General features: G+C 52.2%; 223 protein-coding genes (2 of these 223 cut by a window edge). 147 read left to right on the forward strand and 76 right to left on the reverse strand.

Annotated elements, in window-relative coordinates; all coding sequences use genetic code 11:
- The 12 genes from dctP to LMED105_RS01105 form a co-directional block, all read left to right on the forward strand.
- Positions 1-608, forward strand: partial view of a TRAP transporter substrate-binding protein DctP gene (gene dctP / locus LMED105_RS01045; RefSeq protein WP_008247320.1) — the 3' portion only. Its footprint begins 409 nt before the window's first position; only the last 608 of its 1,017 coding nucleotides appear in the window; its start codon lies beyond the left edge, outside the window; it ends in the stop codon at positions 606-608.
- Positions 609-686: 78 nt separating this feature from the next.
- Positions 687-1,217 (forward strand): TRAP transporter small permease subunit, encoded by a 531-nt coding sequence (locus tag LMED105_RS01050; protein WP_008247322.1) that lies wholly within the window; start codon positions 687-689, stop codon positions 1,215-1,217.
- Positions 1,218-1,219: 2 nt separating this feature from the next.
- Positions 1,220-2,563 carry a TRAP transporter large permease gene (locus tag LMED105_RS01055; protein ID WP_040512029.1) on the forward strand — a complete coding sequence of 448 codons (1,344 nt, stop codon included), beginning with the start codon at positions 1,220-1,222 and terminating at the stop codon, positions 2,561-2,563.
- A 15-nt stretch (positions 2,564-2,578) separates the two neighbouring features.
- Positions 2,579-4,243 carry a malonate decarboxylase subunit alpha gene (mdcA, locus tag LMED105_RS01060; RefSeq protein ID WP_008247327.1) on the forward strand — a complete coding sequence of 555 codons (1,665 nt, stop codon included), beginning with the start codon at positions 2,579-2,581 and terminating at the stop codon, positions 4,241-4,243.
- A gap of 12 nt (positions 4,244-4,255) precedes the next feature.
- Positions 4,256-4,579, forward strand: coding sequence for a malonate decarboxylase acyl carrier protein (gene mdcC / locus LMED105_RS01065; protein ID WP_008247329.1), 324 nt, complete (start codon positions 4,256-4,258; stop codon positions 4,577-4,579).
- Positions 4,569-5,468 carry a biotin-independent malonate decarboxylase subunit beta gene (locus LMED105_RS01070; RefSeq protein ID WP_008247331.1) on the forward strand — a complete coding sequence of 300 codons (900 nt, stop codon included), beginning with the start codon at positions 4,569-4,571 and terminating at the stop codon, positions 5,466-5,468. The genes mdcC and LMED105_RS01070 overlap by 11 nt, the downstream gene beginning before the upstream one ends.
- Positions 5,465-6,187, forward strand: a complete 723-nt coding sequence (gene mdcE, locus LMED105_RS01075; protein WP_008247334.1) for a biotin-independent malonate decarboxylase subunit gamma — start codon at positions 5,465-5,467, stop codon at positions 6,185-6,187. The genes LMED105_RS01070 and mdcE overlap by 4 nt, the downstream gene beginning before the upstream one ends.
- Before the next feature lie 21 nt (positions 6,188-6,208).
- Positions 6,209-6,907 carry a malonate decarboxylase holo-[acyl-carrier-protein] synthase gene (gene mdcG, locus LMED105_RS15970; protein ID WP_008247337.1) on the forward strand — a complete coding sequence of 233 codons (699 nt, stop codon included), beginning with the start codon at positions 6,209-6,211 and terminating at the stop codon, positions 6,905-6,907.
- Positions 6,904-7,779 carry a triphosphoribosyl-dephospho-CoA synthase gene (locus LMED105_RS01090; RefSeq protein ID WP_008247344.1) on the forward strand — a complete coding sequence of 292 codons (876 nt, stop codon included), beginning with the start codon at positions 6,904-6,906 and terminating at the stop codon, positions 7,777-7,779. The genes mdcG and LMED105_RS01090 overlap by 4 nt, the downstream gene beginning before the upstream one ends.
- Positions 7,779-8,684 (forward strand): acyltransferase domain-containing protein, encoded by a 906-nt coding sequence (locus LMED105_RS01095; protein ID WP_008247345.1) that lies wholly within the window; start codon positions 7,779-7,781, stop codon positions 8,682-8,684. The genes LMED105_RS01090 and LMED105_RS01095 overlap by 1 nt, the downstream gene beginning before the upstream one ends.
- Positions 8,672-9,508, forward strand: coding sequence for a sulfite exporter TauE/SafE family protein (locus tag LMED105_RS01100; RefSeq protein WP_008247346.1), 837 nt, complete (start codon positions 8,672-8,674; stop codon positions 9,506-9,508). Before LMED105_RS01095 ends, LMED105_RS01100 begins: the two co-directional genes overlap by 13 nt.
- 75 nt (positions 9,509-9,583) lie before the next feature.
- A complete protein-coding gene (locus LMED105_RS01105; protein ID WP_008247347.1) occupies positions 9,584-10,123 on the forward strand; it encodes a DUF3455 domain-containing protein in 540 nt (179 codons plus the stop codon).
- 71 nt (positions 10,124-10,194) lie between these two features.
- Here the strand turns inward: LMED105_RS01105 and LMED105_RS01110 are convergent, their stop codons facing one another.
- Positions 10,195-11,361: a mandelate racemase/muconate lactonizing enzyme family protein gene (locus LMED105_RS01110; RefSeq protein ID WP_008247348.1), complete on the reverse strand. Its 1,167-nt coding sequence runs from the start codon at positions 11,359-11,361 to the stop codon at positions 10,195-10,197.
- Positions 11,362-11,470: 109 nt separating this feature from the next.
- Here LMED105_RS01110 and LMED105_RS01115 point away from each other — a divergent pair, with 109 nt between their 5' ends.
- Positions 11,471-12,367 carry a LysR family transcriptional regulator gene (locus LMED105_RS01115; protein ID WP_008247349.1) on the forward strand — a complete coding sequence of 299 codons (897 nt, stop codon included), beginning with the start codon at positions 11,471-11,473 and terminating at the stop codon, positions 12,365-12,367.
- A gap of 19 nt (positions 12,368-12,386) precedes the next feature.
- Here LMED105_RS01115 and LMED105_RS01120 read toward each other — a convergent pair whose 3' ends face one another.
- Positions 12,387-13,265, reverse strand: a complete 879-nt coding sequence (locus tag LMED105_RS01120; protein ID WP_008247350.1) for a LysR substrate-binding domain-containing protein — start codon at positions 13,263-13,265, stop codon at positions 12,387-12,389.
- A 94-nt stretch (positions 13,266-13,359) separates the two neighbouring features.
- Here LMED105_RS01120 and LMED105_RS01125 point away from each other — a divergent pair, with 94 nt between their 5' ends.
- The 11 genes from LMED105_RS01125 to LMED105_RS01175 all read left to right on the forward strand — a co-directional run bounded on the left by LMED105_RS01125 (position 13,360) and on the right by LMED105_RS01175 (position 23,079).
- Entirely contained in the window at positions 13,360-14,397 is a 1,038-nt protein-coding gene (locus tag LMED105_RS01125) for a YeiH family protein (protein WP_008247351.1), read from the forward strand.
- A gap of 148 nt (positions 14,398-14,545) precedes the next feature.
- On the forward strand, positions 14,546-15,313 hold the full coding sequence (locus LMED105_RS01130) for a GntR family transcriptional regulator (RefSeq protein WP_050771114.1): 768 nt from the start codon (positions 14,546-14,548) through the stop codon (positions 15,311-15,313).
- Positions 15,314-15,324: 11 nt separating this feature from the next.
- On the forward strand, positions 15,325-17,049 hold the full coding sequence (locus LMED105_RS01135) for a fumarate reductase/succinate dehydrogenase flavoprotein subunit (RefSeq protein WP_008247353.1): 1,725 nt from the start codon (positions 15,325-15,327) through the stop codon (positions 17,047-17,049).
- Between the two features lie 34 nt (positions 17,050-17,083).
- Positions 17,084-17,317 carry a ferredoxin family protein gene (locus LMED105_RS01140; RefSeq protein WP_008247354.1) on the forward strand — a complete coding sequence of 78 codons (234 nt, stop codon included), beginning with the start codon at positions 17,084-17,086 and terminating at the stop codon, positions 17,315-17,317.
- Between the two features lie 13 nt (positions 17,318-17,330).
- Entirely contained in the window at positions 17,331-18,278 is a 948-nt protein-coding gene (locus LMED105_RS01145; RefSeq protein WP_008247355.1) for a HEAT repeat domain-containing protein, read from the forward strand.
- Between the two features lie 11 nt (positions 18,279-18,289).
- Positions 18,290-18,631: a ferredoxin FdxA gene (fdxA, locus tag LMED105_RS01150; RefSeq protein ID WP_040512032.1), complete on the forward strand. Its 342-nt coding sequence runs from the start codon at positions 18,290-18,292 to the stop codon at positions 18,629-18,631.
- 62 nt (positions 18,632-18,693) lie between these two features.
- Positions 18,694-20,157: an ABC transporter substrate-binding protein gene (locus LMED105_RS01155; protein WP_008247357.1), complete on the forward strand. Its 1,464-nt coding sequence runs from the start codon at positions 18,694-18,696 to the stop codon at positions 20,155-20,157.
- A 3-nt stretch (positions 20,158-20,160) separates the two neighbouring features.
- Positions 20,161-21,150, forward strand: coding sequence for an ABC transporter permease (locus LMED105_RS01160; protein WP_008247358.1), 990 nt, complete (start codon positions 20,161-20,163; stop codon positions 21,148-21,150).
- Entirely contained in the window at positions 21,147-22,013 is an 867-nt protein-coding gene (locus tag LMED105_RS01165; protein WP_008247361.1) for an ABC transporter ATP-binding protein, read from the forward strand. Before LMED105_RS01160 ends, LMED105_RS01165 begins: the two co-directional genes overlap by 4 nt.
- The gene (locus LMED105_RS01170; protein ID WP_008247363.1) at positions 22,010-22,303 is read left to right on the forward strand and encodes a gamma-butyrobetaine hydroxylase-like domain-containing protein; all 294 of its coding nucleotides are present in this window, start codon (positions 22,010-22,012) and stop codon (positions 22,301-22,303) included. The genes LMED105_RS01165 and LMED105_RS01170 overlap by 4 nt, the downstream gene beginning before the upstream one ends.
- Positions 22,303-23,079, forward strand: a complete 777-nt coding sequence (locus LMED105_RS01175; RefSeq protein WP_040512162.1) for a ferredoxin--NADP reductase — start codon at positions 22,303-22,305, stop codon at positions 23,077-23,079. Before LMED105_RS01170 ends, LMED105_RS01175 begins: the two co-directional genes overlap by 1 nt.
- 40 nt (positions 23,080-23,119) lie before the next feature.
- Here the strand turns inward: LMED105_RS01175 and LMED105_RS01180 are convergent, their stop codons facing one another.
- The 3 genes from LMED105_RS01180 to LMED105_RS15975 all read right to left on the reverse strand — a co-directional run bounded on the left by LMED105_RS01180 (position 23,120) and on the right by LMED105_RS15975 (position 25,546).
- A complete protein-coding gene (locus tag LMED105_RS01180) occupies positions 23,120-23,734 on the reverse strand; it encodes a DsbA family protein (protein ID WP_040512033.1) in 615 nt (204 codons plus the stop codon).
- Between the two features lie 111 nt (positions 23,735-23,845).
- The gene (locus LMED105_RS01185; RefSeq protein WP_008247374.1) at positions 23,846-24,901 is read right to left on the reverse strand and encodes a hypothetical protein; all 1,056 of its coding nucleotides are present in this window, start codon (positions 24,899-24,901) and stop codon (positions 23,846-23,848) included.
- A 99-nt stretch (positions 24,902-25,000) separates the two neighbouring features.
- On the reverse strand, positions 25,001-25,546 hold the full coding sequence (locus LMED105_RS15975) for a mannitol operon repressor (protein ID WP_008247376.1): 546 nt from the start codon (positions 25,544-25,546) through the stop codon (positions 25,001-25,003).
- A 662-nt stretch (positions 25,547-26,208) separates the two neighbouring features.
- Here LMED105_RS15975 and LMED105_RS01195 point away from each other — a divergent pair.
- The 4 genes from LMED105_RS01195 to LMED105_RS01210 all read left to right on the forward strand — a co-directional run bounded on the left by LMED105_RS01195 (position 26,209) and on the right by LMED105_RS01210 (position 28,594).
- Positions 26,209-26,643, forward strand: a complete 435-nt coding sequence (locus LMED105_RS01195; protein ID WP_156799467.1) for a DUF6795 domain-containing protein — start codon at positions 26,209-26,211, stop codon at positions 26,641-26,643.
- Positions 26,636-27,865, forward strand: a complete 1,230-nt coding sequence (locus LMED105_RS15985; protein WP_156799468.1) for a lipase family protein — start codon at positions 26,636-26,638, stop codon at positions 27,863-27,865. The genes LMED105_RS01195 and LMED105_RS15985 overlap by 8 nt, the downstream gene beginning before the upstream one ends.
- Positions 27,866-27,944: 79 nt before the next feature.
- Positions 27,945-28,232 carry a DUF6516 family protein gene (locus LMED105_RS16970; RefSeq protein ID WP_008247384.1) on the forward strand — a complete coding sequence of 96 codons (288 nt, stop codon included), beginning with the start codon at positions 27,945-27,947 and terminating at the stop codon, positions 28,230-28,232.
- On the forward strand, positions 28,229-28,594 hold the full coding sequence (locus LMED105_RS01210; RefSeq protein ID WP_008247386.1) for a MarR family transcriptional regulator: 366 nt from the start codon (positions 28,229-28,231) through the stop codon (positions 28,592-28,594). Before LMED105_RS16970 ends, LMED105_RS01210 begins: the two co-directional genes overlap by 4 nt.
- Before the next feature lie 24 nt (positions 28,595-28,618).
- Here the strand turns inward: LMED105_RS01210 and LMED105_RS01215 are convergent, their stop codons facing one another.
- Entirely contained in the window at positions 28,619-29,638 is a 1,020-nt protein-coding gene (locus tag LMED105_RS01215) for an acyltransferase (protein ID WP_008247387.1), read from the reverse strand.
- A gap of 112 nt (positions 29,639-29,750) precedes the next feature.
- Between LMED105_RS01215 and LMED105_RS01220 the strand changes: the two genes are divergently transcribed.
- Positions 29,751-30,770 (forward strand): HPP family protein, encoded by a 1,020-nt coding sequence (locus tag LMED105_RS01220; protein ID WP_008247388.1) that lies wholly within the window; start codon positions 29,751-29,753, stop codon positions 30,768-30,770.
- An 8-nt stretch (positions 30,771-30,778) separates the two neighbouring features.
- Here LMED105_RS01220 and LMED105_RS01225 read toward each other — a convergent pair whose 3' ends face one another.
- Positions 30,779-32,710 (reverse strand): triacylglycerol lipase, encoded by a 1,932-nt coding sequence (locus LMED105_RS01225; protein ID WP_008247389.1) that lies wholly within the window; start codon positions 32,708-32,710, stop codon positions 30,779-30,781.
- Positions 32,711-32,854: 144 nt separating this feature from the next.
- Here LMED105_RS01225 and LMED105_RS01230 point away from each other — a divergent pair, with 144 nt between their 5' ends.
- Positions 32,855-34,324 carry a hypothetical protein gene (locus LMED105_RS01230; protein ID WP_156799469.1) on the forward strand — a complete coding sequence of 490 codons (1,470 nt, stop codon included), beginning with the start codon at positions 32,855-32,857 and terminating at the stop codon, positions 34,322-34,324.
- A gap of 71 nt (positions 34,325-34,395) precedes the next feature.
- On the opposite strand, the gene LMED105_RS01235 is transcribed toward LMED105_RS01230, so the two are convergent.
- Positions 34,396-36,456 carry a TonB-dependent receptor gene (locus LMED105_RS01235; protein WP_008247391.1) on the reverse strand — a complete coding sequence of 687 codons (2,061 nt, stop codon included), beginning with the start codon at positions 36,454-36,456 and terminating at the stop codon, positions 34,396-34,398.
- Positions 36,457-36,594: 138 nt separating this feature from the next.
- On the opposite strand from LMED105_RS01235, the gene LMED105_RS01240 reads away from it, so the two are divergent.
- Both LMED105_RS01240 and LMED105_RS01245 read left to right on the forward strand, forming a co-directional pair.
- On the forward strand, positions 36,595-37,914 hold the full coding sequence (locus LMED105_RS01240; protein WP_008247392.1) for an ATP-binding protein: 1,320 nt from the start codon (positions 36,595-36,597) through the stop codon (positions 37,912-37,914).
- Entirely contained in the window at positions 37,911-38,453 is a 543-nt protein-coding gene (locus tag LMED105_RS01245) for a response regulator transcription factor (RefSeq protein WP_008247393.1), read from the forward strand. The genes LMED105_RS01240 and LMED105_RS01245 overlap by 4 nt, the downstream gene beginning before the upstream one ends.
- 58 nt (positions 38,454-38,511) lie before the next feature.
- Here LMED105_RS01245 and LMED105_RS01250 read toward each other — a convergent pair whose 3' ends face one another.
- Positions 38,512-40,692 carry a TonB-dependent receptor domain-containing protein gene (locus tag LMED105_RS01250; protein WP_008247394.1) on the reverse strand — a complete coding sequence of 727 codons (2,181 nt, stop codon included), beginning with the start codon at positions 40,690-40,692 and terminating at the stop codon, positions 38,512-38,514.
- 168 nt (positions 40,693-40,860) lie between these two features.
- Between LMED105_RS01250 and LMED105_RS01255 the strand changes: the two genes are divergently transcribed.
- Positions 40,861-42,135, forward strand: coding sequence for a putative Na+/H+ antiporter (locus LMED105_RS01255; RefSeq protein WP_008247395.1), 1,275 nt, complete (start codon positions 40,861-40,863; stop codon positions 42,133-42,135).
- 69 nt (positions 42,136-42,204) lie between these two features.
- On the opposite strand, the gene LMED105_RS01260 is transcribed toward LMED105_RS01255, so the two are convergent.
- The 4 genes from LMED105_RS01260 to LMED105_RS01275 all read right to left on the reverse strand — a co-directional run bounded on the left by LMED105_RS01260 (position 42,205) and on the right by LMED105_RS01275 (position 45,174).
- Positions 42,205-42,792: an NnrU family protein gene (locus tag LMED105_RS01260; RefSeq protein ID WP_008247396.1), complete on the reverse strand. Its 588-nt coding sequence runs from the start codon at positions 42,790-42,792 to the stop codon at positions 42,205-42,207.
- Between the two features lie 40 nt (positions 42,793-42,832).
- Positions 42,833-43,414, reverse strand: a complete 582-nt coding sequence (locus LMED105_RS01265) for a hypothetical protein (RefSeq protein ID WP_008247397.1) — start codon at positions 43,412-43,414, stop codon at positions 42,833-42,835.
- A 24-nt stretch (positions 43,415-43,438) separates the two neighbouring features.
- A complete protein-coding gene (locus LMED105_RS01270; protein ID WP_008247398.1) occupies positions 43,439-44,146 on the reverse strand; it encodes a FadR/GntR family transcriptional regulator in 708 nt (235 codons plus the stop codon).
- A gap of 92 nt (positions 44,147-44,238) precedes the next feature.
- Complete coding sequence (locus LMED105_RS01275; protein ID WP_040512034.1) at positions 44,239-45,174, reverse strand: hydrogen peroxide-inducible genes activator; 936 nt, start codon at positions 45,172-45,174, stop codon at positions 44,239-44,241.
- Between the two features lie 83 nt (positions 45,175-45,257).
- Here LMED105_RS01275 and senA point away from each other — a divergent pair, with 83 nt between their 5' ends.
- The 3 genes from senA to LMED105_RS01290 all read left to right on the forward strand — a co-directional run bounded on the left by senA (position 45,258) and on the right by LMED105_RS01290 (position 48,130).
- Positions 45,258-46,448 carry a selenoneine synthase SenA gene (gene senA, locus LMED105_RS01280; protein ID WP_008247400.1) on the forward strand — a complete coding sequence of 397 codons (1,191 nt, stop codon included), beginning with the start codon at positions 45,258-45,260 and terminating at the stop codon, positions 46,446-46,448.
- Positions 46,449-46,544: 96 nt separating this feature from the next.
- A complete protein-coding gene (locus LMED105_RS15990) occupies positions 46,545-47,477 on the forward strand; it encodes a ZIP family metal transporter (RefSeq protein WP_008247401.1) in 933 nt (310 codons plus the stop codon).
- Positions 47,478-47,539: 62 nt separating this feature from the next.
- A complete protein-coding gene (locus LMED105_RS01290) occupies positions 47,540-48,130 on the forward strand; it encodes an NUDIX domain-containing protein (RefSeq protein ID WP_008247404.1) in 591 nt (196 codons plus the stop codon).
- 13 nt (positions 48,131-48,143) lie between these two features.
- Here LMED105_RS01290 and LMED105_RS01295 read toward each other — a convergent pair whose 3' ends face one another.
- Complete coding sequence (locus tag LMED105_RS01295; protein WP_008247406.1) at positions 48,144-48,959, reverse strand: class III extradiol ring-cleavage dioxygenase; 816 nt, start codon at positions 48,957-48,959, stop codon at positions 48,144-48,146.
- A 157-nt stretch (positions 48,960-49,116) separates the two neighbouring features.
- Here LMED105_RS01295 and LMED105_RS01300 point away from each other — a divergent pair, with 157 nt between their 5' ends.
- The 13 genes from LMED105_RS01300 (at position 49,117) to LMED105_RS01360 (ending at position 65,407) form a co-directional block, all read left to right on the forward strand.
- On the forward strand, positions 49,117-51,264 hold the full coding sequence (locus LMED105_RS01300; RefSeq protein ID WP_008247409.1) for an FAD-dependent oxidoreductase: 2,148 nt from the start codon (positions 49,117-49,119) through the stop codon (positions 51,262-51,264).
- A gap of 376 nt (positions 51,265-51,640) precedes the next feature.
- Positions 51,641-53,002: a glutathione-disulfide reductase gene (gene gorA, locus LMED105_RS01305; RefSeq protein ID WP_008247411.1), complete on the forward strand. Its 1,362-nt coding sequence runs from the start codon at positions 51,641-51,643 to the stop codon at positions 53,000-53,002.
- Positions 53,003-53,113: 111 nt separating this feature from the next.
- Entirely contained in the window at positions 53,114-54,175 is a 1,062-nt protein-coding gene (locus LMED105_RS01310) for an ImpA family type VI secretion system protein (RefSeq protein ID WP_008247412.1), read from the forward strand.
- A 45-nt stretch (positions 54,176-54,220) separates the two neighbouring features.
- Positions 54,221-54,733, forward strand: coding sequence for a type VI secretion system contractile sheath small subunit (tssB, locus tag LMED105_RS01315; protein WP_008247414.1), 513 nt, complete (start codon positions 54,221-54,223; stop codon positions 54,731-54,733).
- Positions 54,734-54,735: 2 nt separating this feature from the next.
- Positions 54,736-56,226: a type VI secretion system contractile sheath large subunit gene (gene tssC / locus LMED105_RS01320; RefSeq protein ID WP_008247416.1), complete on the forward strand. Its 1,491-nt coding sequence runs from the start codon at positions 54,736-54,738 to the stop codon at positions 56,224-56,226.
- A 39-nt stretch (positions 56,227-56,265) separates the two neighbouring features.
- On the forward strand, positions 56,266-56,748 hold the full coding sequence (locus LMED105_RS01325) for a type VI secretion system tube protein Hcp (protein ID WP_040512037.1): 483 nt from the start codon (positions 56,266-56,268) through the stop codon (positions 56,746-56,748).
- 20 nt (positions 56,749-56,768) lie between these two features.
- Positions 56,769-57,251 carry a type VI secretion system tube protein Hcp gene (locus LMED105_RS01330; protein WP_008247419.1) on the forward strand — a complete coding sequence of 161 codons (483 nt, stop codon included), beginning with the start codon at positions 56,769-56,771 and terminating at the stop codon, positions 57,249-57,251.
- A complete protein-coding gene (tssE, locus tag LMED105_RS01335; RefSeq protein WP_008247422.1) occupies positions 57,244-57,747 on the forward strand; it encodes a type VI secretion system baseplate subunit TssE in 504 nt (167 codons plus the stop codon). The genes LMED105_RS01330 and tssE overlap by 8 nt, the downstream gene beginning before the upstream one ends.
- A 20-nt stretch (positions 57,748-57,767) precedes the next feature.
- A complete protein-coding gene (gene tssF, locus LMED105_RS01340) occupies positions 57,768-59,624 on the forward strand; it encodes a type VI secretion system baseplate subunit TssF (protein WP_008247424.1) in 1,857 nt (618 codons plus the stop codon).
- A gap of 14 nt (positions 59,625-59,638) precedes the next feature.
- Positions 59,639-60,655 carry a type VI secretion system baseplate subunit TssG gene (gene tssG, locus LMED105_RS01345; RefSeq protein ID WP_008247426.1) on the forward strand — a complete coding sequence of 339 codons (1,017 nt, stop codon included), beginning with the start codon at positions 59,639-59,641 and terminating at the stop codon, positions 60,653-60,655.
- Positions 60,652-63,294: a type VI secretion system ATPase TssH gene (gene tssH / locus LMED105_RS01350; RefSeq protein WP_008247427.1), complete on the forward strand. Its 2,643-nt coding sequence runs from the start codon at positions 60,652-60,654 to the stop codon at positions 63,292-63,294. The genes tssG and tssH overlap by 4 nt, the downstream gene beginning before the upstream one ends.
- Positions 63,295-63,325: 31 nt before the next feature.
- Positions 63,326-64,681: a caspase family protein gene (locus LMED105_RS01355; RefSeq protein ID WP_198006768.1), complete on the forward strand. Its 1,356-nt coding sequence runs from the start codon at positions 63,326-63,328 to the stop codon at positions 64,679-64,681.
- Positions 64,682-64,762: 81 nt separating this feature from the next.
- Positions 64,763-65,407 carry a hypothetical protein gene (locus LMED105_RS01360; protein ID WP_008247431.1) on the forward strand — a complete coding sequence of 215 codons (645 nt, stop codon included), beginning with the start codon at positions 64,763-64,765 and terminating at the stop codon, positions 65,405-65,407.
- A 17-nt stretch (positions 65,408-65,424) separates the two neighbouring features.
- On the opposite strand, the gene LMED105_RS01365 is transcribed toward LMED105_RS01360, so the two are convergent.
- Entirely contained in the window at positions 65,425-66,558 is a 1,134-nt protein-coding gene (locus LMED105_RS01365) for a tartrate dehydrogenase (protein ID WP_008247433.1), read from the reverse strand.
- A gap of 66 nt (positions 66,559-66,624) precedes the next feature.
- Between LMED105_RS01365 and LMED105_RS01370 the strand changes: the two genes are divergently transcribed.
- Positions 66,625-67,080: an RNA-binding S4 domain-containing protein gene (locus LMED105_RS01370; RefSeq protein ID WP_008247435.1), complete on the forward strand. Its 456-nt coding sequence runs from the start codon at positions 66,625-66,627 to the stop codon at positions 67,078-67,080.
- A 21-nt stretch (positions 67,081-67,101) separates the two neighbouring features.
- On the opposite strand, the gene LMED105_RS01375 is transcribed toward LMED105_RS01370, so the two are convergent.
- The 4 genes from LMED105_RS01375 to LMED105_RS01390 all read right to left on the reverse strand — a co-directional run bounded on the left by LMED105_RS01375 (position 67,102) and on the right by LMED105_RS01390 (position 69,478).
- Positions 67,102-67,593, reverse strand: a complete 492-nt coding sequence (locus LMED105_RS01375) for a peroxiredoxin (protein WP_008247437.1) — start codon at positions 67,591-67,593, stop codon at positions 67,102-67,104.
- Between the two features lie 24 nt (positions 67,594-67,617).
- Positions 67,618-68,292 (reverse strand): BON domain-containing protein, encoded by a 675-nt coding sequence (locus tag LMED105_RS01380; RefSeq protein ID WP_008247439.1) that lies wholly within the window; start codon positions 68,290-68,292, stop codon positions 67,618-67,620.
- On the reverse strand, positions 68,282-68,884 hold the full coding sequence (locus LMED105_RS01385) for a phosphoheptose isomerase (protein ID WP_008247441.1): 603 nt from the start codon (positions 68,882-68,884) through the stop codon (positions 68,282-68,284). The genes LMED105_RS01380 and LMED105_RS01385 overlap by 11 nt, the downstream gene beginning before the upstream one ends.
- Positions 68,885-68,974: 90 nt before the next feature.
- Positions 68,975-69,478 (reverse strand): YraN family protein, encoded by a 504-nt coding sequence (locus LMED105_RS01390; protein WP_008247444.1) that lies wholly within the window; start codon positions 69,476-69,478, stop codon positions 68,975-68,977.
- 25 nt (positions 69,479-69,503) lie between these two features.
- Between LMED105_RS01390 and rsmI the strand changes: the two genes are divergently transcribed.
- Positions 69,504-70,403: a 16S rRNA (cytidine(1402)-2'-O)-methyltransferase gene (gene rsmI / locus LMED105_RS01395; protein ID WP_232222690.1), complete on the forward strand. Its 900-nt coding sequence runs from the start codon at positions 69,504-69,506 to the stop codon at positions 70,401-70,403.
- Positions 70,404-70,476: 73 nt separating this feature from the next.
- Here rsmI and LMED105_RS15995 read toward each other — a convergent pair whose 3' ends face one another.
- The 4 genes from LMED105_RS15995 to LMED105_RS01415 all read right to left on the reverse strand — a co-directional run bounded on the left by LMED105_RS15995 (position 70,477) and on the right by LMED105_RS01415 (position 74,818).
- Entirely contained in the window at positions 70,477-71,283 is an 807-nt protein-coding gene (locus LMED105_RS15995; protein ID WP_008247449.1) for a hypothetical protein, read from the reverse strand.
- Positions 71,284-72,270: 987 nt separating this feature from the next.
- The gene (dksA, locus tag LMED105_RS01405) at positions 72,271-72,696 is read right to left on the reverse strand and encodes an RNA polymerase-binding protein DksA (protein ID WP_008247451.1); all 426 of its coding nucleotides are present in this window, start codon (positions 72,694-72,696) and stop codon (positions 72,271-72,273) included.
- Between the two features lie 52 nt (positions 72,697-72,748).
- A complete protein-coding gene (locus LMED105_RS01410) occupies positions 72,749-73,717 on the reverse strand; it encodes a GTP-binding protein (RefSeq protein ID WP_008247453.1) in 969 nt (322 codons plus the stop codon).
- A gap of 78 nt (positions 73,718-73,795) precedes the next feature.
- The gene (locus LMED105_RS01415; RefSeq protein ID WP_008247456.1) at positions 73,796-74,818 is read right to left on the reverse strand and encodes an MBL fold metallo-hydrolase; all 1,023 of its coding nucleotides are present in this window, start codon (positions 74,816-74,818) and stop codon (positions 73,796-73,798) included.
- A gap of 95 nt (positions 74,819-74,913) precedes the next feature.
- On the opposite strand from LMED105_RS01415, the gene LMED105_RS01420 reads away from it, so the two are divergent.
- Positions 74,914-76,095, forward strand: a complete 1,182-nt coding sequence (locus tag LMED105_RS01420; protein ID WP_008247457.1) for an isovaleryl-CoA dehydrogenase — start codon at positions 74,914-74,916, stop codon at positions 76,093-76,095.
- A gap of 4 nt (positions 76,096-76,099) precedes the next feature.
- On the opposite strand, the gene LMED105_RS01425 is transcribed toward LMED105_RS01420, so the two are convergent.
- Positions 76,100-77,317: a S9 family peptidase gene (locus tag LMED105_RS01425; protein WP_198006769.1), complete on the reverse strand. Its 1,218-nt coding sequence runs from the start codon at positions 77,315-77,317 to the stop codon at positions 76,100-76,102.
- Between the two features lie 121 nt (positions 77,318-77,438).
- On the opposite strand from LMED105_RS01425, the gene aceK reads away from it, so the two are divergent.
- Positions 77,439-79,268, forward strand: coding sequence for a bifunctional isocitrate dehydrogenase kinase/phosphatase (gene aceK, locus LMED105_RS01430; RefSeq protein WP_008247459.1), 1,830 nt, complete (start codon positions 77,439-77,441; stop codon positions 79,266-79,268).
- A gap of 649 nt (positions 79,269-79,917) precedes the next feature.
- Here aceK and LMED105_RS01435 read toward each other — a convergent pair.
- Positions 79,918-80,643, reverse strand: a complete 726-nt coding sequence (locus LMED105_RS01435) for a nitroreductase (RefSeq protein WP_008247460.1) — start codon at positions 80,641-80,643, stop codon at positions 79,918-79,920.
- A 132-nt stretch (positions 80,644-80,775) separates the two neighbouring features.
- Here LMED105_RS01435 and LMED105_RS01440 point away from each other — a divergent pair, with 132 nt between their 5' ends.
- The gene (locus LMED105_RS01440) at positions 80,776-82,299 is read left to right on the forward strand and encodes an NAD(P)/FAD-dependent oxidoreductase (protein ID WP_008247461.1); all 1,524 of its coding nucleotides are present in this window, start codon (positions 80,776-80,778) and stop codon (positions 82,297-82,299) included.
- Positions 82,300-82,358: 59 nt separating this feature from the next.
- Here the strand turns inward: LMED105_RS01440 and LMED105_RS01445 are convergent, their stop codons facing one another.
- Entirely contained in the window at positions 82,359-82,649 is a 291-nt protein-coding gene (locus LMED105_RS01445) for a hypothetical protein (protein WP_008247462.1), read from the reverse strand.
- A 154-nt stretch (positions 82,650-82,803) separates the two neighbouring features.
- On the opposite strand from LMED105_RS01445, the gene LMED105_RS01450 reads away from it, so the two are divergent.
- The 6 genes from LMED105_RS01450 to LMED105_RS01475 all read left to right on the forward strand — a co-directional run bounded on the left by LMED105_RS01450 (position 82,804) and on the right by LMED105_RS01475 (position 89,623).
- Positions 82,804-83,472 (forward strand): exopolysaccharide biosynthesis protein, encoded by a 669-nt coding sequence (locus tag LMED105_RS01450; protein WP_198006770.1) that lies wholly within the window; start codon positions 82,804-82,806, stop codon positions 83,470-83,472.
- Positions 83,473-83,555: 83 nt separating this feature from the next.
- The gene (locus LMED105_RS01455; RefSeq protein ID WP_008247466.1) at positions 83,556-84,164 is read left to right on the forward strand and encodes a 2-hydroxychromene-2-carboxylate isomerase; all 609 of its coding nucleotides are present in this window, start codon (positions 83,556-83,558) and stop codon (positions 84,162-84,164) included.
- Positions 84,165-84,166: 2 nt separating this feature from the next.
- Positions 84,167-85,777, forward strand: a complete 1,611-nt coding sequence (locus LMED105_RS01460; RefSeq protein ID WP_008247468.1) for a carboxyl transferase domain-containing protein — start codon at positions 84,167-84,169, stop codon at positions 85,775-85,777.
- 31 nt (positions 85,778-85,808) lie between these two features.
- Positions 85,809-86,618, forward strand: a complete 810-nt coding sequence (locus LMED105_RS01465; RefSeq protein ID WP_008247470.1) for an enoyl-CoA hydratase-related protein — start codon at positions 85,809-85,811, stop codon at positions 86,616-86,618.
- 15 nt (positions 86,619-86,633) lie between these two features.
- A complete protein-coding gene (locus tag LMED105_RS01470) occupies positions 86,634-88,685 on the forward strand; it encodes a biotin carboxylase N-terminal domain-containing protein (protein WP_008247471.1) in 2,052 nt (683 codons plus the stop codon).
- A gap of 5 nt (positions 88,686-88,690) precedes the next feature.
- Complete coding sequence (locus LMED105_RS01475; protein ID WP_040512185.1) at positions 88,691-89,623, forward strand: hydroxymethylglutaryl-CoA lyase; 933 nt, start codon at positions 88,691-88,693, stop codon at positions 89,621-89,623.
- A 27-nt stretch (positions 89,624-89,650) separates the two neighbouring features.
- Here LMED105_RS01475 and LMED105_RS01480 read toward each other — a convergent pair whose 3' ends face one another.
- The 15 genes from LMED105_RS01480 to gspG are packed head-to-tail and all read right to left on the reverse strand — an operon-like array spanning position 89,651 to position 105,461.
- The gene (locus LMED105_RS01480) at positions 89,651-91,558 is read right to left on the reverse strand and encodes a sensor histidine kinase (RefSeq protein ID WP_008247473.1); all 1,908 of its coding nucleotides are present in this window, start codon (positions 91,556-91,558) and stop codon (positions 89,651-89,653) included.
- On the reverse strand, positions 91,555-92,268 hold the full coding sequence (locus tag LMED105_RS01485; protein ID WP_008247474.1) for a response regulator transcription factor: 714 nt from the start codon (positions 92,266-92,268) through the stop codon (positions 91,555-91,557). Before LMED105_RS01485 ends, LMED105_RS01480 begins: the two co-directional genes overlap by 4 nt.
- 11 nt (positions 92,269-92,279) lie before the next feature.
- Positions 92,280-94,163 (reverse strand): sensor histidine kinase, encoded by a 1,884-nt coding sequence (locus LMED105_RS01490; protein WP_198006771.1) that lies wholly within the window; start codon positions 94,161-94,163, stop codon positions 92,280-92,282.
- A gap of 19 nt (positions 94,164-94,182) precedes the next feature.
- The gene (locus LMED105_RS01495; protein WP_008247476.1) at positions 94,183-94,896 is read right to left on the reverse strand and encodes a response regulator transcription factor; all 714 of its coding nucleotides are present in this window, start codon (positions 94,894-94,896) and stop codon (positions 94,183-94,185) included.
- On the reverse strand, positions 94,893-96,107 hold the full coding sequence (gene gspF / locus LMED105_RS01500; RefSeq protein ID WP_008247478.1) for a type II secretion system inner membrane protein GspF: 1,215 nt from the start codon (positions 96,105-96,107) through the stop codon (positions 94,893-94,895). Before gspF ends, LMED105_RS01495 begins: the two co-directional genes overlap by 4 nt.
- An 18-nt stretch (positions 96,108-96,125) precedes the next feature.
- Positions 96,126-97,589 carry a type II secretion system ATPase GspE gene (gene gspE / locus LMED105_RS01505; RefSeq protein WP_008247479.1) on the reverse strand — a complete coding sequence of 488 codons (1,464 nt, stop codon included), beginning with the start codon at positions 97,587-97,589 and terminating at the stop codon, positions 96,126-96,128.
- The gene (gspD, locus tag LMED105_RS01510; protein WP_008247481.1) at positions 97,586-100,009 is read right to left on the reverse strand and encodes a type II secretion system secretin GspD; all 2,424 of its coding nucleotides are present in this window, start codon (positions 100,007-100,009) and stop codon (positions 97,586-97,588) included. The genes gspE and gspD overlap by 4 nt, the downstream gene beginning before the upstream one ends.
- Positions 100,009-100,740, reverse strand: coding sequence for a type II secretion system protein N (gene gspN / locus LMED105_RS01515; protein ID WP_008247484.1), 732 nt, complete (start codon positions 100,738-100,740; stop codon positions 100,009-100,011). Before gspN ends, gspD begins: the two co-directional genes overlap by 1 nt.
- Positions 100,737-101,264, reverse strand: a complete 528-nt coding sequence (gspM, locus tag LMED105_RS01520) for a type II secretion system protein GspM (RefSeq protein WP_008247485.1) — start codon at positions 101,262-101,264, stop codon at positions 100,737-100,739. The genes gspN and gspM overlap by 4 nt, the downstream gene beginning before the upstream one ends.
- The gene (gene gspL / locus LMED105_RS01525; protein WP_008247487.1) at positions 101,261-102,514 is read right to left on the reverse strand and encodes a type II secretion system protein GspL; all 1,254 of its coding nucleotides are present in this window, start codon (positions 102,512-102,514) and stop codon (positions 101,261-101,263) included. The genes gspM and gspL overlap by 4 nt, the downstream gene beginning before the upstream one ends.
- Positions 102,515-103,465 (reverse strand): type II secretion system minor pseudopilin GspK, encoded by a 951-nt coding sequence (gene gspK, locus LMED105_RS01530; RefSeq protein WP_008247488.1) that lies wholly within the window; start codon positions 103,463-103,465, stop codon positions 102,515-102,517.
- Positions 103,465-104,163: a type II secretion system protein J gene (locus LMED105_RS16000; protein ID WP_008247490.1), complete on the reverse strand. Its 699-nt coding sequence runs from the start codon at positions 104,161-104,163 to the stop codon at positions 103,465-103,467. Before LMED105_RS16000 ends, gspK begins: the two co-directional genes overlap by 1 nt.
- Entirely contained in the window at positions 104,160-104,534 is a 375-nt protein-coding gene (gene gspI, locus LMED105_RS01540; protein ID WP_008247492.1) for a type II secretion system minor pseudopilin GspI, read from the reverse strand. Before gspI ends, LMED105_RS16000 begins: the two co-directional genes overlap by 4 nt.
- The gene (locus LMED105_RS01545; RefSeq protein WP_008247496.1) at positions 104,531-105,040 is read right to left on the reverse strand and encodes a prepilin-type N-terminal cleavage/methylation domain-containing protein; all 510 of its coding nucleotides are present in this window, start codon (positions 105,038-105,040) and stop codon (positions 104,531-104,533) included. Before LMED105_RS01545 ends, gspI begins: the two co-directional genes overlap by 4 nt.
- Positions 105,012-105,461 carry a type II secretion system major pseudopilin GspG gene (gene gspG / locus LMED105_RS01550; protein ID WP_008247498.1) on the reverse strand — a complete coding sequence of 150 codons (450 nt, stop codon included), beginning with the start codon at positions 105,459-105,461 and terminating at the stop codon, positions 105,012-105,014. Before gspG ends, LMED105_RS01545 begins: the two co-directional genes overlap by 29 nt.
- A gap of 330 nt (positions 105,462-105,791) precedes the next feature.
- Here gspG and LMED105_RS16005 point away from each other — a divergent pair, with 330 nt between their 5' ends.
- Positions 105,792-106,277: a type II secretion system protein N gene (locus tag LMED105_RS16005; RefSeq protein WP_008247501.1), complete on the forward strand. Its 486-nt coding sequence runs from the start codon at positions 105,792-105,794 to the stop codon at positions 106,275-106,277.
- Here LMED105_RS16005 and LMED105_RS01560 read toward each other — a convergent pair.
- Positions 106,274-107,047, reverse strand: a complete 774-nt coding sequence (locus tag LMED105_RS01560) for a DUF3108 domain-containing protein (protein WP_008247503.1) — start codon at positions 107,045-107,047, stop codon at positions 106,274-106,276. The two genes, LMED105_RS16005 and LMED105_RS01560, sit on opposite strands and share 4 nt — an antisense overlap.
- Complete coding sequence (locus tag LMED105_RS01565) at positions 107,044-107,514, reverse strand: D-Ala-D-Ala carboxypeptidase family metallohydrolase (RefSeq protein WP_008247505.1); 471 nt, start codon at positions 107,512-107,514, stop codon at positions 107,044-107,046. The genes LMED105_RS01560 and LMED105_RS01565 overlap by 4 nt, the downstream gene beginning before the upstream one ends.
- Positions 107,515-107,519: 5 nt before the next feature.
- Here LMED105_RS01565 and LMED105_RS01570 point away from each other — a divergent pair, with 5 nt between their 5' ends.
- Positions 107,520-108,212: an HAD family hydrolase gene (locus LMED105_RS01570; protein ID WP_050771120.1), complete on the forward strand. Its 693-nt coding sequence runs from the start codon at positions 107,520-107,522 to the stop codon at positions 108,210-108,212.
- On the opposite strand, the gene LMED105_RS01575 is transcribed toward LMED105_RS01570, so the two are convergent.
- From LMED105_RS01575 to gpmA, 4 genes are read right to left on the reverse strand one after another with little or no spacing between them, the layout of a single operon-like run.
- Positions 108,209-108,955 (reverse strand): molybdopterin-synthase adenylyltransferase MoeB, encoded by a 747-nt coding sequence (locus tag LMED105_RS01575; RefSeq protein WP_008247508.1) that lies wholly within the window; start codon positions 108,953-108,955, stop codon positions 108,209-108,211. The genes LMED105_RS01570 and LMED105_RS01575 overlap by 4 nt on opposite strands.
- Positions 108,956-108,993: 38 nt before the next feature.
- Positions 108,994-110,382 carry a S41 family peptidase gene (locus LMED105_RS01580; protein ID WP_369745751.1) on the reverse strand — a complete coding sequence of 463 codons (1,389 nt, stop codon included), beginning with the start codon at positions 110,380-110,382 and terminating at the stop codon, positions 108,994-108,996.
- Between the two features lie 2 nt (positions 110,383-110,384).
- Entirely contained in the window at positions 110,385-111,686 is a 1,302-nt protein-coding gene (locus LMED105_RS01585) for a murein hydrolase activator EnvC (protein ID WP_008247512.1), read from the reverse strand.
- A gap of 6 nt (positions 111,687-111,692) precedes the next feature.
- Entirely contained in the window at positions 111,693-112,439 is a 747-nt protein-coding gene (gpmA, locus tag LMED105_RS01590) for a 2,3-diphosphoglycerate-dependent phosphoglycerate mutase (protein ID WP_008247514.1), read from the reverse strand.
- A 105-nt stretch (positions 112,440-112,544) separates the two neighbouring features.
- Between gpmA and LMED105_RS01595 the strand changes: the two genes are divergently transcribed.
- Genes LMED105_RS01595 through LMED105_RS01610 form a run of 4 tightly spaced genes read left to right on the forward strand, consistent with a single transcriptional unit; the run spans position 112,545 to position 114,894 of the window.
- Positions 112,545-113,027 carry a rhodanese-like domain-containing protein gene (locus tag LMED105_RS01595; RefSeq protein ID WP_008247516.1) on the forward strand — a complete coding sequence of 161 codons (483 nt, stop codon included), beginning with the start codon at positions 112,545-112,547 and terminating at the stop codon, positions 113,025-113,027.
- Between the two features lie 44 nt (positions 113,028-113,071).
- Positions 113,072-113,347 (forward strand): glutaredoxin 3, encoded by a 276-nt coding sequence (gene grxC / locus LMED105_RS01600; RefSeq protein WP_008247523.1) that lies wholly within the window; start codon positions 113,072-113,074, stop codon positions 113,345-113,347.
- 41 nt (positions 113,348-113,388) lie between these two features.
- Entirely contained in the window at positions 113,389-113,868 is a 480-nt protein-coding gene (secB, locus tag LMED105_RS01605; RefSeq protein WP_008247524.1) for a protein-export chaperone SecB, read from the forward strand.
- A 12-nt stretch (positions 113,869-113,880) separates the two neighbouring features.
- Positions 113,881-114,894, forward strand: a complete 1,014-nt coding sequence (locus LMED105_RS01610; RefSeq protein ID WP_040512193.1) for an NAD(P)H-dependent glycerol-3-phosphate dehydrogenase — start codon at positions 113,881-113,883, stop codon at positions 114,892-114,894.
- Positions 114,895-115,247: 353 nt separating this feature from the next.
- Here LMED105_RS01610 and trmL read toward each other — a convergent pair whose 3' ends face one another.
- Entirely contained in the window at positions 115,248-115,718 is a 471-nt protein-coding gene (gene trmL / locus LMED105_RS01615; RefSeq protein WP_008247526.1) for a tRNA (uridine(34)/cytosine(34)/5-carboxymethylaminomethyluridine(34)-2'-O)-methyltransferase TrmL, read from the reverse strand.
- Entirely contained in the window at positions 115,715-116,338 is a 624-nt protein-coding gene (locus LMED105_RS16010) for a ComF family protein (RefSeq protein WP_156799472.1), read from the reverse strand. The genes trmL and LMED105_RS16010 overlap by 4 nt, the downstream gene beginning before the upstream one ends.
- Before the next feature lie 160 nt (positions 116,339-116,498).
- Between LMED105_RS16010 and LMED105_RS16015 the strand changes: the two genes are divergently transcribed.
- The 8 genes from LMED105_RS16015 (at position 116,499) to LMED105_RS01660 (ending at position 123,014) form a co-directional block, all read left to right on the forward strand.
- Positions 116,499-117,425 (forward strand): methyltransferase domain-containing protein, encoded by a 927-nt coding sequence (locus LMED105_RS16015; RefSeq protein WP_083797060.1) that lies wholly within the window; start codon positions 116,499-116,501, stop codon positions 117,423-117,425.
- Positions 117,426-117,604: 179 nt separating this feature from the next.
- The gene (locus tag LMED105_RS01630) at positions 117,605-118,153 is read left to right on the forward strand and encodes a DUF2244 domain-containing protein (protein ID WP_008247538.1); all 549 of its coding nucleotides are present in this window, start codon (positions 117,605-117,607) and stop codon (positions 118,151-118,153) included.
- Between the two features lie 106 nt (positions 118,154-118,259).
- A complete protein-coding gene (coxB, locus tag LMED105_RS01635) occupies positions 118,260-119,378 on the forward strand; it encodes a cytochrome c oxidase subunit II (RefSeq protein WP_050771127.1) in 1,119 nt (372 codons plus the stop codon).
- Between the two features lie 19 nt (positions 119,379-119,397).
- Entirely contained in the window at positions 119,398-121,002 is a 1,605-nt protein-coding gene (gene ctaD, locus LMED105_RS01640; RefSeq protein ID WP_008247542.1) for a cytochrome c oxidase subunit I, read from the forward strand.
- A 126-nt stretch (positions 121,003-121,128) separates the two neighbouring features.
- Positions 121,129-121,266 carry a cytochrome oxidase small assembly protein gene (locus LMED105_RS16870; RefSeq protein ID WP_008247543.1) on the forward strand — a complete coding sequence of 46 codons (138 nt, stop codon included), beginning with the start codon at positions 121,129-121,131 and terminating at the stop codon, positions 121,264-121,266.
- Between the two features lie 33 nt (positions 121,267-121,299).
- The gene (locus LMED105_RS01650; RefSeq protein WP_008247546.1) at positions 121,300-121,866 is read left to right on the forward strand and encodes a cytochrome c oxidase assembly protein; all 567 of its coding nucleotides are present in this window, start codon (positions 121,300-121,302) and stop codon (positions 121,864-121,866) included.
- Entirely contained in the window at positions 121,866-122,096 is a 231-nt protein-coding gene (locus LMED105_RS01655) for a DUF2970 domain-containing protein (RefSeq protein WP_008247548.1), read from the forward strand. The genes LMED105_RS01650 and LMED105_RS01655 overlap by 1 nt, the downstream gene beginning before the upstream one ends.
- A gap of 63 nt (positions 122,097-122,159) precedes the next feature.
- Positions 122,160-123,014 carry a cytochrome c oxidase subunit 3 gene (locus LMED105_RS01660; protein WP_008247550.1) on the forward strand — a complete coding sequence of 285 codons (855 nt, stop codon included), beginning with the start codon at positions 122,160-122,162 and terminating at the stop codon, positions 123,012-123,014.
- Positions 123,015-123,109: 95 nt separating this feature from the next.
- Here LMED105_RS01660 and LMED105_RS01665 read toward each other — a convergent pair whose 3' ends face one another.
- Positions 123,110-123,310: a twin transmembrane helix small protein gene (locus tag LMED105_RS01665; protein ID WP_008247552.1), complete on the reverse strand. Its 201-nt coding sequence runs from the start codon at positions 123,308-123,310 to the stop codon at positions 123,110-123,112.
- 53 nt (positions 123,311-123,363) lie between these two features.
- On the opposite strand from LMED105_RS01665, the gene LMED105_RS01670 reads away from it, so the two are divergent.
- Genes LMED105_RS01670 through LMED105_RS01690 form a run of 5 tightly spaced genes read left to right on the forward strand, consistent with a single transcriptional unit; the run spans position 123,364 to position 127,383 of the window.
- Positions 123,364-124,194, forward strand: coding sequence for an SURF1 family protein (locus LMED105_RS01670; protein WP_008247555.1), 831 nt, complete (start codon positions 123,364-123,366; stop codon positions 124,192-124,194).
- The gene (locus LMED105_RS01675) at positions 124,191-124,823 is read left to right on the forward strand and encodes a hypothetical protein (RefSeq protein WP_008247556.1); all 633 of its coding nucleotides are present in this window, start codon (positions 124,191-124,193) and stop codon (positions 124,821-124,823) included. Before LMED105_RS01670 ends, LMED105_RS01675 begins: the two co-directional genes overlap by 4 nt.
- 12 nt (positions 124,824-124,835) lie before the next feature.
- On the forward strand, positions 124,836-125,843 hold the full coding sequence (locus LMED105_RS01680; protein ID WP_040512050.1) for a heme A synthase: 1,008 nt from the start codon (positions 124,836-124,838) through the stop codon (positions 125,841-125,843).
- An 8-nt stretch (positions 125,844-125,851) separates the two neighbouring features.
- Complete coding sequence (cyoE, locus tag LMED105_RS01685) at positions 125,852-126,754, forward strand: heme o synthase (protein ID WP_008247561.1); 903 nt, start codon at positions 125,852-125,854, stop codon at positions 126,752-126,754.
- 5 nt (positions 126,755-126,759) lie between these two features.
- A complete protein-coding gene (locus LMED105_RS01690) occupies positions 126,760-127,383 on the forward strand; it encodes an SCO family protein (RefSeq protein ID WP_008247564.1) in 624 nt (207 codons plus the stop codon).
- Here LMED105_RS01690 and LMED105_RS01695 read toward each other — a convergent pair whose 3' ends face one another.
- From LMED105_RS01695 to LMED105_RS01715, 5 genes are all read right to left on the reverse strand, one after another.
- Positions 127,384-128,019, reverse strand: a complete 636-nt coding sequence (locus LMED105_RS01695) for a hypothetical protein (protein ID WP_156799473.1) — start codon at positions 128,017-128,019, stop codon at positions 127,384-127,386. It abuts the gene before it with no gap.
- Positions 128,020-128,145: 126 nt separating this feature from the next.
- Positions 128,146-128,865: a hypothetical protein gene (locus tag LMED105_RS01700; RefSeq protein WP_008247568.1), complete on the reverse strand. Its 720-nt coding sequence runs from the start codon at positions 128,863-128,865 to the stop codon at positions 128,146-128,148.
- A 15-nt stretch (positions 128,866-128,880) separates the two neighbouring features.
- A complete protein-coding gene (locus LMED105_RS01705; protein ID WP_040512199.1) occupies positions 128,881-129,558 on the reverse strand; it encodes a glutathione S-transferase in 678 nt (225 codons plus the stop codon).
- A 73-nt stretch (positions 129,559-129,631) separates the two neighbouring features.
- Positions 129,632-130,558: an RNA polymerase sigma factor RpoH gene (gene rpoH, locus LMED105_RS01710; RefSeq protein ID WP_008247579.1), complete on the reverse strand. Its 927-nt coding sequence runs from the start codon at positions 130,556-130,558 to the stop codon at positions 129,632-129,634.
- Between the two features lie 92 nt (positions 130,559-130,650).
- Positions 130,651-131,658 (reverse strand): AraC family transcriptional regulator, encoded by a 1,008-nt coding sequence (locus LMED105_RS01715; RefSeq protein ID WP_156799474.1) that lies wholly within the window; start codon positions 131,656-131,658, stop codon positions 130,651-130,653.
- 118 nt (positions 131,659-131,776) lie between these two features.
- On the opposite strand from LMED105_RS01715, the gene LMED105_RS01720 reads away from it, so the two are divergent.
- The 6 genes from LMED105_RS01720 (at position 131,777) to pqqA (ending at position 138,230) form a co-directional block, all read left to right on the forward strand.
- On the forward strand, positions 131,777-132,661 hold the full coding sequence (locus tag LMED105_RS01720) for a fatty acid desaturase (protein ID WP_008247582.1): 885 nt from the start codon (positions 131,777-131,779) through the stop codon (positions 132,659-132,661).
- Positions 132,662-132,818: 157 nt separating this feature from the next.
- Positions 132,819-135,176, forward strand: a complete 2,358-nt coding sequence (locus tag LMED105_RS01725; protein ID WP_008247583.1) for a hypothetical protein — start codon at positions 132,819-132,821, stop codon at positions 135,174-135,176.
- A gap of 210 nt (positions 135,177-135,386) precedes the next feature.
- Positions 135,387-136,061 (forward strand): LuxR C-terminal-related transcriptional regulator, encoded by a 675-nt coding sequence (locus LMED105_RS01730; protein WP_156799475.1) that lies wholly within the window; start codon positions 135,387-135,389, stop codon positions 136,059-136,061.
- 9 nt (positions 136,062-136,070) lie between these two features.
- Entirely contained in the window at positions 136,071-137,414 is a 1,344-nt protein-coding gene (locus tag LMED105_RS01735; protein ID WP_008247586.1) for a sensor histidine kinase, read from the forward strand.
- Positions 137,411-138,067 (forward strand): response regulator transcription factor, encoded by a 657-nt coding sequence (locus LMED105_RS01740; protein ID WP_008247587.1) that lies wholly within the window; start codon positions 137,411-137,413, stop codon positions 138,065-138,067. Before LMED105_RS01735 ends, LMED105_RS01740 begins: the two co-directional genes overlap by 4 nt.
- An 88-nt stretch (positions 138,068-138,155) precedes the next feature.
- Entirely contained in the window at positions 138,156-138,230 is a 75-nt protein-coding gene (gene pqqA, locus LMED105_RS01745; protein WP_008247588.1) for a pyrroloquinoline quinone precursor peptide PqqA, read from the forward strand.
- Positions 138,231-138,290: 60 nt separating this feature from the next.
- On the opposite strand, the gene LMED105_RS16020 is transcribed toward pqqA, so the two are convergent.
- Positions 138,291-138,770: a hypothetical protein gene (locus LMED105_RS16020; RefSeq protein ID WP_008247589.1), complete on the reverse strand. Its 480-nt coding sequence runs from the start codon at positions 138,768-138,770 to the stop codon at positions 138,291-138,293.
- A gap of 121 nt (positions 138,771-138,891) precedes the next feature.
- The gene (locus LMED105_RS01755; RefSeq protein WP_008247590.1) at positions 138,892-140,001 is read right to left on the reverse strand and encodes a cytochrome D1 domain-containing protein; all 1,110 of its coding nucleotides are present in this window, start codon (positions 139,999-140,001) and stop codon (positions 138,892-138,894) included.
- A gap of 226 nt (positions 140,002-140,227) precedes the next feature.
- Here LMED105_RS01755 and LMED105_RS01765 point away from each other — a divergent pair, with 226 nt between their 5' ends.
- Entirely contained in the window at positions 140,228-141,082 is an 855-nt protein-coding gene (locus LMED105_RS01765; protein ID WP_008247592.1) for an alpha/beta hydrolase, read from the forward strand.
- Here LMED105_RS01765 and LMED105_RS01770 read toward each other — a convergent pair.
- From LMED105_RS01770 to LMED105_RS17130, 3 genes are read right to left on the reverse strand one after another with little or no spacing between them, the layout of a single operon-like run.
- Positions 141,064-142,128 carry an AraC family transcriptional regulator gene (locus tag LMED105_RS01770; protein ID WP_008247593.1) on the reverse strand — a complete coding sequence of 355 codons (1,065 nt, stop codon included), beginning with the start codon at positions 142,126-142,128 and terminating at the stop codon, positions 141,064-141,066. The genes LMED105_RS01765 and LMED105_RS01770 overlap by 19 nt on opposite strands.
- Positions 142,119-142,547 carry a DUF4149 domain-containing protein gene (locus LMED105_RS01775; RefSeq protein ID WP_008247595.1) on the reverse strand — a complete coding sequence of 143 codons (429 nt, stop codon included), beginning with the start codon at positions 142,545-142,547 and terminating at the stop codon, positions 142,119-142,121. The genes LMED105_RS01770 and LMED105_RS01775 overlap by 10 nt, the downstream gene beginning before the upstream one ends.
- Positions 142,548-142,580: 33 nt before the next feature.
- A complete protein-coding gene (locus LMED105_RS17130; protein WP_008247596.1) occupies positions 142,581-143,192 on the reverse strand; it encodes an addiction module antidote protein in 612 nt (203 codons plus the stop codon).
- Between the two features lie 196 nt (positions 143,193-143,388).
- On the opposite strand from LMED105_RS17130, the gene LMED105_RS01785 reads away from it, so the two are divergent.
- From LMED105_RS01785 to LMED105_RS01820, 7 genes are all read left to right on the forward strand, one after another.
- On the forward strand, positions 143,389-144,942 hold the full coding sequence (locus tag LMED105_RS01785; RefSeq protein ID WP_008247598.1) for an NAD(P)/FAD-dependent oxidoreductase: 1,554 nt from the start codon (positions 143,389-143,391) through the stop codon (positions 144,940-144,942).
- A gap of 98 nt (positions 144,943-145,040) precedes the next feature.
- Entirely contained in the window at positions 145,041-146,696 is a 1,656-nt protein-coding gene (locus LMED105_RS01790; protein ID WP_008247599.1) for an acetolactate synthase large subunit, read from the forward strand.
- Positions 146,693-148,093: an aldehyde dehydrogenase family protein gene (locus tag LMED105_RS01795; protein ID WP_008247600.1), complete on the forward strand. Its 1,401-nt coding sequence runs from the start codon at positions 146,693-146,695 to the stop codon at positions 148,091-148,093. Before LMED105_RS01790 ends, LMED105_RS01795 begins: the two co-directional genes overlap by 4 nt.
- Positions 148,094-148,116: 23 nt before the next feature.
- On the forward strand, positions 148,117-148,398 hold the full coding sequence (locus tag LMED105_RS01800; RefSeq protein ID WP_008247601.1) for a helix-turn-helix domain-containing protein: 282 nt from the start codon (positions 148,117-148,119) through the stop codon (positions 148,396-148,398).
- A gap of 123 nt (positions 148,399-148,521) precedes the next feature.
- On the forward strand, positions 148,522-153,318 hold the full coding sequence (locus LMED105_RS01805) for an RHS repeat-associated core domain-containing protein (RefSeq protein ID WP_008247616.1): 4,797 nt from the start codon (positions 148,522-148,524) through the stop codon (positions 153,316-153,318).
- An 11-nt stretch (positions 153,319-153,329) separates the two neighbouring features.
- Positions 153,330-153,605, forward strand: a complete 276-nt coding sequence (locus LMED105_RS01810; RefSeq protein WP_008247622.1) for a hypothetical protein — start codon at positions 153,330-153,332, stop codon at positions 153,603-153,605.
- Between the two features lie 527 nt (positions 153,606-154,132).
- Positions 154,133-154,426, forward strand: coding sequence for a hypothetical protein (locus tag LMED105_RS01820; protein WP_008247631.1), 294 nt, complete (start codon positions 154,133-154,135; stop codon positions 154,424-154,426).
- On the opposite strand, the gene LMED105_RS01825 is transcribed toward LMED105_RS01820, so the two are convergent.
- From LMED105_RS01825 to LMED105_RS01840, 4 genes are read right to left on the reverse strand one after another with little or no spacing between them, the layout of a single operon-like run.
- A complete protein-coding gene (locus LMED105_RS01825) occupies positions 154,413-154,784 on the reverse strand; it encodes a hypothetical protein (protein WP_008247633.1) in 372 nt (123 codons plus the stop codon). The genes LMED105_RS01820 and LMED105_RS01825 overlap by 14 nt on opposite strands.
- Positions 154,785-155,255, reverse strand: a complete 471-nt coding sequence (locus LMED105_RS01830) for a helix-turn-helix transcriptional regulator (RefSeq protein WP_008247635.1) — start codon at positions 155,253-155,255, stop codon at positions 154,785-154,787. It lies immediately after the preceding gene.
- A gap of 59 nt (positions 155,256-155,314) precedes the next feature.
- Complete coding sequence (locus tag LMED105_RS01835) at positions 155,315-155,671, reverse strand: iron-sulfur cluster assembly accessory protein (RefSeq protein ID WP_008247649.1); 357 nt, start codon at positions 155,669-155,671, stop codon at positions 155,315-155,317.
- A 1-nt stretch (position 155,672) separates the two neighbouring features.
- Positions 155,673-156,173: a DUF4864 domain-containing protein gene (locus tag LMED105_RS01840; protein ID WP_008247652.1), complete on the reverse strand. Its 501-nt coding sequence runs from the start codon at positions 156,171-156,173 to the stop codon at positions 155,673-155,675.
- Positions 156,174-156,381: 208 nt separating this feature from the next.
- On the opposite strand from LMED105_RS01840, the gene LMED105_RS01845 reads away from it, so the two are divergent.
- The 17 genes from LMED105_RS01845 to LMED105_RS01925 all read left to right on the forward strand — a co-directional run bounded on the left by LMED105_RS01845 (position 156,382) and on the right by LMED105_RS01925 (position 175,690).
- Positions 156,382-158,625, forward strand: coding sequence for a PhoX family phosphatase (locus tag LMED105_RS01845; RefSeq protein WP_008247654.1), 2,244 nt, complete (start codon positions 156,382-156,384; stop codon positions 158,623-158,625).
- Positions 158,626-158,764: 139 nt separating this feature from the next.
- Positions 158,765-160,780: a S8 family peptidase gene (locus LMED105_RS16025; protein WP_156799476.1), complete on the forward strand. Its 2,016-nt coding sequence runs from the start codon at positions 158,765-158,767 to the stop codon at positions 160,778-160,780.
- A 65-nt stretch (positions 160,781-160,845) separates the two neighbouring features.
- On the forward strand, positions 160,846-161,928 hold the full coding sequence (locus LMED105_RS01855) for an AI-2E family transporter (protein ID WP_008247656.1): 1,083 nt from the start codon (positions 160,846-160,848) through the stop codon (positions 161,926-161,928).
- Positions 161,925-163,142, forward strand: a complete 1,218-nt coding sequence (locus LMED105_RS01860; protein ID WP_156799477.1) for an O-antigen ligase — start codon at positions 161,925-161,927, stop codon at positions 163,140-163,142. Before LMED105_RS01855 ends, LMED105_RS01860 begins: the two co-directional genes overlap by 4 nt.
- The gene (locus LMED105_RS01865; RefSeq protein WP_008247659.1) at positions 163,143-164,021 is read left to right on the forward strand and encodes a glycosyltransferase family 2 protein; all 879 of its coding nucleotides are present in this window, start codon (positions 163,143-163,145) and stop codon (positions 164,019-164,021) included.
- On the forward strand, positions 164,011-165,144 hold the full coding sequence (locus tag LMED105_RS01870; RefSeq protein ID WP_008247661.1) for a glycosyltransferase: 1,134 nt from the start codon (positions 164,011-164,013) through the stop codon (positions 165,142-165,144). The genes LMED105_RS01865 and LMED105_RS01870 overlap by 11 nt, the downstream gene beginning before the upstream one ends.
- Complete coding sequence (locus LMED105_RS01875) at positions 165,141-165,737, forward strand: sugar transferase (protein WP_008247663.1); 597 nt, start codon at positions 165,141-165,143, stop codon at positions 165,735-165,737. The genes LMED105_RS01870 and LMED105_RS01875 overlap by 4 nt, the downstream gene beginning before the upstream one ends.
- A gap of 1 nt (position 165,738) precedes the next feature.
- A complete protein-coding gene (locus LMED105_RS01880; protein WP_040512055.1) occupies positions 165,739-166,377 on the forward strand; it encodes a NeuD/PglB/VioB family sugar acetyltransferase in 639 nt (212 codons plus the stop codon).
- A gap of 2 nt (positions 166,378-166,379) precedes the next feature.
- Positions 166,380-167,558 (forward strand): DegT/DnrJ/EryC1/StrS aminotransferase family protein, encoded by a 1,179-nt coding sequence (locus LMED105_RS01885; RefSeq protein WP_008247667.1) that lies wholly within the window; start codon positions 166,380-166,382, stop codon positions 167,556-167,558.
- Positions 167,555-169,477: a nucleoside-diphosphate sugar epimerase/dehydratase gene (locus LMED105_RS01890; protein ID WP_008247668.1), complete on the forward strand. Its 1,923-nt coding sequence runs from the start codon at positions 167,555-167,557 to the stop codon at positions 169,475-169,477. Before LMED105_RS01885 ends, LMED105_RS01890 begins: the two co-directional genes overlap by 4 nt.
- Positions 169,464-169,871, forward strand: coding sequence for an FdtA/QdtA family cupin domain-containing protein (locus LMED105_RS01895; RefSeq protein WP_008247669.1), 408 nt, complete (start codon positions 169,464-169,466; stop codon positions 169,869-169,871). Before LMED105_RS01890 ends, LMED105_RS01895 begins: the two co-directional genes overlap by 14 nt.
- The gene (locus LMED105_RS01900) at positions 169,868-170,968 is read left to right on the forward strand and encodes a DegT/DnrJ/EryC1/StrS aminotransferase family protein (RefSeq protein ID WP_008247670.1); all 1,101 of its coding nucleotides are present in this window, start codon (positions 169,868-169,870) and stop codon (positions 170,966-170,968) included. Before LMED105_RS01895 ends, LMED105_RS01900 begins: the two co-directional genes overlap by 4 nt.
- A 14-nt stretch (positions 170,969-170,982) precedes the next feature.
- Positions 170,983-172,242, forward strand: coding sequence for an O-antigen translocase (locus tag LMED105_RS01905; protein WP_008247671.1), 1,260 nt, complete (start codon positions 170,983-170,985; stop codon positions 172,240-172,242).
- Between the two features lie 39 nt (positions 172,243-172,281).
- Positions 172,282-173,148, forward strand: a complete 867-nt coding sequence (locus tag LMED105_RS01910) for a glycosyltransferase family A protein (protein WP_232222692.1) — start codon at positions 172,282-172,284, stop codon at positions 173,146-173,148.
- Between the two features lie 3 nt (positions 173,149-173,151).
- Entirely contained in the window at positions 173,152-173,835 is a 684-nt protein-coding gene (locus LMED105_RS01915) for an acetyltransferase (RefSeq protein WP_008247674.1), read from the forward strand.
- Positions 173,832-174,749 carry a hypothetical protein gene (locus tag LMED105_RS01920; RefSeq protein ID WP_008247683.1) on the forward strand — a complete coding sequence of 306 codons (918 nt, stop codon included), beginning with the start codon at positions 173,832-173,834 and terminating at the stop codon, positions 174,747-174,749. The genes LMED105_RS01915 and LMED105_RS01920 overlap by 4 nt, the downstream gene beginning before the upstream one ends.
- Positions 174,749-175,690 (forward strand): GNAT family N-acetyltransferase, encoded by a 942-nt coding sequence (locus LMED105_RS01925; RefSeq protein WP_008247684.1) that lies wholly within the window; start codon positions 174,749-174,751, stop codon positions 175,688-175,690. Before LMED105_RS01920 ends, LMED105_RS01925 begins: the two co-directional genes overlap by 1 nt.
- Here LMED105_RS01925 and rfbA (LMED105_RS01930) read toward each other — a convergent pair.
- The gene (gene rfbA, locus LMED105_RS01930) at positions 175,676-176,551 is read right to left on the reverse strand and encodes a glucose-1-phosphate thymidylyltransferase RfbA (protein WP_008247685.1); all 876 of its coding nucleotides are present in this window, start codon (positions 176,549-176,551) and stop codon (positions 175,676-175,678) included. The genes LMED105_RS01925 and rfbA (LMED105_RS01930) overlap by 15 nt on opposite strands.
- On the reverse strand, positions 176,548-177,480 hold the full coding sequence (locus LMED105_RS01935; protein WP_040512058.1) for an NAD-dependent epimerase/dehydratase family protein: 933 nt from the start codon (positions 177,478-177,480) through the stop codon (positions 176,548-176,550). The genes rfbA (LMED105_RS01930) and LMED105_RS01935 overlap by 4 nt, the downstream gene beginning before the upstream one ends.
- 249 nt (positions 177,481-177,729) lie before the next feature.
- On the opposite strand from LMED105_RS01935, the gene LMED105_RS01940 reads away from it, so the two are divergent.
- The 5 genes from LMED105_RS01940 to LMED105_RS01960 all read left to right on the forward strand — a co-directional run bounded on the left by LMED105_RS01940 (position 177,730) and on the right by LMED105_RS01960 (position 182,420).
- The gene (locus LMED105_RS01940; RefSeq protein ID WP_156799478.1) at positions 177,730-178,209 is read left to right on the forward strand and encodes a DUF6795 domain-containing protein; all 480 of its coding nucleotides are present in this window, start codon (positions 177,730-177,732) and stop codon (positions 178,207-178,209) included.
- A 182-nt stretch (positions 178,210-178,391) separates the two neighbouring features.
- Positions 178,392-179,390, forward strand: coding sequence for a lipase (locus LMED105_RS01945; RefSeq protein ID WP_198006772.1), 999 nt, complete (start codon positions 178,392-178,394; stop codon positions 179,388-179,390).
- Between the two features lie 262 nt (positions 179,391-179,652).
- Positions 179,653-180,765, forward strand: a complete 1,113-nt coding sequence (locus tag LMED105_RS01950) for a glycosyltransferase (protein ID WP_008247692.1) — start codon at positions 179,653-179,655, stop codon at positions 180,763-180,765.
- A gap of 76 nt (positions 180,766-180,841) precedes the next feature.
- The gene (locus LMED105_RS01955) at positions 180,842-181,135 is read left to right on the forward strand and encodes a transcriptional regulator (RefSeq protein WP_008247694.1); all 294 of its coding nucleotides are present in this window, start codon (positions 180,842-180,844) and stop codon (positions 181,133-181,135) included.
- Entirely contained in the window at positions 181,125-182,420 is a 1,296-nt protein-coding gene (locus LMED105_RS01960; RefSeq protein ID WP_008247696.1) for a type II toxin-antitoxin system HipA family toxin, read from the forward strand. Before LMED105_RS01955 ends, LMED105_RS01960 begins: the two co-directional genes overlap by 11 nt.
- Here the strand turns inward: LMED105_RS01960 and LMED105_RS01965 are convergent.
- The gene (locus LMED105_RS01965) at positions 182,417-183,157 is read right to left on the reverse strand and encodes a glycosyltransferase family 2 protein (RefSeq protein ID WP_040512211.1); all 741 of its coding nucleotides are present in this window, start codon (positions 183,155-183,157) and stop codon (positions 182,417-182,419) included. The two genes, LMED105_RS01960 and LMED105_RS01965, sit on opposite strands and share 4 nt — an antisense overlap.
- A gap of 306 nt (positions 183,158-183,463) precedes the next feature.
- Between LMED105_RS01965 and LMED105_RS01970 the strand changes: the two genes are divergently transcribed.
- Genes LMED105_RS01970 through LMED105_RS01980 form a run of 3 tightly spaced genes read left to right on the forward strand, consistent with a single transcriptional unit; the run spans position 183,464 to position 186,133 of the window.
- Complete coding sequence (locus LMED105_RS01970; RefSeq protein WP_008247700.1) at positions 183,464-183,805, forward strand: MarR family EPS-associated transcriptional regulator; 342 nt, start codon at positions 183,464-183,466, stop codon at positions 183,803-183,805.
- Complete coding sequence (locus LMED105_RS01975) at positions 183,802-184,968, forward strand: nucleotide sugar dehydrogenase (RefSeq protein WP_008247702.1); 1,167 nt, start codon at positions 183,802-183,804, stop codon at positions 184,966-184,968. Before LMED105_RS01970 ends, LMED105_RS01975 begins: the two co-directional genes overlap by 4 nt.
- Positions 184,969-185,026: 58 nt before the next feature.
- Entirely contained in the window at positions 185,027-186,133 is a 1,107-nt protein-coding gene (locus LMED105_RS01980) for an acyltransferase (RefSeq protein WP_008247703.1), read from the forward strand.
- A 336-nt stretch (positions 186,134-186,469) separates the two neighbouring features.
- Here LMED105_RS01980 and cysQ read toward each other — a convergent pair whose 3' ends face one another.
- Genes cysQ through cysC form a run of 3 tightly spaced genes read right to left on the reverse strand, consistent with a single transcriptional unit; the run spans position 186,470 to position 189,906 of the window.
- On the reverse strand, positions 186,470-187,234 hold the full coding sequence (cysQ, locus tag LMED105_RS01985) for a 3'(2'),5'-bisphosphate nucleotidase CysQ (RefSeq protein WP_008247704.1): 765 nt from the start codon (positions 187,232-187,234) through the stop codon (positions 186,470-186,472).
- Positions 187,235-187,255: 21 nt separating this feature from the next.
- A complete protein-coding gene (locus LMED105_RS01990) occupies positions 187,256-189,001 on the reverse strand; it encodes an SLC13 family permease (RefSeq protein ID WP_008247705.1) in 1,746 nt (581 codons plus the stop codon).
- Entirely contained in the window at positions 188,998-189,906 is a 909-nt protein-coding gene (cysC, locus tag LMED105_RS01995) for an adenylyl-sulfate kinase (RefSeq protein WP_008247706.1), read from the reverse strand. The genes LMED105_RS01990 and cysC overlap by 4 nt, the downstream gene beginning before the upstream one ends.
- 569 nt (positions 189,907-190,475) lie before the next feature.
- Here cysC and cysD point away from each other — a divergent pair.
- The 21 genes from cysD (at position 190,476) to LMED105_RS02095 (ending at position 216,471) form a co-directional block, all read left to right on the forward strand.
- Positions 190,476-191,504: a sulfate adenylyltransferase subunit CysD gene (cysD, locus tag LMED105_RS02000; protein WP_255348725.1), complete on the forward strand. Its 1,029-nt coding sequence runs from the start codon at positions 190,476-190,478 to the stop codon at positions 191,502-191,504.
- A gap of 1 nt (position 191,505) precedes the next feature.
- A complete protein-coding gene (gene cysN, locus LMED105_RS02005; RefSeq protein WP_008247708.1) occupies positions 191,506-193,233 on the forward strand; it encodes a sulfate adenylyltransferase subunit CysN in 1,728 nt (575 codons plus the stop codon).
- Positions 193,234-193,771: 538 nt separating this feature from the next.
- Positions 193,772-195,226, forward strand: a complete 1,455-nt coding sequence (locus tag LMED105_RS02010) for an oligosaccharide flippase family protein (protein ID WP_008247710.1) — start codon at positions 193,772-193,774, stop codon at positions 195,224-195,226.
- Complete coding sequence (locus LMED105_RS16030; protein ID WP_008247712.1) at positions 195,196-196,230, forward strand: nitroreductase family protein; 1,035 nt, start codon at positions 195,196-195,198, stop codon at positions 196,228-196,230. Before LMED105_RS02010 ends, LMED105_RS16030 begins: the two co-directional genes overlap by 31 nt.
- An 8-nt stretch (positions 196,231-196,238) precedes the next feature.
- Positions 196,239-197,501, forward strand: a complete 1,263-nt coding sequence (locus tag LMED105_RS16035) for a polysaccharide pyruvyl transferase family protein (protein WP_008247713.1) — start codon at positions 196,239-196,241, stop codon at positions 197,499-197,501.
- 84 nt (positions 197,502-197,585) lie between these two features.
- Positions 197,586-198,515 (forward strand): hypothetical protein, encoded by a 930-nt coding sequence (locus tag LMED105_RS16745; RefSeq protein WP_156799479.1) that lies wholly within the window; start codon positions 197,586-197,588, stop codon positions 198,513-198,515.
- Positions 198,509-199,417, forward strand: coding sequence for a sulfotransferase (locus tag LMED105_RS02025; RefSeq protein ID WP_008247716.1), 909 nt, complete (start codon positions 198,509-198,511; stop codon positions 199,415-199,417). The genes LMED105_RS16745 and LMED105_RS02025 overlap by 7 nt, the downstream gene beginning before the upstream one ends.
- Before the next feature lie 142 nt (positions 199,418-199,559).
- Positions 199,560-200,678: a hypothetical protein gene (locus LMED105_RS02030; RefSeq protein ID WP_156799480.1), complete on the forward strand. Its 1,119-nt coding sequence runs from the start codon at positions 199,560-199,562 to the stop codon at positions 200,676-200,678.
- Complete coding sequence (locus tag LMED105_RS02035) at positions 200,675-201,793, forward strand: glycosyltransferase (protein WP_040512062.1); 1,119 nt, start codon at positions 200,675-200,677, stop codon at positions 201,791-201,793. The genes LMED105_RS02030 and LMED105_RS02035 overlap by 4 nt, the downstream gene beginning before the upstream one ends.
- Positions 201,790-202,911: a glycosyltransferase gene (locus LMED105_RS02040; RefSeq protein ID WP_040512063.1), complete on the forward strand. Its 1,122-nt coding sequence runs from the start codon at positions 201,790-201,792 to the stop codon at positions 202,909-202,911. Before LMED105_RS02035 ends, LMED105_RS02040 begins: the two co-directional genes overlap by 4 nt.
- On the forward strand, positions 202,908-204,056 hold the full coding sequence (locus LMED105_RS02045; RefSeq protein ID WP_008247731.1) for a polysaccharide pyruvyl transferase family protein: 1,149 nt from the start codon (positions 202,908-202,910) through the stop codon (positions 204,054-204,056). Before LMED105_RS02040 ends, LMED105_RS02045 begins: the two co-directional genes overlap by 4 nt.
- Before the next feature lie 212 nt (positions 204,057-204,268).
- Entirely contained in the window at positions 204,269-204,631 is a 363-nt protein-coding gene (locus LMED105_RS16750; RefSeq protein WP_008247733.1) for an acetyltransferase, CysE/LacA/LpxA/NodL family protein, read from the forward strand.
- Positions 204,632-204,633: 2 nt separating this feature from the next.
- On the forward strand, positions 204,634-205,602 hold the full coding sequence (locus tag LMED105_RS16040; protein WP_008247735.1) for a nitroreductase family protein: 969 nt from the start codon (positions 204,634-204,636) through the stop codon (positions 205,600-205,602).
- A complete protein-coding gene (locus LMED105_RS02060; protein ID WP_008247737.1) occupies positions 205,603-206,496 on the forward strand; it encodes a glycosyltransferase family 2 protein in 894 nt (297 codons plus the stop codon).
- Between the two features lie 257 nt (positions 206,497-206,753).
- Positions 206,754-207,896 carry a polysaccharide biosynthesis/export family protein gene (locus LMED105_RS02065; protein WP_008247738.1) on the forward strand — a complete coding sequence of 381 codons (1,143 nt, stop codon included), beginning with the start codon at positions 206,754-206,756 and terminating at the stop codon, positions 207,894-207,896.
- A 76-nt stretch (positions 207,897-207,972) separates the two neighbouring features.
- On the forward strand, positions 207,973-210,225 hold the full coding sequence (locus LMED105_RS02070; protein ID WP_040512218.1) for a polysaccharide biosynthesis tyrosine autokinase: 2,253 nt from the start codon (positions 207,973-207,975) through the stop codon (positions 210,223-210,225).
- Between the two features lie 14 nt (positions 210,226-210,239).
- On the forward strand, positions 210,240-210,698 hold the full coding sequence (locus LMED105_RS02075; RefSeq protein ID WP_083797062.1) for a hypothetical protein: 459 nt from the start codon (positions 210,240-210,242) through the stop codon (positions 210,696-210,698).
- Positions 210,699-210,822: 124 nt separating this feature from the next.
- Positions 210,823-211,128, forward strand: a complete 306-nt coding sequence (locus LMED105_RS16755; protein ID WP_008247742.1) for a hypothetical protein — start codon at positions 210,823-210,825, stop codon at positions 211,126-211,128.
- A gap of 118 nt (positions 211,129-211,246) precedes the next feature.
- On the forward strand, positions 211,247-211,930 hold the full coding sequence (locus LMED105_RS02085) for a lipoprotein (protein WP_008247743.1): 684 nt from the start codon (positions 211,247-211,249) through the stop codon (positions 211,928-211,930).
- A complete protein-coding gene (locus tag LMED105_RS02090; protein WP_008247744.1) occupies positions 211,927-214,839 on the forward strand; it encodes a YjbH domain-containing protein in 2,913 nt (970 codons plus the stop codon). Before LMED105_RS02085 ends, LMED105_RS02090 begins: the two co-directional genes overlap by 4 nt.
- A 384-nt stretch (positions 214,840-215,223) precedes the next feature.
- Complete coding sequence (locus LMED105_RS02095) at positions 215,224-216,471, forward strand: glycosyltransferase (protein WP_008247746.1); 1,248 nt, start codon at positions 215,224-215,226, stop codon at positions 216,469-216,471.
- 176 nt (positions 216,472-216,647) lie between these two features.
- On the opposite strand, the gene LMED105_RS02100 is transcribed toward LMED105_RS02095, so the two are convergent.
- From LMED105_RS02100 to LMED105_RS02115, 4 genes are all read right to left on the reverse strand, one after another.
- Positions 216,648-217,070 (reverse strand): hypothetical protein, encoded by a 423-nt coding sequence (locus LMED105_RS02100; RefSeq protein WP_008247747.1) that lies wholly within the window; start codon positions 217,068-217,070, stop codon positions 216,648-216,650.
- Between the two features lie 234 nt (positions 217,071-217,304).
- Entirely contained in the window at positions 217,305-219,893 is a 2,589-nt protein-coding gene (locus LMED105_RS02105) for a choice-of-anchor U domain-containing protein (protein WP_008247748.1), read from the reverse strand.
- 155 nt (positions 219,894-220,048) lie between these two features.
- Entirely contained in the window at positions 220,049-220,921 is an 873-nt protein-coding gene (locus LMED105_RS02110) for a hypothetical protein (protein ID WP_156799482.1), read from the reverse strand.
- The gene (locus tag LMED105_RS02115) at positions 220,876-221,172 is read right to left on the reverse strand and encodes a helix-turn-helix domain-containing protein (protein ID WP_008247751.1); all 297 of its coding nucleotides are present in this window, start codon (positions 221,170-221,172) and stop codon (positions 220,876-220,878) included. Before LMED105_RS02115 ends, LMED105_RS02110 begins: the two co-directional genes overlap by 46 nt.
- 126 nt (positions 221,173-221,298) lie before the next feature.
- On the opposite strand from LMED105_RS02115, the gene gmd reads away from it, so the two are divergent.
- Genes gmd through LMED105_RS02135 form a run of 4 tightly spaced genes read left to right on the forward strand, consistent with a single transcriptional unit; the run spans position 221,299 to position 225,378 of the window.
- The gene (gene gmd, locus LMED105_RS02120; RefSeq protein WP_008247753.1) at positions 221,299-222,417 is read left to right on the forward strand and encodes a GDP-mannose 4,6-dehydratase; all 1,119 of its coding nucleotides are present in this window, start codon (positions 221,299-221,301) and stop codon (positions 222,415-222,417) included.
- Between the two features lie 12 nt (positions 222,418-222,429).
- Positions 222,430-223,404 (forward strand): GDP-L-fucose synthase, encoded by a 975-nt coding sequence (locus LMED105_RS02125; RefSeq protein ID WP_008247754.1) that lies wholly within the window; start codon positions 222,430-222,432, stop codon positions 223,402-223,404.
- Positions 223,405-223,406: 2 nt separating this feature from the next.
- The gene (locus LMED105_RS02130) at positions 223,407-223,883 is read left to right on the forward strand and encodes a GDP-mannose mannosyl hydrolase (RefSeq protein ID WP_008247756.1); all 477 of its coding nucleotides are present in this window, start codon (positions 223,407-223,409) and stop codon (positions 223,881-223,883) included.
- A 7-nt stretch (positions 223,884-223,890) separates the two neighbouring features.
- Positions 223,891-225,378 carry a mannose-1-phosphate guanylyltransferase/mannose-6-phosphate isomerase gene (locus LMED105_RS02135; protein WP_008247758.1) on the forward strand — a complete coding sequence of 496 codons (1,488 nt, stop codon included), beginning with the start codon at positions 223,891-223,893 and terminating at the stop codon, positions 225,376-225,378.
- Positions 225,379-225,391: 13 nt separating this feature from the next.
- Here LMED105_RS02135 and LMED105_RS02140 read toward each other — a convergent pair whose 3' ends face one another.
- Complete coding sequence (locus LMED105_RS02140; RefSeq protein WP_008247760.1) at positions 225,392-227,137, reverse strand: hybrid sensor histidine kinase/response regulator; 1,746 nt, start codon at positions 227,135-227,137, stop codon at positions 225,392-225,394.
- Between the two features lie 167 nt (positions 227,138-227,304).
- Here LMED105_RS02140 and LMED105_RS02145 point away from each other — a divergent pair, with 167 nt between their 5' ends.
- From LMED105_RS02145 to rfbC, 4 genes are read left to right on the forward strand one after another with little or no spacing between them, the layout of a single operon-like run.
- Complete coding sequence (locus LMED105_RS02145; protein ID WP_008247762.1) at positions 227,305-228,165, forward strand: hypothetical protein; 861 nt, start codon at positions 227,305-227,307, stop codon at positions 228,163-228,165.
- On the forward strand, positions 228,137-228,484 hold the full coding sequence (locus tag LMED105_RS02150) for a hypothetical protein (RefSeq protein ID WP_156799483.1): 348 nt from the start codon (positions 228,137-228,139) through the stop codon (positions 228,482-228,484). Before LMED105_RS02145 ends, LMED105_RS02150 begins: the two co-directional genes overlap by 29 nt.
- Before the next feature lie 33 nt (positions 228,485-228,517).
- On the forward strand, positions 228,518-229,396 hold the full coding sequence (rfbA, locus tag LMED105_RS02155; protein ID WP_008247766.1) for a glucose-1-phosphate thymidylyltransferase RfbA: 879 nt from the start codon (positions 228,518-228,520) through the stop codon (positions 229,394-229,396).
- A 2-nt stretch (positions 229,397-229,398) separates the two neighbouring features.
- Positions 229,399-229,950 (forward strand): dTDP-4-dehydrorhamnose 3,5-epimerase, encoded by a 552-nt coding sequence (gene rfbC, locus LMED105_RS02160; RefSeq protein WP_040512067.1) that lies wholly within the window; start codon positions 229,399-229,401, stop codon positions 229,948-229,950.
- Here the strand turns inward: rfbC and LMED105_RS02165 are convergent, their stop codons facing one another.
- Positions 229,951-229,965, reverse strand: partial view of a TonB-dependent siderophore receptor gene (locus LMED105_RS02165; RefSeq protein WP_008247770.1) — the 3' portion only. It continues 2,097 nt past the right edge of the window; only the last 15 of its 2,112 coding nucleotides appear in the window; its start codon lies off the right edge, out of view; its stop codon occupies positions 229,951-229,953.

The following is a 229,965-nucleotide window of genomic DNA, read 5'->3' on the forward strand; positions in this document are numbered from 1 at the left end:
AGAAGAAGCTCGAAGACAACGGTGTGAAGATCATTTCCTGGGTCTGGCAAGCAGGCGGTATCGCGGCCAAGTCCAAGATTGTTGAACCCAACGATGTGAAAGGTGTAAAAATTCGCGGCGCGGGCAAGAACATGGATTTGATGTTGAAGGCCGCGGGTGGATCAATCACCAACATTCCGTCGAACGAGGTGTACAACGCGATGCAAACCGGCGTTCTGGATGCAGGTGTTACCTCGAGTACATCCATCATTTCTTTCCGTTTGGAAGAAGTGGGCGATCACCTGACATCTGCCCGCAAAAATACTTTCTGGTTCATGTTCGAACCTTTGTTGATGGCGAAATCAACGTTTGATCGTTTGACACCAGCGCAACAAAAAATCGTGATGGATGTAGGCGCAAGCCTGGAGCAGTTCGGTATTGATGAGTCCAAGAAGGATGACTTCAAAGCCGCTGAAATCTGGGAAAAAGCAGGCAAAAAAGTGTACGACATGGACGACGCGGCCTTCGCCAAGTTCCGTACCGTGGCCAAAGACTCTGCATGGGCCCAGTTCGCCAAGGACGTGGACGATGGCCAGAAGTGGATCGACATGGCCGTGGATGTGAAGTAATTCCACACTCAGCCTTTTGTCTTCGGGCGGGTTTGCGAATTGTCGTGAACCCGCTCGGGTCAAACCCGGAGAATAATTATGATTTCAGGTGCTTGGCAAGGTTTCTGCCGCGCAGTCAAGGCATTCAACAAACTGATGGCCTACCTCTCGGCGGTGCTCATTGTGGTGTGCGCCTTGGTGCTGATGTACGAGGTGATCACCCGTTACGTCATTTCAGTGTCCAATGACTGGGTCATTGAGTTGTGTATTTTCATGTTGATTGCCGCCACATTCATGTCGGCCGCACACACCCAGCGCGAGCGCGCGCATGTGGGTATCGAAATTCTGGATGAAGTCATGTCCGCAAAATGGACGCGCGTGCGTATGTTGTTGGGTGATTTGCTGTCGCTCGGGTTTTGCACAATTGTGGCTTTTCTATCGTGGGAATTTTTTCACGAGGCCTGGGAGGGCGGTTGGGACAGCGGTTCCACCTGGGGGCCGAAGTTGTGGATTCCTTATTTGTTCATGGCCTTGGGCATGAGCCTGTTGTCGCTTCAATTTGTGATTCAAATCATTGAAGGATTTACAGGTAAACCCATTGAAAAAACCGCTCACGGCGCAGGAGAATAAACATGGGGACGATGGAAATCGGGCTGCTGTATACAGCCCTTACCCTGGTGTTGCTGTTTTCGGGTATGCCAATCGCGTTCGCGTTGGGTTCGTCAGCAGTGATTACGATGTATTTTTTTATGCCACCCGCCAACATTGATTTCATTGCTGAAACAATTTTCGGCGAGCTGGACAATTTCACTTTGCTCACCATCCCCTTGTTTATCTTAATGGGGGCCGCGATTGGTAAAACAAGGGCTGCGGTCGATTTGTACGAGGCCTCCTACCGCTGGCTTTATAAAATGCCAGGCAGCTTGGGTGTAGCCAACGTGGTGGGTTGCACCATTTTCTCGGCACTCTGTGGCTCAAGCCCTGCAACCTGTGCGGCCATTGGCGGCATGGGCATTCCTGAAATGCGCAAACGTGGTTACACCGGTGCCTTGGCTTCCGGGCTGATTGCTGCAGGCGGCACATTGGGCATTTTGATTCCACCCAGCATTACCTTGATTATTTACGGTGTGATTGCTGAGCAATCCATTGGTGAGTTGTTCATTGCAGGTATTATCCCGGGCCTTTTGCTGGCAACGTTGTTTGCGGTATATGTGGTGTTTCAGTATGTGCGTGATCGTCACAAATGGATGCAGACTGCATCGCCAGAAGAAATTGAGGCGGTGTCCAGAAAAGAAACATTCACATTCCGTGAAAAGATGGAAGCCTTGCCCCGCTTGGTGCCGTTCCTGCTGCTGATCACCGTAATCATGGTGGCCATGTATGGTGGATTCGGCACACCTTCCGAGGTGGCTGGTGTGGGTGCATTTGGTGCGATGGTGTTGGTCGCTGCTTTGTATGGCTGCTACAAGTGGGAAGACATCAAATACATTCTGTCGGGCGCCGCACGTGAAAGCTGCATGATCATGATGATCATCGCCATGGCCTTTTTGTTCACCTATGTAATGAGCTATTTGCGTATTAGCCAGAGCATGGCGGAATGGCTGGTGGCACTGGAAATGTCAAAGTGGGCCCTGCTGTTTTGGGTGAATATTTTGTTGTTGGTGCTGGGTTTCTTCCTGCCGCCTGTGGCCATTATTCTCATGATCACGCCAGTAATTTTGCCCCCCATGATGGCCGCAGGTTTTGATCCAATCTGGTTCGGCATCGTCTTGACCATCAATATGGAACTGGGCTTGATTACACCGCCCGTGGGCCTGAACCTGTTTGTAATTAATGGCATTGCGCCTGATATCAAGTTCGGTGAAATTTTGCGGGGCATTCTGCCATTCATCGCAATCATGGTGTTGTACATCGTGTTGCTGGCAGTGTTTCCAGAGATCGTTCTTTGGTTGCCCGACATGTTCTATGGCGATTAATCACAGGAACTGACAATGAATTTATCAGAAAAAAACTGGCGCCAAGGGCAACAATCCAAGGCGGCCCGGTTGGGCCGCGCTTCCCACCTTGCCGGGGGCAATTCTGGCAAGGTGGTCAAGGCGGACCAGACCGTGGCTTTGCTTGAAAGTGTGATTGAGCCGGGCGACCGGGTTTGCCTGGAAGGCAATAACCAAAAGCAGGCGGATTTTCTGGCGCAGTGTTTGGCCAAAGTGAACCCGCAACAGGTGCATGATTTGCACTTGTTGCAGTCGGTGGTGGCTTTGCCTGAACACACAGCCTTGTTTGACAAAGGCATTGCCAAAGAAATCGACTTTTCGTTTTCGGGTCCACAAGGTGCGCGCCTGGCCAACCTGGTGGCAGCCGGAAAAATCAAGATCAATGCGATTCACACTTACCTGGAATTGTTTGGCCGTTACTTCGTCGACTTAACGCCCAACGTGGCCTTGATTGCTGCAGAAGCCGCCGATGCACAGGGCAATTTGTACACCGGCCCGAATACCGAAGACACGCCTGCGATTGTAGAAGCCGCTGCATTTAAAAACGGCATTGTGATTGTGCAGGTCAATGAAATACGCGACACCTTGCCGCGTGTGGATGTGCCTGCGGATTGGGTGGATTTTGTAATACAGGCACCGCGCCCCAATTACATTGAACCGCTGTTCACGCGCGACCCTGCGCAAATTTCAGAAATTCAGGTGTTGATGGCGATGATGGTGATCAAGGGCATTTACGCCGAGTACGGTGTGAAGCGTTTGAACCACGGCATTGGATTCGACACTGCAGCCATCGAACTGCTGCTGCCCACCTATGGCGAGCAATTGGGTTTGAAAGGAAAAGTTTGTACCAACTGGGCGCTGAACCCGCACCCTGCGTTAATACCTGCGATTGAAGCCGGTTTTGTACAAAGCGTGCACAGCTTCGGTAGCGAACTGGGCATGGAAAAATACATTGCCGCAAGGCCCGATGTGTTCTTCACCGGGGGCGATGGCAGCATGCGCAGCAACCGCGCTTTTTGTCAGGCAGCAGGACACTACGCCTGCGACCTGTTCATTGGCTCAACCTTGCAAATTGACACCTATGGCAACAGCAGTACGGCCACCAAGGGTCGAATTGCCGGTTTCGGTGGCGCACCCAATATGGGCGCAGATGCACGTGGCCGCAGACATGAAAGCGAAGCCTGGGTGAAAGCAGGCCGTGAAGCGCAAGCCAACCCAGAACACATGCCGCGTGGCCGCAAGCTGGTGGTGCAAATGGTTGAAACATTCCGCGAGCACATGGCGCCCGCATTTGTTGAACGCCTGGACGCTTGGGATTTGGCCGACAGCATGGGTTTGAACAACCCGCCCGTGATGATTTTTGGTGACGACGTAACCCACATTGTGACCGAAGAAGGCATTGCGAATTTGCTGTTGTGTCGTGGCGAGGAAGAACGCGAGCAAGCCATTCGTGGCGTGGCGGGCTACACCGAAGTGGGCATGGCCCGCGACAAAAAGAAGGTGGAAGAACTGCGTGCGCGTGGCGTGATCAAACGCGCCGAAGACCTGGGCATTGCCCGGCGCGATGCCACGCGCGATCTGTTGGCCGCGAAAACCGTGAAAGACTTGGTGCGTGCTTCGGGCGGTTTGTACAACCCGCCTAGCCGCTTCCGCAATTGGTAAGGGGCTTTCATCATGAGTATGGAACAACTGAAATACAACTTACCCAGCAAGGCGCAGCCCACAAATCGCGATGCCGTGCTGGTGGGCGTCACTGCCAGCGGCAACTGCGAAGTGTTGCTGGAGAAAGGCGAGGATACCGCGCAGTGTTCAGTGGACATTCAAACCTCCGCACGCGGTTTCGGGCAAATTTGGCAAGCCGTACTGGCTGATTTCGCAGAGCGAAAAAATGCAGGCGGTTTGAAAATTGAAATTCACGATGTGGGCGCAACACCGGCTGTGGTCAGCCTGCGCCTGGACCAAGCCATTGAGGCATGGGAGAACCAGCATGGCCAATAGTTTTCTGGAAGCCAGTGCACGCGAGCGTGTGCAGGCCGTGTGCGACGCAGGCAGTTTTCAGGAAATCCTGAAGCCCTCCGATCGCATCAGCAGCCCGCACATGGCGCTGCTTGAGCAACCGGTTGCATTTGATGATGGTGTGGTCATTGGGCGAGCCACTTTGGGTGGTGCACCTGTGCTGGTGGCCGCCCAGGAAGGTGAGTTTCTGGGCGGTGCCATTGGCGAAGTGCATGGTGCAAAAATAACCGCACTCATTGCCAAAGCCGTAAAAGAAAAACCCCGTGCAGTGCTGTTGATATTTGAAAGCGGAGGCGTGCGTCTGCATGAGGCCAATGCCGGATTAATCGCAGTGTCTGAAATCATGCGTGCCGTGTGTGCAGCCCGTGCACAAGGCATTCAATTCATTGGTTTGATCGGTGGCGCAGCGGGTTGCTTCGGCGGTACTGGCCTGATTGCCCGTTGCTGCGATGTACTGATCATGTCCGAAGAAGGGCGCCTGGCCATGTCGGGCCCGGAGGTGATCGAAACCGTGTATGGCGTGGAAGAATTTGATTCACGTGACCGTGCACTGGTGTGGCGTGTGAGTGGGGGCAAGCATCGTTATGTGATGGGAGATATTCAAGCCTTGGTGGCCGATGAAGTGGATGCATTTCGAAACGCTGCTTTGGCTGCACTCGATTCCGGCAAGGTGAGTTTTGACCTGGAGAATCTGGAAGCCGAGCATGCCATGTTGACGCAACGGCTTGAGCAGTTTGGTGACTGCCGCGATGCCAAGGAAATTTGGCAACGCTTGGGGCTGCCTAGTGCCGAAGAGCTGGCATTGATGCCCGCTGATGAATTTGTGCGCGCAACAAGCGTTGCACGCGATGTGGCAAGGGGTGCGCAATGAACCGGGATCAAGTGTTAAACGCATTGTTCGCCAGCGGCTGGAAAGCAGAGTATCTGGAGGCAGATCATTTCTATGGCCGAGCAACTGTCGGCAATCAGCAGGTGACCGTAATTGGCACTGCTGAAAAAGCCGAGGTGGGTGCCGACATGGCCCTGACCATGGCGCGCGTGGTGATTGAAACCATCAAGCAGCGCCCGGGCGAGCCCATTGTGTTTTTGCTGGACACGCAGGGGCAACGCCTTCGCCGCCGCGATGAACTGATGGGTTTGAATGGCTACATGGCACACTTGGCGAAGGCGGTTGAACTGGCACGCCAGCGTGGCCATGTGATCGTGAGTGTGGTGTACGGCGAAGCAGTCAGTGGCGGGTACATCAGCACCGGCATGATGGCCGATGCCTGCTATGCCTTGTCTGATGCAGAAATCAAAGTCATGAATTTGCCGGCGATGTCGCGCATCACAAAAATTCCTTTGGACCATTTGCAAGAACTGGCCAAACAGTCGCCCGTGTTTTCGCCCGGCGTGGAAAATTATTTGCGCATGGGCCATCTTGACGCAGTGTGGCAAGGCGACTATGCCGCGCAACTGGCCGCAGCAATTGCTGGTTTGCAAGCCAAATCGCGTGAAGACATTGGCAAAGACCTCCGCATTGCGCGGGGCGTTGAACGCGGTGGCAGAAAGGCTGCAGGCGTAGTGATTGAGCGTGTTCTGGCCAATTGACGACAAGCCCATAAGCACCACATGATCACTTTCAATCGCCATGATCTGGTTTGGCTACACATTGATTCGGTCAAGCATGCCGAGTATGCCGGCCCGCTGCCCATGGAACCCATCAGCGCTTTGTCGCTGTTGCACCGCTGGGTACTTGGCCGCTACCCGCTAATTGTGGCGCGTCAGGATGAGGTGTTACCCAATTGCCTGCGGGTGGGTTTGGCTGAGCCCGCGGCTTGGGGAAAGCGGCGATTGTCGTTCGTTGTCAATGTTCAAGGCATTCAAAAGCATCAGCAAGGGCCTGGCTTTGGTGCCGTGCTGCCTCAATTGCCGCAGCATTGGCAAGCCGGCGCTGGTGCCTTGCAGCGGTTTCTGGATCAGCAGCACATTGCTGCGCATGTCTATGGTTCAAGCGCTGTGCAGGTGTTAACCGGTTTGCCGTGCCTCACTGAAAACTCCGATCTTGATGTGCTGTTCAAACCAGTGAGTTGGTTTGAAGCCGAGACACTGTGCATTTTTCTGAATGCCCTTCAAACCGAATATCCCGAGTTCAAAGTCGATGGCGAGGTGCTGAACCCGAGTGGCCAGGCTGTGCAGTGGCGAGAACTCTTTCAAGGGCTTCGAAATGTAGATTCGCAGTTGCTTTGTAAAAGCAATCACGCTGTGAAACTAGTTACATTGGCGACGTATCAGCAGGGCTTTCAATGCCCGATCGGGAGTGCTGCATGAAGGAACTGGTCGCGCGAATCGATGCAGCGGCGTGTGACGCCCTTCGGCAGGAAGTGGACCTGGAGTACAAGCCAGGCTTGGTGTGCCCTGGCAACAATGGCAGCCATGCCGACATGAACTGCGCCACTTTCCACCGCAGTATTGATGCTTTGCGGGGGTATTTCGGATCCTGTTTTGCAGCGGGCATTGAGGGTGCAGAATTCAGAACATTGCAGGCGCATGGTTTGGCTGCCGAGAAAGCCATGTTCAAGGCCACAGGGGGCGTAAACACCCACAAAGGCGCCATTTTCCTGATGGGTTTGCTGGCGGGTGCAGCGGGTGCCCAGTTTCGCGAACACGGTTGTTTCGAGCCGATCAGCCTGGGCCGGTTGGTGGCTGCCAAATGGGGCGTGAATATTTTGTTGGCAGGTGTGCAAGACCAGGTTCAACACCTGGATGCGCCCACACATGGGCGGTTGGTAAAAGACGCCTTTGGCTTGCCAGGTGCCCGCGAGCAAGCCGCCGAGGGTTTTCCGGTGCTGTTTTGGACCACGGTGCCCCAGCTGTGTTGGGCCTTGTCCGAGGGTATTTCACCCGAACAGGCGCAGTTGCATGCCCTGGTGTGCACCATTGGCAAACTGCCCGACACCAACCTTGCACATCGTGGTGGCTTGAAAGGTTTGCAGTGGGCCCAAAGCCGGGTTGATCAATTTCTGGCAGAGGGTGGTGTATTTGCGCCGGGCTGGCGAAGCAGGGCACAGCACCTGTGTGCGCAGTTTGAATCGCAATGGTTAAGCCCGGGCGGCAGCGCCGATTTATTGTCTGCCGCGCTGTTTGTGCAAGCGCTGGTGCAAGTCAATTCAGAGCTGCCCAACTTCATGGTGGCCCGCTGATGACCTTGTGTATTTTGTGCCCGGGGCAGGGTAGCCAAACTGTTGAAGTGTTGCCGCGTTTGTTGGCCGAGCCCTTGATTGCGCCGCACCTTGAACCTTTGTTGGCAGCCATGCCTTTTGATGCCATGGCGGTGTCGCAGAATTCCGAACTGTGCTTTATGAATGCGCATGCCCAGCCCCTGATTGTTGCTGCAGGCGCAGCTGTGGCGAATGCACTGAAAGCACAAGGCAAACATGCGAATTTAAGCGCTGGTTACAGCATTGGTGAACTGACCGCCCACGTGGTGGCAGGCAGTGTGCAGGCTCTGGATGGCATTGATTTGGCTGTGAGGCGCGCACAGTGCATGGACCGCGCTGCACCGGCTGCTTACGGCATGATGGCCGTGAAGGGTGTTCGCATTGACAAACTCAATGCGCTGGCACAAGAACATGGCTTGGCTGTGGCGATTGTGAATGATGAACAACACGCAGTGTTGGCCGGCCCCAAGGCTGTGATGAAGTCCATTTGCAAAGGTATGGAGCGCGAGCTGGGTGCGCATGTGGTGCATCTGAATGTGCAAGTGCCCTCGCACACACCGTGGTTGAAGGATGCCAGTGCCGAATTTAAAAGTGCGCTGGAAGCAGCCGGTTGGCACGGATTCAATTGTCCGGTACTCAGTGCGCTGGACGGCAGTCCTGTAGAGAGTCGTGATGGCGCAATTGATTGCCTTGCACGTCAAATTTCAGAGCCCCTGCAGTGGGCACGCACACTGGACTTGGCCGCCGAGATGGGTGCCACGGTTTACTTCGAAGTGGGGCCTGGCAATACGCTGACCCGCATGGTGCGTGAACGGTTTCCGAATGTGCAGGCACGTTCTTTGTCCGAGTTTCAAACCTTTGAAGGCGCATTGAATTGGTTGACCTGAACGCAGCGCTGTTCGCTGAAATTTTTACAGTGCAGGCTGTTGCTGCGTACATTGCCATTGGTGTGGTTGCCGGTTTTCTGGCGGGCCTATTGGGTGTGGGCGGCGGCAGTGTGTTGGTGCCCGCGCTGGTGTGGGCCTTCAAACTGGCCGCCTTGCCGGGGCAGTGGCATTTCCGTTTGGCGCTCGGCACTTCCATGGCCACCATTCTGTTCACCTCGGTGTCCAGTGTGCGCTCGCACCACTTGCATGGCGCTGTGCGTTGGGATGTCGTGAAAAATTTCATCCCCGGTATTCTGCTGGGCACCTTGTTTGGTACTTTCCTGGCACGGCATGTTTCTACCACTTTCCTGATTGTGTTCTTTGCCCTGTTCATGGGGCTGGCCTCGTTTCAAATGTTCTTTGAATACAAGCCCAAACCGGGCCGTGTATTGCCGGGGCGCAACGGGCAAATGGGCGTAGCCACCTTCATTGGTACGGCGTCCTCACTGGTTGCAGTGGGCGGTGGCGCGCTTACCGTACCGTTTTTGGTGTGGTGCAATGTGTCGATTAAAAATGCAATTGGCACGGCCTCGGCCATGGGTTTTCCAATTGCCCTGGGCGGAACCATTGGTTTCATTTTCAATGGCTGGACAGCACCGGGCCTGCCCACAGGCAGCCTGGGTTTTGTATACACACCCGCCTTGCTGTTCACGGTGGTGGCCAGCGTGTTGCTTGCCCCGTGGGGTGCGCAGGCGGCTCACATTTTGCCGGCACCTTTGCTTCGAAAAGTGTTTGCAGTGGTGGTGTTTGGCATTGCTGTGAATATGATGTGGGGTGTGTTTTAGGCGGTGTTGTAAACGCATCAGGTTTTGCCCACGTTAGCCTTACTTGATGAAACAAAGCAGCACGAGGCAATACACATGAAAAAAACCAGTTTGTTGATGTTGGGTTTGACCACGCTTTGCGCGCAACCTTTGGCTTTTGCACAAACTGATTCTGCACAGAAAGGTTTGCCAGCGCTGATCCAGGTGGCAACAGCCAATACTTTGGTGCTTGAAACCAAAGCCAGCGGAACCATTGAATACCAGTGCAGCAAAGAAAAAGACCCGCTGACCACTTACAAGTGGAGCATGGTTGGCCCGAAAGCCGAACTGAGCGATGAGGGCGGTGAGAAAGTGGGCGATTACTCTGGCCCGCCCGCACGTTGGAGCCACAAAGACGGCTCGTTTGTCACCGGCTCGCAAGTGGCTGTGTCGCCCAATGGCAGCAAAAACATTCCCCTTCAACTGGTGAAAGCCGACGTTTCTGGCGGTCTTGGTGCCTTGACTGCGATCAGTTATATACAGCGCGTGAAAACACAGGGTGGTGTTGCACCTGCCAAAAAGTGCTCAGCTGACAATGAAGGAGAAAAAGCCGAGGTGGACTACAAGGCGCAGTACCGGTTTTGGAAGGCGAATTGAATGGCAGAGGTCGCCGCACAGTGATCCGGTTTCTACGCAGATTGACTGTGCGAGCGAATGGTCTGAGTACTTTACTCGGCCAGTTTACGCATTTCACTAATCAAATCGGCTTTGTATTCAAAGCCGATGCCTGCCAGTTCGGGCAAGGTCACGTAGCCGTTTTCAACTTTTACTCCGTCGGGAAATCCGCCATAGGGTTGAAACAGATCTGGATACGATTCATTGCCCCCTAAACCCAGGCCCGCCGCAATGTTCAATGACATCTGGTGCCCGCCATGGGGAATGCAGCGGCTCGCAGACCAGCCATGTTCTTTAAGCATGTTCAGTGTGCGCAAGTATTCAACCAAGCCATAGCTGAGCGCGCAGTCAAATTGCAACCAGTCGCGATCAGGGCGCATTCCGCCGTGGCGAATCAGGTTACGTGCGTCTTGCATGGAGAAAAGGTTCTCGCCGGTGGCCATTGGGTTCTTGTAGTAATTGCGCAGTGTGGCCTGCAATTCGAAATCCAGCGGATCGCCCGCTTCTTCATACCAAAACAGGTCGTATTGCGACAGTGCCTTCGCATATTTAATGGCAGTATCCAGATCAAAGCGGCCATTGGCATCCACAGCCAGTTTCTGGCCATCTTGAAGAACGCTCAGGATTGAGTCGATTCGGCGCAAGTCTTCATCCAGCGAAGCACCGCCAATTTTCTTCTTCACAACCGTGTACCCACGGTCGATGTAACTGCGCATTTCATCTTTCAGTTTCTCGTGGTCTTGGCCTGGGTAGTAATATCCGCCAGCGGCATACACGAAAATTTTGCGATTCGCTTCGCCATTCCCGTAGCGATCTGCAAGCAGCTGAAACAAAGGTTTGTCGGCAATCTTTGCCACGGCGTCCCACACAGCCATGTCGATGGTACCAATGGCCACAGAACGCTCGCCGTGCCCACCTGGCTTCTCGTTGGTGAACATGCAATTCCAGATTTTGTGTGGATCCAGGTTACTTCCGGTGTCATCAAGCAGCGTTGCGGGATCTGCTTCCATGATTCGCGGAATGAATCGTTCGCGCATCAACTTGCCCTGGCCATAACGGCCGTTTGAATTGAAGCCATAACCAATCACGGGTTTTCCGTTGCGAATTACATCGGTCACCACTGCAACCAGACTCAGCGTCATTTTGCTGAAGTCGATGTACGCATTTCGAATTGGCGAGCTGATCGGTATGGTCTTCTCGCGGATTTCAACTATTCTCATTTTGCATCTCCCTTGTTGTGCGAAGGCCAGAAATTCGGCTTCAGTGGTACAAGAATAGTTTTAAGTTTATGCTGTGTGTTTAACCCATTATTTAAATCATTATTAAGCTTTGCTTAAAACTGCGACTTTTTCCGAACTGGAGTTTTTCGTGCTTCTCAACAGGTTGGGAAGCTTGTCGGCTGCTGCCCGGGCCATGAACATCACGCCCCCAGCGGCAACAATGCGGCTTGCGTCGATGGAGAAGCGGCTTGGCGCGCGATTGTTAAATCGGAGCACTCGAAAAATCAGCCTGACCCCGGAAGGAGAAATCTATCTTCAGCATGCAATTCGCCTGGTTGCGGAACTGCAGGAGCTGGATGAGTTAATTCTGGACAGTCGGCGAGCGCCGCGCGGTATTCTGCGCGTGAATGCGCCGCTGGGTTTTGGTCGCACCATCATTGCGCCCTTGGTGTCGGAATTCACTTCAGAATACCCAGAGGTCGAAATTCAACTTGAGGTAACAGATCGCCCGATTGATCTGATTGAAACCGGTTTTGATTTGGCCATTCGTTTTGGGGAGTTGCCGGACAATCGCATTAATGCCCGCCGAATCATGTCAAACCGTCGGTTCATGTGTGCGGCGCCTGCTTATCTGGAAAAGCATGGTGTGCCCAAAACACTGGCGGATTTGACCAAACATCGCTGCATCGTGCATCGGCAAAATGATGATGCCTATGGCGTGTGGCGTTTTCTGGTGAATGGACAAACCGAGTTCGTGAAAGTACACAGTGCACTGTCAAGCAATGATGGCGACATTGTTCAAGGATGGGCTCTTGATGGGCAAGGTATTGTGATTCGTTCGGAATGGGATGTGACCAAGTACCTTGAAAGTGGCCGATTGCGCCGGGTTTTGCCGGCGTTTAAGTTGCCCAGTGCCGACTTGTATGCCTACTACCCCAGCAAACAAAACCAGGCTGCTCGGGTGCGGGTTTTTATCGATTTTCTGGTTAAGAAGCTTGCAGCGTAATGGCTAGAAAATCGGCCCCTCAGCTTGCTTGTTTAACGTTCGCTCCCAACAAAGCCTCAAATGCCAATGCGGCATTGCTCAACGGCCTGTGTGGCAAGCGCAGCCTGAACAAGGGGCGTTCCATTTTTCCTGAACCCAATGCAAAGCGTTTTACCCGCCGCAAGGCAAGCTGATCACGTGCGGTAATTTTCGGCACAATGCCCACGCCGCAGCCCGCTGCCACCGCTTGAATAATGGCCTCGTTGCTGTTCATTTCCAATGTGCGCTGGGCTTGTATTCCCATGTTCAGCAGCAGTTGCTCCGCCACATTGCGGCTGCCTGAACCCTGTTCGCGCAGTATCCACACCTGCTGCTCCAGTTCGCGCTTGCGTATGCTGCTCTCGAAGCTGGGCGCAATGGCCACCATTTCCTCGGTGCGCCACAAACGCGTTTCGATTCGTTCGTCGTTCACTTCGCCTTCCACCAGGGCCACATCCACTTTGCAGTCCAACAACAGTTGGGCAACGCTTTCAGTGTTGGCGCCCACCACTTGTATGTCCACACCTGGGTGCTTGTCGGAGAACTTTTTCAAATAAGGTGCAAGCCAGTAGCTGGCCACCGTGGTGCTGGCACCCACAATCAGCCGCCCGCGTTCCAGGTTCTTGAAAGCACGCAGCACTTCGCTGGCCTCGCGCTCCATGGCGAACAAGCTTTTGCCGTAGTCGTACAACACCTGCCCAGCCTCGTTGGGTTTGAAGTACTTGCCTTGGCGCTCAAGCAGCAGGGTGTCCAGTTGCGATTCAAGTTCTCGCACAGCTTTTGAAACAGCAGGCTGGCTAATGCCCAGTTGGTCTGCCGCCTTGGTGAAACTGTTTTCCTCAACAGCACAGACAAATATTCGAAGCAAGTGCAGATTCATACATAACTCTAAGTTATGAATACAGGAATTTCATTGTCTATGGATATGAGAAAAAAAGCATCACCATAAGGTGTCTTTTTTGAATTCATGATTCATGCGCGTTCTTCAAGCCCCCAACACTGCTTTGCCTGTCGGCCTGCTTCTAAGCATGGTATTGGCGGCTTTTGCCTGGCTTGGAGCAGTGCAGGGTGGTTTGGCAGCATGGGGTTTGGGCCTGTTGCCACTGGCCATGTTTTTAGGCATGGCCTTGGGCAATGCTGCACCCGCATTGGCGCAGCACGGGCACGCCGGGTTTGGCTTTGCACGCCGCCATGTGATGCGCACCGGCATTGCCCTGTTTGGTTTCCAGTTGGGGTTTGCTGATTTGCTGGCAGTGGGTTGGGCAGGTGTATTGGCGGCGGTGTTTGTGGTGGTCAGCACTTTGGGCCTGGCAGCCTGGTTGGGCAAGCGCATGGGCCTGCAGGCCAGCAGCTTTTTGTTGATTGGCGCAGGCAGTGCAATTTGCGGTGGTGCCGCCATTGCTGCAGCGGATTCAGTGTTGCGTGCGCCGCCTGCAGCCACATCCGCTGCCTTGGGCACGGCGGTTGTGTTTGGCACACTCAGCATGTTTGCCATTCCGGGTTTTCAGTGGCTGTTCAGTTTGCAGGCCGATTTCACGGGCCTTTGGCTGGGCTTAAGTGTTCATGAGTTGGGGCATGTCGTGGCTGGTGCCGCCTTGGTGGGTGGTGAAGCACCCACATTCGCCTTGATCGAGAAAATGTTGCGCGTGGCTTTGTTGGCCCCGGCCATGGTGTGGCTGGCCTGGAGCATGGTGCGTGAACAGCGCAAGCAGGCGGGAGCTCCCTTAAGCAATGTCTCCATGCAGCCTCCTGTGTTTTTGTGGGGATTTCTATTGGCTGTGGTTTTGAAATCCACAGGTGTGCTGAATATTCAACTGGAAATCGCTTTGGTTGATTTGTCCCAGCTGCTAATGGCCACAGGCCTGGCGGCCTTGGGTGTGGGTACGCGCTGGGTTGATTTGCGGGCCGCAGGTTTGAAGGTGTGGGCCTTGGGCAGTGTGCTGTGCATTCACCTGTGGGCATCAGGTTTTGTATTGGTGCATGTGATTCAAAGCGGTGCTGCAACGCATTAATTTGGGTTGTGCAAAAAATTCAACCCTGTGCAAGTACACGTAATAAATAGGTAAAACGGTTAAAACGGCACTGCTACGGTGCAACAAAAGCTGGCACGGTCTATGCATATCATGACCTGTCATAACAAGTGTGATTCAGGCAGCAAACATGAGCGAGAAATCAGCGATCAAAGCAGTAGAAGAGCAGGCTTTCGATACGAATGTATCGGCATTGCCTTTGTATACCCAGGTGCGTGAAAAGTTGCGCAAATGCATTCTCGATGGCACGTATGCACCCCACACACAAATGCCTTCTGAAAGCCAGATGATCCGCATGTTTGGCGTAAGCCGAATCACGATTCGCCAGGCACTTGGCGACCTTCAAAAAGAAGGGCTGATATTCAAGGTGATGGGCAAGGGCAGTTTTGTGTCCAAGCCTAAAGCATTTCAAAGCCTGTCGCGCTTGCAGGGTTTTGGCGAGGCCATGTCGTCCTCGGGTTACGAAACATATTCGAACGTGCTCAGTGCCAAGTCTGTTGAAGCCACCGCGCAGGTGGCCAATCGCCTGCATGTCAAACCTGGTCAGCCTGTATTTGAAATTCAACGCCTGCGCTTTTTGAATCGCGAACCTATTTCAGTGGATGTCAGTTATTTCCCGATCGAGATTGGTGAAAAGCTGCTGCAGGAAGACCTGGCGGTTCGAGATATTTTCGCGATTCTTGAAAACGATCACGGCTACAACCTGACCCACGCCGATCTGCAAATTGAGGCGATTTCTGCGGATGAATCGCTGGCCCACCAACTGCGTGTGGACGAGGGCTGCCCCTTGCTGCGCATGGAACGAATGACTTACGCGGGCGACACGCCTATTGACTTTGAATACCTGTATTACCGGGGCGATGCATTCCAGTATCGCTTGCGCATCAACCGAACTTGAGGAGTGTGAACATGAAACGCATCGACTTGGAATACGACCTGGTAGTGATTGGTGGCGGCACAGGCGGCCCCATGGCTGCCGTGAAAGCGAAAGAACAAAACCCGAAGCTGCGCGTGCTGTTGGTGGACAAAGCCAACGTGAAACGCAGCGGCGCAATTTCCATGGGCATGGACGGGCTGAACAACGCGGTAATTCCAGGCCACGCCACAGCTGAACAGTATGTGAAGGAAATCACGATTGCCAACGACGGCATTGTGGACCAGGAAGGTGTGATGGCCTATGCCGCCAATAGCTTCGACATGATTCAAGAGCTCGACAAATGGGGCGTGAAATTCGAGAAAGATGAAACTGGCGACTATTCAGTGCGCAAGGTTCACCACTTGGGCAGTTATGTGTTGCCCATGCCTGAAGGCCACAACATGAAGCGCGTGTTGTACCGTCAGCTCAAGCGTACAAGGGTTGAAGTGACCAACCGCGTGGTGTGTACGCGCCTGTTGACCGGTGCGAATGGCGAGATCACAGGTGTGATGGGATTCGATTGCCGCACCGCAGATTTTTATGTCATTCGCTGCAAGGCCGCCATTATTGCAACCGGTGCCGCAGGCCGAATGGGCTTGCCTTCTTCCGGCTACTTGATGGGCACCTACGAGAACCCAACCAACTGCGGCGATGGCCACGCCATGGCCTACCATGCAGGCGCTGCACTGGCCAACCTGGAGTGCTACCAGATCAACCCGCTGATCAAAGACTACAACGGCCCGGCCTGCGCCTATGTAACCGGCCCGTTTGGTGGCTACACAGCCAACGCAGCCGGTGAGCGCTTCATTGAATGCGATTACTGGAGTGGCCAAATGATGATGGAGTTTTACCGCGAACTGCAAAGCGGCAACGGCCCTGTGTTCCTGAAGCTGGACCACCTGGCCGAAGAAACCATCAGCGAAATTGAAGTAATTCTGCACACCAACGAGCGCCCAAGCCGCGGCCGTTTCCACGAACAACGTGGCAACAACTACCGCAAGGAAATGATCGAAATGCATATATCCGAAATCGGATTCTGCAGCGGTCACAGTGCTTCAGGCATCTGGATTAATGCGCAAGGTGAAACATCCGTGCCCGGCTTGTACTCTGCCGGAGACTGCGCCAGCGTACCTCACAACTACATGCTGGGTGCATTCGTGTACGGAAAGATTTGCGGTGTAAATGCCGCTGCTTACTGCGCCGACAACACCTTGAATGAACTGGACGAAGCCCAGGTACAAGCCGAGCACGACCGCATTGAAGCGCCTCTGTTGCGCACCGATGGCCCCACACCCTTCCAGGTGGAATACAAAACACGTCGTTTGGTAAACGACTACTTACAGCCACCCAAAGTAACGCGCAAATACCAGATCGGTTTGCGCCGCATGGATGAAGTGCGCGCCGATGCTGCACAAATGGTGGCCACCAACCCGCATGAGCTGATGCGGGCCATGGAAACCCATTCGATTATCGACTGCGCAGAAATGGCGGCACGCGCCAGCCTGTTCCGCACGGAAAGTCGCTGGGGTCTGTACCACTTCAATGTGGATTACCCCGAGCGCGACGACAAAAACTGGTTCTGTCACACCCTGTTGTACAAGAACGAACAAGGCCAAATGGCCATGAAGAAAAAGGAAATCGAGCCTTACATTGTGCCCATCGATGAAAAGGAAATGGATGCTTACCAGCGCTTGCGCGTGGTCGGTGAAGCCGCTTGATTTGCCCCAACACTCAACACGAGAGGTACTGAACATGACCATGGCCGCAACAATTACCCAAGTCCCCGTCAAGGTGGATTCCGAGAAATGCATTGCTGAAAAAGGTTGCACGGTGTGTGTGGATGTATGCCCGCTAGACGTACTGGCCATTGACCACGTCACCGGCAAAGCCTTCATGAAGTTCGATGAATGCTGGTACTGCCTGCCCTGTGAAAAAGATTGCCCCACAGGCGCGGTGCACGTGGACATTCCATTCTTGCTGCGCTGAAAAGGAGCACACCATGAGCATTGCAATTCCTACCCTGCAAGAACGGCTAAACAGCCCCGATGCCGAAGTGCGCCGACTGGCTGTGATCGACTTGCCTTACAGCGATGAAGATGACATTGAGTTGTTGCTGCTGCCTTGCCTGCAAGATGCCGACGCCAATGTACGCCTGGAAGCTGTGCGTGCACTGGAAGGTTTTGAGGACCAAACCACGGTCACGGCTTTGGCACAAATGCTGCTAGATACATCAGCAGTGGTTCAAGAAGCGGCCGGTTTGGTGCTTGCTGAATTGAAAGAATCGGAATCAGCCCCGCCCTTGATCCCTTTGCTAACCCATGCCGATGCCACAGTGCGTTCGCTGGCCCTGAAAGCAGTGCGTGCATTGCGGGTGCCCGAAGCTTACGAGCCCGCCTTGACCCAGTTGAAAGACCCAAGCCCGGCAGTGCGACGTGAAGCAGTGGGCGTGCTGGGTTACTTGAAGCGTGCCGAGGCAGTGGGTGAGTTGGCTGAAGTGGCAGCACACGACCCTGATGGTGAAGTGCGCCGTATTGCTGTGGGTGCATTGGGTTACACCAATGAGGTCAGTGTATTGCCGTCACTGATGCGGGCTTTGAATGACAGCGTGTGGATGGTGCGTGAAGAAGCCGCAGCCACCATTGGCAAGCTGGGCATGGCACAGGCCACCGATGAATTGGTGAAAGCCATGCAAGACGATTACTGGCAAGTGCGCGTGAAAGCTGCGCGTGCCTTGGGTGTGATGAAGGCCTTGCCTGCGTTGCCTGCCTTGGTGGAAGCCATGAATGACACAGTGAGTAATTTGAGAAAAGAGGCAGCCATTGCCTTGGGTGAAATTGGTGACAAACGGGCAATCCCAGCGCTTGAGAAAGCGCTGGAAGACAACGACCCCGATGTACGCAAACTGGCCCGACTGGCACTGACCAACATCACGCTGAAACACAGCTAAGGGGAACAGCCATGACATTCGTGGTGACGCAAGCCTGTATCAAATGCAAATACACCGACTGCGTGTCGGTGTGCCCGGTGGATTGTTTTCATGAGGGGCCGAACTTCCTCGTGATTAATCCGGAAGGCTGTATCGATTGTGGTGTGTGCATTCCCGAATGCCCCGCCAGCGCAATTTTCGAAGAAGACAATGTGCCCGCAGACCAGCAGGAATTCATTGAAATCAATGCACGGTTGGCCCAGCAGTGGCCGGTGATTGACAGCGCCAAAGAGCCGCTTGCCGACGCCGACGCCTGGGTTGATGTAACGAACAAAAAGCAGTACCTGGAAGAAGCCTGCACAGACAAGGCCTGAACCCGAAGAGATGTCCACCTGATACCTATTTTGAAACGAGTCTATTGAAAAGGATTGTTGACATGAACACGGGAATCTTCAAAGGAATCGCAGCACAGGGCAAGGTAGCAAGCAGGTCCATCGGTATTCGCGCAGCCAGCGCGCTGGTGGCCTGCACACTTTCATTTCCAGCACTGGCCGAAGTGGTCACAGTAGGAATTGGTACACAAAACACCACCACCAACACGGTGACTGGCGGCGTGGTGTTGAAAGAACTCGGTTTGATCGAAAAGCACCTGGCCAAAGTGCCACGTTTCAAAGACATTCAATTCAAACTGGAATGGCAAAACTTCACTTCTGGCCCACCCGTGACCAACGGCATGGTGGCCAACACCTTGCAAATCGGCATGATGGGCGACTACCCGCTGCTGGTGAACGGTGCCACGTTTCAAAACGGCAATGAAACCAAAAGCCGCCTGATTGCATTGATTGCCTACAACGCGGAAGGCGCAGGCAACGGTGTGGTGGTGCACAAAGACTCCCCTTACTATGAGCTGGCTGACCTGAAAGGCAAAAAACTCTCCGTGCCTTTTGGGTCGGCAGCACATGGTATGTTGCTCAAAGCGCTCGAAGACCGAGGCTGGACGGCGGAAGACTTCGAACTTTCAAGCCAAAGCCCGGAAGTGGGTACTTCCAGCCTGCAAGAAAAACGCATTGACGGCCACGCCGACTTTGTGCCGTTTGCCGAGCTTCTTCCTTACCGTGGTTTTGCCCGCAAAATTTTCGATGGTGCTGAAACCAAAGTGCCCACGTTTCACGGCGTGGTGGTGCGCGAAGACTTCGCCAAAAAGTACCCCGAGTTTGTGGTGGCCTACATCAAAGCATTGATGGAAGCCAATGACTGGGTGCGCAAAAACCCGGTGCAGGCTGCCGCAAAAATTGAAGAATGGACCCGCATTGAGAAAGAAGTGGCTTACATGTTTTTAGGCCCAGGCGGTGTGCACACTTTGGACCCCACCATCAAGCCCAAGTGGGTTGAAACCGTGAAATACGACCACGGTGTGCTGAAACGCATGGGCCGAGTGAAAGACTTCGACGCAGATGCATGGGTTGATGAAACCTATGTGAAGCAAGCGTTTAAAGAACTGGGCCTGGACTACGCCAAGCAAAAAGCCAGCACCACCAACTATGAAATTAGCGGCACCGACCCGCTGTGCGGCGGCAAGATTACCGAGTCACGCCAAGCTGGTGAAGTATGGATTGAAGGCGGCGCAATTACTGCCTACAAGTCGGCCAACTGCACACTGGCTGCCATTAAGAAAGCCCAAGGTGAGGGCAAAAAAATTGGCGTGGCCTATGTGTACGACCAAAGCATGAAGATCAAGGTATTTGCCGACAAAGCATTTTATTCCCTGAAAGCCGGTGCTAAAACTCCCGAGATTGTGCCCTTTCTGTTGAAGAAAGACGCAGAGGCTTTTGCTGCGAAGAACGGCGGCAAAGTGGGCCTCTATGACGATGCACTTGCACTTGCAGTAGTGGGGAAATAAACCATGTCCCGACCTCTTGAAATTCAAATGCCCGCGGCTGCGAAGCCTTACGCCCCGGTGGTGAAAGCCAGTACCCTCGCCCCCGGGGCGAAAGAACCTGCCTTGCAAGCGGTGGACGCACCCGGCAGTGCGCCACGCGTTGCAGCGCGTGCCAAAGCCGAAGTGGCTGAAAAACTGCCTGCACGTGAACTGTTTTTGATCAGTGCAAAAAAGCACAGCCTGGCTGCGTTGATGACGTTTTTGTCGATCGGCGCATTGGTGGCCTTCTGGTATGTGGCCACTTTGTACAGGCTCGACTTTTATGTGCGCTTCAACAATATTCCCACGCCGGGTGAAGTGTTCACCAACATGGTCGAGTTGATGCAAAACCAGCGCTTCCAAACCAACATCTGGAAAAGTGTGGTGCGCATTATGCAGGGCTTTGCCATGGCCACAGCCCTGGGTGTCACCTTGGGCCTGCTGTGCGGCCGCTTTGCGGTGGTGCGGGGCCTCATGTTTCCAGCGCTTGAAGTGTTGCGCCCAATTCCTGCGATTGCCTGGGTGCCCATTTCAATCATGCTGTGGCCCACCACAGAAAGCAGCATTATTTTCATCACCTTCATTGGCGCCTTCTTTCCAATCCTGATCAACACCATGGCGGGTGTGAAGGGCGTTGACCCTGTGCTGCTGCGCGCGGCAAAAAGTTTGGGTGCAAATGAGTTCACCATGCTGACCAAAGTGATACTGCCCGCAGCCCTACCCAATGTATTCACCGGTTTGGCAGTGGGCATGGGCGTGGCTTGGGTGTCGCTGATTGCAGCGGAAATGATTTCAGGCCAGTTCGGTGTGGGTTATTTCACTTGGGAAGCGTACTCGCTGATTGAGTACCCCAACATTGTGCTGGGCATGATTGTAATTGGCGTGTTGGGTCTGTTGTGCAGTGGCGGTATTTTGCTGCTGGCCCGTTTGCTCATGCCTTGGCAACACATTGCCGGGCCCGGAGGTGGAAAATGAACAGCACTGTGAAAAAGCCCGAGGGCTGTATTGAACTGAGCAATGTGCAGGTGAACTTCATTCAAAACGGTGCGCGTTTTGCTGCTGTTCAGGATGTTTCCCTGAATGTGCAGCCCGGTGAGTTTGTGTCGGTGGTTGGCCCATCAGGTTGCGGCAAAAGTACGCTGTTGAACATTGTGGCCGGGTTTCTGAAGCCCAGCGATGGTGTGGTCACCATGGATGGTCAGGCCATTCATGGCCCCAGTGCCGAACGTGGTGTGGTGTTTCAACAGTACTCCCTGTTTCCTTGGCTGAAGGTGCGCGAGAACGTGGAGTTCGGTTTGAAGCTGCAAGGCATGGCCCGTCATGAACGCGAAGGCAAGGCGCGAACCTTGTTGGGTTTGGCTGGTTTGCTGCCTTTTGAAAATCATTACCCCGATCAGCTTTCCGGTGGCATGAAACAACGCGTGGGCATTGTGCGCGCACTGGCCACCGGCCCGCGCGTGTTGCTGATGGACGAACCCTTCGGCGCGCTCGACTCCCAAACTCGCGTGGTGATGCAGGAAATTCTGACCCACATGTGGCAGCAGTGGAAAATCTCGGTGCTGTTTATTACACACGACATTGAAGAAGCCATTTTTTTGTCCGACCGTGTGTATGTGATGACAGCACGCCCCGGAAAAATAAAGGCTGAAATTCCAATTGACTTGCCACGGCCACGTTCATCGGCGATGACTGCTTCGCCGGTATTCACAGCCTTGCACCGGCAATTGAAAAGTCTTATTCGTGAAGAAAGCCTGGCCGCCATGGGTGGCGAAATTGACCCAGCCACCATGGGCCAAAGCTGGCACTTGGGCGAAGAAGGCATGGAGACGTTGCGATGAACAGCGCATCAATCCAACCCGTTGCGGTTACAGACCAACGCGCCTCGCAATTGTTACGCATTGAATGGGCTGATGGGGTGATCAGTGAATTGCCACACAGCTTGCTGCGTACACATTGCAAGTGCGCAGAATGCGTGGCTGCGCAGCGCGCAGGGCAAGCCGTGGTGCAGGGCAGCGCAATTACTGGCATTGAAATGGTGGGCGAACACGCCCTGAACTTTAAATTTGCAGACGGCCACGAACGAGGAATTTTTCCCTGGGCCTACCTGCGAGAACTTGGAGTTGCATGATGAGCAATTTGGCATTTGAAACCGTGCTGGAAGTACACCACTGGAATGAATCACTGTTCAGTTTCAAAACCACTCGCAGCCCCAGCTTGCGTTTTCACAACGGCCACTTCGTGATGATCGGTTTACAGGCCGAAGGCAAACCACTGCTGCGTGCTTACAGTATTGCCAGCGCCAACTACGAAGAACATCTTGAATTTTTGAGCATCAAAGTGCCCGATGGCCCGCTGACTTCTCGCCTGCAACATTTAAAGCCCGGCGACCAATTGATTGTGGGCCAAAAGCCTGTGGGCACCTTGGTGATCGACGACCTGAATGATGGCCGCAACCTGTACCTGCTGGCCACCGGCACCGGCCTTGCGCCCTTCATGAGCATTATTCGCGACCCCGACACTTACGAGCGATTCGACAAAGTGGTGCTGGTACACGGCGTGCGCACCGTGAGCGAACTGGCCTATTCCGATTACATTCGCGAAGAACTGCCCAAGCAGGAATACATTGGCGAACTGGTGCAGGGCCGCTTGCTGTACTACCCCACCGTAACCCGCGAACCCTACCGCAACCGTGGCCGCTTAACCGACCTGATGCAGAGCGGAAAATTGTTCGATGACTTGGGCTTGCCTGCGCTGGACGCTGCACACGACCGCGCCATGATTTGCGGCAGCCCCAGCATGCTGGAAGACACCTGCAAACTGCTGGATGCCAAGGGCTTAAAGATTAGCCCCCGGCAAGGTGAGCGCGGCGATTATGTGATTGAGCGGGCGTTTGTGGAGAAGTGATCGTGCATGTGTTGCTTGCTAAGCGCGCTTGGTTATGTGCTTACTCTTCCAGGATTGGACTGAAACGTTCAAAAAGCGCTTCAGCTTTGCAAAAACCGTGAGTTAGTGGGTAAGCCTGATTCTCTTTGTTAATGTAAAAGAGGGCGGGAAACCCACTAACGTGAAGTTGACGTGTAATTGCCAAATGTTTTTGAAACTCAAGTGCAGTTTCTTTGGCGTGAAGGACAGCTAAAAACTGCTCCTCGCACAACCCTATTGTGCCAGCGCAATCAATCAGCGTTTCATCTAAAGACGGGTTCCTGGCCTCACGGTAATAAGCAGATTGAATCGCTTTTGCCATATTTGGTGAGATTCTGGCAGCTAACTTCTCAGCTGCTATCACTGCTCTACAAGCTTGGTATGTTGAACGATAGGGTGTGTTTCGTTCCCAATAACTGTGATTAAACGTTACTTGAGAAACCTTTTCTATTTGATGCCAATAGGAAGAAATAGCTTCCTTCAGGTTTTCGCTCATGGGTTCTTTGGTATCAGGCGCTAACCCTCCCATTATCCAGTCCACCTCCGCTGAAGGATATTGTTCTAGAAACCGATCCAACTCCGGTTGAAACCCATAACACCAGGCACACATAGGATCCATGACGTATAAAAATCGCATACTCACTCCGTTTACTGCGCAGAACCGCTTACTGTTGCATAACGCCAGTCGTAACCGGCGAATTTGTAGTGAGCGTTGCGATCGAAAAATGCGTTCGCGTTCACGGCATTGTTATGTGTTTTTCGCACTACGCGCTCTTATTTTTTCTAAAGTGTCAACTAAATAAGGTGGATAACCGCCGGAAAAATACTCATGAATCAAAGGATTGCTGGCAAAGAAGTGAGAGGACAACTCTGTCCAAGTTTCGACTGATACACTGCCATTTAACTTAAATGATTTGAGTGATTTTGGCTTTATCTTTATTTTTTCTTTAACATTGTGTCTAAAGTTTGAATCCCGTCTGACAAGGTACTCCTCGGGGGTATGGTACTGCGTTGCGCCATCAAAATGCCTGAATTCAGATTTTATTAAATCGTACTCGGCGTGAACGTATCGAACTGGATGAAACGTTCCGCCGTTCATCTGAATGATGTTCTTTGGGCCTTTAAATTCGAGAGCTTGGAATGACTTAATGTCCCCTTTTGTGCTCCAACAGATATCCAATGCATAAGCGTCATTGAAAAAGAAATCTAAGTGGTGAGCATCTAAATCAGAAGGTGGGCGTAGGTGGCTTACACCATCTGCAATTTCTGAAATATCCTCGTTAAAAGGTGAGCCAAACCAAGTATCTTCCTCCCTGTAGCATGAATTATCCACATTAATCCGAACTCGGTTTTGATCAAGACTTAAATAAGCATCTATACCTTCCATATCTAGACTCCAAAATTTCTCGACAAATCTTGGAGCCCAGTTATTCACGCTATGCATACCCCTGCGAAATACAGGGCTTGCCATTGCCATAAAACTCTGAGAGTAAAAATAGCCAGAATTGAACTTGTTGATCCTGAATTTTGTAGATAGTTCGCTCCAAGAGTAAAGCCCCTCTTTATCTTTTTGTAAAGACGGCATCAAGTCAGAGAGGATATTGGGGTGTTCGCAAACGACGCCTATTGTTGGTGTGAAGGAGATGGATTCGGTATCAATAAAGACATCAATGGATTGACAGTACTGCACAAACTCTTCAATGATTGTTTCGTACTTAGACAGCATCATTTGATTTTCGCGCTCGAGTTCCTGCCTGTAATTCTCAAGGTACTCTTCCTCTTCGCTTTTTCTCATTTCGGCCATTGTTGCTTGCTCATTCCTTTTACACATAACGTTGGAGGTAAGAGGCGCTCCGCCAGCTTGCCGGCGGAGCGTCCCACTTGACCGATAGGTTAGGTCTTGTCATTTCGTCTTTGACTCCTCCATGACCTGCTTCTCCAACCGCATGTACATTGCAGCACAACACCGACCACATGAGAGTAAATACGCGTATCGATATTGCTTTGTAATATCACCGGCAGCTGCTTCTTCAGCCGTTTTGAAGTCAGACAATTTGATGGACAGCTTTGAGACTTCTTGTATCCCGAATGTCGTATCTAATGGGTGATGTGCAAAGTGATTTCTGATCTTCCGAATCAGCGTTAGATCTTCATAGTCTTGCTTCGATATGAAGCCAAATGCCCGAGCGAGCGTAATTCGTTGGCTAAAGCTTGAAAGCGGCCCCATGGATTGAAATAGTTCTTCGGCAACCTTCGAGTCAACGGCAAGAGAGCGCAGGTAAAGACCGAGATAGTTATCGACGAACCCGGCAGCAATTACTGCGGCCCCTCGGTCGGTTTCGCCGTGGAACGACTGGACCACGTTGTTCCACTCGAAGAAATGCAAATCATGCGGCTTGGCCATCGCGAGATCTAACTTGATTTGTCGAACAATAACGGCGATATCCATTTATCCGCATATCGCAACAGATTTCTTTAACTTTACTATTTCAGATACTTACAAAGCATCGCATGAACAGGATGAAAAATAAACCTTGGTTATTCGCCACTAGATAGTCAGCCTGAAACTTAGTTCCGAAGGTCAACGCCATCATCTACTACCACCGAAGTTTCGAAGTCTGCTTTCGCCAATAACTCAGACATGTCGGCTAACAGTCCTGATGTACGCGCCGGCCTATAAGCAGCCTTACCAGCGGGGCGACAGGTCACAATAATTCATTTGAATACGACTGAATCCGGGTCTCAGAAGCCCAACCGGCGCGGCAAAAACCCTGCTCAAAGTTGCGGTCACTTATCCAGAAGCGCTGCGAGAAATCGGCACCCGATTGACTCTGCTCATGTTAAAGAAAACGCTTTTTTTTAACATGACAGGAATCTCATGTTAACAAAGTTGATTTATTTCAATCTGAACAATAGTTTTTTGTCGGCTCGGCCAATCCAGCAACCCTTTCGGGTGACCCGAAACGGCGGTGTTTTTGAAGCCATAAATTACCCTGCTACTGTGTTGCCTTTCCCCTTGAAGGCAACTCACTCATGCGCTTTCGTAACCTCGCGCTTCTAGCTCTTGCCTGTACCCCCTTCTTATTTTTGATTCCCCAAGGAGCCCACGCTGTGCGGCAAGACAACCTCATTCTGTCCTCCGCAGTTGAGGGGCAAATACTCGACCACGGCAAACCCGTTGCTGGGCTGAAAGTGCAGCGAATTATTAACTGGAATATGGAGGCGGAACCACGTACTGAAATTACGTCGACAGACAAGGAAGGCCAGTTTCAATTCCCGGAAGTACGCGGTGCTGCTGAGTTCGGATTCCTCGCCAAGTTGTTTCATGTGCCCACAATCCTGCTTGACGTGAATCTCGTTGAGGGGGCGCTTTCAACTTCGCTGTTCTCTGTGGTGAGAAGCTCCTATGGGCCCGCTGTTGAAACTGGTTATGAGGTGATTCAACTTACCTGCGATACAAAGGACAAGCAGATGTTTCGGGGGCGAGTGCCAATTATTGATTGCAAAGTCAAATTAACGCCTGAGTTGGAGAAGGGTTTTGAGTAATCTTTTGATGGAACCAAAGCATGTTCATTTTCTGTCCGATGTTGCATATGCCACTGACGTAGCATTTAGAGGCCATAAGACAGCAAATCCAAAACAGTCTGTTGCAGAGGTAGCAGTTGCGGCGGCAGACGATATCGCTAAAAGATTACGACTCCGAAAAGGTAGTGCCGACACTTCAACTGTTACCCTATTTCATGCCAAGTCCGGCCTCTTCAACATCGACCTGCTCAGTGGTTTCGGCTTCGTCGCACACGGCACCGGCAGCCGTGCCAACGAGCTGGTTCTTGTCACGCGCGGTACCAACTTTCAGTACAACAAATTTGATCTCGCAACCAATGCAAACATAGGCTATGGCATAGGCCCGCGCGGCAATATGTTTCACCGTGGGTTTCTGAAAACCTTTAAAAGTTATCAAAGCCAGTTGGTGAATTTTGTATCGCAAAGTGGTGCAAAGCGGCCAAGTACTATTCACTGCATGGGCCACAGCTTGGGCGGGGCATTGGCTAATTTGAATGCGTGCATGCTGCGTGACGCTGGTTTCAATGTATGCCTTTACACCATTGGCGCACCGCGTGTGGGTATTGTTAGTTATGCGCAAGACATGACCAAGCAACTCGCTCCCAGCCAAATTCGGCGCATCGCAAACCCCTGCGACCCCGTGCCCATGGTGCCTTTGTTTCCTTACATGCACGCCTCGCGCGGGTCTTCTGAATTATTACTACGGCATGGCGAGAAGGTGGGTATTGATGCGCATCTGCTGCACAGTGGTTATTCCAAAATGGCCTATAGCAGCAGTTGGGGCGATTTTTCGCCCATGCCGCATGGCTTGTCGCAGTACGCCGACTTGTCGCGGGAGTTTGCAAAACTGGGTGGCGGTGGCATGTTCAATGCCAAGCTGCTCGATCTGGTGGGCAAGCTGACAGAGCAGGTGTTGCGCTCCATGGGATATGCCTACCTGGTCACAGTGCAGGGTGGATTAAGCCTTGCCGTTACAGCGGCTGATCTGCTTTCAGAAGTGCTGGTGAAAGCTGCAAACGCCAGCAAGCTACTGGCCGACGATGTGTTCACCATTGTGAATTCCATGCTTGATTTTCTGGGGCGTGCACCGATCAGCGGCACAGCGCTCACCATTCAAACCCTGCACTGGATTCTTGACCAGTTCAGCACGGAAATGGCTGGGCGGGCCCAACAGGCCATGTTGAAAGTGCAGAGGCCCAGTTGAGGTTAATTGGACCAATGATTGAGAACATTCACCCGATATTTATATTGCAATCGTGCAATATATTGCTAAAATACAATATATGAAGGCCATTCAGGTAATTAAGGCCAAAGAAATACGTGAAGACAACACAATTGTTGAGGTGGTTGTCTGGAGATTACCGGCGAGTCTTGAACCGTGCACTCACAAGTACAAATACCGGTTGTTTTATGGCCTACCGGGTGCGTGTCGCGTTAGGTACGATAATGAATTGGGCAAAGGCGACCATCGTCACATCAATGACGAAGAGTGGCCCTATGTCTTCAGTAATTTGGAAACCCTGATGCAAGATTTTCAGCGTGATGTCGAGTTTTGGAGGCCGATCAGATGAGAGCAATTATTGAAGTAGCGGCGAAGGGAGAAATCTTCAATAATTTATTGAAAGCCGCTCGCAAGGTGGATGCTGGGCAAACCAGATCGTCTGACTATTTTCTTACTTTTGAATCATCAAAACTTCTTTTATCTGAATTAACAGCCTCCAGGATCGGCCTTCTAGAAGAGCTTCGAGCCTCTGGGCCCATGTCGATTTACGGTTTGGCAAAGCGTGTTGGACGCAATTATTCGAATGTCCACAGTGATATTACAAGACTGATTGAGCATGGTTTGGTTGAAAAGTTTGCAGAAACCAAGAAAGTCCATGTGCCTTTCGACTCGGTGGAAATTCGGTTCACTTTAAACGCAGCTAATCACTGAGATGACATTTGTTTTCTGATTCAATCACCCTCTCTCAACCCCCCAATACAACACCCACCCGGCAGCAACACTGACCACCCAAGTCAGCAAAAACGCTAGCAGCATCGCGCCAAAAGTCTCCAGTCCCAACGCAATCACCACTGAACTTGCAAACATGGCAATGCCGTAGTGGATCAGAAAAACCGAATACGAAATGTCGCCCAGCCAGCGAATGGGGCCTTGAGTAATCACACTGACCAAGCTTTCAATACGTGCACTGTTCATCAACAACAGGGCTGTTACGCCTGTTAGCAGCAAACGTTCGCGCCATTCAATCCACAGTGCAATGCCCAGCAAGCCCACAATCAGAAAGCTGACCCAAACCACTTTGCCTTCACGCTGTGCCCAATGGGCCGCAACACCCAAGCCGTAGGCGCCAAAAAAGTACCAGGCCCATTCGTCGTGCTCTGCATTTCTGTTCCACACCAGCAGTGACGCAACACTCATGGCAACTGCCAGCAGCAACAATCCCTGCTGGGGTTCAAGCAATTTCAAGCCACCCGTTCTCTGACTGGTCCACGCCATCAACACCAACACCGCATACAGTTGAAGGTCAATCGCCACATACCAAACCCCAGCCGACAAAGCCTCTACTTCAACAATGTCGTGCAGCAAAAACACATGGGCCAGCAGTTGGGTAAAACCGGGTAAATCGGACACCTCGCTGTGCATGGCAATTTTGCCGCCCAACCAGCCCAACATCACGGCCACGGCAATGGCCACCCAAAATGGTTTGGCCAAGCGTAAAAAGCGTTTTTTGAACAGCGCCCAAACCGCTACTTCGCGTGCCTTGTCCAACAAACCTAACAGCGATTGCGCTGCCAAAAACCCAGCAATGACCAGAAAAATTTGCACCACGTAGCGGCCTTCATCGGCGATAAAACCCAGCAAGCCGGGCCACTTGGCTTGTAAGGCTGGCGACATGGGCGTGTACAACAGCAAGTGGTGGACCACAATAATTTGTGATGCCAAGGCTTTCAGCAGATCAATGGTGGAGTTGCGCACAGGCTAAGCGGCAAAGATGAGGAAGTGCGAAGTATATCGGCTGCGGACTAAAAAAGGATCATCCGGAATTGCACCAACTTGGTGCCACCTCAGGGCTTACAGGCGTATCATCATGGGCTTGTTTCACACAAAGCCATTGATTCCAGACATGAAACTCTCCATCCGGGCCCTGCGTGCCCTGTCGGTGTCGAGGTCTATTCTTGGCTTCGAGTCCAATTCCACCAGCCCCCGCGAGAAAGCAATTTCGGGCCTGGGTGCTTTCTTGGGCATTTTGATGGTGTGTTGGGTTTCCAGTTTTGTGGTGCAGGGCACCGACACAATTTTGGTGGTGGCGTCCATGGGTGCTACTGCGGTGTTGCTGTTCGCCGTGCCGCACGGCACCTTGTCACAGCCTTGGGCATTGATGGGCGGGCATTTTGTATCGGCACTCATCGGCGTGACGTGTGCGCGTTACATTCCGCACACCTATCTGGCTGCGGGTTTGGCGGTGGGTTTGGCGGTCGGCGTGATGTACTGGGCCAATTGCATTCATCCGCCGGGCGGTGCCACCGCGCTTACGGCAGTGCTGGGTGGTGAATCAATATCCAACCTGGGTTACTGGTACATGATCAACCCGGTGTTGCTGAACACATTGGCGATTTTGTTGGTGGCTGTCAGTTTCAATGCGCTGTTTTCCTGGCGGCGTTACCCCAATCATTTTGCGCGCAAGCAGAAAAAACCGGTCGAGTCTTTGTCCGAAACAGGGGCCAGCCTCACCCACGAGGATTTTGCAGCCGCCATTGCCCGCATGGATTCGTACGTGGATGTGAGTGCAGACGTGCTGGCGGAACTATTCGAGTACGCCACCAAGCATGCCGATGAACAAAGCACGCATCCCCAAACCCTGACTGTGGGTGCGTTTTACAGCAACGGGCAAGTGGGGTACCGCTGGTGCGTACGCGAGTTGCTGGACATGTCATTGACTACCCCTTACAAAGGCGAGGCCGGGCAGCAAGTGATTTTCAAGAATGTGGCTGGTGCTGATTTGTATGAAACAGGCTTAAGCAACGTGGAGGCCTTTAAGCGGTGGGCCCGTTATGAGGTGGTGCTGCAAGATGGTCGCTGGTTGCCGGTGAAAGCGGCAACGCATTGAAGTAAGGCTTACTGCTGCGAACCTTGCTGTAGCGAGTTCAGGTGCTCATGCAAAATACGGCGAATTTCTACAATGGCCTCGGGTTTTTCCTGCACGCTGTGCCACGAGTTAACCACGAGTTCGGAGGCCGCACCCTCCAGTTTTGCGCTGGCATAGGGCACCACGCCATCGCTGCTGGCTTCCAGTATCACGCCCGGTGTGTCGTTGCCCATAATCGAGTGGTAGCTTACCTTGTCTGAAATTGGCAGCTTTGATGATTCCCGAACAAAGGGGTCTTGATCGCTGAGGTTTTTAATGCTGTTGATCGATCCAACCAAAGGCTCGTCAGACGCCTCATCCGGGTTCACCAACAGCTGACCAATTTCAGTGACTCGGCTTAGTACGGTGGCAGGCAAGCGAATAAGCCCTGATACAAAGCGTGCAAAACGATTTTCTGCGTAAGGTGTTCCGCGATGGGGTGCTGCAATGAATATGGCGCGTGTGGGTTGCGGCATTGCCTTGAAAATCACGTAAGGCTCAATTTTCTGGCGCAGCTTTTTTTCGCGTTGCGCTGAAATGTTGTAGCGGTCCAGCACAGATTCCCACAACTGATCACCCGAGTTCGACACCATCAGCCGCGCCAACACGCCACCCATGCTGTGACCAATCAGGACCATGTCTTTAGAGGCCCTGCGGTTACCCTGAGGGTCAAAGTTTCTCAGTGTTGCATTCACTGCTTCGCGAATTTCGCGGTTGTTGAAAGGTAGTGGCAAATTGGTGGGGTAATACACTTGCCAAATTTGATAATTCTGGCGAAGTTGCTCATCACCCAATACTTCGTTGGCCACATTCACCCAAGCTTCCGGGCTGCTGGCCAGGCCGTGCAGCATCAGAATCACGCGCCGATTTGGGTCGAAAGGCTGCATCAAGTAAATGCGGGGTTTGTCCAGCGTTTCGCTGCGGCCAATCAATGACAACAAACTTTCTTGCGCAAAACCCGAGCGTGCAAGCCACAGCCCGTAGCCAGACGTGAAATTTGCAGCCAAGGGCACGCGTATGCCGCGAACATCCACACTTGAATTCCGGTGAGGGTCAAAGCCTTGCAGCTCCACGCGCCGACCTTCCAAAACCGACTCAATGCTGTTGCCGGGAAAGCGCAGCATCACGGTAATGGATGGGAACGGTGTTTCGCTCCAGGGTTTGTTTTCATCTTCCTGCTTTACCACGCTGTCGGCAAACACGGCCACCAGCTCTGCGCCCAAACCATCACGGCGATACTGGTTACGCAAACCCTTGAAGGTGAGCGATGATGCAGCAACCAGCTCATTGGGCAATTGGCCTTTGTGGCTCAGGCTGATGCCAGCTGTGCTGCCACTGACCTGCCATGGGTCGAACTGAAGCAGATAGGTTTTATCTTCTGAAACTGATTTTTCAAGTTGGTCGCGGTAGCGATTGAACAAACCCACCACGGCCTGTTGAGTTGAAAAATTGTAGTAGTCACGAACCTGTGCTTGCCGGTCTTCCAATGCACGCAGATCAGGGGTGCGGCTGGTGAAAAACAAATAGGCATAAGCATGCTTGGCGCTTTCAAGGTAAGCCGACAGCGTGGCGGCTTTCAGTGCGTCGTTGGCGGGCTCCAGTTTCTGGGCTTCTTCATTTTGCAGGGCCTCCTGCAGCCAGAGTTCGGAAATGGTGGACAGGCGTTGTTCATCGCTTAAGCCAATGGAGGCAATCAGCACTTTTCTGCATTCGGAAATATTGGTGTTGCAGCGCGCCTCATCGGTACCCACCACTTGCAAGGCAGTTCGCGCCGATGCGCTGAGCTTGCCGGTAGTGAGTACATCGCCCCTGCGGGCTGACAGATAATCTTCCGAGCTGACCGAGCCCACGCTGACCATGGCGCAGCCCGACACCGACAGTGCGAGCAGAGTGGCAATGGCCAGGCGAGGGAAGTTGAACATGTGCTGCAATGGGTTTGGTTGAAGACCTTGATTCTACGCGTGGTTTGGTAAAGTTTGGTCGCGCCCCTGCGACGATATGTCGCAGCCTGTTTGGCCAGCGCTGCCGGATAATTCGTGCTTGTTTGGGCCAGCGTGAATTCCACCATGAAAATCAGCGTATTGAAACTGCACCGCGCCTTGGCTTTGTTCGGCTTTGCTGCCATGTTGCTTTGGGGTGCGTCGGGTTTGTTGCACCCATGGCTGACAACCTTTGGCGTGCAACAGGCTGTATTTGCACCACCCCAGCGTGCATTGAATTTAAACCAGGCATTGCCGTTTCAGCAGCTATTAAAGCAGACCGGGATTGAGCAGGCACAGTCGGTGCGATTGGCGGTGGGGGAGTCGGCCAACCTGTTGCAGGTGACTGAGTCGCAATTTGCGCCAAGACGCTATTTCGATTTGAACACCGGCCTGGAATTGCCCGATCACGATCCGGTTTATGCAGCTTTTTTGGCTCGACATTATTTGAATGCACCTTACGCTGAAATTGCCAAGGTGGAGCGCATTGACACTTTCTCAAATGACTATCCGTCGGTGAATCGGTTGTTGCCTGTGTACCGGGTGCAATTTGATCGCCCCGATGGGCTGAATGCCTATGTGTACACAGAAACTGCTTCTTTGGCAGCGGTGTCGGACAACACAAAACACCGTGTTCAAACTGCATTTCAATGGCTTCATACCTGGAGCTGGATGCCCAAAGCAGCTGAAACTCCGCGCGTGTTGTTGATCGCGATGCTGGTGGGTGTGCTGTTCACGATGGCCTGTAGTGGTTTGGCCATGTTGGTGCTGATCCGCCGAAAGGTACGTACAGCGGGGGCGAAAGGTTGGCACCGCATAGCGGGTTATGCGCTGGTGGTACCCGTGTTGATGTTTTCTTTCAGCGGTGTGTACCACGTGGTGCAGCATGGTTGGCCTGAGGAGCAATCGAAGCTGGCCATGCGCCCGGCCATTCAACTGCAAAATCTGGACTTTGCGATTCATTCCAGTTGGGCCGAAATTACTCGTGATCTACAGGTGACAGGTTTGTCGCTTGTTGCAAACCAGAATGGCGAGTTGTTGTATCGCCTTGCTTTGCCAAATCCAAAAAACGGTTTGCCCGACAATGCACAGGCCATTCGCACCGCGCGCTTTGACGGTGTTCAGCCAACAGGGCCCGCTGTTTATCTGAATGCAAAAACAGGAATATTGTGGCAGGACGGTGACCGTGAAATGGCCCATCAACTTGCACAGCTACACACAGGCCTTCCACGCGAGGCTGTTCAGCAGGTCAGCTTGGTGACTCGCTTTGGCGGCGATTACGACTTTCGCAACAAGCGCTTGCCTGTGTGGAAATTTGAGTATGGCGCACCGCTGAATGCCAGTGTGTTTGTGGATACGGCCACTGGCGTGCTGGCCGACATCACTTTGAATTCAGCAAAACCCGAGATATGGAGTTTCAGCATGCTTCACAAATGGAGCTTCTTGGGTGGGTTGGGGCGCAACGTTCAAAACATTGTGATGTGCGTGGTGGTTGTGCTGGCCATGGTGATGATGGCCGGGTTTGGACTGCGGAGTCGGCGTAGTGTGGCTCGTTGACCTGCGGAGCCTCCCGGCGGATTCACTTACTCAGGCGCATACCCTCTATCTTACGCCGCCGCATCCAATCCTTACCACTTCACCTCAACACCCGCATACACGCTTCTGCCTTCACCCGGCGCAAATTGTGCTGAATCCGCACCATTCGCATTCACAATCACACCCGTGGTGGCGGCATACACCTTGTCGGTCAAATTGCGGGCATCCACAAACACGCGCAGTGTGTCGCTGAATTTGTACGATGCATTCAAACCAAGCAACAGGTAAGGATCGGTCGACAAGGTGTTGGCCAAATCCACAAAGTAGCCTTGCGGCACGTATTCAATGTTGGGTGACAGGGTCCAGCCCAAAGTGTTGGCGTAGTCCAGTTTGGCCCGCACATAATGTTCCGGGATGCCGGGAATCGCGGCGTTGCCGTATACGCGGTCATTGTCAAAACGGAAGCGGCCAAAGGTGTAAGCCAGTTGCCAGTTCAAGGTATCGCCAGTTTGTATCCAGTCGCGTGCAAAAGGCCCGGCGAGACCAATTTCTACCCCTTGGTGCACTGTATCGTCTGCATTCAGAATGGCACTCAAGCCCGGCACAAGTGGGTTGAGTTGGTAGCTCACAAACTCATTGCTCAACTGGCTGTAGTAAGCGCTGATGTCCCAGCGAACTTCACGGGCAACACCGCGAGTTCCCACTTCAAAAGTGCTTGATTCCTGCGCCTCAAGCGCGCGCGTTGGGCTGGTTTCAGAAAACGTGGGTGGCTCGAATGTATGGCTGAAATTGCCGTATACCTGCACTGTATCTGTGGCTTGCCACAGCAGGCCGGTTTTTGGGCTGAACTGTGCATAGCGGCGTTGGTAACTGCCGTCGCCATCGCTTAAAAACTGATCGTCTGCCGTGCGTTTGGCGTGGGTCCATTGCAGGCCATTGATCCATTGCAAAGTATCAGTCAGGTGCAATCGGCTTTCGCCGTACAGTTCCATGTTGTGGGCTTTCTGGTCCTCGTAGCTTCGAAGGCTGATTCGATCGCCGCGCACATGGTTGAATATTCGTGCCTCGGTAACGCCGTGCACCAAGTTGTAACCCAAGGTGGTGTCGTGTCGCAAACCCCACAATTCGCCTTGCGCAATCCGGTTGCCAAACGTACCCACATCTCGGGTTTGCTGGTCAATCAAACCAAAACTCAGTGGGTGGTACAGGTTTTTGTCCACCGCATACACGCCGGCGTTGTACTCCACACCTGCCGGCGAAATCCAGGTGGTTTTGTTGGCAATCCGGGTAATTAAAAAGTCGCGTTGTGAATTCGTGTTGGCCGAGGCAGCATTGGCCTGTGTGGGGTCGGTTTGTAACTGCGCTTTGCTCAGGTTACCCGGTAACTCCTGGTTCATGTCGCCGTGAATCACATAGAAACGGGTTTCCAGTTGGGGTGAAATTTTCAAGCCTGCATTGGCATTCAATCGCGTGTTTTTTTGCCCGCTGAATTGCCGAAATCCGTCAGACCTCAATTGCGAAAGCGACGCAAAATAATCCCAATCGCCCAGCACATCGCCAGTTTTGAATTGCGCGCGCGCAAATTCATGGCTGCCGGTATCCAGGCGCAACTGGCTGTTGGGTGTGGTGTAGCCTGTGGGCGTTACAAAATTGATTGCTCCGCCCAAACTGGCTGCACCGTACTGCAAGGCGTTCGCTCCTTTGTACACCTCAACGTGTTGCAGGGCCAGTGGGTCAATGTCCTGAAAATCAGAGCCACCATCGGCGAGGTTGATCGGTATGCCATCTTGAAGCAGGCGAATGCCGCGCATGTGAAAGGTGCGCGACAAGCCCGAGCCCCGAATGCTGAGCCGTGCTTCTTCATTCACTCGGCTTTGGGCAAACACGCCGGGCGTAAAGTCCAGCATGTCTTTGATGGTCACAGCCTTGCCTGCTTCAAAGTTTTCAGCCTCGACCACGGCGGTGCCGCCAGCGGTCTGGTTCAGTTTTTCTTTGGCCACTTGTACGCTGGCTGCACTCAGTGCCTCGCGTTGGGCCTGAACTTCCACGCCATTCAGCGTGGGGTTTGCAAAAACCGGTTGTGCCAGTGGTGCAAAAGCCAACAGCAGGCACGTTGACAGGGTGGTCAGTTTGAAAGAAGCATGAGCGCGCATCGCATAGTCCGGGCAAGATCAACCAGCACGCTTTATACGCCACCGCCCGCACTGCGAGAATGCGGCATATTGTCGCAGCCGGGCTGCAAGCTCAACAATTTCGAGGCAATGAAGCAAGAAGCCACTTAGAATGTGAGCATGAAAACAAGCCCGTTTCCCGACCACCGTCCCTTCATGCACCTTTGGACTGAAGGCTTGATGGACCAAAGCGATATGTCCGTTCGCCGCCAGCAAATGGTGACAGTGATGTGGATGCGTGCGCTTGCACTGGCCGCCCAGTTTTTGTTGTTGGCAGTGGTCGGCCTGCTGCTGAAGGTCAGCCTGCCCTGGCCAGTGTTGACTGTCATTCTGGGTGCCTTGGTTTTACTCAATGGCATTACTTTCATTCGCCTGCGGCAGGGGCATTCGGTGGGCAGCTTTGAAGTGGCGGCCCAATTGTTCGCCGATCTGGCAGCCTTCAGTTTCGTGCTTTATTTCACGGGGGGCGTGACCAATCCGTTTGTGTCGCTTTACTTGCCACTGCTGGGCTTGGCTGCGGCCTTGCTGCCCTGGGCGCAAGTGGCCGTTCTTGCCTTGTTCAGTGTAGTGGCCTACACGGTGTTGATGGGGAATTACATTCCTTTGGTGCTGGCCAATCCCGACGATGGCGTGCACTTTCACCTGGTGGGCATGTGGCTGAATTTCCTGGTCAGTGTGTTGATTCTGGTGGGTTTTGTGGCGCGGTTGAGTTCATCGATTCGCAATCGCGATCAAGCCCTGGGGCGCGCGCAGCAAAGGCTGGCCAGTGAGTCCCGTTTGGCGGCGCTGGGCAATCAGGCTGCTTCCATTGCACACCAGTTGGGTACGCCAGTGTCTACAATTGCCACCATTGTTTCAGACTGGAAGAACGACCCTGCCATGCATGCGCAGGCGCGGGAAATGAACATTCTCAGTGCACAGGTTCAATCCATCACCGACACCCTGGGGCAACTTCGGGATCAAATTGAAGTCAACCCGCGTCACAATGCTGATGCGCAAATGATCAAGCCAAGCGAATGGCTTCAGGCCACCTTGGGCATTTGGCGAACACGCAACCCGCAACATGAAGTGCGATTAATGCCCAGCATTGCCTCCATTGCAGGCGAGTTTAAAGTGCGCAAGGAGTTGCTGGAATTGGGCTTGATTACCTTGCTCGACAACGCGGCACAAAGCCAGCAACGCGCATCGGTCAGTGAGCCGCTTCAGGTGGGCATGCAATGCGATGAAGTCAGTATGACTTTGTTTGTGAACGACGCGGGACAGGGTATTGATACGGATTTATTGCCCAAGATAGGACAGCAATTGTTTCAGGCCAACGGTCAGGGCATGGGTCTGTTTCTTCTGGCCAATTTGTTGGAGCGCGAGGGCGGCAAGCTGGGGCTGCGGAATTTGAACCCTGGTGTTTGCGCCAGCTTAAGCTTGCCAGTGTTGCAGCAATGACGCGTTCAATTCTGATTGTGGACGACGATGAAGCGTTTGCCAGCACCTTGGCCTTGTCGTTTGAGCGCAAGGGATTCAAGGCCAGTGTGGCGCTGAACAAAGAGCAGGCCATGCTGGCAGCAGGGCAACAGCAATTCACAGACATGACGCTTGATTTGAATTTGGGCGAACAATCGGGCTTGCAGCTGATCACACAGCTTCGCGGTTTGCAGCCGAATGCGAATATTTTGATATTGACTGGCTATGCCAGCATTGCAACGACTGTTCAGGCAATCAAGCTAGGGGCGGACAATTACCTGGCCAAGCCCGCAGACAGTGCTGCCGTGTTGCGTGCTTTGGACGACGATGCAGGCGCTGACATTTCCCGAGATGATGACCCATCCGACTTTCAACCGATGTCGGTTTCTCGTTTGGAATGGGAGCACATTCAGCGGGTGCTCAATGAACACGATGGCAATGTGTCGGCCACGGCGCGTGCGCTGAACATGCACCGGCGAACTTTGCAGCGCAAGCTGGCGAAGCGGCCTGTGGGGCGCTAGATTACCTGTCGCAAGGGGGTATGCACCTGAGTGTGTCAAGCGAAATGGTGATGACGACTTAAAACCTCACATTAATCCCCGCCACCACCTGCCGCTGCCTGCCCGGTTGAATGCCGTTGGTACGCGCTGCAATGTATTGCTTGTCGGTCAAGTTCTCTGCATTCAGAAAATAGCTGACATTGCTTCCTGCTGGCTTAAAGCTCACAGAGGCATTCAGCAAAGTGACCGCTTCAATTTCTCCGAACAGGCCGCAGAACAGGTCATTGGCCGGGTCTTCCCCGTTGGGGCAAAAGCCCAGCGGCTCGGTTCCGCCAAAGTTTTCGGTGTTGGCAAACTGCTTGCTGACATGCGTTGCACCAACCCGGGCATTCCATTGTTCAGTCTCATACGACAAATTCAAAGCCAAGGTGTGCTTCGGCGCGTAGGGCAAGCGGTTGCCTGCCTGATATGTACCGTATCCATCCTCGCCTTCACCGCCCACCACGCCCGAGTTCTTGAACTCCGCTGTGAACAGATTGGTGTAGGCCATACCGACAAAAAATGGATTGGCTTTCGCGTTGAACAATTCGCCCAGGTTCAAGCGCCCGGCCAACTCGAATCCGGTGTGTTGCGCTTTGCCTTCGTTTCGGAAGAAGCCGCCTGAATTGACAACAATGTCTTCAATGTCCAGATTGAAGAATGTTGCTTCATAAGATCCGGCACGTACATTGCCTCGAATACCCAGTTCAGCCACCGTGGCCAGTTCGGGGGTTACGCGCTGAAGCATGTCGTTCTCAATGTCGCGGTCTGGGCGTGGCGGTGAAAAACCGCGATGTACGCCACCAAATACGGTGGAATTGTTCAGCCCGTTCCAGGTGAAACCAATGCCTGGCAAGGTTTCGGTTTCCTTGGTGTTCAGCATGTCCACTTGTTGAAAGTTGGCTGTGCCAGCCACACCAGAAAACAACACTTTGGTTTGATCAATCTGCTCTACACGCACGCCAGGTGTGAGTGTCCAGTTGCCCATCAGGAATGTGTTTTGTGCAAAAAATGCAGTGGCCTCAACATCGGCCAGCAGGCGCTCATCCGCCTCGGGTGTGGTGTCGGCAAAGTTGTCGAATTCAAATTTTTTCCGGTCAATGTCTTCGGTGTGGTAACGCATCCCGATGATGGTTTCACTGGGTACACCAAAAGCAGAATGGGTGAATTCAAGCTTCGGCTCAATCCCGAACACATCGTATTGGCGGGGTCGTGTTGCAAATTCGGTTTCCAGTTCACCCAGGCCAATCGTGGCTGGGTTCATCGGGTCAAAAGCCGATTCGAATTCTCGCGAGCGCAAAGAAGTTCTGTCCGTTTTGGTGTGGTAGACCTGCGTGGTCAGGCGCGCACGTTCGTCCAACTGCCAGCCATGAATCAATTGAATGGTATCGCGGTCCATGACATAGCGCTCACCTTCGGTACCGGGCACTGAGTAGGGGTCGCGCAAATACTCTTGCGCAGTAAGCCCGGTTTCGCTGAACAGCGAATCCTCTTCAAACCGGGTGTACTTCGCCGTCAGGGTGTGCGCACTGTTGATATTCAACTGGCCTTTAATGGTCACATCTTGTACATCAAACTCATGTTGTGCGCGAATGCCATCACCTTGGCGCTTGAGCAAATCAATCATGATGCCGCCGCGTTCTGAACCCGTGCCCAGGTTCAAATGTGTACCGCGATAGCCCTCGTTGCCCAGTGACAATTTCGCTGAGCCTTCAAAGCCCTCTCTCGGCACGGGTTTCGTCACGAAGTTGATCATGCCGCCCAGCGTTTGCGGACCATACAGAATTTGCCCCGATCCTTTCAGCACTTCCACGCGCTCCAGTCGTTCCAGCGGTGTGGAGTAATGCGCCGAGGGGTCGCCATAGGGCGCAAAAAATACAGTGGGCGCACCGTCTTCCAGCAGCAGTGTTCGGGAACTGCGTCGTGGGTTCAGCCCGCGCAACCCAATATTCAAGTGAGTGCCCGCAGCGTCTTCTGACACCACATGTAAACCAGGTACCTCGCGCACCAGTTCTAGAATGGAAAAGGGCTCGCGCTTGTCCAGGTCTTCCCTTGTCAGCACATTTGACGAACCGGGCAAGTTCTCAATGTTGGAAGGCAAAATGCTGTTGCCCGACACCTCGACTCCTGGCAATGCGTTGCTTTGCGCCAAGGCAAAACCGCCATGTCCCATCATGATCAGCACAGCACTGGTGATGGTTGTTCTTTTGAATCTGTTCATGTCCTTCCTCTCAGAATTTTTTTATGTTCTAAGGTCAGTGTAGAAATCGGGCGCAGACTTCTCTAGGGAACTTTTCCCGAAAATATGCGTAATACGGGGAACTTTAACGGCGTGATAGGCTCCTTCTATGGGACCGCTCGATTAACCTTTACAACAATAGACACCGACATGACAGCAACCACCATCCAATGGATTGCCGCCTTTCTCTTTGCCGGCGCGCTTATTCACACTTTTTCTGCCAGCTACTTTGAACGCCTGGCCCATCACAGCAAGCACCACAGCGGGCTATTTCACCTGCTGGGTGAAGTAGAGGCCGTGTTTGGTATTTGGGCCCTGTTTTTGGTCATTGCCATGGCTTTCTCAGTCAACCTCGACTCCGCAGTGGAGTATGTCGATACCCGCCACTACACCGAGCCTTTGTTTGTGTTTGTGATCATGGTGGTGGCGGCCAGCCGCCCTGTACTGGATGCCTCCCGTTTGTTGGTAGAGGGGTTGGCCCGATTGATGCCCGTGAACAAGGGCGTGGCATTCACATGGCTTGGTCTCTTCATGGTGCCTATCTTAGGCAGTTTCATCACTGAGCCCGCCGCCATGACTTTGGCTGCATTGCTGCTGCGTGACGTACTCTTTTCAAAAGCTGTCCCCAACTTCATCCGCTACTGGGGCTTGGGCGTACTGTTCGTCAATATCTCCATTGGTGGTGTGCTCACCTCGTTTGCGGCACCGCCCGTGTTGATGGTCGCTGGCACCTGGGGTTGGGACACGCCCTTCATGATGGCCACGTTTGGCTGGAAAGCGATCATTGGCGTGTTCATCAATGCCACCGTGTTCATCTTCTTTGCTGCCAAGCATCTGGGTGCAGAAGTCAAAACACCGGAAGCCTTGGGTGAAGATGGTCAACCTTTGGCGCCCGTGCCCTGGTGGGCCATGGTGATCCACCTCGCGTTTCTGGGTGCGGTCGTGTATTTCGCACACCACCCCGCCGTATTCATGGGTGTTTTCCTGTTCTTCCTGGGTTTCACTGCGGCTTACAACACCTTCCAGTCGCGCCTGCTGTTGAAAGAAGGTTTGCTGGTCGCATTCTTCCTGGCCGGTTTGGTGGTGTTGGGTGGTATGCAACAGTGGTGGCTGCAGCCCGCGGTCAGCGACCTGGACGACGGTGTGCTGTTCATGGCCGCTATGGCACTTACGGCGATTACCGACAATGCGGCTTTGACGTACCTTGGTTCTCTGATTGAAGGCACCTCCGAGAGTTTCCGCTATGCCTTGGTGGCTGGTGCGGTGGCGGGCGGTGGCCTTACCGTGATTGCCAACGCGCCCAATCCAGCGGGTTTGTCATTGCTCAAGCGCCAGTTCCCCGATGAAGCCGTATCGGCCGGTGGTTTGCTTGCCGGGGCCTTGGGCCCCACAGCGGTAGCAGCACTTTGCTTCTGGTATTTGTAGATCATTCAAGGTCCAATAAAAAAAGCCCCTGTGCGCAATACACAGGGGCTTTTTTATTGCGCTAATTGCTTATCGACTGAACGGGCTGATGCCGATCAAGTGAACATGCAGCCAGGCCGCAAAAACCAGCCAGGCCAGTACACCCACCACCACGGTCATCAAGGTGCCCACCATGGTGGGGCCGTCACCTGCAAAACCCATGGGAATGGCGCGCCGGCGTGCCGTTTTGAACAGCAACACGGCCCAAACCAAAAATGATCCAAACAAAATAATATCGGCCAGGGTGCCATTAGCGATCAAATGCGCCAGTGCCCACACCTTCACTGACAAGGTCATGGGGTGCTGTAACTTCGCCTTGATGTGATTGGTGGGCACATAACAGGCCGCCAGCATAATGAAAGAAACCAGCATGAGCAGTGCCGCGATGTGGCGCATTGCCGCTGGCGGGTTCCAAACAAAAACAGGGTCAAGCCTGGCCTGGCCGTAGCCGTATACAATCAGCACCAAGCCTATGATTGATACTGCTGTGTAAATGCCCCGGTACTTGCCTTTACCGAGTCTCGCAATCATGCCCGACCGGCGTTGGTCGTCTGGAATTCGAGTCGCATGCATGCCTAAAAAAAGCGCCAACCCGGCGACCAAGATCAACAAGCCCATTCAGTTCTCCTTTTTGTAGTGAACCGATTATGTCACAGGCTTACGCTGCGCGCCGTACTGCCGGTTTGGGTGCGAAGGTACCCAGCGATTCGGGCTTGGGCAACAGACGTTCAAGCCACTTTGGTATTTGTTTCAAACCCAATACATTGTCCTCACGCACCCCGCCCTCGGTAAACACGCGGGTGCCCATGAGGTAATCAAACCACGGCCGCGTGACGCACCAATTCGCACCAGGGTTGTTGCCCATGTGGTGGTCGAAGTGCCAAGGCACGCGTTGTTCGCCCCAGGCGGGGTTCATGTGACTTTTCTTGTGAACCCGGTAGTAATTCAGACTGCTGTACCAAAGTGTGCCGACAAAAAATGGCGCTACCGGAAACAAAGGGGCTACAGCCACCGCACTGGCAATCAAGGCCCAAGCCTCTTTGCCCTGCGCGTGCATCCCCAAGGGAAAGCGCTCGTAGTTCGGGTCGTAGTAGCCATGCTCACGCACCTCCTTGTGGTGCTCATGAAAATGAAAAGCCCAAAATGTACCGCGCTTCTTGCCCATGCCGTGCAGCACATACTTGTGTATGCCCCATTCCACAGCATTGGCGGTTAACAGCCCCAAAGGAATTCCCAACATGTGCGTCTCCGTTTTATTGTGCAATCAGGCGTGGCCAAGAGCGGCGTTTAATGCACGGCTGCCAAGTTCCACGTGTTGTCTCGCCAGTACTTCGCAGCGCCGCTGTTCCCCGGCCTCAATGGCCTGTGCAAGCTGAGCCAGCGTGTTTACATCGCGAAATTCGTCTTGCATCACCAGGGTCAGAGTGTGCCAGGCGGCCAGGTAGGTTTGATTCATGGAATTGAAAGCCAGCTTGAATACCACATTGCCGCTGCCTTGCACCACCAAAGCCCAAAAATCAAAGGCCAGTTGCTGCAGCCTTGGCAGTTCGCTGGTGGTTTGCATTTCGGCAATCACGGGTTTCAGTGTGTCGGCCAGTGTTTTGCCGCCGTGCTGCGCAGCTTGCCCGGCCACCACAGGCGCCAAAGCCTTGCGCAGGGCCACAATGCCACGGGCCACTTCCAGGTTGATCTGGCCTTGGGTATTTACCATCAGGCCGGGCAGCAGTTCCAGGCCACCCTCGGCTTCAAAGTTCTCAACCTGGGTGGCACCACCATGGCGTACCCGAACCAGTCGGGCCTGTTGCAAACGCTTGATTGCCTCGCGAACGGCACCCCTGTTCACCCCCAGGGTTTCAGAGAGCTCGCGCTCCGAGGGCAATTCGGCCCCAACTGGTAATACCTTTTTAAGAATCCGATCACGAAGTTGGGTGTAAACCTGCTCAGAGATCGAAATTTTTTGAATATTTTCCATGGTTTGCAGAACTGGAGGGCAAGGATTGTTTAACTGGTAAACTGATCATACCAGTTAAGAATTGCCAAAAGCAATTCAAACTACCCAACTGTTCAAGCGGGTTGGCAAGCCATCAGCAAAGGGCAAAGTGTCGTTTCAATAAAGTGCAGTTTTGGGTGACTGTTGCGGGTAATCAATGCGATTTGTCGGCTTGGTGCCGGGGCGGCCAGTGCAATCTGTTTGACTTCCGTGTTGTTCAGCAAACCCGCTTGTATGGCCATGTCGGGTAACAAGGCACAGCCCAGCCCCGAATTAACCAGTTGAACCATGGTGCTCAAACTGCTGGCCTCAATGAGGTTGTCGTCGTGGCTGCTCCCATCCCGCTGTTTGGCGCTGCATGCCGATACAGTGTGGTCGCGCAGGCAATGTCCTTTTTCAAGCAGCAGCAATCGGCGCGTGTCCACGTCGCGCAGGCGTACACCGGCGGTTTTGCAAAGGGGGTCGTTTCGGTGGGCCACCAGGCGCAAGGGTTCTTCAAATAGCGGAAAAGCTTTCAGTTTGCCCAAGTCGATCGGCAGGGCAATCAGCGCGGCATCCAGGTCGCCCTGTTCCAGTTCCTGCAACAGGGCTGCGGTTTGGCTTTCGCGCACGCGAAGCGCCAACTGTGGCAAGTCAGCGTTGGTTTTGCGTAAAATTGAACCGAGTAAAAAGGGCGCAATCGTGGGTATCACCCCCAGGCGAAATTCTCCACTGGCTGAGTCTGCGGCCATTTGAGCCCGTACCATCAGGTCACGGCTGGCCGACAAAATACTTTGTGCACGCTGCGCCACCTCAATACCGACTGGTGTTAACGCTACGCGCTGGCGGTCTCGCTCCACCAGTTGCACGCCAAGTGTGCGTTCCAGTTCTGCAATGCCACCTGACAACGTCGACTGCGTAACAAAGCACAACTCGGCCGCTCGGGTAAAGTTCAGTGTTTCAGCCACAGCCAGCAAATAGCTGAGCTGCTTCAATGACAGGGCGCTGGCTTGTGTATTCAGTGTACTCATTCCTTGGTTATCGACATTTCCGCTTGCTTTCATTGTAGCCATTTGTCGTACACTTAACCCATCCAAATCACCGCAGTGCTTTTGTGAACAGCCGCATCAATCCAGCCCAGTTGGCCCGAACAGCGAACGCCACGTTTCTTCGTGAGGCCTTGTCGCGCACGCGCGAACGCACCTTGGGTTTGCTTGAGGATTATGTAGCCGCCCTTGGTTCAGACTGCAAGGTGCCACGACGCCCTGAATTGAACCCGCCGCTTTGGGAGTTGTGCCATGTGGCCTGGTTTCAAGACTGGTGGCTGGCCCGAAATCCCGACTGGGCCTTGGGTGTGAAATGCAATCCCGATGCCCCAAAGCTGGAGTCCCGCTTGTTCAATGCCGATGCGCGCCTGAATTCAAGCACCATTGCGCACGACACCCGCTGGGAAATTGGTTTGCCTGACTTGCAAGGCACCCGCAATTATCTGGCTGCCTCGCTTTGCGACACCTTGAAGTTGCTGGAGCAGGCCGACGCCCTGTGCGCTGCCGACCCAGGTAAAGCAGACCAGTACCTGTATTTTTTCCGCCTGTGTGTGTTGCATGAACAAATGCACAACGAAGCCGCGGTTTTCATGGCCAAGTTACTGAACATCCCATTGCGCCCCCACAATGCGTGCCGACCTGGCGTGCAGGAATGTGGCGAATCAGTTCAGCTTCGCCTGCCGGCTACACAGTGGACCCTGGGTTGGCAGGGCGAGGGTTTTGCATTCGACAATGAGGTACCCGCCTGTGTGGTTCAGTTGCAGGCATTCGCCATCGATTCCCGCCCAGTCAGCTGGGCGCAATATCTTGAATTTGTTCAGGCCAGCAATCACCCCATACCTGCCTTCGTTGCATTTGAAAACGGTGGCTGGATTAATCTGGGCTATGGTCAGCAAACGCCGCTTAATCTGAATGCGCCGGCCGAGAATATCAGTTGGCTCGATGCCCAGGCTTACTGCCAGTGGGCGGGTCGCCGTTTGCCCACCGAGGCTGAATGGGAGTACGCCGCACACACACAACCCGCAATGCAGTGGGGTCAGGTGTGGGAATGGACTGCCAATACTTTTCTGCCCTTCGACGGGTTCAAAATGCACCCTTACGTCGATTACTCCAAACCCTGGTTTCATGACCGAAAGGTACTGAAGGGCGCCAGTTGGGCCACTTCGGCTGAAATGGTCCATCCCAAATACCGAAACTACTTTCAACCGGACCGGCAAGACGTGTTGTCCGGATTCAGGACCTGCGCTGTTAATCGGTAAAACCGATTAACATCAAAGAAATTATCCATTAGACGAATAATTGAATCTTGGGCAAACTCAAGGTGTATTCAAGCCTTTGAAACACAGGAGCCCGCCATGAGTTTTCATCAAATGACCAAAATTGTGGGTCTGAACATTGCTGACCGGCAGGAGTTAAACGCCATTCGTGCCTTTCGCGCGGTACGTGGCGTGGTGGGCATTCTGATTGCAGCCTTGGGCATGTACCTCATCATCACGCAAGGCGCGCCTGCTGTTTGGGCCGCAGTTCAGTACATTGTGGCCAGCCCTACAAAGTTGCAGGCAGTTGAATTCTCCGCCATTGCGGGTGCGGCCACTGGCCTGGGTGGCATGGCGTTGCTGGTCATGAAGAAAATTGATGACAAAGGCCTGGGTTTGTTTATTGCGATCGCTGGCGGCATGATGGCGGCCGCTGCCGTCATGTCCCTGTTCATTCCCGCCATTCAAACCGAAGGTGCCTTCATGGTAGTGCTGGTGGCTACCGCAGCGGGCTACGGTGTGATGACGGTGCTTGATCAAACCCTGCCGCATGAACACCCCGTGGCGGGTTCAGAAATGGCGGGCTCACAACGATTGCGCATGGCTTTGCTGATGACCATTGCTATTGCCTTGCACAACGTGCCGGAGGGATTTGCAGTGGGTGCCAGTGCTGGCAACTTGAATGGCGCATCGGGCACGGCATTCTCAATTGGTTTGCAAAACATTCCTGAAGGTTTGATTGTGGCCACTGCCTTGTGGAGTATTGGCGTGCACAAGGCACTTGCCGCCCTGGCCGCTTTGGCCACTGGTTTGGTCGAGCCTGTAGGGGCTGGTTTGGGCGTGATCACTGCCGACTCCTGGGCCATGGGTACACCCGCATCCATGGCGTTCGCCGCCGGTGCAATGGCCTTTGTGGTGTGCAATGAAATGATTCCGGAGAGCATCAAAATGACTGGAAAACTGAAAACAATCTACACGGCCGGTGTATCCACCGTGCTTACAGCCATTGCTTTGGGCTGGATGGGAGCGTAAACCCGCAAGATGTCATGTAAGCAGGTAATAATGGGCGTTCCTTGCTCAGGATTGCTTTCACCATGCGTGTGCTTTTTGTCGTGTCACTTTTTTCCATCCTTGCGGCATGCTCATCCAGCAGCCTGCCGCCCGCCGGGCTGATTGCCTACAGCTGCGTGGCTGGTGAGGCACTGCACTTAATGGCTTTTGATCCGCACCCCACGCGCCGCGCTTGGGCGACCCTGGGTGGCAGTGGCCAAAAGGGCGAGACGCCGGCACAAACTGCCATTCGCGAATTCACTGAAGAATCCAATTGTGCATACCGCAGTGCTGAGCTGGATGTCAGCCAAATGAAAGGCCCTTCGATTTCACCCGGCGTGCCGTTTCACCTGTATACCGCACAGATTCCTTTCAAGTCAGTCGATGAGATCGCCCAAACACGCCAGTGCGTAGACATCGAACGCAGTCAGTGGGTTTGGGTGCGGCATCTTGATTTGGTGCGTGCCATTAATCAGCACACTGAAGCCGCGCAAGATCCACTCACGGTGCCCACCATTCAAGGTCAGCCTGCACAAGTGCCCTTGTGGAGCCGGGGCGTTGAGTCGCTGAAAAAAGCCTTGCAAGACGGCGTGTTGCCCGAGACCATCAACTGCAGCGCCACGCAGCTTTCTTGAAATAAACGACGCCTTATTCGGCAAAGGCAAAGCTTTGCATCGACAAGGCTTTGTAGCGAACATCCTCGGGTAGCACATGCACTTTGAAGTGCTTGGTTGCTGCACCCATTGCGAAGGGCAGGGGCAGGTAATGGTCATCGTCCGGATGGGCCCGTGCAAAGTGCGGTGCTTCGAACACCGCGCGCGCAATCGCCTTGCTGTCTCCTGCCTGCAAACGTTCCTGAATCCAGGCATTGAACTCGCGTACGTAAGGCAGGTTTTCCGCCAGCGAAGTATCGCCTGTTTTGGCAGCACGCATGTCCATGTCATCGAAGTTGTGTGTCAGGCTGCCACTGCCCATCACCACAGCGTTGTTTTTGCGGGCAAATTCACCGACCAATGCACCAACTGTCAATGCAGTATCTCCAGTCCAGTCCACAGGCATGCTGAGTTGCAGCATGGGTGGGCCATCATTTGGAAACAGGTGAATGTAAGGCACCCAGGCCCCGTGATCAAAACCTTGCTGCGGGCGCAGTGCTGTTGCAAAGCGCTGTTCGCCCAAGTGCGCAGCCAACTGCGAAGCCAGTTCAGGTGCCCCGCAAATTTCCGGCTTCAGCGCGTACAGCTGCTTGGGAAAACCATAAAAATCGTGAACAATCACAGGGGCTTCGTGGCTGGTCACCGCCAGTTGAGCGCTGCGCCAATGCGGACTCAGCACAATCAGTGCGCGCGTACCTTGGGCAATCAGGCGTTGCCCCAGGGTTTCCAGGGCCTGACCGGGCAAGCCGGGCTCCAGTGCAAAGGTGGGCGCGCCGTGGCTGACAAAAATTGAATGAATGGTTTGGCTCATGGTCGAAAGGCGTTTGTCATCGTGTTGACCTAGATTAACGCGACTATCTTTCCAGATCGAGGTAACTTTTTTGTACGACTCGCCGAAACTAACTGTACAAGTTGCCCAGACCATGCATTATTGGCAACACACTGCGTAGAAAAACCAAGGAATTGAAATGAAAAAAATTGTTCTGCTGCTCATCGTTGCAGCTGTTGTGGCGGTGTTTGCCTTCGATCTTCACAGTTTGCTCACACTCGACAGCCTGAAAAGCCGTCTGGAGCAGTTTCGTGAATTCCAGACCGAATCGCCTTGGCTGGTTGCTGGTGTGTTCTTTGCAGCCTATGTCGTCGTTACCGCCTTTTCAATTCCAGGTGCTGCAGTAATGACCTTGGCCGCTGGCGCCTTGTTTGGCTTGCTGCAAGGTTTGATTTTGGTGTCGTTTGCCTCCACCATTGGTGCCACGCTCGCCTTCATTGGTGCGCGTTACCTGCTGCGCGATTCTGTGCAAGCCAAATTCGGCAACCGTTTAAAGGCGATCAATGAAGGCGTCGAAAAAGAGGGCGCTTTTTACCTGTTCACACTGCGCCTGGTGCCAGTGTTTCCGTTTTTTCTGATCAACTTGCTCATGGGTTTGACCAGCATGAAGGCCTTCACCTTCTTCTGGGTCAGCCAGCTTGGCATGTTTGCAGGCACCGTGGTGTACGTGAACGCGGGCACCGAACTTGCAAAAATTGACAGCCTGGCCGGCATACTTTCGCCAGGTCTCATTCTTTCATTCGTGTTATTGGGAATTTTCCCGCTGATCGCGAAAAAGGTGACCGACAAAATCAAGGCCCGCAAGGTGTACGCCCAATGGACCAAGCCAGTCAAGTTTGATCGCAATATGGTGGTCATTGGTGCTGGTGCTGCCGGCTTGGTGAGTTCCTACATTGCAGCCGCTGTGAAGGCCAAAGTGACGCTGGTAGAGGCGCACAAAATGGGTGGCGATTGCCTGAACTTTGGTTGTGTGCCTTCCAAGGCCATTATCAAAAGTGCAAAGCTGGCCCACCAAATGCGCCATGCCGACAAGTATGGTTTGCATGCAGCCACACCCAGCTTCAGCTTCAAGGCGGTGATGGCCCGAGTGCATGACATCATCAAAGCCATTGAGCCGCACGACAGTGTAGAACGCTATACCGGCCTGGGTGTAGATGTCATTCAGGGCTATGCAACCATTGTTGATCCCTGGACTGTTGAAATCAAACACAACAGCGGCGAAACCAGCCGCCTGACCACACGCAGCATTGTGATTGCCGCTGGCGCGCAGCCCGTGGTGCCGCCTTTGCCCGGTATTGAAACCAGTGGTTACCTGACCAGCGACACTTTGTGGGACGAATTCGCCAAACGCGATGACTTGCCCAAACGTTTGGTGGTGTTGGGCGGTGGCCCCATTGGCAGCGAATTGGCGCAGGCCTTCGCACGTTTGGGCTCGCAAGTGACCCAGGTTGAACTGGGCGATCGAATCATGGTGCGCGAAGATCCGGAAATATCTGCCATGGCCATGAACAGCATGCGTGCCGATGGGGTGAATATTTTGACCCAGCACAAAGCAGTTCGATTCGAGCGCAGAGGCGAGCAAAAAGTATTGGTCACCGAGCACCAAGGCAACACGGTTGAAATTGAGTTTGATGATGTGATTTGTGCCGTGGGCCGCAAAGCACGCCTGACCGGCTATGGCCTTGAAAAACTGGGCATTGAAACCAATCGAACGGTGGTCACCAACGAATACCTTGAAACCCTGTACCCGAATATTTTTGCAGCAGGCGATGTGGCGGGCCCCTATCAATTTACGCACGTGGCCGCGCACCAAGCCTGGTACGCCTCTGTGAACGCCTTGTTTGGTCATCTTAAAAAATTCAAAGCCGATTATTCGGTCATTCCATGGACCACTTTCACCGATCCTGAAGTGGCCCGTGTGGGTTTGAATGAACAGGATGCGAAAGAACAAGGCATTGCCTACGAAGTAACCCGTTACGGCATCGACGACCTCGACCGTGCAATCGCCGACAGCGAAGCCCATGGTGTGGTGAAGGTGTTGACTGTGCCTGGCAAAGACAAAATTCTGGGTGTGACCATCGCCGGTGTGCACGCAGGCGATTTGCTGGCCGAGTTTGTTTTGGCCATGAAACACGGTTTGGGTTTGAACAAAATTCTGGGCACCATTCACACTTATCCCACATTGGCCGAGGCCAACAAGTACGCTGCGGGCGAGTGGAAACGGGCGCATGCACCTGAGAAGGTGCTGCTGTGGTTGGGCAAGTACCATGCGTGGCGGTTGGGCTGAGCAGCTGGTTTATTTAGCCGACTCGGCGGTTTTAAGCCAACTCGGCAGTGGGATTGCTTGGGGCGCACTTCAAGAAAACCGCCCCGTTTGAGTTGATTCGCAGCGATCGGCTTCATGCCGACACCGAGACTCGGCCCGCACTTTTGCCGAGCTCGGTGAGCAAGAATCCATTCAAAAAGGGATCACGCGGTTTTCTGTGCGGAACAAGTAACCCGTGCCGAGTTGGCCAGAAACCGCAACGGTGACCCTTCAAGTTCAGTTCCCAATAAACCAGTTCAGTGCGACACAAGTAACCCGCGCAAAGGTCACTCGCGAAGATCGCCCCAAGCTCCTCGCGGTACAATAAACCTCCAATGCAGCACCCAAGGAGAATTCAATGAGCACACCCAACGCACCTTATGATCTCGTCGTCATCGGCGGTGGTTCAGGCGGAGTCGCCAGCGCCCGCCGCGCGGCCAGCTATGGCGCTAAAGTCGCACTCATCGAATCCAGTCGCCTCGGTGGCACCTGTGTTATTCGCGGTTGTGTGCCCAAAAAACTCATGATGTATGCCGCACAGTTTGGTCAAACCCTGCGTGAAGGTTTGCAGCCTGGCTGGCAGGTCACGCAAGCCGAGTTTTCAATGGCGCAATGGCAAGCGGCCAAAGGCAAGGAAATCGACCGGCTTGAAGGCATTTACGCCCGCATGCTGGAAAACAGTGGGGTTGAAACCATTCGTGGCCATGGCGTCATCAAGTCCACCACAGAAGTTCACGTGGGTGAGCGGGTATTGAACACCCAGCGAATTTTGATTGCCAGTGGCGCAGCGCCCAATCGCAGCGCATTTCCCGGGCTCGAACTTGCTGCCACTTCCAATGAACTGCTCGATCTTTCTACGCTGCCAAAACGAGTCGGCGTGATCGGCGCAGGTTACATCGCACTCGAGTTTGCCTGTATTTTGCGTGGTCTCGGTTCTGAGGTGTCGGTGTTTTATCGCGGCGATTTGCCCTTGCGCGGGTTTGATGAAGGCATTCGAAATCGCTTGGTCACGGCCATGCAACTGCAAGGCATTCAATTGTTTCCCGACACAGATTTCAAATCGCTCAGCCAGCAAGGCGCCACGTTTGATTTGCAAACCGCAGCCGCAAATCATGCATTTGACTTTGTATTGAATGCCACTGGTCGCAGTCCCAACACGCAAGGTTTGGGACTTGAAAACATTGGCCTTCGAACAGGTCCTGCGGGTGAAATTGAAGTGAACAAGTACAGCCACACAGGAATCAAAGGCGTGTATGCGGTGGGCGATGTCACCAACCGCGTAAACCTCACACCCGTGGCCATTGCTGAAGGACGTGCCCTCGCGGAAAACGAATTCAATGGAAAAGACCTCACTGTTGACCACACCAGCGTCCCCACAGCCACCTTTACTTCGCCACCCATCGGAAGTGTTGGACTGACCGAGGAACAGGCGGCCAAGCGTGCGCCCACCCGTGTCTATGAAACCGAATTCACACCCATGAAAACCAAGTTCTCGGGCGGTGAGCAGAAAACCTACATGAAGCTGCTGGTGGACGACGCGAGCGACCGTGTGGTTGGCATTCACATGCTGGGCGAAGACTCGCCCGAGATGATTCAACTGCTGGGTGTGTTGTACACCATGGGCGCAAGCAAAGCCGATTTCGATCGCACCATTGCCGTTCACCCCAGTTCGGCCGAGGAGTGGGTGTTGTTGCGTGAATTGAGTCGCAAAGTCGGATAGACATCACTCGCTCACTACATGTGGTGATGGTGCTCAGGTTAGACCCATCGCCAACTTTAAATTCCGTTGCTAGAGTCCCGCATGGTTTTACCATTAGGGCCTCTGAGCAACGTGTCAGCTTCTCAATTTTTATCACTTCCAACAGCCTTCGCTGAAACAGAAGCACTGCTCGCACCTTTGTGGGCGGTTCCTTTTGTGCAGGGTGATTGCGGCCCCAATCTTGAATACGACAATGCGTTTCTTGAATTGCAACAAGCAGCCTGCGGCAAACCGGAAAGTCAATTTGAAGCTGCAACACCGCCCGACTGGGGCGCTGTAGAAACAGGCGCACTGCAATTGCTGGCCCGTAGTCGGGACTTGCGCCTGGTGGTGTTGTGGGCCGAAGCCCGCTTGAACCTGGGAGGACTGCAAACCTTGCCAGAAAGTTTGGGTGCACTGGCCAGCCTGCTCGAGACAGCATGGGTTGTCGTTAATCCTCCTCTCGATGATGGCGATCCCTATGCCCGCATCAATGTCATCGAAGGGCTGGGCTTTGGCGGTACTTTCTTTCAGTCCCTGCGAAACTGCGTGGTGGTCGAAAATCCTCGAATCGGGGTCATCCGGCTGAAAGACTTCGAAGCACTGGCAGGCCATTTGCCAGGTACTGAATTATCCGTGTCACGCGAGCAAATCGAGTTGTTCTTTCGTTCGCCAGAAAGCAAGGCAGACGCCTTGCGTGCATGGGTGCTTCGCGGTCAGTTCAGCTTGAAAAAAATTCTCGCCACGCTGGCCTTGCATGTTGAAGCAGATCGACTGCCGCAACTTTCTGAATTCAGTGTGTTGCTGGGCCACGTGTTGTCCTGTCTGCCCGCACATCAAATGGAACAAATTCCCACGCCAGAACCACACAGTGCTTTGTGCGATTCAATCCACGATTCAAGCAAGCTGGGGCATTCAATTGCGCAGTTGCGCATTCATTCCCGTGCGCAGGCTTTGGCTGCCATTGATCAGGTGTGCTCCTACCTCGAGCAGGCTGAGCCCACCAACCCGGCGCAGCTTCTCCTGAAAAGGGCGCGCCGCCTGATCGACAAAAACTTCATGCAGTTGATGAAAGACCTTGCACCGGAGGCCTTGGCCGAGGTGGCAAAAATCATGGGAGTCAATCCCGATTCTCTCGAGCAGGAAGATGCTTAAAGTCGCCCTGCATTTACCCATTCTTCTTACTTGCGAGATTGATCAATGAGCGGACAAAAATTTGTAGGGCGCAATCGCGCACCCCGCGTACAAATTGAATATGACGTTGAAGTGTACGGTTCACAGAAAAAAGTGCAGTTGCCCTTTGTCATGGGGGTTATGTCTGACCTGTCCGGCAAATCAGAAGTGCCTCTGGCACCGGTGGCCGAGCGTGACTTTCTGGAAGTTGATGTCGACAACTTCGATGCACGCATGAAAAGCATCAAGCCCCGAGTGGCTTTTCACGCCGCCAACCACCTCACAGGTGAAGGCAATGTCGCAGTCGACATCACGTTTGAATCCATGGACGACTTCAGCCCGGCTGCCATCGCGCGAAAAGTAGAGCCACTGCGCAAGTTGCTGGAAGCGCGCCAGCAACTGTCCAACCTTCTCACGTACATGGATGGCAAAAATGGCGCCGAGGAACTGCTGGCAAAACTGCTGGCCGACCCAGCCTTGCTTAAAAGCCTCTCCACCAGCGTCAAGCCTGCTGAATCAACCTCTCCTGAAGGTGAGTAATCATGTCTGAACAAATGCAAAACCGCGCGCTCGATGTGATCGAGCTTGAGGGCAATGAACTCTCTTTTCTTTTGCAAAAAGAGTTCAAGCCAAAAACCGATGAAGCCAGGTCTGAAGTGGAGTCGGCAGTACTCACCTTGGCTCGTCAGGCACTGGAAGGCGTGGAGTTGGTGGGCGACGATGTGGTTGACTCCATCGAGCGAATGATCGCCTCCATTGATCAAAAACTTTCTCTTCAAATCAATGAAATTATTCACCATACCGATTTCCAGCAAATGGAAAGTGCCTGGCGTGGCCTGAATTACTTGGTGAACAACACGGAAACAGACGAGTTTTTGAAAATTCGTTTCATGAATGTATCCAAAACCGAGTTGGCCAAAACCTTGAAACGCTACAAGGGTGTGGCCTGGGATCAAAGCCCGGTATTCAAGAAAATTTATGAGCATGAATACGGCCAGTTTGGCGGTGAGCCTTATGGCTGCCTGATCGGCGATTATTATTTTGACCACTCTCCGCCCGATGTGGAAATGTTGGGTGAGCTGTCGAAAATCAGTGCGTCGGCACATGCGCCTTTTTTGTCGGCCGTGTCCCCCGCCACATTGCAAATGGATTCCTGGCAAGAACTTGCCAACCCGCGCGACCTCACCAAGATTTTTTCTACACCTGACTATGCAGCGTGGCGCAGCTTGCGCGAAGCAGAAGACTCCAAATACCTGGGCCTGACCATGCCACGGTTTCTGGCTCGCCAACCCTACGGCGCAAAAACCAACCCGGTTGAAGAATTCGCTTTTGAAGAAGACACCGGCCTGGCCGACCACAGCCGCTACACCTGGGCCAACTCGGCCTATGCCATGGCTGTGAATATCAACCGTTCATTCAAGGAATATGGCTGGTGCTCGCGCATTCGCGGCATTGAATCGGGCGGTGCCGTACCCAACCTGCCCACCCACACATTTCCCACTGATGACGGTGGTGTGGACATGAAGTGCCCCACTGAAATTGCCATTTCCGATCGCCGTGAAGCCGAGCTCAGCAAGAGTGGGTTTCTGCCTCTCATTCACAAAAAAAACAGCGATCTGGCTGCTTTCATTGGCGCACAGTCCGTGCACAAACCGGCTGAGTACGAGGATCCCGACGCAACAGCCAATGCCAAACTGGCTGCTCGCCTTCCTTACCTGTTTGCCACTTGCCGCTTTGCGCATTACCTGAAATGCATCGTTCGCGACAAGGTGGGCTCTTTCAAAGAGCGCGCCGACATGCAGCGCTGGTTGCAAGACTGGATCATGCAATACGTGGATGGTGACCCCGCAAACTCTTCCGAGGCGGTCAAAGCCTCACGCCCGCTGGCTGCCGCTGAAGTGGTTGTTGAAGAAATAGAGGGCAACCCAGGCATGTATGCGTCCCGATTCTATTTGCGCCCGCACTACCAGCTAGAGGGCCTCACCGTGTCTTTGCGTTTGGTCAGCAAGTTGCCATCCGCCAAAGCGTCTTAAAACTTGAATTATTAATCAACCAATTACAGAGGGAATCAAATGTCAGTAGACATGTTTTTGAAAATCAAGGGTGTGGATGGCGAATCCGTAGACAGCGTACATGCCAAGGAAATCGACATTGCCGCCTGGAGCTGGGGCATGTCCCAGTCTGGCACCACCCATGTGGGTCGTGGTGGTGGCGCAGGCAAGGTCAGTGTGCAAGACATCAGCTTTACCAAGTACATCGACAAGGCCACACCAAACCTGATTAAGGCATGTTGCAACGGCAAGCATTTTGATGAGGCCGTGCTGACTGTTCGCAAAGCAGGTGAAAAACCGCTGGAGTATGTTGTCTTGACCATGAAAGACGTCATTATCTCCAACGTCAGCCAGGGCGGTTCGGGCGGTGAAGACCGGTTAACAGAAACCGTGACCTTGAACTTTGCCGAGTTCAGCTATGTGTACGTGCCCCAAAAGAAAGACGGTGGCCCTGAGGGCAAGGTTGAGGCGACATTCAACATTGCAACCAACTCCGAGAAGTAATCGGAAAGCCGGGAAACACAATGTCGAAAGTTGATATGTTCCTGGCCCTGGATGGTTCCCGTCAGGGGGCCATTCAAGGGGAAAGCCAGGTCAGTGGTCATGTCGGTGAAATTGAAATCGCCGGTTGGTCGTGGGGCATGTCCCAGCAAGTTCATTCATCGTCGCAACTGGCGTCCAAAGCGTCGGTGCGCACATTGAGTGTACAAAAGTCGATCGACAGCTCGAGTACCGCCATCATGAGTGCCTTGAAGTCTGCTGAACTGCTGAGCAAAGTGGTGCTGACTTGTCGCGATCCCGGCGGCCTTGCCACCATTGATTACTTGCGCATTGTTTTGCGAAAGGCACGAATTTGTGATTATGAAATTACTGGTGGCGCAAACGATGGCCGGCAGGTGGGGGAGTCATTCTCGATTGCATTCAAAGAAATCGAGGTGCTGTATACCCCCAAGTCGGCAGCCAATTTAAAGGCGGGTGCCTGTACTTACATTGATGTGTATGAGTAAGTCTCGGGACGCCTTGCAACCTGCTTTGCTGGATCGACTTCAGGATGACGAGCCCTCAATTCAGACCGAATCTGCCCACAGTCGCTTCATCACCAAAGAAGCCCTGCGACATTTGGTGTTGCGCGATCTCGAACAACTGCTGAACGCAACCCGCGTTCTTGACAGCGAATCTCTTGAGGGCCAGGCGCACTTGAATGAGTCAGTACTGGCGTATGGCATGCCCCCGGTGGCTGGAAAAATTGCATCCATGATCGATGTGAAAGATTTTGAACACACCGTGGCCAATTTGATTCGCTGTTTCGAACCACGCATCGACGGCCATTCACTCAAAGTAACGGCACAAACCCAGCAGGGCTTGATGCATTTGCACAATGTAATTGGTCTGCGTATTTCCGGTTTGTTGTGGGCGCAGCCTTATCCAATCGAGTTGATGCTGCGCACCGAGGTTGACCTTGAAACCGGCAAGGTGGTGTTGTTGCCGCTTTCCGGTTTCTGAGCAGCAGGCGTCGAGTCAATATGGATCCGCGTTTACTCCAGTTTTATATCCAGGAACTTGCCCATGTGCGCGACAGCGGTGCCGAGTTCGCAGCGCGCTTTCCGAAAATCGCTTCGCGTCTTGCAATGGACGCCACTGAGGTTCAAGATCCCTACGTCGAAAGGTTGCTTGAGGGTTTTGCGTTTCTCACGGCCCGTGTGCAGCTGCGGTTGAACGAGGAGTTTCCGCGTTTTACCGAGCAACTGCTAAACCGAATCAGTCCCAATTTTCTGGCCCCAGTGCCTGCCATGGGTGTGGTGCAACTCAACCTCAATCTCAACGATGTTGCCTTGAAGAAAGGTATTTCGCTTGCGGCTGGCACTGTGTTGCAAAGCCAGGTGGCCAAAGGCATCACCACCCCGTGCAAGTTCAAGGTAGGGCATGGTTTAACATTGTGGCCCTTGGCCATACGGGCCATTCAACATGGACCTTTCAAGGCCACGGCAAGGCGAATGCAAGGCGGCAAGCAGCCACGGTCCGCTTTGTTGGTCACGCTCGAGAATTCCACACAATCTGCGGTGTCACAACTGCCGGTGAATGAACTGGATTTTCATGTTAGTTGTGGTGATGAATACGCCTACACACTTTTTGAAAGGTTGTGTTATCAAACAGTCTCAGTCGGAATACGTTGCCCCGAGCAGACCGATTGGCAATGGTTGCCGCCAGCTTGTGTCGCGGCCTTGGGGTTCAATGATTCTCAGGCACTGCTTCCAGTCCATTCAAACCAGTTCAGTGGCATGCGTTTGCTGCAAGAGTTTTTCGCTTTGCCAGCCCGATTTCTTTTTTTTCGTGTTCAAGGCTTACAGCGCTTTCTGGCTGATTTCAAGCATTCCAGTTTTGAACTGGCGTTTTGTTTCGCTGAGCCCAATAGCGAGCTTGATCGAGTGGTTGCCGTGGACTCATTGGCCTTGAATTGCACGCCCGTGGTCAATTTGTTTGAACACAGTTGCGATCGCATCATGCTGGATGATCGTCTGCATGAGGTCTTGGTGCAGCCCAACCGCAGCAAGCCGCAAGACTTTGAAGTGCACTCAGTGCTGAGCGTGCAGGGGTATGGGCAAAACAAGGCGCAGGAACTGCCGGCCTTGTATGCCAATTGCACCAATACCGCTGAAAGTATTGATCACGAAGGGCCTCAATTCGTACATCGCCGCGTCCCCACGTTGATGTCAGAAAAGCAGCTGCGGGAGGGCGCACGTTCGTCGTATTCAGGCAGTGATGTTTATCTCGGCTTGACCTTGCCCACTGGCGAGCTGATTCAAACACACGGGCTTGCGCAGCTTGCCGTGCAAGCTCTGTGTACCAATCGGGATTTGCCCCTGCTAATACCCGTGGGGCAAGGGCCCACTGACCTGGCCTGGCCGGGTAATTTGCCGGTTCAGTCTATTCGTTTTCTGCGTGGCCCCAGTCGTCCGAAGGCAGCCAGATATGGTGGGCAAAGCTGTTGGCAATTGATCGAGCATTTGTCCTTGAACTATCTTGGCCTGATCGATCAGGATGCGCTCGCCTTGGGGCAGCTTTTGGCCTTGCATGCCGATCCAGCGCAACAAGCGCATCAACACATGGCCAGGGCTATTGTGGCGGTTGAGACACAAACAAGGGTGTCGCGTGTGGTCCGACAGGGAAGGCCAGCTGTGGTGCGCGGCTTGCTGGTCACGCTCACTCTGGATGAACTGGCTTTGCAGGGCACGGGCGCCCTGGTGTTGGGCAGCATTTTGGCCTTCTATCTTGCAAACCATGTGTCGGTGAATTCATTTGTACAAACCCGGGTGCGTCTGCACAGCACCGGTGCGGAGTTTGATTTTCCTGCCAGGTCGGGTAACCGACCCTTGCTGTAGCCGGGCTTGTGCAAATGAGTATGCCAACACCGCCAGTTTCCAATTTCTTCGCTCTGTTGCGGAAAATTGAACAGTCGCATTCTGACAAACCGTTGCTCGGTACATCATTGCGTCTGCGAGATGACCCTGTCCGTTTGGGTCAGCGACCCTACCTTGACTTCGCCACGCAAGATTTCAAATGCGAAGGCACTATTCAGACTACCGGTTTGGGTACGATTCCGAAGCTGTTTATTCAGAACTTTGGTTTGTTGGGTCCCAATGGCGCCTTGCCACTGCATTACACAGAACATGCCTACACGCGGATTCATCAGTGGAATGACCCCACCTTCGCCGAGTTTCTGGATATCTTTCACCATCGGGCTTATTTGTTGTTTTACAGGGCATGGGCCGAGTCACAACCTCACATTGCCTATCACCGCAAAACGTTCAATCCGTTTGCGCAACACTTGAACAGTTTGGTGGGGCATGGTGCATTATCCAGCTGGGGGCGCGAGGCCTTGCCCACCCATTTTCGTGCGGGTTTGGCTGCGCATTTTACCCGGCGAAGCAAAACACAAGCGGGCTTGGCTACAAGCCTGTCAGCCTTAACCAGCCTGCCCGTGGAAGTTTTACCGTTTCAAGCGCAGTGGCTACAGCTGCACGCGCAGAGCAGTGATCAGTCGACAGGGCGGGCGCTTGGGCATGGCGCCATGCTTGGCAGCAGGGTGTGGTGCGCGCAAAGCAAAATAAAAATTGATATTGGCCCCATGGCCTACAGCGCTTACCAACAGTTACTGCCTGGCACACCAGGACGAACGCGCCTTGTGCAGGCCACCCATGCCTACCTGGGGCTTGAATTTGATTGTGAATTCGCACTTCAAATCAGCCCTGACAAGATTCCGCAAGCTTGCCTCAACGGCACAGCCCAGTTGGGGCGCAAGGCATGGCTGGGTGAACTACAGCTGCACAAACGCACCCAGCGGCCAGCAACCGTTCGCATGAAATGCCTTGCGGTTCCCACTCATTCTTCATTGTCCCGGAGTTCCGCATGAGCAATATCAGCCGTGTTTCGCTGTTTGCCAAATTAAATCCTGTTGCATTCAAATCGGTTGAAGGCGCCACTGTGCTGTGCAAACTGCGAGGCAATCCCTATGTGCAATTGGTGCACTGGGTTGCGCAAATTCTTCAACAAGATGACAGTGACTGGCACCATGTTCTTCGGCATTTTGAACTGGATGCGAATGCTGTACTTGCTGATGTGCAGCGCGCTCTTGAGCGTCAGCCTGGTGGAGCGCAGGGTATTTCTGATTTGTCAGAGTCCATCACCAATGCCGTGGAAAGGGCCTGGGTGTATGCCTCACTGATGTTTGGTGCACAGAATGTGCGCACTGGGCATGTGCTGGTGGCTTTGTTGAAAACTGATTTCCTGTCGCAGGAATTGCTGAAAATATCACCCCGCTTCAAACAGATTCCAGAAGCTGCGCTCAGTGAAAATTTTGCACAGCTGGTAGAACACTCGGCCGAGCAGTCTTTGTTGAGCACCGATGTGCCGCTCGGGGCCTTGCCAGGCCAAGCCAGTGGAGCCATGCCAGCAGCGCAGCTGGGCGGCGAGGCGGCTTTGATGCGCTACACCGTGGACCTGACACAAAAAGCGCGCCAAGGCGAAATCGACCCTGTGCGCGGGCGCGAACTGGAGGTGCGGCAAATCATTGACATTTTGCTTCGTCGTCGTCAAAACAACCCCTTGATTACCGGGGAAGCGGGCGTGGGTAAAACAGCGGTTGTTGAAGGATTTGCTTTGCAAGTGGTGGCTGGTCAAGTACCGCCTGCCTTGCAAGGGGTTCGAATTTTGAACCTCGATCTGGGTTTGTTGCAGGCCGGGGCATCGATGAAAGGAGAATTTGAGCAGCGGCTGCGCCAGGTGATTGATGAAATCCAGGCCAGCGAGCAAGGCACCATTTTGTTCATTGATGAAGTGCACACCTTGGTGGGGGCGGGCGGCAATCAGGGAACCGGTGATGCAGCCAATTTGCTCAAACCCGCTTTGGCGCGCGGCACGCTTCGAACCATTGGTGCCACCACCTGGGCCGAGTATAAAAAATACATTGAGAAAGACCCAGCACTCACGCGGCGTTTTCAGGTGGTGCAAGTGGAAGAGCCCTCCGAGGTCAAGGGTATCGACATGCTGCGCGGTTTGACTGCTGCCATGCAGGCACACCACCGGGTCTTTTTACTCGATGAAGCAGTGCAAGCTGCGGTGCGGCTATCGCATCGCTACATTCCGGCACGGCAATTGCCCGACAAGGCAATCAGCCTGCTCGACACCGCTTGCGCACGCGTTGCAGTTTCCCAGCACGCGATGCCTGCACCGATCGAGTTGATTCAAAACAAGCTACAAGCCTTGAGTACCGAACACGCCGCCTTACTCAAGGAATCCACTTTTGGGCGTGAGCATGCTGCACGGCTGGCTGAAATTGAGCTGACGTCAAGCCAATTGAATTCGGATCTGGACCAGTTGCAATCGCAATGGCAACAGGAAAAGCGGATTCTGGATTCCATGCTCACCCTGCGCAATCAAATTGACCAGGCCAATACCGAATCCAATCTTGCACACCTTCAGTTGCTGGAGTGCGAGATCAAAGCGCTACAGGGCGAAACACCCATGATTCACCCCCAGGTGGACGCCCAATGCGTGGCTGCAGTGGTGGCAGACTGGACGGGTATCCCCGTGGGGCGCATGGTGCGCAATGAAATTGAAAATGTACTGAACCTGAGCAACTCCTTGGGCGCGCGTATTGTGGGTCAACGCCATGCACTGGAAACCATTGCACGTCGAATACAAACTTCGCGGGCGGGTTTGGATGACCCGAACAAACCGGTGGGCGTGTTCATGCTGGCGGGTACCTCGGGCGTTGGTAAAACTGAAACCGCTTTGGCACTGGCTGAAAACTTGTACGGCGGTGAGCACAATGTGATCACCATTAACATGAGTGAATACCAAGAGGCACACACTGTGTCTTCGCTGAAAGGCGCGCCACCCGGTTATGTGGGGTACGGGGAGGGCGGTGTGTTGACCGAGGCTGTGCGCCGCAAACCCCACAGCGTGGTGCTGCTTGATGAGGTCGAGAAAGCCCACCCCGATGTGCATGAACTGTTTTTTCAGGTGTTTGACAAAGGCTGGATGGAAGACGGTGAGGGGCGTCGAATCGATTTTCGGAACACCCTGATTTTGTTGACCACGAATGTGGGCACGACCGAATTGATGGCACATTGCAAAACAGGGCTGCGCACTGGCGACATGCCCCACCCCGAGGAACTTGTCCGTGTTTTGCGTGCGCCCATGTTGCGGGTGTTTCCACCGGCCTTGCTGGGGCGGCTGGAGGTGGTGCCGTATTACCCGCTTTCCAGCGACATGCTGGCCAATATTGTTCGCTTGCAGCTCAGCCGGATTCAGCAACGCATTGCCAGCACTCACCAAATTGCTGTTCACATTGATCCTTCTGTCATTGATCGTATTGTGGCCCGTTGCAATGAGGCTGACTCGGGCGGGCGGATGGTGGGCACAATTCTTGGCAATACCTTGCTGCCCACAGTCAGTCGTCAATTGTTGCAGGCCACCCTGTTGGGCCAACCAGTCACTACATTGAGTATCGGCACCGATGGTCAGGAATTCACGTATCACTACGACTAAGTTGCCGAAATCATTGGGCCGGCGAAGTGCATTGCAAATCTTGTTGCGCGGAGTGGGTCTATTGCCAATTGCGCCACTTTTTTTTCGACCACAAGCTGCGCAGGCTGCGCCCTACACTCACCGGCTGGCTTTGCTGATCGGCAATGGCGATTACCCTGTGCCGCACGATCTGCCGCCCATTCACAAAAACGTGATGGATCTTGGTGAGGCTTTGGCCTTTCGTGGTTTCGATGTAACCCAGGCCATGAACCTCGATGAAAACAGTCTGCAAAGCACAGTGGAGGGATTTGTAAAAAGGGTGGCGCAAGCACCCCCCAATGCGGTCACTTTGTTTTATTACGCTGGCCATGGTTTGCAGGTGGAATCCAACAATTTGCTTTTGGGGTCGGGGGCCAACCCCACGGCACCTCGCCGTGATCTGTTGGCAAGTTCCCTGGTGCTTCAGCAAAAGTTGCTGGCCGCCTTGCCGGCCAGGCCTCAGGCCTTGAACATCACCGTGATTGATGCATGCAGAACCGATTTGCGCAATTCCTTGGGCGATGGTGAGGGCTTGAATCAGGTGGAAGCGCCCTTGGGCAGCCTGGTGTGTTTTTCAACTGGTGCGGGCAAGCCAGCGGTGTCTCCAGACGGTGCGGATCAAAACACTTTTTACACCGGTGCCTTGGTGAAACTGCTTCTGGAGTCGGCCAGCCATATTACTTTCAACGACCTGTTTCGCATGGTGAAGGCAGAAGTAGAAAGCACCATGCTGAATCACCCGCTTGCAGCAATTCGACGTTTGGCTCAAATCCCTTTCATTGCAGACAACACCCGAGTGCAGGTTCCGCTGGTGGTGCCTGTGCCTGCGCTGGCAGGTGCATCTGCGCCTCAGTCCATGTCACCCCAAGAGGAGGTTGACTGGCTGGCCATTCAATTCGCGCAGTGGCCCCTTGATCTGATTCGCTTGTGCCAGTCTTTCTTGAAGTTGTATCCAGACAGCATTCAGGCGCGATCAGTGATGGTTTATCTAACCGGAGCCCAGCAGGCCTTGAGCGTGCTGCGCCACAAAGAAGTCAAGTTGTTCAAAACCAGTTTTATACTGCCCCAGCCTTTGCCACCTCAGCAGCACGAGCACGGAAACACTGATCTGGTTCGCGCTGCGCGTGGCGACAAAGACGCAGCCGCCCGCATTGCACGTTTGCATCGGGAGTTGGGTACCCAGCAAAGCCAGCTACGCTATGTGGGTTGGTTGCAGTATGCAGGTGGGTTGGGCAATGGCATTGCGTGCTACGAGCTTGCACTGTATTACCGAGAGGTGGCGCAGCCTTTGTTGGCCGCTCAAGCCGAGGCGCAGGCCCGGCAGTTGGGTTATTCGCCGCCCCGTGCTTTGGGGCATGCACGCAAATAGGCGGGCCTTTCCGGCTTATTTTGAGGTTTTAATTGCCTTACAAAGATTCACAATGTTTGTAAGTGAAAAAGGAACCTGAAAATGATCCGCCCCGTTTTTAACTGGATTGCCCTGGCCTTGTCTGCAGGTTTGCTCATGGCCTGCAACCCCCGCACACATTTAACCGAAGACAACTTGCTTAAAGGCGCAAGGGCCGAAACCTTTATTTTGAGCCATGGTGCCCTGTGTGCGCGTTTGCCCAGCCCGGAAGCGATTGAGCAGTATGCCCGCGACCAGGTGCCAGCCAACAGCGCGGTGGCTCGTGAGGTCAAGGCTTGGGACTTGTCGGGCTTGCTGGATATTTTTCAAACCCGCGATGGTCGCTGGGTGATCATGCCCTCCAGCGGTTTGAAGAAACTGGAAGGTGTGCATTTCAGACAAGGTCCGCAGGGTGACAACGAGGCCTTGTGTTTTGGTCGCTTGTGGGTCGAGAAGACAGTCGACTACATTCAGAACAAGCCTTTTGGTCAGGAAGACGCCGTGTCTGCCCGTTTTGAGGCCAGCTTGAAAGACGCACACATGTTGAATCACTTCAAGAACCTGAAGGTGGAGTCGTTCGATCCTTCGGTGTTTACCTTGAGTACCGGCACTGCGGTGGCCGGTACATTGCAACCCAGTTTTGTCATCGAAATGGCACTTCGCCCCACTCACACAGGTTGGTACCTGGCCAAGAACGGGGCGAACTAGGCGAGCAAAACCGGGTGTTAGCCCAGCGCTTTGACAATGGCATCACCCAGGGTTTTGGTGGTGCCTTTGCCTTTCAGGTCACCGGTCAATACCGTGGGGTCGCCGCTTTCCAGTACCTTCTCAATAGCAGCCAGAATGCTGTCGTGTGCCTGTTGGTAGGCGTTCTGTCGGCCTGCCGCAACTACCGCAGGGCTGTTGCCCAAAAACTGAATCATCAGGGCAGCAGACCAAATCATGGCGATTGGGTTGGCAATGCCTTTGCCGGCAATGTCGGGTGCCGAGCCATGCACGGGTTCAAACAGCGACGGAAATGTGCGGTCTGGGTTCAGGTTGGCCGAGGGAGCCAGGCCAATGGTGCCGGTGCAGGCTGGCCCCAAGTCGCTGAGAATGTCGCCGAACAAGTTGCTGGCCACCACCACATCAAAGCGCTCAGGTTGCATCACGAACCGGGCGGCCAGAATGTCCACGTGTTGTTTGTCGTAGGTCACTTCAGGATAGCCTTGAGCCATGTTGTCCACGCGCTCGTCCCAGTAGGGCATGCTGATGGCAATACCGTTGCTCTTGGTGGCAGCGGTCAGCTTTTTGCGAGGCCGGTTTTGGGCCATTTCGAATGCAAACTTCAACACCCGGTCTACACCGTGGCGGGTGAATACACTTTCCTGAAGCACAATTTCACGGTCAGTGCCCTCAAACATGCGGCCGCCCACGGCCGAATATTCGCCTTCGGTATTTTCACGCACCACCACAAAGTCGATATCACCCGGCTTTTTGTTGGCCAAGGGGCAGGGTGCGCCTGGCAGCAGTTTAACGGGGCGCAGGTTCACGTACTGGTCGAATTCACGGCGGTAGCGCAGCAGCGAGCCCCACAGGGAAATGTGGTCGGGTACCAGGTGGGGCATGCCCACTGCGCCAAACAAAATGGCCTCGCAGGCTTCCAGCTGGGGCTTCCAGTCCTCGGGCATCATGGTGCCGTGTTCGAGGTAGTAATTGCAGTGCGCCCAGTCTTTGTGGTGTAACTCCAGCGTGATGCCATGGGTTTTTTCAGCCCAAGCCAGCACCTTCAGCGCTTCTGGCATAATTTCCTGACCGATACCGTCGCCGGGAATAATTGCGATGGAGTGTTTCACAGCGGTGTCCTTGTTTGAATTCACGGAAGCCCCAAAGGCTACCTGAAGGACAATTGGGCAACCAGTGTGGGAATCCCCGATGGAGTCAGATTGAGCCGCAGTAAAAACAAAAACCCCGCACCTGCCAAAACACCGAATGGCAAAACCGATTTTTCAGCACCAGGTGCCAAGGTACGCATTGACAAATGGTTGTGGGCTGCCCGTTTTTTCAAAACCCGTTCGCTGGCCACCGAGGTGGTGGAAGGCGGCAAGGTGAAGTGCAACGATGAACGTGTGAAGCCCGCTTACGGGGTGCAGGTGGGCGATGTGCTCACAGTGCCTGTGGGGTGGGACGACATGGTGCTGGTGGTGAAAGGTTTGGGCGACAAGCGCGGCAGCGCCACCATTGCGCAAGGCCTTTATGAAGAAACCATGGAAAGTGCGAAAAAGCGTGCTGAACGCGCGGCAAACCGCAAGTTGATGAAAGACCCCGCCCTGGAGATCAAGGCGCGGCCAACCAAGCGAGACCGCCGTGTGATGGACGACTTCAAGTGGGGCGATGAATAAGCCCGGCGAATGCTGCCGCCCTTAAACTTTCTCAGCCAGCGATTTTTCAATCAGTTGGTGCAAGGCCGCGAAATCGGGTTCGCCCACATAGGTTTTGATGATCTCGCCTTTGCGATTGATCACATAGGTGGTCGGCGTAATTTTTACATCATCAAATGCTTTGGCAATATTGCCGTTCACATCCAGCGCCACGTCGAAGGGCAGCTTGCGGGTTTCTGCAAAATTCACCACGTAATCGGGGCGGTCGTAGCTCATGGCCACGGCAATGGTTCGAAAGCCCTGGTCTTTGAACTTGTTGTGGGTGTCGACAATGTCTGGCATTTCTTTCACGCAAGTGGTGCAACTGGTCGCCCAAAAATTCACCAGCATGACCTGGCCCTGGTAATCGGCAGGTGTAATGGTTTGGCCTTGGATAGTGACGTAATCCACTTGCGGTGCTTTGTCGCCCCCGCAGGCGGCCAGCATGCTGACCACTGCAAGGGTTGAAAACAGGGTGAGAAATTTTTTGATCATTGCCGGTTTTTTCTGTGTAACTGATTAACGCGGACCGTTTTCCACGGGCGCACTTCCATTGTTTGGAGTGGCCGACAGGCGGGAAAGTTCAGCCTCGGAAATCAATTCAAGCACCTTGACCACCTTCACCACGCCAGGTACGCCCGCCGCTATGGAGGCTGCACGGTTGGCTTCACGCTCGGTGACCAGACCCATCAAATACACCACACCAGCCTCGGTGGTGACTTTGAATGAGTTGGCGAAAATGTCTTGCGCATCCAGCAGGGAGGCTTTCACTTTGCCGGTGATGAATGCGTCGTTGGAGCGTGCTGACAGTGAGCTTTTGAAACCCACTTGAACGTCGTTCACGATCAGGCGAATGTTGGGCAGGGTGGCCACACGGGCTTCCACGTTGCGCACGGTGGTTTCGTCAGGCGCTTCACCGGTCAGGAGAATTTGTCGGTTGTACACAGTGGCGTTCACGTGGACGTTTTCGCCAAAGCTTTCGCGAATGGCACTTTCAGCCTTGACCTGCAAGGTGCGATCTTCGACTTGGGTGCCCACGGTGCGGCGGTCAGCGGCGGCCAGCGAACCCGCGGTGATGCCTGCCACTGCGCCAGCGAAACAGCCGCCCAACAGCGGTGCTGCAAGTGAGGCGACCAGTACTGCGCTGATGGCGGAAGACCGGGTGCGGGCGAAAAACAGGGGTTTACGACTCATTTTCTTCTTCTCCAAGTAGGCTTAGGTCGATGCCATCGCAAATGCAATGGATCGCCAACAAATGTATTTCCTGAATGCGGGCGGTGCGGTTGTGTGGCACGCACACATGCACATCGCCTTCTTTCAGCTGGTGCACCATTTGGCCGCCGCCCTTGCCTGTGAGTGCAACAATGGTCATGTCGCGGGCGTGTGCGGCTTCAATGGCCAGTTGCACGTTTTTCGAGTTGCCGCTGGTTGAAATGGCCAGCAGCACGTCACCAGGCTGGCCAATGGCAGCCACCTGTTTTGAAAAAATTTCATTGAAACTGTAATCGTTGCCAATCGCAGTGATGGCCGATGAATCGGTGGTCAATGCAATGGCAGCCAGTCCTGGGCGTTCACGTTCGAACCGGCCCACCAATTCAGCCGCAAAGTGTTGGCAGTCGCCTGCCGAGCCACCGTTGCCACAGGCCAGCACCTTGCCACCATTGGTGAGCGCATTCACCATCAGCTCGATTGCCTCGGAAATGGGGCCTGCCAGTTCTTCGGTGGCGGCCTGTTTGGCGGCAATACTTTCGTCAAATTGTTGGGTAATGCGTGTGATCAAGTCCATGGCGCAGGCCTTCTGGCAGTTATCTCGAGCCTTCTATTATAGGTGACCCCGTTGCAGGCGATTTGTATGGCGCAGCGGTTTGATTCCGCTTTAGTTGCTGATTTGCCACGCATTTTGCACCCACCGCGGTTCAGTGCCGTTTTCCAGTGCGACCACATCAAAACGCAGGTGTGTGAACTTGCGTTGACCCTGCTGCACCCACCACAACTTCGCACAGCGCGATACACGGGCTTGTTTGTGACTGGAAATGCTTTCTAGCGCACTGCCATGGCGCTTGTTGTTTCGAAGTCGAACTTCCACAATGACCGCGGTGTTGCCACTGGCCATGATCAAATCAATTTCGCCGCAGCGGCAGCGGTGGTTTCGGGTGACCAGGATCAAGCCGTGTTTTTCCAGCAGTTGCAAGGCTTGGGTTTCGGCCAGTTGCCCCTCTGCCAATAAGGCAAGTTTGTGTACTGGAGGCGCTTTTTCAGCGACATTCGGTTTTTCTTTGGGCACAAGCCATGGAATTTTGGCCTTTGGTGGTCGCAATTTGCGCGTGACCCATGGAATGCCGGACAATTCAGGGACTTTGGACTTGGATTTGAGCGCCATGCAGAACGCCGGTGAGGGGAATGGAGTGAATGATGCTGTGAATTCTGACGTGAGGGCTGGAACAAGGCGAGAACCATCCCTCTATGTGGTGGCAACTCCCATCGGCAATATGGGTGATCTCAGCCTTCGGGCCCGGTCCGTGCTGGAACAGGTGGATCGAATTGCGGCTGAAGACACTCGCAACACTGCTCGTATGCTGGATGCCTTGGGCATCAAGAAGCCTTTGATGGCGCACCATGCCCACAATGAACGGGAGAGTGCACAGGGTGTGCTGGCCTGTTTGCAACGGGGCGAATCGGTGGCTTTGGTGAGCGATGCCGGCACGCCGGCTGTGTCGGATCCAGGCGCGGTTGTGGTTCGTTGTGTGGCCGAGGCCGGTTTTACTGTGGTACCGGTTCCGGGTGCGAGCAGTGTGTTGGCGGTGGTGGCCGCTAGCGGGCTGGTGGATGATGCTTTCACTTTTCGTGGTTTTTTGCCCGCCAAAGGGAAAAGCCGCCTGGATGATTTAAAGAAATGGCTGGCGTGCCCTGAGCCCCAAGTGGTGTTTGAGGCACCGCATCGAGTCATTCAACTGGTTGATGACCTTGAAAGCCTGGGTATGGGCGAGCGCGCGATGTGCGCTGGGCGAGAGATGACCAAACAGTTCGAAACCTTCTACCGGGGCAGGGGTGAGCAGGTGTTTGAGTTGGTGCGGCAAGACACCAACGCCGAACGCGGCGAATGGGCGTGGGTAATCGGCGGCAACCAAGTTTCGGACAGTGATGCGGAAACTGCGCAGGCCAGCGCAGATTTGGACACCTGGCTTGCCTTGCTGTTGGCTGAATTGCCCCTGAAAACTGCAGTGGCGCTGGTGGTGAAAGCCACGGGGATGGCCAAAAACACGGTGTACGACCGTGCGCTGGCCTTGAAAAGCGGGCAGCAATAAAAAAGCCAGCCCGAAGGCTGGCTAAACCACTGTGTAGTATCAAGAACTGCTTTTGCCTATCAGTGCCTGCAAATCAGGCTGGCAGGGGCAAGCCGGCTTCAGGCACTTCAAGGCCACTGATGCTGATCGAGGCTGAAATTGGCAAGCCTTCTGGCAAGGCCAGAGTCAAGGTGCCATCTTCAAAACTGATGGGGCTGGATGGCAGACCACCACCAGTATCTCCACCGGGCAGGCTGGGCAAACCGCCGCCGAGCAAGCCGGTCAACGAGTCCAGGCCAGGAATGGCATCCAGGCCGGGAATTGCGTCCAAACCAGGCAGGGCTGGTGCTTCTGGCAAGCCACCGCTGAGCAGGTCAGTCAGCGAGTCCAAACCAGGCAGGCCGTCTGTTGGAATTGGCAGTGCATCCAGACCAGGAATTGCGTCCAGACCGGGCAGGGCCGGGGCTTCTGGCAGACCGCCGCTGAGCAGGTCTGTGAGTGTGTCCAGGCTGGGGGCGCCGTCGGTTGGCAGTGGCAGTGCATCCAGGCCGGGAATGGCATCAAGACCTGGAATTGCTGGTGCCTCAGGCAGGCCGCCTGTCAGCAGGTCAGTGATCGCATCTGGGCTTGCAGGCAGCATGTCCAAGCCGGGAACTGAGTCCAAGCCAGGAATGCCGGCTGGAGGGGTGGGCAAGCCACCACTAAGCAGACCAGTCAGCGAGTCCAGTCCGGGCAGACTGTCTGTCGGAATGGGCAATGCGTCCAAACCGGGGATGGCGTCCAAGCCAGGCAGTTCGGGGGCTGCTGGCAGTGAGCCAGCAAAGGTGTCCAATACGCCAGCCAGAATTTCGCCAGCTACTGGTACGGCACTGATGCCGTTCTTCAATTCGTCTAGGGCCATGCTTTCTCCGTCATTTGAAATGATTAAAAATAGTTATTAGTTTTCTGTAGGCAATCTGCGTTGCCTTCGTAATAACAACAGAGATTGATTAATCATCGCAATTCGCACATTACTTACAAACGATGAGTAAAAAACTCACTTTTGTGTGATCTTCTTGGGATAAGTTGATGATTTCTAATAGAAATTGAACTAGGTGAGATATTTGTGGCGGGAAATTGATGACAAAACTGTGATGGCGGGGGGTTTACGTCACCTTCGGAGTCACCTTAGCTCGCTGGCGTGTGTCGCCTGTTTTGCACTGGACTGGTGACTTGGGAGCTAAACTTGAAGGGTCACCGCTGCCCGAAAACTTGGCATTTCGGCTTGTCAGCTTGAGCCTGCACTAAGCCAAGCCCTCCAAAAGTAACGGTCGGGTCTTGGCTTTCGCGTCAGGGCGCGATCGTTTGCCTCGGCGTGCCAAGCCGGCAAGTTTTCTGACTGGTCATCGTGCGACCCATTGCAAGTTCAGCTCCCAGCACTCCCGTGCAGCGCTTCGCCACCTCCGAGCGACTCACGGCGGTGTTCAGTGGTCAATCGGCACTGGCGAATCTCCCTCACCACGCAACTCACGGCTGATTTCATCGCCCAATCGGCGGCGGTGTTTCGATCGCCTCGCCTTCAAGAAAACCTGCCCGTTTGAATTCACCCGCCACGGTCGGCCACAGGCCGGCACCGAGACTCGGCCCGCTCTTTTGCCGAGCGAGGTGAGTCAGGGTGAATCTCAAAAAGGGACAATCAGGTTTTCTGGCGAGAGATTGAAACCCTAGTCGAGTGGGCGATTAACAAGCGACGAGAGATCAGAACCCGAGCCGATTGGGCGATTAACAAGCGACGAGAGATCAGAACCCAAGCCGATTGAGCTATGCGCATCGGTTATTGAGCACGTAAAAAAAGCACGCCAACCCAGGGTCAACGTGCTTTTTGTGCCGCATCAGCAAATCGAGAGAATCAATCTCCGTACATACGCTGCTTCAATTCCCGGCGCTGCTGTGCTTCAAGTGACAGCGTGGCGGTGGGGCGAGCCAACAAACGGGCCACGCCAATGGGGTCACCCGTTTCTTCGCACCAGCCATATTCGCCCGCATCAATTTTTTGAATTGATTGCTGAATCTTCTTCAACAGTTTGCGCTCGCGATCGCGGGTGCGAAGCTCAAGCGCATGTTCTTCTTCAATAGTGGCGCGGTCTGCAGGATCGGGAACTACCACGGTTTCACGCAGGTGCTCAGTGGTTTCGCCTGCATTGGCCAGCAGTTCCTTTTCCATTTCCTGCAAACGCTGGCGGAAAAAGGCAAGCTGCACCTCGTTCATGTAATCGTCTTCTTTCATCGCGAGCAATTGTTTCTCGGTGATGACGGGCGTCTTCTCAGTGGTCATAGCACAGCCTCTAGTCCTTTGGTTTTTTATTGACTATATACCAGTATATCCGCTATCGGGCTAGACAAAGCTCTAACCCTTGGGTGATAAATTCCTTGGGGAGTTTACGCCCAATAAACACGATTTTGCTTTCTTTCTTCTCGGCACTGTCCCATTTTCTGCCCCAGTCCAATCCCATCAGCATGTGAACGCCTTGGAACAGCGCGCGGCGGTCGCTGGCCTTGATGTTCAAAATGCCTTTGTAGCGCAGCATGTCGGGGCCGTAAACCTGCGTCACGGAGCCCATGAATTCTTCAAACTTCTGTCCGTCGAACGGCTTGGTGCTTTTGAACACAAAGCTTTGAATTTCGTCGTTGTGAATGTGTTTGTCTTCGTCCAGAAAGTCGGGCGCGATATCCAGAATCGAATTCAGGTTAAAGCCACGCACGTCCAGCAGTTTATCGATGGGTGCTACGCCGAACTCTGAAATCATCATTTCTGCGCGCGCATTCATTTTAACCAGTCTGCGTTTCAACGCGGTGACTTCGTCTTCCGTGCACAGGTCGGTTTTGGACAATAAAATGCGATCCGCAAAACCGACCTGTTGTTGAATCTCGCGGTGTTCGTCAAGTTGCTGCATGCCATGCTTGGCGTCCACCACGGTAACCACTGCGTCCAGAATGAAGCTTTCAGCCACCAGATCATCGACAAAGAAGGTTTGTGCAACCGGACCGGGGTCGGCCATGCCAGTGGTTTCAATGACTACACGGTCAAACTTGAGTTCGCCAGCCAGTCGTTTGGCAGCCATTTCGCCCAGAATACGTACCAGGTCGCCACGCACTGTGCAGCACAGGCAACCGTTGTTCATCTCGACAATGTTTTCCTGTTCGTTTTGCATCAACAGGTCGTTGTCGACGCCTTCTTCGCCAAATTCATTTTCAATCACGGCGATTTTCATACCGTGGTTTTCTTTCAGAATTCGATTCAAAAGGGTGGTTTTTCCACTGCCCAGAAAGCCGGTAAGAATGGTGACTGGGATCATGTTGTGGCCTGGTTTGTTCATGGTGCTTTGCGCTGCGAAAATTGGGTCAACAATTGAAATGGGGTTACTTGGTCAAATTTAAAGGGCTTGAAACGTCCACACACCTTCAACGGCCAAGCGTTTTACCAAACCTTTGTACCACAGGTAGTGAAGGTGGGCGATGGCTTCGCCCATGGCAAAGCTCATTTGGTGGCCGTCCATCTCACGCCGAAACAGAACACTGATGGCTTGGCGCGCAGTCAAAGGTTTTTCCTTGATCGCCTCCAGCAATTCATTCAGGCGGTGATCGTGGTGGCGCAACAATTGCGCACACCGGTCGTGCACGCCTTTGAAAGGTACACCATGCGAAGGCAGCACCATTAATTGGTCAGACAACTGCGCCATGCTTTGAACCGACTTCAGGAACAGGAGTAGCGGGTTGCCTTCGGGTTCGATGCCGTAAACACTCACGTTGGTGGAGATTGTGGGTAGCAACATGTCGCCGCTGATCATCAGGTTCAAGCTGTCGCAGACCAGGCTGATGTGTTCCGGGCTGTGCCCGAAGCCGGCATGGCAGCGCCACACATGGCCGCCAATCTCGATTTCATCGCCATGCTGAATACGCTGATAGTTCAGCGGGGGTTCGGGCACCAGGCGGGAGAACATGCCGCCACGGGCTTCCAGTGTTTCATCGGCTTTTTTCTCGTTCATCAGGCCATGGCTGGCCATGAAGGTGCCCAAGGTGTTGCCGTCAAAGCCAGGCAGGTTGGCGCACAAGCCGCGGGCCATGAAGTATTCACCCGTGGACATGTGCACATGCACGCCATGGCGGCGGGCCAGTGGGCCAGCCATGCCGATGTGATCGGGGTGGGCGTGGGTACAAATAATTCGCCCCAAGGGTTTGCGGGCAAACAGGGTTTGTTCAATTTCTTCCCACATGGCGGCCACGTCGGGCAGGCCCGCGCCGCAGTCCACCAAGGTGTACTGGTTTTCTTCCTCAATTAGCCACACATTGATGTGGTCGAGTGCAAAAGGCAGCGGCAATCGAAGCCACAGCACGCCGGGTGCAACGGGGGTGGGTTGGCCCAAAACGGGCGGTTCAAACAAACGTTCAATTCCCATGTGTTTTCTGGTGACTTTTCAGTCATTTGTGTGGGTGAAGGGGCTGATTGTAGGGCATCATTTCGAAAAAGCATAACTTCTGCGGAGACTTTGATATGTTGAATTTGCCAGGACTTCAGTTTGATCTTGGAGAAGACATCGACGCCTTGCGCGATGCAGTACAAACCTTTGCCCAGGCGGAAATTGCCCCGTTGGCGGCTGAAATGGACAAAACTGACCAATTTCCTATGCATTTGTGGCGAAAAATGGGCGATATGGGCCTGTTGGGGCTGACCGTTGAGGAAGAGTTGGGCGGCAGCGGTATGGGCTACCTGGCCCACATCGTGGCTATGGAAGAAATTTCGCGGGCCAGTGCTTCGGTGGCGTTAAGCTACGGCGCGCATTCCAACCTGTGCGTGAACCAGATTCGCCGCAACGGCACCGATTGGCAACGCAAAACTTTCTTGCCCAAACTCATTTCCGGTGAGCACATTGGTGCTTTGGCCATGAGCGAACCCGGTGCTGGGTCTGATGTGGTCAGCATGCAGTTGCGGGCCGACAAAAAGGGCGACAAGTATGTGCTGAACGGCAACAAAATGTGGATCACCAATGGCCCCGATGCCGATGTGCTGGTGGTGTACGCCAAAACCGACCTGGCTGCCGGGCCGCACGGCATTACAGCCTTTCTGATTGAAAAGAACTTCAAGGGTTTTTCAATTGCGCAAAAGCTGGACAAGTTGGGCATGCGTGGCAGCCACACCGGCGAGTTGGTGTTCGAGGACTGTGAAGTACCCGAAACCCACGTGCTGGGCAAAGTAGGCCGCGGTGTGAACGTGCTGATGAGTGGGCTTGATTTTGAGCGAGCAGTGCTTTCAGGTGGGCCATTGGGCATCATGGCTGCAGCCATGGATGTGGTGGTTCCCTATGTGCACGACCGCAAACAGTTTGGTCAAAGCATTGGTGAATTTCAGCTGATTCAAGGCAAGCTGGCTGACATGTACTCCACCATGATGGCCACCCGTGCCTATGTGTACCAGGTGGGCAAGGCCTGCGACAAAGCCACACCGGAAACAGTGCGCAAGCTGCGCAAAGACTGCGCGGGTGCCATTTTGTATTCCGCTGAAAAGGCCACGTGGATGGCGGGCGAATCCATCCAGATTCTGGGCGGCAATGGCTACATCAACGAGTATCCATGTGGCCGTTTGTGGCGCGATGCAAAGCTGTACGAGATCGGTGCGGGCACCAGTGAAATTCGCCGCATGTTGATTGGTCGCGAGCTTTTCTCCGAGACGATGTAAACACTTATTGTGGCAGGGCAGGTCCGGCGGATTTGAACACCCGCTTGTCTTGCCCAATCACCACTTCACTGGCCCACAAATAACTCAGCCTGGGGTGCGCGGTTTGCAGCACCTTCAGCGCCTCAACGTTTCCAAGCAAATGGTAGTTCATCCAGGCCAGTGAATACTGCGCTGCAATTTCGCGTCCCCAGGTGGAGGTGGGCAGCAGCGGGTAGTTGGTGTGTTGGGCGTGGCTGGCTGCGTCGGCCACAATGAAAGCACGGTCGCTGGTCAGCTTGTCATAAACAGGACGCACCACGGCAGGGTTCACTGCCACAATCGGGGCAATGGGGCCGTCATGGTCTCCGGTTTGAATCATGACCGGAATCGGGTTTTTGTCAAACACCGATTGAATTTCACTGATGGGTGCGGCGGCCACTGCTGCTTTCAAACGCGGCTCTACGGCTTGCAACCCCATGGTGGCAATGGCGCCCATGCTGTGACCAATCACACCAATGCGGGCGGGGTCGATGAATTCGCGCACGGGCGAGTTGTTCAGCAGGTAGGTGAGTGCGTCTTGCGCTTCTTCGATGTTGTTGCCTGGGTCGCCTTGTACCTCGTCTGCTGAGCGGCCCTGGCCTGAAAAGTCAAACGCAAACACCAAGTAGCCTGCATCCGCAAACAACTGGTGCCACCAGCGGTACATGGCGGTGTTGGTGTTCAAGCCTTCCAGCGCCAGAATCACCGGGTATTTTTGGGCAGTGGCTTCGGTTTGCCCCCGCTTGGGCAGCACAATTTCGCCATGCAGGCGGGTGCCGTAGCGGTTTTGAAATTCAACGGAAACCAGCGCCACCGACTGGTTGTTTTCGGGGTGGCCGTACCAGTGAAATACCTGATCGATTCGAGACCCATCGCTCAGTTGCGCAGCCATGGCGCGAATTTGAAATTCAAGCAGGGCGGGGTCGGTGATGTCGCTCAGTGTGTAGCCCAAGGCGATGGGGTCGACCACGCCAGCCAATTGTTGGCGCGGCAGCATGTCGCTGACCATGCCCAGCTGCGATAGAACATCGTCATTGGACACGGGGCTTTCCGGGGGATTTTCGCCTTGAACCGAAGCAGGCCAGCCAAAGGCTTCCGTGGATTGAATGGCATTGCGCGATGCAGAGCCAGAATTGTTTTCTCCATTGCAGGCCCACACCAACAACGGCAAAAGCAGGTAAACCAATTTCAAACGACTTCGCATGACAACTTCCTTGGGCAAGGTACTCATGATACTAAGTTGGCGCAGGTTTTGGATTTTCTTGGGCAAACGGGAATGGGATCTCGTAGAATCGACAGTTCATCATATGGAGTGACGCCAGTTTATGAGCAGCCTGCCCCTGGACCTGAAAACACTTGAGGACGACTTCGGCGAACTCAGCGAAACCAGCCACCTGACTGAAGAGGAAGAGCGTGAGCTGTCCAAAAAAGTGGCCAGTGATATTCTGGCGGGCTTCGACAAACACTACAGGCTGTTTCGCTACTGTGCTCAACAAACCAAGAAGCTTTTCGAGGAAGGCGACTGGCATTTGATTCAACAACTGGCTCGCGACCGTATCGATTTCTACGATGAGCGTGTGAAAGAGGCGGTTGACCTGTTGCGTCGCAACTATGGTTCGCTGTTGATGAGTGAATCGGTGTGGGCCAAGATCAAAACCCGTTTTGTGACCTACCTGGTCGATCACAAGCAGCCAGAGCTGGCTGAAACTTTTTTCAATTCTGCGGTGACCAAGATTTTGCACCGCGACTATTACCACAACCGGTTTCTGTTTGTACGCCCCGCAGTCAGCACCGATTATGTGGAAAGTGATCCACCTTCCTATCGCAGTTATTACCCGGCGAATCCGAAAAGTGGCGGCTTGCGCAAAACCTTGAAGCGCTTGATTCGTGACTTTTCATTGAACGCTGATTTTGTGGATTTGGAGCGCGACTTGCGCTACGTGGTGCATGCTGCGCGGCAGGTGATGCCGCGCCCAATTAAAGTCGACCCCGATTGCCAAATCCAGGTGCTTTCAAGCCTGTTTTTCCGCAACAAGGGCGCATACATCATTGGCAAGTTCATCAACTCGAACATGCCGCAGCCGTTTGCCATTCCAATTCTTCGGGATTCATCGGGCAAGTTGTACATCGACACGGTGCTGTTCAATGTGCAGCAAATTGCCACGCTGTTCAGCTTCACGCGCGCTTACTTTTTAGTCGACATGGAAACGCCTGGTGCGTATGTGCAGTTTTTGCGTACCCTGTTGCCCAACAAGCCCAAGGCAGAGATGTACACCATGCTGGGCTTGCACAAACAGGGCAAAACCCTGTTTTACCGAGACTTTTTGCATCACTTGAAGCATTCGCACGATGAATTTATCGTGGCGCCCGGTATCAAGGGTTTGGTGATGGCCGTGTTCACGCTGCCTTCCTACCCGTATGTGTTCAAGCTGATCAAGGACAAAATTGCACCGAGCAAGGAAATTGACCGTGCCGGTGTGATGCGCAAGTACCAACTGGTGAAGGAACACGATCGTGTGGGCCGTATGGCCGACACTTGGGAATACAGCCATGTGGGTTTGCCGCTGAACCGGTTTTCGCAGGAACTGATCGATCATTTGAAAGACACCTGTGAAAGCTCGCTGAGTTTTGAAGACGACACGGTGGTGATCAAACACGTGTACATCGAAAGGCGCATGACACCGCTGAACATTTACCTGCAGCAAGGCACCGACGCCGAAGTGGAGCATGGCATTACCGAATATGGAAATGCCATCAAGCAATTGGCCGCAGCCAATATTTTCCCGGGCGACATGCTGTTTAAAAACTTTGGTGTAACGCGCCTGGGGCGTGTGGTGTTCTACGATTACGACGAAATTGAATACATGACGGATTGCAATTTCCGCCGCATTCCGGATGCACCCAACCCCGAGGCGGAAATGTCGTCTGAGCCGTGGTACACCGTGGGTCCGAAAGATGTATTTCCTGAGGAGTTCGGGCATTTCTTGCTGGGTGATCGCCGTGTGCGAAAGGCGTTTCTGGGCAAGCACCGCGACTTGCTGGAATATGAGTTCTGGCAGGAGCGCAAAGATCGCATCGGTAACGGGCATATCGAAGACATCTTCCCGTATTCCGAGGCAGTGCGGTTTACCAACCGGTTTATCAAGAAGCAGTGAGCGACTTACCGCCTCGGTCTCTGGTCAACTCGGCGGTGTTGCCAGGTCATCACCAACTCAGCGGGGTTGCCCGATTCCGCACTGAAAACCGCTTAGTCCCTTTTTGAAGCAAGGCATTCAATTCACCCAAGCCCGACAAAAAAGATGGTCGGGTCTTGGGTGTCGCCATTGGGCGAGCATTGAAGCCTTGCTTCAAACGGGGCGGTTTTCTTGAAGTTCGGAACGGGCAATCCCACTGCCGAGTTGGCTTAAACCGGCGCTCGCGAATCTCCACCAGCGCGTAGCTCACCGCGGGTTTCAAAGCCCAATCGGCGGCGGTGTTTCGATCGCTTCGCCTTCAAGAAAACCTGCCCTTGCGTGCCGAGCAGGGCCGGTGTCGCCCACCATGGGCGACAGAGAACGGACCCGACCCGCAGTTTAGGAGGGTCGTTCTCAGGCATCGCAAGGTTCAGCAAGGGATAAACAGGTTTTCTGGCGAGAGAGCGGAACCCAAGCCAATTGGGCGATTAAGAAAGCTGCGAGACAGCTGAACCCAAGCCAATTGGGCGATTAAGAAAGCTGCGAGACAGCTGAACCCGAGCCAATTGGGCGATTAAGAAGCTGCGAGACAGCTGAACCCAAGCCGATTCCGTTGTTAAACAGCGTGCATTTAGCCCCCACGCTTGGGCAGCATCAATTCACTCGCCGCAATTTTCTCGGGCTGAAACTTGTTCACCGGCACATCCAGTTCATAGCCAATCGCCACACCGCACAACAAGTTGTACTGCTTCGGAATGTCGAAATGCTTGTCCAAGGGGGAGCGGAACAAGCCCAGCGCGCCCTGCGCGCAGGTGCCCAAACCTTCGTTGGTGGCAGCCAGCATCAGGCTTTGCAGAAAAATGCCAGCATCCAGCGCGCTGTAAATGCCCACGCCTTCGTGCACAAATACAAACGCGGCTGCGGGGGCACCAAACATGCGAAAGTTCTCTGCCATGGCCTGGTCGCGGGCTTTCAAATCATTTCGGGCCACACCCAGCACGCCATACAAGCCTTTGCCACACTCCACGCGGCGAGCTTGTAAGTCTTTGGGGTAGTTCACCACAGGTTTCACGTCACCATCGGGAATGCCCTTGCTGCGGGTCAATAGTCCTTTAATTTGCGCCAGCTTGCCGCCACGTTGCAGTTTGATGGTTTCCTGAAAGCGTCCGTACAGTTCGCTACGCAAATTTTCCAGCACATCGCCTGTGGCCAGGGCAATTCTGTAAGGGTGCGTATTCGACCAGCTTGGTGACAGTGCAGCCTGTTGAAGTAGGCGTTCCAGTACCTCGCTGGGTACAGGTTTGGGGTCAAAAGCACGCACACTGTGGCGCTGTTTCAGCGTTTCAAGAAATTCCATTTTCCCTTGCTCTGTGTAATAGTTAGCCCAGTTTAGAGTATTTCTTACTAGCCAACAGACCCGGCTCGCCACTATTCTCTCAACTGACAATACAAAAAGTCACATGAACGGTCAAACCACGGGGACAAAACAATGAACAATCCACACGTAGACGTACTGATTATCGGCGCCGGGCTGTCTGGCATTGGTGCAGCATGCCACATCAAGCAGAACTGCAAGGGCAAAAGCATCAAAATTCTGGAACGTCGCAAAGCCATCGGAGGCACTTGGGATTTGTTCCGTTACCCAGGCATTCGTTCTGACTCTGACATGTTCACCCTGGGTTACAGCTTTAAGCCCTGGAAAGGCGAGAAAGTGTTGGCCAATGGCCAGGAGATCCGAGAGTACGTGACCGAGGCCGCCAAAGAACACAATGTCACCAAAGACATTCAGTTTGGTTTGAAGGTGACTGCCGCCAATTGGGATTCCGAAGCCAACCAGTGGACTGTTGAAGGCGTCATCGAGGAAACCGGCGAGAAGCAGGTGTTTACCAGCAACTTCCTGCTGGGTTGCACCGGTTATTACAACTACGACAAAGGCTACAGCCCTGAATTTCCGGGCATCAAGAACTTCAAGGGCACCGTGGTTCACCCACAGCAATGGCCCGAAAACCTGGACTACGCCGGCAAGCGCGTGGTGGTAATTGGCAGTGGCGCAACTGCCATTACCTTGGTGCCTGCCATGGCTGACACCGCGAGCCATGTGACCATGTTGCAGCGTTCACCCACTTACATCGCGTCCATTCCATCTGTTGATCCGGTTTCCGTGGTGCTGAAAAAGTTCATGCCCGACACTTGGGTGTACAACATTGGCCGGGCCCGTAACATTGGTTTGCAGCGTTTGATTTTCAAGTTGAGCAAGCAGCGCCCACAAGCGATTAAGCGTTTGTTGTTGGGTGCTACCCGTGCACGCATGGGTAAAGACTTTGACATGAAGCACTTTACCCCCAGCTACAACCCTTGGGACCAGCGCCTGTGCGTGGTGCCCGATGGTGATTTGTTCAAGGTGTTGAAAAAAGGCAAGGCTGACATCGTGACCGACCACATCGACACATTTGTCAGCAATGGCATCAAGCTGAAAAGCGGTCAGGTTCTGGAAGCTGACATCATCATTACCGCCACTGGTCTTGATTTGCAGATTCTGGGTGGCTTGACCGCAACAGTGGACGGCACGCCTGTAAACGTGGGCGAGGTGATGAGCTACAAGGGCGTGATGATGAGCAGCATTCCCAACTTTGCCATGGTGTTTGGTTACACCAATGCCTCCTGGACATTGAAAGCCGACCTGGCCGCCGAGTTTGTGTGCCGGGTGATCAACCACATGGACAAGCATGGTTACACCCGCGTGGTGCCCAATGCCGAGGGTGTTGAAGCCGACGACACACCGATGTTCGACCTGGAAGCGGGTTACATGAAGCGTGCTGCCGATCGCTTGCCCAAGCAAGGCCCGGCTGCACCCTGGACAGTGGTGAACAACTACCTGGCCGATCGACCTGTGCTGAAGAAAGGCAAGATTGAAGACGGTGTGCTGGAGTTTGCGAAAGCAGGCGCAGCCGCTGGTAAAAAATCTTCAGGCCGCAAGGCAGCAGCAAAGCAGGCCACCAAGCAAGCCGCTTGATTGTTGTTTTGAGTTAGGTTCACGAAAGGGCTGCCGCAATGCAGCCCTTTTTGTTGGCGTCAATTGAATTCACCGCCCAAGGGTGTTTCCAGCGTGCCGGTTTCAAAGCTGCTCAGGCTGCGGTTCAAGCCCAGAAGATCGTCGCGACCAATGGTGAGCAATGCTTTGCCCAGCGCAAAATTGCCCTGTGCCCGAATGTCGTCGCGAACGGTGTTCACAGCGAGAATTTCTTCGCCGTTCACAAAATAATCGATTGGGCGGGGCACATCGGGGAACCGTTCAGCCAACGCAGGCTGGGCAAGAAGGGCTGTGGTCGACACGAGAATAGTGTGAATCGAACGCTTGATCATGGCATCTCCTCAGGCAAATGCATCATCACCTAGAGTGATGCTTTGGTGGTGAAGTTGTCTATCGGGCTTACCCTTCGCTCGAAAGTGGTAGGTGTCATCACCGGTGTGTTCAAATTCGCCTAAGATGAAGTGCCTTCATTCGCACCCCGCTCCATTGAAACAACCCGCTGATCTCGACAATTCGCTGCAGAACCTGCCTTATGCATGGCGGCGTGTGGTGCTGTTTGCCGACAACATGGCCCAGGCCAAGGTGGCCGATGCGATTGGCCGTAGCCCCAAGCAGCAGCTCACATGGATTGGATTGGCCGCCTTGCCTTTGCTGTTGCCGTTTGGCATTCCGGGCGTGGCAACCAGCCTGGGGTACCTTACTTTTCTTCTGGGCGTGGGTTATGCGCTGGGTTTTGGTATCCCAATCCCCAAATCGATTGGGGAAAAGCGCCTGCCACCCAAAGCCGCCAGTGTTTTAAAAACCATTCTGGGTGTGTTCATTCGCCGGGTTGCGCCCCACAGCAAGCCGCGCCTGTTCATCATGAGTCACCCACGCATGCGCCCGGTCAACGGCTTGGTGTTGGCTTTTGCAGGCCTTTGCATGGCCGCACCTGTGCCTTTTGCCTCATTCGACAATGTCTTGCCCGCTGCGGCCATGGTGTGTATTACTTTTGGTTTACGGGTGCGCGACGGCAGGCTGGTGCTGGCTGGTTACGTATTCACCGTGTTGGCCGCCCTGTTGGTGCTGTTGTTGTGGTGGGGCGGTTATGCCGTATTCATGTGGGTTTCAAAGCAACCCTGGGCCAGCCAGTGGCTGGGTTGGCTTTTTTCCTGACAAGGCGCAAGCCGGTGCTGCGAACAGGGGCTTAAGTTCGATAGAATCACCAGAACAACCCCAATCTGGAGCCGAATAGCACCATGACAACCAAACAAACGATTGATTTCTATTTCGACCTGACCAGCCCGTACAGCTATGTGGCTGCCGAGCAAATTGAAGAAATCGCCGCTGCGGGCCAGCGCACTGTGAATTACAAGCCCACCTTGTTGGGCTTTGTGTTCAAAACCACGGGAAACACCCCTCCCATGATGAACCCGGCCAAGGGCAAATATTCTGCGAAAGACTTTGCTCGCACTGCGCGTTTTCATGGGCTGCAAATTAACTGGCCCAAGAAATTCCCGATCAATCCGACCACAGCATCGCGTGCCATTTTGCAGGTGTTGAACACGCAACCCGAGAAAGCCGGTGAAATGACGCGTGCGCTTTACAAGGCTTATTTCGTGAACGGGCAAGACATCACCGAAGACTCCACAGTGCAAGCCATTGCCGATTCGATCGGCCTGGATGGTGCCGCGGTTGTTGCTGCTGCACAAACCGACGCGGTGAAAGAACAAATGAAAGCTGCGGTGCAGGAATCCATCGATGTTGGCATGTTTGGTGCCCCGTATTTTGTGGTGGACGGTGAAGCTTTTTGGGGTCAGGACCGCATGGAACAATTGCGCCGCTGGGTTGTGCAGGGGCCGTTCTAAACATGGCCGTTCTCGATTCCAACAATGTCAAAAACCGCCCCGACTTTGCAGCCAATTCAGCCGCGCTTAAAAAACTGGTCGACGAGTTAAAAGCCAATTTGGCGGTGGTGGCACAGGGTGGTGGCAAAGTGGCCAATGAACGCCACACCGCACGCGGCAAGTTGTTGCCCCGTGAGCGCGTGGCGGGTTTGCTCGATCCGGGTTCACCGTTTCTGGAGCTGGCACCCTTGGCGGCATGGGGTATGTACGGCGGTGCTGCGCCGGGTGCAGGCGCCATTGCCGGCATTGGCCGTGTTAGCGGTGTGGACTGCATGATTGTGTGCAACGACGCCACGGTGAAGGGCGGTACTTATTATCCGCTCAGCGTGAAAAAGCATCTACGTGCGCAAGAAGTGGCAGCCGAGAACAACTTGCCCTGTATTTACCTGGTCGATTCTGGCGGTGCGAACCTGCCCAATCAAGACGAAGTGTTTCCCGATCGCGATCACTTCGGAAGAATTTTTTTCAACCAGGCCAATATGAGTGCGCAAGGCATTGCGCAAATTGCGGTGGTCATGGGCAGTTGTACGGCGGGTGGCGCGTATGTGCCAGCCATGAGCGACGAAGCCATTATCGTGAAAAACCAGGCCACGATTTTTCTGGGTGGCCCACCCTTGGTGCAAGCCGCCACGGGCGAAATTGTCAGCGCCGAAGAACTGGGCGGTGCCGATGTTCACACCCGTTTGTCGGGTGTGGCCGATCACCTGGCCGAGAACGATCAACATGCTTTGGAAATTGCACGCCGCATTGTGGCCAATTTGGGTCGGCCCGAGAAGCGCTACCCATGGGCCTTGAGCGAATCCAGAGAACCCCTGTACAGCGCCGAAGAAATTTACGGCATTGTGCCAGTGGATGCGAAAAAACCTTTCGACGTGCGCGACATTATTGCCCGCATGGTCGATGGCAGCGAATTCGATGAATTCAAGGCCCGTTTTGGCAGCACGCTGGTGTGCGGTTTTGCCCGCCTGTACGGCATGCCTGTTGGCATTGTGGCCAACAACGGCATTTTGTTTTCTGAGTCTGCCCAGAAGGGTGCACATTTCATCGAGCTGTGTTGCCAGCGCAAAATTCCCCTGGTGTTTTTACAAAACATCACGGGCTTCATGGTGGGCAAGAAAGTAGAAAACGAAGGCATTGCACGCCATGGCGCAAAAATGGTGATGGCGGTGGCCTGTGCAAAGGTGCCCAAATTCACGGTGGTCATTGGTGGTTCATTCGGTGCGGGCAATTACGGCATGTGTGGTCGTGCCTACAGCCCGCGCTTTATGTGGATGTGGCCCAATGCGCGCATCAGCGTGATGGGTGGTGAACAGGCCGCTGGTGTTTTGGCCACGGTGAAGCGCAATCAAATTGAAGCCAAAGGCGGCACCTGGAGCAAGGAAGAAGAGGCCGAGTTCAAGGCCCCCACACTGAAACAGTTTGATGAGCAAAGCCAGCCGTATTACGCCACCGCAAGGCTTTGGGACGACGGTTTGATCGACCCTGCGGACACACGCCGCATTCTGGGCATGGCCATTTCAGCCAGCCTGAATGCTGACATTCCGGACACGAAGTTCGGCGTGTACAGAATGTAATAAATACAATAAAAAGAACGGAGACCTTGAGATGACAGAACAATCGACTGAAAAGCCTGTGATTGAGACCCGAAAGGGCAAATCCGTGTGGCTGACCCTGAACCGCCCACAGATTAAAAATGCCATGAATGGCGAAATGATCGCCATGCTGGTGGAGGCTTTTCAACGCTTGGGCAGCGATTCTGAAACACGCGCCATTGTGCTGGCTGGCAATGGCGACGCATTTTGCTCTGGCGCCGACTTGGGCTACATGATGCAAATGGCGCAGCAAGCCGCTGCGGTTTCCAATACAAATCAGCAAAGCGCCATCACATTGACCAGCCTGTTTCGCGGCATTGCCGAATGCCCCAAGCCCGTGGTGGCGCGTGTGCATGGCTTGTGCCTTGCGGGCGCAACCGGCCTGGTTAGCGCCAGCGACATCATTGTGGCCAGCAACAACGTGAAGTTCAGTTTGCCGGAGGTAAAGCGGGGTTTGATTCCCGCAACCATCAGCCCCTATGTGGTGCAGGCCATGGGGGTTCAGGCTGCGCGCCGTTACTTCATCACTGGTGAAACATTCACTGCAGAGAAGGCCTACGAATTGGGCATGGTGCACGAATTGACCACACCCGACACGCTGGACGCCAAGCTGGAATCCATTCTTGCCGAGCTGGACAGTTGCGCCCCCGATGCCATGGCCGCTTGTAAAAAGCTGGTGCGCGATGTTTCCCGCATGGACATCACTGCCGATGAAACACACGCGGAAGTGGCAGCACGTCTTGCAGCTGTTCGAGGCAGTGCCGAGGCCGCAGAGGGCATGATGGCTTTCATGGAAAAACGCAAACCGAAGTGGGTTGGCTAACCGGGTTATTTAAAAATGTTCACCAAAATATTGATTGCCAACCGTGGCGAAATTGCCCGCCGAATCAACCGCACCGCGCAAGCCATGGGTATTCAAACCGTCGCCGTGTACTCCACTGCCGACGCGAAGGCCCTGCATGTGCAGGAGTGCAATGAAGCCGTGTGCCTTGGCGAGCCAGAGGCCGCGCAAAGCTACCTGAACATCGACAAAGTAATCGCCGCGGCCAGGCAAACTGGTGCACAGGCCATACACCCTGGCTATGGTTTTTTGTCTGAAAATGCCGCATTTGCGCAGGCTTGTGCCGATGCAAACATCACCTTCATCGGCCCCGGTGTAGAAGCCATTCGGATCATGGGCAGTAAAAGTGAGGCCAAGGCCTGCGTGCAACCCGCGGGTGTGCCGCTGATTCCCGGATACTTTGGTGCAGACCAGTCGCTGAATACCTTGCAGGCTGAAGCTGAGCGAATTGGTTTTCCGTTAATGATCAAGGCGGTGGCCGGCGGTGGTGGCAAAGGCATACGCATTGTGAACAGTGCAGCCGAGTTGCAGGCCGCACTGGAAAGTTGCCAGCGCGAAGCGAAAAACGCATTTGGCGACGCCACGGTGATGCTGGAAAAACAGATCATCCAGCCTCGCCATGTCGAGGTTCAGGTGTTTGCCGATACCCATGGCAATGTGGTGCATTTGTTCGAACGCGATTGTTCTGCGCAGCGCCGTCACCAAAAAGTGATCGAAGAGGCACCCGCATTTGGGCTGACCGAGCAACAGCGTGAAGCTTTCGGGCGTACGGCTGTGCAAGTGGCCAAGGCTGTGAATTATGTGGGCGCAGGCACCGTTGAGTTTCTGCTCGACGCACGCGGCGAATTCTATTTCATGGAAATGAATACTCGCCTGCAAGTGGAACACCCTGTTACCGAAATGATCACCGGCTTTGACTTGGTGCAATGGCAAATTGAAATAGCGGCTGGCCTGCCATTGCCCGCCACGCAGGAAACCATTCACATTGATGGTCACGCATTTGAAGCGCGCCTGTACGCCGAGAACCCAGAGCAGGGATTCTTGCCTGCAATTGGTACGGTTGAATTGTGGGAAGCACCCGATGCAATCGAGTTTCGCACCGGCACCCATGCAGGGCGAACTGCCGGTATTCGCCTGGATTCCGCCATGCGGTCAGGCCTGGCTGTGTCGCCCTACTACGACCCCATGGTGGGCAAGCTGATTACCTGGGCACCTACGCGTGAAGCGGCCTTGAACAAGTTGGCCAACGCCTTGGCACAGCTGCGTTGTGTGGGCGTGAAAAACAATTTGGCCTGGTTGCGCAGCCTGTGCTTGAACCCTGAATTCGCAGCAGGCGGTTACGACACCGGGTTGATTGATCGAATGAGCACCCCCACTGACGCACCTACCCCGATTGATTCCGACACCTTGCATGCGCTGGCTGGCCTTGCGCGGTGGGCCCTTTATCAACACCAGAACAACAAGTCCACCCAAGACCCACTCGCAACACTGGATGGTTTTTACTCCAGTTCACCCCCTTTGCGGGAAGACCGCTGGTTCAATCGCGACACCGCTTTGGCCACACACACGCATGTGTCGGTGGGTGGGCAGCAAGCCCTTGTTCAGTGTGCCGGCTTCATTTTGCAATTGGCCCTAAGCCTGCAAGAACAGCGCAGTGCTTTGCCTCGATTGAAAGGTTTGGTCGAGACTGGCCCACACGCGGGCAGTGCTTTTGATTTGATCTGGCATGGCGACAACCTCAGCATTCATGTGGGTGCCGAACAAACGAATCTGCAATGGCAGAACCCGGCGCACATTCGCGCTGATCAAGGGCATGATGCCCACGGTGTGGCTGCACCCATGCCAGGCAAGGTGTTCGCCGTGTTTGTAAAAGTGGGTGACACCGTGAAGAAAGGCCAACCCTTGATTGGCCTGGAAGCCATGAAAATGGAACACACCTTGAACTCCCCCTGCGATGGTGTGGTGCAGTCCATTCCCCACCCGGTGGGCGATCAGGTGACCGAGGGCACCGAGCTTATTCATTTTTCTGATAACGACGATTCAAAATGAGCATGATCAAACTTCCAGGCCGTGTCACTCTTGTTGAAGTGGGCCCACGCGATGGTCTACAGAACGAGAAAACGCCCATTTCCACAGCCATCAAGATTGAACTGTGCAAGCAGTTAATTGAAGCGGGTATTCACCGGCTTGAAGCTGCAGCCTTTGTGTCGCCCAAGTGGGTGCCGCAAATGGCTGACGGTGCTGATGTGCTTGCAGGTCTTCAAGCTCTGCCCGAGTTGCAGGACCGCACGGTTTCCTACTCTGCACTGGTGCCCAATTTGAAAGGCATGGAAGCGGCAATTGAAGCCGGGGTGCAGGAGGCGGTTGTGTTCACGGCTGCCTCGGAAGCCTTCACGCAAAAAAACATCAACTGCACCATCGCTGAAAGCATCGAGCGTTTCAAACCTGTGGCTGAACTGGCCCGTGCGCACAACATTCATTTGCGCGGTTCCATTTCATGCGCCTTGGGTTGCCCCTATCAAGGCGAAGTGCCCGTGCAAAGCGCAGCCGAGGTGGCCTTGCGTTTACGAGACATTGGCGTGCAGGAATTTGATGTGGCCGATACCATTGGCGTGGGCACGGCACTGCGGGTTAGCCAGGTGTTTGAGGCGGTGGGTTACAGTGTGGGTTTGCAAAATGTGGCTGGCCATTTCCACGACACCTATGGGCAAGCCTTGGCCAATATACTGGCTGCCTTGCAGTTGGGTGTGTCCACATTTCACAGCTCGATCGCTGGCTTGGGCGGCTGCCCCTATGCCAAAGGTGCCACTGGCAATGTGGCCACCGAGGATGTGGTGTACCTGTTGCAAGGCATGGGGATTGAAACCGGTTTGAACCTGAACAAACTGGTACAAACCGGCGCGTGGATTTCAGGCAGCATCGGCAAGCCTTACATCAGCCGGGCAGGCCGTGCCGTGTGGAATAAACTGAATGCGGAAGCAAGCTAAATAACTGCTTAATCAATACATTCAGTTTCACTTTCTGCGCATTCTGGGAATGGCCATGAATACAGCAACGCCTTGTTCCTGGCTGTTGCGGCCAGTGTAAAGCTCGATGCGAATGGCTTTGGCCCGAATTTTCATGTGCGCCAAACCACGCCCTCGCCCCAGTGTGTTGTGGGGCATGCCTACACCATTGTCGCTGATGTTCAGCAGCACCCTGTCATTGGCCTCGTCCCAACGCACACTCAGTTCAATTTTGCTGGCCTTGGCGTGTTTCAGGCTGTTGGCAAAAATCTCCTGCACAATTCGCAGCAAATCGAACAAATCGCGAGAGCTGTATCCTTCCAGTTTGGGAATGTCGGCCACGCTCCACAGCAGCGAAACCCCACTGGCTTTCAAGCGGCGTTCATAACGCCAGCGGAAGTTGCCCAACAATGCCAGCAGGTCATCACTTTGTGGGTCGAGTGAATCAATGGCCATACGCAAATCATCCAGGCATTCCTGCAGTACATCGCGCATTTCATCCTGGCTCAGCGGCTTGGTTTCACTCAGGTTCAGGGCCGATACCAAACTGGATCCAACCCCGTCGTGAATGTCTTGCATGATTCGCCGGCGCTCATCGTCCTGGGCGCGTTGCTGCTCAATTTTGCGAAGCAAATTGAACTGGCGAAACAGCTGTTGTTCGCGAATGGCCAACTCAGAGTTCAGCGAGTCATTGGACGTTTTCAGTTCTTGCAACAGGGCGCGGTAACGCCTGAAAATAACCCAGCAGGCCGACACAAACAACAAAATGCCGGTGTACTGCGACAACAGTATGGACTCAATTGGCAGCAGGTTCAGCATGGTGGCCAAATCACGAATGCTGAGCAGTACAAACAGTAGCGAGCTGCAACCCAGTATGGCACCCTCAAAATTGCGTGTACGCCATGAATGACTGAGCAGCAGCACATTGAGAACAAACACCACCGGGATTACCGGCAACAGCAGCCAAAATGTGAAATTCAGGATTTGATCGCTGTTGGCGATGAATGTAATCAGCGACACGGCCGCGGCATAGGCCACCAGGCCCTTCGGAATCCAGGTCCAGCCCAGGTTCATGTAGCGGATCAGGAACAGCCCATACAGGCAGGCAAACCAGGCATGCAGACTGTGTACCAGTTGCCCCCACTGTGCGTGGGGCAGGGGAATCCAGTCCATGAAATAGCCGGTGTTACGAACCGCAAAAACAATCACGGCCAGGCTGAAAAACAGAAAACCTTCCCGTTCCCGAAAAACCCTGGCAAACAACAGCAGCAGCAACCCACTGGCAAAAGCCACCAAGGTGGCCAGCATCGATCCGGTCACCTGCCAGCGATAGGACGAGTCATACATGGGCTCAAGCACGCTGTTTGGCCCCATCCACACCCGGCCTAATCCACTTCGGTAGTTTTTGTAACCTGCCACCTGAATCAACAAGGTGTTGTTGCCGGGGGTGAGCAGGTCGGGTGAAAACTGAAACAGGTAGGGGTAGTTCCAGTGTCGGGTAATGTCACCTTCCAGCGTGCCCAAGCCGCCAATCCAGTGGCCATTCAGGTATGCATGGGCATTCATGATGGCCCTGGGCATGAACACTGCGTTGGGGGCTGGTTTGTCGGGGTCCAGGCGAAAGTCGATTTGATACCAGCCCTGGCCTTCGAATCCGGGTTGGGTGCTATCCCATGAGTCGGGTAACACCACTGTTTTCTTGGCATTCAGCGACAAAACATCACTGGCGCTCAAGGTGGGGTCACTGGAAAAAAGTACCTTGGCTTGTTGAAACATGTAGGCTTGCTGGTGCGAATTACTGTCGCCCAAGGCAGGCAGCGGCGCATTGAATGTGCCCAGCAACGCCACAAGCAGGGTGGCCACAAAAAGTAGCAGAAAACGCCCAATAAACAGGCGGTCAGCGCGTTCCGGGTTCAAAGGTCAAGCAGTCCCAGAAGGGTGGCTTCATACACCGCTTCAGACCTGCTGTGCACATGCAGCTTTTTGTAGATGCGCTTCACGTGGGTGGCCACCGTGTGGGTGGAAATGCCCATTTGCGCTGCAATTTCCTGTGCGGTAAAACCGCGGGCCACTTGCTGAATCACCTTCAATTCCCGGTCGGTAATGCTGCAGGCTTTTTGTGATTCATCCTGCTCAGCCTTGTTTTGTGGATATTCTGCGTCGACAGTGCGCGGCGTTTGCATCTTGGACAGCAATTGGCGTGCAATCAGCGGACTGATGGGCGAGCCCCCATTGGCCACTTCCAGAATATGCTCAATCAATTCCTCGTTGGAATAATCTTTCAGCAGGTAACCACTTGCACCAGCTTCCAGGCTTCTCACCACATGGTCTTCATCACCAAATGCAGTAATTACCAGGCACTCGGTTTCGGGTTTGTGTTTGCTCAACCACTCAATCACTTCAATGCCCGATGAATCAGGCAAACCCAAATCGATCAGCGCAACCTTCGGATTGGTCATGAACAACAGGGAGTATGCGTCTTGAACCGTGCTGGCCACACCCAGCAATTTCATGTGCGGGGAAGAGTCGATTACACGGGTCAGGTGGTCTTGCGTGGCGGGCTCATCCTCGACCAAGATCACGCCGACTGGCTTGGCTACAATGTGATCAAGATCTCGCGCGTTCATGATTTGCCGGTTTAGGTGTCCAAAGGTAATTTGAGCAGAAAACGGGTGCCTTGCCCAGCCTCGGAATGAATATCGATGCTGCCACCCAAAGCGCTGGCACGTTGTTTCAGGTTTTTCAGACCCCTGCCGTGCTGGCTTCTCTCCAACACAAATCCTACGCCGTTGTCTTGAATCTGAACACCCACATATTTTGGTCCCCTTGAAACCTGCAGGCTGACTTCGCTGGCGTTGGCGTGCTTCAGTATATTGGTAAAAATTTCCTGAACAATCCGCAGAACATGCAGGCAGTTGCGCGCATCCAGATAGGGAATAGGGGGTATGTCTTCGTCAATAACCCAATGCAGTCGAATACCTGCACTGCGCATATTGTCGGCAATCCGGTATCGGAACGCGCCCAGCAAGGTGGTCAGGTCGTCTTCGATCGGCTCAAGCGAATCTATGGTCAGTTGTAAATCCCGCAAGCCCGACTCGAGCAGGTTCAATGTATTTTTACGGTTGAAGTTGGAGGACTGCAGGTGGTGAATCGCAGCCACCAGGTGGGCACCCAAACCATCGTGCATGTCGGCCATCAAGCGCTGGCGCTCGGCCATCTTCACCTTGTCTTCGTCAATTTTCTGCATGCGCTGGTACTGCGCAGCCAGTTCGGCCTCACGCTCCATCAGGCGGCTTTGAAGTGTTTCATTGAAGCGGTCCGACTCAGCCAGCAAACCGCTGTAGCGGTCAATCAAAAAGTAGCTCATGGCCAAAAACATGGCAATGCCCATGTACTGGTTTAAAAAGTAACCATCGAAGGGCAAAATACCTGCGAGAAAAAGCAGGTCAGACACACTTAAGGCCATGTAACACAGCAAACCGAATCCGAAGGCATGCGGCGCCAGCGATTGTTTGCTGTTGCCATAGCGCATCAATTGAAGAACGTTCCAACTGTACATGCACAAGCCAAGAATGCCGTAGTACCCAACCAAGCGTAGCGCCCAGTTCTCGTTAATCATTAGCAGCACTGGAAAGCTTGCGGTGTAGGCACCCCATATTTTCCATTCAAGCCGGTGTTTAGGCACACGGCAGTACAAAAGAATCAACAGCACTATCACGCTGGCAAATACCAGCAAACCGCCCTGGGTAATTTGTATCCACAGCCCGTGTTCAACGGGCGGCACCGTGGTTAAAAATGCCAGGTTCCGGATGCCCCACAAAAAACAGGTGGCAGCCAGCAGCATTAACAGGCCGCTGCGTGTTTTGCCCATGCCAATCAGAATGGTCAGCACGATGCCCGCGCCCAACACAAAAGCTGTGCTGAGGTAAACCGAGGTCACTTGCACTTCGTAACGTGAACGGTAGGCTTCTCGCAGGTTCTCGTCCGAGCCCAGCCAAATGGAAGACAAACCAGCCAGGTAATCGGGAAAGGCGCGCACTTGAATGGCCAGTGTGTTTTTGCCGGGTTGCAGTACCCGGGCACCCAGGTTCAAAATTTGGGGGCGATTCCAGTTGCGCTCTGCGTATTCGCCTGTCATGGGGCCAAAGTACCCAATGCGCTCGCCGTTCAGGTACACCTCGGCATTCATGGCAAAGCGTGGAATGTAAAGTGCTTCAACGCGGCTATCGGGCAGCACACTGAAATCCATTTCATACCAGTAAAAACCACCCGGGCCACGCAGCTTATTGTCGATTCGGTGAGGCAGCAGCACCGCCGGGGCGGTGGCCAGGTGTGCAGGTGGTTCGGTTTGGTAATCGCTGTGCACTGCAAAACGGGCCATGGTCAGTTCAATGGCACTGGGGTCTGTGGGCGTGGCCTTGCCAATTTGGTAAAAAAGCAGGGCTGCGCCGCTCAGTGCGATACACACGGCAAATACATAAAACAGGCCAAGTTGTTTTGCCCAGCTAGTTGTGGGCTTCAATTGAGCACTTGGCATTGTTTCAGCAGTCTTTTAAATTGATCAATCCCAAGGCGTTCGCGCGGTGAACTGCGCTGGTGCGGGAATTCACGGCAAGTTTTTTGTAAATGCGTTTGATGTAGGTGCTGATGGTGTTGATCGATACCCCAAGAATGTCTGCAATCTCAGCTTGCATAAATCCCTTGGCGACCATTTCCAGTACTTGTTGTTCCCGTTCAGACAGGGGCGTGAATTCCTGATTCACCGCCGTTTTACTGGTGGGAAGTTGATCGGGCGTGGCGACCCCGCGAAACCGGTTCAGTAAGCGCCGCGCAATCACAGGGCTGATTGGCGAGCCACCTGCACGCAGTTGTTTCAATCGATCAAGAATATCGGCAGTGCGCGTGTCCTTGGTCAAGTAGCCTGTGGCGCCTGCTTCAATACTCGAAATCACATGTGACTCATCACCAAACACGGTCAATACCATGCTCTCGCAACCCGGCATGTGTTGGTGAATGTGAGCAATCAACTCCAATCCACTGCCATCAGGCAGGCCCAGGTCAACCAGCACCACTTCAGGTTGCAGCTCCTCAACCACGGCCATGGCGTCTTTCAAGGTGTAAGCTTGCCCCACCAGGTTCAATTCAGGGTGGGTTTCAATCGCAAGACGCAAAGCTTGCTGTATGCGGTCGTCGTCGTCCACCAGCATCACGCGGATGGTGTCTTGTCCAATTTCTGTTCTGCTTTGTATGTTCATTGGATCAGTTGGTTGACTTCAATAATCGGCATCATCACCGCCAGCACAATCAATAACACAATCAGGCCCATCACCAAAATAAGTATGGGTTCCATCAGGCTGGTGAGCCACATGGCCTTGCGTTCAACCTCGGTGCGCTGGCTTTCCGAAGCGCGTTCCAGCATGGCTGCAAGCTGGCCCGTGGCCTCACCGCTGGCCACAAGATGGGTCAATACAGGCGGAAACAAACCACTTTTACCCATGGCTTTGCTCAAACCACTGCCTTCTTTCACGCGCTCCTGCACATCAACCATGGCCAATTGCAATGCGCTGTTACCCAAGGTGCGGTTGGCTGCAGCCAGCGCTTTCAAAATAGGAACGCCGCTGCCCACCAGTATCGAAAGTGTAGAGGCCAAACGCGCAGTGTTCACGGCGCGGATGAAGGGGCCCACCACGGGAATGGTCAGTACGAATTCATCGAATTTCAGTTTGAAGGCTTTGTTTTTTAGCGCATTGCGAAACAGGTAAACCGCAATCGCGATCACCAAAGCCATCAGCCAGCCCCAGTCCCGAAGCAGGTCTGAAAGGGCGATCATGACCACCGTGAGTGTGGGCAATTCCTGGTTGCTGCTTTCAAACACCGAGACCACCTGGGGCACTACATAGGTCAGCAGGCCGATCACTACCATCAGCGCCACCAAGGTCACAATCGCTGGGTAAATAAAGGCGGCGCTCACCTTTTGCTGCAGGGCTTGGCGGGCCTCAAGTGCGTCGGCCAGTTTGGACAGAACGCCGCCCAAATCACCGGTGTTTTCACCCGCAGCCACGGTGGCCACATACATTTCAGGAAAGGCTTTGGGGTATTGCGCAAGCGCCTGGCTCAGTGGTGTGCCAGAAACAACCTCAGAGCGAATGCTGTTGATGCGTTCCCGAATCAAGGGTTTTTCAGCCTGCTCAACCAGCGCAGCCAAGGCTTGTGCCAGTGCAAGACGAGCTTGCAGCAGGCTGGCCAGTTGGCGGGTCAACAGCACCACCTCCCGGTTGCTCAGTTCGCGGTCAAAACGCCCGGCTTTTTTGCCAGTCATTTTTGCGCTGCCCACCTCCAGCACTTCAATCGGGGTCATGCCCTGCATGCGCATCTGGTTGCGCGCTGCACGGGGGGAGTCGGCCTCCATCGAGCCTTTGACTGTTTTGCCTTGGGCGTTTAATGCCTCGTATCGAAAAACTGCCATGTTTGCTTAGTCTCTCGTTCAGTCTCTCGTGACTCGAAGCAGTTCTTCAAGTGTAGTCGTACCACTGTCTACCCAGCGTTGGCCGTCTTCCCGCATGTTCTTCATACCCTTGGCCTGCGCGCGCTGGCGCATTTCGGCTTCCGCATTTTCGTTGTGCACCATGGTGCGCAATTCATCGTCGATGGTAAACAATTCGTATACGCCGGTACGGCCAATGTAGCCTGTGTGGCCGCACTGGTCGCAGCCATTGGCATGCCAGTGCGTGTGGCCTTGTTCATCCACAGTGCTGGTTTTGCAGTGCGGGCAAAGCCGGCGAACCAGGCGCTGGGCCAATACTCCCAACAGGCTGGAGGACAACAAAAACGGTTCAACACCCATGTCAACCAGGCGCGTAACCGCGCTTACTGAATCGTTGGTGTGCAGGGTAGCCAACACAAGGTGGCCTGTCAGCGAGGCCTGAACCGCAATTTGCGCGGTTTCAAGGTCGCGGATTTCACCAATCATGATCACGTCGGGGTCCTGGCGCAAAATCGCCCGCAGGGCCTTGGCAAAGGTCATGTCGATTTTTGCATTCACAGGTGTTTGGCTAATGCCGGGCAAGTCGTATTCCACCGGGTCTTCCACCGTCATCACATTGGTGGTCGAAGAATCGATGCGTGAAAGCGCCGCATACAGTGTGGTGGTTTTACCGGAACCTGTAGGCCCCGTGACCAGAATAATGCCGTGTGGCATGTTGCACAGGCGGTCCATTTCTTTCAGCGTGTGCTCCGGCATGCCCAAGCGGCTCAGTTCAAGCCGGCCTGCTTCCTTGTCCAGCAAACGCAGCACGGCCCTTTCGCCGTGGCCTGTGGGCAAGGTTGAAACCCGCACATCCATGGGCTTGCCACCGATACGCAAGGTAATGCGGCCATCTTGCGGCAGGCGTTTTTCGGCAATGTCCAGGCTGGCCATAATCTTGATACGCGAAATCAGGGCCGAGTGCAGTTCACGGCGTGGCTGCAACACATCGCGCAAAGTGCCGTCCACGCGAAAGCGAACCGCTGAATGGGTTTCGAATGCCTCAATGTGAATATCCGACGCTCCATCGCGGCTGGCTTGGGTCAACAGGGCGTTGATCATGCGAATGATTGGCGCGTCGTCTTCGGTTTCCAGCAGGTCTTCCACTGCAGGAATGTCTTGCATCAACTGGTCAAGGTCCAGGTCGCCTGCCACTTCATCCGCCACGGCGGCTGCGCTGGTTTCCTGGTTTGAATAGGCCTGGTTAATTGTTTTTTCCAGCACCACTGAGTCTTCGCAAAACACCCAGTCAATGGGGCAGGGGGCAACACGCTGTGCTTCAATCAATGCGTGGCTGGGCGTGCGTGGGCTAAAGGCCAAACGCCACAATTCACTTTGTGCGTCCAGACACAGCACCTGGTTTTGTCGCGCAAAACCATAGTGCAGGCGGCCAACTGTTTGTGGATTGAAGCGCAACTCGCTCAAGGTTTGTTACTCCCGGTGGGCGCTGTGCCGAAATTCGAGCTACTTTCATTGCTTCCACCGCCCCTCACAATTCTCCCGCCATTGGGACCCACATCCGAATTGCCACTGCTTTCACCCGCGCGGGGAATCACCAAAATACGGTTGCTTGGCGTCAGGTTGATTGAATCGCCATTGCTTTGGGCAGGCGCTACCGTGTTGGGTCGCGCTACATCGGCAGGGCGGCGGCTTGGCAGCACGGGCGCTTCCATATTGGGCAATCCAAAACGTTTCTCGGGCTGGTTTTCCTGTTGCAACTGGCGCATGTAGTCGTAGCGGTTGGTCACAATGCTTTGGGCCTGGTCTTCGTTGCGAACCACCACGGGGCGCAAAAACACCATCAGGTTGGTTTTCTGGCGGCGGCGGTTGTCATACCGGAAAAACTGCCCCAGCACCGGAACATCGCCCAGTCCCGGCACCTTCTCTTCGTTGCCAGTGACACGGTCTTCCACCAGGCCACCCAGCACAATAATGTTGCCAGTTTCTACCAGCACATTGCTTTCAATGGACCGCTTGTTGGTGATGATGCCCGACACGTTGGTGCTGTCCACCACCGAGCTGACTTCCTGAAAAATACCCAGCTTCACAATGCCACCTTCCGACACTTGCGGCTTCACGCGCAGGGTCAGGCCAACGTCCTGCCGCTCAATCGTCTGGAAGGGGTTAACGGTTGCACCGTTGCCACCGCTGTTGGTGAATTGCCCGGTAATGAAAGGCACGTTTTGGCCAATCACGATTTTGGCTTCTTCATTGTCCAGCGTCAGAATATTTGGCGTTGAAAGAATGTTGGCGTTGGCTTTGCTTTCCAGTGCCCTGGCCAGAAAGCCAAGGTTGGAAATAGTACCGATGCCGGGAATATTCACTTGCCCGTCAATCACACCGATGTTCAGGCCACGGCCCACCGAACCCAGGTTGGTGGCTGCGCCCAGAATGTTGCTGCCTGAACCGGGGTCGTTGAAGTTGGTGCCGCCGATCACTCGAACACCATCTGCGCCCACGCCTGACAAGCCTTGAAACTGTATGCCAAACTCGGCCGCTTTGTCGGTTGACACCTCAACAATCAGCGACTCCACAAATACTTGCGCACGGCGCACATCCAGCTTCTCGATGATGGAGCGCAGGTTTCGATAAATGGGTTCAGGGGCGGTAATAATCAGTGAATTGGTGGATGGGTCGGCCTGTACAATGCCGCCATTGTTCAGGTCTACGTTGCCAGAGGCGGCGCTCAACTGCCCGCTGGAGGTGCCACCACCCAGCGACGAGCCCAGGCTACTTGAACCCAAGCCAGCGCTGCCGTTGGTGATGTTACGTGTGCTGTTGTTGGTGTTGGAGGTATCACCCAAACCACCCACCCCGCCGCCAGACAAAGAACTCAAGCCGGAAGAACTGTTGTTGTCGGAAATCGGACTGCTGCTCAATACTGCCTGCAATGTTTTGGCCAGCTTGGCCGCCTCCGCATTTTTCAAGTACACCACCCACACATTTCCGGGTTGCTTGGTGGGTTGGTCCAACTTGGCAATCAAGGCCTTCGCCAGGTTAAGGCGGGCTTTACTCGGCGTGCGCAACAGCAATGAATTGGTGCGGGGGTCGGCCATCACTGACAAGCGTTGACCTGCATCAACTGCCGCGCCGGTGCCCCGGTTGCCTTCATCCAGCATGCGTCCCAGAATGGCAGCCAAGTCCACAGCCAGGGCGTGCTCAAGAGGCACCACTTCCAGGTCGCCTGAATAAGGGCCATCAATGCTGGCAATAATGCGGGCAATTCGTTGCAGGTTGTCTGCGTAATCGGTAATTACCAGCGTGTTGTTGTTGGGGTAAGCCGCAATTGTGTTGTTCGGTGCAATCAAAGGGCGCAGCACTGGCACCAGCGCGGTGGCAGACTCATAGTTCAGCTGAAACACCTGGGTCACAATCGCATTGCCGCTTTGGTTCATCGCCTTGCGTGGGTCTACGCTGTCGGCCTGCACTTTGGCATCGTTTTCAGGCAATACACGGGCAATACCACCGCTTTCAACAATGGTAAAACCTTGCAGGCGCAAGGCAGCCAGCAGCGCATTTTTTGCATCGGCGGCGCTCAACGGCTCAGGCGAAACCAGTGAAATGGTGCCGCGTACCCGCGGGTCTACTACGAAGGTTTGATTGGTAAACGACCCGATTGCACGCACCACAGCGTCAATGTCTGCATTCACAAAATTCAATGCAAATTTGTCTTCCTGGCTGTTTTGTACTCGCGCGGTGCTTTGAAGGTTCAGGTTCTGTGCATGGCCTGCAACACCCAATCCCAAACCCATTGACGCCAGTGTGATGCTCAAAATCGAGCGTTTCATTTGTCCCATGCGTGCAGTGTTCAAGCTCACTGTTCCTTTTATTTTTGCTTCTTTCATCAAAATACACCCAAGCGATAGCGATCGCCTTCAAGTCGTCCCATCTGGCTGAGCAAGCCGGTCAACGCATCCTTGCTGCGTTCTTGTGCACTGGCATACCCATTGAATACAAATCGTTGTCCGTTTGTCCACTGACCCTTTCCCTCCAGCATCAAGGGGCCTTTGTTGGTCGCCAGTGTCATGTCTATTCTTGTATCAGGATTTCCTGTCACGGTGATGACATATTCACCCAAGGGTCGAATACTGGCCAACGCCGATTGGGCATCCAGCCATTTCAGCGTGGCATTCATGTCCTTGCCGCTTTCCCATTCAAGCCAGCTTAACTGCAACAAGCCTTCGGGTCGAATGGTATTGAAGGGCGCACCAGTTGCACCCAGCCAGGCTGCGGGCATTCGGAGTTCTCCGCCACTCACTGTAATACCTGCGCCATTGAATCCCAGATGCAAAGGCTGCACGAATTTTGGATGAGTTACTTCAATAGCCAGCCAACCGGCATCGCTGCCCAGTTTAAGTCGCCAGGCCAGTGCCTCTGGAATGGCATACATCCGCGCGCCATCGGACAGGCCCAATTGCATTTGACCAGCCCACACAGACCCATTGCTGCTTAACACCCGAAGCTTGCCCTTGCTTGCAGACTCAATGCCGCCCGATACGGCATACACAGGGTAATTCCACACCAGCACTGCCAGGGCGATCAATAAAAACGGCCACAACCCACGCAAACGTTTCATTGGGGTGTGCCTGTATTTCCCTGGCTGGCTGGCAACAAGGTGACATAACCTTTCAGCACTCCGGCTTCCACTTTTTCTACTTCAGCCAAATTCAAGCTGATGCTGGAAATGGCCTCGGCACGCGCCATCCAGGCCAAAAAGCCGCTGGCTGAAACATTGTTGAATTCCACCCGAATATCGCCTTCTTCGGTGCGTACCAGGGTGGCTTGCTCAGAAACTCCCTGTTCTTCCAGCAATTGTTGCAGGCGTGCCTGCAAATCGCTTTCGGGCACCACTACGCGAGAGCGCGCACCTCGCAACGCCTCCAGGTCTTGTGCGGCACGCATCACTTGGCCTGCCTTGTCCACCAGCGCTGCCTGGTTGGCGGGGCCTTGTTGTATGGTCAGCAGTGCTGGTTCAATCAGCACAAACCAGGCAATCAGCACGGCAGCCAGTGCACCGCCGTAAGTCACCAGTTTCCGTTCCCTGCTATTCAGTTGGTCCAGTTGGGCCTGTGCCTTGTTCAGCAAATCATTGGGTTTCATCGCGCCACTCCCTTCTTCACTTGCAGAACAGGCAAGTTGGATTGCGCGCCGATCAGCCACTTGGCGTCCAGTCTTCGGGCTTTCAGTTTCTGCAAGGCGGCACCTTGCTGGTCTTCAGAAACATTGGCATTGAACCGAACGCTCAGCGTGTTCTCGGCCCAGGCAAAATCGACCATGCTGTTGAAGGGCGCCTGTTCCATCGCCAACCCCACCTCGTGAAGCAGGGCGCTTGCACCTTGGGCGTTGCTGGTGTCCAGCCCCGCGTTCAAGTTGCGTTTTTCGCGTTCAATCAACAACAAGGGATCGGCCACCATGGGCGTGTTGGGCAGTGCCTGTGCATAGCTCTCGTTAATTTGAGCTTCAATCGAAGCATTCGCACTTTCAATTTTAAAGGCCAGTACATTCAGGCCCACCACTGCTACAGTCAGCAATGCCACAGCGGGCGCAAGTAGCTTACGCAAGCCGGCCTGGTTGGCCATGGGGCGCATGCCCATTTTTCGAAGTTCGTCAGCGTTTAGCAGGCTTTTGTTCAACAGTCTGGGCAAAGGCTCAATGGGCGCGCGTGCACTGGCCCGTATTTTGTGTTCGCCCATGGCCCCGTCCACCTGGCTGCTCAACCAGGTGTAGTCCGTGTTGTTCAATTCAATCACTGGGGCACCAGCTTGTTGCAATCGGCGTTGCAGCATGACTTTCAACACAGCAGCCTGGGCGGTGGGTGTCAACAAAGGCGTGTCAATGCCGTCTACCAAAATAAAGTCTTGCCCGCTCAACCATGCAGCGCCTTCACTTCCAGTGCGTTCCCGCAGGGTTTCACAGCTTAGGCCTGCAAGCTTCAAGCCTTGTTGGGCGCAACTGCTCACAATGTTGCGTGCACGTGTTTTGCCCAATACCGCAGCCAGCTTTGCGCCGCCCGTGTGGTGGGGCAGGTTGGCCCACAGGCTTACATGGTTTTCTTCGGGCTCGTTCAACAGGTAAGGTTCAACCAGAAAGGGCAGTGCCTCCTTCAGTTTGTTGCCGGTCAACTTGGGGGGAACAACGGCAAACAGTCCCACTTCAGTGGGGTTTACCAACACCAGGCAAGGCAGGTCTTTGGGCAGCTTGTTCAGGGCCTCTTCGCCACCGTGTAATTTGTCACCGCTTCGTGCCAGCACCTCATAGCGCAGCCGTATCATGCGGCCTTCTTCTTCAGCACGGGTTTGGTCCAGGGCCTTTGGCCACCAAATCACCAACAAGGGTTGGTTGTTATTCAATTATTGTCTCCACATCACATACACGCGCTGGTCTCGTCGCTCGAGCAAAGCCCGGGTCCGAATCAACGCCTCCTCCACCTGTGCAGTGCCTTCTACCAGGAAGTAGTTGCTGCTCACAGTTATTAAATCATTGTTTATGGTCACATTTGCATTCAGTGCAGCCCGAATATCCGCCACATTCCGGAAAGTGACCCTTTCTCGTTGAGCCAGCAATCGCTGGGCATCGCTGAAACTCATTTCTTCTACTACTGCATAAAGCACCTCGGCAGATGCAGTATTGGCATTCACCGCACTGGCTTTGGGCAAAATGGCCACATAAGGGCGTAACTGGTTCCAGGTTTCCTCTGTAATGCCGTACTTGCCTCGAAACTCCTCCCATCTCAGCGCAGGCTCAATCGGCAGGGCGTTTGGATCGATACCCTGTTCCTCGGGGTTGACCAGCTTGGGCATAAACATGGTGCTCAAGGTTTGTACCAGCAAATTACGCTGGTCTGCAGGCACGCTCAGCAGGTCGCTCAGCTTGGTAAAGCCAGCCAGCCACACCTGTTGGCGCGCGTTGTCGGCACCCAGGTTGCGCAGGTTGAATCGTCCCTGTGCATCTTCAATTCGCCCGGTCAGCACCACTTCACGGTCATCAATGTCGGTGGCATTTTCTTCCTTGCGCATCAAACCTTCATTGATACGGCTTTCTGCCAAGGGCACTGCCCACGGCTCTGTCAAGGTGTCGGTAGTTGACACCCTAGCGTCTTCGCGCAAAATAACCCGGGCCCAGTCCACGCCGCTGCGGCTTACCGCATCAGCCTGATCGCGTGCCGCGGCCACCGAAATGGTTTTTGCAGTGGCAAACAGGTTCCAGATCAAAGGGCTTACCGCCAGTGTGCACAGCACCACAATGAACAGCGCCATCACAACGGCTGCTCCTTGCTGGGTCTGGGGGCGAGGCATTTGCATCAGTACACCCCACCAGTCAAAAACACCCGAGTCACCGCCTGGTTGTTGGGTTGGGTCAAGCTGATTTCAACTGCGCGCACCAGGCTTTGCACCGCCTGTCCTTCGGGTGTCTCCGGTGTTCCAGGTGTTTCACCGTCCTCGCCACCAGGGGGGCGTTGCGCTGGCGCACCGTTGTTCAGTTGCAATGCGGGTCCTTGCAGTTCAAGGTCGGTACGTTCCTGAAGGGCGTGGTTACCAAACACCACGGGGCTGCTCCAGCCACCGGGTTCTCGCAGCAGGCGCACTTGCATGCCGCGGGTGGGAATTGGGTCACTAATCGAGGGTTGCTCCGGGTTGGCCTGTCGGCGGGCAATACGCAGAAGGTTGGTGCCGTCGAGCACCCATTCCACACGCTCCCGGTAAGCCGGCTCGCTGGTGTTGCGCTGGGTAAACTGAATCAACAGCCCATTGCCAGTCACTTCAATCAAGTCGCTTTCTGGGGTAGGTGAATCCAGCGTCAACTCAAGTGCGCCCAAATCTTTCTCGAATTGCGACATCACCGCTGACACGGTTTGAATTTGTTCATCCACGGCGGTCACCCGGTTGGCCGATCGCAGTACTTCCTGTAGCCCCTGCCAGGACAAAATGGAAATTACCGACACAATGCCCAAGGCAATTAAAACTTCCAGCAGCGTGAAACCCTTGGCATTGTGATTCATGGTGCGCTGCTCAAGAAAATCACCAGGCGTGCCAACTGATTACCCTGTTCGCCTTCGAATGCGTCCAGCACCTGAATTTCCACCCGCCTGAAATTCGGATTAGGAGTGTTGGAAATTTCTACCCGACATACAAAGCGGAAATTGCCTTGAGGACAGGCCTGCTGGGCAGTTTGCGCACTCGGGAACACGCCTGCAACACGAATAAAATTGGCGGTGTTTTTTGCACTCCACTGCGCATATTGCCGCTTGATCATCTCATCCTGTTGAATGTTCAAGTTGCCGGCCGCCTTCAGGCAGGCAATCAAGGCCACCGCAATAATGGTCATGGCCACCAACGCTTCAATCAGGGTAAAACCGCGCTGCTGCTTCATAGGCTCTGGCGTGCCCGGTTCAGCACAGTGTTGGGTTTGCTCACCTTGAATACACCACTGGCCTGGCTTTCCAACACCACTTGTACCTGGTTGCGCTGAAGCACAATGGCCTGGCGTTTCAGGCCGGCCTGGCTTTCCAGGGTCAGGAATTTATTTTCCAAACCCTCATTGATCAAGGTCACTTTGAATGGGCCGTTGTCCCAAAGGCGGGGGCGCAGCAGGGGCTCCGTAGTGACTGGCACCCAGCGGCTACCTGTGAATTCTTCAAAGGTATAACCCTCATCACCGGCCACGAAGCGAATGTCTTTGGATTTCAACAGTGATTCTTGCTGCGCAATCCGCAGCAGTTGTGACAGTTTTTTGGCGTCTGACTCCAGGTAATTGGAATCGCCGGGCGTGCCGCGCACCACAATAAGACCAGCGGCGATCGACAGAACGACGATCACCACCAGCAATTCAAGCAGGGTGAATCCCTGCTTAGAGGCTCCACGAACCAATGTCGGCATTCACGCCCTCACCACCGGCTTTGCCATCTGCACCAAAGCTCATTACATCCACTTCGCCGTTAATACCAGGGCTCAAAAACTGGTAATTACTGCCCCAAGGGTCAACCGGCAGGCGCGACAAATAACCACCTTGCTTGTAGTTGCGTGGTACAGGTTCAGTGGTAGGGGGAGCCACCAAGGCTTGCAAGCCTTGTTCCGTGGTGGGGTAGCGGCTGTTGTCCAAGCGGTAAAGGTTGAGTGCCTGCATGACCGAGGCAATATCCTGCTTGGCAGCAACCACACGGGCTTCATCGGGGCGGCCCATAATTTTCGGCACCACCAGCGTGGCAAGAATGCCAAGAATGACGACAACCACCATGATTTCGATCAGGGTAAAACCCTTGTTTTGTTTTTTGCCTTGAAGCGAATTTAGTTTTTTCATAAACAACCGTCGAGAAGATCCAGAATTATCCTTGCTGAAGGTTACACCCATTTTATGAATATTTGACAGCAGCCCGCACCACCATTGCACGCTGCACGAAATCCCCCTGCTTTCGGGTCATCGGTAAAACCTTTATCGATGTCACGTAAATAGGGTCTTTCTTAGGTGTTCTTGCGTGCGCATACTACTGATGTGGGCAACTCAAGTTGCCAACAACCCTTGAAGCATGGCTTAAAAACCGGTCACCCTTGCGGGTTGTCCGGTTTTTTTTTGAATCAAGCCCATCTTGCGGGTTATGATGCTTTCCAGTGTGTCTCTTCAGTTTGCCCCATGAAACTTGCCTTGAAAAAACCGGTTGCCCAGTTCAGTTTGTCGCCACGGCTTGTTCAGGCCCTGCGCATGGTGTTGTGGTTGGGTACAGTGGGTTTGGGGGTGTGGGTGCTCATCAAGTTGTTTGCACCTGCTCCGGTGGTTGCACCGGCCATGCCTGCACAGGCCTCGGCCAATTATCAAATTGACCAGTCGCCCGAAGCACGACTCATGGGAGTTGAAACTGCGGGCGGCCTCACGCCTCCCTCTGTGAATTTATTGGGCATTTTTGCCAACAGCGAAGGCAAAGGTGCGGCGGTCATGTCAATTGAAGGGCAGCCCGCGCAATCAAAACGCGTGGGCGATGAAGTCGCCAACGGTTGGACTCTGGAAGAAGTGGGCCCTACGTTTGCTGTGATGCGCCGCAGCGGGCAACGTCATCAGGTTAACTTGCCCATTCTCGAAGCAGATCCCAATTTGCTGCGCCGCGTACCTGCCAACGGTTAGGCGCCAGTACCAATCAGGGTTTGGGTCAGGGCTTTGCCGTCTGCATCCTGAATTTCAATTTTCGCGGGTTGCCAGTTCAAATCTTTGGCATACCAAATACGCACAATTTCATCGCCTGCTTCCTCTGGCTTGGTTTCAAATTGCAGGGTGCTCACTCGGCGCTCGCCCTTGCCCAGGTCCAGCGTAAGGTCTTCTGTTTTCTTTAGAACAAACACCTCGTTGGCCACGCGGCCAGTGCTCATGACGCGCATGGTCAAAGTGTCGCCGACTTTTAAATCGGCGTTGCAGCGCAGGCGCGTGGCAATTTGATAAATCATGCTGATTCGGTCTTGCAAGCCTTTTTCATAAGGCGCAGTTTCGCCATTGCGCTTGAACACCACCTGCTGGGTTTCGGCATTCAGCATGCTTTCAGCCACTGGTTTTTTGCCCCGCTGTTCAGCGTAGTAAAGGGGTGTTAAACCCACTTGTGAATCGACCAGCCCTTCGCTTTTCTGCGTTAATTGGCCCGAGTACAGCAAGGCGAGGAAGCCTTTGGCCTGCGAGGTCGATTCCAGTTTGTACTGCGTACCCGCTACCCGCATTTTGTGGGTGCTAATCGCCAGTTCGCCAGGAATTTGACTGTGGGTCAGCGAAAAACGCAGGTCTGAATCAATCACCTGTTTGCCCATGCCTTTGCAGGTCGTGTCGGCGGCCCAAGCGTTGCCTGTTCCACTCAGGCCGAGCAGGGCTGCAAGGCTGATTTTGACTATTGTGTTTTTTGTTGTGTTCATCGCTTCACAATACCTTCCAGATAACCTTCGTCTTTGCTGAAAATGCTCAGGCATTCTCGCCGCGGTGTCTGGCCCAGCGGTGCAGCAGACACATGCACCCATTTGCCAAACTCCAGAATCAGTTGATCAAATTCACATGGCAATTGTGCAATTGCCAAGGCCAAATCATAGGGGCTGCCAAATTCAGGGCACACCACATCGGCCGCCAGTCCCACACAATGCTGGGAATTGGGCACACCGCCCACTTTTTCATTCAAGGCTTCTGCCCTGAATCCACTGTTAACCTTTAACGCACCAGTACAAATATTCAGGGACCTATGGATGTCGCCCAGCAAGGCAGAGAGCCTGCCCAGGTTGTCCAGCAGTTCAGGCGGGCAGCTGTTGTCTAGACCGCACCGCAGCGCGGTGTCAGAATGACACAAGGTGTCCTGACAAAATTCAGGATGAAAACTCAACTTCAGGTTCATTCGTTTTGCGCATTCGTTATATTCGTCGTCCCCATGCAGGCTTGTCTGGCAAAGTGTATTTGCTCGATCTGGACAACACCCTGCACCACGCATCAACCCACATTCTGCCCGAGATCAACCGGCAAATGACCCGCTACCTGGCTGAACACCTGGAGTTGGACCACCAACAGGCCAGCGAGTTGCGCACCCAATATTGGCTTCGATATGGCGCAACCCTTTTGGGCATGATGCGCCATCATCAAACCAACCCGCATCACTTTCTGGCCAGTACACACCGTTTTGAGGGTTTGAAAAAACTCAGTTCTCGCCACGGCAGTGTGCCTCACCGCTTGGGCAAATTACCTGGCCTGCGCATCATGCTGACCAATGCCCCCCGTGCTTACGCCGTGGCCCTGTGCAAGGAAATGGGCTTGTACCGCCACCTGCATGCCGTCATCGCGATTGAAGACATGGTGGTTCACCAAGCCTGGCGGCCCAAACCCGCCAATATTTTGTGGCCAAACCTCAAGAGCAAATTGAAAGGCAAGCGGGCCTTGCTGGTGGACGACACGTTCGGGCACCTGGAGCAAGCGGCCAGACACGGCATTCAAACCAGCTGGATCACGTTTCCGGGCCTGGGGTTCAAGCCCCGGCAACTCACTGGCAAAGTCAAACACCGCATTCGGCAGTTTGAAGCCATTCGCACCGCAAAATTCTAGGGGTTACACACCGCGCACTTGGGGTCTTTGCGAATTTTCATTTTCGTGAATTCGCAACTGCGAGAGTCGTAAATTTGAAGGGTGCTGTACATGGGTTGGCCAAAGCCCGCCAGAATTTTCAAGGCCTCGCTGGCTTGCAAGGTGCCAATCACGCCGGTTAGCGGCGCAAATACACCCATGGTGGCGCAACGCACTTCCGATACATCGTCCCCTTCCGGAAACAGGCAGTGGTAGCAGGGCGCTTGCGGGTTGTTCAGTTCAAACACCGCAAGCTGGCCATCCAGCCGTATGGCTGCACCGGACACCAATGGTTTCCCAAACTTCACGCAGGCACGGTTCACTGCATGGCGTGTTTTGAAGTTGTCACAGCAGTCCAGCACCACATCCACTTCTGCAACCAGTTGTTCCAGCTCATCACCCTCCAGGCGGTGGGCAATTGGCACAATGGTGCTGCAGGGGTTTAGTTCATTCAAGTGGGTTTTTGCAGATTCAACTTTGGCCATGCCCACACGGCTTGTGGTGTGCAGCACCTGGCGTTGCAGGTTGGTCAAGTCAACTTCATCGTCGTCGGCAATGTAAATGGTGCCCACACCCGCGCTGGCCAAGTAAAGCGCACTGGGGCAGCCCAGTCCACCCGCTCCCACCACCAGTACCTTCGCACTGGCAATGCGTGATTGCCCTTCGATTCCTATTTCGTCCAGAAGAATATGACGGGAGTACCGAAGTAACTCCTCGTCATTCAAGTCCCGTAGTTCCACGTTCAAGCCGTTATCGGGGTGGCTTACTGGGCAGACTTGGCAGTTTGTGCTGCCTTGCGGTTTTGCACCACGGGCTTGCCCTTCAGGTAATTCAGGGCTTGCTGCAATTGGTAATCGTCCTTCTCGCCGAACACAATCGGTTTCATGTCCGCGTTCTTGTTAGTGTCTGGGGTTTTGGAGCTGGGTGTTTCCTCACCCTTGTCATTACTCAAGTGTCGGGTCAGGTCAGCTTCGCGAACACGCTCAACAATGTCACCTTCCGGGGTTTCGGTGACCACGTAATCGGGCTCAATGCCTTTGGCCTGAATGCTGCGGCCACTCGGCGTGTAATAACGCGCAGTAGTCAACTTGATCGCTGTGTTGTTGTTCAGCGGCAAAATGGTTTGCACCGAGCCTTTGCCAAATGTTTGGGTGCCCAGCACCTTGGCGCGGCCATGGTCTTGCAGGGCACCGGCCACAATTTCAGAGGCCGAGGCCGAGCCACCGTTCACCACCACAATCATCGGCACGGTTTTGGCAATCGGGCTCAATTCTTTCAGGTAGTCTTTCTCGCGGCCACGCAAGTAGTCTTCAGGTCCGGCCACCAGTTTGCGTTGGGAGTCCTCGGTGCGACCATCGGTAGACACTACCAATGTGTTCTGTGGCAGAAACGCTGCGCTCACGCCCACTGCCGCGTTGAGCAAACCGCCCGGATCGTTGCGCAAATCTAGCACCAAGCCTTTCATCGGGGTTTTGGCCTGCAATGTATTGATGGCCTTCACCAGGTACTCGCCAGTGTGTTCCTGAAATTGCGTAATACGAACGTACCCGATGCCATCGTCCAACATTTTGGATTTAACGCTTTGCACGCGAATGACATCGCGAATAATTTTGACCTCGATCGGTTTTTCGACGTCCTTGCGCAGCAAAGTCAGGCGAATCTCGGTTTTCGGCTTGCCGCGCATCAAATTAACCGCATCGGACAAACTCATGCCTTTGGTTGGCTTGTCATCAATTTTCACGATGAGGTCACCTGCCTTCACACCAGCCTTGGCCGCGGGGGTGTCTTCAATCGGCGAAATGACTTTCACAAAGCCGTCCTCGGTGCCCACCTCAATGCCCAAGCCACCGAATTCACCTTGCGTACCCACGCGCAGTTCCTTGAAAGCCTCTGCATCCAGGTAACTTGAATGCGGGTCTAGGTTGGCAACCATGCCGCTGATGGCGCCATTGAACAACTTGTCGTCGCCCACGGGCTCCACATAAAAGCTCTTGATTGCGCCAAAAACTTCGGTGAACTGGCGCAGTTCACTCAAGGGCAACGCCTCGGGCTGTTGCCGTTGGGCCACTGCGCTAATACCCACGCTGACCAACACGCCGGCCACTACACCGACTGATACCAAACTGATTTGCCGCAATTTTTGACGCATAATTCCTACCGACCTTTGGTCCACGAAATAGGATCGAAGGGTTGTCCCTGATGCCTTAGTTCAAAATATAAACCTGTATCAAGATTACCACTGCTGTTGCCAGTTTCAGCAATGGTGTCACCCGCTTTCACGGAATCCCCTGATCTTTTCATTAATTTACCATTGTTGCCATAAACGCTCAAAAACTGGTCGCCGTGGTCAATGATCACGATTTCGCCGAATCCGCGCAGCCATTCCGAGAACACCACGCGCCCTGCACCAACCGCCCGAACTGCTTGCCCTGCCTCAGTGGCAATAAAAATCCCCTTCCAGGAAGGGCCTTGCCCGTCTTTTGATCGGGTTTGCCCAAATTGGCCAGCCACGGTGCCTTGCACTGGCAACACCAGTCTGCCTTTCAGTTTTGCAAACTCACCCGTACTGGGCATGGGCGGTGGGGGTGAGTAATCTGGTTTGCTGGGTGCCTTTCCTGCCGATTTGGGCGTGCTTCCCGACTGGCCCTGCTGCTTTTGCTGTTGCGCGGCCAGTGCCTGTTTGCGCTTTGCCTCTTCAATGGCGCGCGTCAATTCGGTGATCACATTGCTTAGCCGCGATTCGTCGCGTTGCAGGCGCTTGCGCTCAAGCTCCTGGTTTTTCAGTTTCGAGTTCAGGTCGGCGATCAGCTGGTTGCGCTCCTCGCGCTGTGCCACCAACTCGCGCTGGCTTTTGTTTTGATCTGCAATGGTGTTTTCGAGCCTTTCCTGCTTTTTCTCAAGGCCCAGTCGAATGGACTCGAGTTCACGGGCTTGCGCTGCTTGCTGCGCAGCCAAATCACGCTCTGCGGCTGAAATTCTTTCATACCAGTAACTTTCGCGTGCAGCTTCGCTGGCTGACTTTCCTGCCAACCACGCTTGTGTCGGGTTCACCTCCACCCTGCGATACTGGTTGCGCATCACCTCGGCCAAACGCGCCTGGGTACTCTCCAGGTCTTGTTGAAGCTGGCCTTCTTCCTGGTTCAGTTTTTTGATGTCTGTTTCCAGTGCGTCCCTATCCTGATCAAGGGCTTTCAGGCGGTTCTGGGTTTTTTCAAGCCGCTGCTCAAGCAGGCTAAGTGCTTTGGCAGCCTGCTTTTTCTCACCGCTGGTTTCATTGATTTCTTTTTTCAATGCATCCAGTTTTCGGCGCACTTCGTCGCGCTCCTGCTTCACGCCCGCCGGGTCGCGCACATTGCTTTGCGCCCGGGCAGGTTCGGTGGCAGTCAGGGTGAGCAGGGCCAATACGGCACCCAGCCCACCACGGGTACAACGAATCAGCTTGGAGTAGTTACGCACCTGTGTTTACTTGGCCTTTCCCTGGTTTTTCACGGCAGCCATGGCCGCTTCAATTTCAGCCTGATCGCCCAAGTAATAACTGCGAATGGGTTTCAGGTTCTCATCAAGCTCGTAAACCAAGGGACGTGCAGTTGGGATGTTCACCTGCAAAATGTCTTCTTCATTCAGGTTGTCCAAGTACTTGATCAAGGCACGCAATGAATTGCCGTGCGCAGCAATCAACACCTTCTTGCCGGCTTTAATGGCTGGGGCAATACCCTCTTTCCACAGGGGGACCACACGGTCTACCGTGTCTTTCAGGCATTCCGTGAGTGGAATTTCCTCGGGTTTCAGCTTCGCATAGCGGGGGTCGTTGCCAGCAAAACGGGGGTCATCCACTTTCAGTGGATTCGGGGCAATCGCGTAGGCACGTCGCCAAATCAGCACTTGCTCTTCACCAAACTTGGCGGCAGTCTCAGATTTGTTCAGGCCCTGCAAGTCACCGTAATGGCGCTCGTTCAAACGCCAAGCATGTACCACGGGCAGCCACATCTGGTCCATTTGATCCAAGGCAATCCACAGGGTGCGAATGGCGCGCTTCAACACAGACGTGTAGGCCACGTCAAAGCTGTAGCCCTCGGCTTTCAGCAGGTCGCCAGCCTTGCGGGCTTCTTCGCGGCCTTTGTCAGTCAGGTCTACGTCGGCCCAGCCGGTAAAGCGGTTTTCCAGGTTCCATTGGCTTTCGCCATGGCGCATTAATACGAGTTTGTACATGTTTGTGGCCTTTAAGTTGCTGTCTAATTAGGCAAACCTCCATTTTAGCCTCGATTCAAGGGGATATAATGACCAATCCATCAAGACCCACTCATTGCAGGATTTATGTCGCAGGAATTTCTGATTCAAAACAGTTGGCTCATCGCCTTGGCCTTTGGTTCTGGCCTCATGTTGATTTGGCCCTTGTTGACCAAAGGTGGCGGCACTCGTGTCACGGTGCCCCAAGCCACACTGTTGATCAACCAAAAGAAGGCAGTGCTGGTTGACATTCGAGACGACGATTTCGTCAAAAACTCGGGTGTGGTGCCCAACTCCAAGCGAATGGCCATCAAAGACCTGAAAGAAAAAGCCGGCACCTTGGCAAAAACCAAGGAAACCCCGTTGATCGTGTTGTGTCAAACCGGCGCACGTTCTGGCGCAGCTGCCACCGTGTTGAAGGCAGCGGGTTACACCGACGTGTTTGTTCTCGATGGTGGCATCAATGCCTGGAAAGAAGCTGGCTTGCCCGTCAAAAAAGCACAAGAGGCTGCCGCCGATGCCGCGCCCAAGGTAAAAACACCCAAAGCCACCAAACAGGTTGCGAAGTAAAAGCAAGCCCAGTTGCAGTAAACACAAGTAGTCAAGGAATACACATGAGCACCATTCAAGCCCCTGTTCGCATGTACACCAGCGCAGTGTGTCCGTTTTGCGTACGTGCCGAACGCTTGTTGAACGAGCGTGGCGTGCAGAATATCGAGAAAATCCGGGTCGATCTCGATCCATCCCAGAAAGAAAAAATGATGGCCGAAACTGGCCGGCGAACAGTGCCGCAAATTTATATCGGCAGCACACATGTGGGCGGCTGCGACGATCTGTTCGACCTTGACCGTGCCGGCAAGCTGTTGCCTTTGCTGGGGCAACCCGGCTAATTTCCCCCAACCCTACTCATTCAATCCATAGGAGCCAGCAAATGGCCGAACAGAATTCAGAAGCAGTATTTCAAATGCAACGCGTGTATATCAAAGACGCGTCATTGGAGCTGCCCAACGCACCACAAATTTTCCTCGAGAAGAATCCGCCCAAAATTGAAGTGGCTGTGGATGTGGGCGCACAACGCTTGGCCGAAAACATTTTCGAGTCTGAAGTTACAGTGACCGTGACCGCCAAAATCGATGAGAAAGTCGCTTTCCTGGTGGAGTGCAAGCAGGCCGGTATTTTTGAAATTTCAAACGTACCCGAAGAGCAGTTCGACCCACTGTTGGGCATTTTGTGTCCCAACATGATTTACCCCTACCTGCGTGCCAACGTGGCCGACTTGATCACCCGCACCGGCTTCCCGCCTGTGCATTTGTCCGACATCAATTTCGAGCAGTTTTACCAGCAGCGTTTGGCTGCAGCCCAGGAACAGGCTGCCAAGCAAAACGGTTCCGGCATCATTACCACAGCGTAATTGGTGGCGCGCATGAACATCACCGTGTTCGGTGCGGGGGCATGGGGCACCGCAGTGGCTGCCCACATGTCGTTTGCACACGACGTGGTGCTGTGGGGGCGCGATGCGGCGGTGCTTCAATCCATCGCCAACCAACGCGAAAACCCGCGTTATCTTGCGGGTATCAAACTTTCCCCCACGCTGAAAGTGCAGGCCGATTTTCCGGTGGCTGCCCGGCATGCCCTTGGTCAATCCGACGCGCTTTGGGTGTTGGGCACGCCCATGGGCGCATTGCGCCAAACACTGTTGCAATTGCTTGAAATTGCGCCCATTGAACAATGGCCACCACTGGTGTGGTTGTGCAAGGGCTTTGAAGTGGGCACCGGCCAAATGCCACACCAAGTGGTTGAAGAGGTGTTGGGCAAGCCCTATGGCGGCGCCTTAACCGGCCCTTCCTTTGCCGCAGAAGTGGCTCGCGGCCTGCCTTGTGCACTCACCGCAGCCAGCGCTGACGAGTCCACCCGCCAAGCCATGGTGCGGGCTGCGCATCATGCGGCTTTGCGTGTGTACGAGCTTGACGACCTGGTTGGTGCAGAAGTGGGCGGTGCGGTTAAAAACATCATGGCGGTGGCCACCGGTATTTGCGATGGCATGCAACTGGGGTTGAATGCACGCGCAGCTTTGATTACTCGCGGCATGGCTGAAATCAAGCGCCTGGCCGTGGCTTTGGGTGCGCAGGCTGAAACTCTCAATGGGCTCTCTGGCTTTGGCGACCTCATACTCACTTGCACTGGCGACTTGTCTCGCAACCGGCGAGTCGGTTTGATGTTGGCCCAAGGCAAGTCCCTGGACACCATTCTTCAGGAATTGGGGCAGGTTGCCGAAGGTGTGAAATGCGCGCCTGTGGTCAAACAACTTGCTGCGGAATTGGGGGTTGATATGCCGATTACGTCGGCGGTGAATTCTGTGCTGTTCGAGGGTTTAAGCCCCGGAGAAGGCGTGATGCGCCTGTTGTCCCGCGAAGCCAGGTCTGAAGACGCTGAGTGATCGTTGCTGTTTGTTGTCCACTCGGCGTGGTTGCTTGTGCTGCACGGGGCTGGTTTGTTGAGTGCTGAGCTTGCAGGGTCACCGCTGGCGCAACGCCCAGTCGGCGGCGGTGTTTCGATCGCCTCGCCTTCAAGAAAACCTGCCCTTGCGTGCCGAGCAGGGCCGGTGTCGCCCAGCATGGGCGACAGAGAACGGACCCGACCCGCTTTTTAGGAGGGTCGTTCTCAGGCATCGCAAGGCTCAGCAAGGGATAAACAGGTTTTCTGGCGAGAGATCGGAACCCAAGCCGAGAGGGCGATTAGAACGCAACGAGAGATCGGAACCCAAGCAAACTGGTTGCCTGGCAGTAATCCCTAGATTCCGCCTTCAAACCCCAGCTGCCGCCAAGCCTCGTACACCATCACCGCCACCGAATTTGACAGGTTCAGCGACCGGCTCTCCGGGCGCATCGGCAAGCGCAGCCAGTTCTCTCGGGCAAACCAGTTGCGCACCTCCTCGGAAAGTCCTCGGGTTTCACTGCCAAACATCAAGTAATCACCAGCTTGAAATTTCACATCGAAAGGTGAGTGTTTGCCTTTCGTCGTCATTGCAAAGCAGCGTTGCGGGTTGGGTTGTTGGCGGTCGAGAAACGCCTCCCAGCCAGGGTGGACCAACATGTTTGCATACTCGTGGTAATCAAGCCCGGCGCGCCGCATGCGGGCATCTTCCAGTGGAAAACCCAAAGGCTCAACCAAGTGCAACTGCACGCCAGTGTTGGCACACAAGCGAATCACATTGCCCGTGTTGGGCGGAATTTCCGGTTCAACCAATACAACATTAATCATTCTGGAGTCCTGCACACTGCCATGGTTACAATTGATTCAGCGCCCGCTTTGTAAAGTGCGACCTTGCAGCTTTGAATGGTGGCTCCAGTGGTAATCACATCGTCGACCAAGCCAATTCGGATATTGGCGGGTATGCAAAGTGTTGCCCTGAAAGCCCCCTGCAAATTCAGCAGTCGGTCCTCGCGGCTCAACGTCGCCTGCGCGTCGAGTTCCTGGGTTTTGATCAGCCAGTGCGTGCGCACCGGTCGTTGAATACGCCGCCCCAAATGTCGGGCTATCAAAGCGGCTTGATTATAGCCGCGCCGCCTTAATTTGTCCGGGCTCACGGGCACAGGCAACAATACATCGGGCAAATCCAGGCCCATTTCAAGCGCCTTTGTGCCCAGCCAATGACCCAAAAACCGTGCCATGCCATGGTTCTCGCCATACTTCAGCAAAGCAATCCATTGATCAAACGGTGCCACGTAATCACTGCACACCACACATTCCACGGGCGCTCGGGTTCCATCCTCAATCAAGGGTTTGCAGTGTCGGCAATGTGTCCACCCAAACGCCTGCAGGCGCGGGCCAAGCGCCAGCGCGCATCGTTTGCAGCGCACAGCGTCGCGCTTATGGATCATGGTCTCGCAGTGGCCACAAACAAAACGCTCAAACTCGGCGCTACTGTTCGAAGCGCTTTTATGCAGCGGTGTTTGGCAGGCCATGCAGCGCCCCGGCACCATGGCGCCGCCCATACTATGGCAAGTTCTATAGAATAGACTGCACCACCTTTTTGCTGAAATGGCTAGTCCCACAATGTCCTCGCAGTTCTGGAAAATTCCCCGGTCTAACAACGCCTTGGCGTACCAATGGTTGCGGCGCGTCGCAAAGCCATTGCCTTTCATACTTGAAGAAGTCAACCAACGCATGGTGAACCGTGCGCAGATCATGCGCCCGGTCGAGGGAGGGGTGGTGCATCAAGGTTGGTTACACCCCTCGGCCTTGCCGAATGTCAAATCCTTGTTTGTTGGGCGTGAATTTTCGGTATTTGCACCCAAGGCGATCAGCTTGCCTGTAGCGCAGCTCGAACAGGCAGCCGCTTCATTTTTGGCCAAACTGTGGCCCGGCCGGGCTGCGCCCAAGCCTTCTGCAGCAATTGCACTGCCTATCAACAGCCCTTTGCCTTTGCCCAACGAGAGCCAGGCCATGGTCTGGTCGCCCTTGTGGTTGCATGCGGTTGCCGACCCCGGCCACTGCCTGGCTGAATGGCTTCGGGTGTTGAAACCTGAAGGCGGCGTTTTTTTCAGTTGCTTTGGTCCCGACACCGCCCGTGAATTACAAGGCCTGGCCCAAGTCATGGGCGAGCCTTTCCCCGATTTTGCCGACATGCACGATCTCGGGGACCTGATGAGCAAGCAGGGTTTTTCAGACCCAGTCATGGAAATGGAAAAACTGACGCTGACTTACAGTTCGCCAGCCAAGTTGATTGAGGACTGGCGCGCCTTGTGTGGCAACCATCTGGAAACACGCAAGCAGGGTTTGCGAACGCCACGCCAGTTTTCTGAGGCAAGCCTTTACCTTGAGCAGCTGCGCAATCCTGAAACAGGCCGCATTCCACTCACTCTAGAGCTGGTTTACGGGCATGCCTGGAAAGTCAAAAGAAAAGCCAAAACCGATGTGGCCACTGTAAAAATTTCAGACATTAAAGGGCGCAAAGGCTCGAAATAGCTTGCTGCTGCGCAGCATTTTCAAATGTAGCGCATTGTTTTTAACTTATTTCGGGGAAATCAGGCGCGGATTGCACCTGTCTTATTGCTTGCTTTACAGCCTTGAGCCTATAATTCGAAGGTTTTAATGCACTCTTTTGGGCGTGCATTGGATCTGAATGACTGCTCTCTGAGAGGTAAATGGGCATGATTCCAGAAATTTCAAGTTCAGCGAATGCACCAAGCGGCAACGTTGGCAAGGTTGATACAAGTGGCAGCGGCGGGCAAAACTACTCGCCTCAAGGCAACAGGTGGGTCTTTCGGCGCAATTGTTCGCTCAGTCCCAAGCAGCTTTTGCAATGGTATGCCAGCTTGTGCGTAATCACCTTGGTGATAGCCTTCGGCTTTTTGTTGGCAGGTTTCTGGATCGTTTTGCCCTTTGCCGGAATCGAGTTGTTCTTGGTGGGAACGGCATTCGTAATTTACGCGAGGCATGCGGCCGATTACGAAATGATCGAACTTCAGCCGAACCAGTTAACGCTGGTGATGGCCGATGGCACCAAACTGACCCAGCTTGAATGGTCGCCCCAATGGGCCAAATTAAGCTACAACGGAAAATACAAAGCGCCTTTGTTGTTCAGTCACAAGGGCCAACAAGTAAAAATAGGCAAATTTATTGCCGAAAAAGACAAATCAGCGCTGCACCGTGAATTGAAAGCAGCGTTGGCCAGGGCAGCATGTTCTTTTTAGGCATGCGGCTTCCACCAGTTTGATATTTTTTTTGAGATTGAGGATCGCCATGTTGAAGTCGTCCTTGGGTATTCGCAAAGCTGTTGCTTCGGCTGCTGCAATTGCGATGACATCCTTCGGAGGTGCAGCGTTTGCCGAGAATGTTTCTGGGCAACCCCTGCAGTACAACCTCGCTGAACCGGTTACCGAAATCGCGCGTCAAATCTACGATTTGCACACGCTGATGTTGGTGATCTGTCTGGTTATTTTCGTTGCCGTGTTTGGCGTGATGTTTTACTCAATCTACGCGCACCGCAAGTCAAAGGGCGCAAAGTCGGCCTCTTTCCACGAAAGTGTAAAAGTTGAAATTGCATGGACCATCGTTCCTTTCCTGATCGTAATCGGCATGGCTTTGCCCGCAACCAAAACAGTGGTTGCGATGAAAGACACCTCCAACGCCGACCTCACCATCAAGGCGACTGGTTACCAGTGGAAGTGGGGTTATGAGTACCTGGCCGGCGAGGGCGAAGGCATTGCCTTCCTGTCCACGTTGACCACACCTCGCGATCAAATTGACGACCATGATGGCCAAGCCGTTGCACGCGGTGAAAACTACCTGATGGAAGTGGACAACCACGTGGTGGTGCCTGTGAACAAGAAAGTTCGCGTGGTGACAACCGCCAACGACGTCATTCACGCCTGGATGATTCCCGCCTTTGGCGTGAAGCAGGATGCGATCCCCGGTTTCGTGCGTGACACCTGGTTCAAGGCTGAGAAAGAAGGCATCTACCGTGGTCAGTGTGCTGAACTGTGCGGCAAAGACCACGCCTACATGCCTATCGTTGTCGAAGTAATGTCTGAAGAAAACTACTCCAAGTGGGTACAGGCCAAGCTTGACGAAATGAAAGCCAAACAAGACGACCCCACCAAGGAATGGACCAAGGAAGATCTGGTCGCCCGTGGCGAGCAGGTGTACAACGCCAATTGTGCGGCTTGTCACCAGGCTTCCGGTGAAGGCATCCCTGGCGCATTCCCCGCGCTGGTGGCTGCCCCTTCAGTGGTAGGTCCGCAGGCTGATCAAATTGCAATTTTGCTGAACGGCAAGGGCGCTGGCATGCCAGCGTGGAAGCAGTTGAGCGACGTTGAAATTGCTTCAGTAATTACATACACACGAAACGCTTGGGCCAATGCTGGCACAGGTACCGACCCGGTTGTTCAGCCAAGTGCTGTTACGGCTGCACGTTAATATTGCTTAGGAGATTTACATGAGCACTACCGCGGCAGATTTAACCCACGGCCATGGTCACGACCATGACCACGCGCACGACCACCCGCATGGTTGGCGCCGTTGGTTGTACGCAACCAACCACAAAGACATCGGTACCATGTACCTGATTTTCTCGTTCATCATGCTGCTGGAAGGCGGTGTGTTGGCGCTGATGCTGCGTGCAGAACTGTTTGCACCCGGCCTGCAACTGGTCCAGCCCGAGTTTTTCAACCAGCTCACCACCATGCACGGTTTGATTATGGTGTTCGGTGCGGTAATGCCTGCATTCGTGGGTTTTGCCAACTGGATGATTCCTCTGCAAATTGGCTGTTCTGACATGGCTTTTGCCCGCATGAACAACTTCAGCTTCTGGCTGATGGTGCCTGCGGCGATCATTCTGACAGCATCGTTCTTCATGCCTGGTGGCGCAACTGCCGCTGGCTGGACTCTGTACGCACCATTGTCGGTGCAAATGGGCCCTGGCATGGATGCAGCCATTTTCGCGATGCACATTCTGGGTGCCTCGTCGATCATGGGTTCCATCAACATCATCACAACCATCTTGAACATGCGCGCTCCCGGCATGACCTTGATGAAAATGCCAATGTTCGCATGGACCTGGCTGATCACTGCCTACCTGTTGATCGCGGTAATGCCCGTGTTGGCTGGTGCCATCACCATGGTGTTGACCGATCGCCATTTCGGCACATCGTTCTTTAACGCAGCCGGCGGCGGCGACCCCGTGATGTACCAGCACATTTTCTGGTTCTTCGGTCACCCCGAGGTATACATCATGATTTTGCCGGCCTTCGGCATCATCAGCCACATTGTGCCCACCTTTGCACGCAAAACACTGTTCGGTTACAGCTCCATGGTGTACGCCACAGCGTCCATCGCGATTCTGTCCTTCATTGTTTGGGCGCACCACATGTTCACAACCGGCATGCCAGTCACAGGCCAGTTGTTCTTCATGTACGCAACCATGTTGATTGCGGTACCCACAGGCGTGAAGGTGTTTAACTGGCTGGCCACCATGTGGAAAGGCTCCATGACGTTTGAAACCCCAATGCTGTTTGCCGTGGGCTTCATTTTCGTGTTCACCATGGGCGGCTTCACGGGACTTATTCTGGCCGTAGCGCCTGTTGACATTCAGTTGCAAGACACCTACTACGTGGTGGCTCACTTCCACTATGTATTGGTTGCTGGCTCACTGTTTGCCTTGTTTGCAGGTACTTACTACTGGTTGCCAAAGTGGTCTGGTCGCATGTACAGCGAAACATTGGGCAAGTGGCACTTCTGGTCTTCACTGATCAGCTTCAACGTCACTTTCTTCCCAATGCACTTCCTGGGTTTGGCGGGTATGCCACGTCGCTACGCCGACTACGCCACACAGTTCACTGACTTCCACGCCATTGCTACCATTGGTGCATTCTGGTTCGGTTTGTCCCAGTTGATCTTCCTGTGGTGCGTACTGCGCGCATGGATGTTCCAGAAAGGCGAGGCAGCACCTGCCAAGCCATGGGAAGGTGCCGAAGGCCTGGAGTGGACTGTTCCATCACCAGCACCGTTCCACACTTTTGAAGATCCACCCACAGTGAAGTAATTCACCAGCGGGTTTAACAATGGGGGTTTGGTTTTACCAACCCCCCGTTGCGTAAAGCAGCTTTGGCTGGGCATTTGGCAGGCAAGGCTTTTTTACACAACGAATAGGTTCAGCAAGGAAGTAAGCGTGACCCCTGAAGAAAAAGAGAAAGCCAAACAAAACAAGCGCACAGGTTTGATTTTGCTGTCAGTGGCCGCCGTGTTTTTCATCGGCATTCTGATTCGTAAGGTGATGGAACCCAGCATCTTGAGTTTGGTGAACTAGGTTTTAATGAATTTGCAGTAGAGGTAAAGCAGCATGGCCAATGAAAATAGTCCGAAAACAAGCGGTTTGCACAAACAGATGGTGGTGCGCCTTGTCGTGATTGTTGTGGCCATGTTTGCCTTTGGTTATGCATTGGTGCCCATTTACAAGGCCATTTGTGAAATCACCGGGATCAACGTATTGACACCGCAAACCAAGAATGCGGAAGAGATCGTGAAAAACACCCAGGTGGACAAAAGCCGAAGCATTGAAGTTATTTTCGATGCCAATGAGCGGGGCAAGTTTCAGTTCAAGCCCGAGACCAATCGAATGATGGTTCATCCTGGCGAGTTGGTCACCATGAACTATGTGGTGTACAACAATTTGAAGAATGACACTGCAGGCCAGGCTATACCCAGTTATTTGCCCAGCAAAGCTGCTGAGCACTTCACCAAGCTGGAATGTTTCTGCTTTAAACAGCAACCATTCAAAGCGGGTGAAACCAAAGAGTTTCCGGTGGTGTTTGTGATCAACCCCAAGTTGCCACAAGACGTACACACCATCACTTTGAGTTATACATTTTTTGAAGTGGCCGGCGCGACAGCCATGGCAGCAGAATAATGTCGGAAGACATCAAAGAGGCCGCATCGCGTAAAGCGAGCACAGCCACTTTTCTGCAAACTTTGTCGGCCGTGTTGTGGTCATTTTTCGGTGTCCGAAAGGGTAAAAATCACTCTGAAGACATGCAGAAGTTAAATCCGGTCCACGTCATCATTGTGGGTCTGCTGGCAGCCGCTGGTTTTGTAGTCGGCTTACTGGTATTGGTAAATTTTGTGGTGAGTTCCGCTTAAGCCGTACGGAACTTGCTGTTGCAGTATCGAAGCATCTAAATTAAAGAAATAGGAGAAACCACCATGCGTGCGAATGCACCATATTACTTTGTGCCCGGCTTGTCCCAGTGGCCTGTGCTTGGCGCAGTGGCCATGTTCTTTTTTGTACTGGGCATGTCCCAGTGGGTAAACGGCTCGGAAGCGGGCCCTTACCTGTTCGCACTCAGCATGGGTATTCTTATTTATGTGCTGACCGGCTGGTTCAAGCATGTGGTGGGCGAGTCTGAAAGTGGTCAGTACAGTGCCCGCGTCGATGTGTCTTTCCGCTGGTCCATGGGCTGGTTCATCTTCTCTGAAGTCATGTTCTTTGCCGCGTTTTTCGGTGCTTTGTTTTATGCCCGTCAAATTGCAATGCCTTGGCTTGGTGATATCGACAACAAAGCGTTCCTGTGGCCCGACTTCACCGCCAACTGGCCAAACACTGGCCCAGCGGGAACAGTCGATGCGTTCCAAACCATGGGTCCATGGCCTATTCCAACCATCAACACCGCATTGCTGCTCACCTCAGGCCTTACCTTGACCTGGGCGCACCATGCCCTGATTGCCAACAAGCGTTCACAGTTGATTTGGGGTTTGGCGCTAACCGTGTTGTTGGGCGCAATTTTCATGGGCTTCCAGGCCTATGAATATATTCACGCTTACCGCGATTTGAACCTGAAATTGACCTCAGGCATTTTCGGCTCAACCTTCTTCATGCTGACCGGTTTCCACGGATTCCACGTGACCATTGGCGCCATCATGCTGTTCTTCATCATGATTCGCTGTATCAAGGGCCACTTCACACCAGACAGCCACTTCGCTTTTGAAGCTGCAGCCTGGTATTGGCACTTCGTGGACGTGGTGTGGTTGGGCTTGTACGTGGTGGTTTACTGGCTGTAACGCGGGAATTTCCTGCCAGGCTGTAAAACACACAATTAAAAAAGCCACTGGAAAACTCCGGTGGCTTTTTTTTGGATATCGAGCTTACATTGAGCTTATCGAATGCCAGTTGACTCTATCCAGCCCATGTACCAGGCAAAAAGAATCAGCAGGAACAGCGCGATGGACAAACCGATGCGCATGGTTAATGCGTTTACAGTTCGACTGGATTTGCTTTTGTCTTTCATGAGAAAGAAAAAAGCCGAACCCAGGCTTGCAAGAATGCCCAGGAACGCCAGGCCAATGATCAACTTCATGGTGAACACCTTTCAAAAACTAACCGTGTACAGCACACAAGTGGAAGTATGTCATGGTTAATGCAGTGAAAACACCCGGCAAAGTCAAGCTGATCCTTACCCTGTTAATTGGCGCTGGCCTGGTGTGGCTTACCTTCAGCTTGGGCCAATGGCAAACCAGCCGGGCATTCCAAAAACAAACCCTGTTTGAATCGCAAGCCCGCGCATTGGCGGCCGAGCCAGTGTCTCCAGCCAGTGCCCGTTTGGACTTGGACAATTTGTCCTACCGGAAAATTGAATTGAGGGGTAGGTTCGAAGCCAAAGCCCTGATATATATAGACAATCGTCAGGTAAATGGAAGGCCGGCGGTTCAGGTGGTGCAAGGTTTTCGGCCAGAGGGTGCAAGCTTTTTAATACCGGTCGATCGAGGCTTGTTGTTGCGAAATCCCGCTGAGCCACGCCTTGCGCCACTCATGCCCACCGAAGCCGTGCAAGCAGGTGAGCTTTTTGATTTACAAGGTACCATCTTGCCGCGCTTTGCCCAGTCGGCTGAATTGCGGGGCATGGCCTTGGGTGAGACTGACGACATTGTGAAAGCTCAAAGCAATGGCTATGAGGTGTGGTCCAATTTTAGTGGAAACGAATTTGAAAAGCGCACTGGTCAATCAGTGAGCAATTTTGTAGTGACCCAGCAGCCGGTGGCGCAAACTGCCGGGCAACAGCCACAGGCGCGTATGGTAGGCGGTTTTTATCACCTGGCGGTGCCGCTGCAAGAACAAGTGGCCAAGCACAAGGGTTATGCCTTTCAATGGTTTACCATGTCCGCGGTGTTGGTGTTGCTGACCCTGTTTTTTGTGTACCGAGAGTTTTTTCGAAGCGAGTTTTACAAAGGGAATAAAAGATGAACGCAGCCAGCGCACCCGCGAAGCTGAACAAAGGCCGAATTACCATTTTGTTGGTGTTTCTAACTTGCGCATTGCCCATTGCGGCGGCCTTCTATTTGTACTTTTTTGACAAACCCGAAGGTACGAACAATTACGGCACCATTCTGGATCCGCAGGTGAATGTATCAACCGATGTATTCAAAAACATCAACGGCGACGATTTCACCATGCAGCAGGTGGCCGACAAGTGGGTGTTGATCCAGGTGATCAACAGTGACTGTGATGAAGTATGCCAAAACACCATGTACTTCCAGCGACAGGCCCGTGCCTCGAAAGGCAAAGAGCAAGGTCGCATTGAGCGCGTGGTGTTTGTCACCGACGATGGCCCCTTGGAAACCCTGTTGCTGCGTCAGTTCCCTGATGTGCATTTTGTACGCGCCAGCGAAGAGCAGTTGAAAAGCTGGCTGCCATTGGAGCAAGGCATTGTGGGCAACAAGGGCAGCGCCGACATTGGTACCGTGCGTGACCATGTTTTTGTAGCCGACCCGTTGGGCCATGTCATGATGCGTTTTCCACCCAACAACACCCTTCAGTTCGACAAGTTTCGCAAAGACATCAGCCGCCTGTTGTGGGCTTCAAACATCGGATAAAACGAGAGCAGCATGAGCAGTTATAAGCGTTTGGTCGCATTCACCACAGTTCTTACATTCCTTTTGATCATGTTGGGCGCATTTGTGCGCCTGACCGACGCTGGTTTGGGTTGCCCGGACTGGCCTGGCTGTTATGGCAAACTCACGCCAACACAGGCTGCAGAGGAAATCGCCCAGGCAGTGGAGGTTCAGGGCGGTACACACGGGCCGGTCTCCATGCCCAAGGCCTGGAAAGAAATGGCGCACCGGTATGTGGCCACTTTCCTGGGTTTCCTGATTATCGGCATTATGGTGATGGCTTGGAAAAAGCGGGCCGAGTTGAAGCAATCGCCCGCGCTGGCCACTTGGCTGTTTTTTGCGGTGTGTTTGCAAGGTGCTTTTGGTGCCTGGACCGTCACCATGCTGCTGAAGCCTGCGATTGTGACCGGTCACTTGATCGGAGGTATGACGATTCTCGGCATGCTGACCTGGCTGTGGCTTCGTCAAACCAACAATGCCCGCACCGTGGCACCGCCTCGCGATATGGGCGGTCTGCGTCTGCTGGCCCGTGTGGGCTTTGTGGCTGTTGCAGCTCAAATCATTCTGGGCGGTTGGGTTAGTACCAACTACGCCGCTGTGGTGTGCACCGATTTCCCAACCTGTCAGGGAAGCTTTTGGCCGCACATGGAGTTCAAGGACGCCTTCCACATTGTTCGCCATTTGGGTGAAACACCCGAAGGTGAAATTTTGAATGTGGCCTCGCTGACTGCCATTCACTTCATTCACCGCATCGGCGCTTTGGTGGTGACTGGTATTTTGGGCTTCCTGGCATTCGCCTTGTGGCGCAACCCCGGTACCAAACCCTTGGCCATTAAATTGGTGGCAGTGTTGGCGTTACAAATTGCCATGGGCATTGGCAACGTGGTGTTTCAATTGCCTTTGTGGTTGGCCGTGGCGCACAATGGGGGCGCGGCGCTGTTGCTGGTCACCCTGATCTTGGTAAACTATCGGGTTGCGGGCAATCGCCATCGAATTTCATAAGGCTCAACATGCCATCCGTTGAAAAAACAAAAGCCGTGAGTAGTTTTTCTCACGTGGCCAAACAGTACTGGACATTGACCAAGCCACGCGTGGTGGCCTTGATCGTGTTCTGTGCTGTTATTGGCATGTTTTTGGCAACCCCCAGTTTGCCCAACGCCCAAGTGCTGATTGCAGGTACCTTGGGCATTTGGCTAGTGGCAGGCGCTGCGGCAGCCTTCAATTGTCTGGTTGAACAGCAAATTGACGCAAAAATGGCGCGCACCCGCGCCCGGCCCTTGCCCCGTGGTGAACTGAATTCAGTTCAAACACTGGTCTTCTCCAGCATGGTGGGCGGTGTCGGCGTGTGGATTTTGTATGTGTTTGTAAACCCGCTGACCATGTGGCTCACATTGGCCACCTTTGTTGGGTACGCCATTATTTACACTCTGCTGTTAAAGCCCAATACGCCTCAAAACATTGTGATTGGTGGTGCATCGGGTGCCATGCCTCCGGTGCTGGGCTGGGCCGCTGTCACCAACAGTGTGTCTGCTGAAGCATTGGTGCTGTTCCTGATTATCTTCGTGTGGACCCCGCCGCATTTTTGGGCGCTGGCTTTGTATCGCACTCAGGAATATGCACGTGCTGGTTTGCCCATGCTGCCAGTTACCCATGGCGCTGCGTTTACCCAGTTTCATGTGTTTTTGTACACCATCATGCTGGCGGCCACCACGCTGATCCCATTCGCCATGAAAATGAGCGGGCTGATTTACCTGGTCAGCGCTGTGGTGCTGAACGCCATTTTCATCGGGTATGGTTACAAAATCTGGAAAAACTACAGCGATGCCTTGGCCAAAAAGGCATTCACGTATTCCATCGCCTATCTGGCGTTTTTGTTCGCGGCCTTGTTGGTCGATCATTATGTAACGGTGTAAGCAGTATGCGCAATGTATTCAAGCAGCTCGATTCAGTAGGCACGCGGGTAAAAACCTGGTTGGCTTTTGGTGCGGTGGCATTGCTGTCCGCATGTAATACAGGCCCTGCCAGTTTTACCAATACCGACATTACAGGTTCTTCATTGGTGGCCAATTTCAAGTTGAAAGACTTGTCGGGCACTGAGCGCACCATGGAAAGCTACAAAGGCAAGGTGGTCGCCATGTTTTTTGGCTACACCCATTGCCCCGATGTGTGCCCCATTACCATGCAGCAATGGAGCGAGGTGAAAGCCAAGCTGGGCGAGAAGGGCGACAATTTGCAAGTGCTGTTTGTGTCTGTTGACCCTGAGCGCGACACCCCCGAACTGCTTAAAAAGTATGTGCCCCAATTCAACCCCACCTTTGATGCGCTTACTGCAGAGTCTTCCGACGAACTGAAGCCTTTGTTGGCTGGGTTGCGGGTGTACGCGGGCAAGGTCGAAGGCAGTACGCCCGACAATTACCTGATGGACCACACTTCAGCCAGTTATGTGTTCGACCAGCAAGGTCGCGCGCGCTTGCTGGTTCGCCACAACGCAGATTCTGCTCCCGTGGTTAGCGACGTTGAGCAAATTCTCGACGGCAAATAATTAGTCTTTGCGCGCAGTAATTGCGCTACAACTCAGTGGCTGCAAATTCATGGTCATTTGTGCTGTGAATTGGGCCAAGGTGCGTGTTTTGTCTTGGTGCCCAGCGCTTGCCTGTTTCGAAACCACCTCGTCGTTTTCGATTTTGAACACCACTTCCCATTCCAGCAAGAATGGCTCACCTTCGAGGCCGTGATTGATCAATACAATCACGGGCCGGCCTTCACACAGCTCATCACGAATCAGGTTCAGTGTGGCCTGCGGTGTATTGCCGGCATACCAATTTGCGACAAGCCCCGCTTTGTTCAGTGCTTTCAACATTGTGCTTGGCGAGGTGCCCATGCTGCCACCGAGCAGGTCTGGGCACTCAGCCCAACGCATGATCTCGTGAATGTAAGGGTCGTTTAAAGGATGGCCGTGCCTGTCTTTGGGCAGGTGGTTCCAGCCAATTTCATGGTGATGAAGAATTGTGCCCAGGGCGCAGGGGCCGCTTGCGCGTTGTACCCCCGCTGGTGTGGTGAAGGCGTAAAGGTTTGTGAGTTCCCGATTGGGTTTTGCCGTGAATTCCGGGGCAGAGCCTGCGCTGACAATTGATTTTGCCTCGAAAAAATCGATCCCGAAGTGGATGTTGTCACTCATATAAAAAGTAGGTCCTTTGCTGCCAAATTCAACCCACATCTTATTCAGTGAATACGCGTATTCGTGGCGCGCATAGTTCTATGTACAAAGCCAATTCCGTTGTGCAGAACAGAGCGATTTCGGAGCTTATTCGGTAGGTAAGTTGGGTGTGCTGCTGGCCTGCAAAGGCAGGGGCAAACTTCCCACGGGGGAGGGGGCGCCAAGGGTAGAGAGCAAACCGTCCAGCGCATCGGTCACGGGGGCGAGCACAGCGTCCAGGGGGCCCGCTGCTGGCTCTTCGGGCTGGGGCGTGGGCGTGGGGGCCGGGGGTGGGTTGTTGCCGCCAGTGCCTGAATCGTTGTTGTTGCCCGATTCAGTGGTGCTGGCGGTTTCAGTGGTGTTTGTATTGTCTTCGTTGTCGCTGTATATGGCGGCCGTTGCGCCCAGAAATACCAGGCTTTCCAGCACTGGGTAGCCTGTTGATTCGCCACCGGCGCTGGTTGTGCCGAACAGGCCGAACAGGTCTGGGGTGTCTGCCGAGCCAGCGGTGTTTTCAGTGGCTTGTTGGCTTTCGAAGTAGACGCCCTGGCCATACAGGTCGGTGGCAATCCACTGTGGTACCTGGTCCATTTCAACCACTTCCAGGTTGAAGGTGGCAGCTGCACCCTTCTCAACAATCAGTGCATCTTTCACGCCAGTGAACTCGATAACAGCCTTGCCCGCAGCATCACTGAGTACGCGATCGCCCGGCAACAAAAGCATGCCGGCTTGCGCGGGCAGAAAAAAACCATCCCGAATCAACTGCACATTGCCGCTGATCTGGGTGATTTTTGCCTGTTGTTCAATGGACGTGCTTGCTGCGTTCATGGGTACTAAGTGTGGTTAAGCGTAGTTGTACGGACCGCCCACTTCCAGTGCTTTTTTAAAGCTTGGCATGGCGTGAATGCGTTTCACGTAGGCCGCAATTTTGGGCATGTTGTTGATGCTGTCTGCGCGGCTCATGGCCGCTTCCAGCGGAAAGCTCATCATGAAGTCAGCGCCAGTCATCTCGCCGCCACAAAACCACTCACTCTTGGCCAGCACACTTTCAATGTAAGCAAACTGCTTTTCAAGGTTGGGGTTGATAAAGCTGCTTTTTACCTGCTTTGAAATGCCTCGCGCAATTGGCAGCACAATGGGTTTCAACAAGGCGGGTACCGGTGCATTCTCGATTTTATTGAACACCAGTGTCATGACCAATGGGGGCATGGCGGTGCCTTCGGCAAAGTGCATCCAGTAAGTGTAATCCCGGTGGGCCTGGGTACCTGCTGCCGGGCGAAACTTGCCGCCCGCCTTGTCGATCAGGTACTCCACAATGGCGCCGCTCTCAGCCACGGTAATGTCACCGTCGGTAATGACAGGCGATTTTCCCAAGGGGTGAATTTTTAGCAACTCGGGCGGGGCCAGGTAAGTTTTGGCATCGCGTGCATAGCGGGTTACCTTGTAAGGCAGGCCGAGTTCTTCAAGCAGCCAGATAATACGCTGTGAGCGTGAGTGTTCCAGGTGGTGTACTTCGATCATGGTCATAAAAAAGGGCTTGTTGCCAAGCCCTTAGTGTAGGTTAGTTTTCACCCAAAATGATTACAGCCTTGTTTTAAACCTCGCCGTGTTCGTATTTCAGCAAGGCTGTTTTCATTTTTTTCATGGCCTGGGTTTCAATTTGGCGCACCCGCTCGGCCGATACACCCAGCTCTGCAGCCAGGTCGTGAAGGGTTTTGGCGTTCTCGCCAGCCAGCCAGCGGCTGGAAATAATGCGCTGGCTGCGTTCGTCCAGGCTGGCCAGGGCCATGTCCAGGCCCTCGCTGTGCAGGCGTTCCATGTTGGCACCCTCCAGCACTTCAGTGGGCTCCGCACCTTCAGCGGCCAAATAGCGCACGGGGTTGTAGCTGTTTTCTTCACTGTCTACGTCTACAACCGGGTCAAGGCTGAATTCATGGCCAGCCATGCGACGTTCCATGTCGTATACGTCTTCGGGGCGCACATTCAACTCGCTGGCCACCTCGTTGATTTGGTCTGGCGAGAGGGTTTGACCATATTTTTTGAAGCTGTTCAGGTTAAAAAACAGCTTGCGGTGCGCCTTGGTGGTGATCATTTTCACCATGCGCCAGTTGCGAATAATGTATTCGTGAATTTCTGCCTTGATCCAGTGCAGCGCAAAGCTGACCAGGCGCACGCCACGCGTGGGGTCAAAGCGTTTCACTGCCTTCATCAGGCCGATATTGCCCTCTTGAATGAGATCGGCATGGGGCAAGCCATAGCCAAGATATTGGCGTGCCACAGCCACCACCAAGCGCAGGTGGCTAAGCACCAAGCGGCGGGCGGCTTCAAGGTCATTGTCGCGCTGCAGGCGTTCGCCGAGCTCAACTTCTTCCTCGGGGGACAGCATGGGAATTTGGTGTGTGGCTGAAATGTAGGCATCTAGGTTGCCAAGCGGGCCACGGGCCACCAGCGCCCATGGGTCGCGCACAGCAAGGCTGTTGCCAGCGGCGCGTGTGTTAGCAAGGGTCAATGCAGTGGTCATGATTGCGGTGTTCTCCGAATTAATGAACCGATTTCCATTTAATTTTAGCACTCTTCGTTTAGGAGTGCTAATCCACCCAAAAGTTCCGGTTTTCAACATTGATTGCGGCGATATTCGCCAGGTGAGCAGTTGTACCAGCGACGAAACGCCCGTGTGAAACTGGCGGTGTCGCCATAACCCAGGTGAAGCGCCATTTCATCCAGTTTCATTTGAGTGGAAAGCAGCTGTTCCGCGAGTTGCTGGCGCTCCGCATCCAGCAGGTCACTGAAACTTACACCTTCTTCCGCCAATCGTCGCCTTAGGCTTCGGGGCGAAATTGACAGCGATCGCGCAACGTCCTCCAGGGTAGACAGAAGCCCCATCGGTCCAAGCAGGATTCGACGAACCTGGCCAGTGACACCTTCGACTTGGCGCTGGCGCAATTGCCGGGCGCACTGGTCTTCAAAAACGCGCAGCAGATGTGGGTCACAGGTCGGTAGCGTCATCTCGGCATGACGGCAATCCAGCATGATTGCATTGTGGTTGCAGCCCGTGTGTGGGCGAATACCGGTCAGTTCTTCGATACGTTGCGCATGAGGTTCGGGAAGATGCTGAAATTCAAGGCTTTGCACAGGTACGCCATTTAATCCCAATTCGCGCAGCAAGTTGAAGGCTGTCCCGATATCGCGCTCAAGAAGAAAGTGGCGAAGGGGCTGGGCAATGTCGTCTGGATCTGCGGCAAGTCCAAATGATGTGTTGGTGTGAATAATCGAAAACTTGCAGTAGGCGGTGCTCAAGGGCAAGTAACGTATTGCGGTTTGCACTGCCGAAGCCAGCGTGGGGCTGGTTCGAATGGCAAAGCCCCAAATGCCGAAGGTGGACACGTTGTATTGCAGGCCAAGTTCAAAACCAAGGGCTGGTCGGTCGGGCAGGCTCATGATCATGTTCTCGAGCAAGCGCATTTCCTGACTGCGTTGCAACCAGGTGTCGGAACGCGTCAAATCATCAAGCTCTACGCCGGTTCCCAGCAAACAGGTTTGCGCATCGACGCCAAAGCGTGCCGCAAAATTGACCATGACCTGGGCAATCACAGCAGGGTGCATCAATGGGGTTGCCCGCAAAACTGACTCCTGAGAAAGTTGGCCCGAAATGCTTGTATCGAGACCTGAAATGCGCTGTCTGAATCCAGACCAAAAGGATACATTCAAGCTACCAAAACACAATATCCATGAGACACCGATGCAGGCAAACCTGAATGAATTGAACCGGGAAGCGATTGAGGCTTCCAAAGAGTATACGGGCGAACTCGCTTGGCTAACGATTGGGCTGACCGCATTTGTACTGGGTGCTATGGTCCTCTTGTTGTGGTTGTTTGCTGCGGAAAATCTCAGCCTTTGGATTGCCATACCAGCCTATGCGGCATTGACTTATATGTCGTACACCCCCCTGCACGAGGCCGTGCACAGCAACATTCACGGCAAGCATGAGCACCTCAAATGGGTTAACGACCTGTGTGGCTACCTGGTGGCTGCCTTGATCATGGTGCCCTACTCAACCCACAAGGTAGAGCACTTCACCCACCACCGTTACACGAACCAGCCCGACAAAGACCCAGATTATGTGGTCAGCAATATGCGTCACGGATTCTTCTCATTTGTAGCCAGTGGATTTCATTTCTTGTGGGTTCAAATTACGTTTCTGTTTCGCGATTACTGGAAAACAACGAGCTTGAAAGACCGCGCTATTTATTTGGCGGAGATTGCATTGACGGTGGCGTGGCGCGTTGCATTTGGATTGTGGGTTGGAACGGCTGAAGTGGCGTGGTTGCTGGTGGGCGGCTATTTGATCGGCGCCTTTTTTACAGCCTACTGGTTTGCCTACCGACCACATCACCCTTACGACAATGTCAACCGTTATCAAAACACCAACAGTTTGATTGTGCCTGTCTGGATGAAGCCGCTGGAATGGTTTTGGTTGGGGCAGAATCTACATTCAATTCACCACCTGTTCCCTCGGGTTCCCTTTTACCACTATCATGCGTTGCACCGTAAAATCGAACCCGTGTTGCGCGCGCACGGTACGCCGATTGTCGGAATATTCAGCAGGCAAAGCGTCGGCGAATGAATTCGATAACGGCGGGCTTAACTACGCTGGGCTGCGTCGCACCGAACTCAAATCTGAGGCGGTCCAGTTTGCACTTCTATAAAAGCCTTCCTCCTCTGTGGATACCCCGTTCACCTGTCTGCCGATAATCAAGGCTCCCTTTTATGGAGCACGGTAGATGAAACAAGAAAAACAAAAAAGTCAAACCCGGTTCATGCGCATAAAAAGAGGCTGCTTGCTCGCAGTGGCTCTCTTGGCAAGTGCCATCACGCTGCACCAGCCCGCGTACGCGAAAGGTATGCCTGAAATTACGCCAAGCCTGAAAAAGATGCTGCATGGTTTGCCAATTGCAGGCATCAAAGACGATGTGCAAGGCATGGTTGCCTCGCTGAAGGAAACCAGCTGCGGCAACAACTTGACGGGCTGTTACATGACCCGCTCAGGCCCCTTGCAGCTTTACTTCTTCACCAGTGGAAAGTCGCAGCAAACCTTGCTGTTGGTGGTGGACAAGTCGGTCAACATGCCTGCAATTCTGAGTAAGGATGTTCAAAAGGTCTTGGGGCAAACCTCGCTAAAAACACCGATGATTTCGATTTCCACCACTGACTATGCATTGGATGTGGTCAGGATGCCGCAGGCCTTGCGCGATGTAGTGCGTAATCAATACTTCAATGTCAATTCACTGGAATTTTCAAGTGGCGTGCAGTTGGCTGCGCGTGCGAATGTGGGCGGCGCTTTTAAAATAGCCATGGCCAGCCTTGGCGCCGATGTCAGCAACATGCTGATGCGTGCGGCGGTGGTTATGCCCATTCCCGCTGACCTGACCGCCGGTGCAGGCGCAGGAGCTGGCGCGGCAGATGCGGTTGCGCACGGCGACACCATGAAGAAAGCCGGAATGGATGCGCTGAAACCCGAGGCATTCGTGGAATTCCAGTTTGGCCCCGGGGCCGCTGTAAAAATGGGCTTGCCGCAAGTGCGGCTGACCGATGCCACATTCTTTTTGAACAATGCATTGACGTTTGGCTACAAGGGCAATGCGTACTTCAGCGGTGCCAAGGATAAAAAAGTACTGATGCAGTTTCAGACTCCACTGACACCCGCTGGTGCCATGGACCTGGCCGATTTCAGCTTTCGCATGTCGACTCCTGAAAACTTCACCATGGAAGACGCGGCGCATGTCATGGTGGCCATGGCCTCGCCAGATCCAAGGTTGAAAAAACATGGTGGTGGTTTCATCAAGGGAATCGACTCGTTCAAGGGCGCCTTGTTGACCATGGTCAAACCCTTGTCGGTGATGAAGATGGGCAACCCCAACCCGGCACCGGCTTATGTGTTCGGTGACAGCACCAAACCGTTTCCCGAGGACAAAAAATACTTCAACTTTCTGGTGCTTGGCCCCTTGGCCCAAGATGGCCCATTCATGTACGCCGCTGGCAATGTGAAGGTGATGGGCCAGGAAATGGGTTGGATGCAAGGCACCGCCGGGCTTTCGGGCTTGAGCTCCGAGGTGGGTAGAAAAATCAGGCTGAAGATTGGCCCACTGGGCCCGCTCGATTTCTACATGGCGCAATCCTGGTTGATCAACAAAGACAAGCAGGAAATTGCCATGATTGGCAATATTGCCGGGCAGAAGGTGGAGGTGGCGTATGGCCCCATCAATATGCGTATCGCGGTGAATGCCACCTGCGTGAATCCGTTTGAAATCAAAGGCGAGCTTGCCATTGTGCCCACCACCAATCTTTCAGATGTATTCGATGCGCACGGTGGGGTTAATGTAGACCCTTCGAAAATCCAGAATTGCATTGGCAAGGAACTGGAAGCGGCTTACCGAAAAATTTCAACCGAGTTTGCCCATTTGGGGGGCTATACAGCCACGGCTGCCACGGCTGAATTGAACAAAATAGCCAATGCAGCCGCTGCCGAAGCACAACGTGTTGCCAAAGAAGCTGAACAGCAGGCGCAGTTGGCGCAGGCGTTGGCACAGCAGCAGGCTGAAGCTGCGCGCGTGCAATACGAGCAAACGAAAAATGCGGCACGCAAGGTGGCAGACTCGGCAACCCATTCAGCGGCCAACGCTTTCCGGGATGCAGGCAACGCGATTGCCAAGCTAGGCAAGAAAAAGAAAAAGCACAAGAAGGGACCAGACCCTTTGTTTGCCGCCTCGGTATTTGACTGGGATTACTACTACGATGCTCACCCTGACGTGGTGCAGATCAATATGGACATGGCCACGCACTGGAAGGATTACGGCTTCTATCAAGGTCGCGCAGGCAGCTTTGAGTTCGACCCCGTGTTCTACTGGAACAAATACCCCGACCTTGTACAAATATGTGGCGCGGGTAATCTGCACTGTGGCATTCAGCATTGGTTAAGCAATGGTATCGGGGAAGGTCGTATGGGCAGCCCGAATTTCAGCGTGGTTAATTACCTGTATAAATACCCTGATTTACTGCAGGCCTATGGACCAAATGGCTTTGGGGATGCGCTTCATCACTGGATTACGGTTGGTAAGGATGAAGGCCGCGATCCGCGCTAACCGGGTCCCCAGTCAGTTTGTCACCCTGTGAATTGGGGCCACCCAATTCAAACTCAATCATTTGAAAGTGCTCACAAGCCTGTGAAAGGCCTGTGAGCATCTTTGCATTCTTTACACCATTCAATATTTCAATTGATAATCGCATGAATAATTCATATCAAAATTAATTAAAAACTGCCACGCGACAACCACACTTTTGGGGACAAGGGTTTGAAGAATTTGTTGATACTTGAAGACCATCCGACCTCGGCCATGGTCGTAGAGGAAATTATTGCGGCGGTTGTTCCTGGCTTGACCACCCGGGTGGTTGATTCTGTGGAGCAACTTCATCACATTGAACCAGCCGGCGTAGACCTCGTGGTCTCGGACCTGGTTTTGCCCAACAGCAAGCCCGCTGAAGTAATTGATTTGGTGTCGCAACGTTTTGCCAATTCACTTCGTATTTTTTTTACTGCACTGGGCGACGCAAAAATTGAACGGCAGGTGGCCAATTCCGGCGCCTTGCTGTTGTCCAAAAGCCAGCATTACAAAGAATTGATGGTTCAGGTCCAGGCCTTTCTGAAACGTGATTCAGTCAACCTGAATTCAATTTCTCAACGGAACGAGTTTCAAAGCCTGATTCAAATGCCAGGCAGCCCCAAACCCTTGACCATCAAGCAGGCACAGGTGATGGAACAGGTGTCCCTTGGTAGAACAGGCAAGGAAATTGCAAAGATATTGGGCATGAGTCCCGACACGGTAAATGCGCACATCAAGGAGGCCTTTGGGCGACTGGGTGTTCAAAACCGTGGCGAGGCAGTGAGCAACTATTCTGTTGCAAGAAAACTGGCGGCCCGCCTGCATGGGGAAGCGGCGCTGGCGCACTTGCAGCCCAACGCCGATTAAACTGTTTAAATGAATCTGAAACGCTATTTGCTGGTGCGAATGATCACCTTGGGCCTGTTGTGCTGGGTGTTGATTTCCGCCTACGTGGTGCTGCGCACGGCCAACGAGGTAGACGATGCCTTGGCGGGAGATGCCACGCGCTTGCACGAGATGGTGGAATATTCCATGTACAAGCGGCAAATTAATCCAGAAATCGAAGGTTCGCCAGTGCTGGTGGGCAGCCAGTATGGTTTGTTACTGGCGCCGTATTGCATTCGTTACGAGGGCTGGAACGGGCAGGTGCGGCAAGAGGGGTGTGACAATCAAGATCGGCACCCTGTCGAGGCGCAACTCATGCGCCTGTTGGGCGTACAAATTGAAGCACAACCCCGCCCTGTGGGCTTGTGGGGCCAACCCTTTGGCGAGCTGACCATTACTGCTGACCCGCAACTGGTCTTGGCCAAGTTCTGGAATACGCTGCGCGACCTGCTGTTGCTGAGCACCTTGATTGTGGCCAGCCTTGCCGCATTGACTTACGTGGTAATTGGCCGTGCCCTGCAGCCTGCCGCTACTTTGGTTGAAAAAATTGATTCAATTGCCATCTCCGAGGACAGCCCGCCGCCTGCGCAACTTCCCGATGTTCAGCCTCGCGAGTTTGGCCGCATTGCGCGGGGGGTGAATCGCCTGAACGAGCGTTTGTGGCGCCTTACCCAAACCCGCCGCAACTTGATGATGAAGTTGCTGAAGGTGCAGGAAGAAGAGCGACGGGAGTTGGCCCACTTGGTGCACGCAGATTTAGGACAGTCCCTTAGCCTGATTGCTGTGAATTGTGCCCAACTGCGTGCGCAACTGAAAGGTGGCGACACCGGGGTGCAGGAAAAGCTTGAAGAAATCGACCTGCAAATTGAAGGTGCATTCGAGCGCATGCGTGCGGTGTTGGTGAATAAGTGCCCACCTGTTCTCGAGGGGGCAGACCTGGGCATGGCCATTCAAGATCTGTGTACTCGGTGGGAAATCAGCGCGGGAAGCGGCTGGACAGTGAACCTGAATCTTGAGGCCGCAGCCTTGAACAGTTTGGACAAGGATCGTGCCTTGTGTGTGTACCGCACCGTGGAAGAATGCCTGGCCAATGTGCGGCGCCACGCAGCACCGGGAGCGCCCGTGGATGTGAGTTTGGCTTTCCTGAAAGGGGGGCTTGAACTGCGTGTTGAAAATTGCTTGCCGCAACCGGTTGAAACGCAGGTGCCATCGGGCGGCATGGGATTGAACTTACTCGCCGAAAGGGTTCGGGTGCATGGTGGTGTATTCACAGCGCGGGTTGAGGAGAACCACTTTGTGGTGTTAGCCCGTTTTCTAGACAAGGGTGCTGCATGAACAACGCTGACCTCCGTATTTTGTTGGTCGATGACCACGCAGTGGTGCGTGCCGGCTATCGCCATTTGCTGGAAACACAAGGTGGTTTCAAGCAGGTGCGTGAAGCTGAAAACGCGCAAGAGGCCTATAGCACTTGTCAGAAAGAACTGCCTGGCTTGATCATTTGTGACATCAGCATGCCCGAGCCGGTGGGTTTGAACCTGGTTCAGCGGGTGTTGGGGCGTTGGCCTGAGGTGAAATTTTTAATGTTCACCATGCACAATTCAATCGAGTTGGCGCGGGCCTGCATGGATGCTGGCGCGAAAGGTTATGTCACCAAAAGCAGTCGGCCTGAAGTGCTGTTGCGTGCCATCGGTGAGGTGTTGGCTGGCCGTACTTTCATAAGCGCCGACTTGTCACGTTTGATGGCGCTCTCGCGCCTGCGCGACAACCGGGGCGGGCTTGATGAATTAAGCAGCCGGGAGTTTGAAGTGTTGTGTTTGCTGGTTGCCGGGCAGTCGGCTGAGCAAATTGGCGAGCTGCTTTTTTTGAGTGCAAAAACCATTCACAACATTCATTACCAAATCAAAAAGAAATTACAGGTTAGTAATGATATTGAACTGACCAAACTTGCGATTGCCTGGGGATTGACCAACCCTTCAATCACGCAGTAAAGTCGGGCAATATTCCTGAGCAGGTCTCAGTACACTTCGTAAATGGCAAGTTTGCTTGCCAGTACTCAACAACGATGGAGAAGTAGACATGAGCTGGACCACACCACAATTTGTAGACATGCGTTTCGGTTTTGAAATTACCATGTACATTGCCAACCGTTAATTGTTTTCGGTTGTTGCAGTATCAAGAAAGGAAGGCCAAGCAGAGTTGGCTTTCCTTTTTTTATGCGCGGCGCAGTTGCTCGGCTGAGCTCAGGGTCAGTTTCAAACCCTGTTCAAGCAGGGACCTGGCAATGTTTTCATCGCCAAAACCATAAGGTGAAGCGGGGGCGTGATCGTACAGAAGGCCAAGGTAAAGGTAGGCGGCCCCGTCATTGGGTGCCAGTGCAATGGCACGTTCCAGGGACGCTTTGGCGTGGGCTTGAAACTGCAGCGCACACAGGCCTCCCAATGATTTCGCGTAACCTGTCAGCACAATACCGTTCCAAAGCAGAACCTTTGAATCATTTGGGTATTGGTGTGCCAATTCTTGTGTGGTTTCAGCCAAGTGGCACAACATGGCGTCGCGGGTGCGGCCAAAGTCGCAGCGAAGTGCTTGGGCCCAAGCAGCCTGGACCGCCTCAATACTATTGCCTGGTGCGGTCTCGGCATTCGTTGGGCTGCTTGCAATGCCCCTGTCGATGACATTAAATACGCGTCTCATAGGTGACTCCTAAACGACGTTAATCACATAAAGGTGTTGCATAGTGGCAACCGTTTCATTGATTAACGCGGAATATTCGTTTAGGAGTACAAACGATCAAAAATACCCATAGGGGCTTGTATCAGCCCGGAATGTCCAGTGATCCAACTGATTTTGGCGACACCATCACACCCCAAGGCATATTGCCTTCCGGAATGTCTTTGATCACATTGCCAGTGGCGTAGTCCAGTACCAAGATGTTGTTGCTGCGGCCGCAGGCCACAATCAGCTGTTGGTCGTCGGGTGTAAAACTGAAGTGCCAGCAACGCTCGCCCACAGGCATTTCGCGTTTCAGTTCAAGCGTTTTTGCATCAAACACCTGTATGGCTTTGCCTCGTGCCAAGGCCACCACAATTTCAGAACCATCGCGGGTGTAAGTTACTCCGTAGGGCACTTCGCCTGTGGCTGCTTCGTTGATGACGTTGTAGTTTTTGTCCAGAATCAGCATCTTGTTGCCGTATTCCAGCGTGACCACAAATTGCTCACCATCGGGCGAGCGTTTCACGCCGCGTGGTCGTATGCCGTAGCTTTCGGTGTCGATCTGTTTGATTTTTTCACCGGTTTCAATGTCGTGAACCGACACATTTTCATCGGCCTCGTTGGTCACAATAATGTGTTTTCCATCGGCCGAAAACTCAATGCCCTCGGTTTCAAACCCCGCCGTAATTTCCTTGATTTTTTCGCCTTTGACCAAATCGATGATCGCCACTTGTGCGGGCAGCTCATCGCCTTCTTCGCGCTCTTTTTCAATGGCCTTGGCCTCAGCTGAACCAGGTTTGGGCGGTGGCCCACCCTTGGAGGCAGGCTCATAAGCCACAAAGGCCAGGTTGCCCAGCACGCGCACAAATTCGGGGTTAATGCCCACGGGTACTCGGCGCACTACCTGGTTGGTGGCTGTGTCTACAATCGCCAAGTCTTTGGTTTCCTTGACCGCGACAACAAGCAGTTTGCCGTCATCGGTCAAGCCCACACCGCGGCCGCCTTCACCCACATCAATTTCGCCAATCTTGGTGTAGTCCGCCAGTGAGTAAATAGTCACCGGGCCGTCTTGGTGGGTTACGTAGGCCACAGCCTGCGGCGCAGCCTGTTCAATCGGTGCTGCAGCTTCCGGGGCAACTGTTTCTTCTTTTTTGGAGCAGGCCGCCAATGCCACGGCCAACCCTAGCGCAATCGCGCTTGTTTTGAATTTCATGTTCTTGTCCTCTTCCTGCTAATCGGTTCAACGCTACGGAAGTTTCCCTGTTTTGTCCCGGGAAGATTTCCTGAAATATGACCTGTCATTGTGACAGGTCATGTGGGCAATTCCTTCCAAACGTTGATTTAACGCCATTTCTGCAAGCACTTTGAACCTTTGTGACAGTTTGGTTTCAATACACTGTGTAGTGTGACCAGTAACCATTTTGTAAAGAAGTGCAGCCATGAAGTATGTTCAAGAAAAACAAGCCCGTTTAGGCGAGTCGCGTTTGGTGCCACGTGTGGCGCTGTCTGCCTCCATGGGTTTTGCGGCGTATTGGACCTACCTCTACTTCAGTCAAACCAAACACATTTTCAGCCCGGCTTTAAAGCACCACGATGTGCTGACTCACCATGCGCACGAGTTCACCGAATTGCGTCTGCAAGTGGCGCCCGGCGTTGAGCTGGAAGGTTGGGTACGCATGCCTGCAGGCACGGGCGGTGCGGGTAGCAAGGCACCTTGTGCCGTTTACTTTGGTGGCCGTAGCGAAGACGTTCGCTGGCTGTTGAACGAAGCGCAAGGTTTCAAGAATTTACCCCTGGTATTTTTCAATTACCGCGGTTATGGCAATTCCCAAGGTACGCCAATGGAAAAGAATTTGGTGGCCGATGCACGGGTTATTTACAAATGGGTGGCCGAGCAACCCTGGTGTGATCGCAATCAGATTTCCGTGATCGGGCGTAGCCTTGGCACAGGGGTTGCCATGCAACTGGCTGCCAGTACGCCGGTGCATAAGCTGGTCTTGTTTACCCCATACGACAGCTTGATCAGCATTGCCAAAAAGAAAGTGCCTTTGGCGCCAGTGTCACTGTTGTTGCGCAGCAAATTCAAATCGAATGAATGCGCTGCGAATGTGCGCAACCCCACCTTTGTGTTGCTGGCTGAAAATGATGAAGTGGTACCTCATGATTCGTCATTGCGCCTGATGCAGCATTTCGCTGTAAAACCTTTGGTGGCCACCGTGAAAGGCACTGACCATGTCAGCTTGCCGCATGATATCGATGCGCAAGGCTTGGTCAGTCATTTCTTGACAACGTAGTTCACCCACTCCCGGTATTCGCTTGGTGTTTTGCCAGTCAGTTTTTTGAATGCCCGGGTGAAATTCGCGCGGTCTTGGTAGCCCACGCGTTGTGCAATTTCATCCACATTCAATTTGCTGGTTTCAAGCAGCAGACAAGCATCACGTTGAATCACCTCGCCCAGCAAATCAGTGAAGTTGCGCCCTTCATTTTGTAGCTTGCGCTTGAGTGTGCGCACCGACATGTGCAGTGTCTCGGCCATGTCTTCAAGCTGCGGGTAGCGGCCCTCCCGGCAAATCAGCAGGTTCTTCACGCGACCGCTTAAGTTGTCACCCAGGCCCAGCGCAATCAATTCCTGCTCGCATTGCTGAATCACCATTTGTGCCGTGGTGGCATTGGCGGTGGGCAAGGGCAGGTCCAGCCACCTACCGGGAATTCGGATTTGATTGCCAGCCGCATTGAAACGGCACTTGGGAAGGCTGCTGGCATAGCTCGCATAATAAGGCGGCTCGGGCCAGTCAAACCACAATTCAATTCCGCTGGCCTCGCGCTTGCTGCCCATGGGGTTGAAAAGGCTTTCAAACAGCCGCCACACTTCAACCACAAAATTTTCAATTGCGAATTTGCGCACGGGTTCAAGGGGCATGGCTTCGCGCACGTGGCACGTTAGGGTGCGTTCGTCTTCACTGGTGTCTATGGTGTAGAAGGGCACTTTGGTGGGCAAAAAGCGAATACCCAGTTCAATGGCCTCACGCAGGGTTGCACAACTCATCAAACCAAAGCCGATCATGCCCGCTTTGGTCAGGCTGCTTTGCAAGCCCATGTCGATGGCAATGTGTTCGCTTTGAAACAGCGCCAGCAAATTCATCACGATGATGCCATGCTGGGCAGCGGCGATGCGGCTGTTGGGCACTTGTAACTGGGCCAGTGTCAGCCCGCTGTGTTGCAGAATTTGCTCGGCCGCAAAGCCGCGTTGCACTGCATAGTTCACGAAAAACAGCGGGTAGGCTTGTGCCACTGTGGTTTGTTCCAGCAGCCTAAGCTGCGGAAGGTCTTTCAGTTCCATGCCCAGTAAACCAGGGTGGCTGCAGCCACCAGCAATTGCACACTGTTGATGATCACGCTAAGCCGGTGCTTGCGATTGAATTCAGCACCGGCTGCTGTGTCCCCAGCCAGTTCCCGGTCGCGAAGTTCATTGATTTGGAGCATCAGAATTTGCCGTGTGTACACGCTGGCCAAGCCGACCAACGCCGATGGAAACAACACCCAAAAGCCGCCACCGGAAAGCCCTGCAAAAATGGCACTGAGAAAGCCGAACACGATCACATACAGGTAGTACCAGGGAAACACAGTGCGAATGAATGGCCCCGCTTGTTCCATTGGCAATTTGGTGAACACCAGCGGTGCAAACAAGGCCGAGAAGGCCAGAATACCGCCGAACAAACCACCCAGGGCCAAGGTTGTTAGTGCTTGAAACCATTCCATGTTGTACTCCTTTGCTGCTAATTTGATGTGTGGTCAGTGCATGGCTTGTGCCACGAGTTTGACTCCAAATGCAGAGCATACTTTGGCCACAGTCTCGAATCGTGGGGACGCATTATTTCTAAGCGCTTTGTAAAGTGCTTCTCGGGTAATTCCCGTGCATTTGGCGACATCGCTCATACCTTTGGCACGAGCGATATCGCCCAAAGCAGCGGCAAGCAACGCAGGGTCGTTGCTTTCCAGAATGTCCGTTAAATAGGCTGCGATAGTTTCTGGGCTGTCCAAATGCTCGGAAATTGAAAAGTTTTCAATCTCATTCAGTTCCAATTTTTCGGTTCTCATTGGTTCGACTCTCTGTTTAATTGCTGAGGAAAGATCTTTCGCTCTCTTTATGTCTTTGGTCTGGGTACGTTTGTTTCCACCGCACAACAGCACAATTAGATCTCCATTGCGTTCAGTGAAATACACTCTCCAACCTGCTCCAAGGTGAATGCGAAGTTCATACACCCTGTCGCCGACAGTTTTTACATCGCCTTTCAGGCCTAACTCTATTCGTCGAAGTCGACCAAGAATTGCACCCTTCAGCAATTTGTCATCAAGCGATTCGAGCCATTGGCTGAATTCTGGCAGGCTTTTTATTTTGTACATCAACAATTAATTGTAATCGATCGATTACAATTTTAATAGAGTATATGGAGGTAGTTAAGTAACCTTCCAGATTCATCAGTTCAGTCTTTGTGGCCCAAATTGACTCCAAAGTAGTCACTTTTCACACTCACGCCTGTTGCACCCAAGCCCCTACACTGCACTTCATCGAAAACCAACACAACACGAGACACACCACATGGCCAGCTCAAAGAAAGAAGCACAAAACATTCTCGAAGTAGCAATCGTCGGCGCAGGCGTTTCCGGCCTGGGCATGGGTATTCAATTGCTGAAAGCAGGAGAAACCAATTTCAAGATTTTCGACAAAGGCCACGATGTGGGCGGCACCTGGCGCGACAACACCTACCCTGGCTGTGGTTGCGACGTCAAAAGCAGCCTGTACAGCTACTCCTTCGAGCCATGGGCCGAGTGGAGCAACAGCTACGCCAAGCAGGGCGAAATTTACAAATACCTGCGCCACTGCGCCACCAAGTACGGCGTGTATCCCTACATTCAATTCAACACCAGCATTACTGGTTCTGTGTTCGATGAACAAGCCGGCTTGTGGAACATCACCACAGCCGATGGCAAAACCATTCAGGCCCGCAATGTGGTCACAGCGGTGGGCCCGTTCAGTGCACCCAAGGTTGCAGAATTCAAAGGCGCCGAAAAGTTCAAAGGCAAAACCGTGCACACAGCGGCCTGGGATCATTCCGTAGAGCTCGAAGGCAAGCGCGTTGGCCTGATTGGTACTGGCGCCACTGCCGTTCAGGTTGGCCCGGCCATTGCTGACAAGGTGAAAAACCTGGTGGTGTTTCAGCGCACGGCCAACTGGATCATGCCGCGCCCCGACCGCAACATTGAAGAAGCCGAAAAAGCACTGAACCGCAAAACCCCGCTGAACATGAAAATGAACCGTTTGGGTGTTTACTGGTTCAATGAATTGACCGCGCCATTTTTGATTTTGAAGTACGACATGTTCAAGGCTCAACCCGAGAAAATGGCCAGCAGCTACCTGGCTCGCAAGGTGAAAGACCCTGAACTGCGCAAGAAGCTGACCCCCACGTTTAAGTTCGGGTGCAAGCGCGTTCTGGTCAGTTCAGACTGGTACCCCACCATGCAAAAAGGGCATGTACACCTTGAAACCAATGCCATTGATTGCATCACCGAAAAGGGCATTCGCACCGCCGATGGTGTGGAGCATGAACTGGATGTGATCATTTACGCCACCGGCTACGAAGTGCGCCATACAGGTTCGCCAATCGATGCCAAAGGCATTGGTGGCGCAAGCTTGAATGACAAGTGGAAAGACGGCTCGGAAGCCTACCAAGGCATTTCAACGGCCGGTTTCCCCAACCTGTATTTCCTGGTGGGCCCGTTCACAGGCCCGGGCCACACCTCGGTGATTGCCTATGCAGAGGCGCAAATTGGCTATGTGATTCAAGCGATCAAACTGCGCCAAAAGCGCAAGCTGAAAGCCATCTCGGTGAAGCCGGAAGTAGAGCAGAAGTTCGTGAACACCATGGACTTCCGCAGCGAACACACCGTGTGGAAAAGCGGTTGCGCCAGTTGGTACCTAAGCCCCAATGGCCGCAACAACACTTTGTACCCCGGCTTGAACGCTGAATACCGCATGCGCATTGCACGCTTTAACCCGGCTGAATATGTGCTGACCGGCCCCAACGGAAAAACCGTAAAGCCCAAGGTAAGCGACCACATCAGTACGGGCTTGATGGCACTGAAGGCTGCCTGATTGGGTGTGTAGGCAAGTTACTACCCAGAATGGATAAAGGTATTGATATTGAAATCTAAGAGGAAGACACTGGTCGTTCACTATTCAGGAGAACGACCATGTCGACCCAAGGCACCAAAGCATCCGACCTATTTGTTCAAGCCCTGGAAGCAGAAGGCGTAAAACACATATTCGCAGTGCCGGGCGAAGAAAACCTCGACATGGTAGAAAGCCTGCGCAACAGCAGTATCAAGCTGGTGCTGACCCGCCACGAACAAGGGGCAGGTTTTATGGCTGCTACCTATGGTCGCCTCACTGGCCGCGCCGGCGTGTGCATGGCCACCCTTGGCCCAGGTGCAACCAACTTCACCACCCCCGCTGCTTATGCGCACCTGGGTGCATTTCCGCTCATCATGATCACCGGGCAAAAGCCCATCAAGAAGTCCAAACAAGGCCAGTTTCAAATTATCGATGTGGTCAATCTGTTTGCGCCAATTTGTAAAATGAGCAAGCAAATTGTTCATGGCAACAACATTCCTGCCCTGGTTCGCGAGGCATTTCGTATCGCCGAAGAAGAACGCCCCGGTGCCGTGTTACTCGAGTTGCCCGAAGACATTGCCGCCGAGCCGACCACCGCATCCATTATTCCCCGCAGCGAGCGCCACTATGCCGTGGCCGATGACGTGGTGCTCAACGAAGCCGTTTCAATGATCCGCTCGGCCCGCATGCCACTGGTGTTGCTGGGTGCCGGTGCAAACCGCAAACAGGCCCGGCTGGCTTTGCAAGAATTCATTGAAACCACAGGCATTCCGTTTTTCAGCACGCAAATGGGCAAGGGTGTCGTGGATGAAGGCTCGCCCCATTTTTTGGGCACCGCTGCTTTGTCTGATGGCGACTACCTGCACTGCGCCATTGAGCGGGCCGACCTCATTATCAATGTGGGTCACGATGTCGTTGAAAAGCCGCCGTTTTTCATGGCCCATGGCGGCAAGAAAGTAATTCACGTGAATTACCGTTCTGCCAAAGTAGATCAAGTGTATTTTCCGCAATGCGAAGTGGTGGGCGATGTGGCCCGCTCCGTGCAAAAGCTGACCCAGAAAATTGGCGGCAAAGTGGTGTGCGACCTGGCCTACTTCAACCGCATTCGGGACGAAGTCGAGCTGCACATCAAAGAGGGTGCAGACGACGACCGCTTCCCAATCATTCCCCAACGCTTGGTGGCCGAAACCCGCCGCGCCATGGGCGCCAAAGACATCATTGCGCTGGACAACGGCATTTACAAACTGTGGTACGCCCGCAATTACAAAGCTTACGAGCCCAACACCGTGCTGCTTGACAACGCTTTGGCCACCATGGGTGCCGGTTTGCCCTCGGCCATGATGGCTGCCATGTTGTACCCCGACCGCCGGGTGATGGCCATTTGTGGCGACGGCGGCTTCATGATGAACTCGCAAGAAATTGAAACCGCTGTGCGCCTGAAGATGAACCTGGTCGTTACCATTTTGAATGACAGTTCTTACGGCATGATCCGCTGGAAGCAAGAGCACGCAGGCTTTGCCGATTGGGGGCTTGAGTTTGGCAACCCCGACTTCGTGAAGTACGCCGAAGCCTATGGTGCAACCGGTCACCGCGTTGGCAGCGCCGCAGAGCTGGTGCCCACCTTTGACCGGGCTTTCAAAGCCGGGGGTGTGCACATCGTAGACGTGCCGGTGGACTATTCTGAAAACAAACGTGTGCTGATCGACGAATTGGCCGCAAAGGTGTGTTTGATATGAGCAACTCGGTAAACAGCGCCACTCTTGAAGTCGTCAACCCCTTCGATCTGAAGCCCATTGGCGAAGTGGGTTTGGTCGATTGGCCCACCATCGATGGCTGGTTGAATACCGCCAGCCAACTCCACAAAACCCGCGCCAACTGGTTGCCCATGCACCAGCGCATCGCCATTCTGAAAAAAACCGCGCAGTTGATGCAAGGCCGGTTCGATGAGCTCGCCTTTCAAATTGCCAATGAGGGTGGCAAACCGCTGATGGACGCCAAGGTCGAGGTAACGCGGGCCATCGACGGTGTTGAGTTGTGCATCAAGGAATTGGGCCACCTTACCGGCACGGAAATTCCAATGGACCTGACCGCGGCGGGCTCAGGCCGCATGGCATTCACCACCCGCGAGCCCATTGGCCCCGTGGTGGCGGTGTCCGCCTTTAACCACCCTTTGAATTTGATTGTGCACCAGGTGGGGCCGGCCATTGCCACGGGTTGCCCGGTGCTGGTAAAGCCAGCCAGTGCCACCCCCCTAAGTTGCCAGGCCTTTGTGAACATGCTCTACGAGGCAGGCCTGCCTGAAGAATGGTGCCGCTTCGCACCTTGTAAAAGTGACGTGGCCGAGCAAATGGTGATCGACCACCGTGTTGCATTTTTCAGCTTCATCGGCTCGGGTGCAGTGGGCTGGCGGCTAAAAAGCAAATTGGCACCTGGCACACGCTGTGCGCTTGAGCATGGCGGTGTGGCCCCGGTTATAGTCGACGACTGTGCCGATTTTGAAGCCATGATTCCGGCCTTGGTCAAGGGCGGTTTTTATCATTCCGGGCAGGTTTGTGTCAGTGTGCAGCGGGTTTACGTGCCCGAGGACATGGCCACTGCCTTGGCGCAAGCCATTGCCGATAAGGCTTCCAAGCTGAAAGTAGGCAACGCCATTCTGGCCGATACGGAATGCGGCCCACTCGTCAACCCGAATGAAGTCAAGCGCGTTGAGCACTGGGTTAATGAAGCTGTAGCAGCCGGTGCGCAGGTGTTGTGTGGTGGCCAGCGGTTGGGCGACACAAGTTACTCGCCCACCGTGCTTTTAAATCCACCCCGCGATGCCAAAGTCAGTACCCAAGAAGTGTTTGGCCCCGTGGTGTGTGTTTACGGTACCGAATCGCTCACCGATGCAATTGCGCAGGCCAACAGCCTGCCGGTGGCGTTCCAGGCTGCGGTGTTTACCCAAAAGTTAAAAGTGGCCATGCGTTGTGTGCGCGAAATCGACGCTACTGCAGTCATGGTCAATGATCACACTGCGTTTCGTGTTGATTGGATGCCATTTGCAGGTCGTCGGCAGTCGGGTTATGGGGTTGGCGGTATTGGCCACACCATGCACGACATGACGCAAGAAAAAATGGCGGTCATCAAGTTGTAATTACCGAGTAAATTCAAAACACTATGGCACTGAAAAAAGTAAATCTGAGCGACGTCACCGTGCTGATCCGCACGCGCAGGCGCGAATTGGGCCTCACCCAAAAACAATTGGGCGAGAGGCTTGGTATTGATCAGCGCACCGTGTCTTCTCTGGAGAAGAATCCGGGGTCGATCAGCGTGAACCGCCTGTTCGCTGTGCTGGATGCCTTGCAGGTCAGCCTATATTCCTCCACCGATCCTCGCGATGAAAGCAGCCTGGCCCGCCTCACTGTCGACCAGCTTTTCCGAAACGCAAAAATAGTCTGAACTTCACTTTTTCAAGGCCGGGTGCTCACCCCATCACCCGGTAGTCATCACCCAAACTGATTCAATTCGCCGAAATCCAGGCTGGCAAGTAACTTCGCACGGTTATTCGCCCGCGCTGCTTTCATGGATTTCGTTCAAATTCCCGTTTTTGGTCAATCGGTAAAGCCTGGTTTGGGGCTGCGTTTTCGTGGCAACTATTGGGCGTTCTTCGAAAAACGCACCGAACTGTCACCCTGGTTGGCCTTGCACCGCGAGTCGATCAATGACACTGAACTCGATGAACTAATGCTGCATGGGTTTCCGCGCACGCGCACCGGCGAAACCGTAGATTGCAAAGTGCTGACCCACTTTGGCCTGGTGCAGGGCGACTTGTATGCCGATGGTTTTTTCGTGGGCCGTAGCGAAGGGCAGCGTACAGCAGCATTCACGGGCGATTTGCTGGTGGTGAAAATACCGCTGACAGCCAACCCGCAAAAAGACCTGCTCAACCCCAACAGCATTTACTGGACAGGCGAAGCGAAACTGCGGGCCCACGCCGCTGGCAGTACTGAATACGAACGCGGAAAAGCACTGGTTGAAATGGCCACCATTTTGCTGGCCCGCTGGCGCGAGCATGACGCACAAAACCTTGAGTTCAAGGCGAAAAACCGCATTCATGAACTGTGGGAAGAAGGCAAAGCCGTAGGGCAGGGTGCTGGCGCCGCTGCCATGGGTTTTATCGAAGGTTTGTGGAGCTTGATCAAGATCAGTGTTGAGTTCACTGTGAATGCGGTAAAAGCCACCTGCAATGGGCTTGAAACCCTGATCAATTCCAACTTTGCGCAAATTCAGCAAATGTTGGTGGGTGCGGGCATGACGACCTACAACACCGCGCAAGAAATGATCTCTGCCCTGAAAGAAGGCATGCGCCTGTTCAACCTGATTGGCTCCGATCGCCTGTTGCGCACAGGTCTGTGTGAATTTCTGGATGGCTATTCCGAAAGCGTGCCCCACCTGCGGCGATTGCGCAACGCAGCCACCGTGGTGGTAGCCATTGGTATTGAAGTGTTGCTGGCCTTGGCTACTTTTGGCGGAAGCCTTGCCGTGGGCGTAGCGCGAGTGGGTGCAAGGGTTGCAAACGGTGCCAGCAAAGTGGGGCCATTCACAGTGGCGGCAATTCGCCACCTGGCCAACTACGCCAAAGCAGTTGAAAAGGCGCAGGCCTCCAAACTGCGTGCAGTCGATAGTGCGCCCCCCAGCAACCGATCTTCAAAAAACAGCACCACCACTGCGGCGGCAAAGTCAGCTGAGCCCGGCAAACCGGCAGCGAGCAATACACAGGGTGCAAACACACCCAAGGTGGCCGACACCAGAACAGCTGGCGAGCCCATCAGCATGGTCAATGGTGAAGAATTGCTTCAACTGCTCGATTGTTCCATGCCCGGCCTGGTGGGCTTGAATTGGCAGCGTACTTACCGCAGTAGCCTGGCCGAGCAGGGCTTCAATGTGGGGCTGGGTGCCGGTTGGGCGCACCCTTTGAGCCAGCGTATTGAAGTGCACGCGGGTAGCCTGAACGGCGGCTTAAACTACATCGATGAAGAAGGCCGCACCGTTTACTTCAAGCCTTTGAATGTGGGCCAAAGCTGCACCAACACCAGTGAATTTTTAAGCCTGACCCGCACCGCAGAAAAAACCTACCGCCTGCAAGCCAGCCATGGTTTGGGTTTGGCCTGGCATTTCGAGTGCATTGAAGGTGGCAGTGATCGGAATTGTGTTCTGGTTCGAATTGAAGACGCATTTGGTAACACCCTTCGCATTGACTACAGCGAAGGCAAGGCCACCCACCTTTACAGCAGCCAAACCACTTGGGCCTTGGGCTACAACGAACAAGGGCTTGTGTCGCAAATTGCACAGATTGGCGCAACCCAGATCGGCGTGGAGCAGCGGGTGTTGGTGCAATACCGCTACAACCCACAAGGCCAACTTGTTGCGGCAACTGATGCAGCCGGTTTTGAAGAACTTTACGCCTACAACGCGCGAAATGTACTGGTGCGGCGCACCCTGAAAAGCGGCTACAACATTCACTTTGAGTGGGAGCAAGTGGGCGAACAGTCGCGTTGCACCCGCCAATGGGGCGACCCCATTGAAGGCAAGCCCACCTACCACTATCGGTTTGAATGGGACGACAAACACGTTGCGATTGACAGCCGCGGTGCCCGCACTGAATACCAGTTCAATGCACAGGGCTTGCCGGTGCTGGAAAAAGGCCCGGAGGGGGGCGTTACACGCACCCGCTACAACGCCAACGGGCAGGTGTTGGAATGTGTGGATGCCCTGGGTCACAGTGAAAAGTTTCAGTACAACAGCCAAGGCCACTTGGTGGGCTACACCAACAAGCTTCGGCAGCTGCACAGGTTTGAAGTTGACGCACAGGGGCAGGTGTTAAAGCACATCAATGCAGCAGGCCATGTGCGCAGCAACACGTACACATCTGAAGGCCTGTTGGCCAGCCACACCGATGCCACAGGTGCCACCACACGTTACCGCTACAACAACCTGGGCTTGTTGTGTGAAATAACAAACCCATTGGGCCAATGCACGCGCATGTTGTACAACGCGCAAGGCCAGGTGCAGGCACAAATCAATGCGCTGGGGCAAGGTAACACCTACCAGTTCGATGCATGGGGGCGGCTGGCCAGCGTTACCAACCCGCTGGGGCGAAGCGCCTACTACGCCTATGACTTGATGGGGCGATGTACCCGCGCCACCAATCATGAAGGCTTAAGTACCGAATACGCATACAGCCCACTGGGCCAGCTTGAACGCATCACCGACCCCACCGGCCGCAGCACGGTGTACGAATACGCCGACAAATTAAGCCAACCCACTGCACGAATTGATGCACAAGGTTTTACGCTGCGCTACCGCTACGACACTGAACGCAACCTGATCGAGCTGCTAAACGAAAATAGTCAAAGCTGCCGTTTTGAATACGACCTGGCCGAACACCTGGTCAAAGAAAGCGGCTTCGATGGCCGCGTACAAACCTACCAGTACAACCTGGCGGGTCATCTTGTTGAAAAGCAGGAATGGGGTGTTTGCGGGCAAGCGCCTTTGGTTTACACACGCTACACGCGCGATGCCCTGGGCCGCTTGCTACAAACCCGGCACAGCGATGGTGAAGAAGCCACCTTTGCCTACTGCCCACAAGGTCCATTGATTCAGGCCAATAACTCGAACCGCAGTGTTCAATGGGAAGTAGACGCCGAAGGCCGCGTGCTCGCCGAGCTTCAAGGTCAACATCGAGTTGAGCACCAATACAACCCGGCGGGTTGGCTCAAGCAAAGCAGTTGGGGATCCATGGGCGGGTTGCCTTCAGGTGTTTTGGGTTACCAATACAACGCATTGGGCTTGATCGGCGAAATCAACTTCAACGGCGAATTGCTGGCGCAGTTTGAACGCGACATGCTAGGCCGTGAAGTGGTGCGCAAGCTGGGTAATCAGGTTCACACCCAAAGCCTGTACGATCCCCAAGGCAGGCTAGTCGGGCAGGTCAATCGTCGTGAAAAATCCAGCGAACTTTCACCCACAGTTTCAAGAAGGCGCTACTGCTACAACCAGCGTAACCAACTGGTACGCATTGACGACCAAGGCCACGGCACCAGCCTGTACCACTACGATTTGCTCGATCGCCTACGTGTCGTCGAAGGCCCCGCACCTGAAGCCTTCCTCTTCGACCCCGCAAGCAATTTACTGGAAGCACTCGTTGGACAAGAGGCCACCGATGCACAAGTCAACAAAGCCCTGCCAGAGCCCAGCAGTCCCAATGCCCGCCGCCCACAACAAACACCCGGCAACCGGCTAAAGCGCCAGGGCAACAGGCGCTTTAATTACGATGAACGTGGCAACCGCATAGAAGAAATCATCGAGCGTGGCGCGCGCCAAGGGCAGGTAACGCGCTACAGCCACAACGCCCAAAACCAGCTTGTTGAAGTGAACGTTGCGGGGGTTGTAACCCGCTACACCTACGACGCACTGGGCAGGCGAATTTCAAAAAGCAGTGAACACGGCAACACCATTTTTTATTGGAATGGTGATGTGCTGTTGGGTGAAATCAACAGCGGTTTTGACCACGAGCAAAATCGCCCCAGCCGCACTTATTTGTTTGAACCCTTCAGCTTCAAGCCGCTTGCGCTGGTTGAAAACGGCGAGGTGTTTCACTACCACACCGACCACATTGGCACCCCGCGAGAAATCACCAACGCGAGCGCTGAAGTGGTGTGGTCCAGCACATTTAAAACCTACGGTGCATTGGTATTGGCCCACGTGAACGAAGTAGAAAATCCACTGCGTTTCCAAGGGCAATATTTCGATTCAGAAACAGGGCTACACTACAACAGGCACCGATACTACGACCCCAACTGCGGCCAGTTCACCACGCAAGACCCCATCGGATTGCTGGGTGGAATGAATACCTACCAGTACGCGCCGAATCCGATGACATGGGTTGATCCGTGGGGGTTGAGTTGTAAAGATCAAGCAAATTCAATCGAAACAAAAAGACAGCTTGAACGGCTGCCCGATGACCTAGCTGGTACGTTTGAAGGGGGACGTTATACTTCTCGAGTTCTAGAGGAGGATCAAGTTCTACACAGGGCTGGAACAGCGGACAGACCTCTGGGTCAATTTTTTTCAAAAGATGCTCCAGTAAGTGAAATTCAAACTCGCATTGATAAAGCGGTGCTACCCGAATGGCCAGGCGGCGCAAAATCACCAATAGACACTGGTTTTAAAATAAAGATTCCTAAAGGTACTACTATTCACACCGGACGCGTGGCTTCGCAGGGTGGGCACTATGTGGGAGGTACCCAGCAAATCGTAATTCAGAAGCCTTGGTTGGTTGATGGAGTTGAAGTTTTAGAAAGTTGGCCTCTAAAGTAATTGAGATAAAAATGAAAAGTACAGAATTGATCTTGCAACAGCTTATAACTCTGCTCGAGAAGTCAGAGGAAACCAATTGGTCGGTATCCTTGCGATCTTTGATGCTGGCTTTGAATCAGTGTGCAAACGATTCTGAAAGAAACTACGTTAGAAGCCAACTCAAACGTATTTTTGGAGGAATGGGCTCATTTTCAGATCTCGTTCTTTATAAAAATGCCAGGGTTTTGGTTGTCGAGAACAACCAGTTAGAAACATTAAGGCGAGCTTTATACGAATCTTTGAAATGAAAAAATCTGATTGGTACGTATCAACATTGTTTGAGTTGCGTTGCTTATACAAAGGGAGGCATGCCAGAGATAGTTGTGGATCAGTTCCCTATCGGCAGCTATTCGGCAAATACAATTGGAGTTAAACCATAATGAAAGAGAAGGATATTTTTTAGATGATTACGAGTCATATCGACTTTTTGAAAATGAGTCTGGGGAGCTTTTTTTTGCTGTTTTATGTGGCGGGGTAGGTATGTTCGAGGCCAAGATTAAGCTGAGCAAAGAGGAGATCGAGAAGTATCAATCAGGGGGGCAAAAGTATTTAAAAGTATTGGCGGAGGACATTCGTCATAACACGTCCAAATATAGTGTTCGATTTGTTGCCTGATTTTCGAACCAACTGCTCCGGGTACTCGCTTGTGATTTTTCCATTGGTCAATCCCACGATTTAAACAACGTCTCAAACTAGTTACGCCATTAGTACCAGTCAACTCCCCCCTCTTCCCACTCGTTATTACCTCAACCGCAAACACCTCGAGGTAGTACCCATGAAGCCGTTCATCGCCTTAACCGCCACATTCACCGCATTTGCATTCATTGCACCCGCATGGGGCGGTGGGGACTATGGGTACTGGGATCGCAGCAAGCAAGAATATTGGGACGGCCCTTGTTTGGTCAAAATTGAATCCAAGCCGTATGAGTACAAAAAAGAAGTGAAGTGTGAAGACGGCTTTTCGCCAGTGGCTGATGCACCGTGGAAAGAGGAATATCGCGACGGGGAATGCAAGGTAAAACGCGAAGCGAAGTACGACGAGTTCAAAGAAGAAATCAAATGCCGTTGATTTTCTTCAGGCTGCCGCGAAGTGAAAGCATAGTAGTGACCACACTGGCAGGCGCAGTATCACTCATACCCATGGCACGCATGCACTTTTCCAGCCAGTCAGGTTTGTCCAATAATTTACCAATTGCTTTTTCAAGGTCTTGCTGAATACTCTGGCCGTAGGCAGTTTCAGCTTTGGCAAGTGCTTTCGCAAACACGTCAAAACTCGGCTTCATCATGGCAAGGTCAATCAAGTCGCGATTGAATACACCCTCATCAGCCCAGCGGTCGGAATTCGCCAGCAATGTGCTTGCAAGCAAGTCGGTATTCATTAGGCGAAGTACTTGCTCAATTGCCTGGTGGTGTGTGCGTTTAAACATTCAGGCTCCGTCCTTCGAACCAGGTTCAAACTTCGCCCGCAGTTGCTCGATCAACTGTTGTTCATCCGCAGTTGTTTTCGTTTCATCAATGTGCCGCCAGTTGCGCACATAAATATCCCAGGCTTGCTGGGGGGTAATCGATTCAGCCCCCTGCACATGCCAGGCAAGCGATTTCAATTGAGGGTAGTTACCCAAAGCGATCACTTCAGGAATCGGCGCAGTTCTATCATCACAAGCACTCACAATTCCGCACCTTAATCCTAGTGCGGCCACAGCAGCCCAATAGGCACCCGCTGCTACAGAGGGCTCTCCCAGCTCAATCCGGTGCAGGGTGGTACGTGAAAGGCCTGCAGCCAAAGCCACCGCCTCGGCACTTAATTTGTTGGCTTTGCGGTGTCGCTTGATTTGCTGCCCTAGAACAAGCAATTGCTCTCGAGGACTGGCAGTTTGTAAATTGAACTTGGCTGGCATAGTGTTTCTCATTCTATACAAAAATAGAATTTTGTATACAACCAGAAACAAATTGTTGCTTATTCCACCGAGAAACTCGACCCACAACCACAGGTACTTTTTGCCTGCGGGTTGTTGAACACAAAGCGTGACGCCAGGGTGTGGGCTTCGTAGTCGATGGTGGTGCCTTCCAGGTAGGGGGCGCTGACCTGGTCTACATAAATGTGAATATAGGGGTTGATCTGCACCAAAATATCGTCCTCGTCCGTTTCCTTGGCAAGGTCGATTTTGTATTCAAAGCCGGAACAACCACCACCCTGCACATACAGGCGGATCATCGCCGGTTTGTGCATATTGTCCCGCAAATCCAGAATGCGCTCTTGGGCCGCGTCGGTCAGGGCAATGTTACAAGTGGGTGTTGCTGCTTCAGTGGTCATGTCAAATCAGGTCGGTTTCCGCTTTCTCGGTCTCACAGCTGGAAATTCTCCAGGTGCCGTCCGGGCGCTTCTGCAACACGTAGTATACGTTCCAAAGCGTTTTCTGGCGGTCAATCATTTGCACCGCGTGTAGTGCATTCATTCCATCTGTTTCAAACTTCACAAAGCGGACTGAAGCGGGGCGGTACACCACATCGTAGCCGTCGCGCACCATTTGCATAAAGGTGTCGGCATCGCCAAACATGGTTTGAATATTGGGGGTTGCGTAGGAAAAGGCCTTTTGGCCATCGCCTTGTTGAAAGGCTTCGAGTTGGGCTTCAATCACTGCCCGGGATTCTTGCTGGTCTGTGGCTTCATCAGCTTGGGCCATGCTGGTGGTAAATGCCGCAGCCAGGCCCGCTGCAAAAAAAACCAACCACAACTTCCAAATTTTTTGTCTGATGCTGCTTTCTTTGTCCAAGGTTTGTTTACGCCTGGGAACTTCATTGACTTGATTCGGCATTTACCAACTACCTCCAATGGAATCAATCGCTTGGCGTTCAAGTTTGCCACGAACTTTCCTGCTGAACAAGATACTTTGTGCCACTACGCCAAAACCCGCGCCCAGCTTTGTTCAGCGCCTGTTCAAGCTGAAACATTTCTTTAAAAAAATACTCACAACCCTGTAACACGGCGGCCAGACAATCCGTGAGTCTTAAACGGAGGTCGAGATGTCATCACTAACCAAAAAAGAAATGGAAGTTCTTTCCAGCCCCACATTCCAGCAAATCATCAACCAGCACTTGGAAAACCCCTCACGCCGCAATATTTTGAAAGGCTCAGTGGGCGTTGCTGCTTTGGGCTTTCTCGGCCTGGCAGGCTGTGGTGGTGGTGACGGTGCAGTGGCCAGTTCCACTGGCGGTAGCACCCAGCTCAACGCAGTAGGTTTCACTTCAACCCCATTTAGCCTGGCTGATTCAGTTCAAGTTGCCGAGGGTTATCAGTTCCAGGTTTTGTACAAGTTGGGTGACCCCATCGCTGCTGGCGTAGCCGATTACATGAACGATGGCTCCGATGCAGCCAACAACCCATCCGAATTCCAGTTCCGCTCTGGTGATCACCACGACGGCATGTACTTCTTCGGTTTGGGATCTAACAACGCCTGGGATCCCGAAGAAAGTACCCGTGGTCTGCTGGTAATCAACCATGAAGCGATCACCCCCGAGTATTTGCACGTCAACGGCCCCACCAGCGTGGCTGGCGTTCGCGATGCAAACGAAGCATTGAAAGAAATGTACATTCACGGTGTGTCAGTGGTGGAAGTACGCCGTGGCAGCAATGGTCAGTACAGCGTGGTTCAAAACAGCCTGTTCAACCGTCGCGTTCATACATTGACCGACATGGAAATCAGCGGCCCGTTGCGTGGCAACCCATTCATGGTTACCAAGTACTCGCCAAACGGTACACGCACACGCGGCACCATCAACAACTGTGCAAGCGGTTACACCCCATGGGGCACCTACCTGGCCTGTGAAGAAAACTGGGCCGGTTACTTCGGCAACAGCAACAACGCTGGCCGCAGCAACAATGAACTAGCCTCAATGCGTCGTTATGGCGTGCGCACTTCTGGTAACGGCCGTGAGGGCTGGAACACAGCCAGCGAAGTTGGCCAAGTGGGCGAGCCATTCAGCCGCTGGAACGTGGGTATTGTGGGCGCTACCGCAGCCGACGACTATCGCAACGCCGCCAACACCTACGGCTGGAACGTTGAAATTGATCCGTTCCGCCCCAACAGCACACCCAAGAAGCGCACTGCCATGGGCCGTTTCGCCCACGAAGGCGCATGGGTAGGCCCCGTAGAAGCTGGCAAGCCAGTTGTGTTCTACATGGGTTGCGATTCCCGTTACGAGTACATTTACAAGTTTGTATCGAATGCCAACTGGGACCCCGCCGACATGATGGGTGGCCTGCAAGCTGGCGACAAGTATCTGGACGACGGCAAGCTGTACGTGGCCAAGTTTGATGCTGACTTCACTGGCGACTGGATCGACCTGGCCAGCGTAGCTGACGGTACAACAATCACTGCAGTACGTGGTTCTGGCTCCTTGAGCACCGCTGCGATCACCTACACAGTAACCGATTCCAATGAGAAGTATTGGAACACACGTTTGTTGGCCGATATTGCAGGTGGTACGCCTATGGACCGCCCAGAATGGGGTGGCGTGAACCCACGCAATGGCGAGGTCTACATGACCCTGACCAACAACACCAGCCGTCGTGTAGCAGACCCAGCCAACCCACGCGTCTACTTCGACAACGACACCGATGGTGATGGTATTGGTGATGCCGGTTCACAAGGCAACGTAAACGGCCACGTGATCCGCTGGCGCGAAGACGGCAGCGAGCCAGCCGCCGTTGGTTTCTCATGGGACATCTACCTGTTCGGCGCTGAAGACGACGACATCAACAACCCGAACGTTAACTTGTCAGGCCTGACCGAAGAAAACGTACTGTCCAGCCCCGATGGCTTGTGGTTCTCCCAAAAAACCGGTGTGTTGTACATCCAAACCGACGATGGCGCATTCACAGACACCACCAACTGTATGTTGGTTGCTGCTGTACCCGGTGAAGTGGGCGATGGCTCGGAAGTGGATGTTGACAACACTGCGGGCGGAGCAGGTACGGTACGCACCAAGGTGGGTGCCGTGGGTACACTGCGTCGCTTGTTGGTAGGGCCAATCGAGTCTGAAATTACTGGTTTGACTGAAAGCGGTGACGGCAAAGCCCTGTTCATCAACATTCAGCACCCAGGTGAAGATGGCTCCAACGCTGCGCCTACAAGTTCCTGGCCTTACCCGCTCACCGGCGGCGGCTTTGGTAACCCAGCGGCTGGCGTAATGCCAAACGCAGGCAACCGCCCACGTTCAGCCACCATTGTGCTGACACGCATTGATGGCGGTGTGATTGGCCAGTAATTAGCCAATCAGCAGGTAGCAGTAATTAAGTAGTACCAAGTCACCCCGCAGTGTGCACGCACTGTGGGGTGAATCCGTTCTGGAGCTTCAAGGGTAAGAACATATAGCCGAAGGGGCTTCTAAAAATCAGGGGACAGATGTGAAGTTGTATGTAAAGGTTTCCACATCGCTGATGTGTATTTTTGGTTTTGCGCAATTGGCGAATGTGCATGCGAACCCGCTTACCGCCCCGGTCACCACCACAGCCACGCCCACCCCCATGCGTTGGGTTGTCAACATGGGCGATCAAGCACAGGGCACTGCGCCCGCCGGTATGTTGCAAACCTTGCAAAACACCCTCGGGGTTTCGGTACGCATGGTTCGCCCGCTGTTGCAGCCCAACAGTTATCTGGTTGAAATGCAAAGCCTGCCTGTGTTGGGCAGCTTGCAAACACCCCAGGCCATTCGCGCGGCACTTCAAGCCTTGCCGGGCGTGCGTTTTGCCAGTCCCGATATTCAGTTGCAACGCACGGCAGTGCCCGCCCCGAACGACGGCGCCTATTCTGTGAACCAAGCCAGCTACATGCACACCGGTGCCTATGCCTCGTTGCGCATGCAAGACGTGTGGGAACAAACCCGTGGCAGCAGCAACGTGGTGATCGCCGTACTCGATTCTGGCGTGTTGTTTGAAAACCCCGAATTGAAAGGGCGCTTACTGCCCGGTTACGACTTTGTCAGCAACGTCACCCCGCCCACCGGTACTCGAGAAAATGGCACAGTATTCGACTCGGGTTCCAACGATGGCAACGGCCGAGACCCCGACCCCTCTGACCCCGGCGATGCACCGCCCCCAGGTTTTAATTGCCCCGATGGTTCAACCACCAGCTCCTGGCACGGCACCACTGTGGCCTCAGTGGCAGCCGCGCAGTCTAACAACGGGCAATTTCTGGCCGGTATGGACTGGAATGCCAAAGTACTCCCAGTGCGGGTCTCCGGCCGGTGCGGTATTGCCACCAGTTCCGATATTGTCGATGCCTTTTACTGGGCCACCGGTTCCGGGCGTGTTGACCCCACCATTGGCGTGAACCCCAACCCGGCCAACATCATCAACCTGAGTTTTGCGACTGACACACCTTTGTTCGGCGGCGGTTGCGCTGCTAACGACATGGTGGCCCTGGCCATTGCCGATGCGCGTGCGCGCAATGTGTCGGTGGTGGTATCTGCGGGCAATAATTCTGGCGGAGCCGTGCAATACCCGGCCAACTGTGCGGGCACCATTGCGGCAGGCGCAGCCGAGCAAGACGGTCAACTGGCCAATTACACTGCCAGGGGTGCAGGCACAGGCTTTGTTACCCTGCACGCGCCAGGCAATTCCAGCGGCTTGTATGTGGGGGCCAGCAACACGGGTGGTTCTACACCCAATGCCAACGGCAGCACCGCATTTTTGTTTGCAGGCACCAGTTTTTCAGCCCCCATGGTTGCGGGCGCCATTTCTTTGCTCAAGGCAATACGCCCCAGCCTTACCCCCAGTCAAGTTGACAGTTTGCTCAGCAACAATGCCTTGGCCTACCCAGCCAACGCCAGCAATGCAAGTGGCTTGTTCGGCCGCCTTGAGTGCACACCCACAAGCTGTGGTGTGGGTTTGCTGAATGTTCTGGGCGCAGTTCAGGCAGCCCGTTCACTGGCCAACCCCTTGCCAGTGGCCAATGTGCAGCAATCGGCTGTGGTGGCCGGCAATGGGCCGTTTGTGCTGGATGCAGCCTTGTCTAGCAACAGTGCGGGTGGCAGTTCCAACCTCACATTCAGTTGGCAGCAAGTGTTTGGCAACCCGGTTGTGTTGGCAGGTACCAGTACCAGCGCCTTACAAGTGCAGTCTGGCTTGGCGGGCAATATTGCTGAATTTGCACTCACCGTAACCGACACTGCCACCAACCGCAGCAACACCAGCGTGGTTCGTCTGGCCAATTCCGCTGTCAACGAGCGCACCTTCACCCCTAGCAGCACCGGCGGGGGTAGTGGTAGCAGCACCGGTGGGTCGGGCACGGGTACTTCAACGCCTGCACCCGTGGCCGCCAGTTCGGGTGGCGGCGGTGGTGGGGGCGCGCTGGGCTTGACCGGATTGTTGGGTATGTTGATGCTGTTTGGGGTTTGGCGGCAAAGGCCCGGGGTTGCCTGAAAAAGTTGGGATAGAATCGGGATTCACTTGGTCATACCTCAACCGACAATCAGCCAAGAATCCAAATGCCCAGCCCAGTACCGCAGCATCAAGAAAACACCACCCTTCGTTGGGAATATGCGTCCGTAGTTGGCATTTTGGCCATCTGGATCAGCATGTTGAGCCTCAAAATCGGGGTCGGGCTTATTGCAGGCCTCGCCATTTTTGCCCTTACACGGTTTACCCGCCGCGGTTTTGTGCACCTGCTTCAACCCCACATCAACAAATTCAATGGCGCTTTCATGCGCGGCCTGTTTGGCTGGTTGCCCACCTTTTTAACCACGGCCGTGGTGGCCGCAGCCGTGGTGCTATTGGGCATTGGCCTAAACAGCGGGGTGCGCTTTGTGCTGGCCACCATGACCCAGCAAGGCCCACAACTGGTTGAGGAGGCACTGCGCAACCTGAACTCGGTTACAGCAAGCCTGCCCCAAGCCATTAAAGAACACATACCCGGCAAGCCCAGCGAACTGTTCCGCATGATCAGCAAAGACGACAGCGACTTCGTGGGCTACATTCGCAGTTTTGGCGGCGCCAGCTTCTTCATTTTCCTGCAGTTTGTATTCGCCCTCATCCTGGGTGTTTCAGCGGCGCTCATGGTGCCAGCCCCTGTGGCGGGCGGCCCGGCCAAACCCTTGGCCGACGCCTGGTTGCAAACCCTTGAAAAGTACGTGCGCTGTTTCACCCTGCTCATGGGCGCACAGGTGTACGTCAGTATTTGGAACACCTTCTGCACGGCAGTTTTCATTTACGGCATTTTGCCGGCATTCGATGTGGTACTTCCCTTCCGGGAACTGCTGCTGATGTTCACCGCCGTGGCCAGCCTTATTCCCGCGGCTGGCAACATCATGGCCAACACCCTTATTCTGGTGCTTACCATTCGCTACGGCGTGTTTGTGGCCTTGGGGTCGGTGCTTTACCTGTTCATCATTCACAAGCTTGAATACTTTGTGAACGGCTACATCATTGGCCGCAACGTGCGCGCCAGCGTGCCTGAAATGCTCATCGCCATCATTCTGGGCGAAGTGGCTTTCGGCTTGCCAGGGCTGATTACCGCGCCGGTTACTTACGCATTCCTGAAAATGCACTGGCAACGGTGGGGGTGGGTTTGAGTTTTCTTCAGCGAATCAACCCAGCCTGGTTTTTGGCAGGGGCGGCGTTTTTTTTGCCGATTGCCCCTGGCCCAAGCAATATTTTTCTGCTGTTGGCACTCATCGCATCGGTGGCAGTGCCAGGTTTAAAATCACGTCTTAATGTAGCTATGCAGCAGCCGCTGCTTTTGCTAGGCGTGTCACTGGCCAGCCTGCTTTGGATTAGTGTTGCGTGGACCAAAGGCAGTGTTGACGATTCCATGCACTACCTGAGCAAATATTCAACCTTGCTCATGGCGCCCTTTATATTCGGTTTGTTTCTTGTTTATCCCAAAGCAATCCGGCAGGTGCTGTTTGCCTTTGTTCTCTCGGCCTGGCTAACCTTGTTACTCTCGTACGGAATTTGGCTCGAAGTGCCGGTGTTGCTGAATGCGTTTCCGCTGGTGGATCCCTCCTATCCCACAGTTTTTAAACTGCACACCACTCAATCCATCGTGCTGTGTTTGGGTTTGTATTTTTCTTGGGCCTTGGCAATGGGTGAGGCAAACCCCGCCAGCAAAAAGAAGTTACTTGCCTTGGCCGCAGTTTTCACTGTTCTCACTGTGTTTAATCTTTTGAATATGACGCATGCCCGCATAGGCTATGTGTCGCTGGTACTTCCACTGCTTGTTTATCTGTTCATGAAATTCAGCTGGAAAGGTGGCCTGATCGCCCTTGCAATTGCTGCAATTGTGGCCAACGTGGCTTACTTTGGTTCGGAAACTGTGAGTAGTCGTGTCGATAAAACATACAACGAAGTGGTCAATTGGAGTCCTGACAAGTACGAAAACACCGACATGGGTGCCCGCTTAAGCTGGTGGCACATCAGCCTGCAAATTTTCCGGGAACATCCTGTTGTTGGCGCTGGCGTGGGTGCTTACCCATCCGAATTTTTAAAACATGCCCAGCCCATGGGCGTACCTCCTCACAACAACCCACACAACCAGTTCTTTTTGTTGTTGACCCAAATTGGGTTGGTAGGGCCTTTGTTATTTCTGGCTATTTTGATCGCACACTACCTGTCCATCTATCGGCTGACGGAGCCCGAAAGGTTGGCCAGTGCAGCCTTGTTCGCAGTGTTTGCTTTTGGTAATTTATTCAATTCTTTCTTGCTCGACAGCGCCGAGCGCACGCTTTACATGATTCTGGTTTCCGGGTTTTTGGCAGCAGCTAACCATCAAGCGAGCGACAGCTAAATGGTCACCATCGGTATTCCGATCTTCAATGCAGAAGCCACCCTTCTGGAAACAGTGCAATCGGTCCTTGCCCAGACAGTGAGCGACTGGGAACTCATCTTGATTGATGATGGAAGTCGCGATCAATCATTGACCATCGCCAAGTCGATTCAGGATCCAAGGATTAGAGTGTTATCTGACGGCGTCAACAAAGGCTTGCCTGCGAGGCTCAACCAGATTGTTGACGAAGCAAAATATGAATTCGTCATGCGAATGGATGCAGATGATTTAATGCATCCCCAACGTCTGGAAAAACAACTAAAGGCGTTGCGAGAGAACGATTCGATCGACTTGGTGTGTACCGGTCTTTATTCCGTTACCAATCAACTTGAGCTCAAAGGGGCCAGAAATTCGATCATTCCCCACCCACTCACCCTAGAAGATGTGGTTCATGGCCGTTGTCAAATTGTTCATGCTTCAATTCTGGTCAGAAAATCCTGGTACTTGAGGAATCGCTACAATCCAGCTTCAAAAAGGATTGAGGATTATGAGTTGTTTGTAACTGCTGCCAGTCGAGGAGATCTTCGTGTCGAGGCGCTGAATGAATATCTTTATATCTATCGAGAAGAAGGCAATGTGCAATTCAGCAAACTTAAGCATGTCTATCTCAGCAAGTTCAAATTTATTACATTAAGTCGCCAACTGAATATACCGGTTTGGCTGAGATTAAGTTTCGGTATTTTGCAGTTGTCCAAGCTGGTAATTGCATATGGTTTGCACTTGCTTAAATTGAATCGTTTAATGTTGATGCTTCGTGGAAATTCACCAGTATCTCCTCAACTACAAAATGAGCTGAACGAGATTCTTGGCAAAATAAAAAGGGCATCGCATGAAGCCTAAGCTATTGTTGGCCGTAGCCTCACCACTCACCATCGATGCATTCTTAATCACACACCTCAAATACCTTTCGGAGCAGTTTGACATCACCGTCATGTTCCCGAATTTGAACAACGAATGGCAGGCGTTCATCGAGAAACACCCTGCATTGTCCTCCCTTGGGTTTGTTAATTTGCCCATACGCAGAAAACCCTCTCTCTTCAGCGATCTGGCCTGTTTGCTGACCATGGCCCGTCTGGTTCGCGGGTTGGCACCTCAAGTCATGCTCACCGTCACGCCAAAAGCAGGCCTGTTGGGTTCCTTGTCAGCATGGCTTAACGGTGTTCCTGTGCGCGTTCACATTTTTACTGGTCAGGTCTGGGCTACCCGCACAGGGTTTGTCAGGTTTGCCTTGAAGGCGCTTGATCGCCTTATCGCCACCATCACCACGGCCCCCTTGGCCGACAGTCAAAGTCAAATTGATTTTCTCGAAAGTCAGCGCATCGCTCCCAAGGGGCGCATACGTTGCATTCATCAAGGCTCCATTTCTGGTGTTGACTCTCAGCGCTTTTCACCATCGGCTGTCAATTTACTTCCCGTGCGTCAAAAACATGGTGTGCCCGAAGCCGATATTCTGTTTGTATTTGTGGGACGTTTAACCCGTGACAAAGGAATTGGTGAACTGCTTCAGGCATTCGAGCAGGTCAACCAACAATTCGCCGCTTGTTCTTTGCTGGTTGTTGGGCCAGATGAAGAAAATATGGAACAATCTGCAGCGCCTCACCCCAAGGTTCGGTTTGTGGGTAAAACCAGTCAACCCGAGGCCTACATGGCCGCGGCAGATGTGTTTGTTCTGCCCAGTTACCGGGAAGGTTTTGGAACCGTGGTCATCGAGGCTGCTGCCTGTGGTACACCCACTGTCGCCACGAATATTTATGGCCTGTCCGATGCCGTAGTAGATGGGGAAACAGGATTGTTGGTGCCGGTACGCGATCAAAACAAACTTGCAGAAGCGTTGTTGTTTCTGGCTGCAAATCCTGAAAAGCGAACACTGATGGGTGAAGCAGCGCGGCAACGAGCACTGGTTCAGTTCTCCCAACATGCTGTGTCCACATTTCTGGTCAATTATCTGGTGGCGCAGCCATGAAGCGACTATTCGATGTAATCGTTTCCTTGTCCGTATTGGTCGCATTTAGCCCAATTTTGCTGCTTGTGGCGTTATTGGTACGTACAAAGCTGGGAAGTCCAATCTTTTTCACTCAAATTCGTCCCGGCTTGCACGGCAAACCTTTTAAAATGGTCAAGTTTCGAACCTTGACCGAACAAAAAGACGAATCGGGTCATTACCTGCCCGATGCCGACCGTTTAACCTCATTTGGCGCATTGTTGCGCTCTACGAGTCTGGATGAACTGCCCGAGTTGTGGAACGTTCTCAAAGGTGACATGAGCTTGGTAGGGCCCCGGCCCTTGTTGATGGAATATTTGCCTTTGTACACCCCCGAGCAATACCGGCGGCACGAGGTTCGGCCCGGGGTCACAGGTTGGGCGCAAATTAACGGTCGCAATGCAATTGATTGGGAAACCCGCTTTCAGCTTGATGTGTATTACGTCGATCATCAATCGTTTTGGTTCGACATGAAAATTATTGTCCTCACGGCAGCCAAAGTGTTGAAGCGCGAGGGCATTCAGCAAGAAGGACAGGCCACGGTCACCAAATTCACCGGGTCAGGAAAAAATTGATATGGCAAATTTGATTGGTGTTTACGGAGCGAGCGGTTGCGGCAGGGGTGTCATGCCTTTGCTTCGTGCACAGCATGCGCAAAGCGCCGAATTGGTGTTTGTCGATGACAACCCACCCGCAGAAGCACTCAATGGTCATGCATGCCTTACCTATGCCGAGTTTTTAAAGCATTCAGCAGGCAGCAAAAAAGTGTGTTTGGCCATTGCCAACTCCGCCATTCGGGAAAAGCTCGCCCTTCGTTGTACATCCGACGGTATCGGTTTTGTGCAGGCGCGCGCGCACAACGTGGTTGAAATGGACGAAGTGGAAATAGCAGAGGGCGCGATACTGAGCCCCTTCGTGACCTTCACCAGCAACATCAAAATTGGCAAACATTTCCACGCCAATTTATACAGCTATGTAGAGCACGATTGCATCATTGGCAACTTCGTCACATTCGCACCCAGTGTTCATTGCAACGGCAATGTCGTCATTGAAGACCACGCCTACATAGGCACTGGCGCAATGATCAAACAAGGCTTGCCCGGCAAACCTTTGGTAATCGGGCGTGGTGCAGTGGTGGGCATGGGTGCTGTGGTTACAAAAAGTGTCCCTGCTGGTGCCGTGGTCGTGGGCAACCCCGCGCGGCCCAAGGTGTAAACATGCTCGACACCTCATTTCCATCCTGGCCCAGTTTCACCATCGAAGAAGCAGACGCTATTCGCGATACGCTGCTGAGCAATCGAGTCAATTATTGGACCGGGCAGGAATGTCGGCATTTCGAGTCCGAATTTGCTGCATTCTCTCAAACCCGCCACGCCGTTGCCCTGGCCAATGGCACCCTGGCGCTGGATGCTGCTTTAAAAGCATTGAGCATCGGCCCGGGTGACGAAGTCATTGTTACTTCTCGTACATTTCTCGCATCCGTCAGTAGTATTGTGCAAGCAGGCGCAACACCAGTTTTTGCCGATGTTTGCCCCAATTCTCAAAATATTTGTCCCTGCACAGTAAGGCCGGTGTTGACCAAAAAAACCAAGGCAATTCTCTGTGTTCACCTTGCAGGTTGGCCCTGCGACATGAAAGGCCTGGCCGATATTGCGAAATCAGAAAACCTGTACCTGATCGAAGACTGTGCGCAAGCGCATGGCGCCCTGCGCGATGGGCAGGCAGTAGGCTCGTTTGGCGACATTGCAGCCTGGTCTTTTTGCCAAGACAAAATCATGACCACGGGCGGTGAGGGCGGTATGGTTACCACCAACAATCCTGAACTGTGGGATCGGGTTTGGTCCCTGAAAGACCACGGTAAGAGTTATGACGCAGTGTACAACCGGCAGCATCCCCCCGGTTTTCGCTGGCTGCATGAAAGCTTTGGTACCAACTGGCGCATGCTTGAAATTCAGGCCGTAATTGGTCGAATTCAGTTGCGCCGCATGCCTCAGTGGCACGCCACACGTTTGCAACACGCCACACGCATTTGGCAGCATGCTAGCGGCATTGCGGGTTTGCGCGTGCCGCGAATTCCTTCGAGTGTAGAACACGCGGCTTATAAAGCCTATGTGTTCATCGAGCCCTCGGCCCTCAAAGCCGACTGGAGTCGCGATCGCATACTTGCTGAAATCAACGCACAAGGCGTGCCTTGCTACTCGGGCTCTTGCAGCGAGGTTTATCTTGAAAAGGCATTTGACTCAACACCCTTCAGGCCAGAAAAAAGACTGCCCAACGCGCAGCGTTTGGGCGAAACAAGCCTCATGTTCTTGGTGCACCCCACCTTGACGGCTGAGCATATTGATCAAACCTGTGGCGTACTTCAGCGTGTCATGGCGCAGGCGGTCAAACCATGAGTAAACCCAACAACGCAGCGGTGCGCATGTCGCGCGTAGCAACCGCGTTGCCGCGCAGCACCAAACAAATCATCACCATTGTGGTCGATTTCATCAGCTTGTTCTTTGCCGTGTGGGGGGCTTATTGTTTGCGCCTGGGGTATTGGTACGAGCCCTCTGCCGAGCAATTTGCGTTGTTTTTGCTCGCGCCCGTTATTGCGGCGCCCATTTTTGTAGTTAACGGCTTGTACCGCTCTGTTATTCGTTATGTGGGCGAGCAGGCCTTGTTGGCCATAGTTAAATCAATGGGCGTGGCAACCCTGTTGTGGACCGGTGTTGCCTTCATGACCGAAATGCGCGGGCTTGAGGGCGTGCCTCGTTCGGTTCCCCTGCTTTATTTCATGCTGGCAACCGGTTTTGTGGCGGCCACGCGTTTTGGCGCACGCTGGTTATTGTGGTTGCCATTGCGCAAGCGTTTTGGCAACGAGCAAATTTTGATTTTCGGTGCAGGGCAGGCTGGGCATCAATTGGCCACAAGCCTGTTGCAAGGCGACAAACTATTTCCCGCTGCATTTGTAGATGACAACCCCAGTCTTGTTGGCAAAGACCTTGGTGGTCTTCGCGTACACAGCGTGAATCAATTGCCTTGGTTGATTGAACACTACGAGGTGTCCAGCGTTATTGTATGCCTGCCTGATGTCAGTAGCGAAAAGCGCCGCGAAGTGGTTGAACTGCTTGAGCAGCACCGCCTTAAGGTTCGAATTCTTCCCGGCCTAAGCGACATTGTGAGCGGTCGCAACCTGGTTAGTTTAGTGCGTGAGGTGGACGTGGGCGACCTGTTGGGTCGCGATCCAATTGCGGCTGACCCTGCACTGCTTCACAAGTGCATCACCGGCAAAGTGGTGTTGGTCACTGGTGCTGGCGGCAGTATTGGTTCTGAACTTTGTCACCAAATTGCAGCGCTTTCGCCCAAGCAATTAATTTTGCTTGATCACAGCGAACCAGCGCTATACCAGGTTCACCGTAAAGTAGAGGGCTTGAATACCTGCCAAGTGGTTCCATGCTTGGGGTCTGTGGCCGACGCGGCTTTGGTTCAATATGTGTTCCAAACCCATGGCATTCAAACGGTTTATCACGCAGCCGCCCACAAGCACGTGCCTTTGGTCGAAAGCAATATTTCCGAAGGCGTTAAAAACAATATTTTGGGCACACAAAACGTTGCCAAAGCCGCAGCGGAATTCGGTTCAGAAACCTTTGTCCTTATATCTACCGACAAAGCTGTACGGCCCACCAATGTAATGGGCTCCACCAAACGTTGGGCCGAACTGGCCATTCAGCAGGTTGCACTTCAACAGCAAGGCAAAAGTAGTAAAACCATTTTTTGCGCGGTGCGTTTCGGCAATGTGTTGGGTTCTTCTGGCAGCGTTATTCCTTTGTTCAAAGAGCAAATTCAAAAGGGTGGGCCAATCACGGTGACACATCCTGAAATAAATCGCTTTTTCATGAGCATTCACGAAGCGGTTGAACTGGTTATTCAGGCTGGCAGCATGGCGCAGGGCGGCGAAGTGTTTTTGCTCGACATGGGCGAAAGCGTCAAAATTGTTGATCTCGCAAAAAAAATGATCAGCCTTGCCGGGCTTGCAGAAAGAACGGCAGACGGCAAAGGCGATATTGAAATTCAGTTCACTGGTTTGCGTCCTGGCGAAAAGTTATACGAAGAGTTATTGATCGACAGCGCGGGGGCTGAGAAAACAGCGCATCCGAAAATTATGCGTGCACACGAGGCCGGGCTGAGCGCAGAGCAATGGGTACAAGTGTTCTCAAAATTGTTTGAACAATTAAATGCGCATCAAGAAAGCGGCGCCAAAAAGCTACTACTTGATGTGGCCAATGATCAAACCAATTTCCATCTTCAGGAGGCGGGTCATGTCAGTCAGTGAATGTCGAATTATTGAACTGCCCAAAATTTCGGATCCAAGGGGCAACCTTACTTTCGTTGAAGGACAAAATCACATTCCATTTGATATCAAGCGGGTGTACTACCTCTATGACGTACCTGGCGGTGAAAGTCGGGCTGCCCATGGTCACAAGGCTTTACACCAACTCATGATTGCCATGTCTGGTAGTTTTTCAGTGTTGCTGGATGATGGAAAACAGAAGAAGGAATTTCACCTGAATCGCTCCTACTACGGGCTTTACATTCCCCCGATGATTTGGCGTGACTTGTACAACTTCTCCTCTGGTTCGGTATGTATGGTGCTTGCTTCAGAGCAGTACGATGAGTCAGATTACTACCGCAATTACGACGAGTTTCTTAAAGCCAGTCAATCATGAAAGTACCTTTTTTAAATCTGGGCGCAATCAATCGCCAATACCAAACCGAATTCGCCTTAGCCCAGCAAGCGGTGTTAGATTACGGTTGGTTTATCATGGGGCCTCAACTTGAGGCATTTGAAAAAGAGTTCGCGGCTTATTGCGAAGTTCCTCATGCGGTGGGTGTAGCCAACGGACTTGATGCGCTCATTCTGATCTTGAAAGCCATGGATATTGGCCCAGGCGACGAGGTTATTGTTCCTACCAACACCTATATAGCCACCTGGTTGGCTGCGAGCCATGTTGGTGCAACCCCGGTCGGCGTTGAGCCAAACGCGCACACTTACAATCTTGACCCCACGCAAATCGAGAAAGCGATTACGCCGCGCACCAAAGCAATTATTGCTGTTCACCTGTACGGGCAGGTTGCCGACATGGGTCCAATCAAGGCTCTGGCCAAGCAACACCACTTAAAGGTTATCGAAGATGCCGCGCAAGCACATGGTGCACGTGTATCGGGACAGCGTGCTGGTGGTTTGGGCCATGCAGCGGGTTTCAGTTTTTATCCAGGCAAGAATCTGGGGGCTTTGGGCGATGGTGGTGCTGTCACCACCAATGATCCCGCCTTGTATGAAAGGATCCGAACGCTTCGCAACTATGGTTCCGCCACCAAGTATTTCAACGACGAAATTGGTTACAACAGCCGTCTCGACGAATTGCAAGCCGCATTTCTGAGAATCAAGCTTCGCGATCTGGATCGTCAAAATCAAATTCGACAAAGTATTGCCAAGCAATACACCGAAGGCCTCAAAGGTTTGCCACTCACTTTGCCTCAGTTTGATGCGGCACAAGAACCAGTATGGCATTTGTATGTGGTTCGCTCATCGCAACGTGCAGCGTTGGTAGATCATCTCAATGCGTGTGGTGTGGGTACCGTCATTCATTATCCCGTTGCGCCGCACTTGCAAAAAGCCTATCAGCACTTGCACCTGGGTAAAGGTAGCTTTCCCTTGGCTGAAGTATTGCAAGAGGAAGTGCTAAGCCTGCCGGTCGACCCCACCATGACACAGTCACAAATTGAACACGTCATTCAGTCTGTGTGTAGTTTTTTCCGCTAAGACAAAGGCCAATCGTGGGGCTTATCAAAACCAGTTTGCTCAACGCCATCGCGGTCATTGTTAAAATTCTGACCGCACTTGGCTTGAACAAAGTGTTGGCTATTTATGTGGGGCCCTCTGGTTATGCATTAATAGGTCAGTTTCAGCAGGCGCTGGTTATTGTGTCAGCGTTGGCTGGGCAGGCTATCCAGAATGGCGTCACGAAGTACACCGCCGAGTACGGCGTTGACCAAGCTGCACAAAATCGTTTGTGGTCCACTGCCTTCGTATTCGGTCTCGGAGTGGCCCTTCTCTGTGGTGTTGTGCTTGTTCTATTTTCCAGGCAACTTTCTCTTCAGTTGTTGGGTAGCGACGAATTTCAGTCCGTCTTTTTTTGGCTTGCTGCCGCGCTACCCTTACTCGCCATCAATTGCCTGGGTTTGGCTGTTCTCAATGGCCGCAAAGAAGTCGTCAACTACGTTAGCTTGAACATTGCACTGTCAATTCTGGGTGCAGCCATCGCTTCGCTTTTGGCCGTGTGGAAAGGCCTGTATGGCGCGTTGGTTGCTCTTGCAATCAGCCAGGCCGTTGTGGGTTTGTTAACCATTGTTGTACTACTTAAAAAACCCTGGTTCCAACTCAAGTTTCAATTGGCCAGTTTTGATGTTTCCGAGCTACGCAAATTGCTGGGCTTCGGTCTCATGGCCTTGGTGGGTGCATTGGTTGCACCTGCGGTTCAAATTGCAATACGAAATTTCTTGATCGAAACTCAGGGTGCCAGCCCAGTAGGTCAATGGCATGCGGTTACTCGCATTAGCGATGTATACCTTATGTTCATTACTACAACGCTCAGCGTATACCTGTTGCCCAGAGTGTCGGAAACGCAAAGCTGGTCTGTCCTCAAGCGAGAAATCATCAAGGTTTACCAACTCGCCTTGCCTGCTGCTTTTTTAATGGCAATGGCAATTTACCTTCTGCGTTTTCAAATTACGCCGATTCTTTTTGATTCAAGTTTCGCCGGTATGGAAGTGTATTATCCGCTTCAATTGCTGGCAGATTTCCTCAAGATTGGAAGCTGGGTACTCGGTTTTGTCATGCTCGGTAAAGCCATGGTGAAATGGTATGTCCTAGCCGAGCTTCTGTTTGGGCTCAGTTTCCTGATACTTGGGTTCTGGCTTGGCGCCGATCATGGAATCGAAGGGGTTTTACTTGCTCAGGCGCTTAACTCCGCTTTATTCTGGTTTTATTGCTGGCTGGTAATTGTTAAAGACCTACCCTCGAAAATGGTTATGTAAAAAATGAGTTCACACGAAAAAAAAGGAATTGTGACGGTCATGGTTGCTATGTACAACCATGAAGCCACTGTAGTTCCTGCACTGGAAAGTCTGTTGCAATCTGACGTGTCAAAGGTTGAGTTGATTGTTTGTGACGACAAATCCAAAGACAATTCCATTCAGGTTTGTCGAACATGGCTTGAGCAGCATGGGCATCATTTTGAGTCTTGGCAGCTAATCGAGAACGAAGTGAATCTTGGAATCAATGGCAACCTCAATAAGTTGGTTGCCTTGGCCAACGGTGAATACCTCACACATTTCGCGTCAGACGATTTGTTGGCACCCCAGGCCATTGATTTGCAACGCAACTACATGCTGCGCAATTCTGACAAAGATTTTGTATGGGGTAATTGTGCAATTATCGATTTGCAAGGCAGTACCATCAAGGCGCGCGTTATTAACGGGTTTCAAAATATTCTGTTCAAAATCCAGTTCTTTTTGATGCTCGATTTAATCTACGTTTGGGGTTTACCGTGGTGTCGTTTGTTTGGAAAAACAAAGGTATTTCGAAGTTTTGGTCCGTACCCCAGCGAGTATTCGCTGGAAGATCGCTGGTCAGCCCTTAAAATTGCTGAAACGAAACGCTTTGGGTACATGCACAACGTGGTGCATCTTTATCGTTTTCGCGGGCGCGGAGAGAATCAATACACACCTGGAGTAGATCAAATGTTGATTCGCTCAGATTGTGCAAGAACAGAGTCAGATATTTACGCAGATACGGCGATACCTTGGCTTAGAAACTACCTCTGGTTCCGCACTTTGCCTTATCGTTTGCAACAAAAAAACTCGCATCAACTGTCTTGGTTGCTGGCCAAGCTAAACCGGCTTTTTCACCTCGGCCTGCGAGTCATACAATTTCGGGGATAAGGAATGAGCAAAAACAAAAAACTGGTAATCGTTGGTGCAGGAGAAACTGCACTGATCGCCTATGAGTACTTCACTGTTGATACTGACTACGAGGTAGTGGCCTTCTCCGTAGAGTCTGCCTACCTGAAGGAGAAAGAACAGTGTGGGTTACCTGTGGTGCCCTTTGAAGAATTACAAAATTCATATTCTCCTCAAGAGGTAGAAGCTTTTGTTGCGATCAGCTCAACCAAACTCAACAGAATTAGAAAGCGCCTTTACCTTGAAACCAAAGCCAAGGGATACCGGTTGGCCAGTTACGTTAGCCCACGTGCTTTTGTGTGGCGCAACGTTGAAATTGGCGAAAACTGTTTCGTATTCGAAGACAACACACTTCAGCCCTTCGTGAAGTTAGGCAATAACATCGTGCTCTGGAGTGGCAATCACATCGGGCACAACACGGTTATTCGCGATCATTGTTTCCTGGCCTCTCAAGTAGTTGTCTCTGGCTATTGCGAAATCGGAGAAAACTGTTTCTTGGGCGTTAATTCAACCTTGATCAATAACATTACCTTGGGCGAAGACTGCTTCATTGGCGCAGGTGCATTGATTCAAAAAAGTACCGAGGCAGGCCAGCTGATACAGGCCCCAAGTACAGAGGCCTCCAAAGTAGGTGCTCGCAGATTGTTTCGCATCAAGGACGGCGAATGAAGTGGCAAAAAAAAGGCCATATTTATGGTCCAAGTGGTACGCCCAGCTGGGCACAAAACAGTGCACTTACACCCACCCCTATTTTGTTGAATCCAGACACCATAAGGGTTTATGCAGGGTTTCGTGATTCTCAGGGGGTAAGCCGAATCGGGTTTGTTGATGTCGACTCCAACAACCCGGGCAAAGTACTTCGTGTTTCCGAAACCCCCGCGTTGGATATTGGCCAACCCGGTGCATTTGACGACAATGGAGTAATACTTGGTGATGTCATTAAAGTTGGCGAATCACTTCATATGTATTACGTGGGTTTTCAGCTGGTTGCCAAAGCCAAGTTTTTAGCATTCAGTGGACTGGCTGTCAGTACCGATGGTGGCGACAGTTTTAAGCGCGTGTCCGCTGCCCCCGTACTTGATCGTGCCAACGAGGGAATTTACATTCGGGCAATTCACAGCGTTCATCTAGAGAACAGTCGCTTTCGTGCATGGTACGCCTGTGATGACGGCTGGGAGTTAATCGACGGTAAACCCTATCCTCGTTATCAAATCCGTCACGTGTCATCCGCTAACGGCATTCATTTTGATCAGGAAACTCAACCCTGCATTCCACTGTCTGGCGATGAGTACCGAATAGGACGGCCCAGAGTATTTTTTGTCAAAGGTCAGCGCTACATGCATTTCACCTGGGGTACTCCGCAAGGCGACTACTTCCCCGGACTTGCCAAGTCTGACGACGGTTTGCACTGGACTCGAATTGATGATCAATTGGGTATTTCTCTCGCCCCTCAGGGTTGGGACAGTAAACATCTCTGTTACCCCGCGTTACTGCAGGTGAATGACAAAACGTTGATGTTTTACAACGGCAACAACATGGGACTAGAAGGGTTTGGATGGGCCGAACTGGAGTCGACTGAATAATGGAAGTCGTTCGGTACTCGCCAGGCCATAAGGCCCGCTGGAATCAGTTTGTAGCCAAGTCAAAAAATGGCACCTTTCTATTTGATCGAGATTACATGGAATACCATGCTGATCGATTTCAAGATCACTCGCTCTTGATTCTAGACGAGAAAGGTAACATTCATGCTGTGCTCGCGGGAAGTGCTCATGACCAACAATTGGTGTCACATGGTGGGCTAACTTATGGCGGCTTGGTCGTCACCAGCGACGCAAAGCTGAGTCAGGTTCGCGACTGGTTTGTACTAATTGGCAAATACCTGCATGCAGCCGGTTTTAATTCTGTTTTGTACAAAGCAATACCTCCTATTTACCACACCATGCCCGCTGCGGAAGATCTCTATTGCCTTCATCAAATGGGGGCAAAACTGATTCGCCGCGATGCGTCCACTGTTATTCACTTACCCAGTCAACTCAGGTTCTCGAAAGGCAAGAAAGAAGGAATCAAGAAAGGTGTGCAAGCTGGTGTCGAAGTATCGGAAGGTACAAATTTCGCCAGCTTCTTTCAATTAGGACAACAAGTATTGCAATCACGGCACGGCGTTAAGCCAGTTCATTCTGCCGATGAAATGAGTTTGCTCAATGGCCGTTTCCCGAACAATATTCGCCTGTTCAATGCCACTCTCGGCGGCACACTATTGGCGGGTGTACTGGTTTTTGTTGATCGAAAAACTGCGCACACGCAGTACATGTTCAATTCAGACCAAGGTTTGCAATGTGGTGCGCTCGACTTGTTGCTAGCCCACCTAATCCAACAAGAGTTTGCAGATCTCGACTACTTCAGTTTCGGCATTTCTACTGAACAGCAGGGAACCCATCTTAATGAAGGGCTTTGCCTACAAAAAGAAATGTTCGGTGGGCGTACCATTTGCCACGACTTCTACGAATGGTCACTTGCCCAGTAATCCCATCAAATACTTGCCGTACTCGTTCTTCACCAAAGGCTTCGCGAGTTTGCGCACTTGCTCCTCGTTAATCCAACCTTGCATAAAGGCAATTTCTTCAGGGCAACTCACCATCAAGCCCTGCCGCCTTTGAATGGTGTGAATAAACGAAGCCGCATCCAACAAGCTGTCATGCGTACCTGTGTCCAGCCAAGTGTATCCACGGCGCATAATTTCAACTTGTAATTGGCCCATTTCCAGGTAGCGCTTGTTGACATCGGTAATTTCAAGTTCCCCTCTTGCTGAGGGTTTAATTGTGTGTGCAATTTCACATACCTGGTGATCGTAGAAATACAGACCAGTCACCGCATAATTACTCTTGGGTTTCTTTGGTTTTTCCTCAATGTCTATTGCACGTTGTTGATCGTCAAAACTAACTACGCCATACCGTTCCGGGTCGTGTACATGGTAGGCAAATACTGTAGCGCCCGCATCATGTTTACTCACTGTATGTAACTGTTCTGCAAGGGCGTGACCGTAGAAAATATTGTCTCCAAGAATTAAACAACTCGGGTTGCCATCAATAAAATCTTCAGCAATCAGAAAGGCCTGTGCCAAACCATCCGGGTTCTGTTGAATCCCGTACTCAATTTTCATTCCCCACTGGGAACCGTCGCCAAGCAAGGTTTTAAACAAGGGTATGTCTTGCGGGGTTGAAATCAGCATCACTTCACGAATACCTGCCAACATCAAGGTGCTCAGCGGGTAGTACACCATGGGCTTGTCATACACCGGCATCAATTGTTTTGAAATTGCCGTAGTCACTGGGTACAAGCGGGTGCCCGACCCACCAGCCAGCAAAATGCCTTTTCTATTGTTCATTGGGTTGCCCATTCGTAAGTTTTTATCAAACCTTCTTGCAAGGTTATTTCTGCCTTGTAGCCTAGTTCAGCTTCAATCTTTGAAATATTCGCCAAGGACGTGTGTATCTCGCCCTCTCGGGCCGGTCCAAGTTTCGCGGGTAAGTTGGTACCCACAACATCGCACAAAATTTGCCACAGCATGTTAATTGTAACGCTCTCGCCCCTGCCAACGTTGTAAGCCGCAAAGCCTTGTTTTTTGCTGTTCATCGCTTTGATCAATGCTTGAACAACATCACCCACATACACAAAGTCACGAGTTTGGCTGCCATCGCCGTAAATGGTCGGGGCCAGTCCTCTGCGTAATCGATCAATAAAAATGGAAATTACTCCAGAGTAGGGTGAAGATGGGTCTTGGCGGGGGCCATAAACATTAAAAAACCGCATGCCGACAGAATTCACGTTGTACAAATTTGCAAACAGTTCAGCGTGTTGTTCGCACATCAATTTGTGCAGGCCGTACGGTGATATAGGTTGTCCCGCCATAGTTTCCGAAACGGGGTATGAATGCCTGTTTCCGTAAACCGCAGCCGAGCTGGCAAACACAATTTTTTTATTGCCTTGCTTTCTACTGGCTTCCAGAAGATTCAATGTTCCTTCCAGATTAATGCTGAACGACTCTGTTGGGCGTTCAATTGACTGCGGAACAGAGACCAAAGCGGCCAAGTGAAATGCCCCTGCTGTTTCTGCAAGCAGGTTTTCAACCAACGATTGGTCACGGATATCACCCTCCACCAAGCACGTGTTTGGTCCAAGCCAATTCTCAATGTTCTCACGCCGACCACTACTAAGGTTGTCAAGAACAATGACCTGGTGATCAAGGCCGTTCAATGCACTGACCAAATGCGACCCGATAAATCCTGCACCGCCGGTGACTAGGTATTTAGCCAAACCAAAGTCCTTTTGTAGATGATTAAACTGAATGGCGATATTATCACCGCCTATCCCCACTCACACCAACCTCGAATGGATCCAGCATCGGTGGATCAAACCTCAGTGGGCTTCACGTAGGTAGTTGTACTTTCTCGCAATATTTAGTCGCAATAACCCCCATCCTGATTACGTACTCAACCCTGTTTTTGCCTCCCGCCCCACCCAGTGCTAGCGTGCTCGTTTGTTCAAAACATGCAGGCTTTGACCATGTACCGCATCTTGTTCGTTTTGGTATTGCTGCTGCCCCTTACTCCCGTTTCCTCGGAGGCCTTTGTGTTCAGAAAAATTGTTTACTGCTCGCCCATCGAAGGGTTTATTCATTGGCAAGGAAAGCCATTGGACAACTTAAAGGTGACTCGACTGTTGCGAAGTGGCGGATTTGAGAATGGTGAGTATCAAGACCACGTTCAAACAGACTCTGAAGGTCGCTTTCAATTTCAACCTGTCGCTGAGCGTCGATTCTTAAGGCCTGACTTGTTGTCTGCCAATCCTCGAGTCTCTCAGGTGATTGAGGCCTTGTATGAAGGCAAGCCTTACACAATTTGGTCTTACAGCAAACACGACTTTAATTTAGGCACGGAATCAAACGATGGCGTCATTCGAATTAACTGTGATCTAGCAAAGTTTGAAGAGTTTTCATTTGGGCGCATCGTGCGCTGCCAACACAACGGGAATCAACCTCTATGAATGAATTAAATCCGACTCAAATCTTTGTTTTGTCCGACAAGGCCTACGAGCTCAAGAGAACCTTCTCTCAAGTTGTAAAACGGGATTTAGCAAATGCGCTGCCTTTTGTGAATGTTGAGACTCTCAAGCCAATCACCGCCTCCTCCGGTCTCACCACCCCCATTCCCAGCGGCTTCGGCTTCATGGCTCAGCTCAATGGTGGTCGCTCCCGCGAAATCGTCATCGCCACCCGTGGCACAGCCACTTGGGCTGATGCTGGTACCGACATCAACGCCATTCCTACCCCTGGCCCCACTGGCCACGCCATTCACAAAGGCTTTGGCACCACATTCAAAAGCTATGTTCAGCAGCTTAATGAATTCATCAAGCAACAAAACCTTGGTTTCAAGCCCACCGCAGTGCACTGCATGGGCCACAGCCTGGGCGGGGCATTGGCCAACCTCAATGCAGCGGCTTGTGCCGAACTGGGCTTGAATTCTTACCTGTACACCGTGGCTGCACCCCGCGTGGGTATGGTGCCATATGCCGAGCACCTAAGTAAAAAAATGAAAGTGGCCCATGTGTACCGCGTGGCCAACGAGGCAGACATTGTCACCATGGTGCCGTGCTATCCCTTCGTGCACTCGCCCTATGTGCATGGCACTTACTTGCTAGAAGCCGGCATGCTGAAAATTAATCCCATGCAGCATATGCTGGCCAATGGCTATGGCAGCATGGTCAACAGCAGTTGGAAACAAATGCAAAGCCAAAGCCTGAGCAAACAACAGCAGCTTGAAAACTCCCTGTACCCAGCCAACAACAAGGAAGCAGGGCAGTTTGAACAACTCGCCAAAATGCCGGGTGCCATGTTCAGTGGGCGCTTGCTCAAGCTGATCAACAAAGCCATTCACGACATGCTGAGCCGCTTGGGCGCGCAAAGCCTGCTCAGCGTAAGCCATTACGGCACGGGGGCATTCACGGTATTGGATCAGCTCTCGGAAATACTCGCCCGCTACGCCCAAGCCAGCCACAAACAGGCCAAAGAGGTAGCTGGCATGCTCAATGCCATCATGGCTTACCTGGGCCGCTCAACTTATGCATTGGCCGATGCTTCAGTGGCCACCATTCGCTGGGTGTTCAACCTGCTGCACCTGTCGGTAACTACCATGGCCAAACAGGCCATTCAACTGGTGGGGCGGTAATCATTCAATTCCTGCCAACCAATTCTCCACTCGCCCGTTAGCAATTAATGGCCTCTAGCTGAATCCAAAAGGCTGTAACACGTGTAACAAAGGCAGGCGTATACTTCACCCTTAGGTGCTGTGTCACAAACCTGCCATGAAGCAGGTGCAATAATTACGAAATATTACCTGTAGCAATTTGCCGCCTCGGGCATTTTTAATGACTTAAATAAAACAATGTGCTTGCCTGCCCGCAAGCACTGTTTCATGTGTGTGGAGCATCATGCAAACAGCAGCGGCGCTAAGCCTGAATTGGCCTTCGGCCATGGTAGGGCTGTTATGTAGCTTTCTGGTGGCCTTGTTTATTGTATTAACTAAAAAATGGCATGGCCGCCTTACACTCGATGCCCCCCAGGGCATCCAAAAATTTCACACCATTCCAACGCCCCGCATTGGCGGTATCGCGCTGGCCGTGGGCTTAATTGCGGCTTGGTCATTCCTGCCCGTGGGCAGCAACCGCCAACACTTGTTGGGCCTGTTGTTGTTGGGCGCCTTGCCAGCATTTGCCTTTGGCCTGGCTGAAGATATTACCAAGCGCATTAGCGTGAAAGCCCGCCTGTTGGCTACCATTGCCAGCGGTTTAATCGCAGCATTGCTGACTGGTTACTGGGTCAGTTTTGTGAATGTACCGGGCGTAGACCTGTTGCTGGCACTGGCCCCAATCGGCCTCATATTCACCGCCTTTGCCGTGGCAGGTATTGCCAACAGCGTGAATATTGTTGATGGTTTCAATGGACTGGCTGGTGGCGTGGTGGTGCTTATGTTGCTTACGCTGGCCGCCATCGCGTGGCGTGTAGACGACTTCGTCATCATTCAGCTGGCGCTACTGGGCGTGTCGGTTACCTTGGGTTTTTTGTTCATCAACTACCCCAAGGGCCACCTGTTTCTGGGCGATGCTGGGGCCTATTTCCTAGGCTACTACGTCGCCATGCTGGCTGTAATGCTGGCCATGCGCAATCCTGTTGACGTAAGCCCATGGGCCATGTTGCTGGTGTGCGGTTACCCGGTGATTGAAACACTGTTCAGTGTGTACCGCCGAACCACGCGCAAACGCAGGCACAACCCTGGCGCGCCCGATGCTTCCCATTTACACAGCTTGGTGTACCGCCGCGTGGTTAGCCGCAAACTGTTGCCTTATGCGCCGGCTTGGCAGCGCAATGCTGCCACTTCCCCGTTAATGTGGATTTACGCCGCAGTGCCCATGCTGGGCGCCGTGTTCTGGCCAGAAAGCCTGGGCATGGTGTTGGCATGGTTGGCGTTCAGCGTAGTGGCCTATGTGCGGCTGTACCGCCGCATGCTGGTATTGGGTATTTTCTTTCGCAGGCGTGCGCACTAAAACGCACTTGTAAAATAGACACCAGAATATCCATAAATTGTTATAATTAGGTTTTAAGGATACTATTGTGTCTTAAATGAATATCAGTTTGTCTACTGAAACCAACCTGCAAAATCAGCTGGCCCAGCACCTTCAGCGGCTGCGCAAGCAGCAAAAGCTGTCTCGTCAGGCATTGGAAAAAATTAGCACTGTGCCAGCGCCCACCATTAAAAAGTTTGAAACCACCGGCCAAATATCGCTACGCCAGTTTTTGCTGCTTTGGGAGTGCCTGGACAACATAGACCGCCTGGCCATGCTGCTTAATCAGCGGCACAACAACACCATAGCCCACCCAACAACCATCGAACAGGTGCTGGCCGATGAGTTTTAAACCCATCCAAAAACTGAATGTAAGCCGCACCCTGTCAACTGGCCAGGAAGTTGACGTGGGCACCCTGGCGCAAAACAGGCAAGGCGTTTACTTTCAGTACCACGACAATTATTTGGGCCGTTTCGGCAATTTGTCGCCTTACGCGCTGAATAACACATTGGCCCTTCAGCAAGCCCCGGCTGGCCCGCACCAGGGCCTGCATGGTGTGTTTGCCGATAGCCTGCCCGATGGCTGGGGGTTGTTGCTTCAAGGCCGCGTGTTTCGCCAGCATGGCATACTGCCCAACGTGCTCACGCAAATGGACCGCCTGGCCTTTGTTGGGCAGGGTGCAGTGGGTGCCTTGGCGTACGCCCCCAATTCACAATATGCAGCTATAACACAAAGCGATATTGACCTTTCTGACTTGGGCCAACAAGCCCAAGCCGTGTTCGAGGGGCAAACAGGGGAGGTGCTGCAAGCCTTGGTAGTCAGCGGAAATTCGGGAGGTGCAAGGCCCAAGGCCTTGATATATGCGCAACCCGGCAACTGGGCCAACTGCAGCACGGCATCCAGGGCGGGCGATGAAGCCTGGTTGGTTAAATTTACTTCCGCAAGTTTGCCCTTGGGCCATGAGGAAGGTATTTGCGAAGCGGTGTACTTGCTGCTTGCCGAGCAACTTCAGCTTGAACCGCCGCAACACACTCTGGTTCAACCTGGCTATGCCAATCGTGAGTACCCTTGGCTGGCTTTAAAGCGTTTTGACTGGGTTTCCAATCAAGAGGGCCCGGCCGGCCGCTTGCACATGCATAGTGCTTGTGGCCTGTTGGGTGCAGACTTTCGCTTGCCCAGTCTGGATTACCTAACGCTAATTTCAGCAACCCGGCGCTTGTGTAAATCGCCCGCGGCAGCTCAGCTTCAATTTCGGCGCGCGGTATTCAATTTGCTGGCGAGCAATCAAGACGACCACAGCAAAAACTGGGCGTTTTTGCAGAACGACCAAGGCCACTGGCAGCCTGCACCTTTTTACGATGTCACCTTTAGCCCCCACCCCCACGGTGAGCACAGCACGGCATTTGCAGGGTTTGGCAAAGCGCCGCCGTTGAAGGCTGTTCAGGGCCTGGCAGCTGCAGCAGGTGTTGCGAATTGGGGCGAAGCCAGGCAAATTGTTGAACACACCGTTCATGCCCTTGCTCAGTTTGAAACCTTGGCCAAGGCGGTAGGTTTAAGCCAAGAAACCAGCGCCTTAATCGCCAAGCAGTTAGACGAAACCAGAAAGGCAAATCAAGGCTTGCTCGCGAGCAGTTAAAAAAATTGCTTTATTTTGCTCAGGTTTTTAAACACCAAGGTGCCAAAACCGCCCACGCCGTTGTTGCGCAGGGCGGTCATGTCTTCGCGGCTTTTCTGCATAATTTTCTTAAGCGACTTGTTACTCTCGCCGCCCACCCGCATTTTGACCAACACGCGCGGAATGTAAGCCAGTTGAATTTGCCCCTTGTGCAGGTAGCGCAGCATGGCGTCGTAATCGGCCGCAATGCGCAGGCTGGTGTCATAGCCGCCCCATTGCTCAATTACCTCGCGCTTTAAAAACAGGGTAGGGTGCGGTGGCATCCACCCGCGCTTTAGTTTGCTGGGGTGGTATTGGCCCGATTCCCAATGGCGAATCACCTTGTTGGTGTCGTCTTTCGACACATACTGCAAATCGCCATACACCCCGTGCACACCGGGTTGGCTTAGTGCCTCTGCTACGTCGCGCAGCACATGCGGGTTGGCCAAAAAGTCGTCTGAATGCACCAGCCCAATTACATCGCCAGTGGCCAGTTTCAGCCCTTTGTTCAGCGCGTCGTAAATGCCACCATCGCGTTCGCTCACAAACACATCGTGCGCGCGCATGCGCTGCTGAATCAATTCAACCGAACCATCGCTGGAAGCGCCATCGACCAGCACATGTTCTGTGTTGGGGTAGCACTGCGATTGAACGGAATCGATCGAGCTGCTGAGTGTGCTGGCGCGGTTGTACACCGCAGTAATAATGGAAATTTTCATGAACTCAAGTTTGTTTCCGAAGTTGATTTTGGTCAATACAGAAACGCTCTAAACTACCCCCGCAAATGCGGGGAGCCGTCGGTATGAAATAGGTAAAACTACGCTATTTGTAGTCAATATTAGGTATGTGCGGTGCAGCAATGTAATAGACATGTAACGCTTCAGGCTTTACTATTTGGAGTGTTCAACTTTGAACGCAGCCGCACCTTCAGTTATCCATTTCCAACCGCGTTTCCCGCCTGTTGATCGGCGTACAACACGGCGGTAGCGTGCCCAAAAAGCTGTTCTTAATTAAACCTAATTCCTGTGTCAGACCGAATAGACCAACAACGTGAAGAGGTGCGCTTTCGCGTGCTTCGCCTGATTGAAAGCAAGCCCGACATTTCCCAGCGCGAATTGGCCGATGAGCTTGGTGTGAGTTTGGGGCAAATCAACTACCAGCTGAAAGCGCTGAAAGAACGCGGCTTGATCAAGGTGGGTAACTTCATGCGCAGCGACAACAAACTGGCCTATGTGTACCAGCTTACCCCCAAGGGAGTTGCAAACAAGCTTGCCATCACCACGCGTTTTCTGGCTCGCAAGCGGCAGGAATTTGAATTGATGAAAGCCGAGCTTGAAGAACTGGAACGGGAAGTAAATAAAAAATGAAAATAGCGATTGCAGGTACTGGCTACGTGGGCTTAAGCAATGCCATGCTGTTGGCCCAGCACAATGAGGTGGTGGCTTTAGATATTGTTCAAGCCAAAGTGGATTTGCTGAATCAGAAAAGGTCGCCTATTCACGATGCTGAAATTGAAGATTTTCTGGCCAACAGGCCATTGAACTTCAAGGCCACCACCCAAAAAGAAGAAGCTTATATGGGTGCAAGCTTTGTGATTATCGCCACCCCCACTGATTACGATCCTGAATCCAACCACTTCAACACCAGCTCGATTGAAGCGGTGGTGGCAGATGTACTGGCCATCAACCCCCACGCCACCATGGTGATTAAAAGCACCATACCCGTGGGATACACCGAGCAACTGCGCAGCAAGCTGAATACGAACCAAATTATTTTCAGCCCTGAATTCTTGCGTGAAGGCAAAGCCCTTTATGACAACCTGCACCCGAGCCGCATTATAGTGGGCGAGCAAAGCGAGCGTGCCAAGCAGTTTGCTTCCCTGTTGCAGCAAGGCGCAATTAAGCAAAACATACCCACCCTATTTACCGGCAGTACTGAAGCTGAAGCCATCAAGCTGTTTGCCAACACCTACCTGGCCATGCGCGTGGCGTACTTCAATGAACTAGATACTTATGCCGCTAGGCACGGGCTAGATACTCGACAAATTATCGACGGCGTGTGCCTAGACCCTCGCATTGGCAACCACTACAACAACCCTAGTTTCGGTTACGGTGGGTATTGCCTGCCCAAAGATACCAAGCAACTGCTGGCCAATTACAGCGACGTGCCGCAAAACATGATTCAAGCTATAGTAGATGCCAACACTACCCGCAAAGATTTCATCGCGGCAGACATCATCGCCAAGAATCCAAAAGTGGTGGGCATTTACCGATTGGTAATGAAAGCGGGTAGCGATAACTTCAGATCGTCTGCAATTCAAGGAATCATGAAGCGAATCAAGGCTCAGGGTATAGAGGTAATTGTGTATGAACCAGTGTTGAAAGAACCGGAATTTTTTAGAAGCAGGGTGGTGAACGACCTGGAACAGTTCAAACAACAAGCGGATTTGGTTCTCTGCAACAGGCATATTGAAGATCTTGTTGATGTGGGATACAAAGTGTACTCGCGAGACTTATTTGGTAGTGACTAGATAAGGCATCCATGAAAGGATGGTTTTTAAGTATCATTTTTCTATAAATAGCTAGGTCATGAAAAAATTTGAAACAATCGAAAGTTTAAGAGCGTGGATGGCCTGGTGGGTAGTAGTTGGTCATTCGATGCAGTTAACCGGTTTGTCGTATCGTAATGTCGATGGTGGTGGCGTCTTATACTATTTAATGGTTTTGTTGGAGAGGGGTTTTACTGCTGTAAACACTTTCATAATTGTGAGTGGTTTTGTTATAACTCATCTATTGTTGGTAAAAAGAGAAACTTATTTTTTATATATTAAGAGAAGGTGGTTGCGAGTTTACCCGATATTTATTATCTCTTTGTTCGTGGCTATATTAGTTCAGCCACTATACCTTGAAGCTTACACTACATATCCTTGGGTTTATGCTGGCGAGATGCGTCTAGATCGCGTTTTGGAAGAGCAGAATAACTACTTATATCATATGGTATTGCACTTGACATTGATGCACGGAATAGTTCCAGAAGAGATTTTAAAGTTTTCGAGCAGCACATTTCTCGCTCCAGCATGGAGTCTTTCACTTGAGTGGCAATTTTACCTCATTGCACCAGTTTTGATCTTTGGGTTGATTAATAGAGGTCGATGGAAATTTTTTTGGATAGTTATAATTTTATGTTTATTGATCTTTTTCTTTAAAGAGCAGAATGCTTATTCTTGGAAATATTCGTCTATTTTAATTTTGGGTTTGCCGCATTTTTTGATTGGGATTGGATGTCGCTTCCTTTTTGAAGAGAATCGTTTAGCCAAAATTAAAGGATTTTCGATGGTGGCGGCAGGTTTTTTATTTGTAGATTATCTTGCGCTTCTGATCTGGATGGTGTTTCTATTGATTGCATTGTATGAGAATGGATCAATTCATTTTCCTAAATATTTGGCTTTAATCGCACGATTCTTGGCTTTGAATAAATTTACAGTGACTTTGGGAACATTGTCATATTCTACTTATTTGTTGCACATACCAGTTTTTAGCTTGATTGTGGGCGGTTGCAGTGTTTTTGTTGGAGGGGGGCTTAGTCAGTACGCAGTTGTTGCTTTAGTTTCTCTGTCAATCCTGGTAATGTTTCCGCTTTCGTATCTATCGTATAAATGGATCGAATTGCCTTTTGTGCGATTTGGAAAAAATTGATTCTTGCATTTATGTTGGAAGTTATTGTGTTTTTCTTTAGTTGGCTGCTATTTTGAGTCTTTAAGGAAAGTATTGCTATCGAAGTAAATTCCGCTAAAAGTAATTTTAAAAATCCATAAGTTATTAATGTGTTGGTGTCTCGAGAAATTATTTGTAAAAAATCTAAAAAAAAAGTTAACTTGGTGGGTGGTTTTCGATTGCGACAGCGATATGCGAATATTTTTTTAAGGGATATTATTTCGTGTAAAATCTTGTTTGATTATTTCATTCTTGTTTTTTGGTTATCAATTAATATCGAATTATTGCGAAATTTCAGTTTTTATCTTCAAGGCAATTTCAGGTTTTATGATTTTGTGAGGCCTTACAAATAAAGTATGGGTTCAGTTTTTCCCTCAACACACCATAGTGCAGGCGCGTGCCCCTTAAATCTGTCACTGTGCCCCCGGCTTTTTCAACAATACATTGCGCTGCAGCTGTATCCCATTGGCAGGTGGGGCCAAACCTTGGGTAAATGTCCGCAACGCCTTGCGCAACCCGGCAAAATTTCAATGAACTGCCCACCGCCAAAAACTCATAAGGCTCTGTCAGTGTAGCCAACCATTGTTCCATCTCTTCGGCCCCGTGCGATCTGCTTCCCACAATTCGAAGTTTTTCAACTCTGGCTTTGTTCGTACCAAGAGTTTTCCATGTGCCGTTTTCTAGCTCTTCATAAGCACCGGTTGCGTCTGCCTTGAAACACTCTTGCAATGCAGGAACATACACCACTGCAACTTCAGCAATTCCGTTTTTAATCCAAGCAATGTTCACGGTAAATTCACCGTTGCGCTTCAGGAATTCCTTGGTGCCGTCCAAGGGGTCAACCAGAAAAAAATTGTCGTAATCGGCCAGTTCACCTGAAGCTGATTCTTCGGAAAGAATAAAAATTTCCGGGTAAAGCCTTTGTAGCCCTTCGCAAATTACGCGGTCCGCTTCAAGGTCTGCCAGTGTTAAAGGGGAATCGTCCGCCTTTTGTTGTACCACAATTTCGCCGTCATAAATTTTCATAATGGCTTGGCCAGCTTGTTTGGCAATTGAAACCAAATCGTCCACAGATACGTTCATATAGAAATACTCAAAATAAAATCAAAAAGGAAAAAATACCGGAATCAAGGCAATGCAAACAAGCCCGTAAAGTAGGGCCATTGGCAAGCCCTTTTTCACGAAGTCCATGGTGCGGTATCGCCCCGGCGACATCACCATTAAATGTGTTTGGTAGCCACTGGGTAATAGAAAACATGAACTTGCGGCAAACGCCACAGCCAGTACAAAGGGCAAGGCAGCGGCATCATATTGCGCAGCATTGCTTAGGGCAATCGGAAATGCCAGGGCAGCAGCGGCCGAGTTGGTAACCAGCTCAGTCAGTATCCATGTCATTACATACACGGAAATAAATGCGCCCATCACTCCGAACGGGCTTAATACCGACGACGAATACTCTGCAATCAAACTGGCAGCACCTGAACTCGTCATGACCTGTGCAATCACCAAAGCCGAGCCAATTAAAATCCACAAGTCAAATGGAAACCGTCGCCGAATTTGTGCGGGCGAAAGTAGCTTCACAATCATCAAAAATAGAGTCAGCGCCATCAGGGCTTGCAGAAGGCTGATCACACTGGTTGTGGCCAATCCAATTGCCAGTACCAAACCACCCAGGGTCATCCAGTTTTCTTTTTTGCTCAAATTGGGTTGCAGTGGCTCGGCTGAAAGCACGTGAAAGTTGCGCTCAATATTGCGGTGGTTACGGAAGTCGGAACCTACGGCTAGAACAAGGCTGTCGCCTACTTTCAGTTCAACCCGCCCCAGTTGCCCTGTCAAACGCTTGTTACCTCGGCGAATACCCACAACAGCTGCATCAAATAAAGTTCGAAAGTCCACTTCTTTGGGGGTTTTGTTCACCAATTCTGACTGGCTGGAAATAATGACTTCCACCAAATTACTCTCTAGCAGTTTTCCTGCTGCCGACCCAAACACCTCAAGGCCGTCAAATCGTTGCAGTGTTTGTATGCGGTCTGTTTCGCCTGTAAATATCAAGCGGTCGTTCGCTTGCACTAGTTCATCTGGCCGCACCGGGCTTAGTAAGCGGTCTTCACGAACGATTTCAAGCAAGTACAAGCCTTCCAGCCCACGAAGGCCGTTCTGGGCCACGGTTTTTCCCACCAGGCTCGAGCCCGATTTGACCCGTGATTCCAGAAAATAGCCTTGGCCGTTTGTGGGCTCGAACTGCGTGTTTTTTATTGATGTATTCGATGTGCTGTTTGGCGTGCTTAAGCTCATCAATGTGGCGCCCGCAAGCACCAGCACCAATCCAATACCTGTGAACGTAAACAGACTTAAGCCTTGCACCCCTTGGTTCTCGGCAAGTGAATAAACAAGCAGATTGGTGCTGGTACCAATCAAGGTTGTAACGCCACCCAGAATAGACGCATACGAAAGCGGAATAAGCAGCTTTGACGGTTCAATTTGGTTTTGTTTTGATATCGCAGGAAGTAGCGCAGCCACTACGGCCGTGTTACTGAGAAAGGCAGAAAATACGGAGGTAATAATCGATAATTTGAACACTGCCGCCTTGGCTGAGCCTGCCAGCAGCACACGCGACATTTGGGTAATCAGTGAGCTTCGTTCCAGCACCAAGCCAACAACTACCAGCAGCAGCACACACACCAAAGCAGGGTTGGTGTACGAAGAAAGAAATTCTGTTTGTTCAATTAAACCTGCGAAAAAAAAGCCAATCGCAAATACACCGAACAAAGTAGCAGGCTGTGCAGCGGCACGCACCAATAACAATATTAGTGCTGCCACGCATGCGAGTACCAACATACTGCTTGTCATTTTGGTACTTCGTTTAATTTCTCGACCAGTGCAAGGCAGCAGTCTTCAATCTTCATTTCAACCGTGGGTAGTCGCATTTCAGGGTTCAGTGGCGCTTCATAAGCGCTGTCAATTCCAGTGAAATTCTTAATTTCTCCGCGGCGAGCTTTGGCATACAAACCTTTCACATCCCTGCGTTCACATTCTTCCAGCGGGGTGTCCACAAACACCTCGATAAAATCGCCAGGTGCAAACAGGTCGCGTGCCAGTTTTCGTTCTGCCCTGAAGGGCGAAATAAAACTAACCAACACCACCAAGCCTGCTTCAACCATTAGTTTCGAGACTTCTGCCACCCGGCGAATATTCTCAACCCTGTCGGTTTCTGTAAAACCCAGGTCTTTATTCAGGCCATGGCGCACGTTGTCTCCATCAAGCGTCATGGTGAACATGCCTTGCCTGTACAGGTGTTGCTCAAAAGCACTGGCAATGGTGCTTTTGCCTGAACCCGAAAGGCCGGTGAACCAAATGCATTTGCCTTTTTGCTGCATCAAGTTTTCTCGCGCAGCGCGATCAATGGCCATTGCCTGCCAGCGAATGTTGCTCGACCGGCGCAAGGCGAAGTGCAAGTTGCAGGTTGAACTGGCGTTGTCATCGTCAGGGTCGATCAGTTCAAGTGCAACCTGCGTTACGTCGCATTTCGGTTCGATGCCTGGCTCAAGCTGCAAGTTCACCACTGCCCGTTGGCCAGCCGCCAAAGTTTTGGCTGCCAAGCGGGTTTCGCCATCGCTGGCCAGTACATATTTCAATTCGGTAATCGTGCATTGCGCTTTGATTGTGTTGTTGATTTCTGCTTGATATGCCCGCCCAACAATCATGGGTGTAGCGCTAGCCCATAGAATTTCGCCTTCGAATTGATTATTCAGCATGGAAAATAATTTGACGTTAAATGTGTATTTGCATAACTTAACCAATAGAATTAACTTATTCAAGCAAAATTTACAAACAGGAATCTCTAGTTTTGCAAAATACGTCAAATTACATCGAGGCTCATGTTGCCTCTCTGGGGACCGGAATTAACAAAGCCGGTGTGGGTTTAGTCAACAACAGCGCCAGTTTTGCCGAGCTATTGCAAGCCGATTGCAAGGTAAGTCAGCGAACTGCTGAGCGCACATTGCAAGATTCTGGCTTGTTGCCAGAACCGGTTATGGTTGAGCAAACCACCGATGAAAAAGGCGGCCCGGTCAAAAAAATTGTACTGAATGCTTATCAGGTTGAAGCCAAGCGCAAGCGCCACGCGGTTATCAATGTGCAGGTACACAGCTTTAACAAGCTGACTTTGCTTGTGGCCAACAACCAGAAAGGGTTGCGTTATTGGCTGGCAGTGAAGACGAGTAAGGCTGGTGTAGCTCCTGAAGTATTGCTGGCTGCATTTGCCAAATTGGCGGAAGCCGTGGGTAAGCCTTGTCAGCTTTGGCCAAGCGGCGCCGTGGTGGCAATGGTACGGGGCATACACGCACGCGATTGGAAAAATGCAAGTTTTGAGCTTTGTTTGCCCGCATACCAAACCCATTTGCAAGACAACGCGCTGAATTTAAAGCCACGTGCTACCAAGCTGCTGAGTAAAGGTGACCGTTCGCATCTGGATGCGCTTGAGGCTGAAAGCATGCACATTATGCGTGAGGTGGTTGCCCAAGCTGAAAACCCGGTTATGCTGTATTCGATAGGTAAAGACAGCGCTGTGATGTTGCATTTGGCGCGCAAGGCCTTTTACCCGGCCCCGCCCCCATTTCCGTTGATGCACGTAGACACTCAATGGAAATTCAAAACCATGTACCAGTTCCGCGACCTCATGGCCAAGCACAGCGGTATGGAACTGCTGGTGCATGTAAACCCCGACGCCATCGAGAAAAACATTAACCCGTTTGATCACGGCAGCAGTATTCACACCGACATCACCAAAACAGTGGGTTTGAAGCAGGCTTTGGACAAATACAAGTTTGATGCTGCTTTTGGCGGCGCACGTCGCGACGAAGAGAAAAGCCGTGCGAAAGAGCGTATTTTCAGCTTCCGTACTACCACGCACCAATGGGATCCTAAAAATCAGCGCCCCGAGCTTTGGAGCCTGTACAACGCCCGGAAAAATCGTGGTGAAAGCATGCGCGTATTTCCGCTGAGTAATTGGACTGAGCTGGATATTTGGCAATACATCTACCGAGAAAATATTCCTATTGTTCCCTTGTATTTTGCGCAGCCTCGGCCAGTTGTAAAAAAAGACGGCATCTTGATGATGGTGGACGACGACCGCTTGCCCATGCAAGAAGGTGACGAAGTTGAAATTAAATGGGTACGGTTTCGAACACTGGGTTGCTACCCGCTGACTGGTGCAGTGGAATCAACTGCTGACACCCTTGAGGAAATGATTCTGGAACTGCTGGAATCGAATGTGTCTGAGCGCGAAGGGCGAGCAATTGACAAAGACTCGCCAGCATCCATGGAAAAGAAAAAACAAGAGGGGTATTTCTAAGATGAATGCCGCAGAAAAAGTACAAGCCTACCTGGACCAACAACAAAGCCTGGACACGTTGCGTTTTATTACTTGTGGCAGTGTCGACGATGGCAAAAGTACATTGATTGGCCGCATGTTGTGGGAAAGCCAACAACTGTTTGAAGACCAGGTGGCAGCATTACGCAATGAAAGCAAGCGCTACGGCACCCAAGGCGACAACATCGATTACGCCTTGTTGGTAGATGGCCTTTCAGCCGAGCGTGAGCAAGGCATTACCATTGATGTGGCCTACCGCTATTTTCAAACCGATGCCCGAAAATTCATTGTTGCCGACACACCGGGGCATGAGCAGTACACCCGCAACATGGTTACGGGTGCATCAACAGCCCACTTGGCGGTGTTGTTGATTGATGCCCGAAAAGGCGTGCTGACACAAACCCGCCGCCATGCATTTTTAACGCAACTGGTGGGTATTCGTCACTTAGTGCTGGCGGTGAACAAAATGGATTTGGTCGACTTCAAACAAGAGGTGTATGACCGAATTGTTGCCGATTTTGCTGGGTACGCAAAAGCGCTCAGTATTGAGGCAGTTCAAGCCATTCCGCTGTCCGCTATTGGTGGCGACAACCTTCGTGAGCGTTCGAAAAACACGCCTTGGTATCATGGCCCGACATTGATGGGTTACCTAGAAACTGTGGATGTTTTAGGCCAGGTTGGCGAATTGGTGCCCGAGCAATTTGCCATGCCCATTCAGTGGGTCAACAGGCCGAATCTGGATTTCCGCGGCTTTGCTGGTTTGGTGGCCTCCGGCTTGGCAAGCCCCGGTATGCCGATTGAAGTGGCAGGCAAGAATACACAAAGCACCGTAAGCAAAATTGTTCAGTTTGAAGGCGACTGGGCGCAAGCTAGGGCAGGCGATTCCATTACCTTAACCTTAGCGGACGAAGTCGATGTAAGCCGTGGCGACGTACTTTGCCACCCTGCACTAGGCCTGAAAGCCGCTGACCAGTTTTGTGCAAGCCTGGTGTGGATGGACCCTGAACAAGGTTTGCCCGCGAAAAACTACTTGATACAGCTACACACCCAACAACTCGGCTGCAGCATTACCAAAATAAAGCACAAGGTGAATGTAAACACCTTGGCGCACGAAGCTGCGGAACACCTTGAAACCAACGATATTGCAGAGGTAAACATTCACCTTGATCGCAAGGCGGTGGCCTCGCCGTTTGCTGAAAACAAGCAATTGGGAAGTTTTATTCTTGTAGACCGCTACAGCAACCGCACTGTGGGCGCCGGTGTCATTCACTTTGCGCTAAAGCGCAATGAAATGATTCATGCAACCCAAGCGGGAGTCAGTGTTGAAGACCGTGCAAAGCTGCACGGCCACAAAGGCCACACGGTGTGGTTTATTGGGCCAGCAGACTCCAATAAAACAGAGCTTGCAGCCAAGTTTGAATTGATGCTGCACCACGAGCGCATCAGCACCATGCTCATCACAGGCAGCAAGGTGCGCAGCGACCTGAGCATGGACTTGGGCTTTAAAGACTCAGACAAAGCCGAGCATGTGCGAAGAATGGTTTCTCTAGCAAAATTGCTGATGGAGGCAGGCTGTGTGGCGGTGGCGGCCACAGTAACTAGGCCTGACTTGCTGGAGAAAGAGGGCTTCACGCTCGTTGACTGCGCAGGCTACGACAATTCGGATGATATGCTGCAAAATCTGTTGACACAAATAAGATCCATCATTTAAACGCGACTTCTACACTGGGGTCCCTAAACGTGGGGGGGCATAGGGTTTGTCCCATGTTTAAGGTATGTGCGCTGCAGCAATTTCATAGACATGTAACCCTTTGCATTTTATTATTTGCTGTGTTCAAAATTGAACACAAGGTGCACCATAGTTTTCCAACCACTTCGATGACCCGCTTGTTGAACGGTGCACAACACGGCGGTAGCGTGCATAAAGAAATAGGACCATCCGAGTTCTAATAAGAAATCCTACGCTTTTAGCTAAAATATGCCAAAAAATATATGCGGAATGATAGAGAAAATAAGTCTAATAGCAAAGTAATTAGGCAAGTTTAAAATATCGAAATAAATTTTGAAGATTGGAATAAGAAAACTTTTTAAATAAAAGATAAATCGAGATAACAAAATTTACGATTAGATAAAATTAAAAAAATTGACGTTCTAAAATAAAGGCAATAAAACGCTTTTTAGGATGTTTTGCTTAAAAATATTTTCAGTTCAATTAATAAATAAAGGTAAAAAATAATATAAAAAACTAAATGAGTAAATTAAAAAAAGAATCCATATTAGGTGTCGTAGTTACTGGCAAAGCGCAAGTGATTAGAATGGTATTGAACTTGATGTCCTTGGCAATAATTTCAAGGCACTTGACTCATGAGGAAATTGGTCTTGTTAGTATGGTTCTAATATACACAAGCGTAGCATTGGTGCTGAAAGACGGAGGGTTGTCTTCAGCAGTGATACAAAAACAAGATATAAATAATGCACAGGTATCGAATTTATTTTGGATAAACACAATAATAAGTGCTTTGGTGGTAATTTTAATGGTATTGGCCGGTGCAGTATTATCTCAAAAAATGGATGATAATCGTATACTAATAACCACGTGTATGCTCGGAGTGGGATATGGCTTGCAAGCGATGGTTGCCCAATACGAAGCAGAAATCAAGAAAAGCATGAAGTTTAAAATACTTGCTGATATTCAAGTTAAGTCTTTGATTGTTGCAGTACTTTCGGCATCAGTCTTCGCAATTCTTGGAGCTGGATATTTCGCCATGGTGATGCTGTATTTCGTACAAAGTGTAATTAGCACATTTTTGATAGTAAAGAAATCGCAATTAAAGATTGAAAAATATGATAAAAATGAGAGCGTCAAAGATTTGATTCTTTTTGGGGCAAACTTAACGTTAGCGAATTTATTGAGTTATCTGGCAAATAATATATCAAATGTAATAATCACAATAGTAGGTGGAATTGCTAGTTTGGGATTATACAATCGTGCTACGGCGATAACAAAAATTCCACCAAATCAGATGATGCCACCGATCATAGGTGTGCTAAATGTTGCATTGTCCAAGTTGCAATATCAACCAGAAGAATTCTCCACATTCCTGAGAAGATCAATGGGTGTGGTTCTCACTCTTACGACTTTGATGACTACTCTTCTATATTGTAATTCTGCATTTATTGTCAAATTGGTGCTTGGTGACAGTTGGCAAGAGGTAATAGGCTTGATACAGATATTAAGTATATTTGTGGTCGCGGAGCCCGTGGCTGCATTGATGCAGGCGGCCTTACTAAGTAAAGGACAAAGTTTTAAGATGTTAAAGTGGCGTGCTTTCAGCACATCTGTAACATTGCTCGCAGTTGCGGTAGGAGGATATTACTCGGGAGTAACTGGGGTCGTAATCGCTTCTGCAGTCGTGGGCGCATTAGTAAGATTGCCATTGTTTGTAATATATATTGGCAATGATATCAATTATCGACTCAAGACTATGCTTTTACAAGTAGCTCCTTATGTTGTTATTTTTATTTTAGTAGCTTTGCAGAGTTTTTTGCTTAGACAAAAATTAGTTATGTTAGAAATTGCATATTTTGAATTAATCGTGTTGGTCGAGTCAGTACTAGTGATTGGTTTGATTTATGGGCTCAATAAAGAGATAAGAAGGAATATCTTGGGAGTATGGAAGTACGCATTGGGGAGAGCAATTTGAAAAATATTTTCTTTTTGGCACGGCATGCAATCCGACACCTAAGAAATGCATACATGCATAGATATTATCTGTTCGATCTTTTTGATTCATTAAAATATATGAACTGGCTTAATTTAGGAGATGACTTAATAAAGATAGAATCAGTCTTGCTGTTTCAAAATCATAAAATAGAGAAAGGAATGTGTCTGCCAGAGCCGAAAAAAAGGTTTGGTTTGGATGCTCTCCGAAAAATTGTGAAGGTGCTAGATGGGCTAGATGAGTCGACAATCGCGCGAATAGACGTAAATGTCATGAGTTCGATAAATAACACTTTAGCGTCTTATAAGACACACATTAATAAAAATGCAGATGAGAAAAATTGTATTTATGCAACAGAGGTCAATAGATTAATTGAAAATCGATTTAGAGATGAATTTGCTGGACAAAGTGATACGCCGGTACAACTTATGCCAAAAACTGTCCTAGAATTTGAAGAGTATCTAAATTTTGTTCGCTCTAGAAAAAGCGTAAGAAATTTCAACTCTTCCAGAAAAATAGAAATAGCCGAAATTGAAAAAGCCATCGAAGCGGCGCTAGAAACACCAAGTGCATGTAACAGACAACCTTGGCAGGTGTACGTCACTCAAGATATGGAATTAGTTTATAAATGCCTTAGTTTTCAGAACGGTAATAGAGGGTTTGAGAAAACTATAGGCACTTTATTAACAGTTGTTGTGGATAAGAAATCTTATTTTGATCCGACTGAACGCCATCAGCCTTATGTGGATGGAGGCCTTTTTTCTATGAGCCTAATCTATGGATTGCATGCGAGAGGCATCCAAACCTGTTGTTTAAACTGGTGCGCTACAAGAGAGAAGGATGTTGGACTTCATGGCTTAATTAAGTTAGAGAAAAGTAAAGAAATTATTATGTTGATAGCTTGTGGTTATGCAGATGGGGGTGTACTAGTACCGCGCTCACAAAGGAAATCATCTAATGTTTTCTTAAAGAATCTAGATTTGTAGGATCTGTAATGATAAAGAAGTTGGTGGGTAAAAATGAGTTTATCAATAATATCTCTAGGAGTTTATATTATTTTATTCTCAATCCAATATGGATATTTAGATTGTTGGGGATAGGACGTACTCAAAAAACCGCAGATGATAGGTTAGTTCTTCTTGCGCCACCTGGTGCTGGAAATATTGGGGATCAGGCTCTTGTTGAAGCTTACCTCGAGAGATTTCAAGAACACAATATTTTGTTGCTTGTAAAGCGAAAAGATGATTTTGACTTAAGCAGATTTTCAAATATACGTATTGAATCAGTGGTTGTGCCAAACCTTATTTACGGAACTTCGCGTAAGAGGTTTTTCGACGTTCTTAAATTGAAGAAAATATTAAAGGGTTGTAAGCAATTTGATATCGTTGGAGCAGATATTATCGATGGACAATATAACTATATTGCTTCTTTAGCTAGAATTGGTTGTGCAATTCTGGGAGCGAAAATGGGGTTGCATGTATCGATTTTAGGTTTTAGTTGGTCATATGATAAATATGGAATAATAGAAAAGAATTTGGAAATAGCCACGAATTATGGTGTGATTTTAAATTTGCGTGACGAACTCTCTTACGAAAGAGTCTCGAAATTTAATAAGAAGAATATACGCTGTGTAAGCGATATGGTGTTTTCGTCAAATAACGCTCAATACGTAGAATCTATGGAAGTGGGATTTGATGTTGCGTCACTTGGAAAGAACTTTATTATAATTAATACCAGCGCATTGGTAGAATCAAAATCAAACGGTTGGCTTAATTATCGGTTGATAATAAATCATTTGATGGAGAAGGGATACAGTATTGTTCTTCTACCACATGTCGCCAGGCCTGGTGGAGATGACATTAGCCTGTCTCAGGAAGTAATTAAAATGTTTTCAACACAGACGAAGGTTTTTTTAATCAATAGAATTTTAACTCCTTCTAAAGTACGTTGGTTATGTAGTAAGTCAGAATTTATAATTACGGGGCGTATGCATCTTGCTGTAATTGGTTTGGGTCAGAAAAAGCCATGCGTTGTGATATCCACTCAAGGCAAGGTTGAGGGGTTGTTAGCAAAATTTGATCTTGAACGATTCGCTGTTGATATAAGCCCAAATATGACACAGGATATAATATTACGTTGTGATGAAATTATTGCGAACCGTAATAAAATCGTGGACTGTATTTCTTTCAATTTGGATAGAGTGAAAGCAGAAAGTCAACTCAACTTCGCTCACATTGAGATAAATTCAAAAATATAAATTTTTCCGGTGTATTAAGATAGGAATGTGATTCACCAATCTGATTGAACCAGAATATATACTGCCACGATATGGTATTTTCAAATGTCTGCTAAAGTGTACGTCTACCCTCGTGTATCTGGAAGCTCAAGCTACACTGCCCGTCTCATTTCCGAACTTTCTGCGCCTAACGCGCAAGTAGAATATTTTCGTCTGTGGCCGGTCGTCAAATCAATTCTTAATCACAATCAAACTGTGCTGGTATTAAATTGGGTTGAAGGTCAAATATTAAAACCTGGAATACGAGGTGAACTTTTACGATGGATTTTGTTTTCGAAAGCGAGTGAACCATTAAAAAAAGTTTTTGGAATAAAGATAAAAATAGTATGGCACAACATATTCTCCGTTAAATACTCAGACAAAAATCGTCTGTTAAAGATTCGTTCTTTGATGTCGAGAAGATCAAATGTTTATGTTATGAACAGTGTTGTTGCTGATCAGTTTAGTGTATCTTATTTTACACATCCTCCATTTTTCGATAAGACAGAAAATCTAAATCGACCGATAATAAATAAAACACCCTCAATTGTTTATTTTGGTGGGAAGCATAAGTTTCCGCCATTACCGGAGCTATTGGCTGTATCAAAACATCTAAGAATGAGGGTAAAAATCGTTGGTCAGTGTTGTTCAAATCTAGGTGAGTTAACTGAATTAGTAAGCGAGCAGATCGATATATCGCCTGGTAGATTAAGTGATGAAGATTTGTATGAGGCAGTTTCAACTTCATCTGCTTGTTTAGTTAGTGTGGAGAAAAATGACCCAATAATTAGTGGAACTGCCATTTATTCGTTGGAATGTGGGATTGATATAATAACTACTTGCCAGTATACATGTGATTACTTCAAAAAAATTGGGTTTGAAGTGATTGAGTTAATTAGAGGTTATTCAATTGTTGTCTACAACAAGAAAGTATTTGAAAGTTATTTTTATCGTTCATCTGCAGCTAAGTTACTAACTGGAGAATCTAATTGGTAAAGGATCTTGATTTTTTAGTAATAGGTGCACAGAAGTCTGCTACAACGTATCTTCAGTTCGCTTTATCAGATCATCCTTTAATTTTCATGCCTAAAGGAGAAATTTCATTCTTTGAAGATCCTGATTACGATGTTGAAAAGTTTGATCAGATATTTGACGGTTTATTTCCCCAAGATTCTAACCAATTGTTTCTAGGGATAAAAAGACCTAATTATTTAGGAAAACCTGAAGTTCCCCAAAGAGTTGCCCATCATTTTCCAAATGCGAAAATAATTGCAGTGCTTAGAAACCCAGTAGATAGATTTGTGTCTGCATATTTCCATTACGCGAGAGGCGGATTTGTTCCAGTGGAACCGATCGATCTGGCGATAGAAAAAATATTATATTGCAAAGAATATCAATCAAAATACAAACGATCTGCGGAAATTGTCGAGTTTGGATTGTATTCAAAGTATTTGAATCTGTATTCGTCATATTATGAAAGAGGTCTGCTAAAGTTAGTTACGCATGATCAAATGTTAAATGATCCAGATTTAGTAATCAAGGATATTTATCATTTTATTGGGGTTGATGAAAGTTATAAACCCACGACAATGAGCGAGAGGCCTCAGCTTGTGATTTACAATGTTACACGTCTTAAGCTTTTGCGGATGTTTAATATGCTTACTTCTAGATATAATTCCGATTTTACCCGTGGTTATGGGAAGAAGAGTGTATTTCATAAGATTTTATCGAAATTATATGAGTATTTTGATGCTTTCGTTATGAGCAAATTTTTTGAAAATAATAAACCGAGATTGTCTGTTAAATCTCGTTTGATTTTGAGGGATGTATATAAAGAAGATGTTCGCGTACTGAAAGCGAAATATGGTATTGATATTTCTGATTGGGATTGCTCTTAGTATGACTTTTTCGGCACTTATTAGGTCTTTGAGATTATGTTGCTTTGTACTCTTTTACACGCTTACACCTTTTGCCATTTTCGTCGTTGATTCGGGGAGTTTTAAATATTCCCTTTTCCTTTTCTGCTGTGCACTGCATCTTTTGAGGCAATCTCTTGCAGGTCGGACCTCTGCTCTTGAATTTACACTTTCTAGTGTTTCGCTGATACTCTTTATTATACCTGCGATAGCTCTTTACGAATTTCGTCGTATTGATGTTTTTATCCTTGTTTTTTATTTTATTTTAGTAGCAGATCTTCTTCTTTACACGCGAATGATTTTTATAAAGGAGCCTGGTTACTTGCCTGCATACAAGATTCTAGATTATTCAAATAATAAAGGTATTAAGTGTTTCTTTTGGTTTTTGATGTTTTGGAGTTTGGTTGCAGGCTCTTTTTTGCCCAATACACCTCTCATGTCGTATTTGTCATTTTCCTTAAGTTACGGTCTATCGCTGGTTTTCTTTGAGCGAATATTGATATCTGGTCCGACAAATAAGGCTCTATTTTTTTATCTTCTATCATATTTATTTGTTGTAGTGATTTACGTAGTATTTTATTGGTCCGGTTTTGGTAGATTGCTTGTTGGTGCTTACATTCTTATGCCCGTTCTCCTGGTAAATTATTATAAAGATATTGGGCTTCGTTTTTGGCAGGCTGTAGGTCTTTGTTTTCCGGCATTATATTATGCGCAGCTTTCTAGGTATGATGTTATCTCGAGTGCAGAGCAAATATTTATTGGTTCAGCAGGTCATCATCTGATAGTTACCAAGGATTTATTCGATATTAAATTCACGGTGTTTGCAAGTGGTTTTTCGCAATTTCTTGATCAGTTCTCTTTGTTTTTTTTAAATTGGGTTCCAAGAGATTTATGGGTTTCAAAACCTGTAGGAGCGGGTTTAATATCAGTGGATGACATTTATGGTCGAACGGGTGTTAGTGAGAATTACTCGCAGTCTTTGGGCTATATCGGTGAGCAGATTTACCTTTTAGGGGATTTTTTTGTTGTTGGTGTATTTCTTGTATTGTCTTTAACCATATTTCTCGTTAAATATTTTATAAAGTATTCTCGAGGATATATTGCTCCGGTCATCATTTGGGATGTTTCTTTGATTTCTTATTTCTGGGGCAGTATGGCTACTTTTGGCGCTAGGGTATGGTTCTTGCTCATCCCCGCGCTTATTCTCTCAAGATTCCTGATGTCGCCCGCCCACGGTAAGTGAGTATTAATTATCTAATTATGAAAATTATTATTTTTCAGCCAGCATTTCCTAAGTATCGCGAGGACTTCTTTGTTCGTATATTTAACTACTATGATATTAGGTTCAAGTTATACTTTTCAGATTCTTCTTTGTTCAAGTTTGAGCATGATGTTTCTTACTCTTCTTGGAGTGTTGTGTTACCGAGGGTTGTGCGAATACCTTTCGGTTTTTTCTGGCAAAAAGGATGTTTTTCTACGTCTCTCTCCAAGGGTGATATAGCGGTTATTTCCGGAAATCCGAGATACTTAAACCTAGCATTTCAGATGTTTTATTATAAAGTTAAGGGAGTAAAGATTGTATGGTGGGGACATTTGTGGAGTTCATCCTCATCGAACTTAAGGCTGTTATTTCGGTCATTGCTTATGGTTCAATGTGATGCTTTGTTATTTTATACTGATAAAGAGATGTCTGATTATTCGAGTCGTGTATCCTCTTATCTTCGAAAGCCGCTATTGTTTGCTTTAAATAATGGAATCAATGTAACTTCAATTGTGACTTATAGATCTCCTTATTTTAGTAGTGCAAGAGAAAAGTCGTTACTTTTCATTGGTCGGTTGACTGTAAAAGCTCATCTTGAGTTGGCTTTGCATGCAATTTCGCAGCTTGACACCTTTACTCGTCCTTCTCTGCATGTAATTGGTGATGGCATACAGAAAGAATACTTAGTCAACCTATCTTTAAGTTTAGGAATTTCGAATGTTGTGACTTGGCATGGAAGTTTGTCAGACGAAAGTCTCATAGCAAATATTGCAAACCGTTGCATGGCGTTTGTTTATCCTGGCGAGGTTGGTCTAAGTCTTATTCACGGAATGGCCTATGGTCTTCCTGCAATTGTCCATTCGAACCGTTGGAAGCATATGCCGGAAATAGCTGCGTTTACTGCCGGAGAGACTGGTGTGGATTTCGAGCCTGGAAATGCAATTAGCCTTGCGAATGAGATCGATTTTCTCTTGAGATCTCCAGAGCTATTAAACAATTATTCCGCTCGAGCAACTGAACTTGCCGACAATGTGTACAACACTGATCGAATGGCGCAGCGATTCATCTCAATGATCGAAGATCTCAAGCCGCAATGAATATCGTTCATGTTGTTTCAAGTCCAGTAACTGCTGCTGCCGGCGTTCGCGAGGCGTATATGCGCCTTTCTAAGGCTCAGTGCGCTACAAGTGGCGACATTGTCAGCGTAGTTGGGCTGAATCACCCAGATTGGCCGAAAGAGGCCAGCAAGTGGGTCGGCGGTACGCCTTATCTTTTTGATGTGATTGGTCCAAGATCTCTCGGTTATGCGCCGAACATGTTGTCTGGAATTGAGGCCTTGAATCCAGACATCGTGCATTTACATGGCCTATGGATGCATTCTGGCCGTAGCGTTTTGCAGTGGGCCAAGAAAACACGCAAGCCGTATGTGGTCTCTGTTCATGGAATGTTGTCAGACGTAGCGCTTTCCTACGGTCGACAGAAGAAAAGATTTGTACTTCAATGGTTTCAAAAGGAAGTACTTGAGCGTGCTGCGGCAATTCATGTAACCAGTTCCGCTGAAGCGGATGAAGTTTTCAAATTTGGTTTAAATAATCCGCTAATTCAAATTCCGAATGGGGTGGAACAGTTGTACCTGTCAGTGAATCAAACTTCGACCAAAGACAAAGTTGTGTTGTCTCTTGGACGATTTCACAAGAAAAAGGGGCTTTCTCTACTGTTGAAGGCTTGGCAGCCGCTAGAGAAGGAGTTTCCAGATTGGTCACTTCTTTTGGTGGGTCCCGATCAGGATGGAGAGGTAAATCGTTTGAAAGGCTTATCGTCTGAATTGGGGTTGTCCAAAGTACGCTTTCACGGTCAAGTGTGGGACAAACAGAAAATTGACATCATGGCCAGTGCTTCAATTTTTGCTTTGCCTTCGCTAAGCGAAAACTTTGCTATTACCGTAGCTGAAAGTTTAATGTTGGGTGTTCCCGTGGTCTGTTCAAAGGGGGCACCATGGCAGGGACTAGATGAACATAAGTGTGGCAAGTGGGTGGATATAGGACCAGAGCCGATGGAACACGGATTAAGAGAATTAATGTGCCTGTCGCCTGAAAAGTTGCAAGACATGGGTCAGCGTGGCCGGGAGTGGATGATTCAAGACTATTCTTGGGACTCCATAGCCCTAGCAATGCGTTCCGAATATCAATCAGTTTTAGAAAAAAGTGTTTCATGAAGATCGGAATTTTAACCTTTCACTTCAGCGACAACTTTGGTGCCTTGATGCAAGCCTATGCGCTTAGGCAGTGGTTCATTCGAAACGGCCACGATGCGGTTTTCGTTCCCTATCACCCTGTACACGTTGAAGATGGTGGTTCGTTTAGAAACATTCTTTCTGCATCAAATTTCAGGCGTAATTTGACTATTCTGTACATGAAGATTCTGCACATTTGGGGCAAGGTTTTTGGCAACCGCAGCCAACGCATGCAGTTTGACCGTTTTCGTGCAGCGCATCTTGGGCTTCATGGCTTGCGTCGCCTAACTGGCGAAGAAATTCAGCAGGACCTCGTAGGGTGTTCCATGTTGGTGTGCGGAAGCGATCAAATTTGGGCTCCATCTGTTCAGTATGGAATTGATCCTGTTTATTTTCTTGACTTTCCTAGGGCCTCGCATTTTAGGCGCATTTCTTACGCAGCCAGTTTCGGCCGGGGCACGCTCCAAGCGAATTACGCTAAAGAAGTCGGAAGCCTGCTAATGCAGCTTGATGCAATATCGGTGCGTGAATTCACTGGTTCAGAAATCGTAAAAAGGGTAAGTGGGCGTGAGGCTTTGGTGGTTCCCGATCCAACAATTTTGTTGGGTAACTTTTCACCATTGTTAGGCGAGCGCTTGGATGAAGCGGATCATGTTTTTTGTTACGCCCTAAGGTCTGATGAAATTATTCGAGGCGTTGCGGAAACTGTGTCGTCTGTACTGAATCTTCCTTTGATGAGTGCACGTAATTCAAGGCAACGCTGGCACGACATCGGTGAGGGGTTTTCGCCTGGCCCCGTAGATTGGCTGAAAAAATTGGTCAGTGCAAAATTTGTAGTGACGAACTCGTTTCACGGAGTGGCGCTTGCGGTGATTCACAACAAGCCTTTCATCGCAGTTTCCTTGCCGAAAAAGAAAGAATCGTTGAATGCCAGGGCAATCAACTTGCTTACCAGTATTGGCTTGATGAGCCGCTTCCTGAAGTCAGCAGATCGAGAGTCCGTATTGGCTCTGCTTGAACAGGAGTTGGACTGGGCGTCCGTAAATAATTCGTTAAAGACGCAACGTGAATTTGCCGAAAGTTATTTGTTTGAGCAAATAGAGAAGGCAGGAGTGGTAACTCGTTGAGCCCTCCTCTGAAATATGTAAATCGTTTGCCTAAGAGCGTGCAAGCTGCTCGCCTGCTGTGGGCCATTGCGTATTATTTGCTATTCAGGCCGACGCCCCGCTGGGCATTACATGGTTGGCGAAGGCTTATTCTTCGCTTATTCGGCGCGAGTGTGGGGCAAGGTTGTCGTATCGATCCCAGCTGTAAAATTTGGGCGCCTTGGAATTTATCGATGGGCGACTACTGTGCAATTGCAGCAAATGTAGATTGTTACAACGTAGCCCCAATCACCTTGCAAACCAAAGTAGCGATAAGTCAACGAAGCTTTTTATGTACCGCCAGCCACGATATTTCAAGTGTGCTTCGACCACTGATTTACTCCGCTATTCGAGTTGAAAGTCATGTTTGGGTTGCCGCTGAAGCCATGATCCACCCCGGTGTAACTTTGCATGAGGGGTGTGTGGTTGGCGCAAGGGCTGTGGTTTTACGCGATGTACAACCTTGGAGTATTGTGGTTGGTAGCCCGGCTACCGTGGTGGGAATACGAAAGGTGACAGACAAAGATCTTCTTCAAGTGCCGAAGGGTGAGGTTTAAAAATGTTTCGTCGTTTGGCTAAATTGCTTCAAATGTTATTCGAGTACTTGCACGACATGTGGCAATTTACTCGTTACAACAGCCATTCGCCGCTTCAGCCTCGTTCAAAAAGAATTGGTTTTCATACCGTCATAGAGACCCACACGTTGGAAAAAGGTTTGGCCTTGCCAAAACCCCGACCTTTTTTTGGATTGCTGAAAATCAAAACGATTCTGCGCATGCAACAACAGAAAGGCGTTGAGCGTGAATTGTTTCCTCGCGAAATGTTGCTGGGCGCGTTGGCTGCTTATTTGAACTGGCATAAGGAGTACCCCGACAAGCCGCAAGAAGTCATTGATCAAATCAAAAATTTTATTGAAGTGGAACGTGCGGCCGGTGTTACCGCAGTTGGTGGAGTACGTGAAGTTAGCCCACCAATCAACGACCTGGCTGCGCAGCAATTTCTTCAATCCAGGTATTCATCAAGAATTTTTGATGAGCAAATACTGCCCCAAGCTTTGGTTGAGCAAATTGTTTTATTGGCCCAAAAAGCCCCTTCCCAGTGTAATAGGCAATCTTCCAAGGTTTATGTGTTTTCGGCGAAAGATAAAATAGATGCATTGTTGGAGTTACAAGGTGGGTCGAAGGGGTTTTCGCACAACGTACCAACATTATTTATTGTTACCTCTGAAATTACTGCTTGGGGCGGGCCGCAGCAGCGCAACCAGCTCTATGTCGACGGCGGTCTGTTTGCGATGCAGTTGATGCTTTCAATACATGCATTTGGTGTGTTGAACTGCCCTTTGAATTTAGCCGTTTCCAATTCAACCGAGGCGACCATCAAAAAGCTGGCTGACATACCACCAAGTGAACGACTAATCATGATGGTGGCTGCAGGTTTTCCCAGCCCCGCTTCTGAAGGTGCAGCGTTGACAGTCGCGAGTTCTCCACGACGACCGTTGAATGAAGTGCTCTACACTTCGAGAAATTAGATGGGTAGCAAAGAACTGATAGTTGTAATTCTGACTTACAACGAAGAAAAACATTTGGCACGTTGCATTGCCAGTGTGCTTGATGTGGCATCTAGCATCTTGGTTGTCGATAGTTTTTCTACCGACAATACGCGTGAAGTGGCCGAAAAGCATGGAGCTGCATTTGTTCAAAATGTCTTTGTGAACCAAGCTCAGCAGATTAATTTTGCCCTTACGATAATTCCTTCAGGGTTTAAGTGGGTACTGCGAATTGATGCGGATGAATATCTGTCCCCATCCTTGGCCGAAAGCATTTCGCAAGTCATCAAGCACAATGATTCGCATGATGGTTTTTACTTGAAACGACGAATGGCGTTTGGTGGTCGGTTGATAAATTATGGTGGCATTTTTCCTGTTGAGGTACTAAGGCTATTTCGTGCTGGCAGGGGTATTTGTGAAGAACGCTGGATGGACGAACATATCCTAGTGTCTGGGAAGGTTGGTAGCTTGCAAGGCGAATTGATCGATGACAATCTAAATACGCTAACTTGGTGGATACAGAAGCACAATCAATATTCCAATCGCGAAGCTGTTGAGATTCTGTTGCGTCGCAACAAACTGAGGGGCAAGGTTGATATGCCCTTGGCGGGACGTGCGGGTTTGAAGCGTCTGGTTAAGAATAAGATATATGCGCACTTACCTGTTGTACCGAAAGTTTTGGCATATTTCCTGTATCGCTATGTTTTTAGATTTGGGTTTTTAGACGGTAAGCAGGGCTTTGCGTTTCATTTTTTACAGGGTTTTTGGTATCGATTTCTCGTTGAAGCCAAGGTGCAGGAAGTTGAGCGATATATGGCTGCAAATGGCGATTCTTTGGATTGTGCAGCAGAAAAAATTCTGAGAATTAAGCTCTGACATTATCGAATGAGTCCAACCAAGGTCCCTGAAAACCAGGAATTCATTCTGTCAATCGTCAAGCCGATGAAAACATTGAAAAAATTGTGACAAGGAAGTGGATGTTTTACGGGCTAACCATCACCTTAGACAGGTAAAATTCGCTTTCCACGCAGAGTTTGGCTTTGCACATATTGGTAGCGCATCTAAAGACGTTTATGTTGGTTAGTGTTGCGAATACTCTTTTACTTTACTATTAACTGAATTCGGAAACTTCAATGATTTTTGACAAGAAGTTGCGGTGGCTCACCTTGTGTGTAATGCCCATACTGGCAGCATGCACATTCCCTGGTCAGTACTTTGGTGCCGATCCTGAGAGCAAAGAGCAAATTGAGCAAAGTGCTAATGGGGTGGATTACCGCTTGACACCAATTGACGCTGTAACCATAAGAGCGCTTGCCCGAAACACCGAAGAAGTTCGAACTGTACCTACCGAGCTTCGTGCCACTCCGGACATTTATCAATACAAAGTTGGCGTTGGTGATTTGGTACGTGTCACAGTTTGGGATCACCCCGAGCTGACCAACCCCGCTGGCAACACAACCGGGCAGTTGCAGGGCCAAGTTGTGCTGCCAGACGGAACTTTTTACTTCCCCTTTTTAAACAAAGTAAATGCCGCGGGGCGAACCACTGAAGAAATTCGCCTTGAAATGACTCGCAACTTGGAAAAGTTTATTCGCAGCCCACAGGTTGATGTTTACATTCAGCCCAATGGGTTCCGTTCACAAAAAGTGTATGTTAGCGGCGAAGTTGGGCAGCCTGGTTTTTTTCCGATTAGCGATGTGCCGACACGCCTTAGTGACGTGATTTCGCTTGCCGGTGGGTTAAATCGAGATGCTGACCTGCAGAATATAACCTTGCAACGAAACAACAAAAGCTTCATTCTTGACGCTTATAAATTGCTGTATGAGGGCGATTTGTCTCAAAATGTATTGTTGGAGCAAGGTGATGTTTTAAATATCCCGGATAGACGGCTTAGAAAGGTGTTTTTAATGGGTGAGGTGGTTCAGCCCGGCTCTTTTGTAATGCCGGTGGGCACATTAACCTTAGCAGAGGTTTTAAGTGACGTCGGAGGGATTAATCAAAATACGTCGAATGCTCAGCAGGTTTATGTAATTCGCCAACCCGCGCCAGGAATAAATCCGGCTGGATTTGATAGTGGCCTAGAAATTTACCATTTGGATTCTAGTAGTCCGACGAGTGTTTTGTACGCAGATCAGTTTGAGATGCAGCCTCGTGATGTGGTGTACGTCGATCCAGTACGTATGGTCAGGATAAATCGTCTGCTGGGTACAATATTGCCCACCCTGCAAGTGTTGCCTGCGATTCGTTCCAATATTCGGGTGCTTGAAGGCGAATGATCTTGAAACTTAAAGTGATTACCCAATGAACATGCCATACGAGCCAAATAACAAACAAATTTCTGGCGGTGGAACAATGCAAGCAGAAACTGCAAACGACATCGCTGAAATCAATTTCATGGACCTTTGGTATAACTTGCTTGACTTCAAGTGGGTTGCATTGGCTATAGCAACAATCGCGCTTGCAATCGGTATTGTGTACGCCACAGTGGCCACGCCAATATTTTCGGCTGATGTGTTGTTGCAAGTGGAAACCAAGCAAAGTAGTGGCTTGGCGGCGCTGGAAGATGTAAGCGGTGTGCTGGCCGCAAACGGAAGCAATGTAACTGGCGAGTTGGAAATATTGAAAAGCCGCACTGTTGTAGAAAGTGTTGCCCAAACACTGGGTTTGGCTCAGTCAATCGCCCCACAGTACTTTCCAGTGTTTGGAAGTTGGTTGGCAAGTCGTCATGAACGGGCTTTAGGTTTGGCGGAACCTTTTCTTGGATTGAGTAGCTATGCTTGGGGTGGTGAACAATTGAAGCTGGCTCAATTCGCGGTGCCCACGCAATTTACAGACCAACCATTCGTGGCGGTAAAAGGTGAAGGAAACTCTTACAGTTTTTACAGTCCCTCGGAAGAATTGTTGGGTAGCGGTACTATCGGTAAACCGCTAACCTTCAACGTAGGCTATGGCACAGGCAGCGTCACTATTTCCCAGTTTGATGCCAATCCTGGCTTGAAAGCCAATGTAGTTCGTAGGCACCCTTTAAGCTTGCACAATGGTTTGGTTGCGCCACTAAGCGCGGGTGAAGTGGGTCGCAACAGCAGCATGATTCGGGTTACGTACGAAAGCCCCAACCCTATATTCGCGGTGCAGTTTTTGAACGAACTTGCCAATGCGTACTTGCGGCAAAACGTAGAACGTAAAGGCCAGGAAGCTGAGCAGCAATTGGTATTTTTGGATCAGCAACTGCCCAGTATTAAAGAACAACTGCGCAAGGCCGAAGATGCGCTGAACGTTTTTGTTCAAAGCAAAGGCACGATTGACCCTACGCTGGATACACAACGAATTTTGGGGCAAGACGTGGAGCTTGAAACCAAGCGTGTTGAGCTTGGCTTAGAGCGTGAAAAGTTGCTTCAGCGTTTTCAGCCTGGGCACCCTTTGATTCAGGCGATTGATGATCAGCTTGCACAGTTGCGCAGTGTGCGTGGTGGGGTTGCTAGCCAAGCACAAGCTTTGCCTGAAGTGCAGCAGGAATACCTGCGCCTTCGGCGCGATGTAGAAGTCAACCAGGCTTTGTACACCTCACTGCTAAACGGCGCACAACAATTAAAGGTGGCGAAAGCTGGCACTATAGGCAATGTGGCGATTGTGGATTATGCACAACAGCCAAAGCGAGCTTTCAAACCCAACAAAGGGCAAGTAGTAGCACTTTCATTGTTGGCTGGCTTACTTCTTGGTGTGTTGGCGGCACAGGCCTTGGCCATGCTACGCAGCGCTGTACGAGACCCAAGCAAATTGGAACAAGCGACTGGTTTGTCGGTGTATTCAATCGTGCCACTCAGCCAGCAACAAACTGTGGCGGAAAAAGGCTTGCGCCGCCGTACTGACAAAGTGGGTTTGTTGGCTGTTTCGGCGCCCAACGACCCTTCAATTGAAGCATTGCGCAGTTTCCGTACGGGTTTGCAGTTCGCTACCATCGATTCGCCGAATAAGCGGGTTCTCATCACCGGCCCTGTGCCTGAAATCGGTAAATCTTTTGTGTCGGCCAACTTTGCAGCGATTATGGCCCAGGCTGGTAAACGGGTGCTGTTGATTGATGGTGACATGCGCAAGGGCACCCTAAGCCGTTATTTCATTCAAGAAGAGCGGGGCGATGCCAAACACCCTGGCTTAAGCGATGTGGTTGCCGGTACTGTGGCTTTTGACAAAGCACTGGTTAAAACCGAGCTGGAAGGTTTGCATGTGTTGGTTTCCGGTTCAGTGCCGCCCAACCCCAGCGAGTTGCTGCTGCACCCCAACTTTATTGCCTTGCTTGAAAAAGCCGATGTGGAATACGACTATGTAATTATCGACAGTCCACCGGTGCTGTTGGTCAGCGACGCTTCTGTAATGGGGCAGCATTGCTCCGCCACATTTATTGTGGCGCGCTATGGCGCAAGTAACGTTCGCCAAGTTAGCGATTCGCAAAAGCGCTTGGCCCAGGCGGGCGTGCGTGTGAATGGCCTTATTTTCAACGGCTTTATTGCCAACCGCTCAGGTTATTACTACGGTTATGGCTACGGTTATGGGTACAAGAACTCCTACGGCACTTATGGCGACCCTGTACAAGGCAAAAAGGCCTGACAGGACAAAACAGCATGAATACACCCTTGGTTACTGTTATTTGTACCGCCAACATTTGTCGTAGCCCCATGGGCCAAGCCATATTGCAAGCCAAGGCTGATGCCGCTGGTTTAAAAATATATGTGAACAGCTGTGGTGTGCAGGCCTTAACTGGCAAACGGCCCGACAAACAAGCATTGGGTGCCTTGGAGCGTGCTGGCTATTCAATTGGCGAAGAAAAGAGGGCCGAGCAATTGTTGATGCCACAGGCCAATGCAGCCCAGCTAATGCTGGTGATGGAAAACCGGCACAAGCAGTGGATTATGCAAAACTTCCCGGCCTATTCAGGCAAGGTGTGGTTAATGGGGCATTGGAATGGCCTAAGCGAGGTAGCAGACCCGATTGGGCAAGGCCCGGCTGAATTTGATGCCTGTTTGAAAGTATTGGAAGGCGAGATTGATTTGTGGTTGCCCAAATTAAGGGCATTGCTGTAGTGGTTTTTTGTAAACCTCTTTGTTTTCATGGGCGTTTATTAAAAATGTAATGGAAAAAAACTGGCGCAGTTGCTGTTTTTTGTTATAAAGTTAAGTGAAGTTAAATTCTTTGGGGGTACTTATCATGAAAAAATTCTTGGCAATGTTGGCCATGGTTACTTTGTCGGGCGCAGCAATTGCCCAGTCTGCAACTGGTTCTGAAGCTTCTGGCGGTGCCGCTGGCGGCCAAGGCGTAGGTGCTGGTGGTGCAAGTGGTTCTGCCGGTGCAGGCGCTGGCGCAAGTGCCGGTGCAGGCGCAGCAGGTGCTGGCGCTGCCGCTGGTGGTTTGGGTGTGGCTGGTGCTGTTGGCGTAGCCGCTGCACTGGGTACAGTAATTGCCGTTTCTAACGACGACAACAACACCACTGGTACAACAGGCACAACCCAGTAAATTGGGTTTGTTGTTTGTAAAAGCCCCTTCTTGCAAGGGGCTTTTTTATTCGTGCCTTACGCACAACTTGTGCAAACTTATTTGCTTTAAAAGTTTTATTTTTCTGGATTAAACCCACATGCGGAATTGGCTTAAGTACTGGCCTGGCCTGCGGCAACACTCGCCGTTTGCTTTATGTGTTGCTGCGTTGTTGGTACTGCCTGCCTGCACAGGCTTAAACCAAGCCGCTATCAATAGTTTGCAAGCAGCCTACCAAGGCCCCAACCGCAACTTTGAGGCCGTGCCACGCAACCCGGCCTACCAATACATGCAAGTGGAAGTGCCGGGTGCAGCTTCGCTAACAGTGTTGGGTTACCAATATCCCAACTTGCAGGTGTGGTACGCCGCCAAGGGCGAGGTAGTGCGCTTGCAAGGCAACCGGCTACTAGACACAACTGGTTTGAATGTAAACCTGGCCAACGTGCAATACACCGCAGGTGAGCAAGCCCAGCAAACCAGCATGAAGTTTGATGTGCCTGAACTGGGCTTGTTCAATGTGCGGGCCACCCTGCAATTGCAACCCACAGAGCCACCCAAAAGTAATTTGGCCAAAATGGCCAGCGCGACAAAAGGACTTTACTGGTACAGCGAAACTTTTATTGGCTCAAAGCCCCTGCCCGCAGCTCTTGAAGGCCTGCCGCCTGCCATTTATGGCTTTGCGCAGGCCTTACCGGAAGGCATTAATGCCAGCCAACTACCCACCGCTGTGTATGGCAAACAATGCCTGGCACCCACCTATTGCCTTGAATGGCACCGCCAATGAAACCTATTCGAATCCCCTTTGTGTTGACCGTAGTAGCAGCGCTGGTCAGCATGGCTTTTATGCCCGCCATTGCAGTTGCAGCAAGCCCGAATATTGAAGCCCTGCAAGCAAAGCCCCAGGGCACAGAACGTTTGTCTGCTTTGTTGGTTCGCCAAGGCTGGTTGCCAGGCTTGCACGCTGCAGAATACCGCTTGAGCAGTTTGTTGGTGCTGGCCCCAAGCAGTGCTGATGCCATTGAGCAGCAAATGGCCCGCGACAGGGCCATTCAAAACCTGCGTTTGGCCAATCGTAATAACACTGCGCTTCAGCAGGTGTTGCAACGTGTGGGCGCCATGCCGGTAAATGGGCGTTTGAAGCTTGAAAGCACCGATGCAAATTACCTGCAAGCACGCCCTGAATTTGACCCCGTACTGAATAGCACCTACACCGTGGTGTTGCCGCAAGCCACCAACACAGTCACTGTGCTTAGCGACCTTGGCACTTGCGTGGTGCCGCACCAGGCCACAGCTTCAGCCCAAGCCTACATTGAAGCATGTATTGGCAAACAAAGCGCATGGAAAAGTTGGCTGGGTGTTGAAAGGCCCATGGATTGGGCTTGGGTGGCCAACCCCAATGGCACGGTAGAACAACTGGCTGTGAATGGCTGGAATGAGCAAGCCCAGGGTGGCCCAGCGCCCGGCAGTTGGTTGTGGGCGCCTAGCCGCAAAGTGGAAGGCGAGCAAAAACAGCACGAAGCCATTGCCGGTTTTTTGGCCACGCAAGGCGAGTTTGTGCAGGCTGTTCAAGCACCACAAGCCCACAGTGTTGTCGCGATCGAACAAAAAACTTTACTGCCCGAATTTGATGAAGCCGAACCCAAGCCACTTGAAACCAGCGAGCCTTGGTACCTCAGCAGCAGCGATTGGGGTGTTGTGGGCCTTTTGCAAACCCCCACAGCACGCATGCGCCAGGCGGGCAGCTACAGCGCCACCTTCAGCCGCACCAGCCCTTACAGCCGTTACAGCTTTATGCTGCAACCCTTCGATTGGATGGAGGCGGGCTTTCGGTATAACAGCCTAACTAACGCAAAGTTTGGCGTTTCAACAACCAACCCAGACCAAAGTTTTAAAGACAAAAACTTTGATGTGAAATTTCGCTTGATGCAGGAAAGTGCACACCTGCCTGAACTGTCTGTTGGCTTTCGCGACGTAGCTGGTACAGGCTTGTTCAGCGGTGAATACGTGGTGGGCAGCAAGCGCGTGGGCTCGGTTGATTTCAGCTTGGGCATAGGCTGGGGCAGCCTGGGTGCAGGTGGTGGAATCACAAACCCCTTCAAAGCATTTGGTGACAGTTTCGAAACGCGGCCCGTTGGTTTTGTTGGTGGTGATTCTGGCGGTACTGTAGACACCAATACCTTCTTCAAAGGCCCTGCCGCCTTGTTCGGTGGCGCACAAGTACAACTGCCTTGGGAAGACTGGGTACTGAAGCTGGAAGTAGAGGGCAACGATTACCAAAGTGAACCCTTTGGTAATAACTTGGAACAAAGTACCAATGTAAACGTGGGCCTGCTGCACCGTGTGAACGATTACATGGACTTTACCTTGGGTTACGAGCGGGGAACTGAAGTTATGGTGGCCCTAAGCTTTCATGAAAAGCTGGACACCTTTGGCACACCCAAGCTAAGCGACCCGCCCAGCCCCAAAGTGAATGAAGCACCGCCCACCGGGCCAGTAAGCTGGCCTGCAGTGCTGGAAGAATTGAAGCAGCAAACCGGTTGGGTAGCCACCAAAGTGCAAGGTGACGAAGGCGAACTGAAGCTGATTATTGATGAAGCCGACGCGGGCTACTGGCAATACACCATAGACCGCGCAACCGCTGTGCTGCACAAGCATGCGCCCGCTGAGTACGCCTGGTTCAATTACGAGTACCAGGCCAAGGGCCAAAAAGTTAGCCAGCACATTGTTGACCGCAACCTGTGGGTGCGCCAGCGCACCACCTTGTTGCCCAACGCGTGGCGGGACATGCCCGCCACCAAGCAGCGTGAGCGCGTTAAGTACCCGTACCAAACTTTGTTTGATAACCCGCAAAGCCCCTGGAAAACCAGCGTAAGCGCAGGTTACCGCCAAATTTTGGGTGGGCCCGATGGTTTTATTCTTTACCAGCTTTCAGCCCTGGGCAATGTAAGTTACGAGCTAACTGAGAGCACCGTGGCCAGTGGCCGCGTGCGCGCCGCTCTTTTGGACAACTTCGACAAATTTACATACACCGCACCCAGCAACTTGCCGCGGGTGCGTACTTTCCAGCGGGAATACGCCACCACATCCGATTTCACCATTCCAAACCTGCAGTTAACCCACTACGGCAAGTTGGGCAGTGATGTGTTTTACACCACCTATGGCGGCCTGCTGGAAGACATGTTTGCCGGCGTGGGCGGTGAAGTGTTGTACCGCCCCATGAATAGCACGGTGGCCATTGGCGTAGATGTTAACAGCGTGAAGCAGCGCGATTTTGAGCAAGACTTCGGCCTGCGCGACTACCAGGTAAACACTGGCCATGCCACTCTGTATTGGGACACTGGTTTTGAAGACATTTTGGTGAAAGCCAGTGTGGGCCAGTACCTGGCTGGCGACAAAGGCGCCACCATGGACCTAAGCCGGGTATTCGACAACGGTGTAAAAATGGGTGCGTTTTTTACCCGCACCAATGTAAGTGCAGCTGAGTTTGGCGAAGGAAGTTTTGACAAAGGGGTGTACGTAACCCTGCCGTTTGATGCCTTCTTCACGCAAAGTGTGGCGGGCACTGCCAACTTGGTGTTTAACCCGCTGACTCGAGACGGTGGTGCAAAGCTAAGCCGCAGCGTAGAGTTGTACGACTTCACCCAAGCCCGCGACCCAAGGTTGTTGACCTACACCAACCCGGCTGCGAAATAGTTGTTGCGTTGCGATATATTTCTGGAGTGTTTCCTCTAAGCCCTATGATTTGCAATCGGTTTAGAGGTACGCTGGTGCAATAATTTTTGAAGCTACCCCCAATTCATGGGGTGCTGTTTGGGCGGGTTTACTACTAATATTTAGGCTGGTTGAACCCAGCGAGCCAATTTCACTTTTAGTTGTTTAAAGCTGGTTTTTTGACCAATCAGTTTGCTCAAGGCAAGTAAGCCGCTAAACAACATATTGTTTTACTCCTGCAAGTGGGTCCAAAGTGTACTAACTGCAGTTTATTGAGTTGCAAAATTTTCAATACCGAGAATAAAGGGTGTTTGCTCCCCTTAATTTCAGGGTGTTGATCAAATAAACAGGGGCAGGTGCTTAACGATGAGTACCCCGATAAAAACACAGTCGCCCGGCTTGGGTGGGCGCATCAGTTTGGTGTTCACTTCCCGCCTTTGGGTGTGGAGCGCATTTACAGCATTTGTTGCGCTTGTTTTATTTGGAACAATTCACATTGCTGGTCAAATCAAGTTGACCGGTTCAAGCACAAGTCCAATTCTATTGTTCGGTGGCCTGTTTGGGGTAAGTGTGTTGGCCTGTGCCTCCGTTCTGCTGACCAAACAATGGCATGCCCGCTTCAGCCTTGACAATGACCTGAACGGGGTACAAAAGCTGCACCAAGTGGCGGTGCCTCGAATTGGTGGTTTGCCAATTTTTCTGGCGGTGGCCGCCGGTGTGGCGTGGATGTGGCTTCGTGACCACCCCTTGTTTGAAGTCAACTTGCTGCTGCTGGTGTGCGGTTTGCCAGTATTCATGATCGGCTTTGCCGAAGACATTACCAAGAAGGTGTCAGTGAAGTTGCGTTTGCAGGCCACCTTTCTGGGTGGCTTTTTGGCGTGCGCAGCCTTGGGCGCTGTAATTACCTCGGTTAGCTTGGCGCCTGTCGACAAATTATTGGCTTTTGCGCCTGTGGCATGGTGTTTTACCGCATTTGCCATGAGCGGTTACAGCAATGCCATTAACCTGATCGATGGTTTGAATGGCTTGGCCAGCGGTGTGGTGTGCATTTTGGCACTTGGGCTGGGCTTGTTGGGCCTGCAGCACCAAGCCATGGACATGGCTTTGTATTCGCTATTGTTGACTGCAGCGGTACTGGGGTTTTGGGTGTTTAATTTCCCGGTGGGGCGTTTGTTTTTGGGCGACGGCGGAGCGTATTTTCTGGGCTTTGCCTTGGCAGTGTTGGCGGTGCTGTTGCAGGCCAATTACAACGATATAAATGCCTGGGCGGTGTTGTCGGTGTTGGCCTACCCGGTAATCGAGGTGATGTACTCCATCTTGCGCCGCAAGTTGGTGAATGCCGACCCAGGCCAGCCCGACCGTTCGCACTTTCACCAGTACTTTCAGCGTAGCCTGCAAATTATGGCGCGCAAGCGGGGCGGTGCGCTGGGCATTTGCGTAAATTCCCAGGCTTCGCCGTTTTTGTGGTTATTCACCTGCGTTTCCGTGGCCATGGCCTTGTACTTTGACCAGTTGGGTTTGCATGCTTTGGGGTTTGTAAGTACCGCAGTGTTGTATGTGGTTTCCTACCAGGTATTGGGGCGCTACATTGCCAAGAATGCAGAGTGGGAATAAACAGAAGCCCATTAAGTAATTGGTTGGTTTTGTTTTAAGTAAGCTCGTTTTGATAATGAATCAAACGGCTATTTTTTTGCGCCTATAGTTAATGAAAATTAAAAAAAGGCCCTGTAATTTACAGGGCCTTTTTTATTACTTCTGATCAGCAATTAACAACATACTTAAATAACCAATTAAGCCGCCGATTTTTCAAGTTGAACAAACTGGCTGGTGAATCGTTGAAATTTGTCTTGCGCGCTGGGCTTCAAAGTGAAATCACCGATCGTGGTACGTAAAAATTCCGGGCTGGCCTTGCGTTGCACGTGAACAAGTCGATAAACCTTGTAGCCCGCCTTGTCCAGGCCTTTGTTCATGGGCCGGTGGCCAATGGCAAAGGCGAACAGGTCGATGTCGCTGGTGTGCAGCTTGATGTCAAACTTGTCGGTCAGCAAACCACCTGTGGCCTTCAAATGCAATTCGCCTGTAGGCAGTTTTTTGAAACGCACATTGTGCGTCATGAATTTGTCACCGTTGTTTAACAACAGCCCACCTTGTAATATCTGCCTGCCAATTAACAGGGCAGCAATCAGCCCTGCCGCAATCGCAATAATAGTCATGGCAATAACCCGAATTAATAAATGTTGAAAAATTTCTAGTGGTGTTGTCAGGCATATTCTTACCTTCTGCTGTTTATTATGAAGTAGATTTTTAGAGGTGTTTATTAAATTTTCAGTCATTTAGTGGGCATTTCGGGATTTGTCACGTATTTAGGGTACTACTAATTTTGTATTGTAAAAAAAGCCCGGCTTGTTTATCTCAAGCCGGGCTTTTTCACGACAACAAGGTTGGGTTTAGCTCGCCTTGCGACGCACTCGCCACAACAGCAGGCCAACCAGTGGCAACAGCATGGCATTCAGGCTGCCACCACCACCGCCTCCGCTACTAACACTGCTTCCACCGCTAGCCGCTGCTGGCGTTACGGCCGGTGCACCGGGGTCACTAATAAAGCCTTCGCGTGGGTCGTTGTCACCGGCACCATTGTCGGTCAAGGTCAGCACCACCACATTGTTGTTGAAGGTTGCGCCACCAAATTCTGCGCAGCTGCTGCCGTCGGCATTGCACTTTACATAACTGGTGGGGCGTGCATCGGCAGGCAAGGTGATGGTGACTGTCACTGTGCTGTTTGCCGTGACGTTGTCGAGGTTAAATGCGAAGAAGCCGTTGGGGTACTCGCGTGTGGTGGGCGCTCCCATCGGGGTGGCTACAGTTCGCAGGTTGTTCAGCGTGCCCTCGCTGCTCATGAATTCAACCGGGTTGTTGTCCACATCATCAACCATGGCCGTAGACGCCCCGTCTGGCATGCGGGTGGTCACCGTGAAACTTGTGGAAAAGTCCCCCACGGTGACAGTGACCACCGCTGTTTCGCCGGGCTCAGCAGGGCTGTCTGTGCGCAGTTGTAAAGTTTGACCGTTGCTGATGGTGCCTGCCGCCGATGTAAATTGCGAACCATTGTTGCTGTAAGTACCACCGGTAATGCTGATGGGCGCTGGGGAATTGAGGCCCGCAATAGTCACCGTGTTGGATGCCGTATTGGTGGAAGGCGTTTGGCCTGTTACGGCAGTGAAGCTGAAGGTATCGGGCGTGGTGTCACTGGCCACGGTAACATCCACTGACTGAGTGGCAAATGGCCCGCCCTGGTTACGGCAGGTTAAGGTGTAAGTGCGCGAGCCTGCCGTGGCAAACGGCCCTACTGTTTCACTGCCATTGACTGCTTTGCTGCCGCTCCATTCTCCGGTGGCATCGCAAGTGGTGGCGTTGGTGGTGCTCCAGCTTAGTGTGGATGTTGCATTGCCTTGCAGGTTGGCAGGAGTGGCTGTGAAATTGATCGTGGGAGTGGCCAGTTCTTGCTCTGCATTTTGAACATTCAACGTCACCGACTGAAACAGACCTTCCATGGCTGGGCCACACAACAAGCTGTAGGTGCGGTCGCCAGCCACAGTGAATAACCCCAGATCACGCACGCCACTGGGCGCCACAAAACCGCCCCAGTTGCCGCTGGCCTGGCAAGTGCCGTTGCTGAATGGGCCGATCGCGTTGCTGATCCAGCGCAAGGCAATTTGATCTCCTGCGCCGGCAATAATCGGGTTGCGGCTCAACTGCATGTCTAGTTTCAAGGTGCCTTGCGGGCCACCGTAGCGCAGCACATGCAGCAAGGTAGAGTCATCTGAATCACTGCGGTTGTAAAGAACCACATAGTTATTGCCCGACAGGGTAGGGCTGATCGAGATAGGAGCTGTTTGCCAGTAGCCGTTGTTGTACACATTGGTGCCCTGGCGTGTTTCGCCGGCCACGCCTGCGTCGCTAAAACGGAAAATGCTCCACAGGTCGAGGTTTTGACGACGGGTGTAAATGGCGTAATCGCCGTCGGGTTCAGTCGACAAACCCAGCAGGGTCGAGTTGCTGATCAGCTCGACTGGTGTGTCGGTCAGCGGTGTGTTGTTGGCGTCGAAGCTGCGCATGCGCACCGAGGGCGCACTAAAACTGCTGGTTTGTGCATTGAATGTGGAGGCGCTCCACACCACAGTGGCGGTGCCACTGGCAGAGCGGTGTACCGCAAAACGCGGTGGGCCTGCCACATTGGACTGAAAGTCGGCAACTTGCACCGTGCTTTGCTGCGTGGTGCCGTTGTAACGACTCAAGCTGATTTGTTGACGGCCACTGGGCAAACCGGTTGTGGCGATAGTCACGAGGCTGCCTTGAATGTCCACGGCCGAAAGACGGGTGCGGGCAATGTTGTCCGTAACGTTAACTGAGGCCACAGCCAGGGGTGCCGAGGCTGAAGCGCTTTTGGGCAGGTAACGGTAGATGGTCTGGTTTCGCTCAATTGTGCTGGCGCAATAGGTTGCGCCATCGAACACCAGGGCAACGTTGCCATCTGCGTCCATGTCCATCGCTGGGTTACTGGTGGCTACTTTGCGCTGCGAAGCACAGGTTTGCAGGCCTGCCAGGTTGTAAGGCTGCATGCTTTGATCGTCGTATTCGATGGCCTCAGGGCTGCCGTCGGCCAAAAAGCGCCGGAAATACACCACCGCGTCTTGTTGTTGCCCTTTGGTGTAAGTGAGTGCGAAATTGGCGTCATTGTCCATGACCACATCCACCCCACGCACCTCGCCAGTGCCTACCGCGTTGGCGTTGATTCGCATGCCGTTGGCGCTGCCGTCGGCATTTAGCCGCTGCAGGTAAACAAAACCACCTTCGGCCCAGGCCAGAATACCTCGACCATCCGGTGATGTGGCAATGTCTGCGGTGAAAATTCGGAGTTCGTCCGGGTTGACCGATGATATTACAGTGGGTGAGGAAAGTTGCGGACCGGGTAATGTGTGGGCAGCTAGAGGCAGGGTGGCCAGCAAAACGGCTGACAAAAGACGAGCGATATTCATGGCAGTTCGGGCCTGTTCAAAATAAGTCGGATTTATGACAACATGGCGGCCCGGCTTGCTTTCGCCGGATAGTGATTGCTTTAATGATTGAGAAAATAGCAAATGATTTTGCTATTCAATACCCCGCATTTAAAGGGTGTAAGAATGCTGATTTTTTACCATATGAATGCAGGAAGGTAATCAAACCCAAGCACGGCAGGTTTGCTGTTGGGGTGTTGTTCATACACAAGGTACGCACTCAAGTGGCCTTGCTGAATGTAGGGCAGCAGGTGTTGCAGCAGTTTAATTTCTGCTGAAAAGTTTTTGCAGTAGGTGCGTGCTACTTCATGCAGTACCTGTACAAACCAGTGCTTGTTTTTTGCAAGTGCATTGAATTGCTGAGGGTTAAGGTTCAGCACTGCATGCACGGCTTCAAACCCATACAAGTGTTGTTGATAAGGGGCCAGGTCGGGCCTGGGGTGTTGCACCCATTCGCCGTTGTGTTGGGCTTGAAGTGCCCAGCGCAGTGCTTGTAAACGGTTGTTGGGGTCGCCTTGTTTTTTGAGTTGTTGCAGGATTTGAACCCACGGCCAGGTGCTGCTGTGGTGCACCAAGGTGTCGGCGAAGGGGCGGCGAACCAAAGGCGTGTTTGGGTTTGCGATGAGCACGCGTTGCCCGGCCGCAAGCCGCGGTGGGCTACGCAGTGGTGGAGTAACCACGGGGTTGTCTGGGTTGGCAAAACTGAGCGAGCCCAATTGCTGGCCATTCAGTTGGTGTAGCTGGCTTAGTGGGTTTTCTCCACAATCAATGTGCTGTGCAAACACCGGAAACAATTCAGCCTGCTGATAAAAATTAGTGCTCGGTGGCATTAGCAAACTGACCCAGTGTTGCTGTGGCGTATTGCTGGCGTAGTGAAACCAGAAGCCCGTGGGCATGTGCCCCAGCCAACCGCAGGGTTTGCCGCCGTTGAACACCTGCAATGTTTGAATTTGCTGAATCGCCGTCACAGGGTTTTGAAGTGTTGTTGTGCGGTGTTCAAGGTGGGCCATTCAACGGGGGCTGCGCTAAGCCCCAGGCCAAATACGCGAAGCACGGCCATGGCGGTGGAAAATGAAACGTCTTCGCCGCGTTCAATGCGGAAAACAGTGTCGCGGCTAACCCCTGCCAACTCCGCCAGGGTTTGGGCTGTCATTTTTCCGCCCTTGGCGCCAGCTTGCAGGCGTTGGGTGCGAACCAGGGTGGCCAGGTCGAGCTGGTTTTTCAGCAAGGGGTACTCATTTGGGTTGTTGGTAATATTCATCAATAATAATGATATTTAATAATCGACTTATATATCTTACAAAAATTTGGAAGGCCTTGCTTTGTGTTTTAACCGTAGCACTTTAAGCTTTCGCTTTGAGTTCAATTAAAGCAAGGCACCCCTGCAATGACTAAAGTCGCGTTGATCACCGGTGTAACCGGGCAAGATGGTTCGTATTTGGCTGAATTTTTGCTGAGCAAAGGCTATGAAGTGCATGGCATTAAACGCCGTGCATCGCTGTTCAACACCCAGCGCGTAGACCACATTTACGAAGACCCGCATGTTGAAAACGCCCGCTTTAAATTGCACTACGGCGACCTTACAGATTCTTCAAACCTGACCCGCATTATTCAGCAAGTGCAGCCCGATGAGGTGTACAACCTGGGCGCACAAAGCCATGTGGCGGTTAGTTTCGAAAGCCCGGAATACACGGCCGACGTAGATGCCATGGGCACGCTGCGCTTGCTGGAAGCAATCCGCTTTTTGGGCCTGGAAAAGAAAACCCGTTTTTACCAAGCCAGTACTTCAGAACTGTATGGCTTGGTGCAAGAAATTCCGCAAAAAGAAACCACACCTTTTTACCCGCGCAGCCCTTACGCTGTGGCCAAAATGTACGCCTACTGGATTACGGTGAACTACCGCGAAAGCTATGGCATGTATGCCTGCAACGGTATTTTGTTTAACCACGAAAGCCCGCGCCGTGGTGAAACTTTTGTAACCCGAAAAATTACACGCGGCATGAGCAACATTGCAGTGGGCCTGGAGCAATGCCTGTACATGGGCAATATGGATGCACTTCGCGATTGGGGCCATGCGAAAGACTACGTTGAAATGCAGTGGTTGATGCTGCAACAGGAAACGCCCGACGATTTTGTAATTGCAACTGGTGTGCAGTACAGCGTGCGCCAGTTTATTGAAATGACTGCAGCCGAGTTGGGCGTAACACTGCGCTGGGAAGGCAGTGGTGTGGATGAAAAAGGCATTGTGGTGAAAGTGCAGGGCGACAAGGCACCCGCACTGAAAGAAGGCGATGTGGTGGTGCAGGTAGACCCGCGCTACTTCCGCCCTGCGGAAGTGGAAACTTTGTTGGGCGACCCCAGCAAGGCGAAAAACAAATTGGGTTGGACACCGAAAATTACCGTGCATGAAATGGTGAAAGAAATGGTGCAGGTAGACCTGGATGCCGCACGCCAACATGCCCTGTTGAAGCAACACGGCTACAGCGTTGCAGTAAGCCGCGAGTAAAGGCTGCCATTCATGTTGAACTTCAATTCAAAAATATATGTGGCAGGCCACCGGGGCATGGTGGGTAGCGCAATTGTGCGCCGCTTGAACGCCCTGGGCTACAGCAACATTGTGGTGCGCACCCACGCCGAACTCGACCTGTGCAACCAGGCTGCGGTGAATGAATTTTTTGCAGCCGAGAAGCCCGACGCCGTGGTGCTGGCAGCCGCCAAAGTGGGTGGCATACATGCCAACAACACCTACCCGGCCGAGTTTATTTTTCAGAATCTGATGATGGAATGCAATGTGGTGCATGCGGCGCATGCCAACAATTGCCAGCATTTGTTGTTTTTGGGTTCAAGCTGTATTTACCCCAAGCTGGCCGAGCAGCCCATGACAGAAACTGCCTTGCTGACCGGCACTTTGGAGTGCACCAACGAGCCCTACGCCGTGGCGAAAATTGCGGGCATTAAATTGTGTGAAAGTTACAACCGCCAATATGGCCGCAATTACCGCAGCGTAATGCCCACCAATTTGTATGGCGAGAATGACAACTTTCACCCCGAAAACAGCCATGTAATTCCGGCGATGATGCGCAGGTTTCATGAGGCCAAATTGCGCGGCGATACCGAGGTGATTGTGTGGGGTACAGGCACACCCATGCGTGAATTTTTGTACGTAGACGACATGGCCGCGGCCAGTGTGCATGTGCTGCTGTTGGATGAACAAACCTACAAGGCCAATACACAGCCCATGCTGAGCCACATCAACGTGGGCACTGGTGTGGATTGCACCATTCGCGAACTGGCAGAAACCATGCAGCGTGTGGTGGGCTTTGAAGGCAAGTTGGTGTTCGACACCACCAAGCCCGATGGCACCCCGCGCAAGTTGATGAATGTGGACCGTTTAAAAAGTTTGGGTTGGCAATACAGCATTGATTTGGATACCGGCTTGAAGAAAACCTATGACTGGTTTTTGAAGAATGTGGAAGGCTTGAGGCAAGCATAGTGATGTGGTGGAACCCGCAGCAATGGGCCGAGGTAGTTGAACGAACACCATTGGTGTCTATCGACCTTGTTGTGACCAATGCACGCCAGGAAGTGCTGCTGGGTTGGCGAAACAACAAGCCCGCGCAGCACTGCTGGTTTGTGCCCGGTGGTGTGGTGCGCAAGGGTGAAACTTTGCAGCAGGCTTTTCAGCGCTTGTTGCTGCTTGAACTGGGTGTGCAAGTGAAGCTTGCTCGAGCCAATTTATTCGCCGGGGTTTATGAGCACCATTACCCAGACAACTTTGCGGGTACCGAAGACGTGGGCACACACTATGTGGTGTTGGCCCACCGTTTGAATGCCGAGCAACATTTGCCAGGTTTGGGTGGTTTGAATGAGTTGCCCAAAGCCCAACACAATGATTATGTATGGATGCCTGTGGCCGAGTTGTTGAACAACCCGCAGGTGCATGAACACACGAAAGCGTACTTTCAGGAATAGGTAGACCATGAGCAACAGCAAACGAGTGATCCCCGTAATTTTGTGTGGTGGCGCAGGCACGCGTTTGTGGCCTTTGTCGCGCAAAAACTTTCCAAAGCCCTTTTTGAAAGTAGGCGCTGAAAGCCTGATTGCGCAAACCGTGCGGCGTGCTGCTGCAGTGGCCAAAGCTGCTGATTCAAGCGATGTGTTGTTGGTGAGCAATGAAAGCTATCAATTTTTACTGCAAGACGAATGCATGCCTGTGTTGAACAGCGAGGGCAGCAATATGGCCCTGCACCAGCTGTTGGAGCCGCAAGGCCGCAACACAGCACCGGCCATTGCCCTGGCCGCGCAGTGGGCGCAAGCACGCTACCCCGACGAAAACCCGGTGCTGCTGGTGTTGCCCGCTGACCATTTAATTAACCCTGTTGCCGAGTTTGTGCGTGTTGCACAGCAAGCCGTGGCGGCTGCACGCAAGGGCTGGTTAACTTGTTTTGGTATTACGCCCAGCACGCCTGAAACCGGTTTTGGTTACATACAGCAAGGTGCGCCTGTCGACGAAATTAACGGTGCATTTGCAGTGCAGCGTTTTGTTGAAAAGCCCAAGCTTGAACTGGCCATGGAGTATTTGGCCAGCGGCCAGTATGTGTGGAATGGGGGCATGTTTGCACTGCGTTCAAGCGACTTGTTGCAGGCGCTCGAGAACAACGAGCCTAACGTAGCCACCCAGGCAAATGCAGTGTGGGCCAGTGCCAAAGAAAGCAAAAGCGCCAAGGCAAGCGGCAGTGTATTTACCTTCAACAAAGACGAATTTGCGAACTTGCCCGACATCAGCATTGATTATGCCGTGATGGAAAAGGCCAGCAATGTGGCGGTGGTAGCGGCCAGTTTTCAGTGGAGCGACATTGGCAGCTGGGCCGCCTTGGCTGAGCAATGCACACCCGACACACAGGGCAACACAGTGCAACAGGAAGGCGCAGGCCAACTGATCTCAATTGACAGCAACAACACCCATGTGCGCTTGGGCAACCGGGCCGTGGCCACTTTGGGCGTTGAAAACCTGTTGATTGTTGACACACCCGATGCATTGCTGGTGGCCGACAAAAGCCGCCACCAGGATGTGAAGAAAGTGGTTGAAACCCTGAAGGCACAAGGCAGCGAGTTGGTGAACTTGCACCCCACGGTACACCGCCCTTGGGGCACATACACCGTGCTTGAAGACTCTGCTGGCTACAAAATTAAGCGTATTGAAGTAAAGCCGGGCGCGTCCCTCAGCTTGCAAATGCACCACCACCGCAGCGAGCACTGGATCGTGGTGAGTGGCACTGCTGAAGTCACCAACGGCGAGAATGTGTTTTTGGTGCGCAAGAATGAATCAACCTACATTCCCGCAGGGAACAGGCACCGCTTGGTGAACCCGGGCGTGCTGAACCTGGTGATGATTGAGGTGCAAAGCGGCGACTACCTTGAAGAAGACGACATTGTGCGCTTTGATGACGTGTACGGAAGGGCTTGATTGATACAGTAGCTTAGCTACTCACCTTCGTACTCATCAACTCACTCAATGTACTTCGCAGCTGCACCCCACTGAGCGGTTTGTGCAAAATCAGGAAGCCGGAGTTTCTGGCTTCCTGAATTCGACTGGGGGCGGTGTCTCCTGTCAATATTACGGCGGGCACATTTCCAAGCTGTGCTTGTAATGACTGTATGGCTTGCACGCCTGTGCTTTTGTTGCGCAGGCGGTAGTCAGCCACAATCGCATCTGGCATTCGGCCGCGGGCCATTAAAATGCGCAATGCGGTTTCTGCGTCTTCAGCGGCAATGGTTGAACATTGCCAGCGGCTCAACATTTCTGTCACGCTGGCGCGAACCAAATCGTCATCGTCAATCAACAACACAGTTTTGCCCGTCAATGGGGTTTTCCCGCCGGCTTGCGCGCGGCTGGGCTCGTCCATCAAGTGGCTGGCATCGCCTTGTGGCACGGTAATGTAAAACATCGAGCCCTTGCCCACTGTGGAATTCACACCAATGTCGTGGTTCAACAATTTGCCCAGGCTTTGCGCAATGTACAGGCCAAGGCCCAGGCCTTTGGCTTTGTCGCGCTCGGGGTTGCCCAGTTGGTAAAACTCTTGAAACACGGTTTCTTGGGCGCTGGCGGGAATGCCTATGCCAGTGTCGTGTACTTCAATCCGAATTTGCCCGTTTTGTTTGCGGCACCCGACCAGCACTCGCCCCTCGGGGGTGTACTTGATCGCATTCTCCACATAGTTGCGAACAACCAGTTCAAGCAAGGCTGGGTCGGTGTAAGCGCAGGCCTTGGTTTTGGCCACACGAATATCAAGGCCCTTGTGTTGCGCCTGGGTGGCCAGTTCGTTGCAAATGCGTTTAAGCAAAGGTGCCAGTTGAACATGGCGTGGCTTGGCAGTAATGGCGGCCGCGTTTATTTTTGCAGAATCCAGCAAGGCATTCAGCAGGTTGCGCAGCCCATAACCGGCTTCTTGAATACGGTCCAGCAAGCCTTTGCTGGGGTGGTTGGCCAGGTCTTCGCTTAGTGCATCCACCAACAATTCGATGGCTTGCACGGGTTGCCGCAGGTCGTGGCTGGCCGCCGCCAGGAAACGTGTTTTGGCTACACTGGCCTGCTCGGCCACCCGCTTTTGCAAGGTCAGCTCGCTGATGAGTTCGGCGTTTTGAAAGCGCAAACGAATGGACTGAATCACCATATTTTGCAGGTTGCGCCCATAGTGAATATTGATAAGCACATACACAAAAGCCACGCTGCCCAGCACCCAAAGGAAGGGTGTGTTTTCCCACAAACAGCGCGCAATAAAGGGAAGTGAAGCTGGCAGCGCAAACGCAGCGTAGGCGGGGGTGTGGCAGGCATGGGAAGACACCGCACCAGCCACCATGGCCGCGAGAAAAATAGCCAGTGTCATCAGCACCATGGGGTCAGTTGAGAAAAACATGACACCCGCGAATCCCCACAAAATACCTGACGCTGCCGTGAACTGAATGGCCACTTGTATCCAGTGTTGCGGGTCGAAATGTGCACCCAGCTTGTTGAAATGCCGTCGCACCCACCAACGCAAACCAGTCAACATGTACACCGCCAGCAACCACAGCAGTAGCGCAGTGCCTTGGCCGGTGTGCCAAAGCACAGCGACCAGACCAGCCGATGAAGCCATGACACCGTACAAAACAAATGGCAGGTGCTCGAACAGAAGTTTGGTTTGCTCACGCAGAATGGTGAGTTGGTACGGGTCTTCGGCTTTCATAAATAGAGCAATAAGTAGATTGCACTAAGCATAAGTGGTGAGGCACCCGGCAGGCAATGTCTAAATGGGTGACCCCTAGTTTTTGTAACCCAATTTGGTGGTTCTCACCCTGGAAAGTTTCCACGTATTTTAGGTGCCCAACATCATTTCAGGCACTGGAGGTTTTCTTGCTTCAATCGATCTCACGCTTTGCGGTGTGCGTTGCTGTGGTACTTACCGCAGCATGCGCCAGCAAAACTCCCTTGCAGGTTGAAGGCCTGGCCACCACAGGGAAGCAGTACACCACCACTCTGAAAAAAGTAAACAGTTTTGCGCTAGACCACACCCTTGAATTCACCGCCGACTTGTTGCCGAATTTGCCCCGCGACAACGCAACGCTGTTGATGCAAACGCAAGCCATGCAGCAAAGAGCAGCCTTGCTGCAAACCACCAGCGATTACTTCGACACGCAGGCGCTTTATTTTGCCGAGCTAAGCGCACTGGCCAAAGGCGACACCAGCACGGGCACCACACGGGCTTTGCGAAAACTGGTGGAGGCCTTGAACAAAGCGCCCGATGTGGGCGGCATACCCCGCGTAAGCAAGGAGGCAGTGGCCGGTTTGGCCGGGCATGTGGCCAACTGGCGGCACAGCGCACAAGTGCGCGAAGAACTGCAGCGCAGCGCTGAACCCGTTGCACACGCCTTGTTGTTGAACCAGCAAATTTTGCAAGAACAAATACAGTGGATTACCCAGCGCGAAACATTGGCCCGCCAAGTGGAGTATCGCGAGAAAGTATTGAAGCCTTTTGTGGAGGACAAAAAACTGGGCGAAACCTGGAAGAACGCCTGGATTAAACACACGAAGCAAGTGCCCACCATCGAGCTGCTGGAGCAGGCCAAGGCAGCCAGTATTGACATGCAACACGCGTGGGTGAATGTGCTGCGAGGCGAGGGCAGTTTCGAGCATTTGCAGAGCGTTTTTGATCAACTTAATTCCAATATTCAGGCAGCCAATACCCATGAGCACAACACCCATGACACCCCATGATTTTGAAACCTTTCAAACCGACGTGCATGCTGTGTTTTCTGCTTTGTATTTGATAGATATAGAACTGTTGAGCGCCGAGCAACGCAAAGAACACCAGCAGGTTTTGGCTGCTGCTTACCTTGCTTTTGTTAATGCCGAGAATGCCCGTTATGTAGCATTGAGCGCGAAAGCGAAAACAGAGCTTGGCGAGTTGGCCAGTCATGTAAAAACCATGCGCACGCAGTTGGCTGAACTGGAAGCCCCGAGCGAACAACTGGGCTTGCTGGGCAAGGGCCTGGATGTGTTGGCGCGGTTGGCGCAAACCCTGCAAATTCCGTAAACTGGGAGCAGAACAACAAACGCAGGTTAAAACATGAACCGCAAAGGCATTGTGTTGGCCGGTGGGCAAGCCACCCGCTTGTACCCGGCCACTGCCGCTGTGAGCAAACAACTGCTGCCGGTGTACGACAAGCCCATGATTTACTACCCCCTAAGCACTTTGATGTTGGCGGGTGTACGAGAGGTACTTGTTATTTCAACCCCGCACGACACTCCGCGATTTGAGCACTTGCTGGGCGATGGTAGCCGTTGGGGCATGCGCATTGATTACGCAGTGCAGGCTACGCCTGGTGGTGTTGCGCAATCGCTGATTGTGGCCGAGCCTTTTTTGCAAGGCGAGCCCTGTGCCTTGGTGTTGGGCGACAACCTGTTTTATGGCCAAAACCTGGTTCGCCAAATGCAGTATGCCTATGGGCAAAAGCGCGGTGCCACCGTGTTTGCTTATTCAGTGGCCAACCCCCAGGCCTACGGCGTGCTTGAACTGAACGCCGAGGGAACTGTAATTGGTGTGGAAGAAAAACCTGCAGCACCCAAAAGCAAACAGGCGGTAACCGGCCTGTACTTTTTTGATGGCCAGGCTGCCGGCATTGCCAAAGGTTTAACGCCTTCAGCCCGTGGCGAACTTGAAATTACCGATGTAATACGAACTTACCTAACCATGGGGCAGCTTGAAGTGCAGCACATGGGGCGCGGGCAGGCTTGGTTGGATACCGGTACCGCAGACAGTTTGCTGGACGCCGCCAACTTCATTCAAACCATTGAGCGCAGGCAGGGCTTAAAGGTAAGTTGCCCTGAAGAAATTGCATGGCGCAACCAGTGGATTACCTCGGCTCAGCTTGCTGCACTGGCCAAGCCGCTGCGAAACAGTGGCTATGGCGATTACTTGCTTGGCTTGCTTGAGGCGGGGCGGTGAACATGCAATGCAATCCAACTCCCCTGCAAGGTTTGTTGTTACTGACACCCACCGTTTACACCGATGCACGCGGTCATTTTTTTGAAAGCTTCAACGCAAAAACTTTCAAGCAGGTGGCAGGCATTCAGCCTGAGTTTGTGCAAACCAATGAATCGCTTTCAAAGCGCGGGGTGTTGCGTGGCCTGCACTGGCAAACTGCCCCCAAGGCACAGGGCAAATTGGTACGTGTGGTGCACGGTGCAGTGTTTGATGTGGCCGTGGACCTGCGTGAAAATTCGGAAACATTTGGCCAGTGGTATGGCTGTGAGCTAAGCGACATCAACCATGTGCAGTTGTGGATACCACCTGGTTTTGCGCACGGTTTTTTAACGCTAACCGACACGGCAATTACCAGTTACCAGGTGACCGAACACCACAGCCCCGAACACGAGCATTGCATGGCCTGGAACGACCCGGTGTTGAATATTGAGTGGCCCTTGAGGCGGGCCGGTGTGGCAACGCCAACCCTGTCGCCGAAGGACGAACAGGGTGTTGCTTTCACAAGTTTGGGTTGATTACAAATCGACGCT

Origin of the sequence: Limnobacter sp. MED105 (assembly GCF_000170915.1) — a bacterium.
In the GTDB taxonomy this organism is placed as follows: domain Bacteria; phylum Pseudomonadota; class Gammaproteobacteria; order Burkholderiales; family Burkholderiaceae_B; genus Limnobacter.

Coding starts and splice junctions, on each gene's coding strand:
- LMED105_RS01050 (WP_008247322.1), top strand. CDS start 687: ATGATTTCAGGTGCTTGGCAAGGTTTCTGCCGCGCAGTCAAGGCATTC.
- LMED105_RS01055 (WP_040512029.1), top strand. CDS start 1,220: ATGGGGACGATGGAAATCGGGCTGCTGTATACAGCCCTTACCCTGGTG.
- mdcA (WP_008247327.1), top strand. CDS start 2,579: ATGAATTTATCAGAAAAAAACTGGCGCCAAGGGCAACAATCCAAGGCG.
- mdcC (WP_008247329.1), top strand. CDS start 4,256: ATGAGTATGGAACAACTGAAATACAACTTACCCAGCAAGGCGCAGCCC.
- LMED105_RS01070 (WP_008247331.1), top strand. CDS start 4,569: ATGGCCAATAGTTTTCTGGAAGCCAGTGCACGCGAGCGTGTGCAGGCC.
- mdcE (WP_008247334.1), top strand. CDS start 5,465: ATGAACCGGGATCAAGTGTTAAACGCATTGTTCGCCAGCGGCTGGAAA.
- mdcG (WP_008247337.1), top strand. CDS start 6,209: ATGATCACTTTCAATCGCCATGATCTGGTTTGGCTACACATTGATTCG.
- LMED105_RS01090 (WP_008247344.1), top strand. CDS start 6,904: ATGAAGGAACTGGTCGCGCGAATCGATGCAGCGGCGTGTGACGCCCTT.
- LMED105_RS01095 (WP_008247345.1), top strand. CDS start 7,779: ATGACCTTGTGTATTTTGTGCCCGGGGCAGGGTAGCCAAACTGTTGAA.
- LMED105_RS01105 (WP_008247347.1), top strand. CDS start 9,584: ATGAAAAAAACCAGTTTGTTGATGTTGGGTTTGACCACGCTTTGCGCG.
- LMED105_RS01110 (WP_008247348.1), bottom strand. CDS start 11,361: ATGAGAATAGTTGAAATCCGCGAGAAGACCATACCGATCAGCTCGCCA.
- LMED105_RS01120 (WP_008247350.1), bottom strand. CDS start 13,265: ATGAATCTGCACTTGCTTCGAATATTTGTCTGTGCTGTTGAGGAAAAC.
- LMED105_RS01125 (WP_008247351.1), top strand. CDS start 13,360: ATGCGCGTTCTTCAAGCCCCCAACACTGCTTTGCCTGTCGGCCTGCTT.
- LMED105_RS01130 (WP_050771114.1), top strand. CDS start 14,546: ATGAGCGAGAAATCAGCGATCAAAGCAGTAGAAGAGCAGGCTTTCGAT.
- LMED105_RS01135 (WP_008247353.1), top strand. CDS start 15,325: ATGAAACGCATCGACTTGGAATACGACCTGGTAGTGATTGGTGGCGGC.
- LMED105_RS01140 (WP_008247354.1), top strand. CDS start 17,084: ATGACCATGGCCGCAACAATTACCCAAGTCCCCGTCAAGGTGGATTCC.
- LMED105_RS01145 (WP_008247355.1), top strand. CDS start 17,331: ATGAGCATTGCAATTCCTACCCTGCAAGAACGGCTAAACAGCCCCGAT.
- fdxA (WP_040512032.1), top strand. CDS start 18,290: ATGACATTCGTGGTGACGCAAGCCTGTATCAAATGCAAATACACCGAC.
- LMED105_RS01155 (WP_008247357.1), top strand. CDS start 18,694: ATGAACACGGGAATCTTCAAAGGAATCGCAGCACAGGGCAAGGTAGCA.
- LMED105_RS01160 (WP_008247358.1), top strand. CDS start 20,161: ATGTCCCGACCTCTTGAAATTCAAATGCCCGCGGCTGCGAAGCCTTAC.
- LMED105_RS01165 (WP_008247361.1), top strand. CDS start 21,147: ATGAACAGCACTGTGAAAAAGCCCGAGGGCTGTATTGAACTGAGCAAT.
- LMED105_RS01170 (WP_008247363.1), top strand. CDS start 22,010: ATGAACAGCGCATCAATCCAACCCGTTGCGGTTACAGACCAACGCGCC.
- LMED105_RS01175 (WP_040512162.1), top strand. CDS start 22,303: ATGAGCAATTTGGCATTTGAAACCGTGCTGGAAGTACACCACTGGAAT.
- LMED105_RS01180 (WP_040512033.1), bottom strand. CDS start 23,734: ATGCGATTTTTATACGTCATGGATCCTATGTGTGCCTGGTGTTATGGG.
- LMED105_RS01185 (WP_008247374.1), bottom strand. CDS start 24,901: ATGGCCGAAATGAGAAAAAGCGAAGAGGAAGAGTACCTTGAGAATTAC.
- LMED105_RS15975 (WP_008247376.1), bottom strand. CDS start 25,546: ATGGATATCGCCGTTATTGTTCGACAAATCAAGTTAGATCTCGCGATG.
- LMED105_RS16970 (WP_008247384.1), top strand. CDS start 27,945: ATGAAGGCCATTCAGGTAATTAAGGCCAAAGAAATACGTGAAGACAAC.
- LMED105_RS01210 (WP_008247386.1), top strand. CDS start 28,229: ATGAGAGCAATTATTGAAGTAGCGGCGAAGGGAGAAATCTTCAATAAT.
- LMED105_RS01220 (WP_008247388.1), top strand. CDS start 29,751: ATGGGCTTGTTTCACACAAAGCCATTGATTCCAGACATGAAACTCTCC.
- LMED105_RS01225 (WP_008247389.1), bottom strand. CDS start 32,710: ATGTTCAACTTCCCTCGCCTGGCCATTGCCACTCTGCTCGCACTGTCG.
- LMED105_RS01230 (WP_156799469.1), top strand. CDS start 32,855: ATGAAAATCAGCGTATTGAAACTGCACCGCGCCTTGGCTTTGTTCGGC.
- LMED105_RS01235 (WP_008247391.1), bottom strand. CDS start 36,456: ATGCGCGCTCATGCTTCTTTCAAACTGACCACCCTGTCAACGTGCCTG.
- LMED105_RS01240 (WP_008247392.1), top strand. CDS start 36,595: ATGAAAACAAGCCCGTTTCCCGACCACCGTCCCTTCATGCACCTTTGG.
- LMED105_RS01245 (WP_008247393.1), top strand. CDS start 37,911: ATGACGCGTTCAATTCTGATTGTGGACGACGATGAAGCGTTTGCCAGC.
- LMED105_RS01250 (WP_008247394.1), bottom strand. CDS start 40,692: ATGAACAGATTCAAAAGAACAACCATCACCAGTGCTGTGCTGATCATG.
- LMED105_RS01255 (WP_008247395.1), top strand. CDS start 40,861: ATGACAGCAACCACCATCCAATGGATTGCCGCCTTTCTCTTTGCCGGC.
- LMED105_RS01260 (WP_008247396.1), bottom strand. CDS start 42,792: ATGGGCTTGTTGATCTTGGTCGCCGGGTTGGCGCTTTTTTTAGGCATG.
- LMED105_RS01265 (WP_008247397.1), bottom strand. CDS start 43,414: ATGTTGGGAATTCCTTTGGGGCTGTTAACCGCCAATGCTGTGGAATGG.
- LMED105_RS01270 (WP_008247398.1), bottom strand. CDS start 44,146: ATGGAAAATATTCAAAAAATTTCGATCTCTGAGCAGGTTTACACCCAA.
- LMED105_RS01275 (WP_040512034.1), bottom strand. CDS start 45,174: ATGAGTACACTGAATACACAAGCCAGCGCCCTGTCATTGAAGCAGCTC.
- LMED105_RS15990 (WP_008247401.1), top strand. CDS start 46,545: ATGAGTTTTCATCAAATGACCAAAATTGTGGGTCTGAACATTGCTGAC.
- LMED105_RS01290 (WP_008247404.1), top strand. CDS start 47,540: ATGCGTGTGCTTTTTGTCGTGTCACTTTTTTCCATCCTTGCGGCATGC.
- LMED105_RS01295 (WP_008247406.1), bottom strand. CDS start 48,959: ATGAGCCAAACCATTCATTCAATTTTTGTCAGCCACGGCGCGCCCACC.
- LMED105_RS01300 (WP_008247409.1), top strand. CDS start 49,117: ATGAAAAAAATTGTTCTGCTGCTCATCGTTGCAGCTGTTGTGGCGGTG.
- gorA (WP_008247411.1), top strand. CDS start 51,641: ATGAGCACACCCAACGCACCTTATGATCTCGTCGTCATCGGCGGTGGT.
- tssB (WP_008247414.1), top strand. CDS start 54,221: ATGAGCGGACAAAAATTTGTAGGGCGCAATCGCGCACCCCGCGTACAA.
- tssC (WP_008247416.1), top strand. CDS start 54,736: ATGTCTGAACAAATGCAAAACCGCGCGCTCGATGTGATCGAGCTTGAG.
- LMED105_RS01325 (WP_040512037.1), top strand. CDS start 56,266: ATGTCAGTAGACATGTTTTTGAAAATCAAGGGTGTGGATGGCGAATCC.
- LMED105_RS01330 (WP_008247419.1), top strand. CDS start 56,769: ATGTCGAAAGTTGATATGTTCCTGGCCCTGGATGGTTCCCGTCAGGGG.
- tssE (WP_008247422.1), top strand. CDS start 57,244: ATGAGTAAGTCTCGGGACGCCTTGCAACCTGCTTTGCTGGATCGACTT.
- tssF (WP_008247424.1), top strand. CDS start 57,768: ATGGATCCGCGTTTACTCCAGTTTTATATCCAGGAACTTGCCCATGTG.
- tssG (WP_008247426.1), top strand. CDS start 59,639: ATGAGTATGCCAACACCGCCAGTTTCCAATTTCTTCGCTCTGTTGCGG.
- tssH (WP_008247427.1), top strand. CDS start 60,652: ATGAGCAATATCAGCCGTGTTTCGCTGTTTGCCAAATTAAATCCTGTT.
- LMED105_RS01360 (WP_008247431.1), top strand. CDS start 64,763: ATGATCCGCCCCGTTTTTAACTGGATTGCCCTGGCCTTGTCTGCAGGT.
- LMED105_RS01375 (WP_008247437.1), bottom strand. CDS start 67,593: ATGATCAAAAAATTTCTCACCCTGTTTTCAACCCTTGCAGTGGTCAGC.
- LMED105_RS01380 (WP_008247439.1), bottom strand. CDS start 68,292: ATGAGTCGTAAACCCCTGTTTTTCGCCCGCACCCGGTCTTCCGCCATC.
- LMED105_RS01385 (WP_008247441.1), bottom strand. CDS start 68,884: ATGGACTTGATCACACGCATTACCCAACAATTTGACGAAAGTATTGCC.
- LMED105_RS01390 (WP_008247444.1), bottom strand. CDS start 69,478: ATGGCGCTCAAATCCAAGTCCAAAGTCCCTGAATTGTCCGGCATTCCA.
- LMED105_RS15995 (WP_008247449.1), bottom strand. CDS start 71,283: ATGGCCCTAGACGAATTGAAGAACGGCATCAGTGCCGTACCAGTAGCT.
- dksA (WP_008247451.1), bottom strand. CDS start 72,696: ATGACCACTGAGAAGACGCCCGTCATCACCGAGAAACAATTGCTCGCG.
- LMED105_RS01410 (WP_008247453.1), bottom strand. CDS start 73,717: ATGATCCCAGTCACCATTCTTACCGGCTTTCTGGGCAGTGGAAAAACC.
- LMED105_RS01415 (WP_008247456.1), bottom strand. CDS start 74,818: ATGGGAATTGAACGTTTGTTTGAACCGCCCGTTTTGGGCCAACCCACC.
- LMED105_RS01420 (WP_008247457.1), top strand. CDS start 74,914: ATGTTGAATTTGCCAGGACTTCAGTTTGATCTTGGAGAAGACATCGAC.
- LMED105_RS01425 (WP_198006769.1), bottom strand. CDS start 77,317: ATGCGAAGTCGTTTGAAATTGGTTTACCTGCTTTTGCCGTTGTTGGTG.
- aceK (WP_008247459.1), top strand. CDS start 77,439: ATGAGCAGCCTGCCCCTGGACCTGAAAACACTTGAGGACGACTTCGGC.
- LMED105_RS01435 (WP_008247460.1), bottom strand. CDS start 80,643: ATGGAATTTCTTGAAACGCTGAAACAGCGCCACAGTGTGCGTGCTTTT.
- LMED105_RS01440 (WP_008247461.1), top strand. CDS start 80,776: ATGAACAATCCACACGTAGACGTACTGATTATCGGCGCCGGGCTGTCT.
- LMED105_RS01445 (WP_008247462.1), bottom strand. CDS start 82,649: ATGATCAAGCGTTCGATTCACACTATTCTCGTGTCGACCACAGCCCTT.
- LMED105_RS01455 (WP_008247466.1), top strand. CDS start 83,556: ATGACAACCAAACAAACGATTGATTTCTATTTCGACCTGACCAGCCCG.
- LMED105_RS01460 (WP_008247468.1), top strand. CDS start 84,167: ATGGCCGTTCTCGATTCCAACAATGTCAAAAACCGCCCCGACTTTGCA.
- LMED105_RS01465 (WP_008247470.1), top strand. CDS start 85,809: ATGACAGAACAATCGACTGAAAAGCCTGTGATTGAGACCCGAAAGGGC.
- LMED105_RS01470 (WP_008247471.1), top strand. CDS start 86,634: ATGTTCACCAAAATATTGATTGCCAACCGTGGCGAAATTGCCCGCCGA.
- LMED105_RS01485 (WP_008247474.1), bottom strand. CDS start 92,268: ATGAACGCGCGAGATCTTGATCACATTGTAGCCAAGCCAGTCGGCGTG.
- LMED105_RS01495 (WP_008247476.1), bottom strand. CDS start 94,896: ATGAACATACAAAGCAGAACAGAAATTGGACAAGACACCATCCGCGTG.
- gspF (WP_008247478.1), bottom strand. CDS start 96,107: ATGGCAGTTTTTCGATACGAGGCATTAAACGCCCAAGGCAAAACAGTC.
- gspD (WP_008247481.1), bottom strand. CDS start 100,009: ATGAAAGAAGCAAAAATAAAAGGAACAGTGAGCTTGAACACTGCACGC.
- gspN (WP_008247484.1), bottom strand. CDS start 100,740: ATGAAACGTTTGCGTGGGTTGTGGCCGTTTTTATTGATCGCCCTGGCA.
- gspM (WP_008247485.1), bottom strand. CDS start 101,264: ATGAAACCCAATGATTTGCTGAACAAGGCACAGGCCCAACTGGACCAA.
- gspK (WP_008247488.1), bottom strand. CDS start 103,465: ATGCAAATGCCTCGCCCCCAGACCCAGCAAGGAGCAGCCGTTGTGATG.
- LMED105_RS16000 (WP_008247490.1), bottom strand. CDS start 104,163: ATGAATCACAATGCCAAGGGTTTCACGCTGCTGGAAGTTTTAATTGCC.
- gspI (WP_008247492.1), bottom strand. CDS start 104,534: ATGAAGCAGCAGCGCGGTTTTACCCTGATTGAAGCGTTGGTGGCCATG.
- LMED105_RS01545 (WP_008247496.1), bottom strand. CDS start 105,040: ATGCCGACATTGGTTCGTGGAGCCTCTAAGCAGGGATTCACCCTGCTT.
- gspG (WP_008247498.1), bottom strand. CDS start 105,461: ATGAAAAAACTAAATTCGCTTCAAGGCAAAAAACAAAACAAGGGTTTT.
- LMED105_RS16005 (WP_008247501.1), top strand. CDS start 105,792: ATGAAACTTGCCTTGAAAAAACCGGTTGCCCAGTTCAGTTTGTCGCCA.
- LMED105_RS01560 (WP_008247503.1), bottom strand. CDS start 107,047: ATGAACACAACAAAAAACACAATAGTCAAAATCAGCCTTGCAGCCCTG.
- LMED105_RS01565 (WP_008247505.1), bottom strand. CDS start 107,514: ATGAACCTGAAGTTGAGTTTTCATCCTGAATTTTGTCAGGACACCTTG.
- gpmA (WP_008247514.1), bottom strand. CDS start 112,439: ATGTACAAACTCGTATTAATGCGCCATGGCGAAAGCCAATGGAACCTG.
- LMED105_RS01595 (WP_008247516.1), top strand. CDS start 112,545: ATGTCGCAGGAATTTCTGATTCAAAACAGTTGGCTCATCGCCTTGGCC.
- grxC (WP_008247523.1), top strand. CDS start 113,072: ATGAGCACCATTCAAGCCCCTGTTCGCATGTACACCAGCGCAGTGTGT.
- secB (WP_008247524.1), top strand. CDS start 113,389: ATGGCCGAACAGAATTCAGAAGCAGTATTTCAAATGCAACGCGTGTAT.
- LMED105_RS01610 (WP_040512193.1), top strand. CDS start 113,881: ATGAACATCACCGTGTTCGGTGCGGGGGCATGGGGCACCGCAGTGGCT.
- trmL (WP_008247526.1), bottom strand. CDS start 115,718: ATGATTAATGTTGTATTGGTTGAACCGGAAATTCCGCCCAACACGGGC.
- LMED105_RS16010 (WP_156799472.1), bottom strand. CDS start 116,338: ATGATCCATAAGCGCGACGCTGTGCGCTGCAAACGATGCGCGCTGGCG.
- LMED105_RS16015 (WP_083797060.1), top strand. CDS start 116,499: ATGGCTAGTCCCACAATGTCCTCGCAGTTCTGGAAAATTCCCCGGTCT.
- LMED105_RS01630 (WP_008247538.1), top strand. CDS start 117,605: ATGGGCATGATTCCAGAAATTTCAAGTTCAGCGAATGCACCAAGCGGC.
- coxB (WP_050771127.1), top strand. CDS start 118,260: ATGACATCCTTCGGAGGTGCAGCGTTTGCCGAGAATGTTTCTGGGCAA.
- ctaD (WP_008247542.1), top strand. CDS start 119,398: ATGAGCACTACCGCGGCAGATTTAACCCACGGCCATGGTCACGACCAT.
- LMED105_RS01650 (WP_008247546.1), top strand. CDS start 121,300: ATGGCCAATGAAAATAGTCCGAAAACAAGCGGTTTGCACAAACAGATG.
- LMED105_RS01655 (WP_008247548.1), top strand. CDS start 121,866: ATGTCGGAAGACATCAAAGAGGCCGCATCGCGTAAAGCGAGCACAGCC.
- LMED105_RS01660 (WP_008247550.1), top strand. CDS start 122,160: ATGCGTGCGAATGCACCATATTACTTTGTGCCCGGCTTGTCCCAGTGG.
- LMED105_RS01665 (WP_008247552.1), bottom strand. CDS start 123,310: ATGAAGTTGATCATTGGCCTGGCGTTCCTGGGCATTCTTGCAAGCCTG.
- LMED105_RS01670 (WP_008247555.1), top strand. CDS start 123,364: ATGGTTAATGCAGTGAAAACACCCGGCAAAGTCAAGCTGATCCTTACC.
- LMED105_RS01675 (WP_008247556.1), top strand. CDS start 124,191: ATGAACGCAGCCAGCGCACCCGCGAAGCTGAACAAAGGCCGAATTACC.
- LMED105_RS01680 (WP_040512050.1), top strand. CDS start 124,836: ATGAGCAGTTATAAGCGTTTGGTCGCATTCACCACAGTTCTTACATTC.
- cyoE (WP_008247561.1), top strand. CDS start 125,852: ATGCCATCCGTTGAAAAAACAAAAGCCGTGAGTAGTTTTTCTCACGTG.
- LMED105_RS01690 (WP_008247564.1), top strand. CDS start 126,760: ATGCGCAATGTATTCAAGCAGCTCGATTCAGTAGGCACGCGGGTAAAA.
- LMED105_RS01695 (WP_156799473.1), bottom strand. CDS start 128,019: ATGAGTGACAACATCCACTTCGGGATCGATTTTTTCGAGGCAAAATCA.
- LMED105_RS01700 (WP_008247568.1), bottom strand. CDS start 128,865: ATGAACGCAGCAAGCACGTCCATTGAACAACAGGCAAAAATCACCCAG.
- LMED105_RS01705 (WP_040512199.1), bottom strand. CDS start 129,558: ATGATCGAAGTACACCACCTGGAACACTCACGCTCACAGCGTATTATC.
- rpoH (WP_008247579.1), bottom strand. CDS start 130,558: ATGACCACTGCATTGACCCTTGCTAACACACGCGCCGCTGGCAACAGC.
- LMED105_RS01720 (WP_008247582.1), top strand. CDS start 131,777: ATGCAGGCAAACCTGAATGAATTGAACCGGGAAGCGATTGAGGCTTCC.
- LMED105_RS01725 (WP_008247583.1), top strand. CDS start 132,819: ATGAAACAAGAAAAACAAAAAAGTCAAACCCGGTTCATGCGCATAAAA.
- LMED105_RS01735 (WP_008247586.1), top strand. CDS start 136,071: ATGAATCTGAAACGCTATTTGCTGGTGCGAATGATCACCTTGGGCCTG.
- LMED105_RS01740 (WP_008247587.1), top strand. CDS start 137,411: ATGAACAACGCTGACCTCCGTATTTTGTTGGTCGATGACCACGCAGTG.
- LMED105_RS16020 (WP_008247589.1), bottom strand. CDS start 138,770: ATGAGACGCGTATTTAATGTCATCGACAGGGGCATTGCAAGCAGCCCA.
- LMED105_RS01755 (WP_008247590.1), bottom strand. CDS start 140,001: ATGAAATTCAAAACAAGCGCGATTGCGCTAGGGTTGGCCGTGGCATTG.
- LMED105_RS01765 (WP_008247592.1), top strand. CDS start 140,228: ATGAAGTATGTTCAAGAAAAACAAGCCCGTTTAGGCGAGTCGCGTTTG.
- LMED105_RS01770 (WP_008247593.1), bottom strand. CDS start 142,128: ATGGAACTGAAAGACCTTCCGCAGCTTAGGCTGCTGGAACAAACCACA.
- LMED105_RS01775 (WP_008247595.1), bottom strand. CDS start 142,547: ATGGAATGGTTTCAAGCACTAACAACCTTGGCCCTGGGTGGTTTGTTC.
- LMED105_RS17130 (WP_008247596.1), bottom strand. CDS start 143,192: ATGTACAAAATAAAAAGCCTGCCAGAATTCAGCCAATGGCTCGAATCG.
- LMED105_RS01785 (WP_008247598.1), top strand. CDS start 143,389: ATGGCCAGCTCAAAGAAAGAAGCACAAAACATTCTCGAAGTAGCAATC.
- LMED105_RS01790 (WP_008247599.1), top strand. CDS start 145,041: ATGTCGACCCAAGGCACCAAAGCATCCGACCTATTTGTTCAAGCCCTG.
- LMED105_RS01795 (WP_008247600.1), top strand. CDS start 146,693: ATGAGCAACTCGGTAAACAGCGCCACTCTTGAAGTCGTCAACCCCTTC.
- LMED105_RS01800 (WP_008247601.1), top strand. CDS start 148,117: ATGGCACTGAAAAAAGTAAATCTGAGCGACGTCACCGTGCTGATCCGC.
- LMED105_RS01805 (WP_008247616.1), top strand. CDS start 148,522: ATGGATTTCGTTCAAATTCCCGTTTTTGGTCAATCGGTAAAGCCTGGT.
- LMED105_RS01810 (WP_008247622.1), top strand. CDS start 153,330: ATGAAAAGTACAGAATTGATCTTGCAACAGCTTATAACTCTGCTCGAG.
- LMED105_RS01820 (WP_008247631.1), top strand. CDS start 154,133: ATGAAGCCGTTCATCGCCTTAACCGCCACATTCACCGCATTTGCATTC.
- LMED105_RS01825 (WP_008247633.1), bottom strand. CDS start 154,784: ATGTTTAAACGCACACACCACCAGGCAATTGAGCAAGTACTTCGCCTA.
- LMED105_RS01830 (WP_008247635.1), bottom strand. CDS start 155,255: ATGCCAGCCAAGTTCAATTTACAAACTGCCAGTCCTCGAGAGCAATTG.
- LMED105_RS01835 (WP_008247649.1), bottom strand. CDS start 155,671: ATGACCACTGAAGCAGCAACACCCACTTGTAACATTGCCCTGACCGAC.
- LMED105_RS01840 (WP_008247652.1), bottom strand. CDS start 156,173: ATGCCGAATCAAGTCAATGAAGTTCCCAGGCGTAAACAAACCTTGGAC.
- LMED105_RS01845 (WP_008247654.1), top strand. CDS start 156,382: ATGTCATCACTAACCAAAAAAGAAATGGAAGTTCTTTCCAGCCCCACA.
- LMED105_RS01855 (WP_008247656.1), top strand. CDS start 160,846: ATGCCCAGCCCAGTACCGCAGCATCAAGAAAACACCACCCTTCGTTGG.
- LMED105_RS01865 (WP_008247659.1), top strand. CDS start 163,143: ATGGTCACCATCGGTATTCCGATCTTCAATGCAGAAGCCACCCTTCTG.
- LMED105_RS01870 (WP_008247661.1), top strand. CDS start 164,011: ATGAAGCCTAAGCTATTGTTGGCCGTAGCCTCACCACTCACCATCGAT.
- LMED105_RS01875 (WP_008247663.1), top strand. CDS start 165,141: ATGAAGCGACTATTCGATGTAATCGTTTCCTTGTCCGTATTGGTCGCA.
- LMED105_RS01880 (WP_040512055.1), top strand. CDS start 165,739: ATGGCAAATTTGATTGGTGTTTACGGAGCGAGCGGTTGCGGCAGGGGT.
- LMED105_RS01885 (WP_008247667.1), top strand. CDS start 166,380: ATGCTCGACACCTCATTTCCATCCTGGCCCAGTTTCACCATCGAAGAA.
- LMED105_RS01890 (WP_008247668.1), top strand. CDS start 167,555: ATGAGTAAACCCAACAACGCAGCGGTGCGCATGTCGCGCGTAGCAACC.
- LMED105_RS01895 (WP_008247669.1), top strand. CDS start 169,464: ATGTCAGTCAGTGAATGTCGAATTATTGAACTGCCCAAAATTTCGGAT.
- LMED105_RS01900 (WP_008247670.1), top strand. CDS start 169,868: ATGAAAGTACCTTTTTTAAATCTGGGCGCAATCAATCGCCAATACCAA.
- LMED105_RS01910 (WP_232222692.1), top strand. CDS start 172,282: ATGGTTGCTATGTACAACCATGAAGCCACTGTAGTTCCTGCACTGGAA.
- LMED105_RS01915 (WP_008247674.1), top strand. CDS start 173,152: ATGAGCAAAAACAAAAAACTGGTAATCGTTGGTGCAGGAGAAACTGCA.
- LMED105_RS01920 (WP_008247683.1), top strand. CDS start 173,832: ATGAAGTGGCAAAAAAAAGGCCATATTTATGGTCCAAGTGGTACGCCC.
- LMED105_RS01925 (WP_008247684.1), top strand. CDS start 174,749: ATGGAAGTCGTTCGGTACTCGCCAGGCCATAAGGCCCGCTGGAATCAG.
- rfbA (WP_008247685.1), bottom strand. CDS start 176,551: ATGAACAATAGAAAAGGCATTTTGCTGGCTGGTGGGTCGGGCACCCGC.
- LMED105_RS01940 (WP_156799478.1), top strand. CDS start 177,730: ATGTACCGCATCTTGTTCGTTTTGGTATTGCTGCTGCCCCTTACTCCC.
- LMED105_RS01945 (WP_198006772.1), top strand. CDS start 178,392: ATGGCTCAGCTCAATGGTGGTCGCTCCCGCGAAATCGTCATCGCCACC.
- LMED105_RS01950 (WP_008247692.1), top strand. CDS start 179,653: ATGCAAACAGCAGCGGCGCTAAGCCTGAATTGGCCTTCGGCCATGGTA.
- LMED105_RS01955 (WP_008247694.1), top strand. CDS start 180,842: ATGAATATCAGTTTGTCTACTGAAACCAACCTGCAAAATCAGCTGGCC.
- LMED105_RS01960 (WP_008247696.1), top strand. CDS start 181,125: ATGAGTTTTAAACCCATCCAAAAACTGAATGTAAGCCGCACCCTGTCA.
- LMED105_RS01965 (WP_040512211.1), bottom strand. CDS start 183,157: ATGAAAATTTCCATTATTACTGCGGTGTACAACCGCGCCAGCACACTC.
- LMED105_RS01975 (WP_008247702.1), top strand. CDS start 183,802: ATGAAAATAGCGATTGCAGGTACTGGCTACGTGGGCTTAAGCAATGCC.
- LMED105_RS01980 (WP_008247703.1), top strand. CDS start 185,027: ATGAAAAAATTTGAAACAATCGAAAGTTTAAGAGCGTGGATGGCCTGG.
- cysQ (WP_008247704.1), bottom strand. CDS start 187,234: ATGAACGTATCTGTGGACGATTTGGTTTCAATTGCCAAACAAGCTGGC.
- LMED105_RS01990 (WP_008247705.1), bottom strand. CDS start 189,001: ATGACAAGCAGTATGTTGGTACTCGCATGCGTGGCAGCACTAATATTG.
- cysC (WP_008247706.1), bottom strand. CDS start 189,906: ATGCTGAATAATCAATTCGAAGGCGAAATTCTATGGGCTAGCGCTACA.
- cysD (WP_255348725.1), top strand. CDS start 190,476: ATGGTACGGGGCATACACGCACGCGATTGGAAAAATGCAAGTTTTGAG.
- cysN (WP_008247708.1), top strand. CDS start 191,506: ATGAATGCCGCAGAAAAAGTACAAGCCTACCTGGACCAACAACAAAGC.
- LMED105_RS02010 (WP_008247710.1), top strand. CDS start 193,772: ATGAGTAAATTAAAAAAAGAATCCATATTAGGTGTCGTAGTTACTGGC.
- LMED105_RS16030 (WP_008247712.1), top strand. CDS start 195,196: ATGGAAGTACGCATTGGGGAGAGCAATTTGAAAAATATTTTCTTTTTG.
- LMED105_RS16035 (WP_008247713.1), top strand. CDS start 196,239: ATGATAAAGAAGTTGGTGGGTAAAAATGAGTTTATCAATAATATCTCT.
- LMED105_RS16745 (WP_156799479.1), top strand. CDS start 197,586: ATGTCTGCTAAAGTGTACGTCTACCCTCGTGTATCTGGAAGCTCAAGC.
- LMED105_RS02040 (WP_040512063.1), top strand. CDS start 201,790: ATGAATATCGTTCATGTTGTTTCAAGTCCAGTAACTGCTGCTGCCGGC.
- LMED105_RS02045 (WP_008247731.1), top strand. CDS start 202,908: ATGAAGATCGGAATTTTAACCTTTCACTTCAGCGACAACTTTGGTGCC.
- LMED105_RS16750 (WP_008247733.1), top strand. CDS start 204,269: ATGGGCGACTACTGTGCAATTGCAGCAAATGTAGATTGTTACAACGTA.
- LMED105_RS16040 (WP_008247735.1), top strand. CDS start 204,634: ATGTTTCGTCGTTTGGCTAAATTGCTTCAAATGTTATTCGAGTACTTG.
- LMED105_RS02060 (WP_008247737.1), top strand. CDS start 205,603: ATGGGTAGCAAAGAACTGATAGTTGTAATTCTGACTTACAACGAAGAA.
- LMED105_RS02065 (WP_008247738.1), top strand. CDS start 206,754: ATGATTTTTGACAAGAAGTTGCGGTGGCTCACCTTGTGTGTAATGCCC.
- LMED105_RS02070 (WP_040512218.1), top strand. CDS start 207,973: ATGCAAGCAGAAACTGCAAACGACATCGCTGAAATCAATTTCATGGAC.
- LMED105_RS02075 (WP_083797062.1), top strand. CDS start 210,240: ATGAATACACCCTTGGTTACTGTTATTTGTACCGCCAACATTTGTCGT.
- LMED105_RS16755 (WP_008247742.1), top strand. CDS start 210,823: ATGAAAAAATTCTTGGCAATGTTGGCCATGGTTACTTTGTCGGGCGCA.
- LMED105_RS02085 (WP_008247743.1), top strand. CDS start 211,247: ATGCGGAATTGGCTTAAGTACTGGCCTGGCCTGCGGCAACACTCGCCG.
- LMED105_RS02090 (WP_008247744.1), top strand. CDS start 211,927: ATGAAACCTATTCGAATCCCCTTTGTGTTGACCGTAGTAGCAGCGCTG.
- LMED105_RS02095 (WP_008247746.1), top strand. CDS start 215,224: ATGAGTACCCCGATAAAAACACAGTCGCCCGGCTTGGGTGGGCGCATC.
- LMED105_RS02100 (WP_008247747.1), bottom strand. CDS start 217,070: ATGACTATTATTGCGATTGCGGCAGGGCTGATTGCTGCCCTGTTAATT.
- LMED105_RS02105 (WP_008247748.1), bottom strand. CDS start 219,893: ATGAATATCGCTCGTCTTTTGTCAGCCGTTTTGCTGGCCACCCTGCCT.
- LMED105_RS02110 (WP_156799482.1), bottom strand. CDS start 220,921: ATGGCCCACCTTGAACACCGCACAACAACACTTCAAAACCCTGTGACG.
- LMED105_RS02115 (WP_008247751.1), bottom strand. CDS start 221,172: ATGAATATTACCAACAACCCAAATGAGTACCCCTTGCTGAAAAACCAG.
- gmd (WP_008247753.1), top strand. CDS start 221,299: ATGACTAAAGTCGCGTTGATCACCGGTGTAACCGGGCAAGATGGTTCG.
- LMED105_RS02125 (WP_008247754.1), top strand. CDS start 222,430: ATGTTGAACTTCAATTCAAAAATATATGTGGCAGGCCACCGGGGCATG.
- LMED105_RS02130 (WP_008247756.1), top strand. CDS start 223,407: ATGTGGTGGAACCCGCAGCAATGGGCCGAGGTAGTTGAACGAACACCA.
- LMED105_RS02135 (WP_008247758.1), top strand. CDS start 223,891: ATGAGCAACAGCAAACGAGTGATCCCCGTAATTTTGTGTGGTGGCGCA.
- LMED105_RS02140 (WP_008247760.1), bottom strand. CDS start 227,137: ATGAAAGCCGAAGACCCGTACCAACTCACCATTCTGCGTGAGCAAACC.
- LMED105_RS02150 (WP_156799483.1), top strand. CDS start 228,137: ATGAGCACAACACCCATGACACCCCATGATTTTGAAACCTTTCAAACC.
- rfbA (WP_008247766.1), top strand. CDS start 228,518: ATGAACCGCAAAGGCATTGTGTTGGCCGGTGGGCAAGCCACCCGCTTG.
- rfbC (WP_040512067.1), top strand. CDS start 229,399: ATGCAATGCAATCCAACTCCCCTGCAAGGTTTGTTGTTACTGACACCC.